This is a genomic window from Citrobacter sp. Cu233 (assembly GCF_030332225.1).
Lineage (GTDB): Bacteria > Pseudomonadota > Gammaproteobacteria > Enterobacterales > Enterobacteriaceae > Citrobacter.
This window is the reverse complement of sequence record NZ_JAOWIF010000042.1, coordinates 30176-260861: the sequence shown is the minus strand read 5'-3', so window position 1 is coordinate 260861 and position 230686 is coordinate 30176. Positions and strand designations below refer to the sequence as shown.

At 50.6% G+C, this 230686-nt stretch carries 215 protein-coding genes, 5 tRNA genes and 4 pseudogenes (1 of these 224 only partly in view); 97 read left to right on the top strand and 127 right to left on the bottom strand.

Translation table 11 applies throughout. The annotated features are described in order from the left end of the window. From ettA to OGX95_RS19780, 5 genes are all read left to right on the top strand, one after another. Positions 1 to 338, top strand: partial view of an energy-dependent translational throttle protein EttA gene (gene ettA, locus OGX95_RS19800; protein WP_202039571.1) — the 3' end only. Its footprint begins 1330 nt before the window's first position; only the last 338 of its 1668 coding nucleotides appear in the window; the start codon falls outside the window, past its left edge; it ends in the stop codon at positions 336 to 338. Between the two features lie 554 nt (positions 339 to 892). Next, on the top strand, positions 893 to 1948 hold the full coding sequence (locus tag OGX95_RS19795) for a capsule biosynthesis protein (RefSeq protein ID WP_286630834.1): 1056 nt from the start codon (positions 893 to 895) through the stop codon (positions 1946 to 1948). 33 nt (positions 1949 to 1981) lie between these two features. Further along, positions 1982 to 3652: a polysaccharide biosynthesis/export family protein gene (locus tag OGX95_RS19790; protein WP_286630682.1), complete on the top strand. Its 1671-nt coding sequence runs from the start codon at positions 1982 to 1984 to the stop codon at positions 3650 to 3652. A 64-nt stretch (positions 3653 to 3716) separates the two neighbouring features. Next, positions 3717 to 5741: a capsule polysaccharide biogenesis protein gene (locus tag OGX95_RS19785; protein ID WP_286630833.1), complete on the top strand. Its 2025-nt coding sequence runs from the start codon at positions 3717 to 3719 to the stop codon at positions 5739 to 5741. A 14-nt stretch (positions 5742 to 5755) separates the two neighbouring features. Beyond that, entirely contained in the window at positions 5756 to 6943 is a 1188-nt protein-coding gene (locus OGX95_RS19780) for a capsule polysaccharide biogenesis protein (RefSeq protein ID WP_286630681.1), read from the top strand. Between the two features lie 749 nt (positions 6944 to 7692). Here the strand turns inward: OGX95_RS19780 and OGX95_RS19775 are convergent. The 10 genes and pseudogenes from OGX95_RS19775 to serB form a co-directional block, all read right to left on the bottom strand. Then, positions 7693 to 8276, bottom strand: a pseudogene (locus OGX95_RS19775) (ISAs1 family transposase); the annotation flags it as partial. A gap of 239 nt (positions 8277 to 8515) precedes the next feature. Continuing rightward, the gene (locus OGX95_RS19770; RefSeq protein ID WP_286630680.1) at positions 8516 to 9694 is read right to left on the bottom strand and encodes a DUF6270 domain-containing protein; all 1179 of its coding nucleotides are present in this window, start codon (positions 9692 to 9694) and stop codon (positions 8516 to 8518) included. Between the two features lie 5 nt (positions 9695 to 9699). Then, entirely contained in the window at positions 9700 to 11988 is a 2289-nt protein-coding gene (locus OGX95_RS19765; RefSeq protein WP_286630679.1) for a bifunctional glycosyltransferase/CDP-glycerol:glycerophosphate glycerophosphotransferase, read from the bottom strand. 62 nt (positions 11989 to 12050) lie between these two features. Next, on the bottom strand, positions 12051 to 13232 hold the full coding sequence (locus OGX95_RS19760; protein ID WP_286630678.1) for a DUF6270 domain-containing protein: 1182 nt from the start codon (positions 13230 to 13232) through the stop codon (positions 12051 to 12053). Between the two features lie 36 nt (positions 13233 to 13268). Next, positions 13269 to 14372 carry a stealth family protein gene (locus OGX95_RS19755; RefSeq protein WP_286630677.1) on the bottom strand — a complete coding sequence of 368 codons (1104 nt, stop codon included), beginning with the start codon at positions 14370 to 14372 and terminating at the stop codon, positions 13269 to 13271. A gap of 43 nt (positions 14373 to 14415) precedes the next feature. Beyond that, entirely contained in the window at positions 14416 to 15078 is a 663-nt protein-coding gene (locus OGX95_RS19750) for an ABC transporter ATP-binding protein (protein WP_286630676.1), read from the bottom strand. Next, positions 15075 to 15851, bottom strand: a complete 777-nt coding sequence (locus OGX95_RS19745; RefSeq protein WP_286630832.1) for an ABC transporter permease — start codon at positions 15849 to 15851, stop codon at positions 15075 to 15077. The genes OGX95_RS19750 and OGX95_RS19745 overlap by 4 nt, the downstream gene beginning before the upstream one ends. A gap of 464 nt (positions 15852 to 16315) precedes the next feature. After that, entirely contained in the window at positions 16316 to 17539 is a 1224-nt protein-coding gene (gene nadR / locus OGX95_RS19740) for a multifunctional transcriptional regulator/nicotinamide-nucleotide adenylyltransferase/ribosylnicotinamide kinase NadR (RefSeq protein ID WP_502872786.1), read from the bottom strand. A gap of 52 nt (positions 17540 to 17591) precedes the next feature. Then, the gene (gene radA, locus OGX95_RS19735; protein WP_286630675.1) at positions 17592 to 18974 is read right to left on the bottom strand and encodes a DNA repair protein RadA; all 1383 of its coding nucleotides are present in this window, start codon (positions 18972 to 18974) and stop codon (positions 17592 to 17594) included. Between the two features lie 11 nt (positions 18975 to 18985). Next, entirely contained in the window at positions 18986 to 19954 is a 969-nt protein-coding gene (gene serB, locus OGX95_RS19730) for a phosphoserine phosphatase (RefSeq protein WP_286630674.1), read from the bottom strand. 116 nt (positions 19955 to 20070) lie between these two features. Between serB and OGX95_RS19725 the strand changes: the two genes are divergently transcribed. Together OGX95_RS19725 and lplA are read left to right on the top strand one after the other, a co-directional pair. Continuing rightward, complete coding sequence (locus OGX95_RS19725; RefSeq protein ID WP_286630673.1) at positions 20071 to 20712, top strand: YtjB family periplasmic protein; 642 nt, start codon at positions 20071 to 20073, stop codon at positions 20710 to 20712. Positions 20713 to 20733: 21 nt separating this feature from the next. Then, complete coding sequence (gene lplA / locus OGX95_RS19720; RefSeq protein WP_286630672.1) at positions 20734 to 21750, top strand: lipoate--protein ligase; 1017 nt, start codon at positions 20734 to 20736, stop codon at positions 21748 to 21750. Between the two features lie 7 nt (positions 21751 to 21757). On the opposite strand, the gene yjjJ is transcribed toward lplA, so the two are convergent. The 5 genes from yjjJ to deoC form a co-directional block, all read right to left on the bottom strand. After that, positions 21758 to 23086, bottom strand: coding sequence for a type II toxin-antitoxin system HipA family toxin YjjJ (gene yjjJ / locus OGX95_RS19715; protein ID WP_286630671.1), 1329 nt, complete (start codon positions 23084 to 23086; stop codon positions 21758 to 21760). Between the two features lie 143 nt (positions 23087 to 23229). Further along, the gene (gene deoD, locus OGX95_RS19710) at positions 23230 to 23949 is read right to left on the bottom strand and encodes a purine-nucleoside phosphorylase (RefSeq protein ID WP_000224864.1); all 720 of its coding nucleotides are present in this window, start codon (positions 23947 to 23949) and stop codon (positions 23230 to 23232) included. A 60-nt stretch (positions 23950 to 24009) separates the two neighbouring features. Further along, positions 24010 to 25233 (bottom strand): phosphopentomutase, encoded by a 1224-nt coding sequence (gene deoB / locus OGX95_RS19705; protein WP_286630670.1) that lies wholly within the window; start codon positions 25231 to 25233, stop codon positions 24010 to 24012. Between the two features lie 51 nt (positions 25234 to 25284). Beyond that, positions 25285 to 26607, bottom strand: a complete 1323-nt coding sequence (gene deoA / locus OGX95_RS19700; protein WP_286630669.1) for a thymidine phosphorylase — start codon at positions 26605 to 26607, stop codon at positions 25285 to 25287. Positions 26608 to 26714: 107 nt separating this feature from the next. Next, positions 26715 to 27494, bottom strand: a complete 780-nt coding sequence (deoC, locus tag OGX95_RS19695; protein WP_003019042.1) for a deoxyribose-phosphate aldolase — start codon at positions 27492 to 27494, stop codon at positions 26715 to 26717. A gap of 261 nt (positions 27495 to 27755) precedes the next feature. Between deoC and OGX95_RS19690 the strand changes: the two genes are divergently transcribed. Beyond that, the gene (locus OGX95_RS19690) at positions 27756 to 29306 is read left to right on the top strand and encodes a YjjI family glycine radical enzyme (protein ID WP_286630668.1); all 1551 of its coding nucleotides are present in this window, start codon (positions 27756 to 27758) and stop codon (positions 29304 to 29306) included. After that, positions 29278 to 30141, top strand: a complete 864-nt coding sequence (locus tag OGX95_RS19685) for a YjjW family glycine radical enzyme activase (RefSeq protein ID WP_286630667.1) — start codon at positions 29278 to 29280, stop codon at positions 30139 to 30141. The genes OGX95_RS19690 and OGX95_RS19685 overlap by 29 nt, the downstream gene beginning before the upstream one ends. 65 nt (positions 30142 to 30206) lie before the next feature. Here the strand turns inward: OGX95_RS19685 and OGX95_RS19680 are convergent, their stop codons facing one another. The 8 genes from OGX95_RS19680 to holD all read right to left on the bottom strand — a co-directional run bounded on the left by OGX95_RS19680 (position 30207) and on the right by holD (position 36708). Beyond that, on the bottom strand, positions 30207 to 30983 hold the full coding sequence (locus OGX95_RS19680; RefSeq protein ID WP_286630666.1) for a metal-dependent hydrolase: 777 nt from the start codon (positions 30981 to 30983) through the stop codon (positions 30207 to 30209). Continuing rightward, complete coding sequence (locus OGX95_RS19675; RefSeq protein WP_286630665.1) at positions 30980 to 32053, bottom strand: patatin-like phospholipase family protein; 1074 nt, start codon at positions 32051 to 32053, stop codon at positions 30980 to 30982. Before OGX95_RS19675 ends, OGX95_RS19680 begins: the two co-directional genes overlap by 4 nt. Positions 32054 to 32295: 242 nt before the next feature. Further along, complete coding sequence (locus OGX95_RS19670) at positions 32296 to 32457, bottom strand: DUF1328 domain-containing protein (protein ID WP_003019081.1); 162 nt, start codon at positions 32455 to 32457, stop codon at positions 32296 to 32298. Between the two features lie 128 nt (positions 32458 to 32585). Then, a complete protein-coding gene (gene osmY / locus OGX95_RS19665; RefSeq protein ID WP_286630664.1) occupies positions 32586 to 33203 on the bottom strand; it encodes a molecular chaperone OsmY in 618 nt (205 codons plus the stop codon). A 299-nt stretch (positions 33204 to 33502) separates the two neighbouring features. After that, the gene (gene prfC, locus OGX95_RS19660; protein WP_016151601.1) at positions 33503 to 35092 is read right to left on the bottom strand and encodes a peptide chain release factor 3; all 1590 of its coding nucleotides are present in this window, start codon (positions 35090 to 35092) and stop codon (positions 33503 to 33505) included. 92 nt (positions 35093 to 35184) lie between these two features. After that, positions 35185 to 35862, bottom strand: a complete 678-nt coding sequence (gene yjjG / locus OGX95_RS19655) for a pyrimidine 5'-nucleotidase (RefSeq protein ID WP_286630830.1) — start codon at positions 35860 to 35862, stop codon at positions 35185 to 35187. A gap of 17 nt (positions 35863 to 35879) precedes the next feature. Beyond that, positions 35880 to 36326: a ribosomal protein S18-alanine N-acetyltransferase gene (gene rimI, locus OGX95_RS19650; protein WP_286630663.1), complete on the bottom strand. Its 447-nt coding sequence runs from the start codon at positions 36324 to 36326 to the stop codon at positions 35880 to 35882. Next, on the bottom strand, positions 36295 to 36708 hold the full coding sequence (gene holD / locus OGX95_RS19645; RefSeq protein ID WP_286630662.1) for a DNA polymerase III subunit psi: 414 nt from the start codon (positions 36706 to 36708) through the stop codon (positions 36295 to 36297). Before holD ends, rimI begins: the two co-directional genes overlap by 32 nt. 155 nt (positions 36709 to 36863) lie before the next feature. On the opposite strand from holD, the gene rsmC reads away from it, so the two are divergent. From rsmC to OGX95_RS19625, 4 genes are all read left to right on the top strand, one after another. Then, positions 36864 to 37895 (top strand): 16S rRNA (guanine(1207)-N(2))-methyltransferase RsmC, encoded by a 1032-nt coding sequence (rsmC, locus tag OGX95_RS19640; protein WP_286630661.1) that lies wholly within the window; start codon positions 36864 to 36866, stop codon positions 37893 to 37895. Between the two features lie 205 nt (positions 37896 to 38100). Further along, positions 38101 to 38187 (top strand) — tRNA-Leu (locus OGX95_RS19635). 28 nt (positions 38188 to 38215) lie between these two features. Next, positions 38216 to 38302 (top strand) — tRNA-Leu (locus OGX95_RS19630). 33 nt (positions 38303 to 38335) lie between these two features. Then, positions 38336 to 38422: transfer RNA gene (locus tag OGX95_RS19625), tRNA-Leu, on the top strand. A gap of 39 nt (positions 38423 to 38461) precedes the next feature. On the opposite strand, the gene OGX95_RS19620 is transcribed toward OGX95_RS19625, so the two are convergent. Beyond that, the gene (locus OGX95_RS19620) at positions 38462 to 38698 is read right to left on the bottom strand and encodes a DUF1435 domain-containing protein (protein ID WP_286630660.1); all 237 of its coding nucleotides are present in this window, start codon (positions 38696 to 38698) and stop codon (positions 38462 to 38464) included. A 253-nt stretch (positions 38699 to 38951) separates the two neighbouring features. Between OGX95_RS19620 and OGX95_RS19615 the strand changes: the two are divergent. Continuing rightward, positions 38952 to 40033 (top strand): annotated as a pseudogene (locus tag OGX95_RS19615) (GGDEF domain-containing protein). Between the two features lie 109 nt (positions 40034 to 40142). Then, positions 40143 to 40931, top strand: coding sequence for a siderophore-iron reductase FhuF (gene fhuF / locus OGX95_RS19610; RefSeq protein ID WP_286630659.1), 789 nt, complete (start codon positions 40143 to 40145; stop codon positions 40929 to 40931). Between the two features lie 30 nt (positions 40932 to 40961). Here the strand turns inward: fhuF and OGX95_RS19605 are convergent, their stop codons facing one another. Continuing rightward, entirely contained in the window at positions 40962 to 42305 is a 1344-nt protein-coding gene (locus tag OGX95_RS19605) for a PTS sugar transporter subunit IIC (RefSeq protein WP_286630658.1), read from the bottom strand. Then, positions 42295 to 42435, bottom strand: coding sequence for a hypothetical protein (locus tag OGX95_RS19600; protein ID WP_271441718.1), 141 nt, complete (start codon positions 42433 to 42435; stop codon positions 42295 to 42297). Before OGX95_RS19600 ends, OGX95_RS19605 begins: the two co-directional genes overlap by 11 nt. Positions 42436 to 42670: 235 nt before the next feature. On the opposite strand from OGX95_RS19600, the gene OGX95_RS19595 reads away from it, so the two are divergent. Beyond that, on the top strand, positions 42671 to 43141 hold the full coding sequence (locus OGX95_RS19595) for a YbaK/EbsC family protein (protein WP_286630657.1): 471 nt from the start codon (positions 42671 to 42673) through the stop codon (positions 43139 to 43141). Positions 43142 to 43161: 20 nt separating this feature from the next. Here the strand turns inward: OGX95_RS19595 and bglJ are convergent, their stop codons facing one another. Then, entirely contained in the window at positions 43162 to 43851 is a 690-nt protein-coding gene (gene bglJ, locus OGX95_RS19590) for a DNA-binding transcriptional activator BglJ (RefSeq protein WP_286630656.1), read from the bottom strand. Beyond that, entirely contained in the window at positions 43812 to 44537 is a 726-nt protein-coding gene (locus OGX95_RS19585) for a helix-turn-helix transcriptional regulator (protein WP_286630655.1), read from the bottom strand. Before OGX95_RS19585 ends, bglJ begins: the two co-directional genes overlap by 40 nt. Positions 44538 to 44979: 442 nt before the next feature. On the opposite strand from OGX95_RS19585, the gene OGX95_RS19580 reads away from it, so the two are divergent. The 6 genes from OGX95_RS19580 (at position 44980) to opgB (ending at position 50720) form a co-directional block, all read left to right on the top strand. After that, positions 44980 to 45756, top strand: coding sequence for a threonine/serine exporter family protein (locus OGX95_RS19580; RefSeq protein WP_115643930.1), 777 nt, complete (start codon positions 44980 to 44982; stop codon positions 45754 to 45756). Beyond that, entirely contained in the window at positions 45747 to 46220 is a 474-nt protein-coding gene (locus OGX95_RS19575) for a threonine/serine exporter (protein WP_202039584.1), read from the top strand. Before OGX95_RS19580 ends, OGX95_RS19575 begins: the two co-directional genes overlap by 10 nt. Positions 46221 to 46342: 122 nt before the next feature. Beyond that, positions 46343 to 46882 carry a primosomal protein DnaT gene (gene dnaT / locus OGX95_RS19570; RefSeq protein ID WP_286630654.1) on the top strand — a complete coding sequence of 180 codons (540 nt, stop codon included), beginning with the start codon at positions 46343 to 46345 and terminating at the stop codon, positions 46880 to 46882. A gap of 2 nt (positions 46883 to 46884) precedes the next feature. Continuing rightward, positions 46885 to 47622 (top strand): replicative helicase loader DnaC, encoded by a 738-nt coding sequence (gene dnaC / locus OGX95_RS19565; protein WP_003019133.1) that lies wholly within the window; start codon positions 46885 to 46887, stop codon positions 47620 to 47622. A 70-nt stretch (positions 47623 to 47692) separates the two neighbouring features. Then, positions 47693 to 48184: a YjjA family protein gene (locus OGX95_RS19560; RefSeq protein ID WP_271442549.1), complete on the top strand. Its 492-nt coding sequence runs from the start codon at positions 47693 to 47695 to the stop codon at positions 48182 to 48184. Between the two features lie 244 nt (positions 48185 to 48428). Further along, positions 48429 to 50720, top strand: coding sequence for a phosphatidylglycerol--membrane-oligosaccharide glycerophosphotransferase (gene opgB, locus OGX95_RS19555; protein ID WP_286630653.1), 2292 nt, complete (start codon positions 48429 to 48431; stop codon positions 50718 to 50720). Between the two features lie 103 nt (positions 50721 to 50823). Here the strand turns inward: opgB and OGX95_RS19550 are convergent, their stop codons facing one another. Together OGX95_RS19550 and OGX95_RS19545 are read right to left on the bottom strand one after the other, a co-directional pair. Further along, positions 50824 to 52269, bottom strand: coding sequence for a tagaturonate reductase (locus OGX95_RS19550; protein ID WP_286630652.1), 1446 nt, complete (start codon positions 52267 to 52269; stop codon positions 50824 to 50826). A 13-nt stretch (positions 52270 to 52282) separates the two neighbouring features. Continuing rightward, entirely contained in the window at positions 52283 to 53305 is a 1023-nt protein-coding gene (locus tag OGX95_RS19545; protein ID WP_286630651.1) for a zinc-binding alcohol dehydrogenase family protein, read from the bottom strand. 137 nt (positions 53306 to 53442) lie between these two features. On the opposite strand from OGX95_RS19545, the gene OGX95_RS19540 reads away from it, so the two are divergent. The 3 genes from OGX95_RS19540 (at position 53443) to OGX95_RS19530 (ending at position 56516) form a co-directional block, all read left to right on the top strand. Continuing rightward, on the top strand, positions 53443 to 54357 hold the full coding sequence (locus tag OGX95_RS19540; protein WP_286630650.1) for a GntR family transcriptional regulator: 915 nt from the start codon (positions 53443 to 53445) through the stop codon (positions 54355 to 54357). 216 nt (positions 54358 to 54573) lie between these two features. Beyond that, a complete protein-coding gene (locus OGX95_RS19535; protein ID WP_286630649.1) occupies positions 54574 to 55935 on the top strand; it encodes an MFS transporter in 1362 nt (453 codons plus the stop codon). Positions 55936 to 56000: 65 nt separating this feature from the next. After that, complete coding sequence (locus OGX95_RS19530; protein ID WP_286630828.1) at positions 56001 to 56516, top strand: GNAT family N-acetyltransferase; 516 nt, start codon at positions 56001 to 56003, stop codon at positions 56514 to 56516. Between the two features lie 87 nt (positions 56517 to 56603). Here OGX95_RS19530 and tsr read toward each other — a convergent pair whose 3' ends face one another. After that, the gene (gene tsr, locus OGX95_RS19525; RefSeq protein WP_286630648.1) at positions 56604 to 58268 is read right to left on the bottom strand and encodes a methyl-accepting chemotaxis protein; all 1665 of its coding nucleotides are present in this window, start codon (positions 58266 to 58268) and stop codon (positions 56604 to 56606) included. Positions 58269 to 58633: 365 nt separating this feature from the next. Between tsr and btsT the strand changes: the two genes are divergently transcribed. Genes btsT through yjiA form a run of 3 tightly spaced genes read left to right on the top strand, consistent with a single transcriptional unit; the run spans position 58634 to position 61998 of the window. Then, positions 58634 to 60784, top strand: a complete 2151-nt coding sequence (gene btsT, locus OGX95_RS19520) for a pyruvate/proton symporter BtsT (RefSeq protein ID WP_286630647.1) — start codon at positions 58634 to 58636, stop codon at positions 60782 to 60784. Between the two features lie 50 nt (positions 60785 to 60834). Continuing rightward, positions 60835 to 61029: a YbdD/YjiX family protein gene (locus OGX95_RS19515; protein ID WP_003830038.1), complete on the top strand. Its 195-nt coding sequence runs from the start codon at positions 60835 to 60837 to the stop codon at positions 61027 to 61029. A 12-nt stretch (positions 61030 to 61041) separates the two neighbouring features. Then, the gene (gene yjiA / locus OGX95_RS19510; protein ID WP_286630646.1) at positions 61042 to 61998 is read left to right on the top strand and encodes a GTPase; all 957 of its coding nucleotides are present in this window, start codon (positions 61042 to 61044) and stop codon (positions 61996 to 61998) included. Positions 61999 to 62042: 44 nt separating this feature from the next. Here yjiA and OGX95_RS19505 read toward each other — a convergent pair whose 3' ends face one another. Then, a complete protein-coding gene (locus OGX95_RS19505; protein WP_286630645.1) occupies positions 62043 to 62345 on the bottom strand; it encodes a BrnA antitoxin family protein in 303 nt (100 codons plus the stop codon). Further along, positions 62332 to 62619, bottom strand: coding sequence for a BrnT family toxin (locus OGX95_RS19500; RefSeq protein ID WP_286630644.1), 288 nt, complete (start codon positions 62617 to 62619; stop codon positions 62332 to 62334). The genes OGX95_RS19505 and OGX95_RS19500 overlap by 14 nt, the downstream gene beginning before the upstream one ends. A gap of 230 nt (positions 62620 to 62849) precedes the next feature. Here OGX95_RS19500 and hsdR point away from each other — a divergent pair, with 230 nt between their 5' ends. The 4 genes from hsdR (at position 62850) to symE (OGX95_RS19480) (ending at position 69075) form a co-directional block, all read left to right on the top strand. Then, positions 62850 to 65273, top strand: a complete 2424-nt coding sequence (gene hsdR, locus OGX95_RS19495; RefSeq protein WP_286630643.1) for an EcoAI/FtnUII family type I restriction enzme subunit R — start codon at positions 62850 to 62852, stop codon at positions 65271 to 65273. Positions 65274 to 65348: 75 nt separating this feature from the next. Further along, entirely contained in the window at positions 65349 to 66818 is a 1470-nt protein-coding gene (locus OGX95_RS19490; protein WP_286630642.1) for an N-6 DNA methylase, read from the top strand. Next, positions 66818 to 68512 carry a restriction endonuclease subunit S gene (locus OGX95_RS19485; protein WP_286630641.1) on the top strand — a complete coding sequence of 565 codons (1695 nt, stop codon included), beginning with the start codon at positions 66818 to 66820 and terminating at the stop codon, positions 68510 to 68512. Before OGX95_RS19490 ends, OGX95_RS19485 begins: the two co-directional genes overlap by 1 nt. A 215-nt stretch (positions 68513 to 68727) precedes the next feature. Then, positions 68728 to 69075 carry an endoribonuclease SymE gene (symE, locus tag OGX95_RS19480; protein ID WP_286630640.1) on the top strand — a complete coding sequence of 116 codons (348 nt, stop codon included), beginning with the start codon at positions 68728 to 68730 and terminating at the stop codon, positions 69073 to 69075. A gap of 84 nt (positions 69076 to 69159) precedes the next feature. Here the strand turns inward: symE (OGX95_RS19480) and OGX95_RS19475 are convergent, their stop codons facing one another. Beyond that, entirely contained in the window at positions 69160 to 70530 is a 1371-nt protein-coding gene (locus OGX95_RS19475; RefSeq protein ID WP_286630639.1) for a hypothetical protein, read from the bottom strand. A gap of 172 nt (positions 70531 to 70702) precedes the next feature. Continuing rightward, positions 70703 to 70867 (bottom strand): DUF1127 domain-containing protein, encoded by a 165-nt coding sequence (locus OGX95_RS19470; RefSeq protein ID WP_286630638.1) that lies wholly within the window; start codon positions 70865 to 70867, stop codon positions 70703 to 70705. Positions 70868 to 71044: 177 nt separating this feature from the next. Here OGX95_RS19470 and OGX95_RS19465 point away from each other — a divergent pair, with 177 nt between their 5' ends. Continuing rightward, complete coding sequence (locus OGX95_RS19465; protein ID WP_286630637.1) at positions 71045 to 72457, top strand: aminotransferase-like domain-containing protein; 1413 nt, start codon at positions 71045 to 71047, stop codon at positions 72455 to 72457. A gap of 43 nt (positions 72458 to 72500) precedes the next feature. Here OGX95_RS19465 and OGX95_RS19460 read toward each other — a convergent pair. Beyond that, positions 72501 to 72887: pseudogene (locus OGX95_RS19460) on the bottom strand (Rpn/YhgA-type helix-turn-helix domain-containing protein); the annotation flags it as partial. A gap of 350 nt (positions 72888 to 73237) precedes the next feature. Here OGX95_RS19460 and mdtM point away from each other — a divergent pair. Beyond that, a complete protein-coding gene (mdtM, locus tag OGX95_RS19455; RefSeq protein ID WP_286630636.1) occupies positions 73238 to 74479 on the top strand; it encodes a multidrug efflux MFS transporter MdtM in 1242 nt (413 codons plus the stop codon). Between the two features lie 50 nt (positions 74480 to 74529). Here the strand turns inward: mdtM and metC are convergent, their stop codons facing one another. Both metC and OGX95_RS19445 read right to left on the bottom strand, forming a co-directional pair. Continuing rightward, positions 74530 to 75720: a cystathionine beta-lyase gene (gene metC, locus OGX95_RS19450; RefSeq protein ID WP_286630635.1), complete on the bottom strand. Its 1191-nt coding sequence runs from the start codon at positions 75718 to 75720 to the stop codon at positions 74530 to 74532. 20 nt (positions 75721 to 75740) lie between these two features. After that, positions 75741 to 76973 carry a dicarboxylate/amino acid:cation symporter gene (locus OGX95_RS19445; protein ID WP_286630634.1) on the bottom strand — a complete coding sequence of 411 codons (1233 nt, stop codon included), beginning with the start codon at positions 76971 to 76973 and terminating at the stop codon, positions 75741 to 75743. A 224-nt stretch (positions 76974 to 77197) separates the two neighbouring features. Between OGX95_RS19445 and OGX95_RS19440 the strand changes: the two genes are divergently transcribed. From OGX95_RS19440 to OGX95_RS19415, 6 genes are all read left to right on the top strand, one after another. Further along, positions 77198 to 78124 (top strand): LysR family transcriptional regulator, encoded by a 927-nt coding sequence (locus OGX95_RS19440; RefSeq protein WP_286630633.1) that lies wholly within the window; start codon positions 77198 to 77200, stop codon positions 78122 to 78124. 74 nt (positions 78125 to 78198) lie between these two features. Further along, positions 78199 to 79479 carry a DUF445 domain-containing protein gene (locus OGX95_RS19435; RefSeq protein WP_286630632.1) on the top strand — a complete coding sequence of 427 codons (1281 nt, stop codon included), beginning with the start codon at positions 78199 to 78201 and terminating at the stop codon, positions 79477 to 79479. 144 nt (positions 79480 to 79623) lie between these two features. Continuing rightward, a complete protein-coding gene (locus OGX95_RS19430; protein ID WP_286630631.1) occupies positions 79624 to 80775 on the top strand; it encodes a double-cubane-cluster-containing anaerobic reductase in 1152 nt (383 codons plus the stop codon). 9 nt (positions 80776 to 80784) lie between these two features. Then, complete coding sequence (gene yjiL / locus OGX95_RS19425; protein ID WP_286630630.1) at positions 80785 to 81552, top strand: putative 2-hydroxyacyl-CoA dehydratase activator YjiL; 768 nt, start codon at positions 80785 to 80787, stop codon at positions 81550 to 81552. Next, positions 81549 to 81800, top strand: a complete 252-nt coding sequence (locus OGX95_RS19420; RefSeq protein ID WP_271442259.1) for a putative Se/S carrier protein — start codon at positions 81549 to 81551, stop codon at positions 81798 to 81800. The genes yjiL and OGX95_RS19420 overlap by 4 nt, the downstream gene beginning before the upstream one ends. 279 nt (positions 81801 to 82079) lie before the next feature. Further along, a complete protein-coding gene (locus OGX95_RS19415) occupies positions 82080 to 82481 on the top strand; it encodes a hypothetical protein (RefSeq protein ID WP_286630629.1) in 402 nt (133 codons plus the stop codon). A gap of 63 nt (positions 82482 to 82544) precedes the next feature. On the opposite strand, the gene OGX95_RS19410 is transcribed toward OGX95_RS19415, so the two are convergent. The 5 genes from OGX95_RS19410 to uxuA all read right to left on the bottom strand — a co-directional run bounded on the left by OGX95_RS19410 (position 82545) and on the right by uxuA (position 88285). After that, on the bottom strand, positions 82545 to 83552 hold the full coding sequence (locus tag OGX95_RS19410) for a porin (protein ID WP_286630628.1): 1008 nt from the start codon (positions 83550 to 83552) through the stop codon (positions 82545 to 82547). A 192-nt stretch (positions 83553 to 83744) separates the two neighbouring features. Then, positions 83745 to 83954 carry a hypothetical protein gene (locus tag OGX95_RS19405; RefSeq protein ID WP_286630627.1) on the bottom strand — a complete coding sequence of 70 codons (210 nt, stop codon included), beginning with the start codon at positions 83952 to 83954 and terminating at the stop codon, positions 83745 to 83747. A 638-nt stretch (positions 83955 to 84592) separates the two neighbouring features. Continuing rightward, positions 84593 to 85366, bottom strand: a complete 774-nt coding sequence (gene uxuR / locus OGX95_RS19400; protein WP_286630626.1) for a Uxu operon transcriptional regulator — start codon at positions 85364 to 85366, stop codon at positions 84593 to 84595. A gap of 177 nt (positions 85367 to 85543) precedes the next feature. Then, positions 85544 to 87019 carry a fructuronate reductase gene (locus OGX95_RS19395; protein ID WP_286630625.1) on the bottom strand — a complete coding sequence of 492 codons (1476 nt, stop codon included), beginning with the start codon at positions 87017 to 87019 and terminating at the stop codon, positions 85544 to 85546. An 81-nt stretch (positions 87020 to 87100) separates the two neighbouring features. Then, complete coding sequence (gene uxuA / locus OGX95_RS19390; protein ID WP_286630624.1) at positions 87101 to 88285, bottom strand: mannonate dehydratase; 1185 nt, start codon at positions 88283 to 88285, stop codon at positions 87101 to 87103. A gap of 386 nt (positions 88286 to 88671) precedes the next feature. Here uxuA and gntP point away from each other — a divergent pair, with 386 nt between their 5' ends. Further along, on the top strand, positions 88672 to 90015 hold the full coding sequence (gene gntP, locus OGX95_RS19385; protein ID WP_006686513.1) for a gluconate permease GntP: 1344 nt from the start codon (positions 88672 to 88674) through the stop codon (positions 90013 to 90015). A gap of 49 nt (positions 90016 to 90064) precedes the next feature. On the opposite strand, the gene OGX95_RS19380 is transcribed toward gntP, so the two are convergent. From OGX95_RS19380 to OGX95_RS19370, 3 genes are read right to left on the bottom strand one after another with little or no spacing between them, the layout of a single operon-like run. Further along, a complete protein-coding gene (locus tag OGX95_RS19380; protein ID WP_286630623.1) occupies positions 90065 to 90760 on the bottom strand; it encodes a LutC/YkgG family protein in 696 nt (231 codons plus the stop codon). Next, positions 90753 to 92180, bottom strand: coding sequence for a LutB/LldF family L-lactate oxidation iron-sulfur protein (locus tag OGX95_RS19375; protein ID WP_286630622.1), 1428 nt, complete (start codon positions 92178 to 92180; stop codon positions 90753 to 90755). Before OGX95_RS19375 ends, OGX95_RS19380 begins: the two co-directional genes overlap by 8 nt. Positions 92181 to 92190: 10 nt before the next feature. After that, positions 92191 to 92910, bottom strand: a complete 720-nt coding sequence (locus OGX95_RS19370) for a (Fe-S)-binding protein (protein ID WP_286630621.1) — start codon at positions 92908 to 92910, stop codon at positions 92191 to 92193. Between the two features lie 588 nt (positions 92911 to 93498). On the opposite strand from OGX95_RS19370, the gene OGX95_RS19365 reads away from it, so the two are divergent. Continuing rightward, on the top strand, positions 93499 to 95052 hold the full coding sequence (locus tag OGX95_RS19365; protein ID WP_286630620.1) for an L-lactate permease: 1554 nt from the start codon (positions 93499 to 93501) through the stop codon (positions 95050 to 95052). A 455-nt stretch (positions 95053 to 95507) separates the two neighbouring features. Here the strand turns inward: OGX95_RS19365 and pdxY are convergent, their stop codons facing one another. The 3 genes and pseudogenes from pdxY to OGX95_RS19350 form a co-directional block, all read right to left on the bottom strand. Further along, complete coding sequence (gene pdxY, locus OGX95_RS19360) at positions 95508 to 96365, bottom strand: pyridoxal kinase PdxY (RefSeq protein ID WP_286630619.1); 858 nt, start codon at positions 96363 to 96365, stop codon at positions 95508 to 95510. 11 nt (positions 96366 to 96376) lie between these two features. After that, positions 96377 to 97642: pseudogene (locus OGX95_RS19355) on the bottom strand (aromatic amino acid transporter). A gap of 189 nt (positions 97643 to 97831) precedes the next feature. Next, positions 97832 to 99202 carry a tyrosine phenol-lyase gene (locus OGX95_RS19350; protein WP_016155590.1) on the bottom strand — a complete coding sequence of 457 codons (1371 nt, stop codon included), beginning with the start codon at positions 99200 to 99202 and terminating at the stop codon, positions 97832 to 97834. 777 nt (positions 99203 to 99979) lie between these two features. Here OGX95_RS19350 and symE (OGX95_RS19345) point away from each other — a divergent pair. Beyond that, positions 99980 to 100342 (top strand): endoribonuclease SymE, encoded by a 363-nt coding sequence (gene symE, locus OGX95_RS19345; protein WP_286630618.1) that lies wholly within the window; start codon positions 99980 to 99982, stop codon positions 100340 to 100342. Positions 100343 to 100384: 42 nt separating this feature from the next. Here the strand turns inward: symE (OGX95_RS19345) and OGX95_RS19340 are convergent, their stop codons facing one another. Beyond that, positions 100385 to 101020, bottom strand: a complete 636-nt coding sequence (locus OGX95_RS19340; protein WP_286630617.1) for an HNH endonuclease — start codon at positions 101018 to 101020, stop codon at positions 100385 to 100387. Positions 101021 to 101160: 140 nt separating this feature from the next. On the opposite strand from OGX95_RS19340, the gene OGX95_RS19335 reads away from it, so the two are divergent. Together OGX95_RS19335 and OGX95_RS19330 are read left to right on the top strand one after the other, a co-directional pair. Further along, complete coding sequence (locus tag OGX95_RS19335) at positions 101161 to 102033, top strand: phosphorothioated DNA-binding restriction endonuclease (protein WP_286630616.1); 873 nt, start codon at positions 101161 to 101163, stop codon at positions 102031 to 102033. Positions 102034 to 102350: 317 nt separating this feature from the next. Continuing rightward, positions 102351 to 102767: a hypothetical protein gene (locus tag OGX95_RS19330; protein ID WP_502872785.1), complete on the top strand. Its 417-nt coding sequence runs from the start codon at positions 102351 to 102353 to the stop codon at positions 102765 to 102767. A gap of 64 nt (positions 102768 to 102831) precedes the next feature. On the opposite strand, the gene OGX95_RS19325 is transcribed toward OGX95_RS19330, so the two are convergent. Next, the gene (locus OGX95_RS19325) at positions 102832 to 104088 is read right to left on the bottom strand and encodes a DNA-methyltransferase (RefSeq protein ID WP_286630614.1); all 1257 of its coding nucleotides are present in this window, start codon (positions 104086 to 104088) and stop codon (positions 102832 to 102834) included. A gap of 129 nt (positions 104089 to 104217) precedes the next feature. Here OGX95_RS19325 and OGX95_RS19320 point away from each other — a divergent pair, with 129 nt between their 5' ends. The 4 genes from OGX95_RS19320 to OGX95_RS19305 all read left to right on the top strand — a co-directional run bounded on the left by OGX95_RS19320 (position 104218) and on the right by OGX95_RS19305 (position 106812). Further along, the gene (locus OGX95_RS19320; protein ID WP_064358203.1) at positions 104218 to 104460 is read left to right on the top strand and encodes a helix-turn-helix domain-containing protein; all 243 of its coding nucleotides are present in this window, start codon (positions 104218 to 104220) and stop codon (positions 104458 to 104460) included. Then, positions 104450 to 105340 (top strand): hypothetical protein, encoded by an 891-nt coding sequence (locus tag OGX95_RS19315; RefSeq protein WP_286630613.1) that lies wholly within the window; start codon positions 104450 to 104452, stop codon positions 105338 to 105340. The genes OGX95_RS19320 and OGX95_RS19315 overlap by 11 nt, the downstream gene beginning before the upstream one ends. Positions 105341 to 105404: 64 nt before the next feature. Beyond that, on the top strand, positions 105405 to 106001 hold the full coding sequence (locus OGX95_RS19310) for a PDDEXK family nuclease (RefSeq protein ID WP_175570130.1): 597 nt from the start codon (positions 105405 to 105407) through the stop codon (positions 105999 to 106001). Between the two features lie 403 nt (positions 106002 to 106404). Beyond that, positions 106405 to 106812: a hypothetical protein gene (locus OGX95_RS19305; protein ID WP_286630612.1), complete on the top strand. Its 408-nt coding sequence runs from the start codon at positions 106405 to 106407 to the stop codon at positions 106810 to 106812. Between the two features lie 101 nt (positions 106813 to 106913). On the opposite strand, the gene OGX95_RS19300 is transcribed toward OGX95_RS19305, so the two are convergent. The 6 genes from OGX95_RS19300 to OGX95_RS19275 all read right to left on the bottom strand — a co-directional run bounded on the left by OGX95_RS19300 (position 106914) and on the right by OGX95_RS19275 (position 111041). Next, positions 106914 to 107519 carry a hypothetical protein gene (locus tag OGX95_RS19300; protein WP_286630611.1) on the bottom strand — a complete coding sequence of 202 codons (606 nt, stop codon included), beginning with the start codon at positions 107517 to 107519 and terminating at the stop codon, positions 106914 to 106916. A gap of 369 nt (positions 107520 to 107888) precedes the next feature. Beyond that, complete coding sequence (locus OGX95_RS19295) at positions 107889 to 108203, bottom strand: hypothetical protein (RefSeq protein WP_286630610.1); 315 nt, start codon at positions 108201 to 108203, stop codon at positions 107889 to 107891. Between the two features lie 19 nt (positions 108204 to 108222). Further along, a complete protein-coding gene (locus tag OGX95_RS19290) occupies positions 108223 to 108429 on the bottom strand; it encodes a helix-turn-helix transcriptional regulator (protein ID WP_286630609.1) in 207 nt (68 codons plus the stop codon). A 166-nt stretch (positions 108430 to 108595) separates the two neighbouring features. Then, positions 108596 to 109405 (bottom strand): DUF6387 family protein, encoded by an 810-nt coding sequence (locus tag OGX95_RS19285; RefSeq protein ID WP_063409167.1) that lies wholly within the window; start codon positions 109403 to 109405, stop codon positions 108596 to 108598. A gap of 111 nt (positions 109406 to 109516) precedes the next feature. Further along, positions 109517 to 110767: a tyrosine-type recombinase/integrase gene (locus OGX95_RS19280; RefSeq protein ID WP_286630608.1), complete on the bottom strand. Its 1251-nt coding sequence runs from the start codon at positions 110765 to 110767 to the stop codon at positions 109517 to 109519. Between the two features lie 189 nt (positions 110768 to 110956). Further along, positions 110957 to 111041: transfer RNA gene (locus OGX95_RS19275), tRNA-Leu, on the bottom strand. A 230-nt stretch (positions 111042 to 111271) separates the two neighbouring features. On the opposite strand from OGX95_RS19275, the gene ahr reads away from it, so the two are divergent. Next, a complete protein-coding gene (gene ahr, locus OGX95_RS19270) occupies positions 111272 to 112291 on the top strand; it encodes an NADPH-dependent aldehyde reductase Ahr (protein ID WP_286630607.1) in 1020 nt (339 codons plus the stop codon). Positions 112292 to 112321: 30 nt separating this feature from the next. Here the strand turns inward: ahr and idnK are convergent, their stop codons facing one another. Next, the gene (idnK, locus tag OGX95_RS19265) at positions 112322 to 112843 is read right to left on the bottom strand and encodes a gluconokinase (RefSeq protein ID WP_286630606.1); all 522 of its coding nucleotides are present in this window, start codon (positions 112841 to 112843) and stop codon (positions 112322 to 112324) included. A gap of 217 nt (positions 112844 to 113060) precedes the next feature. Here idnK and idnD point away from each other — a divergent pair, with 217 nt between their 5' ends. The 5 genes from idnD to OGX95_RS19240 all read left to right on the top strand — a co-directional run bounded on the left by idnD (position 113061) and on the right by OGX95_RS19240 (position 119021). Then, positions 113061 to 114104 (top strand): L-idonate 5-dehydrogenase, encoded by a 1044-nt coding sequence (idnD, locus tag OGX95_RS19260; RefSeq protein ID WP_286630605.1) that lies wholly within the window; start codon positions 113061 to 113063, stop codon positions 114102 to 114104. An 11-nt stretch (positions 114105 to 114115) separates the two neighbouring features. Next, positions 114116 to 114880 carry a gluconate 5-dehydrogenase gene (gene idnO, locus OGX95_RS19255; RefSeq protein WP_048212822.1) on the top strand — a complete coding sequence of 255 codons (765 nt, stop codon included), beginning with the start codon at positions 114116 to 114118 and terminating at the stop codon, positions 114878 to 114880. Between the two features lie 190 nt (positions 114881 to 115070). Beyond that, positions 115071 to 116390, top strand: coding sequence for a gnt-II system L-idonate transporter (gene idnT, locus OGX95_RS19250; protein ID WP_016155581.1), 1320 nt, complete (start codon positions 115071 to 115073; stop codon positions 116388 to 116390). 51 nt (positions 116391 to 116441) lie between these two features. Continuing rightward, a complete protein-coding gene (idnR, locus tag OGX95_RS19245) occupies positions 116442 to 117440 on the top strand; it encodes a DNA-binding transcriptional regulator IdnR (RefSeq protein WP_286630604.1) in 999 nt (332 codons plus the stop codon). A gap of 78 nt (positions 117441 to 117518) precedes the next feature. Then, positions 117519 to 119021: a helicase HerA-like C-terminal domain-containing protein gene (locus tag OGX95_RS19240; protein WP_286630603.1), complete on the top strand. Its 1503-nt coding sequence runs from the start codon at positions 117519 to 117521 to the stop codon at positions 119019 to 119021. Positions 119022 to 119058: 37 nt separating this feature from the next. Here OGX95_RS19240 and lptG read toward each other — a convergent pair whose 3' ends face one another. The 3 genes from lptG to OGX95_RS19225 form a co-directional block, all read right to left on the bottom strand. Next, positions 119059 to 120141, bottom strand: coding sequence for an LPS export ABC transporter permease LptG (gene lptG, locus OGX95_RS19235; RefSeq protein ID WP_271449186.1), 1083 nt, complete (start codon positions 120139 to 120141; stop codon positions 119059 to 119061). After that, entirely contained in the window at positions 120141 to 121241 is a 1101-nt protein-coding gene (gene lptF, locus OGX95_RS19230; protein ID WP_271440330.1) for an LPS export ABC transporter permease LptF, read from the bottom strand. Before lptF ends, lptG begins: the two co-directional genes overlap by 1 nt. Positions 121242 to 121303: 62 nt before the next feature. Continuing rightward, positions 121304 to 121354: a hypothetical protein gene (locus tag OGX95_RS19225; protein WP_212723231.1), complete on the bottom strand. Its 51-nt coding sequence runs from the start codon at positions 121352 to 121354 to the stop codon at positions 121304 to 121306. A 153-nt stretch (positions 121355 to 121507) separates the two neighbouring features. On the opposite strand from OGX95_RS19225, the gene pepA reads away from it, so the two are divergent. The 4 genes from pepA to OGX95_RS19205 all read left to right on the top strand — a co-directional run bounded on the left by pepA (position 121508) and on the right by OGX95_RS19205 (position 127097). Then, complete coding sequence (gene pepA, locus OGX95_RS19220; RefSeq protein ID WP_003025870.1) at positions 121508 to 123019, top strand: leucyl aminopeptidase; 1512 nt, start codon at positions 121508 to 121510, stop codon at positions 123017 to 123019. A gap of 115 nt (positions 123020 to 123134) precedes the next feature. Beyond that, positions 123135 to 123578 carry a DNA polymerase III subunit chi gene (holC, locus tag OGX95_RS19215; RefSeq protein ID WP_286630827.1) on the top strand — a complete coding sequence of 148 codons (444 nt, stop codon included), beginning with the start codon at positions 123135 to 123137 and terminating at the stop codon, positions 123576 to 123578. Further along, on the top strand, positions 123578 to 126433 hold the full coding sequence (locus tag OGX95_RS19210) for a valine--tRNA ligase (protein ID WP_286630602.1): 2856 nt from the start codon (positions 123578 to 123580) through the stop codon (positions 126431 to 126433). The genes holC and OGX95_RS19210 overlap by 1 nt, the downstream gene beginning before the upstream one ends. Before the next feature lie 160 nt (positions 126434 to 126593). Continuing rightward, positions 126594 to 127097 carry a GNAT family N-acetyltransferase gene (locus OGX95_RS19205; RefSeq protein ID WP_286630601.1) on the top strand — a complete coding sequence of 168 codons (504 nt, stop codon included), beginning with the start codon at positions 126594 to 126596 and terminating at the stop codon, positions 127095 to 127097. Positions 127098 to 127130: 33 nt separating this feature from the next. On the opposite strand, the gene OGX95_RS19200 is transcribed toward OGX95_RS19205, so the two are convergent. The 3 genes from OGX95_RS19200 to rraB form a co-directional block, all read right to left on the bottom strand. After that, positions 127131 to 127961, bottom strand: a complete 831-nt coding sequence (locus OGX95_RS19200; protein ID WP_286630600.1) for a topoisomerase II — start codon at positions 127959 to 127961, stop codon at positions 127131 to 127133. A 168-nt stretch (positions 127962 to 128129) separates the two neighbouring features. Then, complete coding sequence (gene miaE, locus OGX95_RS19195) at positions 128130 to 128888, bottom strand: tRNA isopentenyl-2-thiomethyl-A-37 hydroxylase MiaE (RefSeq protein ID WP_286630599.1); 759 nt, start codon at positions 128886 to 128888, stop codon at positions 128130 to 128132. 51 nt (positions 128889 to 128939) lie between these two features. Then, positions 128940 to 129365 carry a ribonuclease E inhibitor RraB gene (rraB, locus tag OGX95_RS19190; protein ID WP_286630598.1) on the bottom strand — a complete coding sequence of 142 codons (426 nt, stop codon included), beginning with the start codon at positions 129363 to 129365 and terminating at the stop codon, positions 128940 to 128942. A 98-nt stretch (positions 129366 to 129463) separates the two neighbouring features. Between rraB and argL the strand changes: the two genes are divergently transcribed. Then, positions 129464 to 129559: a putative translational regulatory protein ArgL gene (argL, locus tag OGX95_RS23055; RefSeq protein WP_420921848.1), complete on the top strand. Its 96-nt coding sequence runs from the start codon at positions 129464 to 129466 to the stop codon at positions 129557 to 129559. Continuing rightward, complete coding sequence (gene argF / locus OGX95_RS19185) at positions 129529 to 130533, top strand: ornithine carbamoyltransferase (RefSeq protein WP_286630597.1); 1005 nt, start codon at positions 129529 to 129531, stop codon at positions 130531 to 130533. Before argL ends, argF (OGX95_RS19185) begins: the two co-directional genes overlap by 31 nt. A gap of 108 nt (positions 130534 to 130641) precedes the next feature. Here argF (OGX95_RS19185) and OGX95_RS19180 read toward each other — a convergent pair whose 3' ends face one another. Further along, positions 130642 to 131094: a YhcH/YjgK/YiaL family protein gene (locus OGX95_RS19180; RefSeq protein ID WP_286630596.1), complete on the bottom strand. Its 453-nt coding sequence runs from the start codon at positions 131092 to 131094 to the stop codon at positions 130642 to 130644. Positions 131095 to 131770: 676 nt separating this feature from the next. Here OGX95_RS19180 and arcA point away from each other — a divergent pair. The 5 genes from arcA to OGX95_RS19155 all read left to right on the top strand — a co-directional run bounded on the left by arcA (position 131771) and on the right by OGX95_RS19155 (position 137076). After that, complete coding sequence (gene arcA / locus OGX95_RS19175) at positions 131771 to 132991, top strand: arginine deiminase (protein WP_286630826.1); 1221 nt, start codon at positions 131771 to 131773, stop codon at positions 132989 to 132991. A gap of 9 nt (positions 132992 to 133000) precedes the next feature. Further along, entirely contained in the window at positions 133001 to 133933 is a 933-nt protein-coding gene (gene arcC, locus OGX95_RS19170) for a carbamate kinase (protein ID WP_286630595.1), read from the top strand. Between the two features lie 55 nt (positions 133934 to 133988). Then, complete coding sequence (gene argF / locus OGX95_RS19165) at positions 133989 to 134993, top strand: ornithine carbamoyltransferase (protein ID WP_286630594.1); 1005 nt, start codon at positions 133989 to 133991, stop codon at positions 134991 to 134993. A 55-nt stretch (positions 134994 to 135048) separates the two neighbouring features. Beyond that, positions 135049 to 136452 (top strand): YfcC family protein, encoded by a 1404-nt coding sequence (locus OGX95_RS19160; protein ID WP_286630593.1) that lies wholly within the window; start codon positions 135049 to 135051, stop codon positions 136450 to 136452. A gap of 144 nt (positions 136453 to 136596) precedes the next feature. After that, positions 136597 to 137076: an arginine repressor gene (locus OGX95_RS19155; protein ID WP_286630592.1), complete on the top strand. Its 480-nt coding sequence runs from the start codon at positions 136597 to 136599 to the stop codon at positions 137074 to 137076. Here OGX95_RS19155 and OGX95_RS19150 read toward each other — a convergent pair. Further along, positions 137073 to 137195: a hypothetical protein gene (locus OGX95_RS19150; protein WP_085951582.1), complete on the bottom strand. Its 123-nt coding sequence runs from the start codon at positions 137193 to 137195 to the stop codon at positions 137073 to 137075. The genes OGX95_RS19155 and OGX95_RS19150 overlap by 4 nt on opposite strands. On the opposite strand from OGX95_RS19150, the gene pyrL reads away from it, so the two are divergent. The 5 genes from pyrL to ridA all read left to right on the top strand — a co-directional run bounded on the left by pyrL (position 137175) and on the right by ridA (position 139183). Then, positions 137175 to 137276 (top strand): pyr operon leader peptide, encoded by a 102-nt coding sequence (gene pyrL, locus OGX95_RS19145; protein WP_003025819.1) that lies wholly within the window; start codon positions 137175 to 137177, stop codon positions 137274 to 137276. The two genes, OGX95_RS19150 and pyrL, sit on opposite strands and share 21 nt — an antisense overlap. Continuing rightward, positions 137257 to 137310: a pyrBI operon leader peptide gene (locus tag OGX95_RS22955; protein ID WP_106875647.1), complete on the top strand. Its 54-nt coding sequence runs from the start codon at positions 137257 to 137259 to the stop codon at positions 137308 to 137310. The genes pyrL and OGX95_RS22955 overlap by 20 nt, the downstream gene beginning before the upstream one ends. 2 nt (positions 137311 to 137312) lie before the next feature. Further along, positions 137313 to 138248, top strand: a complete 936-nt coding sequence (pyrB, locus tag OGX95_RS19140) for an aspartate carbamoyltransferase (protein ID WP_016151493.1) — start codon at positions 137313 to 137315, stop codon at positions 138246 to 138248. A gap of 13 nt (positions 138249 to 138261) precedes the next feature. Next, a complete protein-coding gene (gene pyrI, locus OGX95_RS19135) occupies positions 138262 to 138723 on the top strand; it encodes an aspartate carbamoyltransferase regulatory subunit (protein WP_016151492.1) in 462 nt (153 codons plus the stop codon). A gap of 73 nt (positions 138724 to 138796) precedes the next feature. Next, positions 138797 to 139183, top strand: a complete 387-nt coding sequence (gene ridA / locus OGX95_RS19130; protein WP_286630591.1) for a 2-iminobutanoate/2-iminopropanoate deaminase — start codon at positions 138797 to 138799, stop codon at positions 139181 to 139183. A 51-nt stretch (positions 139184 to 139234) separates the two neighbouring features. Here the strand turns inward: ridA and OGX95_RS19125 are convergent, their stop codons facing one another. The 4 genes from OGX95_RS19125 to mgtA form a co-directional block, all read right to left on the bottom strand. Further along, positions 139235 to 140521, bottom strand: coding sequence for a TRAP transporter large permease (locus OGX95_RS19125; protein WP_202039765.1), 1287 nt, complete (start codon positions 140519 to 140521; stop codon positions 139235 to 139237). A 30-nt stretch (positions 140522 to 140551) separates the two neighbouring features. Continuing rightward, positions 140552 to 141061 (bottom strand): TRAP transporter small permease, encoded by a 510-nt coding sequence (locus tag OGX95_RS19120; RefSeq protein WP_286630590.1) that lies wholly within the window; start codon positions 141059 to 141061, stop codon positions 140552 to 140554. A 55-nt stretch (positions 141062 to 141116) separates the two neighbouring features. Then, positions 141117 to 142094, bottom strand: a complete 978-nt coding sequence (locus tag OGX95_RS19115) for a TRAP transporter substrate-binding protein (protein WP_286630589.1) — start codon at positions 142092 to 142094, stop codon at positions 141117 to 141119. Between the two features lie 375 nt (positions 142095 to 142469). Next, positions 142470 to 145178: a magnesium-translocating P-type ATPase gene (mgtA, locus tag OGX95_RS19110; RefSeq protein WP_286630588.1), complete on the bottom strand. Its 2709-nt coding sequence runs from the start codon at positions 145176 to 145178 to the stop codon at positions 142470 to 142472. A gap of 417 nt (positions 145179 to 145595) precedes the next feature. On the opposite strand from mgtA, the gene treR reads away from it, so the two are divergent. The 5 genes from treR to nrdG all read left to right on the top strand — a co-directional run bounded on the left by treR (position 145596) and on the right by nrdG (position 152890). After that, positions 145596 to 146543, top strand: a complete 948-nt coding sequence (gene treR, locus OGX95_RS19105; RefSeq protein ID WP_286630587.1) for a trehalose operon repressor TreR — start codon at positions 145596 to 145598, stop codon at positions 146541 to 146543. A 157-nt stretch (positions 146544 to 146700) separates the two neighbouring features. Then, the gene (treB, locus tag OGX95_RS19100; RefSeq protein WP_286630586.1) at positions 146701 to 148119 is read left to right on the top strand and encodes a PTS trehalose transporter subunit IIBC; all 1419 of its coding nucleotides are present in this window, start codon (positions 146701 to 146703) and stop codon (positions 148117 to 148119) included. A 49-nt stretch (positions 148120 to 148168) separates the two neighbouring features. Next, positions 148169 to 149821 (top strand): alpha,alpha-phosphotrehalase, encoded by a 1653-nt coding sequence (gene treC, locus OGX95_RS19095; protein WP_286630585.1) that lies wholly within the window; start codon positions 148169 to 148171, stop codon positions 149819 to 149821. Between the two features lie 409 nt (positions 149822 to 150230). Continuing rightward, positions 150231 to 152369, top strand: coding sequence for an anaerobic ribonucleoside-triphosphate reductase (nrdD, locus tag OGX95_RS19090; protein WP_286630584.1), 2139 nt, complete (start codon positions 150231 to 150233; stop codon positions 152367 to 152369). Between the two features lie 56 nt (positions 152370 to 152425). Further along, positions 152426 to 152890, top strand: a complete 465-nt coding sequence (gene nrdG, locus OGX95_RS19085; protein ID WP_286630583.1) for an anaerobic ribonucleoside-triphosphate reductase-activating protein — start codon at positions 152426 to 152428, stop codon at positions 152888 to 152890. Between the two features lie 3 nt (positions 152891 to 152893). Here nrdG and OGX95_RS19080 read toward each other — a convergent pair whose 3' ends face one another. The 13 genes from OGX95_RS19080 to pmbA form a co-directional block, all read right to left on the bottom strand. After that, on the bottom strand, positions 152894 to 153178 hold the full coding sequence (locus tag OGX95_RS19080; protein ID WP_286630582.1) for a type II toxin-antitoxin system RelE family toxin: 285 nt from the start codon (positions 153176 to 153178) through the stop codon (positions 152894 to 152896). Beyond that, complete coding sequence (locus OGX95_RS19075; protein WP_286630581.1) at positions 153168 to 153410, bottom strand: type II toxin-antitoxin system RelB/DinJ family antitoxin; 243 nt, start codon at positions 153408 to 153410, stop codon at positions 153168 to 153170. The genes OGX95_RS19080 and OGX95_RS19075 overlap by 11 nt, the downstream gene beginning before the upstream one ends. 77 nt (positions 153411 to 153487) lie before the next feature. Next, positions 153488 to 155401 (bottom strand): BglG family transcription antiterminator, encoded by a 1914-nt coding sequence (locus tag OGX95_RS19070; RefSeq protein ID WP_286630580.1) that lies wholly within the window; start codon positions 155399 to 155401, stop codon positions 153488 to 153490. 21 nt (positions 155402 to 155422) lie between these two features. Beyond that, complete coding sequence (dagF, locus tag OGX95_RS19065) at positions 155423 to 156163, bottom strand: 2-dehydro-3-deoxy-phosphogluconate aldolase (protein WP_286630579.1); 741 nt, start codon at positions 156161 to 156163, stop codon at positions 155423 to 155425. Beyond that, positions 156160 to 157278, bottom strand: a complete 1119-nt coding sequence (locus tag OGX95_RS19060; RefSeq protein ID WP_286630578.1) for a DgaE family pyridoxal phosphate-dependent ammonia lyase — start codon at positions 157276 to 157278, stop codon at positions 156160 to 156162. The genes dagF and OGX95_RS19060 overlap by 4 nt, the downstream gene beginning before the upstream one ends. After that, on the bottom strand, positions 157262 to 158395 hold the full coding sequence (locus OGX95_RS19055) for an amidohydrolase/deacetylase family metallohydrolase (protein WP_286630577.1): 1134 nt from the start codon (positions 158393 to 158395) through the stop codon (positions 157262 to 157264). The genes OGX95_RS19060 and OGX95_RS19055 overlap by 17 nt, the downstream gene beginning before the upstream one ends. A gap of 58 nt (positions 158396 to 158453) precedes the next feature. After that, positions 158454 to 159098, bottom strand: a complete 645-nt coding sequence (locus tag OGX95_RS19050) for a DUF4310 family protein (protein ID WP_003830379.1) — start codon at positions 159096 to 159098, stop codon at positions 158454 to 158456. An 11-nt stretch (positions 159099 to 159109) separates the two neighbouring features. Further along, positions 159110 to 159886 carry a DUF4311 domain-containing protein gene (locus tag OGX95_RS19045; protein WP_003025764.1) on the bottom strand — a complete coding sequence of 259 codons (777 nt, stop codon included), beginning with the start codon at positions 159884 to 159886 and terminating at the stop codon, positions 159110 to 159112. A 22-nt stretch (positions 159887 to 159908) separates the two neighbouring features. Next, complete coding sequence (locus tag OGX95_RS19040; protein WP_038636649.1) at positions 159909 to 160208, bottom strand: DUF4312 family protein; 300 nt, start codon at positions 160206 to 160208, stop codon at positions 159909 to 159911. Positions 160209 to 160210: 2 nt separating this feature from the next. Next, positions 160211 to 160573, bottom strand: coding sequence for an SFCGS family glycine-rich protein (locus OGX95_RS19035; protein WP_137383954.1), 363 nt, complete (start codon positions 160571 to 160573; stop codon positions 160211 to 160213). A 10-nt stretch (positions 160574 to 160583) separates the two neighbouring features. Further along, positions 160584 to 160892, bottom strand: a complete 309-nt coding sequence (locus OGX95_RS19030; protein WP_016151467.1) for a PRD domain-containing protein — start codon at positions 160890 to 160892, stop codon at positions 160584 to 160586. A 347-nt stretch (positions 160893 to 161239) separates the two neighbouring features. Next, positions 161240 to 161626: a cytochrome b562 gene (gene cybC, locus OGX95_RS19025; RefSeq protein ID WP_005134218.1), complete on the bottom strand. Its 387-nt coding sequence runs from the start codon at positions 161624 to 161626 to the stop codon at positions 161240 to 161242. An 80-nt stretch (positions 161627 to 161706) separates the two neighbouring features. Further along, positions 161707 to 163059 carry a metalloprotease PmbA gene (gene pmbA / locus OGX95_RS19020; RefSeq protein WP_286630576.1) on the bottom strand — a complete coding sequence of 451 codons (1353 nt, stop codon included), beginning with the start codon at positions 163057 to 163059 and terminating at the stop codon, positions 161707 to 161709. Between the two features lie 95 nt (positions 163060 to 163154). Here pmbA and yjgA point away from each other — a divergent pair, with 95 nt between their 5' ends. Further along, positions 163155 to 163706 (top strand): ribosome biogenesis factor YjgA, encoded by a 552-nt coding sequence (gene yjgA, locus OGX95_RS19015; RefSeq protein ID WP_137378430.1) that lies wholly within the window; start codon positions 163155 to 163157, stop codon positions 163704 to 163706. Positions 163707 to 163805: 99 nt separating this feature from the next. Here the strand turns inward: yjgA and mpl are convergent, their stop codons facing one another. Continuing rightward, positions 163806 to 165185, bottom strand: a complete 1380-nt coding sequence (mpl, locus tag OGX95_RS19010) for a UDP-N-acetylmuramate:L-alanyl-gamma-D-glutamyl-meso-diaminopimelate ligase (protein ID WP_286630575.1) — start codon at positions 165183 to 165185, stop codon at positions 163806 to 163808. 175 nt (positions 165186 to 165360) lie between these two features. On the opposite strand from mpl, the gene fbp reads away from it, so the two are divergent. Further along, positions 165361 to 166359, top strand: a complete 999-nt coding sequence (fbp, locus tag OGX95_RS19005; RefSeq protein ID WP_271440309.1) for a class 1 fructose-bisphosphatase — start codon at positions 165361 to 165363, stop codon at positions 166357 to 166359. Positions 166360 to 166483: 124 nt separating this feature from the next. On the opposite strand, the gene OGX95_RS19000 is transcribed toward fbp, so the two are convergent. The 5 genes from OGX95_RS19000 to ytfQ form a co-directional block, all read right to left on the bottom strand. Further along, the gene (locus OGX95_RS19000; RefSeq protein WP_286630574.1) at positions 166484 to 167596 is read right to left on the bottom strand and encodes a methyl-accepting chemotaxis protein; all 1113 of its coding nucleotides are present in this window, start codon (positions 167594 to 167596) and stop codon (positions 166484 to 166486) included. A 103-nt stretch (positions 167597 to 167699) separates the two neighbouring features. After that, complete coding sequence (gene yjfF, locus OGX95_RS18995; RefSeq protein WP_286630573.1) at positions 167700 to 168701, bottom strand: galactofuranose ABC transporter, permease protein YjfF; 1002 nt, start codon at positions 168699 to 168701, stop codon at positions 167700 to 167702. Then, positions 168688 to 169710 carry a galactofuranose ABC transporter, ATP-binding protein YtfT gene (ytfT, locus tag OGX95_RS18990; protein ID WP_271440306.1) on the bottom strand — a complete coding sequence of 341 codons (1023 nt, stop codon included), beginning with the start codon at positions 169708 to 169710 and terminating at the stop codon, positions 168688 to 168690. The genes yjfF and ytfT overlap by 14 nt, the downstream gene beginning before the upstream one ends. 13 nt (positions 169711 to 169723) lie before the next feature. Further along, on the bottom strand, positions 169724 to 171226 hold the full coding sequence (gene ytfR, locus OGX95_RS18985; RefSeq protein ID WP_286630572.1) for a galactofuranose ABC transporter, ATP-binding protein YtfR: 1503 nt from the start codon (positions 171224 to 171226) through the stop codon (positions 169724 to 169726). A gap of 129 nt (positions 171227 to 171355) precedes the next feature. After that, entirely contained in the window at positions 171356 to 172312 is a 957-nt protein-coding gene (gene ytfQ, locus OGX95_RS18980; protein WP_286630571.1) for a galactofuranose ABC transporter substrate-binding protein YtfQ, read from the bottom strand. Positions 172313 to 172621: 309 nt separating this feature from the next. Between ytfQ and ppa the strand changes: the two genes are divergently transcribed. The 3 genes from ppa to OGX95_RS18965 all read left to right on the top strand — a co-directional run bounded on the left by ppa (position 172622) and on the right by OGX95_RS18965 (position 176520). Beyond that, a complete protein-coding gene (ppa, locus tag OGX95_RS18975) occupies positions 172622 to 173149 on the top strand; it encodes an inorganic diphosphatase (RefSeq protein WP_005134479.1) in 528 nt (175 codons plus the stop codon). Positions 173150 to 173358: 209 nt separating this feature from the next. Then, complete coding sequence (gene yncE, locus OGX95_RS18970) at positions 173359 to 174429, top strand: 7-bladed beta-propeller protein YncE (RefSeq protein ID WP_286630570.1); 1071 nt, start codon at positions 173359 to 173361, stop codon at positions 174427 to 174429. Positions 174430 to 174510: 81 nt separating this feature from the next. Next, positions 174511 to 176520, top strand: coding sequence for a TonB-dependent receptor domain-containing protein (locus tag OGX95_RS18965; RefSeq protein WP_286630569.1), 2010 nt, complete (start codon positions 174511 to 174513; stop codon positions 176518 to 176520). 57 nt (positions 176521 to 176577) lie between these two features. Here OGX95_RS18965 and OGX95_RS18960 read toward each other — a convergent pair whose 3' ends face one another. Genes OGX95_RS18960 through tamA form a run of 3 tightly spaced genes read right to left on the bottom strand, consistent with a single transcriptional unit; the run spans position 176578 to position 182431 of the window. Continuing rightward, entirely contained in the window at positions 176578 to 176922 is a 345-nt protein-coding gene (locus tag OGX95_RS18960; protein WP_048212859.1) for a gamma-glutamylcyclotransferase family protein, read from the bottom strand. A 2-nt stretch (positions 176923 to 176924) separates the two neighbouring features. Continuing rightward, positions 176925 to 180701, bottom strand: coding sequence for an autotransporter assembly complex protein TamB (gene tamB, locus OGX95_RS18955; RefSeq protein ID WP_286630568.1), 3777 nt, complete (start codon positions 180699 to 180701; stop codon positions 176925 to 176927). After that, entirely contained in the window at positions 180698 to 182431 is a 1734-nt protein-coding gene (tamA, locus tag OGX95_RS18950; RefSeq protein WP_286630567.1) for an autotransporter assembly complex protein TamA, read from the bottom strand. Before tamA ends, tamB begins: the two co-directional genes overlap by 4 nt. Positions 182432 to 182643: 212 nt before the next feature. On the opposite strand from tamA, the gene msrA reads away from it, so the two are divergent. Together msrA and paeA are read left to right on the top strand one after the other, a co-directional pair. Beyond that, positions 182644 to 183282, top strand: a complete 639-nt coding sequence (gene msrA, locus OGX95_RS18945) for a peptide-methionine (S)-S-oxide reductase MsrA (RefSeq protein ID WP_286630566.1) — start codon at positions 182644 to 182646, stop codon at positions 183280 to 183282. 249 nt (positions 183283 to 183531) lie between these two features. Continuing rightward, the gene (paeA, locus tag OGX95_RS18940; RefSeq protein WP_271440298.1) at positions 183532 to 184869 is read left to right on the top strand and encodes a polyamine export protein PaeA; all 1338 of its coding nucleotides are present in this window, start codon (positions 183532 to 183534) and stop codon (positions 184867 to 184869) included. A 65-nt stretch (positions 184870 to 184934) separates the two neighbouring features. On the opposite strand, the gene OGX95_RS18935 is transcribed toward paeA, so the two are convergent. Next, the gene (locus tag OGX95_RS18935; RefSeq protein ID WP_003025710.1) at positions 184935 to 185141 is read right to left on the bottom strand and encodes a DUF1107 domain-containing protein; all 207 of its coding nucleotides are present in this window, start codon (positions 185139 to 185141) and stop codon (positions 184935 to 184937) included. Between the two features lie 326 nt (positions 185142 to 185467). Between OGX95_RS18935 and OGX95_RS18930 the strand changes: the two genes are divergently transcribed. Beyond that, on the top strand, positions 185468 to 186025 hold the full coding sequence (locus OGX95_RS18930) for a YtfJ family protein (RefSeq protein ID WP_286630565.1): 558 nt from the start codon (positions 185468 to 185470) through the stop codon (positions 186023 to 186025). On the opposite strand, the gene cysQ is transcribed toward OGX95_RS18930, so the two are convergent. Next, positions 186015 to 186755, bottom strand: coding sequence for a 3'(2'),5'-bisphosphate nucleotidase CysQ (cysQ, locus tag OGX95_RS18925; RefSeq protein WP_286630564.1), 741 nt, complete (start codon positions 186753 to 186755; stop codon positions 186015 to 186017). The two genes, OGX95_RS18930 and cysQ, sit on opposite strands and share 11 nt — an antisense overlap. 188 nt (positions 186756 to 186943) lie before the next feature. On the opposite strand from cysQ, the gene OGX95_RS18920 reads away from it, so the two are divergent. Continuing rightward, positions 186944 to 188887: a bifunctional 2',3'-cyclic-nucleotide 2'-phosphodiesterase/3'-nucleotidase gene (locus OGX95_RS18920; protein ID WP_286630563.1), complete on the top strand. Its 1944-nt coding sequence runs from the start codon at positions 186944 to 186946 to the stop codon at positions 188885 to 188887. 45 nt (positions 188888 to 188932) lie between these two features. Here the strand turns inward: OGX95_RS18920 and OGX95_RS18915 are convergent, their stop codons facing one another. Next, on the bottom strand, positions 188933 to 189313 hold the full coding sequence (locus OGX95_RS18915) for a winged helix-turn-helix transcriptional regulator (RefSeq protein ID WP_286630825.1): 381 nt from the start codon (positions 189311 to 189313) through the stop codon (positions 188933 to 188935). A gap of 89 nt (positions 189314 to 189402) precedes the next feature. Between OGX95_RS18915 and OGX95_RS18910 the strand changes: the two genes are divergently transcribed. The 3 genes from OGX95_RS18910 to OGX95_RS18900 all read left to right on the top strand — a co-directional run bounded on the left by OGX95_RS18910 (position 189403) and on the right by OGX95_RS18900 (position 192199). After that, positions 189403 to 190251: an SDR family oxidoreductase gene (locus OGX95_RS18910; protein ID WP_286630562.1), complete on the top strand. Its 849-nt coding sequence runs from the start codon at positions 189403 to 189405 to the stop codon at positions 190249 to 190251. A gap of 81 nt (positions 190252 to 190332) precedes the next feature. After that, on the top strand, positions 190333 to 191157 hold the full coding sequence (locus OGX95_RS18905; RefSeq protein WP_286630561.1) for an AraC family transcriptional regulator: 825 nt from the start codon (positions 190333 to 190335) through the stop codon (positions 191155 to 191157). A gap of 76 nt (positions 191158 to 191233) precedes the next feature. Further along, positions 191234 to 192199: a DMT family transporter gene (locus OGX95_RS18900; protein WP_286630824.1), complete on the top strand. Its 966-nt coding sequence runs from the start codon at positions 191234 to 191236 to the stop codon at positions 192197 to 192199. A gap of 53 nt (positions 192200 to 192252) precedes the next feature. On the opposite strand, the gene OGX95_RS18895 is transcribed toward OGX95_RS18900, so the two are convergent. Beyond that, positions 192253 to 193824, bottom strand: a complete 1572-nt coding sequence (locus tag OGX95_RS18895) for a methyl-accepting chemotaxis protein (RefSeq protein ID WP_286630560.1) — start codon at positions 193822 to 193824, stop codon at positions 192253 to 192255. A gap of 245 nt (positions 193825 to 194069) precedes the next feature. On the opposite strand from OGX95_RS18895, the gene ytfE reads away from it, so the two are divergent. Further along, a complete protein-coding gene (gene ytfE / locus OGX95_RS18890; protein WP_137383984.1) occupies positions 194070 to 194732 on the top strand; it encodes an iron-sulfur cluster repair protein YtfE in 663 nt (220 codons plus the stop codon). A gap of 59 nt (positions 194733 to 194791) precedes the next feature. Here ytfE and cycA read toward each other — a convergent pair whose 3' ends face one another. Continuing rightward, positions 194792 to 196201, bottom strand: a complete 1410-nt coding sequence (cycA, locus tag OGX95_RS18885) for a D-serine/D-alanine/glycine transporter (RefSeq protein ID WP_286630559.1) — start codon at positions 196199 to 196201, stop codon at positions 194792 to 194794. A 309-nt stretch (positions 196202 to 196510) separates the two neighbouring features. After that, positions 196511 to 197131, bottom strand: coding sequence for a BamJ family beta-barrel-assembly machinery protein (bamJ, locus tag OGX95_RS18880; protein WP_286630823.1), 621 nt, complete (start codon positions 197129 to 197131; stop codon positions 196511 to 196513). Positions 197132 to 197349: 218 nt separating this feature from the next. On the opposite strand from bamJ, the gene OGX95_RS18875 reads away from it, so the two are divergent. Then, on the top strand, positions 197350 to 198000 hold the full coding sequence (locus tag OGX95_RS18875) for an OapA family protein (protein ID WP_286630558.1): 651 nt from the start codon (positions 197350 to 197352) through the stop codon (positions 197998 to 198000). 58 nt (positions 198001 to 198058) lie between these two features. On the opposite strand, the gene OGX95_RS18870 is transcribed toward OGX95_RS18875, so the two are convergent. From OGX95_RS18870 to OGX95_RS18845, 6 genes are all read right to left on the bottom strand, one after another. Beyond that, the gene (locus OGX95_RS18870; RefSeq protein WP_286630557.1) at positions 198059 to 198982 is read right to left on the bottom strand and encodes a DMT family transporter; all 924 of its coding nucleotides are present in this window, start codon (positions 198980 to 198982) and stop codon (positions 198059 to 198061) included. A gap of 143 nt (positions 198983 to 199125) precedes the next feature. Beyond that, entirely contained in the window at positions 199126 to 199575 is a 450-nt protein-coding gene (gene rplI / locus OGX95_RS18865) for a 50S ribosomal protein L9 (RefSeq protein WP_137383988.1), read from the bottom strand. 41 nt (positions 199576 to 199616) lie between these two features. Beyond that, positions 199617 to 199844, bottom strand: coding sequence for a 30S ribosomal protein S18 (gene rpsR, locus OGX95_RS18860; protein WP_000135199.1), 228 nt, complete (start codon positions 199842 to 199844; stop codon positions 199617 to 199619). 4 nt (positions 199845 to 199848) lie between these two features. Next, entirely contained in the window at positions 199849 to 200163 is a 315-nt protein-coding gene (gene priB / locus OGX95_RS18855) for a primosomal replication protein N (protein ID WP_003025674.1), read from the bottom strand. A 6-nt stretch (positions 200164 to 200169) separates the two neighbouring features. Further along, positions 200170 to 200565: a 30S ribosomal protein S6 gene (rpsF, locus tag OGX95_RS18850; RefSeq protein ID WP_003025672.1), complete on the bottom strand. Its 396-nt coding sequence runs from the start codon at positions 200563 to 200565 to the stop codon at positions 200170 to 200172. A gap of 158 nt (positions 200566 to 200723) precedes the next feature. Further along, positions 200724 to 201488, bottom strand: coding sequence for a TSUP family transporter (locus OGX95_RS18845; RefSeq protein WP_286630556.1), 765 nt, complete (start codon positions 201486 to 201488; stop codon positions 200724 to 200726). Positions 201489 to 201786: 298 nt separating this feature from the next. On the opposite strand from OGX95_RS18845, the gene yjfY reads away from it, so the two are divergent. Beyond that, positions 201787 to 202062: a DUF1471 family protein YjfY gene (gene yjfY, locus OGX95_RS18840; RefSeq protein ID WP_202039800.1), complete on the top strand. Its 276-nt coding sequence runs from the start codon at positions 201787 to 201789 to the stop codon at positions 202060 to 202062. A gap of 142 nt (positions 202063 to 202204) precedes the next feature. Here yjfY and OGX95_RS18835 read toward each other — a convergent pair whose 3' ends face one another. Genes OGX95_RS18835 through ulaA form a run of 6 tightly spaced genes read right to left on the bottom strand, consistent with a single transcriptional unit; the run spans position 202205 to position 206613 of the window. Further along, complete coding sequence (locus OGX95_RS18835; protein ID WP_286630555.1) at positions 202205 to 202891, bottom strand: L-ribulose-5-phosphate 4-epimerase; 687 nt, start codon at positions 202889 to 202891, stop codon at positions 202205 to 202207. Beyond that, on the bottom strand, positions 202891 to 203745 hold the full coding sequence (gene ulaE, locus OGX95_RS18830; RefSeq protein ID WP_286630554.1) for an L-ribulose-5-phosphate 3-epimerase UlaE: 855 nt from the start codon (positions 203743 to 203745) through the stop codon (positions 202891 to 202893). The genes OGX95_RS18835 and ulaE overlap by 1 nt, the downstream gene beginning before the upstream one ends. A 9-nt stretch (positions 203746 to 203754) precedes the next feature. Continuing rightward, on the bottom strand, positions 203755 to 204405 hold the full coding sequence (gene ulaD / locus OGX95_RS18825) for a 3-keto-L-gulonate-6-phosphate decarboxylase UlaD (protein WP_286630553.1): 651 nt from the start codon (positions 204403 to 204405) through the stop codon (positions 203755 to 203757). 12 nt (positions 204406 to 204417) lie between these two features. After that, a complete protein-coding gene (gene ulaC, locus OGX95_RS18820) occupies positions 204418 to 204885 on the bottom strand; it encodes a PTS ascorbate transporter subunit IIA (RefSeq protein WP_286630552.1) in 468 nt (155 codons plus the stop codon). Positions 204886 to 204894: 9 nt separating this feature from the next. Continuing rightward, positions 204895 to 205200: a PTS ascorbate transporter subunit IIB gene (gene ulaB / locus OGX95_RS18815; protein WP_045439008.1), complete on the bottom strand. Its 306-nt coding sequence runs from the start codon at positions 205198 to 205200 to the stop codon at positions 204895 to 204897. A gap of 15 nt (positions 205201 to 205215) precedes the next feature. After that, complete coding sequence (gene ulaA, locus OGX95_RS18810) at positions 205216 to 206613, bottom strand: PTS ascorbate transporter subunit IIC (protein ID WP_286630822.1); 1398 nt, start codon at positions 206611 to 206613, stop codon at positions 205216 to 205218. Between the two features lie 367 nt (positions 206614 to 206980). Between ulaA and ulaG the strand changes: the two genes are divergently transcribed. From ulaG to ulaR, 3 genes are all read left to right on the top strand, one after another. Beyond that, positions 206981 to 208045: an L-ascorbate 6-phosphate lactonase gene (gene ulaG, locus OGX95_RS18805; protein ID WP_286630551.1), complete on the top strand. Its 1065-nt coding sequence runs from the start codon at positions 206981 to 206983 to the stop codon at positions 208043 to 208045. A 49-nt stretch (positions 208046 to 208094) separates the two neighbouring features. Beyond that, positions 208095 to 208709 (top strand): YagU family protein, encoded by a 615-nt coding sequence (locus tag OGX95_RS18800; protein WP_286630550.1) that lies wholly within the window; start codon positions 208095 to 208097, stop codon positions 208707 to 208709. 261 nt (positions 208710 to 208970) lie between these two features. Beyond that, complete coding sequence (gene ulaR, locus OGX95_RS18795; RefSeq protein WP_271440283.1) at positions 208971 to 209726, top strand: HTH-type transcriptional regulator UlaR; 756 nt, start codon at positions 208971 to 208973, stop codon at positions 209724 to 209726. On the opposite strand, the gene yjfP is transcribed toward ulaR, so the two are convergent. Further along, the gene (gene yjfP, locus OGX95_RS18790) at positions 209723 to 210472 is read right to left on the bottom strand and encodes an esterase (protein WP_286630549.1); all 750 of its coding nucleotides are present in this window, start codon (positions 210470 to 210472) and stop codon (positions 209723 to 209725) included. The two genes, ulaR and yjfP, sit on opposite strands and share 4 nt — an antisense overlap. A gap of 181 nt (positions 210473 to 210653) precedes the next feature. On the opposite strand from yjfP, the gene bsmA reads away from it, so the two are divergent. Together bsmA and yjfN are read left to right on the top strand one after the other, a co-directional pair. Next, positions 210654 to 210983 (top strand): biofilm peroxide resistance protein BsmA, encoded by a 330-nt coding sequence (bsmA, locus tag OGX95_RS18785; RefSeq protein WP_271440281.1) that lies wholly within the window; start codon positions 210654 to 210656, stop codon positions 210981 to 210983. Positions 210984 to 211130: 147 nt separating this feature from the next. After that, positions 211131 to 211406, top strand: coding sequence for a DUF1471 family protease activator YjfN (gene yjfN / locus OGX95_RS18780; protein WP_005134428.1), 276 nt, complete (start codon positions 211131 to 211133; stop codon positions 211404 to 211406). An 85-nt stretch (positions 211407 to 211491) separates the two neighbouring features. Here the strand turns inward: yjfN and OGX95_RS18775 are convergent, their stop codons facing one another. The 15 genes from OGX95_RS18775 to nnr form a co-directional block, all read right to left on the bottom strand. Beyond that, positions 211492 to 213114 carry an isovaleryl-CoA dehydrogenase gene (locus tag OGX95_RS18775; RefSeq protein ID WP_286630548.1) on the bottom strand — a complete coding sequence of 541 codons (1623 nt, stop codon included), beginning with the start codon at positions 213112 to 213114 and terminating at the stop codon, positions 211492 to 211494. A gap of 119 nt (positions 213115 to 213233) precedes the next feature. Beyond that, positions 213234 to 213965, bottom strand: coding sequence for a 23S rRNA (guanosine(2251)-2'-O)-methyltransferase RlmB (rlmB, locus tag OGX95_RS18770; RefSeq protein ID WP_271449154.1), 732 nt, complete (start codon positions 213963 to 213965; stop codon positions 213234 to 213236). A gap of 69 nt (positions 213966 to 214034) precedes the next feature. Continuing rightward, a complete protein-coding gene (gene rnr, locus OGX95_RS18765; protein ID WP_286630547.1) occupies positions 214035 to 216497 on the bottom strand; it encodes a ribonuclease R in 2463 nt (820 codons plus the stop codon). Positions 216498 to 216535: 38 nt separating this feature from the next. Then, complete coding sequence (nsrR, locus tag OGX95_RS18760; protein ID WP_005134424.1) at positions 216536 to 216961, bottom strand: nitric oxide-sensing transcriptional repressor NsrR; 426 nt, start codon at positions 216959 to 216961, stop codon at positions 216536 to 216538. A gap of 228 nt (positions 216962 to 217189) precedes the next feature. Then, a complete protein-coding gene (gene purA / locus OGX95_RS18755; protein WP_005134423.1) occupies positions 217190 to 218488 on the bottom strand; it encodes an adenylosuccinate synthase in 1299 nt (432 codons plus the stop codon). A gap of 102 nt (positions 218489 to 218590) precedes the next feature. Then, positions 218591 to 218788 carry a DUF2065 domain-containing protein gene (locus OGX95_RS18750; RefSeq protein WP_286630546.1) on the bottom strand — a complete coding sequence of 66 codons (198 nt, stop codon included), beginning with the start codon at positions 218786 to 218788 and terminating at the stop codon, positions 218591 to 218593. 82 nt (positions 218789 to 218870) lie between these two features. Further along, positions 218871 to 219875, bottom strand: coding sequence for a protease modulator HflC (hflC, locus tag OGX95_RS18745; protein WP_286630545.1), 1005 nt, complete (start codon positions 219873 to 219875; stop codon positions 218871 to 218873). 2 nt (positions 219876 to 219877) lie between these two features. Continuing rightward, positions 219878 to 221131, bottom strand: coding sequence for an FtsH protease activity modulator HflK (hflK, locus tag OGX95_RS18740; RefSeq protein WP_271440277.1), 1254 nt, complete (start codon positions 221129 to 221131; stop codon positions 219878 to 219880). Between the two features lie 189 nt (positions 221132 to 221320). Next, complete coding sequence (hflX, locus tag OGX95_RS18735; protein ID WP_032937767.1) at positions 221321 to 222601, bottom strand: ribosome rescue GTPase HflX; 1281 nt, start codon at positions 222599 to 222601, stop codon at positions 221321 to 221323. A 74-nt stretch (positions 222602 to 222675) separates the two neighbouring features. Continuing rightward, positions 222676 to 222984 carry an RNA chaperone Hfq gene (gene hfq / locus OGX95_RS18730; RefSeq protein ID WP_003025584.1) on the bottom strand — a complete coding sequence of 103 codons (309 nt, stop codon included), beginning with the start codon at positions 222982 to 222984 and terminating at the stop codon, positions 222676 to 222678. Positions 222985 to 223068: 84 nt separating this feature from the next. Continuing rightward, a complete protein-coding gene (miaA, locus tag OGX95_RS18725) occupies positions 223069 to 224019 on the bottom strand; it encodes a tRNA (adenosine(37)-N6)-dimethylallyltransferase MiaA (protein WP_286630544.1) in 951 nt (316 codons plus the stop codon). Next, the gene (gene mutL / locus OGX95_RS18720; protein ID WP_286630543.1) at positions 224012 to 225874 is read right to left on the bottom strand and encodes a DNA mismatch repair endonuclease MutL; all 1863 of its coding nucleotides are present in this window, start codon (positions 225872 to 225874) and stop codon (positions 224012 to 224014) included. Before mutL ends, miaA begins: the two co-directional genes overlap by 8 nt. A 9-nt stretch (positions 225875 to 225883) precedes the next feature. After that, complete coding sequence (gene amiB / locus OGX95_RS18715; protein WP_286630542.1) at positions 225884 to 227206, bottom strand: N-acetylmuramoyl-L-alanine amidase AmiB; 1323 nt, start codon at positions 227204 to 227206, stop codon at positions 225884 to 225886. A gap of 16 nt (positions 227207 to 227222) precedes the next feature. Further along, the gene (gene tsaE, locus OGX95_RS18710) at positions 227223 to 227684 is read right to left on the bottom strand and encodes a tRNA (adenosine(37)-N6)-threonylcarbamoyltransferase complex ATPase subunit type 1 TsaE (protein WP_137384005.1); all 462 of its coding nucleotides are present in this window, start codon (positions 227682 to 227684) and stop codon (positions 227223 to 227225) included. Beyond that, on the bottom strand, positions 227656 to 229203 hold the full coding sequence (gene nnr / locus OGX95_RS18705) for a bifunctional ADP-dependent NAD(P)H-hydrate dehydratase/NAD(P)H-hydrate epimerase (protein ID WP_286630541.1): 1548 nt from the start codon (positions 229201 to 229203) through the stop codon (positions 227656 to 227658). The genes tsaE and nnr overlap by 29 nt, the downstream gene beginning before the upstream one ends. On the opposite strand from nnr, the gene queG reads away from it, so the two are divergent. Next, complete coding sequence (gene queG / locus OGX95_RS18700; RefSeq protein WP_286630540.1) at positions 229202 to 230341, top strand: tRNA epoxyqueuosine(34) reductase QueG; 1140 nt, start codon at positions 229202 to 229204, stop codon at positions 230339 to 230341. The two genes, nnr and queG, sit on opposite strands and share 2 nt — an antisense overlap. Positions 230342 to 230610: 269 nt before the next feature. Here the strand turns inward: queG and OGX95_RS18695 are convergent. Further along, positions 230611 to 230686, bottom strand: a tRNA-Gly gene (locus OGX95_RS18695).

The window sequence follows — 230686 nt, the reverse complement described above, 5'->3', positions numbered from 1 at the left end:
AACTGTCCGGCGGTGAGCGTGGTCGTCTGCACCTGGCGAAACTGCTGCAGGTTGGCGGTAATATGCTGCTGCTCGATGAACCGACAAACGACCTGGATATCGAAACCCTGCGCGCGCTGGAAAACGCCCTGCTGGAATTCCCAGGCTGTGCGATGGTTATCTCGCACGACCGTTGGTTCCTTGACCGTATCGCCACCCACATTCTGGATTACCAGGATGAAGGTAAAGTCGAGTTCTTTGAAGGTAACTTTACCGAATACGAAGAGTACAAAAAACGCACGCTGGGCGCTGATGCGCTGGAGCCGAAGCGTATTAAGTACAAGCGTATTGCGAAGTAATATTGTTCAAGCGGATGGCACTGCCATCCGCTTTAATAATACTTAATGCAATTTGCAATAAAAATGTAATCATTCGTTTGAGAATTAAAAATTCAACATTTTATTACTCCCCCTCCCATCCCTCGCATAAAATATAAATATCATCAATATATAACACCTAAGAAAAACCAATACCCGACAATCGCTGTTGTGGTGTTTTAACAACTGTGCTAAAAATTAAAAACATTATAAATTACGAAGCCAATTTATATGTTATATATATACAAGATATCAAAAACATAAAAAATCAATTGATAACATACAAAGGAATGCTATGTTTCATCACACTACTCACCTCCCTAATTATAGATTTAAAAAATGTAATCGATGGATTAGATGAATATCACTCATCAAAAATATTTCATCAACATATCTAATTAATGAAGATCATCGAATAACTAATGAAAATGAAAAGCATTTTATCCGGTCACCCTATTGTCAGGAAAAAAAGACTGATCCGTTCGGTTTTCAAAAAATGTCGACAAATTGATATCCAGCGCCATTTGTGGAAAGTGATGATCGCGACCCCGATGTGCCTGCTAATAGTCTATCTGGCGATTTTTAGTCAACCGCGCTACGTCAGCGAAGCCAAAGTTGCTGTCAAACGTCCAAATGAACTCGACAACACCAGTCTGAACGTTGGCTTGCTACTGGGCGCGTCGGCCCCCTCTTCTGCGGAGGATTCGCTATATCTGAAAGAGTACATTAACTCTCCGGATATGCTACAAAGTCTGGATAAGACGCTCAATTTCCATCAAGCCTTCAGCCAAAGTGGGTGGGACTTCCTTTACCATCTTCCCCTGGATACCACTTCAGAATGGTATCTTGAATACTACCGCTCCCGTCTGAACGTTGATTACGACGAAAAATCAGGTTTGCTGTCAATTCAGACACAGGGTTTCACGCCTGAGTTTGCCCAACAGTTTAACCAGGCTTTGCTTAAGGAGTCAGAGCGTTTTATTAATGAGCTCTCGCACAAAATCATACGCGAGCAGATGCAGTTTGCTGAAGATGAACTGCAGCAGGCGAAAGATCGCCTGAACAACAGCAAGAACAATCTTCTGGCGTATCAAAACAGTAATAATGTACTCGACCCAACGGCCTCAGCCGAAGCCGCCAGCACGCTGGTCAATACACTAATGAGTAAAAAAATAGAGATGGAGGCGGATCTACGCAATCTGTTGACCTATTTACGCGAAGATGCTCCCCAGGTGGTCAGTACCCAAAATGCCATTAAGTCATTACAAGCTCAGATTGAGGTTGAGCAAAACAAAATTACTGCGCCGAATGGCAAAAAACTTAACAGCATGGCTGCAGATTTTGAGGCGCTCAAAACCACGGTGAAATTTGATATGGATTTATACGCATTAGCGTTGAGCGCCATCGAAAAAACCAGAATGGAAAGTGTCCGCAAACTAAAAACGCTCTCCATAATTAGTTCACCACAATTACCGCAAGAATCTCGTTTTCCAAACATTCCCTATCTCTTAGCGAGCTGGTTAGTCGTGTGTTGCCTGCTTTTTGGTACAACCAAATTATTGATCGCCATTATTGAAGATCACAAAGAATGATATCCGCCACCGATATAAATAACAGAGTCTATTATGAAATTAGTTAAATCGATTCTTATATTGAGCATCTTCCTATCCAGCCAGGTTTTGGCAGTCGGTATTACTGCGGATCAGCAGCTAACAGGAGCAGCTGCACTCCCTCAACTGCTTGGAACCAAAACGCAGACCACAGACAGCAGCGGCTTTGATAACACACCGATGCCCACGCCTGCGCCGGTATTAAGCCGAATGTTCGGTGCGCAGCTGTTTACCGGCGGCACGACTGATAGCGGTACCAGTATTGGCTTTAATCCCAACTACATCATCGGACTTGGCGATACCATTCAGATTAGATTGTGGGGGGCATTTAATTTTGACGGTGCCCTTGCCGTCGATCCGAAAGGAAACATCTTTGTCCCTAACATTGGCCCGCTGAACGTTAACGGTATCAATAACAGCCAGTTAAATAGCCTGGTGACGGCCAAAGTGAAAGAAGTCTATCAGTCGAACGTCAACGTCTATGCTTCGCTTCTTCAGGCACAGCCGGTAAAGGTGTTTGTCACAGGATACGTCAGAAATCCCGGGCTTTATGGGGGCGTCGCTTCCGACTCACTGCTCTCTTACCTGAATAAAGCGGGCGGAGTAGATAGCGACCGAGGGAGCTACGTGGACATCACGGTAAAACGCGGGAAGAGAGTACGTGCGCGCGTCAATCTGTATGATTTTCTGCTCAATGGTTCACTGAGTCTTTCTCAGTTTTCCGATGGGGATACCATTATCGTTGGTCCTCGACAGTACACCTTTAGCGTAGAAGGTGACGTATACAACAGCTACGACTTCGAGTTCCACAACAGCACCATTCCCGTTTCAGAAGCACTGGCATGGTCGCGTCCCAAACCGGGAGCAACACACTTCACCATTATCCGCCAGCAGGGAGCAATGAAGCGAACAGAATATTACCCGCTTAGCAGTTCACCAGGCAAAATCCTGCAGGATGGCGACAAACTTATCATCAGCTCAGACCGCTACGCTGGCACCATTCAGATTCGCATTGAAGGCGCTCACTCCGGTGAACATGCCGTTGTGTTGCCTTATGGCTCCACAATGAAGCAGGTGCTGGCGCAGATTAAACCAAACAGCATGTCGCAACTCAGTAATATTCAGCTTTACCGCCACTCAGTAGCGGCCCGCCAGAAAGAGATGCTGGATACCTCTTTGCAAAAACTGGAAGAGGCTTCTTTGTCCTCTCAATCCGCTACACAGGAAGAAGCCAGACTGCGTGTGCAGGAAGCCCAACTCGTCAGCCGTTTCGTAGCAAAAGCACGTAACGTGGTGCCTAAAGGTCAGGTTGTCCTTAACGAAAGTAATCTTGACAGCGTCATCCTGGAAGATGGCGACATTATTACGATCCCGGAGAAAACCTCATTAGTCATGATCCATGGTTCAGTTCTTTTTCCCAACGCTATCTCCTGGAACGAGAAATTGGATGTGGATGATTACATTGAGAAGTGCGGCGGTCTGACGCAAAAATCCGGACAGTCGAAAATCATCGTTATTCACCAGGATGGTTCGGCGGTAGATGCCGACGATGTAGACGACGTTCTGCCAGGCGATGAGATCATGGTACTGCCGAAGTATGAAACCAAAAATCTGGAAGTCACACGCGGTATTTCCACCATTCTTTATCAGTTGGCTGTAGCGGCAAAAGTTATTCTGGACCTGTAACACAAAGGAGGTGGCGGAGAAATTCCGCCACCAAAAAAACACACCGATATGGAAGTCGTTCAGGATGATAGGCATCTACTCTTCAGGTATCTGGGAGATCCCGCATCTTCAGAGTTTTTTAGGTGAAGCGTGTCGTAAACTCTCGCCTCTTTCTGCCCCAAACGCAGTCGACGCGATCGTCGTATGGGGAGAACGAGCCTCCTCTCAGCGCCCAATAGAACAAGCTAAAAAGTCCGGGCTGCCAATACTGCGATTGGAAGATGGTTTTACCCGTTCGTTAGGATTGGGCATCAATGGAACGCCTCCTTTGGGCATGGTCGTTGATGATTTAAGCATTTACTACGATGCCAGCCGCACAAGCCGCCTGGAACTGCTCATTCAGCAAGAAGCCAAAGAGCCACATTTACAACGCGATGCTCTGCGCGCGATGGCCTTCATGGTTGAGAACGATCTCTCAAAATATAACCATGCCCTCCCGTTCACTGAAATGCACCATACCGACGTGACGCTGGTCATTGATCAAACCTACGGGGATATTTCCGTCACGCTGGGCGGTGCCAGTCAGAGGCAATTTGATGAGATGCTGTCCTGTGCCAAACGGGAATGCCCTGAAGGTGAAATTTGGATTAAAACCCATCCTGATGTTTTGACAGGGAAGAAGAAGGGATATTTTGACAACCTGGCCCAGGATCCGCGTATTCGAATCATAACTGACAATTTCAGCCCACAATCGCTGCTACGACAAGCCTCTACCGTTTATACCGTAACGTCGCAATATGGTATTGAAGCACTGATGGCAGGTAAAAAGGTGATTTGTTTCGGCTTGCCATGGTACGCAGGATGGGGCCTGACTGATGATAGGCATCCCTTAGCAGGTAACCTTGCCTCACGCCGGGGAAGCGCCCCACTAACCGCTCTGGTCGCCGCTGCCTGGCTGCAATATAGTCGTTATATTGACCCTTATACAGGCAACCCTGGTACGCTATTCAGTGTACTGGAATATCTCCATTTACAACGCAAAAACCTTCTAACCCGCCACGGAAATCTCTGGGCTCCGGGTATGACGCTGTGGAAAAGCAGCATAGTAAAACCTTTCCTGGCTACACCTACAAACCATGTCAATTTCTCACGCCGTGGACGGGGGGCCAGCATCTGCGTGGTTTGGGGGATCAAAGGAGAGCAACGCTGGCATGTGGCGGCATCACGGCGCGAAATGCCCGTCTGGCGAATGGAAGATGGTTTCATACGATCTTCCGGTTTGGGTTCAGATCTACAGCCGCCGCTCTCTCTGGTACTAGACAAAACAGGTATTTATTACGACGCCACGCGACAAAGCGACCTGGAAAATTTACTCAACAATTCACACCTGACAACAGAACAGCAGCAACGAGCCGAAGCGCTGCGGCAAAAGCTGATCACCACCAGGCTCAGCAAATATAACCTTGGTGAGCAATGGGCAATTCCATGCACGACTGCGGGGAAACGGAAATTACTGGTTACCGGTCAGGTTGAAGACGATGCCTCCATCGCTCACGGAACACGATCCACCAACACGAATTTGGCATTATTGCATACCGTTCGTACGCGTTACCCCGATGCTTTCATCATCTATAAGCCTCATCCGGACGTTCTGGTGGGCAATCGCCCTGGGCATATAGCGGGGAAAGATATGCAACAACTGGCTGATTGCGTGGCACTTGATGCCGATATTATCGATTGCATTCAGCAGGTTGATGAAGTACACACCATGACGTCGCTATCAGGGTTTGAAGCGCTCATACACGGCAAAAAAGTCTTTTGCTACGGCATTCCCTTCTATGCTGGCTGGGGATTAACCACAGATGAACACACCTGTGAACGTCGACAGAACTGTATCTCCCTCAACGATTTACTGTACCAAACGCTGATTAGCTACCCCACCTACATTCACCCGAAGCTGAAACAGTGCATCACACCTGAAATGGCCATGGATTGGCTGCAGGCTCAGAAACGCCAGAACTTAAGTCTCCACCATCGTGGAGCAAGCCAGTATCTGCAACGGCAAAGTCGAAAATTGCAGATGCTATTTAACGCTATGAAAAACAGATAACGAGAAGGATCTCTATGAACAGCAATACACTCAATACACTTCTCTCTGGCAAGAATTACTTGCTACTACAAGGACCAATGGGACCTTTTTTCAATGATATGGCGGAATGGTTAGAGTCGCAGGGTCGTAAAGCCACAAATGTGGTTTTTAATGCTGGCGATCGTTTTTACTGTCGGAAACGGCAGTACCTGACGTACACGCAAACACCGAGGGAGTTTCCACATTGGTTAAAAGAGACCTGGCAGGAAGCACCTTTTGATACCATTCTATGCTTTGGCGATTGCCGTCAATTGCATCAGGCTGCAAAACGCTGGGCACAGGCCAAAGGTGTACGATTTCTGGCCTTTGAAGAGGGGTACTTACGACCACACTTCATTACGCTCGAAAAGGGTGGTGTTAATGCTTATTCCTCAATTCCCAGAGAGCCAGATTTTTATCGCAATTTACCCCCACAACCAGAGCTAGAGGTTCATAGTTTAAGACCTTCAACTAACCTGCGTATCTGGCATGCCATATGGTATTACCTGGTCAGTTGGATCTATAGGACCCAATTTCCTCAATACAGACACCATAAAGTTTTTTCCCCCTGGTATGAAGCCAAATGTTGGATCCGTGCCGGCTGGCGAAAACAGTGGTATCGTTACAAAGAACGGCATGTGATGACGTTGCTGAAAACCACGTTAGATAAACGCTATTTTCTGGCCATCCTGCAGGTATACAACGACAGCCAAATTCGCAACCACAGCCCATATAAGGATGTGCGTAATTATATTAATGATGTTATGTACTCATTTGCGAAAAAAGCTTCACCTGCAGATTTTTTGGTGTTCAAACACCATCCGATGGATCGTGGGCATCGCCTGTATGCACCGTTAATTAAAAAATTAAGCAAACTATATGGTGTAAGTAATAGGGTGATTTATGTGCATGATCTGCCAATGCCGAGCATGCTCCGCCACTCAAAAGCCGTCATCACTATCAATAGCACTGCAGGGATATCTGCACTTATTCACAACAAGCCACTTAAAGTAATGGGACAAGCTCTGTACGATATTAAAGGATTAACTTACCAAGGGCATCTTAACCAGTACTGGAACACACACTTTAAACCTGATGCTCAGCTTTTTAAGAAATTCAGTATGTATTTACGTGTAAACACACAGATTAATGTAGTTTTTTATGGAAAAAAACACCTAAAATAAATCAACATCAGGTAAATTCTCTGAGTGGAATAATGGAGAAGAAATGGTTCTTGCAATAATGATAAAAACAGTAAAAATAAAATCATTAATACTTCTTCAAGCACTCCATGTTTGAAATTTTATCCACTGAGATTCGGTGCTTATCACTGAATAACCGCCAGCTATAGATGCAACTAATTTATACTTTTACTTGGTTGCATTACAATATAAAACATACTGAACAAGATACTTTAATTCTATAAATTCATACTCAGGACAAATATTATTACAGCCATAATTTATGCATCACATACATTTGGTGATGTGCATTACTTATTTTGACGATTCCAATAGAACAGATAAACTCCTTACTTCCATATATTGTGAGATAATGGATATAACTCAATAAAAATTTAGTGGGGAGTTTCTTCTCAGCACTAATACCCCAGCCTCCGTTACTAAAGTAGGCATATCAGAAATAGGTAACCACACAATTTTAATTACCGCATTTCTATATATTTAATAAGTTTAAAGATACGAGGACATTTCGATGAAAGTCATTCAAAATCAACAAACTAAACGACTGCACTCAGCACCTTGAAGTATTTTAAGTATAAATTAATTATAAAACTCTATGAAGCCATAGCAGTAGCATAAAAATCCACACAGTCATAGTTTTTTTGACAAAGTTCCCAAACAAAAATATTATTTTTGATATTGATAATGGGAAATAACATGGGAAGAAGGAAGTGGAAAATGAAATGAATAGGCGGAAATTTTTTCTCAAACGTTTTATTAATCCGACCCTGATTTTCTTTTACAGCGAATAAGTAATCTCCGCCTTGTTTTTGTATCTTCTCAGCAATACTTTTCTGGCATCCCATTGCATCAATGATTACTAAAGATTTCTTTAAATCCAGTAAGTTAAACAACTCCAGGATCGCAGCAATCTCATTACTTTTAATTCAATTTTCACCTGACCTAATACAACACCATATTCCGTAGAAAAAGCACTTACCATATGGATTGCACCTTTCTGTTTACTTTTCTCTTATTATCTTCCCATCGATTGCAATAACGTCGCCATCAGTGATCTCATGGCCTACTCTCATCCAGTCTATGAACATTTTTCAAAGGCTGAGCTGTCTATATTGCTCACCACACGAGCAATTGTGCCATGAACAGGGATATCATTTTCAAAATAAGCATATTTATTTAGCCATTCATGACCGAAATACTCAATCTCCTGCCATTCATCAGCACCAACAATAATAGCGCATGAGGTAAGAAACAAAATATCCGTTAATTTATGTCTGATTTTACCTTGTTGACGTAGTTCAGGAATAATTGAAATATGTTCAAGAAGACTTTAAATGTTCACCAGACGTCCTATTCTAATATATCTGATTATTTGACGATTAAATTTTAGTTAAATCAACAAGGTAAAACCAAGATGAAAGTTGTGATTATCATCGCAACTTTCATGATCCCACCCTGATGCAAAACCAAGCATCTTCATTGCTCACGGATATAACAAAACTAACAATCGCTGATAAAATAATTATTTTTTTGACTATGATCGTTTGAAATTATTTATCCAATACTATTTAATAGAATTTTTTTCACTTTACATAAATAATGTCCTTCATTATAGTGATATGGATGCGTACCCCATTGATGATGAGTATCACCAAAGTTAAGGTATATAGGGGAATCTAGAAATGTGATCCCCGAGAAATCTTTTTTTAACTCTGCAACAATAGCATTGTGCATGTCATTGTATTTAGATATATTATATTTATCATTATCAAAATACTCGAACCCGTCATCTTTAAAAAAACACTCAGCCATTTTTGATTCATTTATTATGATATTTTTCATTGGAATGTAATTAATTAATAAACTAATTAATCTTTTGGCATTATTTATTGAATCAAGAATTTTTCTTTCATCATCAAATGAAATTGTAGACGTGTTTTTAAAATTCTTGTATAGCTTTGTATTCATAATACTCCATGATTTCGTGAACTTACACCTTTCACATTCAACAATATCAAACCTTTCATCCATAAAGTCTAATATAACTATAGAATCTGAATTTAAAGACTGAATAACTGCATTTGGAATTGATTTTGTTAAATCACCAATAATTGCGTTTTTTGTATTATCATTTTCAACATTAAGATTTTCTTCATCATATTTCAAAGGGTCACCAAACAATGTAGAAAATGAAACATTCATCGTTAGCATATTTATTTTAAAATTTGATGTTTTATTGTATTTATGAAAAGCACTAAAAATATCCCTGGAACAGCAACTACCAAAGATAGTTGTCGGCACGGGCTTTATCTGATAATTATTTTTAATTAATCGTGTCAAACTTTTATTCAACGATGCCATTTTTGAAACGTTACTAAATATAGAGCATTCTATTTTTGAACTTAAAGAACTTTCATTAAAATCAGGTTCAATAATTTCAACTTCAATTTTTTCAGGAATAAGTGTTATGAAATTCATTAAATTGTTAAAGAAACCAGAGTATTCTATTTTAGGGTCTATCTCTAAAAGCTCGAAAATAACATTTTCAACATTACTTATATTGGTAAAAAATCTAGCCATTTCAATATTAAAAACATTGTTTTCGAAAGGATTCCCCTTACCATTCAAATAATCATCCAATTTTTGTAGCGATAAATAAACAGTGCTGGCATTGGATTTGTCATTTTCAACACTTGAAGAAATTGAAGATGTAAAAACATATTTAATAAACATTTATTCTATTCCTCTATTACATTAATAATTCTTTTACAGTTTCTATTATCACGATATTTAAAAAATCTCTTATATTGAGAAGCATATTGTTTTTGCACAGCAACATTAGATTTAAGTAAAGATATTAAGACATTTTCTATGTCATTAACATTTCTACATATCGGTCCAGGCATTCCAGTCAAAGGACTAATTAATGGTCCACCTCTCTTAGCAAAAAATGATATTTCATCAAACCAATAAAAAATAACCGGCTTATTTTGATATACCATATCAAAAACTGCAGAGGAGAAATCAGTTATCATAATGTCAGAATTAATTAAAAGTTCCTGTACATTAACCTTATTCATATCATGAACTTTAAACGGTGCTTCGTTAATAGTTTCATTAAGAAACAAGCTCATTTTATGATGAAGACATGCCTCTATGGTATATCCATATTTGGACAATGTACTTTTTAGACAATTATCATTTAATAATTCCATCAATTTTTTATAATATGTTGACTTTACAAATTTATCAGGTTTCACAGAACTTAATTCATCACGCCAAGTCAATAGCACAAGTATTTTTTTATTTTTTACTTTATTATTTTTAGGCAACTTATCAAATCGTGAAAGCCCTGTTACAACTACTCTTTCAGGCTCAAAATCAAAATTTTTACATACAAGACTCTTTTCAAAATCCGAACTAACAATAAATTTATCCGGAAGCTCGTTCCGACGAAACATAGAGTTACGATCGTAATACCCAGCCGCTCTACTTGTTGCAAAAACGCCATGCTGAAGAAAATATTTCTTTTTATAGTTATGTTGCTCAGCAACATCCTTCCAGCGAAAGAAAACGTCCCTCATACTATCGCTAAATATATACTTATGCGCAGCATTAAAAACCATAAAGTGTTTAAAAGAGCCATACCAAATTACGTTACTAAAGCCGCTAAGATTTGTTGCGGTTTTCGCATTCTTTTTTATGACATAATAATAGTTTTCCTTTAATGAAACTCCGTCCTTCTTAATATAATCAAACAAGAAATAACTTGAGTCATTAGCTGTGTTTCCTAATCGCTCGCCAATCAATGCGATTCTTTTATCTTTAAAAACCACTTTTGAACACAATCTTGCCAAATTATATTTAGCCCTCCAATACAAATAGATTGCTTTGCTTTTCTTTTCTTTAATTTTTCTTTTAAAAGACTTTAGTTCATTCCTCTTATTAACTAATACTTTATAATCACTAATTATATTTTCACAAGAAACCGATATTCCTTTTTTTATACACGTTTTAGTATATATAGAATTCATAATTCTATGGGTTTCTGAATAAAAGCCATAATATAATAATAATAATGGTAATCGTCTCACTGGTGTAAACAAATTAATCTTATCTATACCTATTACATTTAATAGAAACTCTCTTACCATTTTATAGATTGGTTTACATTCAGATAATGAATTATCTATTGAAAATTTAGAAAGCCTATATAATATACTGCGTAATATGAACATATTAGCATGCGCAACTTGCTGCGGTGGTAATGTAAATGTTTTAGATAGCTCATGAACCTTAAGTAAATCAGTAAACACCTTTTTGTTAACTAGCTGCGTACATGATGGATTATCCTCATCATCTCGGCCTCTATAAAGATAAGTTATCTCAGTCGTTGATGAGATATGATTAGCCCTATACATGGCATGTATAACAAATATCCAATCTTCAGCGAGTTTGATGCCTTCTGGAAAAATAATATTATTACTAACAAGCAACTCTCGGCTATACATTTCCCCCCATGGTGGAGAGCTATTAATCAATATTGCACGGTGTGTAAATTTTACTTTTTGAAACGACGAACAAGCAACTTCTGCATGTGGTTCAATATACCATGAGCGCCTACTATTAAAGGCTTTAGCATGTGAGACAATAACCTCAGATCCTGTACGTTCCGCCGTAGCTAATAATGATATAAATGAATCTGGTGGCAATAGATCGTCAGAATCTAAAAATACAATATATTTCCCATGAGATATCTGCAGAGCATTGTTTCTTGCTACTGATTGGCCTTGATTTAATTGTTTCAAAAGAATTATATTATCATTCCCCTTAATATAATCCATAATAATGGCTTCGGATCGATCGGGAGAACCATCATCAATACATATAATCTCGATGAAATATTTTTTACTCCATTTATCTAACCGCTGAGCCAATACAGAATCGAGACATTCCTTTATATATTTCTCAACTCTATAGACGGGAATAATTACGGTTATTATAGCTTCCTTACAATTAGACTTCATCCACGTTGCACCATATTAATCCATGTAAATGATAAATGATTTAACAACATTAATTATTAAATCTATTTAACTCCCTGCAAAGCTAATATCTCAAGGATAGTCCTGGCTCTTGATAAGTAGAATGCTTTATTATAGTGATACGGATGAGTACCCCATAGATGAGAGTCGTCACCAAAGTTCATATATGATGGTGTCTTTATGACATTTATTTGTTTGAAAGAATCACCAATATGCTGGATTAACTTATCAACAAAAGCATTATATCTATTGATACAATATTTTCCATCATCGAAAGGTATATATTCCCCTACACTATCGAAATAATGAGAACACATAATTGTTTCGTTGATAAACACTTTTCCCAATGAGATTTTAAATTTTATTTCATTGAAGAAAATATCTATATTATTTAACGTAACTTCAATTTTTTCATCAGAGTCAAATGTCAATTTATCACAGGACTTTAGCTCCTCAAAATATTCTGTCCTTTGTAAATTCCATGATTTAGTATATTTCTGTCCGTTTTTCTTAATTAGATCAAAGCGCTCATCCATAAAATCCATAATAAGTATATTATTTTCATTCAAGTGATTGACTATATTAGCGAAAGAATTTTTATTTATATCACTTCTTACACACATCTCTAAAAATTTACTATCTAAACTGACTAACCTCTCATCAATGTTTAAAGGATCGTCAAATAATGCAGCAATACTATTTCCAGCAATATAATGATTTACGCTAAAACGACCTGTTTTATTTATATCTTCATATATTCTTATAATATCTCTTGAATCACAACTCCCATAAAGTATTGAGGAAATATTTTTTTTGTCAAAAAAACAATTAATTATATCCAGCCTGCGTTCATTTTTTATTTTGAATTCGTTTAGCTTACCAAAAATTATTTTATTTTGCTCATTGCTGTTATCTTCTAATGGAGGGGCTATAATTATTTCTATAGACTCAGGCATAATTGACAGAAATATAAAAATCTTATCTATCGCTACATCATTAAATAATAATATGGTTTCAATTGATAGTTCGGAAACATCGATACAAACACTACCGACTTCGTCTATATGGCTAAGAAACTTCCCCATTGCTATATTTATCGATCTATTACAGAACGGTTGCTCATCCAGAAGATAATAAATCAGACCATCTAGTGGGATATAAACAAAATCATCGAAACGCTCAGCATCAGGTATATCTCTATCAATAAATCTATAACTGTAGCTCATATTAACTTCTCATTAAAAATGATGAAAAACTTCATTTCATGTATTTTTAGAAAAATGTGCAATCAACATATCTTGAAGTTTAGCCTCATAATTTGCGATCTTATTATGGCTAATCGAATTAAAATCATTCGCACAAATTGAATGGGGCATTATATCTGTATCAACCGCTCCCTGTATTGTCTTATAATAATCGACAGCACTTGGTGAACGTATGTTAAAATAATAACATATATCTCTTTGCGGGTATGCTTTCCCCAAAAAATAGTTAAGCCAAGGAACAAGGAATGTTGCCATATTTAGATCATTATCAGACCTGAATTTATTATTCAAAAAACATGTTATTTGTTTATCGAAATGAAGCCATAGATACTCATATGTTGTTTTACATAATGGGACATACGTATGTATTAAAGGATTATCAACCTGAGCGCCAAAATGTTGTAAAATATCAATAGAATTGAAAGATGCAGATAATGTTGGAGTTGGCCGTCCTTTTAATCTCATTTTTTTCAAACTTTTATGGGCAACAAATAAAGAAGCAATACCATTACTCTTAAAAAAATGACTTGGTAATAATGGTCTCCCTACAAAAACATCATCATTAAAATAGATGAAATGTTCGGCGAGATTAATTATTTTATGTAAATGGGCTTCAATCACATGAGAGTTAAATGTAGGCAAAAACACTTCATCAATAATATCTTTATGATCAACAATAGAAATCTTTGAACTATTTATTTTATCTAACCATGGTGGTATTTGATTATCAGTTACTATATACATATGTCTCACCCACGGCATATATTTTAAGACACTCAATACTGAATAATAAAGTTCATCATGATTACTGAACCTTGCCTCATCAGCTGCATATGCCGCATAGGTTGTGCTACTACACCGATTATTCTCCATTCGCTCTCTCCACTCTGGGTCTTCGTTATTAACCCATGTGTAAACAACATCGATTGGAAAATCAGTTGATATAATTTTCTCCAACTCAAAATCATGTTTTAATAGAATGAATTCCTCTTCTTCTGAAACTCTTATTTCATTCCTTATAATTGGTCTTTTTTTGAGGAAATAATCTCTTAAAAAAACACTTGGGCATTTTATGAATTTTTTTATTTTCTTATTTATCATTTACTCTCCTTGGAAATAAAACAAAAACAATAAAATAAATTCATCATGAATAATTCTTTGCATATATCGATATAGCTTCATCAATATCATCAAATAACTGAAAATTATGGTTATCCAACATCAAGCAAGCTAAATCACAATACTCTTTAATGGAATGCAAGTTATGCGAAACCATCAAAAAACCGGATTCTATTTTTTTAGATTTAAACACGTCCAGGCATTTATTTCTAAACCGCGCATCACCAACTGACGTAACTTCATCTACAAGATAGTAATCAAATTTGAACGCCATACTTAAACCGAATGAAAGACGAGATCTCATACCCGATGAGTATGTTTTTATTGGCATATCAAAATATTTACCTAACTCGGAAAAATCTTCTACATATTCTATTTTTTCTTTCAATTCATCTTTTGTTGCATAAAGTCTGGAAACAAACTTAACGTTTTCACGACCAGTTAAGCTCCCCTGAAAACCACCTGATAAACCTACTGGCCAAGAGATTGTTTTATTCGTTATAATGCTACCTCTATCAGGTCTATCGATCCCTCCAATAACTCGCAAAAGCGTAGTTTTACCCACTCCATTTCGCCCGATTAATCCTATGCTTTTATTTTCAGGAAGTTCCATGTTGATATTTTTAAAAACATAATGTCTGCCATTCTTTGTCATATATGACTTTGTCAAATTATTAATTAATATCATGATGTGAGCATTTTCTCCTCACGATAGGAATATAATAGAAGACTAATAAATGAAATAGTTAATGTAACCATAAATAAATAACTCAGACTCACACCCTCACTAGAATAACCGATAACAACAGATGCTCTAGTTAGTTCAACAACGTGTACAATTGGATTCCATAACAAATATGGCCAGTAATCTTTGGGAACCGCATGCAATGGAAACATAACACATGAGATAAAATAGAACGGCTTTATAATTATTGGTAAGAACTTCTCCGTCTCAGGAAATGAACTACCAATCACCATGAATATCACTCCGACACTACTTGAAAAAATGAGTAATAACACCCATGTCAATATGAGCATAGAAACATTTGGGAAAGATATGTTTTCACCTAAAAGCCATAAAATAATCATCAAAGTTATATATGCAAAAAGATAGATAAAAAACTCTAAAAATGCTCTTGCTAATACAGTATCAATGGGTTTAACTGGCCGATAGTTAAATAACCCTTTGTTTGCCTCAATTGCCGATATAGACCGATTTGTGATGTCACTAAACATAAAGTAAGGGATAATCCCATTTACCAAAAATACTGGAAATGAAATATCCGGCATCGTCCTATGTACAACATACCCGAATATCCCCACCATAACCATCAGGTGTGCTGCAGGCTCCAGAACCGCCCACAGATACCCCAGTCGGTACTTACCAAAGCGTGTTTTTATTTCTCGCATGAATAGTGCTTTGATAACCGCGTGTTGCACTTCTAAGCCACTTCTTGCCATATTTCCCATAAATCCATTTATTTTAGATACGCTACCGCCCATGGCTATAGCTACCAACGAACTAATAGAGAGTGGAATTATAATTTTGATAAATATTTAATGGAGGGGATAGATAAAAATGAAACTTAATATGTAATATACATTTCAGATATGCAAAGTCCCGAAACATCACTCCATTGAGCATTTCAGAAGACACCTATGTCTTATCATACTGTACGCAATGTTAAATCTTTTTGGGGACGTGTTGATTTAATTTAATTAAAAAGTTTTTTTAGAAAAAATAACGATTATAAATAAATTACAATGATAATTAAGTGTGAAATATAATTAATAAAGATATAGTTTGTTTTATTTAAAATAATAATGTTTATTAAATTTAAAAAACCAACATATATATTATTGATGTATATAATAACGATTGTGTTATATAGGCAGGATTTCTCTTTTGGAGAAACCCTGTTCCCTTAGTCGCCCATTAACTCTTTAACCAGTTCCACACAGCGCAGAAACCGCGAGTCATAGTCAGCTTCCTTAACATGCACAAATTTGATGTTGTTTTCCTGTAGCATCTCCACCAGCAGAGACTGAAATGCCTTACGGTCAACTGAACTCCCAAGGCTGCGTAATCCATCCGCCACCCACGGCGTGTTGTTTTCCAGCAGAATAACCAGGTCAAAGCGGTATTCGTCAATCAATGCTTGCACAAACGGATGCTCACGCCCTTCGTACTTTTTACAGAATGCCTGGGTGGTGACGAAGTCAGTGTCGATAAATGCCACTTTATTGGCATATTTCACTGCGAAATCAATGTACTGTGCCTGTCCCAGCGCGATCTTATCGTAGTCCGAGTACTGCAACGCCATCTCGTCCCCCCCCAAATGGGAAAAGACGTAATCACGCCCATATTCCCACGCACTGGTGGTGTTAAAGATGTTGGCGAGCTTATTCACCAGCGTCGATTTACCGCTCGATTCTCCACCGAGGATCGCCACGGTGCGCACGAAAAACGGCTTCACTTCTGTCGGGATATATTCCCAGTAGCGGAATGGGTTTTCCCGAATTTGCCCGCCGCTGATACTCATAAATGTCCGTTTGGGATCAACCAGTACCGTTTCAATGCCCAGATGTTCAAGATATTGCGGGGCATCAGATTCTTCAGATGTGTAAATCCAGTTTGGCTGAATCCCCTTTTCCTGCATAAACGTTTTGATGCCATTACTCCAGACATCCCAACCGTGCGGATAAGGCTCCATGCCTTCCTCATTGAAAGCATGGATACGGATGTTTTTCTGATATTTAAAGGTCTGCAACAGCCAGCGCAGACGATCGGAAACCGTGGGCTGTTGTGACATGGCACTGTCTTCAAACAGACTGCGGTCGCGCGTATCGTCATAGCCCATAATGATATGCAGCTCATCGACCTGGCTACAGGCGCGCTGAATAAGATAGATATGACCGGTATGCAGCGGATAAAACTTGCCAAATACCACACCGATATTTTTCTGCTGACGGGGAAACTCAAGCCCCAAAAAACGGTGCAGTGCCTCCAGCTTTTGCGCGCTGGGGCTTTTGATTTTGGCATTCAACAGTTGACTGAGATATCCCTTGGTCATGCCACTGGCATCCGCCACTTGTTGCAGGGTACAGCCCTTTTGCTTAATGGCGGTTTTCAGATAATCAAATGACACAAGAGCCTCCTGCTTTACTAAAAAAACGAAATACCCTGGAACGAATATTAAATTATAAGTCGTCAAACACGCTTAACGCATCTGCAAGCTTTTTAACGCCAAAAACCTGCATTCCTTCCGGTACTTTTTTCGGTACGTTAGCGGCAGGCACAATCGCCCGGCGGAAGCCGTGCTTCGCCGCTTCCGAAATACGTTCCTGACCACTGGGAACCGGACGGATTTCACCTGCCAGCCCCACTTCACCAAAGACGACTAAATCCTGCGGTAGCGGTCTGTCGCGTAAGCTGGAAACCATCGCCAGCAGCAGCGCCAGGTCGGCACTGGTTTCAGTGACTTTTACCCCCCCCACCACATTGACGAACACATCCTGATCCGCCATCTGCAAACCACCGTGACGGTGCAGTACCGCCAGCAGAATCGCCAGGCGGTTTTGTTCCAGCCCAACCGCCACGCGACGTGGATTCGACATCATGGAGTGATCGACCAATGCCTGGATCTCCACCAGTAATGGACGTGTCCCTTCCCAGACCACCATTACTGAGCTGCCGGAGGTCACTTCATCACCGCGACTTAAAAAGATGGCAGAAGGGTTGCTGACTTCGCGCAGTCCCTGCTCGGTCATCGCGAAGACACCAAGCTCATTCACCGCACCAAAACGGTTCTTATGGCTACGCAGGGTACGAAAACGAGAGTCAGCATCACCGTCGAGCAGCACCGAGCAGTCAATGCAGTGCTCCAGTACCTTTGGCCCGGCCAGCGACCCGTCTTTGGTGACATGGCCGACCATAACAATCGCCACACCACGCGTTTTAGCAAAGCGCGTCAGGTAAGCGGCGGTTTCCCGCACTTGCGCCACACTGCCTGGCGAAGACTGAATATCCGCCATATGCATCACCTGAATGGAGTCGATAACCATCAGCTTCGGCTGTTCTTCTTCTGCAATCAGGCAAATTTGCTCAATGCTGGTTTCCGACAGCATATTCAGATTCGCCGTCGGCAGACCAAGTCGGTGTGCACGCATCGCGACCTGCTGCAAAGATTCTTCCCCTGTGACGTACAAGGTTTTCATCTGCTCGGCAAGCTTACACAACGTTTGTAGCAGCAGCGTCGACTTCCCTGCTCCGGGGTTGCCGCCAATCAGAATGGCGCTACCCGGCACCACACCGCCGCCCAGTACGCGATCGAATTCTTTAAAACCGGTAGAGAAACGCGGCAACTCCTCGAGGCTAATATCAGACAGCTTCTGCACCTTTGCGACACCTGCATTCCCGGCGTAGCCGCTGAGTCGCTCGTTACGCGCCACCGTAGGCGACGCCGCAAGACGTACCTCGGTAATGGTGTTCCAGGCCTGACAAGCGCTACATTGACCCTGCCAGCGCGGGTAATCGGCCCCACATTCATTACAAACAAAGGCGCGTTTAGGAGCTTTTGCCACGTTTTACCTCTTTATTTTTGATTCAGGCTGCCAGAGAGGATGCAGAACACCCCCATCAGGTCAGCATGACGGATAGTAATTTCCGTCTTCTCATTCACTTTCGGTTTAGCATGGAAGGCGATTCCTAACCCTGCCGTTTTGATCATCGGCAGATCGTTGGCACCATCGCCGATCGCCACCGTCTGCGCCATCGGGATTTCATACTCTTGCGCCAGGCGTGTCAGGGTATTGGCTTTGTACTGCGCATCAACGATATCGCCAATCACGTTGCCAGTGAATTTACCATCCATGATTTCCAGCTCATTCGCCACAACGGCAGTCAGCCGCAGTTTTTCACGCAGGTATTCCGCAAAGAAGGTAAAACCACCGGAGGCAATAGCCACTTTCCATCCCAGCGTTTCCAGCTTCAGCACCAGCTGCGTCAGGCCTGGCATCAGCGGTAAGTTTTCACGCACCTGTTGCAGAATGTTGGCATCGGCCCCTTTCAGGGTGGCAACGCGGCTGCGCAGGCTGGCGGTAAAATCCAGTTCACCACGCATCGCGCGTTCGGTCACTTCCGCGACCATTTCGCCCGTGCCGGCCAGTTTGGCGATTTCGTCAATACATTCGATCTGGATAGCCGTAGAGTCCATATCCATAACCAGTAGCCCTGGCGAACGCAGATGGGGAATTTTACCTAATGGCGCAACATCCAGTTTGGCATCATGCGCCAGTTTTGTCGCACGCGGCGTTAACGACCCCGCGAGGCGAATCACCTGATAATCCTCGACGCACCAGGCGGCTACGATCACCATCGCCGCGCCCAGTTTGCCCTGGTATTGCGTTAAGCGTTGTTTATCCAGCCCACGACCATACAGCAGCCAGCCACTGCGGCCTGCATGGTAGTCCAGCGGCATGACTTCATCACCGCTTAAAGAAAGGGGCAGACCTGGCCACAGAGAGACATCTTCAGGTAGATCGCACCAGGTAATGTTAGGCATTAAAGCTCCTGTAAAATCGTTCGGGTCGGAATCATCCAGGGGAAAATAACGCATGAGGCTACCCTGTAACCAGCGCTTCTGGCAACATTAAGCCTCAAATTTTCAGCAGGTGGAATATGGCTCGCGCAAAACTGAAATTCCGACTTCATCGTGCAGTGATTGTATTGTCCTGTCTCGCGTTGCTTGTTGCCCTGATGCAGGGGGCATCCTGGTTTAGTCAAAGCCACCAGCAGCAACGTAATCCGCAGTTGGAAGAGCTGGCCCGTACACTGGCCCGCCAGGTCACCTTAAACGTCGCGCCGCTGATGCGTACCGAAACACCGGATGAAAAACGCATCAAAGCCGTACTCACGCAGTTAACGGAGAGTAGCCGTATTCTGGATGCTGGTGTGTACGATGAACAGGGCGATCTGATTACCCGCACCGGTGAGAGCGTCAATGTCCGTGACCGGCTGGCGCTCGATGGCAAAAAAGCCGGGGGCTATTTTAATCAGCAAATCGTTGAGCCCATTCAGGGGAGAAACGGTCCGCTGGGTTATCTGCGACTGACACTCGACACCCACACGCTTGCCACCGAGGCAAAGCAGGTAGACAACACCACCAACATCTTACGCCTGATGCTGCTCCTGTCACTGGCTATTGGCGTAGTCCTCACTCGCACATTATTGCAAGGCAAGCGTACCCGCTGGCAACAATCTCCATTCCTGCTTACCGCCAACAAGCCAGTGCAGGAAGAAGACACCGAGAAAAAAGAGTAATTCAAAGAAAGGAAATCAACCATGACAACACTACGCCTGCTTATCTCTGACTCTCACGATCCCTGGTTTAACCTGGCCGTTGAAGAGTGCATTTTCCGCCAGATGCCCGCCACGCAGCGCGTCCTGTTTTTATGGCGTAACGCCGATACGGTGGTGATTGGCCGGGCGCAAAACCCGTGGAAAGAGTGCAATACCCGACGCATGGAAGAGGATAACGTGCGGTTGGCACGTCGCAGCAGCGGCGGTGGCGCGGTATTTCACGATCTCGGGAATACCTGCTTTACCTTTATGGCCGGCAAACCGGAGTATGACAAAACCATCTCCACTGCTATCGTATTGAATGCGTTGAATTCGCTGGGTGTAAACGCCGATGCCTCCGGACGTAACGATCTGGTGGTCAAAACGGCCGAGGGCGATCGCAAGGTCTCTGGTTCCGCATATCGGGAAACCAAGGATCGTGGATTTCACCACGGAACACTGCTGTTGAATGCCGACCTCAGTCGACTGGCCAACTACCTGAACCCCGATAAAAAGAAACTCGCCGCGAAAGGGATTACCTCCGTACGCTCGCGAGTTGCCAATTTGACTGAATTGTTACCGGGCATTACCCCCGAACAGGTGTGTAAGGCTGTTACAGAAGCCTTTTTTGAACACTACGGCGAACGCGTAGATGCCGAAATTATCTCTCCCGACAAAACACCGGATCTGCCGAATTTTGCCGAAACCTTCGCCCGCCAAAGCAGTTGGGAATGGAATTTTGGTCAGGCCCCCGCCTTCTCACATCTGCTTGATGAGCGCTTTACCTGGGGCGGCGTCGAGCTGCATTTCGACGTCGAAAAAGGCCACATCACCCGTGCACAGGTCTTTACCGACAGTCTCAACCCCGCGCCGTTAGAAGCGCTGGCAGGTCGTCTGCAAGGGTGTCTGTATCGTGCTGATAGGTTGCAACAGGAATGTGAGGCGCTACTGATGGACTTCCCTGAACAAGAAAAAGAGCTGCGAGAATTGTCGGTGTGGATTGCGAACGCGGTACGTTAAGTCCTCTTTAAGCAAGCCGCTGAATAACCCCCCTGGCTAACGTCAGTTTTTCCAGCATTGCGCGGGCAATTTGTCGAAATCCCGCGCTGATGCGCGCATCATCTGCAACATGCAGCCAGAATGCTTCAGCGAGTGGCAGAGCAAATTCCCACGCGCCTCTGTTTACCGTCGCATCTACTTTTATATCAACCGCTTCAGTACGCAACGAACCCACTCCAGAGGGGGCAAACGACATCGGCAGCATGTCGTAAACAGGAGCCAGCGCCATAGGCGGAGCGGACAAATAGAACGAAAGATTACCAGCATGCATATCGCTGTTGGCTATCAAGCGACCAAACGCCCAGATTATCTCGGTTTGTTGACAGGAATGTGCATCTATATAGCCCTGCACTGCCAGTTGGCGCGTGACAACAGGCCAGGTTCCCAGTGAGGAGGCATACTCACTTTGCAACGCTTCAAGAGAGACTACCTGCCGCCTGACGCGTACGCCTGTGCAATCAAACCTGATGCTTTCCAAAAATACCTGCCCTGCATCACTATAATAAGCCGTGGCGTGACTTGCAGAAACATTCGCCCCCTCCAGCACCGATAGCGCAATAGATTCGGCAATCAGCAGATCGCTCCAGCGCTCAGAAATAATGCTCCGCTCCCGCGCACTGAATTTAACCAACGCATTTTTATTTCCTTGCTCCGTCTGCACAAAACAGCTGAATTTAGGCTGCTCACCACCGGCAGAGGAACCGATAACTTCACCAGCTAACGCATCCTCGGCGAGCTGTTGAAAACGCGTAATTTTATCAGAGTGGGCAATGGCGATCGGTTCTGGCGCGTCTACCCAACGCTGGTAATTATCTTCACCGATGATCCATCCTCCCGCATTTTCACCCACATACGTACGCAGTGCGTACAGCACTTCATCCTCTTGCCACAAACGAATATCATCCGGCAGGTTGGTATGTTGTGCGATAGCTCTTCCCCAGGCTCGCCCAAGGAAGCCCTGCGGTCTCAGATCGGTGAGATACCACGGCAGACCATCAAACCACTGCCATTCTCCAGAAGACAACGCGACCAGACAGCTCCCCTGCGGCCAACAGGGGTAAATAACGCCAAACTTACAGGCACTCCCTTGTGCATCGACCAGCCACAACGGAAACGACGTTACACCACGAATCGGTTTAATGAGCGCATAGCGTGTTGCCCGGGCTTTACCAAACTGCATGACCTCTTCATGCGTTGATACAAGACGAGAAAAGGTCGCCTGGCTGATTGCCAGCGACTGTCGTAGTTCAGGTGCTGAACGTGGCCCCTGGAGTAGCAAATCGGTTAACGCGCTCATTAATGAATAGATTCATGAATAGATAATTGAATGCATTAAATGGTATAGCTAATTAATTTGTCAATATAAAATGGAATCAAGGAAGGGATTGATGAATGGATACTTGAAAGAAAAAGGGGCAAATGATGCCCCTTATAGAAAACTTACTCTTTATCGCCCAGCAGAACGGATTCCAGTGCGATCTTGATCATGTCGTTGAAGGTCGTCTGACGTTCAGCGGCAGTGGTCTGCTCGTGAGTACGGATATGGTCGGACACGGTGCAGATGGTCAGCGCTTTCGCACCAAATTCAGCCGCAACGCCATAGATACCCGCCGCTTCCATTTCCACGCCCAGTACGCCGTACTTTTCCATCACGTCGAACATTTCGCCGTCCGGAGAGTAGAACAGGTCAGCGGAGAACAGGTTGCCCACACGCGCGTCAACGCCCAGCGCTTTTGCCGCATCAACAGCGTTACGCACCATGTCGAAATCAGCGATAGCTGCAAAGTCATGATCTTTAAAGCGGATACGGTTAACTTTGGAGTCAGTGCAGGCCCCCATACCGATAACCACGTCACGCAGTTTGACGTCCATACGCACAGCGCCACAGGAGCCTACGCGAATGATTTTCTTCACGCCGAAATCAGTGATCAGCTCTTTGGTGTAGATAGAGCAGGACGGGATACCCATACCGTGACCCATAACAGAGATCTTACGGCCTTTGTAAGTCCCGGTGAAACCTAACATGCCGCGAACGTTGTTTACTTCACGGACATCTTCGAGGAAAGTTTCAGCAATGTGCTTCGCACGCAGTGGGTCGCCCGGCATCAAAACGACGTCAGCGAAATCACCCATTTCTGCATTAATATGTGGAGTTGCCATCTTCAGTTCCCTTTTAATTTGTTGTTTTTGCCGGGTGGCGCAATGCCGCCCGGCAATCAATTACAGCATGTTTTTACCGTAGTCCATTGGCGACGTACCGAAGTAGCTCGCCAGCGTCTGACCGATATCCGCGAAGGTTTCACGGTGGCCTAAAGAACCAGGTTTCACTTTCGGGCCGTAAATCAGCACCGGAATGTGTTCACGGGTATGGTCGGTACCAGTCCAGCTCGGGTCACAGCCGTGGTCAGCGGTCAGGATCAGAATGTCATCTTCACCCACCAGCTCCATCAACTCTGGCAGACGGCGGTCGAACAACTCCAGACCGGCAGCATAGCCAGCGATATCGCGACGGTGGCCCCAGGAAGAATCGAAATCAACAAAGTTAGTGAAGACGATTGTCTCATCACCCGCTTCTTTCATCTCTTTGATGGTGGCGTCGAACAGCGCGTCCAGACCGGTTGCTTTCACTTTTTTAGTGATACCGCAGTTCGCGTAGATGTCCGCAATCTTACCAACGGACACGACATGACCTTTTTTCTCATCGACCAGTTTCTGCAGTACCGTCGGCGCTGGCGGCTCAACAGCCAGATCGTGACGGTTACCGGTACGCTGGAAGTTACCGGCCTTGTCACCGATAAACGGACGCGCGATAACACGGCCAATGTTGTAGCCGCCTTCGGTCAACTCTTCGCGTGCGATTTCACACAGTTCGTAGAGTTTATCCAGGCCAAAGGTTTCTTCATGGCAGGCGATCTGGAACACGGAGTCAGCAGAGGTATAGAAAATCGGCTTGCCGGTTTTCATATGTTCTTCACCCAGTTGATCCAAAATCACCGTACCGGAAGAGTGGCAGTTACCGAGGTAGCCCGGCAGATTGGCACGCTTAACCAGTTTATCCAGCAATTCTTGTGGGAAGCTGTTCTCATGATCGGAGAAATATCCCCAGTCAAACAGAACCGGAACACCGGCGATTTCCCAGTGGCCAGACGGCGTGTCTTTGCCGGAAGAGAGTTCATGCGCCCATGCGTAGGCACCAATCACTTCCGCGTTGCCGTCCATACCCGCAGCAATTTTACCCGTCGAGCCTTCGTGAGCTTTCACCAGACCCAGACGAGTCAGGTTAGGCAGATTCAGTGGGCCTTTGCGGCCATTGTCAGCTTCGCCTTTCGCACAAGCTTCTGCAATATGACCCATAGTGTCTGAACCTACGTCGCCAAAGCGCTCCGCATCTTCAGTCGCACCAATACCAAAGGAGTCCAGCACCATAATAAATGCACGTTTCATCTTGTTCTCCATACATCTGCGCCGCAAAAAAGCGATCAGATCAGTATACAGTTATTCGGTTATACGACGATAGACTGTCGGTGTAATTTCTGGCGCGTTGTCGTCAAGGCTGATTGCCGCTTTGACCGCTTTCGCCGCTTCCTGCCAGCTGGCTTCGTCTTTGGCGTGGATTACCGCCAGCGGACGCTGACCATCAACACTGTCGCCCAGACGCGCCATGTCGGTGAAACCGACGCTGTAATCAATGGTGTCCGAAGCCTGACGGCGACCGCCGCCCATGGAAACGACCGCCATACCCAGCGCACGGGTATCCATCGCGCTGACAAAACCTTCGGTATCAGCATATACCGCTTTGCTGAGCATTGCCGTCGGCAGGTACTTCGCATAGTTTTCCACGAAGTCGGTTGGGCCTTTCTGCGCCGCAACCATGCGGCCAAAAATTTCTGCCGCTTTACCGTTATCCAGTACGGCCTGCAACTTCGTGCGGGCTTCTGCGTCATCTTTCGCCAGTTTACCGGAGATCAACATCTCCACGCACAGCGCCATGGTGACGTCTAACAAACGCGGATTGCGGTATTCGCCGGTCAGGAACTGCACAGCTTCACGGACTTCAACCGCGTTACCGGCGCTGGAAGCCAGCACCTGGTTCATATCCGTTAACAGTGCGGTGGTACGCACGCCTGCACCGTTCGCCACACCGACAATCGCTTCGGCAAGGGCTTCTGAAAGTTCATAGGTCGGCATAAAGGCGCCACTGCCGACTTTGACGTCCATCACCAGCGCATCCAGCCCTTCCGCCAGCTTTTTAGCCAGGATGGAACCGGTGATCAACGGAATGGAATCCACCGTCGCGGTAATATCGCGGGTGGCATAAAAACGTTTGTCCGCCGGTGCGAGCGAACTGGTTTGTCCAATTATCGCCACACCCACGTCTTTAATAATTTCACGGAAACGCGCGTCGTCCGGGAAGATATCAAATCCCGGAATGGCTTCCAGTTTATCCAGCGTACCGCCGGTATGACCCAGGCCTCGCCCGGAAATCATCGGGATGTAGCCGCCGCATGCTGCGACCATCGGGCCTAACATCAGTGACGTCACGTCACCTACACCACCGGTAGAGTGTTTATCCACAATCGGGCCGTTCAGCTGCAAACTTTTCCAGTCCAGCACAGTTCCTGAATCACGCATTGCCATGGTCAGCGAGACACGCTCAGGCATTGTCATATCGTGGAAGAAAATGGTCATCGCCAGGGCGGCGATTTGCCCTTCAGAGATGGTGTTGTCGCGAATACCGTTAATAAAGAAACGAATTTCTTCATCACTCAGCGCATGACCATCACGTTTTTTACGAATAATTTCTTGTGCGAGAAACAAGGTAACCTCCCGATTATGGGCCGGGAAAGCACTGTGCTCCCCGGCGGGTCGTATTGATGCCGGATGGCGGCTAGCGCCTGATCCGGCCTACGATGGGCAATGAAAACTTAGTAGCTGCTTGCGCTCTTACCGTCGCCGTGACCCAGCGCTTTCAGCAGGCTAGCCAGCAGGCTGGATGCGCCAAAACGGTAGTGACGGGAATCGGCCCAGTCAGCGCCAAACAGTTCATCGGCAATCGCCAGGAACTGCTGCGCATCTTCAGCGGTACGCACACCACCAGCCGGTTTGAAACCAACAGTTTTAGAAACACCCATATCGCGGATCACTTCCATCATGATGCGTGCGCTTTCCGGCGTCGCATTGACCGGTACTTTACCGGTAGATGTTTTGATGAAATCAGCACCGGCTTTGATGGAGATTTCAGATGCTTTACGAATCAGAGCTTCTTCTTTCAATTCGCCAGTTTCGATGATCACTTTCAGCAGCACATTGGCTGCTGCGCACGCGTCTTTACAGGCTTTAACCAGATCGAAACCAATCTGCTCATTGCCTGCGATCAGTGCACGATACGGGAATACCACATCAACTTCGTCTGCACCGTAGGCAATCGCGGCGCGGGTTTCTGCGAGCGCGATCTCGATATCGTCGTTGCCATGCGGGAAGTTAGTAACGGTGGCAATACGGATGTCCGGTGTGCCCTGCTCTTTCAGAGTCTTACGCGCAATAGGGATGAAACGCGGATAGATGCAGATTGCGGCAGTGTTGCCAACCGGGGTCTTCGCCTGATGACACAGCGCGATCACTTTTTCATTGGTATCGTCGTCATTCAGGGTGGTCAGGTCCATCAGTTTCAGTGCACGCAGGCTGCTTGCTGTTAAATCGGTCATAACATTCTCCAACGGCATCGCCGTATAAAATTTCACCTTGCGAGTTTGTTAGTATTCTAACATCCGCTCGCTATTACACTTCGATATACATCACAGTTAATGAAAACCACATACAGATTTGCATTACTCTAATGAGATCTACTTCAAATAAATGACCTTTACTGGCGACGTGCGGTGACTTCAGGCGCATCCGGATCAAAGGTTGGCGCTGCGTTGCTTCCTACAATGGCGCTTAACCTTCAGTACATAAAGGAACTAACGATGCCCACGTCAAGCGAACTCGCACTGCAACAGCGCTGCCAACAAATCGTGACCAGTCCAGTGCTCAGCCCTGAACAAAAACGTCATTTTCTGGCACTGGAGGCAGAAAACGCTTTGCCGTATCCACAGTTGCCTGCTGAAGCACGCCAGGCGCTGGATGACGGGGTTATCTGCGATATGTACGAAGGTCATGCCCCGTTCAAACCGCGCTACGTATTACCCGATTACGCGCATTTTCTGGCCAACGGTTCATCATGGCTGGAACTGGAAGGAGCAGAGGATCTCGATGACGCATTATCCTTACTCACCATTCTTTACCACCACGTTCCGTCAGTGACGTCGATGCCGGTATACCTCGGCCAACTCGATGCATTGCTGCAACCGTATGTTAGAATTCTAACACAAGACGAGATCGATATTCGAATAAAACGTTTCTGGCGTTATCTCGACAGAACGCTGCCTGATGCGTTTATGCACGCCAATATCGGTCCTGCCGACACGCCTGTAACGCGGGCAATTTTACGCGCAGATGCAGAGTTAAAGCAGGTTTCGCCCAACCTGACATTTATTTATGATCCGCAAATTACACCTGACGATCTGCTGCTCAACGTGGCACAAAATATCTGCGAATGCAGTAAACCGCACATTTCTAACGGCCCTGAAAATGATAAAATTTTCACAAAAGGCCACTATGGCGTCGTCAGTTGTTACAACTCACTGCCACTTGCGGGCGGTGGAAGCACACTGGTCAGACTCAATCTGAAAGCCATTGCAGAACGCAGCACCTCTGTCGATGACTTCTTTACGCGCACCCTACCGCATTACTGCCAACAGCAAATCGCCATCATTGATTCACGATGTGAATTCCTCTACGAGAAATCACATTTCTTTGAGAATAGCTTCCTGGTACAGGAAGGGTTGATCGATCCCGAACGTTTTGTGCCTATGTTTGGCATGTATGGCCTGGCAGAAGCCGTAAACCTGCTGTGTGAGCAAGCAGGACACAACGCGCGTTACGGCAAAGAGGAGTACGCTAACCAGCTTGGTTATCGTATTAGTGCCCAGCTCGCCGACTTTGTTAACAACACACCGGTGAAATATGGCTGGAAGCAGCGCGCGATGCTGCATGCGCAGTCCGGCATCAGTTCTGATATCGGCACCACGCCGGGCGCGCGTCTGCCATATGGTGATGAACCCGATCCCATCACCCATCTGCAAACCGTCGCGCCGCATCATGCGTATTATCACGCCGGGATCAGCGATATTCTCACGCTGGACGAAACCATCAAACGTAACCCACAGGCGCTGGTACAACTTTGCCTCGGCGCGTTCAACGCCGGTATGCGTGAGTTTACCGCCAACGTGAGCGGCAACGATCTGGTTCGCGTCACCGGTTATATGGTGCGCCTGTCGGATCTGGAAAAATATCGCTCCGAAGGTTCACGTACCAACACCACCTGGCTGGGCGAAGAAGCCGCGCGCAATACGCGTATTCTGGAACGACAACCTCGTGTGATTAGTCATGAACAGCAGATGCGCTTCAGTAAGTAAGCTGATTCCTTTCTCCTGCGTCGACGGGCCAGGCAGTCGTCTGGCCCTGTTCCTGCAGGGGTGCAATCTGCGCTGTAAAAATTGCCACAATCCGTGGACGATGGGCCGCTGCAACGATTGCGGGGAATGTGTGCTGCATTGCCCGCATGAAGCGTTAAGTCTGAGCGCGGGAAAAGTATGGTGGCAATCTGATATTTGCCAGCAATGCGACACCTGCCTGCATATGTGTCCTCAGCAGGCCACGCCGATGACGCTGACCATGAGCGTGGATGAGGTGCTGCAGCATGTTCGTAAAGCCTCGCCGTTTATTGAAGGAATGACGGTCAGCGGTGGTGAGGCGACAACACAGTTACCATTTATTATTGCGCTATTTGGTGCGATCAAAAGCGATCCGCATCTGCAGCATCTCACCTGCCTGGTGGACAGCAACGGTATGCTGAGCGAAACCGGCTGGAAAAAGTTGCTACCGGTTTGTGACGGTGCAATGCTCGATCTAAAGGCCTGGGATAGCGCATGTCATCTGCAACTGACAGGGCGTGATAATGCTCTGATTAAAAACAGTATTATTTTTCTGGCAGACCAGGGAAAACTCGCGGAATTACGCCTGTTGGTGATCCCCGGTCAGGTAGACTATCTGCAACACATTGACCCGCTGTCTGCGTTTATTCATCGCTTAGGTAACGTGCCTGTGCGGCTTAATGCCTTTCATGCGCATGGGGTGTATGGCGACGCGCAATCCTGGCCGGGTGCCACGCCGGGAGATGTGGATCAACTGGCAAATGCGTTACGCAAGCGTGGCGTGGATAATTTGATCTTCCCGGCGCTGTACCTGTGATTGCCGGATGCGACGACATCATTTGTAGGCTGGATAAGACGCAGCCGCCATCTGGCACTCAACAATCACACATCAAACAACGCCGTCGTATTGCGATACAGCGCGTCAGCAATCACATCCGTGGGTTCAGAGCGCAGTTCGCATAATGCGGTAAAAACTCTGACCACCTGCTCAGGACGATTAGGCTGGCCCTGAAAACCGTTAAGCGGCATATCCGGCGCATCGGTTTCCAACAGCAGCGATTCCAGCGGCAATGTCGCCATCACCTCACGCGTTTTGCTGGCGCGTGGATAGGTGATGGTCCCACCAACACCGAGCTTGTACCCCAGTTGTACAAAACGCGTTGCCTGTTGCAGGCTTCCGGCAAAGCCATGCACCACACCGGTTCGCGGGAGAGCATGGCGTTTAAGATGCATAGCCAACTTGTCATGGGTACGGCGCGAATGGAGGATCACCGGAAGATCGTAACGCTTCGCCAGCTTAAGCTGTGCTTCCAGCACCCTTTCCTGTTTATCAAACTGCGGATCGTCACGCCAGAGATCCAGTCCGATCTCACCGACCGCTACCAGCTTCTGTGGTCGTTGCTCCAATTCCTGTTGCAACCTGTCCAGACCGTCATCATCGTGATCTTCAATAACAATGGGATGCAGACCCAGCGCGGCATACAACGCAGGATAATCTTCCGCTAACGCCAGTACGCGTGAAAAGTTCATCGCCTGCGTTGCCGGAACAATAATATGGTGCACACCGACGTCAGCCGCACGCTGGAGGCTGGCTGGCTCATCGCCGGTAAAGGGGGGGAAATCAAAATGACAATGCGTATCGATAAACCGGGGACTCACGCCAGATCCTCATTTTTAAACGTCGTATCGTTGGCCTGGGGCGCACTGCTCGCAACGGATGCATGGGCATCGTTGGCAACGGGGGCAGGTGGAACCACCACCGGGCTGGGCACCACAATCTTCGGCGTCTGACGAGGCAACGGCGCGTTTTTCGCCAACAGTTTACCAATAGTTGCCAAAAAATAGCGCCCGCACAGACGTCCGGTTTTGTAGTCTTCACGCAATGCCGGAATACGGCTCCCCAGTGCCATACTGTGGAGCGGTTTTGGTGGGTAGATCTCAAAGATACGCAGCTTGCCCGGCGGTTTTTCGATAAAGCGCTGAATAGCGCGGTAGCTGGCTTCATGATGTTGAACCAGATTCACCAGCGGCTGCAGACTGCTCTCCCCCAGCCAGCGCTCCATACGTTTGAACCATTGTGGGGTGTAGTACATTTGCGACGGCACGGTGCGGATCACCACCAGCGTTTTCGCCCCTTGCTTCGCCGCCTCCTGAACGGGTATGGCGTCACTGACCCCACCATCCAGATAGTTTACGCCATCCAACACAACCCCTGAACGATAGAATCCCGGAATCGCACTGGATGCGCGAATGAGATCCAGCCAATTGTGCCGGTTTGGCGAAAAATAACCCGGTGTGTAGTCATCTCCCCGGCAGGCGCACATATAAAACGCTTTACCTGCCTCAAACAGGCGCTCCGCGTTATCCAGCGCCAGCGGCATCTGCGCAGCGGTGGAGTCCACCAGCCAGTCGAGATCGATGAGATTTCCCCCGCGCACAAACCGCACCGGGTCAAAGAATTCGCGTCGGGTGGTGTAGCGCATGATCACTTTGCGCCCGTAGCCGGGTTGGTTACAGAGATAGGCTGACAGGTTTTGCGCGCCAGCAGATGTCCCGTAGAAGAGATCGAAAGGATTAAATTGCGCACGCATGAACTCATCCAGTACGCCGGCAGTAAAGATCCCCCGTTGCCCTCCGCCTTCGCACACCAGCGCCATACTGCCTGGTTGAAATGGACGTAACGATAACGGCGCTATATTACCGAGCGTGACGGGTATTCTCTGCCCCACCTCTGCCTTCCTGTTTTTTTGTAATAGAGCAACAAGGTAACGCAAATTGCCCAGCGCTAAAACCGTAAAAGCCAGTCCAATGGACTGGCATAGTAGCAATTATTCTTTACAGCTAATCCCCAAAATAATTCGAGTTACAGGAAAGCGGTAAGTGCGTGAGTCCCGATGAGCTTACTCTGGTAAGTGATTCGGGTAAGCGCGTGTAGCCAACGCACCTGTAACTTGAAGAATAAAGGGATACGCTAGGGTCGTTTACGGCCAGTGAATAGGCTGACCAGGAACAGGATAATCCCCACCACAAAAACAATTTTTGCAGCGCCTGCTGCGGTACCCGCCAGTCCACCAAATCCCAGAGCGGCGGCAATTAACGCGATAACCAGAAATATGATGCCCCATCGAAACATATGCTTCTCCTTTACCCTAGTTAATGTCGACCGCTTGATATGAGCGCTCAGGCTGCTCATCGGCGATATTTTCAGTGTGGTGCACAATGCGCCTCCCGACAAACATCAGGAGGACGAATTAAGTCGAATTACTGAGTTTTGAGGTCGTTTTTGACGCTTTTCACGCCATCAATTGCTTTAGCAATACTCTCAGCACGCTCACTTTGCGCCTGTGAATCGACGGTTCCTGAAAGCTGGACCACGCCATCTGTCGTCTCAACTTTCACTTTACGAGAAGGGACGATGTCATCAGCCAACAGCTTGGCTTTCACTTCACTGGTGATAGCCGTATCACCCGCATAGCCTTTTACGGAGGTCTTTTTGCTGTCACGCACGTGCAGTTTGTCACTAACGGAGGTCACGCCCTCAACGCCTTTCGCGACGTTAACGGCCTCTTCAGCCTGAGCCTGGCTTTCAACGAACCCACTTAACGTCACCACTTTCTGATCCGTTTTGACGGAGATATCGGTGCTCTTAATACTTTCGTGGTCCACCAGCGCGGCTTTTACTTTGGCGGTGATGGTGCTGTCATCCATGAAATTACCGACTTTGTTCATAGAGCTATCGACTTTCTGCCCCGCACTTTCGAGCCCGGATTGCGCTTTATCCATTGTGGCGTTTTCTGCATAGGCAGAACCCGTTGCGACAGCGGAAGTCAGCATCACGGCCAGTAGCGTTTTAGAAATCTTAAGTCCTGTCATTGTCATCGATGTATTCCTGTTTGTTGTGCTTATAGCGATGTTCTGCCGCTTAGCGGTCATAACCAGCAACTAATCTCGTGACTGAAATAAATATCAGCTAAAGAGGCTAAAAAATGCTTAATGAGGAGCATTAAAAGCCGACATTTATGTCATCACATTGTTAAATATAGTTCACGATTTCGTGGTCGAAGTCTGGGTTGATTAAAAAACAAACAAAAATCAGGGGATTTAAGAACATTCCGCAAGGGATTTACAAGACAGGAAAAGTTGCAGGGCGCAGTGAGTACCGCGCCCTGGGAGGTAGATTAGTGTTCGCGCGTTTTGCGGAACTGAACGTCAGGGTAACGTTCCTGGGTGAGATTGAGGTTAACCATGGTCGGCGCGATATAGGTAAGGTTGTCCCCACCATCCAGCGCCAGCTGAATTTCGTTTTTACGCTTAAATTCTTCGAATTTTTTCACGTCAGAACACTCTACCCAGCGCGCAGTCGCCACGTTGACCGACTCATAAATCGCTTCAACGTTGTATTCGCTCTTCAGACGAGAAACCACCACGTCGAACTGCAGCACACCGACAGCACCGACGATCAAATCGTTATTGGCGATCGGACGGAAGACCTGCACTGCCCCCTCTTCTGACAGCTGAACCAACCCTTTCAGCAACTGCTTCTGCTTCAACGGATCTTTCAGACGGATACGGCGGAACAGTTCTGGTGCGAAGTTCGGAATACCAGTGAACTTCATCATTTCACCCTGAGTAAAGGTATCGCCGATCTGGATCGTGCCGTGGTTATGCAAACCAAGAATATCGCCAGGATACGCCTCTTCCACATGAGAACGGTCCCCGGCCATAAAGGTCAGCGCATCGGAAATCACCACGTCTTTACCAATACGTACCTGGCGCATTTTCATGCCTTTCTCGTACTTGCCGGAAACCACACGCATGAAAGCGACACGGTCGCGGTGTTTCGGGTCCATGTTGGCCTGAATTTTAAAGACGAAACCGGTGAATTTCTCTTCTGAGGCTTCCACAACGCGGGTATCGGTTTTACGCGGCATCGGTGCAGGCGCCCACTCCACTAAGCCATCCAGCATATGGTCAACGCCGAAGTTACCCAGCGCAGTACCGAAGAAGACTGGAGTGATTTCACCAGCAAGGAACAGTTCATGATCAAACTCATTAGACGCGCCCTGCACCAGCTCCAGCTCGTCACGCAGTTGCTGCGCCAGGTCTTCACCTACGGCAGCGTCAAGTTCAGGGTTATTCAACCCTTTAACAATGCGGACTTCCTGAATCGTATGGCCTTTACCGGTCTGGTACAGATACGTTTCATCTTTGTACAGGTGATAGACGCCCTTGAACAACTTACCGCAGCCAATCGGCCAGGTGATCGGCGCGCAGCCGATTTTCAGTTCGTTCTCGACTTCATCCAACAGCTCCATTGGATCGCGGATGTCACGGTCGAGTTTGTTCATAAAGGTCAGGATCGGCGTATCGCGCAGACGGGTAACTTCCATCAGCTTACGGGTACGGTCTTCGACCCCTTTCGCGGCGTCGATGACCATCAGGCAGCAGTCGACCGCTGTCAGCGTACGGTAGGTATCTTCGGAGAAGTCTTCGTGCCCCGGGGTATCCAGCAGGTTTACCAGGCAGTCATGATACGGAAACTGCATGACAGACGTGGTAATAGAGATACCACGCTGCTTTTCCATTTCCATCCAGTCAGATTTTGCATGCTGGCTGGATCCACGGCCTTTTACCGTACCGGCTGTCTGAATTGCCTGTCCGAATAACAGCACCTTTTCAGTAATTGTCGTTTTACCGGCATCCGGGTGAGAAATAATGGCAAAAGTGCGGCGTTTGGCCACCTCTTGCAAATAAGGAGACAACGTCATAGTCAAATCTTCTTAGGTAAGCACGGCATTGTGCCGCGCAAGTTGAATACGAAAAATTGCGGCTATTTTACCCATCAATGGGGGGGAGGCAATCAGTGTTTACACAGGAGCTGCTCCAGTTCGCTTAACGACACGACAGTCCAGGTCGGCTGAATGCCCGCTGGCTGCTCGCGGCGGTGCGTATTTAGCCAGCAGGTGGATAGTCCGGCGTTAATGCCACCAAGAATATCGGACTCTGCGGTGTCGCCCACCATCAGCACGCGGGAACGGTCAGGGTTGCCCGCCTGCTCCAGCGCGTGGTCAAAAATACGGGGATCGGGTTTTGCCACCCCAACCTGCTCAGAAATCACCAGCAGGTCGAAATAGTCGCGCAGGCCCGTACGCTCCAGACGGATTTGCTGTAATGCAGTGAAGCCGTTGGTAATGATGCCAATCCTGGTTTTACCGCGAATCGCATTAAGCAGCGACACGGCACCCGGTAATGGCGAACAGATTTCTGCCATGGCATTAATAAACGCATCGTTTAGCTGACCAGGCTCGACCTTCAGGCGCTCAGCCCAGCTCTGAAAACGCGCATGCTGCAGCTGTAATGAGGTAATTGCGCCGTTTTGATAATCCACCCACAGCGGTTTATTCACGGCCTGGTAGTCCTGAAAATCTTCAGCGGTAAAGGTGATGCTATAGTCGAGAAACATCCGCTGTAAGCCGGTAAACGAGTCAAACGTAAACAGCGTTTCATCGGCATCAAAGAAAATCCAGTCCCACTTCATCATCATTACACCTTGTCTTACATGCTGATTGGCAATGCCATTATGATGGCATCTTCGTGACCATCGGCTGTCGGATAGTAATTGCGCCGAATCGTCGCCTCGTTAAAGCCAAGGCTTTCATACAATGCGATTGCCGCAGCATTCGAGGAGCGAACCTCAAGCCACAGCGTCAGAATACCGCGCTTTTCCAGCTCATCGATCAGGTATTCCAGCAGCTCACGCCCAAGGCCCCGGCGCTGAAAGTCAGGATCAACGGCGATGTTGAACAGCGTAGCTTCATCCAGCACGACCTGCGTAATCGCAAAGGCTGCCATCGTGCCGTCAACGGTCAGTTGAACGTTGAGATAACGATCGCCCTGATTGCTGGCGAATGTTTTTTCGCTCCACGGAAAGGCGTGTGCGCGTTTTTCAATCTGAAATGCTGCAGGTAAATCAGTCGGTTCGAGGGAAGAAATCGTGTTCATATGCGCAGATTTGTTGCCATAACGCGGCGCGTGCCGCTGGGTTATCCCGTAATTCATTAAACGCCGGACTGGCGACCTGAGCGCCCTCCAGCAGCAGCGGCCCTGTGGTTCCCAGCCGCCAGCTATTACAACGGCTACCTTGCGGCAGCATGGCGACACGGTCAGGCGTCAGTTGTAAAACCTGATCCGGGCTAACGGTCAATGCGTGTAAAATATCGCTCATTAACGGTTCGGTTAGCGCGGGTAACTGTGCAGCAACCATCACCAAACGGACATGCGCAGGAATTGAAATCGCGATCTCGCCCCGCAGCGCGCCAGGACGGCGCAGCGACCACTGCGTAATGCCCAGTTGCTGTAATTGCCAGTCTCGTCGGGATGTCATAGCGAAACACTCCTGTCTATCAGGGGCGCAAATATAGCAAATTCGTCGAATCAGCGCCAACAAACAACGATACACGTCATCCCGCAGACCGCCTTGATTCAGCTTGAATGATTTTGTGTATATAATCGCACCCTATATAAATTAAGGAGCATTCCATGTCTGCTTTTACCCCGGCAAGTGAAGTCTTGCTGCGCCACAGTGATGATTTCGAACAAAGCCGTATTCTGTTTGCCGGTGATTTGCAGGATGACCTGCCAGCCCAATTCGCAAGCGCCGCCAGCCGCGCGCATACTCAGCAGTTGCACCATTGGCAGGTACTGAGCCGCCAAATGGGTGATAACGTCCGCTTTAGCCTCGTCGCACAAGCCGATGACGTTGCTGACAGCGATACGCTGATCTACTACTGGCCGAAGAATAAGCCAGAAGCCCAGTTCCAACTGATGAATATTCTGTCGCTGTTACCCGTCGGCACCGATATTTTTGTTGTCGGTGAGAACCGCAGCGGTGTGCGCAGCGCAGAGCAGATACTGGCCGAATACGCGCCACTGAATAAAGTCGACAGCGCCCGTCGCTGTGGTCTTTATCATGGCCGCCTGGAAAAACAGCCCGTTTTTGATGCAGAAAAATACTGGGATGAATACACCATCGACAATCTGACCATCAAAACCTTGCCTGGCGTATTCAGCCGTGACGGACTGGATGTCGGCAGCCAATTGCTGCTTTCTACGCTAACGCCGCACACTAAAGGCAAGGTTCTGGATGTCGGCTGTGGCGCGGGCGTGCTCTCTGTTGCATTAGCCAGTCACTCGCCGAAAGTTCGACTGACCCTGTGCGATGTCAGCGCATCCGCAGTTGAAGCCAGTCGCGCAACGCTTGCTGCAAACGGCATTGAAGGTGACGTGATTGCCAGTAACGTCTTTTCTGACGTGACAGGCCGCTTTGATATGATCATCTCTAACCCGCCGTTCCACGATGGCATGCAGACCAGCCTTGATGCAGCTCAAACGCTGATTCGCGGGGCAGTTCGTCACCTGAACAGCGGCGGTGAGCTGCGTATCGTGGCCAACGCCTTCCTGCCGTATCCGAAAGTGCTGGATGAGGTGTTTGGTTTTCATGAAGTTATCGCACAAACCGGTCGTTTCAAGGTTTATCGTACCATCATGACGCGTCAGGCGAAAAAAGCCTAACTGATGCAGGCCGGATAAGACATTTACGCCGTCATCCGGCGTGACACCGAGTAATGCCGGATCGCGCTATCGCTTATCCGGCCTACGACTGGCGCCCATTTTTACATCAATTAATCGCACCCTGGGCAATTAACTATTGACGAAAAGCTGAAAACCACTAGAATGCGCCTCCGTGGTAACGATACTTTTTGAGTATCGATGGTATGCGAAGGTGGCGGAATTGGTAGACGCGCTAGCTTCAGGTGTTAGTGTCCTTTCGGACGTGGGGGTTCAAGTCCCCCCCCTCGCACCATAATCCACGTTGATATTGCTCGCACTGGGCGAAGGTGGCGGAATTGGTAGACGCGCTAGCTTCAGGTGTTAGTGTTCTTACGGACGTGGGGGTTCAAGTCCCCCCCCTCGCACCAACGAGGCGATATCAAAAAAAGTAAGATGACTGTGCGAAGGTGGCGGAATTGGTAGACGCGCTAGCTTCAGGTGTTAGTGTCCTTACGGACGTGGGGGTTCAAGTCCCCCCCCTCGCACCAATTATCTTATTTTCCTTTCAGTTTTCTTCGCTGTTTTACTCATCCCTGATTCCAGTTCATCATCACCAGAACAATACCGCCGATCAGTGCCGCACATGAAGGCAACAAAACGAAATGCCGTAATCGTTTGTGGTATAGCATTAGCGAAGTCAGCAGCAGCCCTAATACAATCATCGCCTTCCATGCGTCGAGTGACAGGTCAGCAAATGCCAGCCCGGCAATCACTATCCCCGGCAGCAAAACCCCCCATCCACTGCCCAGCGCACGTTGCAACATGGTTCCACCTATGACATTGATAATGATAACCAATATCATATGATAAATTTTCTCATTTGTCAGCCAGAAAAGGCTATCAATTCTATGAGTTTTACTTAACGATTGATGACATGAATAATTTAAGGTGATAAATTGCTCGCCGGTTAGCTTTTCATCAAAAAACAATAACGACCTGAACGAATGATTATTCGTTCATCTTTTTTTCCGTACAAACACATCTTCGTATATTGCAGATAAATAACAATATTTACCTATGACAGTACAATCCTGGCGAACTCTGCGCACTAAGAAATATCAACTCTCTTTACGTCTGTTTCTGCTTCTCAACGCAGTCTCCGCGCTGTTTACGCTTGTTTTCCCACTCTTTGCCGTCAAAGCCTTATCTGTCCCGGCGTTGCTCATCCTGGCTGCCAGTACATTGCTGTTGGCATGGCATGGCATGGGAAATATACGAATAAAAGAATTAATCTTCCTTTTATTTCAATCGTTTTTGGCTTGTTATGGGCATTGCATATTTTCCTGAAATTTAACGCGCTAGGTCATAATGATTATTATTTTCTGTTAATAGCACTTCTCAGCGTGCTGTTTATTGGTTCTATCGCTTTTGCCAATAATATCATTGCCTTTACCCTCCACTCACTTCCCTCAGTTGCCGTGTGCTTGTGGCTGAATGGCAGTGAACATGGGCTGCGAGTGATCTATTTCATGGCACTGCCGATGGCTGGGATCGCCATTCAGCATGTGATCCAAAAGCGCTACGACGGCTTTGCCCAACAGCTGATGTACAAACTGCTGGAAGAGCGAGAAACCCTAAATGGCCTCAGTATGCTCGATCCGCTGACGGGGCTGTATAACCGTCGTGGGCTGCAACACCGACTCGATACGTTGCTGGCACTGAGCAACTCGAAGCATTACGTCTTATTGCTGGATATCGATCATTTCAAAGCCTATAACGACCATTACGGGCATATGATGGGCGATCAGGCGTTAATTCGCGTTTCTGCCGCGATTCGTGATTCCGTACGCTCCCGGGATGTGGTCGCGCGTTTTGGTGGCGAAGAATTTATGGTGTTACTGACCGCCGTCGATCCACAGCAGGCGCAGGCCGCAGCTGAGCGTATCCGCCAGAAAGTATATGACCTTAAGATCCCTCATATGTTTAATGAGAGCGTAGCAACCAATGTGACAGTCAGCATCGGCATTGCGCCTTTAGTGGATCAGGATATTGACTCCGCGATTACCAGGGCAGACAAAGCGCTTTATGAGGCCAAGAATCTCGGTCGAAACAACACCCTGGTCAGCGATGAGCTGAGGATAAACTGCACCTCTTCCTGAGTTTATCCGTGCGGAACTGCCCGATATTGCGACAAAGATCTTGCCATCGTTTACCCTCGCCTATAGGATTGGCAATCATTATCATTTAGATTAACATCCTTATATCACCATGGCTTACCGTTCCGCACCCATCGTTGAAGATGTCATCTGGCGCAGCCATCTCCCTTCAGAGATGCCCTCGCTGGCGGCCTCCGTGCGTGCGACCATAGCCCAAACTCGCGAACACTTGCTGGATTTCATTCGTCTTGATGAGCCCCCACCGCAAGGTGCAATGACATTACATGAATGGACGCAACCGGCAACGTTAAGTTCGCTTCTGGCCGTTTATTCAGACCATATCTACCGCAACCAGCCCACGTTAGTACGCGAAAATAAACCACTGCTCTCTCTCTGGGCGCAATGGTATATCGGCCTGATGATGCCCCCACTTATGGTGGCTCTGCTGACGCAAAAAGAAGCCATGGATGTCGCACCTGAACATATGCACGTGGAATTTCACGAAACCGGGCGTGCCGCATGTTTCTGGATAGATGTACATCAGGATCACCAGACCACTGCGCTCTCACCGCAACAACGCATGGAAACGCTGATTTTGTCAGCCCTGACACCGGTTGTTCAGGCGCTGGAATCGACGGGTGAAATCAACGCGAAACTTATCTGGAGCAATACCGGGTATCTCATCCACTGGTATTTAACGGAAATGAAGCCGCTGTTAGGTGAAGAACTGCTGACAACATTGCGTCAAACCTGCTTCTTTGAGAAACAGCTCTCCTGTGGCCAGGATAATCCGTTGTGGCGTACCGTCGTTCCACGTGAGGGACTGTTAGTACGCAGAACCTGCTGTCAACGCTATCGCTTGCCCGATGTTCAGCAATGCGGTGACTGCACGTTAAAGTAAGCGAGGAGCCACAGCCCCTCGCCTGCACGATTACGCTACCTGCTGACTTTCCTCTTCTATACGCTGAGCTTCTTCTTTTTCCTGCGCCAGCAGTTGCTTCTCATAGACCTTAAAGAATGGGAAGTAGATGATGGCAGAAACCAGCGCCAACACGACCACCAGGATCGCCGCACGATAGTCCCAACCTAATGCCCATGCAGCCCCCACCGGGGCCGGTGCGGTCCACGGAACGACAGAAATGACGCGACCAATCAAATCCAGCTTCATCGCCGCCCAGGCCAATACGGCATTCACCATCGGCGCAAGCAGGAACGGAATAAAGAACACCGGATTCATTACTATCGGCGTGCCGAAAATCACCGGTTCATTGATATTAAAAATGCTTGGGACGACGCTGAGGCGTCCAATCGAGCGTAAATGGGCAGAACGACTGCGCAGATAGCAAATCACCAGCCCCATCGTCGCCCCCGATCCCCCCACCACGATGAAGAACGTCCAGAACGCTTCCATAAAGATATGCGGCAAAGGAGCCCCCTGCGCCAGCGCCGATTGATTCATGCCGAGGTTGGTCAGCCAGAACATTTGCAGCATCCCGGACACAATCGCCGCCCCGTGAATCCCGGCAAACCACAGCAGGTGGCCTACCAATACCGCCAGCAGTATCGCCGGAAGAGAATCGGCAGCAGACACCAGCGGTTTAAAGATTGCCATAATGGCCTGAGGGATCAGCATATCAAACTGCGACTGTATCACCAGGCTAAGCGGGTACAGCGTCAATACCACCACCAGCACTGGGATCAGGAGATCAAATGAGTTTTTGATCATCGGCGGCACTTGATCGGGTAAGCGGATCCCGATGTTGTGCGCCTTCAGGAACCGCATCATCTCAACGCAATAAATCGCCACGAGGATCGCGGTGAAAATCCCCGTCCCTCCCAGGCTATCAACCGGCATCGTACCTTTGGTTTTCGGTGCGGCAATCAGTAAAAACGCCATGATGGACAGCATCGCGCACATAAACGGATCCAGCTGATGCGACTTCACATAGTGTTTACCCAGGTTGTAAGCAATGGCGGCACATATATAGACCGACATGATCCCCATCGTCATATCAAACGGCGTGAGTATCTGGCCTTCAAATTGTTTTGCCAGATCCAGCCATGCGCGGGCAAATCCCCAGGTGGTATCCGGCGAAAAAGGGGGATAGGCAAAAACCAGCAGAAAAGATCCTACAATCATAAACGGCATTGCCGAAATGAAACCATCACGTATTGCCATCACATGACGTTGTGAAGAAATGCGCCCGGCGACAGGGCTAACGTAGTTTTCAACAAAGCGGAAAATCACATTAAACACAGCATGCTTAGTAGACATAGCCGCTCTCCTGTTGTGCAAAACCCTGTAAATGTGCTGGTATCAACACCACCACGTAAGGCCCGTTACCACTTTTCGCAACCGTGCCGGGAGGAACGCCAGCGCTACCGCTATTAAAGTTAAGTTTCATAGATGGCTCTTATTATGTGATACAGAGGAAGTGACAGCTTCAGTATTAATCGCCATTTCAACATTCTGCAACCGGTTACTGTAACCGGTTTCTTTGATTGTGAAGGTGATCGAAAAACTGCCGATGTTGCTATGTTGTTACAATAAAATATTTACAGTAACCCTGCCCCTATGACAAATTACGCCAGGCGGTTTTCTGCTATACAGAGCTGCGGATAAGCGAGAGGGAGAAAAGAATGAGTTTGCAATCAGTGCGGCAGTTTTTAGCGCAACATGCGCCAGATATTGAAATCATCGAATTAGATCAAAGCACCGCCACCGTCGATCTGGCAGCAAAAGCCCATAACGTCGAACCAGGGCAGATAGCAAAAACGCTGTCACTAAAGGTGAAAAACGACATTATCCTGGTCGTCGCCAGAGGAGATGCTCGCCTCGATAATAAAAAACTGAAAAATACGTTTGGTGCTAAAGCGCGCATGCTGAGTAGCGATGAAGTGGTCATCGCAACAGGCCATCCCGTGGGAGGCGTATGTCCTTTCGGGTTGGAGACACCAATATCGGTGTACTGTGATGTCTCGTTGAAACACTACACTGAAGTGCTCCCTGCGGCTGGAGCTACTCACAGCGCGGTTCGCATCACGCCAGAGAGAATAGCAGAACTGACTGCGGCGACCTGGGTTGATGTGTGCCAGTTTCCATGCCAATGACTAAGCTAATACACTTTTTCTCAAGCGCGCCATAACGGGGCAGTACGACGAAAAGATGACAGTTCAGCAGAGCGTACATGCAACAGAATATCGGCAGCATCCAGTAATCCGGCATCCGAACTAACGCCCAGTTTGGACATCACATTAAATTTATGCGCACGAATCGTTTTAATGTTTCGCTCAAGCTCAATCGCGATCTGCAGCATCGAATAACCATTCGACATATAGCGCAGAATTTCGCGCTCGGTTGGGCTAAGCATACGACATTGATTGATATACCAGAGTTTTTTTGTATCCTCTATTTCCCCTATGACACAATCCAGCGCTGCAAATAATTCTTCCTGTAACACACTCAGCGTGGATGCTTTGCTAATCACGGCATCCAGTGGTAACGGTGACAGCGAGCCAATTAACCGCGCCTCATCATCATCATCGGCAATGACAACTCGCTTGATGCGAGGGTATTTCACCGCCAGCTCCGTCAGGTAAGCCAGCCCGGTGCGACGATCGGTTCTTTTCGCGGAAAGTGAAAAAATAACCGCGAAAAATGACGTCTGTGACATCGCCTGGCTGAAGGCTGGCTGTCGTGAAAAGGGATGGAGTCGGTATTGGTTATTCGGTATGGCATCAAATAAATTATAAATACCCACACTGCTCATGACACACTTTTCTACCAGTGCGACATTTCTTTTGATACTTTTGTCTTCCATTCCGTGGTTTCTCCATAAACTGACGGTAGATTCAATTCTCGTGCTCCTTGAGAACTATTTATCCAGGCATACATCTCCGCATTGCTGTGTATTGACAGACGGCGCATTGCACTATTTTTCTGGGCGCTGATAGTCTTATTACTTTTTTTAAGTAATGTAGCAATCTGGTTAATCCCCCAGCCCTTTCCCAGAAGCCGTAGCACTTTCCGTTCAGAGAGTGTCAGAATAATTGAATGTACGCTATGATCCTGTCTTTCTGGTGTTATTACCGGAGAGATCAATACCTGGCTAATTCTATCAGCATAAATATTCCCCGCATCAATAGCATTTACTAAACTGTCGATCGGTTCGGCATCGGATAACAGTGTACTGATTGGACACATCAGCAACTCAACGGCCACAGGATAATAATTTCGAGAAACAAGAAAGACCCAGTGAATATCACGGTATTGGGGTAACAAAGAATAATATTGTTCGCAGATCGAACGCGGATGGCTACAATCTCCGGTTAAATCAGCGATGACCAGATCTGAACGTCGCAGTTGCAGCAATGTCAGTTCTTCTACGGAGCAGCAGTAGGTCAGTTTGCAATCGGAGAAATGCGCCTGCATTACCCCTTTAAGCCCAGTTTGTATGATAGGTAATTTACTAATAATAATTGCGTTCTTGCAGCGTCCCAGCAACATAACTCCTCCATATTCACATGTCTTCATATCTTGCTTGCACAAGTATCACCTACAATCAAATAAAATAATTAATAAATAGGCATGCGTTGAACAATAGACAGGATGAATTATTATCCCTATTCTGAATAAGGAACGGTGATGCTACATTCCCAATAACATCACACTATAAATTCATCATGCCATAATCACGCATAAGTACAATCATTGTACAATTAAAATAACTACATTAAATTATTAGCATTCCTTACGTAATTACTGTTCACCTCAGAAAATTTAGCCCTGGTTCAGGAGTGGGTCTACGATACAATTCCCTGCAACCACCGAGTGACCGGTTTCTTTTTTCAACACAAAGATTGATCTTATCCAGAGCCAACGGACTCGCGCTTCATGATAAAAAGAAGATATTCTTCATTAAGAGAGCATCTTTTAGTCAGAGCGAGCTATGCAAACAGAGCAGTCGTCACAAAGAACGGTTACACGGTTATGTATACAATGCGGGCTTTTTTTACTGCAACATGGCGCAGAAAGCGCGTTAGTCGATGAACTTTCCACCCGCCTGGGTCTGGCGCTTGGGATGGACAGTGTAGAAAGTGCCATATCATCGAATGCCATCGTCCTGACGACGATCAAAGACGGACAATGCCTGACCTCGACCCGAAAAAATCAGGATCGTGGCATCAATATGCACGTTGTGACGGAAGTGCAACACATCGTTATTTTGGCAGAACATAATCTGCTGGATGAAAAAGGGGTAGAGAAACGGTTTAACCAAATCAAACCGCTGCGCTATCCCAGATGGCTGGTTGCTTTCATGGTCGGGTTGTCCTGCGCCTGCTTTTGTAAGCTCAATAACGGCGGCTGGGATGGCGCGATGATCACCTTTTTCGCCAGCATGATCGCCATGTACATTCGCCAGCTCCTGGCTTCCCGGCATTTGCATCCACAAATCAACTTTTGTATCACCGCTTTCGTGGCAACTACCATATCCGGCCTGCTGCTTACGCTACCGACGTTTAATCACACGCCTACAGTAGCCATGGCCGCCAGCGTGCTGTTGCTGGTTCCCGGTTTCCCGTTGATCAATTCAGTTGCGGATATGTTTAAAGGTCACATTAACACTGGCCTCGCTCGCTGGGCGATTGCCAGTCTGCTTACGCTGGCAACCTGCATTGGCGTGGTGATGTCTATGACCTTATGGGGGCTTCGCGGATGGGCGTGATCGATTTTATTTTTGCACTCATACAGGACATGATCCTTTCTGCCATCCCGGCAGTAGGATTTGCCATGGTCTTTAATGTTCCACATCGGGCGCTTCCCTGGTGTGCGTTGTTGGGCGCACTGGGACACGGTTCCCGAATGGTTATGATGACCGCTGGATTTAACATCGAGTGGTCCACCTTTATGGCCTCATTGCTGGTAGGCTGCATTGGGATCCAGTGGTCACGATGGTATCTGGCACATCCGAAAGTCTTCACCGTTGCGGCAGTGATCCCTATGTTCCCAGGGATCTCCGCCTACACCGCCATGATATCCGCTGTAAAGATCGGTCATTTCGGCTATAGCGAAGCGCTGATGATCACCCTGCTGACCAACTTCCTGAAAGCATCATCGATTGTGGGCGCACTCTCAATTGGGCTTTCCGTGCCAGGATTATGGCTGTATCGCAAACGTCCGCGCGTTTAACGAGTGAGCCTGTTTACCCCTTCGCAGATGGGGGAACCTTCCCTCATCTGCTGCTCTCCTCTTTCTCTGTGTTACTATAAAAGCAGTCCCTTCTCGGTTGTTGTTCAGTATTGAGAAACATTATGTCCTGCAAAATTTTGACTCCGGACGTCATCAGTATTGACGCCTTATTACACGATCACAACGCGGTGCTGGCAAAGTCGGCGACTGGCGCTGTGGCTGTTTTTGCCAATAATGCGCCGGCTTTTTACGCAGTAACCCCAGCACGGCTGGCAGAGTTGCTGGCGCTTGAAGAGAAGCTGTCACGCCCGGGAAGCGATGTAACATTAGATGCCCAATTTTATGAAGAGCCGCAAGCTGCACCGGTTGCCGTGCCAATGGGTAAATTTGCGATGTACGCTGACTGGCAGCCAGATGCTGACTTCCAGCGTCAGGCGGCGTTATGGGGAGTGGCGCTAAGAGAACCAGTCACCGCTGAAGAACTGGCTTCATTTGTTGCCTACTGGCAAGCCGAAGGCAAAGTCTTTCACCATATCCAGTGGCAGCAAAAACTGGCACGCAGCATACAAATAGGCCGGGCCAGCAATGGCGGAATGCCCAAGCGCGATGTTAACAGTGTCAGCGAACCTGACAGCCATATTCCACCAGGTTTTAGGGGATAACGATGAAAAACGTTGGCGACCTGATGAAACGTTTGCAAAAAATGATGCCACCTAATGTTGAGCCAGCCTTCAAAACAGGCGAGGAGCTGCTGGCGTGGCAAAAGGAACAAGGTGAAATTCGTGCCGCTGCATTGGCGCGTGAAAACCGGGCCATGAAAATGCAAAGAACCTTCAACCGTTCCGGTATCCGCCCACTACACCAGAACTGCTCGTTCGAGAACTATCGCGTCGAGTGCGAAGGTCAAATGAACGCCCTGAGCAAAGCCCGCCAATACGTTGAAGAGTTTGACGGCAACATCGCCAGTTTTATCTTCTCCGGCAAACCCGGTACGGGTAAAAACCATCTTGCCGCTGCCATCTGCAACGAACTGCTGCTGCGCGGCAAATCGGTACTGATTATTACCGTGGCCGATATCATGTCGGCGATGAAAGAGACATTCAGCAATCGTGAGACCAGTGAAGAGCAACTGCTCAACGATCTCAGCAATGTGGATCTACTGGTGATCGACGAGATCGGCATGCAGACAGAATCCCGCTACGAGAAAGTGATCATCAACCAGATTGTCGATCGCCGCTCGTCGTCTAAGCGCCCAACCGGCATGTTAACAAACAGCAATATGGATGAAATGAACAAACTGCTCGGCGAACGGGTGATGGATCGTATGCGTCTGGGCAACAGCCTGTGGGTGATCTTTAACTGGGAAAGCTACCGGAGTCGGGTCACCGGCAAAGAGTATTAGTGTATTGGGAACACTCCTAAGACAGCCAGCGCTATACTGCGCTGAAAATGCATAACACGAGTTACACATAATGATGAAAACTACCAAACGTCTGCTGTGCTGCGCGGTTGCCGCCAGCACGCTCATCTCCACCAGCGTTTTTGCCGCATCCTGGCAAGATTCGCTCTCCAGCGCAGCCAGCGAACTGAGCAAACAAAGCTCCACCTCGCAGGGCAGTTCCTCGATTTCTTCTCTGACCAGCCTGCTAAATGGCAGCAATCAGTCTCTGACGTCCAGCAGCATGAATAACGCAGCAGGGATTTTGGAATACTGTGCGAAACAGAAACTGGCTTCGGTCACTGACGCGCAAAACGTCAAAAACCAGGTGCTGGATAAACTGGGTCTGAGCACGGCTGAGCAGAAAAAAGATACCAACTATCTGGATGGTATTCAGGGGATGCTCAATACCAAAGATGGTCAGCAGCTTAACCTGAGTAACATTGGCAGCACACCGCTGGCCGAGAAGGTCAAAACCAAAGCCTGCGATCTGGTATTAAAACAGGGTATGAACTTCATTTCCTGATGCAACAAATGCCGCGCCCCGGCCATTTAACCACCGGCGCGGCGTCATTCAATTCCACGAAGATATTTACCTGCCAGGTGAGTAGTGATTGCCCGCAAAAACCCGCATATCTAAACCAATTCTGAATAACAATCTCATTTAATGTCACTACAATTGCAGCAATATAACAACGCTATTACATTGTACTCTCAAAAAAAATGATTAGCCTGCCTGGCAATTGCCCGGTGTTACTGAGGATAGACCGTTGTCAGAATTGCTCTCCATCACTCTGTTTCTCGCTTCGGTACTGATTTATGCCTGGAAAGCGGGTCGCAACACCTGGTGGTTCGCCGCCACGTTAACGGTGCTGGGGTTCTTTATTGTCTTAAACATCACGCTGTATGCCAGTGACTATTTCACAGGTGACGGCATTAACGATGCGGTCCTGTACACCCTGACCAACAGCCTGACTGGCGCGGGTATCGGAAAATATATCCTGCCGGGCGTTGGGATCGCCCTGGCGCTGACCACCGTTTTTGTCACGCTGGGTTGGATACTGCGCCGCCGTCGCCATCATCCGCATCATGTCGGTTACAGTCTGCTGGCTCTGCTGCTGGCGCTGGCTTCCGTTGATGCCAGCCCTGCTTTCCACCAAATAACTGAACTGGTCAAATCCCAGTCACGCGATGGCGATCCCGATTTTGCGACCTATTACAAAGAACCATCAAAAACGATCCCCAATCCGAAGCTGAATCTGGTTTATATCTACGGCGAAAGTCTGGAGCGTACTTATTTTAACAACGACGCCTTCCCGGACCTGACCCCGGAACTCGGCGCGTTGAAAAACGAAGGTCTGGATTTCAGCAACACCATGCAGCTGCCGGGTACGGATTACACCATCGCCGGCATGGTCGCCTCACAGTGTGGCATTCCGCTGTTTGCGCCATTTGAAGGCAACGCCTCGGCATCGGTTTCCAGCTTCTTTCCCAACAATATCTGTCTGGGCGATATCCTGAAGAACTCCGGTTATCAGAACTATTTTGTGCAGGGTGCAAACCTGCGCTTTGCCGGGAAAGATGTATTCCTGAAATCCCACGGATTTGATCATCTGTACGGCGCTGAAGAGTTAAAAAGCGTCGTTGCAGACCCTGCTTATCGTAACGACTGGGGCTTTTATGATGACACCGTACTGGATGAAGCGTGGAAAAAGTTCGAAGAACTGTCACGTTCAGGGCAGCGTTTTTCGCTGTTTACCCTGACCGTTGATACTCACCACCCGGACGGTTTCATCTCACGCAGCTGTAACCGTAAGCGTTATGCTATTGACGGTAAAACCAACCAGTCCTTCAGTGCGGTCAGTTGCAGCCAGGAAAATATCGCCAGGTTTATTAATAAAATTAAAGCCTCACCGTGGTTTAAAGATACCGTGATTGTCGTCTCTTCCGATCATCTGGCAATGAACAACACCGCATGGAAGTATCTCAACAAGCAAGATCGTAACAACCTGTTCTTCGTGTTACGCGGCGATCAACCCCAGCAGGAGACCCTGGCGGTGAAGCGTAATACCATGGATAACGGTGCTACCGTACTGGATATTCTGGGCGGCGATAATTTTATCGGCCTTGGACGCAGCAGCTTGTCCAGCGAATCCGTATCGGAAGTGTTCCTGAATATCAAAGAGAAAATGCTGGCGTGGAAGCCCAATATCATCCGTTTGTGGAATTTCCCGAAAGAGATGAAAGCATTCACCATCGATCGGGACAAAGAGATGATCTCTTTCTCAGGAAGTCATTTCCGTCTGCCGCTGCTGCTCCGGGTGTCGGATCAACGCGTCGAACCGTTGCCGGAAAGTGAATACTCAGCCCCGCTGCGCTTCCAGTTGGCTGATTTCGCCCCGCGCGACAACTTTGTCTGGATAGACCGCTGTTACAAAATGGCGCAGCTGTGGGCACCGGAACTGGCACTCTCCACCGACTGGTGCGTATCACAGGGGCAACTGGGCGGTCAGCAGATCGTGCAGCATGTCGATAAAGCCAACTGGAAAGGGAAGACGACATTTAAAGACACGGTCATCGACATCGAACGCTATAAAGGTAATGTCGATACACTAAAAATTGTCGATAACGATATTCGCTACAAAGCTGACAGCTTCATTTTCAACGTAGCGGGCGCACCGGAAGAGGTGAAACAGTTTAGCGGAATTTCACGCCCTGAATCCTGGGGACGCTGGTCTAACGCACAGCTGAGCGAAGAAGTGAAAATCGAATATAAGGCTCCGTTGCCGAAGAAATTCGATCTGGTTATCACCGCGAAAGCCTTTGGTGACAACGCTAATCGCCCTATTCCCGTACGCGTCGGCAACCAGGAGCAAACGCTGGTATTAAGCCAGGAGGTCAGCACAACCATATTGCATTTTGATAACCCGACATCCGCCGACACGCTGGTGATTGTCCCACCCGATCCCGTCGCTACCAACGAGGGCAACATTCTGGGTCACTCGCCGCGTAAGCTGGGGATCGGGATGGTTGAAATTAAAGTGGTTGCTCAGGGCTCGTGACATGAAATGCTGATGGTGCTCCGCTTATCGGCCTACCGCTAACCATCGTCATTGCCTGAAAAAAAACAGCGCCCAACACCGCACCGGGCGCTGCATGGCAACCTTATTCCAGACTGTTTACCGCCTGACGCATCCCTTGCACCAGAATACTTTCCAGGTTTGCCGTCACCTGTTCAGCAAGCCCTGGCAGCAATGTAAGATCTTCCCCCCAGTGAGCCGCATCGCCGAGCACAGTGTCCACCAGTTCACGTAGCGTCAGATCGCTGCCGACTCGCGGCCACAGACTGGCATACAGGCTTATCCACTGCTCATCATCCTGTAGTGGGTAGCGTTCGCCCGCGCGTTCCCCGCGATAAAATGCCAACAATGCAGCAAGTGCAAACGTTAAGCGTACAGGCCAGCGCCCATTCTGCTGACCAGCCAGCAGCTGCGGTAAAATACGGGTACGGAATTTTGTCATGCCATTAAGCGCGATGGAGAGCAGTTGATGGCGGATATAGGGATTCTGAAAACGTCCACTCACGGCACCGGCAAATTCACGCAGTTCATCAGCCGGAAGATCCAGAACCGGGATAATTTCCTCACCAATTGCCTGCTCAACAAAGCGACGCACGTCAGCATCCTGCATTGCCTCCCCCACGGTATCCAGCCCACACAACCAGGCGACTGGCACCAGCGCCGTATGTGCGCCGTTTAGAATGGCAACCTTACGCTCTTTATACGGCTTGATATCGCTCACTACACGGATGTTCAGCGGACACTGCGCCAGTTTCAGCTCCCCGGCCAACCACTCTGGCCCCTGAATAACAAACAGGTAAAAATGTTCGGCGGTATCGAGAAAGGCATCGTGATAACCCAGCGTTTCCTCCAGCGTAGCGGCCTCCTCACGTGGGTAGCCGGTAACAATGCGGTCCACCAGCGTGGAGCAGAAGGTATTCGCTGTTTCCACCCAATCGGCAAATGCCGGAGGAAGCTGCCAGGCCTGCGCATATTGCAACACAAGGGCTTTAAGCGCCTCACCGTTATAGTCGATAAGCTCACAAGGAATAATTACCCAACCTTTATCCGCCGCACCGGCAAAGTGGTTAAAACGCTCCAGCAGCAGACGCGTCAGTTTAGCTGGAAAGCCGATCGGTGGCGCATCATCAACGTTGTCGGCTGCGTGATAGCTAATCCCGGCTTCGGTGGTATTTGAAAACACAAAGCGAATATCCGCATTGTGCGCCAGCGCCAGATACGCGGCGAAGTCGTGATACGGATTGATCTCGTTATTGACCGAGCGGATCAGTCGCGCTTCGCTCACTGCATCACCTTGTTCGTTCAGGCCACGAATAAGCGTGGTATACAGCCCGTCCTGAGTGTTCAACGACGGTGGGAAATCGGTATTGATCGGACGAACAAGAGTGACACCCGCCTGTAGATCCGTTTTCTCGTTCAGGATATCCAGTTGCCAGTCAACAAACGCACGCAGGAAATTTCCTTCGCCAAACTGGATCACTCGTGTTGGATAGCTGCGCCCAGGAAAGTCACGTCGATTCAATGTTTTCATCACACTCTCCCTATCAGAACGTAATCACGCCTTTAATCAGTTCACGGTTGTTGATCACATCCCGTTCATAGATCTCTGCCAACGTATCAAACGCATAGCGGTGCGTGAGCATCATGTCAGCTGTCAGTTTGCCTTCCGACATCAGACGCCCCACTTTGGCGAAATCTTCCGGGGTGGCGTTACGGCTGCCCATCATGGTGGTTTCTTTCTTGTGGAACTCGGGATCGGAGAACTGTAAATCACCTTTGAACAGTCCGACAAAAACGATGCTGCCGCCGTGACGAATCAAATTCACCGTGTTGTTCATCGCGTGCTGATTCCCCGTAGCATCAATGACTTTTTGCGCCAACGAACCGCCAAACTGTGTGCGCAACTGCGCATCAAAATCTTCAGCGGACGGATCGATAACCGGGAGCCCCAGGCGGGAAACCACATGCTCTCTGCGCGCCGGGCTGGTATCCGCGACAACCACCTGCGCACCGTCCGCTTTGGCTATCGCTGCGGCACCAAGGCCAATCGGACCTGCACCGACAACAAGAACATGTTCGCCAGGTACCACCGCTGCCCGACGCACCGCATGGGCGCTAATGGCATAAGGTTCGATCAATGCCGCGGCATGCGGATCAATCCCCTGCGCATCCAGTAGATTCGTCACCGGAACGGATAAGTACTCGCTAAAGCCACCATCCTGGTGCACACCAATCACCGAAATCTTCTCACAGCAGTTGGTACGCCCGCTCTGGCACGCCGGACACTGCTGACACGCTACGTAAGGAATAACGGCTACCTGCTGACCATTTTTCAGATCTTGTATATTTTTCCCCAGCCCGACAATTTCCCCACATATTTCATGGCCTAACACGCGTGGATAGCTGAAAAAAGGTTGATTCCCGCCCCAGGCATGAATATCGGTTCCGCAAATTCCTACGGATTTAATTTTAATTAATGCTTCTCCCTCCCCCGGAATAGGTATTTCACGTTCTTTCCAGACTAATTTTTTAGGTTCCTGGCAAATCAACGTATTCATCGTAGACATGATTCTGCTCTCCTGTTTTTTTGTTGCCTCAGATATCAACGAAAATAAAAACGCCGGAGAAAGCGGAAACATAATCTGTGAATCTCAACGCATAAAAATGTTTTAAATCGGGTTTTAATAGTCAAAAAGGAGAAACCATGAGCCGTTCGCAGAACTTACGCCACAACGTGATTAACCAAATAATTGATGATATGGCGCGTGGTCATATCCCTTCCCCTTTGCCTTCGCAAAGCGCACTGGCAGAAATGTACAACATCAGCCGGACCACCGTGCGCCACATGCTGAGCCATTTAGGTGAATGCGGCGTACTGACGCAAGTCGGTAGTCACTACGTTATCGTACGCAAACCGAACCATGATGACGGTTTTTCGTGTACTACAGCATCCATGACCGAGCAAAACCGGATTTTTGAGCAGGCGTTTTTCACCATGATTAACCAGCGCCAACTGCGTGCGGGTGAAAGCTTCTCTGAACTGCAACTGGCCAGGGCCGCGGGTGTCAGCCCGGTCGTTGTACGGGAATATCTTTTAAAATTCGAGCGTTACAATCTGATTAAAAATGAAAAGCGCGGTCAGTGGAGCATGAAGCAGTTCGATCAGGCCTACGCCGAGCAGTTGTTCGAACTACGAGAAATGCTGGAGACTCACTCTCTGCAGCATTTCCTCAACCTGCCTGACGATGATCCTCGCTGGCTGCAGGCCAAAACGCTGCTGGAGCGCCACCGGATACTGCGTGACAGCATCGGCAGTAGCTTTCGCATGTTCTCGCAACTGGACCGGGAATTCCATGCTCTGCTGCTTTCCGCAGCCGATAATATATTTTTTAATCAGTCACTTGAGATTATTTCTGTGATTTTCCACTTCCACTATCAGTGGGATGAAAGCGACCTCAAGCAACGCAACATCATTGCCATCGATGAACATATGACCATCCTCAGCGCGCTGATTTGCCGCAGTGACCTGGATGCTACCCTGGCGCTTTGTAACCATTTGAATTCAGCCAAACAATCGATGATTCGCTCCATCAACCAACGTTGCCACAATGCTCATTAAGAACAGATTAAAAACAGCAAACCATTACCGGGAGCACGGTTTTATAAAAATAAAAACGCCAGAAAAATACCTCTTGCCTATGCTCACGCTAAGTCGACTGCATTAAAAAACTTTCGTGAGCGGTGATGAAAAAATTGATTTATCACCGGTACTTTTTCAATACAGCACAGCCAGCCGCTGTGTAAAAAATAAATTATTGAGGTTCAGGAGTCCGGCGTGGAAAAAAATAATATTACCCTCGACCCGAGTTCTTCGTTTGGCACCTCGTCATCTGCGGATATTAATGTTCCGCCAGAAGGCATGGTGCAACGCAGTAGTCGAATAAAGCGCATTCAGACCACAGCAATGATTTTATTATTCTTTGCTGCGGTGATTAATTACCTCGACCGCAGCTCACTGTCAGTAGCAAACTTAACCATTCGCGAAGAACTGGGGCTCAGCGCCACACAAATCGGCGTGCTGCTGTCAGTGTTTTCTCTCGCATATGGTATTGCGCAACTTCCCTGCGGCCCGCTGCTGGATCGTAAAGGTCCGCGCATCATGCTGGGACTGGGGATGTTCTTCTGGTCGCTGTTCCAGGCGATGTCTGGCATGGTGCACAGCTTCACCCAGTTCGTGTTGGTACGTATCGGGATGGGGATTGGCGAAGCGCCAATGAACCCATGTGGTGTAAAGGTCATCAACGACTGGTTTAACATCAAAGAACGCGGTCGTCCGATGGGGTTATTCAACGCCGCTTCAACGATCGGGGTTGCCATTAGTCCGCCGATTCTGGCTGCCATGATGCTGGTCATGGGCTGGCGCTGGATGTTCATCACCATCGGTGTGCTGGGTATTTTCCTCGCTATCGGCTGGTACATGCTGTACCGCAACCGCGAACAGATTGAACTGAGCGCCACCGAACAGGCGTACCTGAACGCCGGCAGTGTCAACGCGCGTCGTGATCCTTTGAGCTTTGCCGAATGGCGCAGCCTGTTCCGCAACCGTACCATGTGGGGCATGATGCTGGGCTTTAGCGGTATCAACTACACGGCATGGTTATATCTGGCCTGGCTGCCTGGTTATCTGCAAACGTCCTACAACCTGGATTTAAAAAGCACCGGATTAATGGCTGCCATTCCGTTCCTGTTTGGCGCAGCCGGGATGTTGATCAACGGTTTTGTCACCGACGGGTTGGTGAAAGGCGGTATGGCACCGATTAAGAGCCGTAAGATTTGTATTATCGCCGGGATGTTCTGCTCAGCTGCCTTCACGTTTGTCGTGCCACAGGCAACAACATCAATGGCTGCGGTACTCCTGATCGGTATGGCGCTGTTCTGCATTCACTTCGCCGGCACCTCCTGCTGGGGGCTGATCCACGTCGCTGTCGCTTCACGTATGACCGCCTCTGTGGGCAGTATCCAGAACTTTGCCAGTTTTATCTGCGCATCGTTCGCGCCGATCGTCACCGGATTTATTGTTGATACCACCAACTCTTTCCGTCTGGCGCTGATCATCTGCGGCTGTGTGACCATGGTAGGCGCGCTCGCCTATATCTTCCTGGTTCGTCAGCCCATCAGCGATCCACGTCAGGAGTAATGATCCATAAAGGTCCGGTAGCTCGCGGCTACCGGACCTGCGCCAAAGCCCGCTATACTTCCCTCATGAATCTTTCTTTGCGCCCCACAACCTTGACTGATATCGCGACCCTGCCTGACATCGAATGTTCAGCAGGAGAGCGTTTTCGAGACATCCCCTCGCTTGCATGGATCGCCGACGAGCGTCCTCTTTCGCCCGCGCAACACAGACAATACGTGGAAAAAGAGATGAGCTGGCTGGCGTTGGTGAATCATTGTCCCGTCGGTTTTTTACTGGCGGAAACACTGGACTCCTCGCTATTTATTGCCGAGATTTCTTTGCATCTGCAATGGCAGGGAAAAGGGATTGGCCGCAGATTGATTGACTATGTCGCCGGGCACGCGCGTGAGAAAGGCTTCACCTCACTCACCTTGACCACCTTCCGCGATGTACCGTGGAATGCCCCATTCTATGCAAGATTAGGCTTTGAAATGCTGGCCGATGAAGGGCTAATGCCAACACTGCGCCAGAAAAGAGAAGAGGAAGCGGCGCGTGGTCTGGCGTATGAATTACGCTGTGCCATGCGCCTGATATTGCGCTAATTGCCCGATGGCGGCTCCGCCTTATCGGGCCTACGTAACCTTTCCCCGTTGGCCGGATAAGCGCCAGCGCCATCCGGCATCACAGGCTTAGAACGTTTCCCAGTTATCACCGGCATCCGTTACCGCGGCTTTGCGTGGCTGTACAGTTGCTGAAGCGGGTTTTGTGGTCGCAACATCGCGCGCACGCTGTTGATCATGCTGAATACGGAACACCGCAACGGCCTGAGTCAGACGGCTGGCCTGTTCTTCCAGTGCCGCAGCGGCAGCAGCGGATTCTTCCACCAGCGAGGCGTTCTGCTGCGTCACGCGATCCATCTCAGCAACGGCCAGGCCTACCTGGTCGATACCACGGCTCTGTTCATCAGAAGCAGAAGCGATTTCACCCATGATATCAGTCACACGGGTCACCGCATTAACGATCTCATCCATGGTTTCACCGGCGCTTTCTACCAGTGTTGAGCCCACATCGACACGACTTACCGAATCTTCAATCAGACTTTTGATTTCGCGGGCAGCCTGCGCACTGCGCTGGGCCAGGTTACGGACTTCACCCGCCACCACCGCAAACCCACGTCCCTGCTCACCTGCACGCGCAGCTTCTACTGCTGCGTTAAGCGCCAGGATATTGGTCTGGAAGGCAATGCCGTCGATCACGCTGATAATATCGGCAATTTTCTGCGAACTGGAAGCGATATCACGCATGGTTTGCACCACGTTATCCACCACTTTGCCGCCTTTCTGCGCCGTTTCTGAGGCACTCAGCGCAAGATGGCTGGCCTGACGGGCGTTTTCGGCGTTCTGCTTCACTGTCGCCGTCAGCTGTTCCATGCTGGCCGCAGTTTCTTCCAGAGAAGCGGCCTGCTGCTCGGTACGTGAAGAGAGATCGTTGTTACCCATCGCAATCTCGCTGGCACCGCTATAGATAGCGTTAGCACCATTACGCACATCACCCACGGTGTTCATCAGCTCACCCTGCATGTGACGCAGGCTTTCTGCCAGTTGCCCAATCTCGTTGGACCCTTCTACATCAATGCGCTTTACCAGATCGCCGCTGGCAATATGGCGAATGCTGTCAATCAGACGGTTCATCGGAGAAATAAGAGAAAGTTTGATACCGAACCAGACCGCAACAATCGCCGCCAGCACGGTAATCAGCACACACGCCAGTACCCACATCGCCTGGCTGTAAGAGCTGTTGTTATCTTCAACCGCGATGTCATACAGACGGTCATTCTGCTGCATGTAATTGACATACTGCTTCTCAAAACCATCCTGATAGCTTTGTGTCGGTTGATCAAAGAATGCGTTGATCTTCCCTTCACCCAACAGTTGGATCAGCTCTGCCAGCGCACCATGGTAGATGTCATAGGTGCGGTTGATCTCCTGGAAAGCGGCTTCACTTTGACGCGGGTCACGCGGGAGAGACTCATAGAGCGCCCAGTTTTTTTCCGTCAGTTTCAGCGCCGTGCTCGCTACCTGCATCAGTTCAGCCACGGTCGCACCGCTGCCAATATTGCTCTGATCCATCATGTAGCGAATACCCGCCCGGTTAAGGGTGTTTCGCGTTTGCAGCAGTTCAACCCAGGTGGCATTCAGCGCAGACTGCTGCTGGCGAATGGTTTGCAGAACGGTAAAGTTCTCTTTGTCATTCTTCAGTGAGTTAAAGAACAACCCGCCCGAGGTCAGTTGTAAAACGCCAAACAGCGCCAATACCAGCAGTAAGCTGGTAACAATCTTCATTCGTTTTAACATGTTTTCTCTTTCCGCTAGACAGATGTCAGAATTTTCGGCCTGGAAAGGGAAAACTTTACGAAATTCGTGCTAACTGAATCGATCTCAGCATCGACGATTCGTCGATGTCCGCAGTCAACCAAGGATCGAAAGGCGTTTGTTAGTGATCTCAATCACATAATTACCCCCACTCACCGGCACCAGGAACCGCTCACTGACACTTGGGACCGCTTAAGCTGACATACAACCACTCACTTATTTACCTTACTTTACGCGCGTAACTCTCTGGCAAGATCCTCCCAACATAGCAGTCAATTTATCTCCTCAAACACACAATCAAACCCACACGGCTTCGGCCAATTATTAATCTAATACCAGGTTTTACTATGGATACGAAAAAGATATTCAAGCACATACCCTGGGTGATTCTCGGAATCATCGGTGCATTCTGCCTCTCGGTAGTGGCATTACGTCGGGGTGAACACATCAGCGCCCTGTGGATCGTGGTCGCCTCTGTCTCTGTTTATCTGGTGGCCTATCGTTACTACAGTCTCTACATCGCTCAAAAGGTGATGAAACTTGACCCGACGCGTGCCACGCCGGCGGTCATCAACAATGATGGTCTGAACTACGTACCAACCAACCGTAACGTGTTGTTCGGCCACCACTTTGCCGCTATCGCAGGTGCAGGTCCGCTGGTTGGGCCGGTTCTGGCCGCGCAGATGGGCTACCTGCCCGGAACGCTGTGGCTGCTGGCCGGTGTGGTACTGGCTGGTGCGGTGCAGGACTTCATGGTGCTGTTTATCTCTTCCCGCCGTAACGGCGCGTCTCTCGGTGAGATGATCAAAGAAGAGATGGGCCCGGTACCGGGAACCATTGCGCTGTTCGGCTGCTTCTTAATCATGATCATCATCCTCGCGGTACTGGCGCTGATCGTGGTAAAAGCGCTGGCAGAAAGCCCGTGGGGTGTGTTCACCGTCTGCTCAACCGTACCGATCGCGCTGTTCATGGGTATCTACATGCGATTCCTGCGCCCAGGACGTGTGGGTGAAGTGTCAGTGATTGGTATTGTGCTGCTGGTTGCTTCTATCTACTTCGGCGGTGTGATTGCACACGACCCGTACTGGGGCCCGGCGCTGACCTTTAAAGACACCACCATTACCTTTACGCTTATCGGCTACGCGTTTATCTCCGCGCTGCTGCCGGTATGGCTGATCCTCGCACCGCGCGACTATCTGGCGACCTTCCTGAAAATCGGCGTTATCGTCGGTCTGGCGGTAGGTATCGTTATCCTTAACCCAGAGCTGAAAATGCCGGCGATGACCCAGTACATTGACGGTACCGGTCCGCTGTGGAAAGGTGCGCTGTTCCCGTTCCTGTTTATCACCATCGCTTGTGGTGCGGTATCTGGCTTCCACGCGCTGATTGCTTCCGGTACAACGCCGAAACTGCTGGCCTGTGAAACCGACGCGCGTTTCATTGGTTATGGCGCGATGCTGATGGAATCCTTCGTCGCAATTATGGCGCTGGTTGCTGCGTCCATCATTGAACCGGGTCTGTACTTCGCAATGAACACCCCGCCTGCGGGCCTTGGCATCACCATGCCGAACCTGCATGAAATGGGTGGCGAGAACGCCCCGCTGATTATGGCGCAACTGAAAGACGTCACCGCACACGCGGCGGCAACCGTCAGTTCCTGGGGCTTCGTGATTTCGCCTGAGCAGATCCTGCAAACCGCGAAAGACATCGGTGAGCCGTCCGTTCTGAACCGCGCAGGTGGCGCACCAACGCTGGCAGTCGGTATCGCCCACGTGTTCCACAAAGTGCTGCCGATGGCGGACATGGGCTTCTGGTACCACTTCGGTATTCTGTTTGAAGCACTGTTCATCCTGACCGCTCTGGATGCAGGTACCCGTTCTGGCCGCTTTATGCTGCAGGATTTACTGGGTAACTTCGTTCCGTTCCTGAAGAAAACCGACTCGCTGGTTGCTGGCGTCATCGGTACGGCAGGCTGCGTAGGCCTGTGGGGCTACCTGCTGTATCAGGGCGTGGTTGACCCGCTGGGCGGCGTGAAGAGCCTGTGGCCGCTGTTCGGTATCTCTAACCAGATGCTGGCGGCTGTGGCGCTGGTTCTGGGCACTGTGGTACTGGTTAAAATGCAGCGTACCAAGTACATCTGGGTTACCGTGGTTCCGGCAGTATGGCTGCTGATCTGCACCACCTGGGCGCTGGGTCTGAAACTGTTCAGCACCAACCCGCAGATGGAAGGCTTCTTCTTCATGGCGAACCAGTACAAAGAGAAGATTGCTAACGGCGGTGAACTGACCGCACAGCAGATTGCCAACATGAACCATATCGTCATCAACAACTACACCAACGCAGGCCTGAGTATTCTGTTCCTGGTGGTGGTGTACAGCATCATTTTCTACGGGTTCCGCACCTGGCAGAAAGCCCGCACCATCAACGGTCGCTCTGATAAAGAGACACCGTATGTACCGGTGCCGGAAGGCGGCGTGAAGACCTCTTCACACCACTAAGATGTAATCAGCCCCGCTCCGGCGGGGCTTTTCGCTTATCAGGATTGTTTATGTTTGGTACTTTAGGTCAGGCAAAAAAATACCTCGGTCAGGCGGCGAAGATGTTGATTGGTATTCCGGACTACGACAACTACGTCGAGCACATGAAGACCAACCATCCCGATAAGCCGTACATGACCTACGAAGAATTCTTCCGCGAGCGCCAGGAAGCCCGCTACGGTAGCGGCGGAAGCAGTTGCTGTTAGAAGGAGATGTGAATGACCCCGATTGCAGTTACCCTACTCACCGGTTTTCTTGGCGCAGGTAAAACCACCCTGCTGCGCCATATTCTCAACGAGCAGCACGGTTACAAAATTGCCGTTATCGAAAACGAATTCGGCGAAGTCTCGGTGGACGATCAGCTGATTGGCGACCGCGCCACGCAGATCAAAACGCTGACCAACGGCTGCATCTGCTGTACCCGCTCCACTGAGCTGGAAGACGCGCTGCTCGATCTGCTCGACAACCTCGACAAAGGCACCATCAATTTTGACCGCCTGGTGATTGAGTGTACCGGCATGGCCGATCCCGGCCCGATTATTCAGACCTTTTTCTCCCATGAAGTCATTTGCGAACGCTACCTGCTGGACGGGGTGATTGCGCTGGTTGATGCGGTACATGCCGACGAGCAGATGAATCAGTTCACCATCGCCCAGTCGCAGGTTGGTTACGCCGACCGTATCCTGCTGACCAAAACCGACGTAGCCGGTGACAGCGAGAAACTGCGTGAACGCCTGGCGCGCATCAACGCCCGCGCCCCGGTGTATACCGTGACCCATGGCGATATCGACCTCTCTTTGCTGTTCAACACCAACGGTTTTATGCTGGAAGAGAATATCGTCAGCGCCAAACCACGCTTCCACTTTATCGCCGACAAGCAAAATGATATTTCCTCAATCGTCGTCGAGCTGGATTACCCGGTGAACATCAGCGACGTGTCGCGGGTAATGGAAAACCTGCTGCTGGAATCCGCCGAGAAACTGCTGCGCTACAAAGGTATGCTGTGGATTGAAGGTGAGCCAAACCGCCTGCTGTTCCAGGGCGTGCAACGCCTGTACAGCGCCGACTGGGACCGCCCGTGGGGCGACGAACAACCACACAGCACCCTGGTGTTTATCGGCATTAACCTGCCGGAAGACGAGATCAGAGCAGCGTTTGCGGGATTGAAGAAGTAACGTCCTGCTGATTTGCCCGGTGGCACTCATCGGGCATCAACTCACTATTTCTTATTTTGCTCGCGCAGCATCGCTTCGCGCAAAATGGCATTAAGGCGCGTCTGGTATCCTTTTCCAGGGCGTTTCAGCCACTCCATCACATCGGCATCAATACGCACAGACGCCTGCGTTTTCAACGGGCGAAAAAACTTACCGCGATTAGCCTCTGACCACTGCTCATCTTCGGTTGCGGGAATATCGCTGTAATCAATATCATCATCCAATTTATTCGCCAGCGCCTTCAGTTCAGCGTCATGCTGAGCATTCAGCGCGGATGCGCTGCCGCGTTTATGTTTAACCATGCTCATAACGATTCCTCTCTTTACGGTCTGCCTTTCTGGCGCTGATGATGCGAATAATTTCATTCCCACTTTCAAACCGAACACTATGTGCAACCAGAATAACCACGATACCGTGCATCATTCCAATGGTCTGCCACCGATACTCACCGTTCTCATAACGGTCCTGACGCGACAAATGCCGGGGATCGTCAAATACCAGAACAGCATCCTCAAAGCGAACACCATGTTTACGGTGGTTACTTTGTGCCTTGTTTGCATCCCACTCAAACTCCGTTGGCATGAATTTCATCCCTGATTGTATATACAAAAAAGTATATACAATTATCTTACGATTATAGCGAAATTGTTGGAAATAGCATCACGTTTTGCGTAGATGAGAGGTATTAGTGCTGAATCAGAAAGAATCTCTACCAACATTACAGTTTCAACTTAAACCTCTGCCTCAAGTCATAGTCAGCCCCTTGATTTTATGTACAATCGAGGTGGTCCTGATTAAATCGAGAGCGCCCAATGGCTGACCTGAACCTGAGTACCCTGACGGAAGCAGACATCATCACCAAACGCGTTATGCCCGCCATCCTTGATGCTGGCTGGAACGACACAACGCAAATCAGACAAGAGGTCAAACTCCGGGACGGTAAGGTCATCGTGCGTGGCAAGGTTGCAGCGCGCAGAACCGTGAAATCCGCCGATATCGTGCTCTACCATAAATTAAACATGCCGTTGGCGGTCATCGAAGCCAAAGCCAATAAACATGAAATCGGCAAAGGCATGCAGCAGGCGCTGAGTTATGCCCATCTGCTGGATGTTCCCTTTGCGTTTGCTTCTAACGGTGATGGCTTTATCTTCCACGATAAAACGGCAACCGGCGCGATTGAGCGAGAAATTACCCTCGACGAATTCCCAACGCCTGACGAATTGTGGCAAAAATACTGCGTCTGGAAAGGCTACACCGAAGCCCAGCTCCCGGTGATTACCCAGGACTACTACGACGACGGCAGCGGCAAATCACCGCGTTATTACCAGCTACAGGCCATCAACAAAACCATCGAGGCCGTTTCCGCCGGGCAGAACCGCGTTCTGCTGGTGATGGCGACCGGAACAGGGAAAACCTATACCGCCTTCCAGATTATCTGGCGCTTATGGAAAGCGAAAAGTAAAAAGCGGATCCTGTTCCTGGCCGATCGCAATATTCTGGTCAACCAGACCAAAACTAACGACTTCCTGCCGTTTGGCACGGCGATGACCAAAGTCAGCGGGCGCACCATCGACCCGGCGTATGAGATCCACCTCGCGCTGTACCAGGCCATCACAGGCCCGGAAGAAGAGCAAAAAGCCTTTAAACAAGTGGCACCGGATTTCTTTGACCTGATTGTGATCGACGAATGCCATCGCGGTAGCGCCTCGGAAGACAGCGCCTGGCGCGAAATCCTCGACTATTTCAGCGCCGCCACGCAGATTGGCTTAACCGCCACGCCGAAAGAAACTCATGAAGTCTCCAGCACCGATTACTTCGGCGACCCGGTATATATCTACTCGCTGAAAGAAGGCATCGAAGACGGCTTTCTTGCCCCTTACAAAGTGGTGCGTGTCGACATCGACGTCGATCTCCAGGGCTGGCGTCCCACCAAAGGCCAGACGGATAAAAACGGCGAGCTGATCGACGATCGTATCTACAACCAGAAAGATTTTGACCGCACGATGGTGATTGATGAACGCACCGAACTGGTGGCGAAAACCATTACCGATTACCTCAGGCGCACCAACCCGATGGATAAAACCATCGTCTTCTGTAACGACATCGATCACGCAGAACGCATGCGCCGCGCGCTGGTCAATCTCAACCCGGATCAGGTCAAAAAGAACGACAAGTACGTGATGAAAATCACCGGCGATGATGACATCGGCAAAGCCCAACTGGAAAACTTTATCAACCCAAAGAAAGACTATCCGGTTATCGCCACCACCTCCGAACTGATGACCACCGGCGTGGATGCCAAAACCTGCAAACTGGTGGTGCTGGACCAGAACATCCAGTCGATGACCAAATTCAAGCAGATCATCGGTCGCGGCACCCGTATAGATGAACGCTACGGCAAACTGTGGTTCACCATTCTCGATTTCAAAAAGGCCACCGAATTGTTCGCCGACGAGCGCTTTGACGGCATCCCGGAAAAGGTGATGGCGACCACGCCGGACGATATCGCCAACCCGGACTCTGATTTCGAAGAGCAGTTCGACGAGGTTCCCGAAGATACCGAAGATGAGGTGACGGGCGCCAATGAAGACCCCGCCCCGTATACCGTCATCGGTTCAGACGATGTCGGCCCGCTGCCGGAAGACGACGAGAACAAAGTGCGTAAGTTCCACGTCAACGGCGTCGCTGTCGGCGTAATTGCCCAGCGCGTGCAGTATTACGACGCCGACGGCAAGCTGGTGACCGAATCCTTCAAAGACTACACCCGCAAAACGCTGCTCAAAGAGTACGCCTCGCTGGATGATTTCACCCGCAAATGGCAGGACGCCGAGCGCAAAGAAGCCATTATCAGGGAGCTGGAACAGCAGGGGATTATCTGGGAAGTGCTGGCGGAAGAGGTCGGTAAAGAGCTCGACCCGTTCGACATGCTGTGCCACGTGGTGTATGGTCAGCCGCCGTTAACCCGCAAAGAGCGGGCAGAGAACGTGCGTAAGCGCAACTACTTCACCAAATACTCCGATGCCGCGCAGGCGGTGCTGAATACGCTGCTGGATAAATACGCCGACGCGGGCGTGCAGGAAATAGAGAGTATCCAGGTGCTGAAGCTCAAGCCGTTCGACAGCATGGGTACGCTGCCGGAGATCATTAAAAGCGGATTCGGCGACCGTAACGGGTATAATCAGGCCATCAGCGAGCTGGAGAGCGAAATCTACCACTTACCGCCCCGCTCCGCGTAACCACCTCCCCTTTTGTGCCTTCTGCTGCCAGCGCGTAGCAGAAGGCCTTATTGTTAATGAAACATGGAACACATCATGTCAATCAGTTCAGTTATCAAATCATTACAGGACATTATGCGCAAAGACGCCGGCGTGGACGGCGATGCGCAGCGCCTCGGCCAGCTCTCCTGGCTGCTGTTTCTGAAAATCTTTGACGCCCAGGAAGAGGCGCTCGAACTGGAGCAGGATAACTATCAGTACCCGATCCCGCAGCGCTACCTGTGGCGCACCTGGGCGGCGAACGCCGAAGGCATTACCGGCGATTCCCTGCTGGAGTTCGTCAACGATGATCTGTTCCCGGCGCTGAAAAACCTCACCGCAAATATCGATAAGAACCCGCGCGGCTTTGTGGTCAGACAGGCGTTCAGCGATGCCTATAACTACATGAAAAACGGCACTCTGTTGCGTCAGGTGATCAACAAGCTCAACGAAATTGACTTCACCAGCGCCAGCGAGCGCCACCTGTTCGGCGACATTTATGAACAGATCCTCAAAGATCTGCAATCCGCGGGCAATGCTGGTGAGTTTTATACCCCGCGCGCCGTCACCCGCTTTATGGTCGATCGCGTCGATCCGAAGCTCGGCGAGTCAATTATGGACCCGGCCTGCGGCACCGGCGGCTTCCTCGCCTGCGCGTTCGATCATGTAAAAAATAAATACGTGAAGAGCGTGGCCGATCACCAGACGCTGCAACAGCAGATCCACGGCGTGGAGAAAAAGCAGCTCCCGCACCTGCTGGCGACCACCAATATGCTGCTGCACGGCATTGAAGTGCCGGTGCAAATCCGTCACGACAACACCCTCAACAAGCCGCTGTCGTCGTGGGATGAACAGCTGAATGTGATCGTCACCAACCCGCCGTTCGGCGGCACCGAAGAAGACGGTATCGAGAAGAACTTCCCGGCAGAGATGCAGACTCGCGAAACGGCGGATCTGTTCCTGCAACTGATCGTTGAAGTGCTGGCGAAAAACGGCCGCGCGGCGGTGGTACTGCCGGACGGTACGCTGTTTGGCGAAGGCGTGAAAACCAAAATTAAAAAGCTCCTCACCGAGGAGTGCAACCTGCACACCATCGTGCGTCTGCCGAACGGCGTGTTTAACCCGTACACCGGGATCAAAACCAACCTGCTGTTCTTTACCAAAGGCCAGCCGACCAAAGACATCTGGTTCTACGAGCACCCGTACCCGGCGGGGGTGAAGAACTACAGCAAAACCAAGCCGATGAAGTTTGAAGAGTTCCAGGCCGAGATCGACTGGTGGGGCAACGAGGCCGACGGCTTCGCCAGCCGCGTCGAGAACGAGCAGGCGTGGAAGGTCAGCATCGACGAGGTGATTGCCCGCAACTTTAACCTCGATATCAAAAACCCGCACCAGGCGGAAACCGTCAGCCACGATCCGGATGAACTGCTGGCGCAATATGCGAAGCAGCAGGAAGCGATTCAGACCCTGCGCCACCAGCTGCGCGATATCCTCGGCGCGGCGCTCTCCGGCAAGGAGGCCAACTGATGGCGGTGGAAAAACTGATTGTCGACCATATCGATACCTGGACCACGGCGCTGCAAACCCGCTCCACCGCCGGGCGCGGCAGCTCGGGTAAGATCGATCTGTATGGGATTAAGAAGCTGCGCGAGCTGATTCTGGAGCTGGCGGTGCGCGGCAAGCTGGTGCCGCAGGATCCGAACGACGAACCGGCCTCGGTGCTGCTGGAGCGTATTGCGGCGGAAAAGGCCGAGCTGGTGAAGCAGGGGAAAATTAAAAAGCCCAAGCCGCTGCCGGAGATTAGCGAGGAGGAGAAACCGTTTGAGCTGCCGGAGGGGTGGGAGTGGACAAGATTTGGTAATATATTCAAAGTGTCATCTGGAGATGCATTAACCTCCAACCAAATGAATACTCTTGGAGAATATCCTGTATTCGGAGGTAATGGAATCAATGGCTACCATGATTCATACAATGTTGCGAAGAGAACATTAGTCATCGGAAGAGTTGGTTATTATTGTGGTTCAATTCATATAACACCTAATCATGCTTGGGTAACTGATAATGCCTTTATCACTCATTTTTCAGAAAGTAACTTTGATTTAGACTATGTTGAAATACTACTGAAAGCGACAAATTTGAAAGAGGATGAAAGCGCAACCGCACAACCAGTAATTTCAGGAAGAAAAATATATCCTATTATTCTTGCTGTACCACCACTCGAAGAACAAAGAAAAATCGCAAAGAAAACATATGAACTTCTAGGCCTTTGTACACACCTAGAACAGCACTCCCTGACCAATCTGGATGCCCATCAGCAGCTGGTTGAAACCCTACTAACCACGCTAACCGACAGCCAGAACGCCAATGAACTGGCCGTAAACTGGACGCGAGTCAGCGAGCATTTCGACACGCTATTTACCACCGAAGCCAGCATTGACGCCTTAAAACAGACCATTCTGCAACTGGCGGTGATGGGCAAACTGGTACCGCAGGATCCGAACGACGAACCGGCCTCTGAATTGCTCAAACGTATTGCGCAGGAAAAAGCGCAGCTGGTAAAAGACGGGAAAATTAAAAAGCAAAAACCGTTGCCGCCGATTAGTGATGAGGAAAAACCGTTTGAACTTCCAGATGGGTGGGAATGGTGCAGAGTATCTGAAGTTGCAATGTTTACGACATCAGGTTCACGTGACTGGGCCAAATATTACTCTGAAAGTGGTGCACTATTCGTAACTATGGGTAATCTATCAAAAAATTCTTATGACCTGAGAATGGATAATCGCCGTTACGTTAATCCTCCTGAAAATGGTGAAGGATTAAGAACTAAGCTGGAACCATTTGATTTAATCATTTCTATAACTGGTGATGTCGGTAATCTTGGTTTAATCCCCGAAGATTTAGGTTTAGCATATATAAACCAGCACTCTTGTTTATTGAGATTCATTCCAATCTGCAGAAATTACTATTTCCCGGAGTTAATGCGTTCACCATTAGCTAAACTTCAATTCAATGCACCACAAAGGGGTATAAAAAATAGTTTTCGTTTGAGCGATGTGGAAACCATAGTAATACCGTTACCACCTTATAAAGAACAAATTCTCATTGCCGAAAAAATCAGAGTGCTAATGAATATATGTGACGTTCTAAGAGCAAGTATTCAATCCGCCCAACAAACCCAGCTCCACCTGGCCGACGCCCTCACCGACGCCGCCATAAATTAACCCTCCTCCTGAAACCAATAAAGCGGCTAAATATCCGCTTTATTCCCATCACCAGAAATAATCCTTCCCTTCATCCGCGCCGTTATTTTCATTCATTTTCAGCTGGACTTTCCTTCTATTCCCTGATGATATGTACAGGTATTTTTCGCAAGACGCCCGTGCTGCAACACGAGCGCCTCGCTAATCACAATCACTATTTTCAAGGAATAGCCATCATGACTACCCCGCATTCTATTGCAGAATTCACCGATCCAGAAGTCTCCCCGGAAAATAACCGTAAAGGCACCGTCAGTTACGCGAGCCGCTTTGAAGATCATCAGCGTATCCCGGCAATTATCATGAAAGGCCAGTGGCTTGAAGCTGCCGGTTTTGCCACCGGCACCAAAATTGATATCAAAGTGATGGACGGCTGTATCGTGCTGACGGCAAAGCCGCCGGAGCCGGAAGAGCCCGCATTGCTACAGTCGCTGCGTCGGGTGTGCAAGCTCTCCGCACGTAAACAGCAGCAGGTACAGGAATTTATCGAGGTGATTTCGGGCAAATCCCGCAAACAGGAAGAGTAAAATCAAATACCCGGCAGGCCGAGCGCTGCCGGGTAATACGGAGTGTTACACTACCGCCTGTGTTAATTTCTACCTGAACCGTATCTACTCAGGAAGATCCGTCAGCGTGTTTACATTGAGCGGAATAGTGCTCTTGCCTTTGAAAGGGTGCGCAATCTCTCCTTGACCCGTCAGGTCACGATGTGTTGTTGCAGTTACCGTCTGCTTTTGTGCCGCAGGCTTCGCCGGGGGTGGCCTTTTCGCAGTTGTACCCACTATGGATTGTTGTGCTGGTGGTGCCTGCAACGGTGTGGAGACTTCTACTGCCGGAGTAAACAGAGGCTTAAACTCAATAAATCCACCAACACTGCTGCTTATCGCACTGTAGCCAATAGCTACTGGATGTGGGAATGTTTGTACCATCGAGACTCCCATGCTGGAAACGCTGGTGACGGTTCCCGACGCACCGGGTGCAGAAGGCGTCATTGACTGCGCCAGTTGATACATCGACTTTTGCAGAGCCGCAAGCTGAGACTGTAACGACTGCCCGTTTTGGTTTTCAGGTGCTGAACCTCCGTCGCCTCCACTGCTGGCACCGCCAGAGGGTTTAATTTTCACCAGTTCCGCTTCAATATCCTGCGCCTTCTTCGATAATTCCACCAGCCTGGCAACCGTGGCTGAAGCCTGCATGCTAAAACCCTTATCAGACGTGATAGAAACATTAATACGTCTGGTGTAATAAACATCGGTGACAAAAACAATACCCGGTTTTAGATCGCTATATTGTGAATCACGCGAACGTAAGCCATTAATTCTGGCGTTCATCACCTCTTGCAGATAATAAAGATCGTAAATATTACTGATCGATAATGAATGTCGATACTCACGATATTTTTGCAAAGCACGCCGCAGATCGATGCTGATCATTTCAGCATTAGGCACCGAATATGAGACGGTATAGCTCACTTTTCCGCCAGCCCCACCTGCTATACCCCCTGCTTCCGTAGGAACATTAATACCTAAAGCCCCTTCAGTTGAGGACGCAAACGTAAAACCAGGAAATGCCACAACACCATTAATACGTTTTTTACTTTCAGGATAGGGATAGAACGGTTCAGGAATGCTATTTCCTCCCTTGCCATCAGGTATTGTTCCCGTCAGCGGCAGTTCCATAACCTGTTGTTCATTAGCCAGTTCTCTACTCATATCGACATGATCGTAGCGCAACGGCCTAATCATATAATATTTTGCGGGTAGGCGATTTATCGTTCTGTCGCCAGCAATCGGGACAATGTAGATATCACCGGGGAAGAAACGTTCTCGTGGGGGGTATAGCGGATAAATCCCCAACTGGCTGGTATTTTTTGACCACTCTTGCGCCACCACGCCCGGTTTATTGCTACTGCAACTAACAGCCACCATCGCGCAAGCTGGCATCAAAACAAAATATAAACCGCGCATAATTTTTGCATTCATTTCCACATTCCCCCCTACTATTCTTAATAGTAAGGTTAAGCTGTGAATAAACACTGTTATGTCAGAAGATAGTTTTGTCTTATTCTGGGAAATCATTCACAAGTGGTATTTTAAATATGCGGGTCAAAAAAATATCTTAACCCGCCCCAGACATCAGGAAATTGACAATGGATCACTCCACCTGATCGCGTCGCAACCCGACATCGCGGAGCCGCTCGTCGCTCATATGATGCAATATACGCCGCGTTTGCGCCCGTAGTCGCCAGCGTTTTATCGCCTGCCAAATCTGCACAAATCCAATAAATGGCTGCTTAGCTTTATTCTCGTGAAATTCCATACTTTACCTCCCCGTCTTGCCAGAGGCTTTATGTTCACGGATTTGGCCAGGTACAATACAGACTCACAAAGTACTTTTATTTATCATACAGATTGGTTAAAAAGGACTCTGCATCGCATTAATTACGCCAATCTGTACTGGTTTTTTAATCTGTATGGTACCCGTGAGGGATACAGCATGACCCGTTACCAACATCTGGCCAATCTGCTGGCCGAACGTATTGAACAAGGGCTGTATCGTCATGGCGAAAAGCTGCCCTCGGTGCGCAGTCTGAGTCAGGAGCACGGCGTCAGCATCAGCACTGTACAGCAGGCTTATCAAACACTGGAGCAGCGACAGCTAATCACCCCCCAGCCGCGCTCCGGCTACTTTGTCGCCCCACAAAAAGCGCAACCCCCCGTACCGCCAATGTCACGGCCTGTCCAGCGCCCGGTCGAGATAACCCAGTGGGATCAGGTGCTGGATATGCTAAAAGGCCACGCGGACAAATCCATCACGCCTTTCAGCAGCGGCGTTCCCGATATTAATCAACCCAGCCTGAAACCACTGTGGCGCGAGTTAAGCCGCGTAGCGCAGCACAATCTGAAAGCGATTTTGGGCTACGATGAAATATCCGGGTGCCGTGAACTGCGCAGTCAGATTGCGCGCCTGATGCTGGACAGCGGTTCAGTCGTCAATGCGGATGATATTGTCATCACCAGCGGCAGCCAGAGCGGAATGTCGCTGGCGCTGCTGACGGTCTGCCAGCCAGGAGACATTGTTGCCGTTGAATCGCCCGCCTACTACGGCACAATGCAGTTGCTGCGCGGCTTAGGGATTAAGGTTATTGAAATCCCGACCGATCCGGATACCGGTATCAGCATTGAAGCACTGGAGCTGGCACTGGATCAGTGGCCGATCAAAGGAGTGCTGCTGGTGCCCAACTGTAACAACCCGCTCGGGTTTATTATGCCGGATGCGCGTAAGCGAGCAGTGCTCGCCCTCGCCCAACGCCACGATATTGTGATTTTTGAAGATGATGTTTATGGCGAGCTGGCAACGGAGTACCCACGCCCACGCACAATTCACTCCTGGGACAGCGACGGTCGGGTTCTGCTGTGCAGTTCATTTACCAAATCCGTAGCGCCAGGTCTGCGCGTCGGTTGGGTCATTCCCGGTCGCTATTATGACAAGCTGCTGCACATGAAATACGCGGTCATTGGCACCAACGTTCCTGCCACGCAGCTGGCGGCGGCCACCTTTGTGCGCGAAGGCCATTACCATCGTCATATCCGACGCATGCGCCAGATTTATCAGCGCAATATGGAAATCTACACCTGCTGGGTACGGGAGTACTTCCCCTGCGAGATCTGCGTCACCCGACCAAAAGGCGGCTTTATGCTTTGGGTCGAACTGCCATTGCAGGTTGATATGGTCTGCGTAGCTAAACAACTCTGTCGGCTGAAAATACAGGTCGCACCGGGATCGCTGTTCTCCGCATCCGGAAAATATCGCAACTGTGTGCGTATTAACTGCGCGTTGCCGCCCAACGAGAAGCACCGGGAAGTGATGCAAAAGCTCGGCGAGGCGGTAAAGGTGGCGATAGAATAAATTGAATGCCCGGTCGCGTAAGAGTACACCGTTTCCGTAATACCTAATGGCTCAGGTTATAAAGCTCATCAGTGGGAAGGCGGGTAATTTTTTGTACCGTACTGATCTCGATACCATCAGCCAGCATGGTGCGAGCAATACGCCGTGCTTCAGCGCGTTGACCTTCGATAAGCCCTTCCTCTCGGCCTTCTTGTCGACCTTCCAGCCTGCCTTTTTGTAATCCTGCTTCATGCAGCCTTTCTGCAATCGTCATCAAATTCTCCTTATGTTGTGGTGAACGTTCGGCAACCTCACGGATAAACTCATTGAAGCGAGGTGCATCGCCGGTGCACAAAATATAATTAAACAGTGTCTTAATCTGGCTGTCATTAGTGGACCCGGTAACGAGCAGAGAAACAATTTGTTCGACCAACCCCATAAGATCGCGCTGCGGTTTTTGCACAGCCTTACTATCTGTTAAGCGTGGTGATTTTCTACAAATAAAGAGGATAAACTCGTTTAATTAATATCCAGTCCGCATTACACTGCGGATGACTATTATCCGTTCAACTTATTATTCCCGAGGTGCGATGTGCTGATGATTACCTGTAATCGTTACGTTTTCTGACCTGAGTCTGAGAACGTTTCTCCTGTTTGCGCCTCGCGCAGGCAGCGTTTTTGATTACATGAAATTCAGTACATTTGCAGTCTGCTTTTTTCTGCCATCGGTCTGACGTCTCAAAGACGGTATTGAATTTCGCTATTCTCGTTGAGGGTTTTCTCCCGACAAGGAGCTGTTTTATGCAACGGATTCTCGCGTTTTTCGCTCAACGCGCCACGACGCTATTTTTCCCTATTGCGCTGATTTTGTATGACTTCGCGGCCTATCTGTCGACGGACTTGATCCAGCCTGGCATCATCAATGTCGTGCGCGATTTCAACGCCGATGTCAGCCTGGCACCGGCTGCGGTCAGCCTGTATCTGGCGGGAGGGATGGCGTTACAGTGGCTGTTAGGCCCGCTTTCCGATCGGATTGGCCGCCGACCAGTGCTGATCGCAGGGGCGTTAATCTTTACGCTGGCCTGCACGGCGACACTTTTCACCACCTCGATGACACAATTTCTGGTCGCGCGTTTCGTGCAGGGCACCAGCATCTGCTTTATCGCCACCGTCGGTTATGTCACGGTGCAGGAGGCCTTTGGGCAAACAAAGGCCATTAAGCTGATGGCGATTATCACCTCCATTGTGCTGGTTGCCCCGGTGGTCGGCCCGCTCTCCGGGGCGGCGCTGATGCACTTTGTCCACTGGAAGATCCTGTTTGCCATTATCGCCGTCATGGGGCTTATCGCCCTGGTTGGGTTAGCTCTGGCGATGCCGGAGACCGTCCAGCGCGGTGCGGTACCGTTCAGCGCGCGCAGCGTACTGCGTGATTTCCGCGACGTTTTTCGCAACCGGGTGTTCCTGTTTGGCGCAGCCACGCTGTCGTTAAGCTATATCCCGATGATGAGTTGGGTAGCGGTCTCTCCGGTGATCCTGATTGACGCTGGCGGCATGACCACATCGCAGTTTGCCTGGGCGCAGGCTCCGGTATTTGGCGCCGTGATCGTTGCCAATATGGTGGTGGTTCGTTTTGTGAAGGACCCGACCCGACCGCGATTCATCTGGCGCGCCGCTCCCATTCAGCTCAGCGGACTGGCGGTGCTGATTGTTGGCAATTTACTGTGGCCACATGTGTGGCTGTGGTCAGTGCTGGGAACCAGCTTGTATGCGTTTGGTATTGGGATGATCTTCCCGACGCTGTTTCGTTTTACGCTGTTTTCCAACAACTTACCAAAGGGTACGGTTTCCGCATCGCTGAATATGGTGATCCTGACGGTGATGGCAGTATCGGTCGAAATCGGACGCTGGCTGTGGTTTAACGGCGGCAGGATTTCATTTCACCTGCTGGCAGTTGTGGCGGGTATTGCCGTTGTTTTCACGCTGGCAGAATTATTAAGACGTGTACGCCAGCACGAGGCAACAGCGCTAGCCACCGAGAATTAAAACTTGCCGGATGCAGTGCAAACACTGCATCCGGCATTAATCACATTACGTTATGCGATGCGCGCAAACCCCGCTTCAAGATCGGCAATCAGGTCGCCAATATCCTCAAGGCCAATATGCACCCTGACCAGCGTGCCGCTGAAATCGACATCCCCGGCCGGGCGAATGCTGTTCAGCTCTTCCGGCTGGTTGGCCAGAATGAGCGACTCGAATCCGCCCCACGAATAGGCCATATGGAATAGCGAGAAGTTATCGAGGAAATCCGCCATCTGCTCGTCGGTCAGTCGCTTTTTCAGCACAAACGAGAACAGGCCCGAGCTGCCGGCAAAGTCACGCTGAAAATACTCGTGCCCCGGACACTCCGGTAACGCCGGATGGTTCACCCGCGCCACGTCCGGCCTTGCCGACAGCCAGCGGGCAATATGGATGCTGCTTTCCTGATGCTGTTTAAGACGCACAGCCAGGGTACGCAGCCCTCGGCTACCGTTGTAGGCCGTATCGGCATCCAGCGTTTGCCCCATCAGGTAAGAGTTCTCGCGAAGGCGATCCCAACAGCGGGCGTTGGACACCGCCGTCCCCAGCATGCCGTCCGAATGCCCAATGGTGTATTTCGTGCCTGCCTGAATAGAAATATCCACACCGAAATCCAGCGCCCTGAACAGCACGCCCGCCGCCCAGGTGTTGTCGATCATGATGACGATCTCCGGGTTCACCGCGCGGATCGCCTTCACCATTCCCGGCACGTCCTGCACTTCCATGGTGATTGAGCTGGGGGATTCCAGGAACACGACCTTCGTTTCCGGACGCAGAAGATCAACAATGCCTGCGCCAATCAGCGGATCGTAATAGGTAGTTTCAACGTTGAATTTACTCAGGATCTTATTACAAAAATCCTGAGTTGGCTCGTAGGCGGCACCTGTCATCAGGATATGATCGCCGCTTTGGACGAATGCCAGAATCGCATTGGTCACTGCCGCGGCCCCGCACGGGTACAACGCACAACCCACTCCCCCTTCCAGTTCACTCATTGCTTTCTGGAAAGCAAAGTGCGTGTAGGTTCCGCGACGGCCGTAAAACAGTTCGCCGTTCGCACGATTGGCGGTGGCAAATTTTTTGTCCGTCACGGTATCAAACACCAGCGAAGAGGCGCGTTGGATCACCGGATTCACCGCGCCCTGGGTGTAGCGCTTATCGCGTCCAGCAACGACCAGATGCGTTTCAAGCTTCATTGCGTCTTTCATAACTTCTCCTGTTTCTTAATCTATACAACGGCGGCAGTAGAATTCAGTTCAGCGTTGGTCTGTTTTTTTCCAGCGAACCGTTCAACAATCTGTGCCGCATTCAAATCGTGGATTACGTTAATCAGCGTGGCTGGTGCATCGGTAATGGTGCCCAACACCACCAGCATCGGGATCGCTTCCATCGGCAGGCCGAGCGTAGTCACGATAAAAATTTCACCGAGGAACGCCCCACCCGGTACACCACCGACGATAATGGCGGAGAGCACCGCAATCAGCATGGTCAGGAAGAAGGTCTCGGTGGTGAACTCCATGCCGAGCACGGAATAGATAAAGACAATTTTCAGCGCGGCAATCATCGCCACACCGCCTTTATTCAGGTTAACCAGCAGCGGAATAGAGACATCAACGATTTCCGGGTTGATCCCCATCGCCTTACCGGCACGCAGCGTCACCGGCAGCGTACCCAGCGAAGAACAGGTCCCCAGCGCGGTAGCCGAGGGTTCAATCGCATTACGCCAGAACGCTTTAACCGCCGGGATGCCACCGCCTATATATGAATAGAGAATAGAGCCCAAAACGAAGTAGACCAGCGTGGCAACCATAAACAGGCCAATGGCGCGGGCAAAGGTTAACAGCAGAGCAGAATCCTGACTGGCCATGGTGGCGGCGAAATAGCAGCCAAGGCCAACCGGTGCCACTTTCATAATGATCGAGACGATCTTCATGATCACGGTATTAGCATCTTCCAGCAGCGACGCAATACGTTTACCCGCCTGATCCGACTGACCAATAGCGACCCCGGCGATGATCGCCATCACAATCAGGGCCAGAATATTGGACTTAGAAAACAGTCCGATAAAATCACTGGTGGTGATCATGCTGACAAAATCCATCTTACCGCTGCCTGCCTGCACGGACTGCGAGAGATCGATAGTGACGCCCTGCGCCGGGTTATACCATAGCGCCAGCGCCACGATCCCGGCAGCCGGAATAAAGGCCATCGCGATCGAAACAATAAAGATGATTGCCATAATACGTCCCAACCTTTTCAGGTCGGTCATACTGGCGATAGAGGACATGACGCTGATCCCCACCAGCGGCACAATAATCATAAATAACAGGTTTAAAAATATCTGACCTATTGGCTGGAGCTTGCTGGCAAACGTCGGGGCATAAATACCTAATAAGCCGCCAATCACCAGAGCAACTAATAAAATAATCGATGATCTGTAGGGTTCGAGTCGTGACCACATAATGGGTACCTTTTAAATTAAATAATATTTAATGAGATTAAATTCACAATTTGATGAGTTTTTGCTTAGCCCCCCGATATTTTGTGACGCAACTCACTTAAGTTGTTATTTTTTCATTTTGCCAGCGAGTTGTTTCCTGTGATTCAATAGTTGCATGTTTAAAATGCGAATGTAACGGCCTATTCGTACCGTTTTTGCAAATCACTTGTGAATTAAAGGAAACTATGGGCACGCCGATTTCACTCAAGCATCTGGAGTTTTTCGTCAAAATCGTCGACTGTGGAGGTTTATCGGAGGCTGCCGCTCAGCTTAATGTGTCGCCGTCGGCGGTCAGCAAAAGCCTGACGGCGATGGAAGATACGCTAGGGACGACATTAATTAAACGCACCACCCGCAGTATTACCCTGACCGATGCCGGGCAATATTTATTTAACCGCGCCAATAAGTTACTGACAGAATTTGATGAAACGCTGAATACCACCTCTGGTTATTATCACAGCCCGCAGGGGGAATTACGCATAACCTGTTCCATTGCTTTTGGTTATTCGCGGCTGGTAAATCTGGTGGATAAATACCGTTCACAGTTCCCCGATGTAAACCTGTATATCGATCTCAACGATAACTTCGTTAATCTGAATGAAACAGATTTCGACATCGCCCTGCGTATCTCCACCGCACCACCGCAGAACTATGCCATGCGCAAGCTGGTGCCTATCCGCTGGGCGTACTGCGCGTCGCCCGGATACCTTGCCAAAAAAGGTATGCCCCAGCGCCGAAGCGATCTGGTGGATCATGACTGCCTGGTTTACCCCGGTCTCACACCGGTGCTGAAGGTGGCCGATGAACAGGATCGTCTGCATCAGTTGAAGCTGCATATGCCTATCCAGGCTAACAGCAGTCTGGTATTACTGAAGTCAGTGCTGGAAGATCAGGGCGTGGCGTATTTACCCACCTATCTGATTGGTGACCATATTCAAAAAGAGGAGGTTACGCCGCTGATGCTCGACGGCACCATTACCTGTGAAACCCACGCCCTGTATGCGCTCTATTTTCCCAGCAAGTACAGCAATCCGAAGGTGCGCTCGTTTATCGATTTTCTGGTCGCAGAACTTGGCCCACTACCGGCCTGGGATAACTGGATCCCTGGATAAGCGCTTCCCATCTAAAATGGGAGGCACACCACAAATTTTGCGCGATCCCGCCGTCTGGCTCTATCCTTAAGCCTATGAATAAAATTGCTGAACTCAAACGCGCCAAACGACTGGCGCTCTCTCTGCTGCTGATCGCTGCCGCTACGTTCGTCATTACGCTGTTTCTGCCGCCTAACTTCTGGGTGCTCGGGATCAAGGCGATTGCCGAAGCAGCGATGGTGGGCGCACTGGCGGACTGGTTCGCCGTGGTCGCGCTTTTCCGCCGGGTGCCGATCCCATTTATCTCGCAACATACGGCGATTATCCCGCGCAATAAGGACAGAATTGGCGAAAACCTTGGACAGTTTGTGCAAGAGAAATTCCTCGATACCCAGTCTCTGGTGGCCCTTATTCGTCGCCATGAACCGGCACTGTTGATTGGCAACTGGTTTAGCCAGCCGGAAAACGCCCAACGCATCGGCCAGCATCTGCTGCAAATCATGAGCGGATTTCTCGAACTGACCGACGACGCCCGCATACAGCGGCTCATAAAACGGGCGGTGCATAAGGCTCTCGACAAGGTTGATCTTTCCGGCACCAGCGCACTGATGCTGGAAAGCATGACCAAAAACAACCGCCATCAGGAGCTACTCGATACGCTAATTGCACAACTGATCGCCTTGCTACAGCGCGACAGTTCACGGGCATTTATCGCCCAGCAGGTAGTGCGCTGGCTGGAGACCGAGCATCCGCTCAAAGCGAAGATCCTGCCGACCGAATGGCTGGGCGAACACAGCGCCGGGTTGGTCACTGATGCCGTCAACTCTCTGCTGGATGATATCAGCCACGATCGGGCACATCAGATCCGCCACGCCTTCGATCGCGCCACATTAAGGCTTATCGGGAAGCTCAAACACGATCCGGAAATGGCCGTCCGGGCAGAGAGTCTCAAAAGCTATCTGAAAGAAGACGAAGCCTTTAATCGTTATCTCGGCGAGCTGTGGTCGGATCTACGCCAGTGGGTGAAAACCGACATTAACGCCGAAGATTCCCACGTGAAGCAGCGCATCGCCAGCGCCGGACAATGGTTTGGCGAAACGCTGGTTGCCGACGGCGCCCTGCGCACTTCACTGAATGAGCATCTGGAACAGGCCGCACGCAAGGTCGCGCCAGAGTTCGCCAGCTTCCTGACGCGCCATATTAGCGACACGGTGAAAAGCTGGGATGCCCGCGATATGTCACAGCAAATTGAGCTGAACATCGGCAAAGATTTGCAGTTCATTCGCGTCAACGGCACGCTGGTTGGCGGCTCTATCGGACTGGTGCTATACCTGTTGTCGCAAATTCCGTCCCTGCTGACGCTGGCGAATTTTTAAGGAGAACCACGAACAGAGGGCTCTGACCGTCACTTAACGACATCAATGTGACACATCGCGAGGAAGATCAAGAAATACACATGAATTGCAGGGTTATAATGCGGCGTCTTTTTACTGTCTCCCGTGTTACGGGGAAGGAAAATCATGTCGCTAATCACTGATTTACCCGCCATTTTCAACCAATTCTCCGACGCCCGTCAGAAAGGTTTTCTCACCGTCATGGATCTTAAAGAGCAAGGTATTCCGCTCGTGGGGACCTATTGCACCTTTATGCCGCAGGAGATTGCAATGGCAGCGGGCGCGGTCGTCGTTTCCCTATGCTCGACCTCTGATGAAACCATTGAAGAAGCCGAAAAAGATCTGCCGCGGAACCTGTGTCCGCTAATTAAAAGCAGCTACGGGTTTGGCAAAACCGACAAATGCCCCTACTTCTATTTCTCTGACCTGGTAGTGGGCGAAACCACCTGCGATGGTAAAAAGAAAATGTACGAGTACATGGCCGAATTTAAAGCGGTACATGTAATGCAACTGCCCAACAGCGCCAGCGATGCGGCTTCCCGTGCGCTATGGAAAGCCGAGATCCTGCGTCTGCAACAGGCTGTCGAAGCCCGTTTTGGCACAGCCATTACCGAAGCGGCGCTGCGTGAAGCCGTTATTCTCAAAAACCAGGAACGGCGGGCGCTGGCGAATTTCTACCGCGTGGGTCAACTTAACCCCCCCGCACTTAGCGGCAGTGACATTCTGAAAGTCGTCTACGGCGCCACCTTCCGCTTTGATAAAGAAGCGTTGATCGACGAGCTTAATAGCATGGCCGAGCGCGTACATCTGGAATGGCAGGCAGGAAAACGTCTGGCATCACGACCCCGTATTCTGATCACCGGTTGCCCCATTGGCGGTGCAGCAGAAAAAGTCGTTCGTGCCATTGAAGAAAACGGCGGTTGGGTCGTGGGTTATGAAAACTGCACCGGCGCAAAAGCCACCGAACAATGCGTGGCGGAAACCGGCGATGTCTACGACGCGCTGACTGATAAATACCTTTCCATCGGCTGCTCCTGTATTTCTCCTAACGATCAACGTCTGAAAATGCTCAGTCAAATGGTTGAAGAGTACCAGGCTGACGGCGTCGTCGATGTCATTTTGCAGGCTTGCCATACCTACGCCGTTGAATCGCTCGCGATAAAGCGTCATGTACGCCAACAGCACAACATTCCTTATATCGCGATTGAAACCGACTACTCCAGCGCAGATATCGGCCAGCTCAGTACCCGCGTCGCCGCATTCATTGAAATGCTGTGAGAAACGCGGATGACATACTCAATTGGGATTGATTCTGGATCCACGGCGACGAAAGGCATTTTGCTGGAAGGTAACGTCATCAGGCGCCGCTTCCTCTGCCCAACGCCTTTTCGCCCCGCAGACGCGATCGCGCAGGCATGGGAAACGTTGCAGGCTGGGCTGGAGAACAGGCCTTTTTTAACCCTCACCGGGTACGGACGGCAGCTCGTCGATTATGCCGACAAACAGGTCACTGAAATTTCCTGCCACGGACTTGGTGCGCGATTGCTGGCTGCCGGTACCCGCACAGTCATTGATATCGGTGGCCAGGACAGTAAAGTCATCCAGTTGGATGACGATGGTAATCTCAGCGATTTCTTAATGAATGACAAATGTGCGGCCGGAACCGGACGATTTCTGGACGTCATCTCACGCACCCTCGGAGCCAGCGTAGAGCAGTTGGATACGATTACTACTGGCGTCGAACCGCATGCTATCACCAGCATGTGTACCGTATTTGCCGAGTCAGAAGTCATTAGCCTGCGCTCTGCGGGCATTGCGCCAGAGGCGATTCTGGCTGGCGTGATCAACGCGATGGCCAGACGCAGCGCAAACTTCATCGGGCGGCTTTCAGCACAAGCACCGCTGTTATTTACCGGAGGAGTCAGCCACTGTCATGCCTTTGCCCGTATGCTTGAAGAGCATGTAGGCATTCCCGTACACACGCACCCCGACGCACAGTTTGCCGGAGCAATCGGGGCTGCGCTGATAGGCCAGCGTCAGGGGAAACGTCAGTGAAGGAAACGCTGTTCTTGTTTCATTCCACCGTTGGTGTCATCAAAATGCGCAAGACGCTACAGGCCGCAGGAGTCCGCTTTCGGGTGGCGGATATTCCCCGCGAGCTACGCGGTGGCTGCGGACTCTGTATCTACATAGACTGTGTTGCTGGTATGGAGGAAGAATGGGTGATCCCAGGTCATACCGAATCTATCTACCGCCAGGAAAACGGAGACTGGCGCTGTATAGCCGCGTTCCCCGCCTCCTGAACATGCCGGATTAGCGTGAAACGCGGCTATATACTCGAATTATCCAGGATATAAACAACAGCGTATAGTCTGTAAAGATCATCACTCCGCTAACGTCATAAAGATATCTTCATCAGATTGCTCTGCAATTAAATGTCAGCATTTAATAACCTGTAAATAACCGTCAAACACCTCTCTAAAAACTTTATAATTCACTTTTACGTATATACATTTTCTGATAGCACATGCGTAAAAATGGACATATTAATTAAATTGCAACAACACTTCCGGGAAGAGTACATGTCGAGGTTAAAAAAAATCATACTTGGGTTGATTATTCTGGCTGGTTTAATTAGCACGGTAGGCGATTATAAAAACTTTGGTCTATTTGGTGCAGCCGGATTGTTTATTATATTTCTGCTGACAACCGTTTTCTTGTGGCAGTGGGCTTCCGGGAAGTTTCCGGAGGTAACAAAAACACAGGCCATTATTATTTTACTGGCCAGTGCTATTGCTTCTATTTTTGTTATCAACATGGCAATAGCCGGAAACTTACATGTAGATCTGATGGAAGTCATGCGTATCTCCATTACGCATAATCCTCTTTTTTACCTCATTCTCTGTGCCGTTGCATGGGTAAAAGTGGATATCTGGAAATGGCTATTTAGCGATCTGCAGCCGGAACAAAACCAACCAATGTGAGCCTTAAAAACATATAAAAAAAGGCGTCTTACTAAAGACGCCTTTTTCAATCATCACAAAAACTTAGAACTGGTAAGTCAGACCAGCCACAACCTGGTTATCGTCGTTTTTGCCATCCAGCAGGTTAATTTTATAACCTACATCGGCCACCATGTTTTTGTTGAAGTAGTAATCAGTACCCAGCGCAACGTATTCGGTCAGGTCAGTGTTGTTATTGTCACGCGCATGAACGTATGCCACGTTCGGACGCAGGCCAAAATCAAACACATAGGCAGCCATCGCTTCAAAATGCTGTGCTTTGTCCGTATCCTGAATCAGGTTGTGGGACTCGCCGTACATGGTTGCAACGTAGATAGCATTCGCGTCATATTTCAGGCCAGCGCCCCAGAATTCAGCGTTGTCACCTTCCCAGCCGCTACGTTTCTGCACAGCAGTCACGGAGTTAGTGGTATAGGTCGCAATGGCAGAAACGCCGGAATCCGCAATATTGTCATAGCCCAGGGAGAAGCCATAACCATTGCCGTGCTGCTTAGCCGGATTGCTATTGGTATCATCCTGACCCTGGTATTGCGCGCCGATGTTCAGACCATCAACGGCACCAAACAGATTTTTGGTGCGGAGTGTTGCAACGCCAGAAGTGCGTGTAGTAAGGAAACGGTCAGTATCCTCAAAGGAGTCGCCGCCGAACTCTGAAAGCGTGTCAGTGTAAGCTCCCACATCGTAAGCGATACCGTAGTTACGACCGTAGTCAAAACTAACGTCATGGCCGTAATCCAGACCAGCAAACGCCAGACGTGTATTAACACCATTCTGTGACCCTTCTGCTTTAGAAGCATCGAACTGACTTTCAAACTGGCCGTAACCGGTCAGTTGATCGTTAATTTGAGTCTCACCGCGAAAACCCAGACGCGCGTAAGTACCATCAGCATCTTTACCGTCAGTCCAGGAATGTACCGCTTTTACTTTGCCGTACAGATCCAATTTGTTGCCATCTTTATTATAAATTTCCGCTGCATGAACGGAGGTTACCCCTAATGCCATTACAGCTAATGCCACTACTGACTTTTTCATGTTGTTACTCACTTTTAATTGTGAATTTTGCTATCAACTTTGTTATGAAGGCAAAACGCCTGCATAAAAAAGTCCCCTATGGATTAAGGGGAAACACCAATAACACACCAAAAAACATACCGATAAAGGTAATAATGAAGTGGCAAGACATATTTTATTTTGGGTTTTAAATAAAACCCGAACAGAGAGAGACTACTTTGAACTTTCGCTTTTGCTCTCATTAATAGAGCGATGCAACATTAACGCTTCCGCAATAATGTCTTGTTTACTTTTACGCGTTTCAAATGCCAGTGTTCGGACATATTCCCAAAGAGAAGTATCAACACGGGCACTTAAAAGGACCATATCTTTAGATCGGGTTCCTCTGGCTTTTCGGATATCTGGATAATCTCGAGAAGGCATTTTTAACTCCTGAACGCAATAACACGCTTATGGCGATGAAATATGCAGTCAGTGTAAAAACATGTCAACGGCAAAAAAAAATCACAATAGTAATGAAACTGTTAATAAACCCAAAAAAAGTGGAACGATATTTCAAGTGAAAGATAACTTGATTGTAGAATAATATGTAATTTTTACTTTACGAATATTTATTCTTACTCATTTGATTAAAATGGGAGAGGCTGGACGAGTAATCAACCTGCGTAATCAAAACATCATTCTGACCAATAAGTTACAGAGCGTGATTAATGTCTACTTTTATCTAAATCCTCTGTTTTTATACGCCTTTAAGTACATATTAACGACACTAACCGTTGGGCAAATCAGTGTGATTCTCACTTCGCATTGACCTGTTTTGTCGAAAAATAAGCACGAAAAGGTAAAAATAAGGTAAATGATGCATTTTTTTGCACGCGAAAATAAGTTGTTTTTAATTGATATATGTCAATTTTCGCCGCGCAATTACGCTGCAAAAAACGCCATCTGCATTAATGGAAACATTATTTTACGTCGCATCCAGACGGGGAAAATAGTCAGGGGAAATCAGCATGAAGTGATACGCAGGCCGGGATGGCCCACGTTGTAAAAGGGAAGAAAAATCAGGCGCTAACAGTATCCAACGGCCAGGAATCAAACAGATAACCATCAAAGTCGATATCATCAACGTTTGAAAACTCCAGCAGTCGCTGTTTAACGTTTTCCAGATGCTGCCACATTGCCAGTTTGGCCGCGCGGGCATCTTTTTTAATGAGTGCCGCCAGGATCTGCTTGTGGTCGCCCATCCATTCTTTACGGTAATGGGTATCGTCAAGATGGCTGTGCAACTGGATCCACATCGGGTTGTTCTCACGCCACTGCCATGACTGACGAAATAACTCAACCAGCATACTGTTGTGCGTGGCCTCGGCAATGGCAAGGTGAAACTGCATGTCGCCACTTTCCGAGCCGTTTGGTTCGCTGGAGGCCAGCTCACGTTCTTCCAGTAGCAATGCCTGGCGCATTTTGACAATATCCTCGCGCGTGGCCTGCAATGCAGCAAACTCGGCGATATTGCTCTCTAATAGCTGGCGTGCCTGTAACAGCTCAAAAGGCCCCGCATCATTGCAATGGTTAATATCCGTGCTGTCGATTGTCTGCGCGTTAACGTTGTCGAGAACGTAGATCCCGGCACCACGCCGCACGTCCACCAGCCCTTTAATTTCCAGCATGATTAATGCTTCGCGCACCACCGTACGGGTGACATTGAGCATCTCGGCTATTTCACGCTCCGGGGGCAGGCGCTCGCCGGGTTGGTATGGCGTCTGGACAATGAGATCGCGGATCATGGCACCCACTTCCTGGTAGGGTCTTTGCTGAGAAGTGTTCGATTTCATTATGTTCTATCCGTCAGATGCGTTTATTCAGATCCGTAGGTCGGATGGCAGCGGACGCACCTTATCAGGCCTACAAATAACCTTTATGTCGCCTGAACTATAGCATTTGCGGCAAGCCAAAAACAGAAAACGGGTCAACCAAACAGATATTTTGATTGACCCGTCATAGTTCGGGGGTTATGCGTCAGCGTGCAGTGCTGCGACACACTCGCGCGCGCCCTTCTCGCACAGTTGCTGATAAGCCTCGATAATTGCTTCCACAAAATCAGCGTTTTCCGCTAAATCATGGCCAAAGATCCCGCTTAATCCCAACAGGGCCATAACGCGTTCACTGCCCTGATACTGCTGATTGATGCGCTGGAATTCCGCCAGCATCGGGTCGACAACGTCAATTGTCTGCCCCTGCTCATCCACGCCATGGGTATAGCACATCCAGCCCGCCACACCAAGCGCCAGGTGCCGCCAGTCGCTGCCGTTTTGTAGGTGCAGACGAACAGGATCCAACAGGCGCTGCGGCAGTTTCTGGCTGCCATCCATAGCAATCTGCCAGGTACGATGGCGCAGGGATGGATTGCTGAAACGCTCGATCAGCAGGGTCGCATACGCATGGAGATCGGTGCCTTCCGGCATCGACAGTGTGGGTGCCTGCTCCTGCATCATCAATGCAAACGCGGCTTTGCGGTACGCCGGGTTGGTCATGGTATCGGCAATCGTTTCATAACCACCGAGATAGCCCAGATACGCAAGGAAAGAGTGGCTGCCATTAAGCATGCGCAGTTTCATCATTTCAAACGGCACGACATCGGCAACAAACTGCGCGCCGACTTTATCCCAGTCAGGGCGACCGTTCACGAAGTTGTCTTCAATCACCCACTGACGGAACGGTTCGCAGGCGATGGCGCACGGATCGTAAACGCCCAGTTGATCGGCAATCTCCTGCAACGTCTCTGGCGTCGCCGCCGGAACAATGCGATCCACCATGGTGCATGGGAAGGTCGCATGCGTTTCAATCCACTTCGCCAGTTGTGGATCGCGCGCCTGCGCCAGCCCCAGTACCGCAACTTTCGCCACGTGGCCATTTTCACGCACGTTGTCGCAGGACATCACGGTAAATGCCGGCAGACCCTGCTCACGACGCAGATGCAACGCCTGCACGATATAGCCAATTGCCGATTTCGGCGCAGCCGGATTCGCCAGATCGTGCTTAATCAACGGGTTATTGAGATCTAACTGACCGCTGGCGGCATCCGTACAGTAACCTTTTTCGGTTACCGTCAACGAGACAATCGCCGTCTGTGGACGCGCCATCGCACGCAAAATGCCGTCGCAGCCGTCAAGATCCGGGTGCATGGCTTCTTTCATCGAGCCAATCACTTTCAGTACGGTGTTGTCCGCGCCTTTTTCCGCCACGGTATACAGCAGCTGTTGTTTTTGCAGATTTTCAATCAGTACACAGTCGTTACCCGGCATCAGGTTAACTTCACAGATCCCCCAGTCGCTGTCCGTAGTTTCCAGCAGGTAATGCGTGTACAGAGCCTGATGCGCACGGTGAAAAGCACCGCATCCCAGGTGAACAATACGGGATTGCAGGCGCGAGTTATCCCATGCAGGGCGCGCAACCGGCAGGTTGCTATTGGCAATTGTCGTTGTCATCGTGAACTCCAGAACCCGTCGGAAATGCCGACGGGAAGAGAAAAGAAAAAGCCGGCCCGACAGGTTGCCGGCCAGTCTGATTTAGCGGCTAAAGAAAGCGCGCTGGATAGCCATCTCAACGCCGCGCACTTCCGCCAGCCCTTTCAGGCGACCAATCGCGGAGTAGCCTGGGTTCGTTTTCTTTTTCAGGTCATCCAGCATCTGGTGACCGTGATCCGGGCGCATCGGAATCAAATCTTCTTTACCTTCGGCTTTACGGCGATGCTCTTCTTCAACAATCGCTTTCACCACTTCATACATATCCACGTCACCATTGAGATGCGCCGCTTCATGGAAGGTTTTCGGGTTATCTTCACGCAGCGTGGAACGCAGGTGAGTGAAGTAAATGCGTGGGCCAAACTGTTTGATCATATCAACCAGATCGTTGTCCGCACGAACACCGTAAGAGCCGGTGCACATAGTGAAACCGTTCGCCATGCTGCTTACCGTATCAACCATCCACTGCATATCTTCCACGGTAGAAACAATGCGTGGCAGGCCGAGGATCGGGCGCGGCGGATCGTCCGGGTGTACCGCCATGCGCACACCGACTTCTTCAGCAACCGGAATAATCGCCTTCAGGAAGACGGCAAAGTTTTCGCGCAGCGCGGCTTTATCGATATCTTTGTAGCGCTCAAGGTGCTGACGGAACTGGTCAAGGGTATAACCTTCTTCCGCCCCCGGCAGACCGGCGATGATATTACGGGTCAGACGCGCTTTATCTTCTTCGGTCATGGTGGTGAAGCGTTCCTGAGCCTGAGCGACCTCTTCAGCGGTATAGTCTGCTTCTGCTCCGGGACGTTTAAGGATATGAATCTCAAAGGCTGCGAATTCAATCTGGTCAAAGCGCAATGCTTTGGAGCCGTCCGGCAGGACATATTCCAGATCGGTACGCGTCCAGTCGAGTACTGGCATGAAGTTGTAGCACACGGTGCGAATACCACACTGCGCCAGGTTGCGCAGACTCTGTTGGTAGTTGGCAATCCACTGCAGATAGTTACCGGAACGGGTTTTAATGTCTTCGTGGATCGGCACACTTTCGACAACCGACCAGACCAGCCCCGCCTGTTCAACGATAGCTTTGCGTTTTTCGATTTCCTCAACTGACCACACTTCCCCGTTCGGGATATGGTGCAAGGCGGTAACAACGCCGGTAGCGCCTGCCTGACGCACATCTGCTAAAGAAACCGGATCGTTAGGACCATACCAGCGCCATGTCTGTTCCATGCTTTTTAACCTCTTCACATTGTTGGCCCCCGACGCAAACACCGCGAGCCACGACTTACTCAACTGCCGGAGTGCTCAACGCATTACGCCAACAAACCGGACGACATGGTGCATAAATTCTACCTTTCGCCCCTACATGTCAACCTAAACAACAAAATTGGTTAACCAAATCACAAAAACGGTATCAGTGGTCTGACACGAATAGTGAGGTAACGTGATGAAGTTTAGAGGAAAGGACCTGCAAGGCGCGGCCTGAAAGGGAACAGTCTGTTATCAATGTCAACATTGAATATGGATTGTGACATTCATCGCATCAATGGTTAACCAATATGTGTAACATCTCAACCAAAATCATAATAGTTCAACCAAAACAAGGTAGACGTTTTATGCACGTTCTCAATATTCTGTGGGTTGTATTCGGCATCGGCCTCATGCTGGTGCTCAATTTGCGTTTCAAAATAAACTCAATGGTCGCCCTGCTACTGGCGGCACTCTCTGTCGGCATGTTGGCGGGGATGGATTTAATGGAGCTGCTGCACACCATGAAATCCGGTTTCGGCAGTACGTTGGGTGAACTGGCAATTATCGTGGTGTTCGGTGCGGTCATCGGTAAACTGATGGTCGATTCCGGGGCGGCACATCAGATTGCCCATACGCTGCTGGCGCGACTCGGCCTGCGTTATGTGCAGCTATCGGTGATCATTATCGGCCTGATCTTCGGCCTGGCGATGTTCTACGAAGTTGCCTTTATTATGCTGGCGCCGCTGGTGATCGTCATTGCCGCAGAAGCGAAGATCCCGTTCCTGAAACTGGCCATTCCGGCCGTCGCTGCAGCGACCACCGCACACTCACTGTTCCCGCCGCAGCCGGGCCCGGTGGCACTGGTAAACGCCTATGGTGCCGACATGGGTATGGTCTATATCTACGGTATTCTGGTCACTATTCCGAGCGTTATCTGCGCGGGTCTGATCCTGCCGAAATTCCTCGGTAACCTTGAACGCCCAACGCCTTCATTTATGAAAGCCGATGTACCGGTTGACCAGAACAACCTGCCATCATTCGGTGTGTCGATTCTGGTACCGCTGATCCCGGCGATCATCATGATTTCCACCACCATCGCTAACATCTGGCTGGTCAAAGGGACACAAGCGTGGGAAGTGGTCAACTTCTTAGGCTCTTCCCCAATCGCAATGTTCATTGCCATGATTGTCGCCTTCGTGCTGTTTGGTACCGCACGCGGCCATGACATGCAGTGGGTCATGAACGCCTTTGAAAACGCAGTGAAAAGCATCGCCATGGTGATCCTGATCATCGGCGCGGGTGGTGTACTGAAGCAAACCATTATCGATACTGGTATTGGTGATACGATCGGCATGCTGATGTCACACGGCAATATTTCTCCGTATATCATGGCGTGGCTGATCACCGTGCTGATCCGTCTGGCAACCGGCCAGGGCGTGGTGTCGGCAATGACGGCGGCGGGGATTATTAGCGCAGCAATCCTCGACCCGGCAACCGGTCAACTGGTGGGTGTCGATCCGGCGTTACTGGTGCTGGCCACTGCGGCGGGTTCTAACACCCTGACGCATATCAACGATGCCTCGTTCTGGCTGTTCAAAGGTTACTTTGACCTGTCAGTGAAAGACACGTTGAAAACCTGGGGTCTGCTGGAGCTGGTGAACTCCGTGGTTGGGTTGATAATCGTGTTGATCATCAGCATGATTGCATAACATCGATACCGCTCTGGCCTATAGCGCCAGAGCGGTTTTCCATCCTGCCTCAACAATCCTCAATAATCAGATACACCGCCTTCACCGGGCCATGCACCCCAACCACCTTGATAAGCTCAATATCCGCCGTCGAGCTGGGTCCACTGATGATGTTAATACACGACGGCATCCGCTCACCGGCCTGCGCCTTCTGATGCAGTTTTTCTGCCAGCTGCGCCACGCGCGGCAGGAGGGTGCTTTTACGCAGCACGAAAATCGAGGACTCCGGCAACAGGCTCAGGGAGCGCCCGCGCTCCGGTGCGGAAAACAGCACCACGCCGCCGGACTCCGTTAAGCCGTACTCGGCATACACCACACCGACTTTCGCCTGCTCGGCCAGGGTAATATTCTCTGCCCCGCGAGCCGGGTCCCAGACCACGGCGTTGCATTCCTGCTGCAAGCGTTCGGTTATCCCCAGTTCCACCAACCGGTTGTCACCACTGAGCACCACCGGTTGTTGTCCTAACCCGGCACACAGCCGTAATGCCGTTTCCGCAGCCTGCGCCTCACTGGTCAGTTCACAATGTGCCAGCATGACCTCGCTGGCAAACTGGATAAACGCATCGCAGCGCTGCTGCGGGCTAAGTTCGGTCAGGCGCTCGTTGGCATAGTTGTTCACCGGCGCGGCATCCGCTTGCGGTTCGAAGCGCAACGGGCGGCCCAGCGCCTGGGCGATAGTGTTTAAAAACGCGGTACGGTTATCCATTCTTTTTCTCCTGCGCCTGATGTTTCTTAAACCAGCTGCGGAAGCTCTCGCCGTCAGCATCAGGCAGATCGCGCGCCTCCATCCAGTCACCAATCGCGCCAACCTTGAGCGGCGTTTTACCGCCATTGATAAACCAGCTCGCCGCATGCGCGCCCGCCATCATCCCCACTTTCCAAAGCCCTGGATGACTATTGGCATACGCGAACATTTTTATCGCCCGGCGCTCGGCTTTCGGGGTAATACCCTCTTCAGCCATAACGCGACGATGACGCAGGATCAGTTTTGACAACGGAATACGTACCGGACAAACGCTGTCGCAGGCCGTGCAGAGCGAACAGGCATACGGCAGATCTTTGAAATCTTTATAGCCGCCGAGCAACGGAGAAATCACCGCGCCGATAGGACCGGGATAGATTGAGCCATACCCGTGTCCACCAATATGGCGGTAGGCCGGACAGGTGTTCATACAGGCCCCACAGCGTATGCAGCGCAGTACATCACGAAACTCAGAACCGAGCACCTGCGAACGGCCGTTATCGACAATTACCAGGTGGAACTCTTCTGGTCCATCAACGTTATCCGCCTCACGCGGGCCGGTCAGCCAGGTGTTATAGCCTGTCAGACGAGCCCCTACAGCACTGCGCGCCAGCATGGTGATCAGCACATCCACATCGGCGAACGTCGGCGCGATACGCTCCATCCCCATCACCGCAATGTGCGTTTTCGGCAACGTGGTACACATCCGCGCGTTGCCTTCGTTGGTCACCAGGCAAACAGAACCGGTTTCCGCGACGGCAAAGTTACAACCGGTAATGCCAATTTCAGCACTCAGGAAATCCTCGCGGATCTTCTGGCGGATGAACAAGGTCATCGCTTCTGGCGTTTCCGGGCCATCGTATCCCAGGCGCTCGTGCAACACGCGGCGGATCTGATAACGATCTTTATGAATAGCCGGAACCACGACGTGCGAAGGCGGGTCCTGATCCAGTTGCAGAATGTATTCACCCAGGTCGGTTTCGATCACCTGGATCCCGGCATCCTGCAGCACATGGTTGACGCCGATCTCTTCGGTCACCATCGACTTGGACTTCACCACCTTCTTCGCATTTTTACTCTGCGCGACCTGCAAAATGTAGCGGGTGGCCTCTTCTTTCGTTTTGGCAAAATAGACGTGGCCGCCGTTTTCCGTCACTTTTTCTGAGAGCTGATACAGGTAAGCGTCGAGGTTGCTCAGAACGTGATCGCGGATCTGGCTGGCACGATCGCGCCAGTCTTCCCAGTGGCCTAATTCATCGACCATTTTCTGGCGATTCGCGCCGATACGCTCCTGCGCATTGGCCACGGCTTTGCGCATGATCGGATCTTCTATCTGCTGACGAATGCGCAGTTTAAACTCTACATCGCTGGTTTTAATCGACATCTCATTCCCCTCAGCGGCTCATCAGCACTTCAGCAATATGCATCACTTTGACCGGTTGCCCTTCACGCTGCAGTCGGCCGCCAATGTTGAGCAAGCAACTGACATCAGCCCCGATCAAATATTCCGGCTTCGCATCCATCAGATGTAAGACTTTTTCTTTCACCATCTCGCCCGATATCTCAGCCATTTTGACCGAGAATGTTCCGCCAAACCCGCAGCAAGTGTCCTGATCGGCAAAGGTCAGTAATTCCAGCCCACGCACATTTTTCAGCAGCGTGAGCGGCTCATCCTTTACACCCAGCTTGCGGGTCAGGCTACAGGAAGGGTGATACACCGCCCGGCCCTGCAGGCTGGCGCCGACATCCACCACGCCCAGTTTGTTAACGATAAAAGAGGTCAGATCCTGCATACGAGCGGCAACGTTCTCAGCACGTAGCGCCCATTCGGGTTCATCCGCCAGATAGGTCGGATAGCTTTTTACCGCGTAGGTACAAGAGCCTGCCGGGGAGATAATCGGGTAGTCGTTGTCTTCCAGGGCGGCGATCAGGTTTTTCATCCCTGGGATCGCTTCTTTGATATAACCGCTGTTAATCGCTGGCTGACCACAGCACCCCTGTTTTTCAGGGAAATTCACGCGGCAGCCCAGTTTTTCCAGCAGCAATACGGAGTCTCGTGCCATCCGTGATTTCAGTGCATCACCAATACAGGTGACAAAGAAATTTACATTCACAATAACTACTCCATTGCTTCATTTCTGTTTATTGCGCTTGATATCGCTATATCAAGCAAAGGTTCAGCCGTGTATCACGCTCAGTTTTTCGGTTTTTTGGTTTTTTGGTTTTACTAATGACTGAGTTCATAGTGATGCCCGGATCGTTTTCCGTTGGTGGCGACTCTCCGCTTCTTATATCAGGACAATCGCAAACGTCTGTATTTTCATTTGTATGACAAAACCAAATAATCCTCTAATCAACAAGCATATGCAATACCCATGTTTATTTCTTTCGGCCTTGCTCACATTTTTATATTGGAAACCATAGCGTCATTAAAACCTTAAAAACAGTTTCAGGTGATGACTAACCTCGTCACTATCATTATTAAAAAGGTTATTAAATAACTACTTATAGGTATTCACCTTACTCTTAAGTATATTTGTATGGCAGCAGTATTTAATTAAAAGATTACAATAGTTACAAAACCATTAATCATAATTACTTTATTCACTGAAGCGATTCAGTTTGCATATTTTATTTATACGCCAATGTAGCCTTTCCGCCATAAATATAAATCAGGTTTAATGAACCAAGCAGGAATAATAATGAACGAATATTTTATGTTTGCCCTGGCACTCTCTCCTTTACTGCTAATGGTATTTTTAATACTGAAATTGAAAATGCCCATCCATTATTCTGTGTTGATCTCTCTGGTATTCACCGCCGCGCTATCAGCGATATTCTGGGCGATGCCGGTACAGAATCTGAAAGCCGCGATAGGCTATGGCGCACTGAAGGGATTATGGCCGATCGTGATTGTGATCCTCGGCGCTATCTTTAGTTATAACGTCATGCAGGCAACCAAAGCGCTGGATATTCTGCGCGATATTCTCGCCAGCATTAGCGAAGATAAGCGTATTCAGGTGCTGCTGATTTCATGGTGTTTTGGCGGGTTCCTGGAAGCCGCGGCGGGTTATGGCACGGCGGTCGCCATTCCGATCGGCATTCTTATCGCGCTGGGATTCAACCCGCTGAAGGCGGCGATTGCCTCCCTGGTGGCAAATACCGTTCCCACTGCATTCGGTGCAGTCGGGATCCCGGTTTCTATTCTGGCGGAACAGGTTAACCTGCCGGTTTATACCTTAGGCGGAACCATTATTCTGCAGCTCGCGCTGTTTAATATCCTGCTGCCGTTTGTGATTATTTGTATTATTGGCGGCGGCCTGAAGGCTATTCGCGGCGTATTTCTGATCACGCTGATTTGTGGCATCACCACGCTGGTTCCGCAATATTTTGTCGCTATTCATCTTGGCGCGGAATTACCCGCCTTTGCCGGTAGCCTGGTCAGCCTGTTTGCTGTGGCCATTGCCAGTCGCCTGCGCAAAGGGAAAACCGATCCCGAGTGGCGAATTGAAGTCAGCCATACCCGCGAAACCACACCGCGCTCGGCAAAAGTGTTGTTCCGCGTTGGCTCTATTTATCTGTTCATTTTCGTGTTTATCCTGTTGTGCTCACCGTTGTTCCCGTCAGTAAAAGCCGCAGCGTCACAACTGGCCTCCGTGCTGCATTTCACGCTGGCCGATGGCCAAACCCTGGCGCTGAAAGTGGAATGGGTGACCACACCAGGAATGTTGATCATCTTTGCGACCATTATCGGTGGTTTTATTCAGGGAGCATCTGCACGCGGGATGCTGGAAGTATTTATCAAAACTATTTTCCAGCTTAAAAACTCTATCGTCGCGATTATGGCGATCGTCGCGCTGGCCACGGTGATGGATCTCAGCGGGATTATCTCCACGCTGGCCCAGTCGATTGTCGATCTGACCGGCAGTTCGTACGTTTTCCTTGCCCCGGTCATCGGCGCACTGGGCACGTTTGTGACCGGCAGCGACACCAACTCGAATATTCTGTTTGGTAAACTGCAAACCATTGCCGCCAGTAAACTGCATATCGATCCCAACTGGCTGGCGGCGGCTAACACCTCTGGCGCAACGGGTGGGAAAATGATCTCGCCGCAAAGCATCGCCATTGCGGTTTCGGCCACCAAAATGGACGGTCAGGCCAACCAGATAATGTCCGGCACTATGAAATACTGCTGCGCCTACATTGTGATCCTCGGCCTGAAAGTCGGTCTCTTTTATTACTGGTTTATGGCGTAATCCATTGTCAACCCCGTCAAATTCGCGGCAATCGTTTTTGACGGCATAGTGACCAAAAAGGTTTACACCGCCTTGAGATCGGAACGACGCCATTGGCTTTACGATTTGTCGGCGCTGACTAAAATAGCGCCGATGTTTCAAATCGAGGATAGTTGTTATGTTGTTCTGGAAAAAGATGGTGAAGAAGTTCGACGCTTTCTCTGCGTTGATTCCACCACGCTACTTCCGCGTGTAACGCCAGATGGCGCTTCGCTTACCCGGCCTACGTTTCACACTCATGTATAGGCCGGATAAGGCGTAAGCGCCGCATCCGGCAGCAGCGTAAACACGCCCCTTTCACTTTCGCAGTTTGCACGCTCTTAACACCCTGATCCACAGACGAAGCCACGCAAAACGGTAGACCAACGGATGCTGAAACCGCAGCAATGTCAGAAACACATAGCCCCCTTGCGGCGTCAGATCACCGTTGCCAGATAGCGAACCTGTGGGTCCATAATCTGATGACGCGCGTCTATCAGCCGCAGTTCATACGAGTCTCGCTCTTTCGTCAGCCGCATCACCGCATCGACAACACTGGTGGTCCGCTCCAGCGCCAGCTTGTCCGCATAACCATTGAGCAGTGAGGCCAGCATCACACTGCAAATCAGATCCCCAACACCCACCGGCATTTTGGCAAAGGTATACAGCGGTCTGGCAATGTGTAACGTCTGTTCCGGCGTCACCAGCAGCATTTCAAACGTCTGATTATCACGCGAGCAGTCGCCGAGATGTTTCACCAGCACCTTCTTCACACCCCACGCCACCAGCTGCTGCGCCGCTTCCACCACTTCGTCAAAACTACGCAGCTGTCTGCCCGTCAGCACACCCAGTTCATAGAGATTTGGCCCCATTATGTCGGCCAGTTGGATCGCGTCATCGACAAAAAAGGACTCCACGCCCTGCGCGACAATGCAGCCTTTTTGCGGATCGCCCATCACCGGATCGCAAAAGTAGAGCGCCTGCGGGTTACGCTGACGAAGAGTGGTGACCGCGTGCTTTACCTCCTCGCAATGACGTTTATCACCGAGATAACCCGACAACACGGCATCGCACTGGGCGAGTTTTTGCAGATCGTCCAGCCCGCTGATGATCGCACTCAGCTCACCGGGCGGCATCGCCATCCCCTGCCATATCCCGTACTGGGTATGGTTAGAAAACTGTACGGTGTAAAACGGCCAGACATCGATCCCCGAGAGCTGCATCGGCAACACCGCGGCCTTGTTCCCGGCATAGCCATAAACGACTGACGACTGAACAGACAACACGTTTTTCATTTTGACTCCGTCTAACGAAACGTTGGCAGCAGACCCAATACGTCCAGAACAACCGTCAGGTAGACAACCGCTCCGCAGATAATCACCAGGTTGAGCACGGTGTTGTTGCAGGGCGCTGTATACGTGGCCGTCGGAAAACGCTTCCGCGCGGCTTTCACCAGGAACGGCGGCAGGATCACACTCCAGATGGTAAAGGCCAGACCGGCGTAGCCAATCGCGTGCACAAAACCGTTCGGGAAGAAGAAGCACACGGCGGCTGGCGGGAAATAGGTCACCAGCGCAGTTTTCAGGCGGCCCACGCCGTTATCCGGGAAGTGAAACAGGTCGGCGATGTAATCGAACAGACCAAGGGTTGCCGCCAGCAGGGAACTGGCCACCGCGAAGTTGCCGAAGAAGGTCAGGATCAGGTCCATATAGCGGCTGGTGAACAACCCGCTGATGGCCTCGACAAAGACATCAATATTGCCACCTTTGGCGATAATCGGCGGGAACGAGGAACGGCTGATGTTGCCCATCGTGACACCCAGCCAGAAGATATACAGCAGCAGGGCAAACAGCGTACCGATGATAATAGAACGCGTAATATGTGAGATACCGCCCTTGCCATACAGTTTGACCAGGCTCGGCACGTTACCGTGAAAACCAAACGAGATAATACAGAACGGCAGCGTCATCAGAATGTACGGCAGGTACTGCGAATTCGGCAGCGCTACCGCCACGCTGTCCACGAGCTTCGCCACTTCGATATGACCCACCAGCCCGGAGAAGGTGGCAAAGAACGCGATAAATTTACCGATAATCAACACGGTGGTGATGCGTCCAACCAGCAGTGAGCTGTACCAGGCAATCGCCCCGACCAGCATACTGACAATCACCACCGAGATATTCGCCGGAAAGCGCACGCCGCTGTATTTGAACACGGTTTGCGCCATCACTGCCGACGAACCAGAAATATAGGCATAGGTCAGAATATACAGCACAAAGCCGAAAGCGATACCGACTACGATATTCCACTTTCGGCCTAATAAATCCTAGGTAAAGGTATTAAAACTGGCACCAGCGCCATAATGCAGGTTAACTTCGACCAGCATCAGACCGGTTAATAACATCATGATGGCAATAAAAAGAAGAATAACAGAGGCACCGGGAAACCATACGCCGGCCATCGCAATCGGCAGGGAAAACATCCCGCCACCCACAACGGTTGCGATAACCAACATGGTTCCGCTAATCAGTCCGGGGGTACTACTCTGTCGCTCAATGGCATTAATATCCATGATAAATGTTCCTGTAGACTATTCGTTATAATTACAGCTGTCATTTGTACATCATGCGGATAATAAAAATGTCGGAGTCAGGGTTTGCTTCTTTTCGTTATGTCACGGTAACGGGCACCGCAAAGGCTTCCTGTTCATGGAAAAAGAAAACAAAAAAGCCCCATCAGGTGATGGGGCCATAAAAATAATTTAGATATAATCAAAGCGTGCAGTAAAGAAGCGCAGCTGCTTCGGCTCGTAAATAAACTTCAGCCCGCGAATATCTTCTTTGTGCTGGTAAAGTTTAATAATACCGTCAGCCACGACATCCATATGCGCGTAGGTATAAACGCGGCGCGGAATAGTCAGACGCACGGTTTCCAGTTTCGGTCTGTGGTGTTCACCGGTCACATTATTACGACCCGCAGAGATAATACCGCGCTCCATACTGCGTACGCCGGTTTCCACATAGATGCTCGCCGCCAGGCTTTGCGCCGGGAACTCGTCCTGAGTCAGATGCTCGCAGAAGCGACGCGCATCGAGGAATACCGCGTGACCGCCTACCGGTTCAACAATCGGTACACCAGCGGCTTTCAGCTTGTCGCCCAGATAGCGAACCTGCTTCACGCGGTGCTCGATATACTCGTACTGCATCGCTTCACGCAGGCCAATCGCCATGGCTTCCATGTCGCGTCCGGCCAGACCGCCGTAGGATGGCATCCCTTCGTAGACCACGACTAACTCTTTGGCAGAAGAGAACATTTCGTCATCGTTCATGCACAGGAAACCGCCGATGTTGACCAGACAGTCTTTTTTACCACTCATGGTACAACCGTCGGCATAGCTGAACATCTCGTGCACGATCTCTGCGATGCTCTTGTTCTCAAAGCCCTGCTCTTGCTCTTTGATGAAGTAGGCGTTTTCTACGCAGCGGGTGGCGTCGTAGAACACTTTAATGCCGTGTGCTGCCGTCAGTTCACGCACCGCGCGCATGTTCGCCATCGAGACCGGCTGCCCACCCGCAAGGTTTACCGTGACCGCCAGGCAGATATAGGCAATATTCTCTGCGCCTTTTTCATCAATCAGCTTTTGTAATTTTTTAAGATCGATATCACCTTTGAATGCAATATTCAGACCGGCATCGTGTGCTTCGTCACGCACGATATCGACAAACACCGCACCATTTTTTTCCTGGTGATAACGGGTGGTGGTGAAATACATATTACCGGCAACATATTGCCCCGGTTTAATTGCCAGTTGCGATAACAGGTTTTCTGCACCGCGGCCCTGGTGAGTAGGAACAATATGTTTAAAGCCAAACAGTTCCTGAACAGTTCTTTCCAGATGATAGAAGTTTTCGCTACCCGCGTAGGCTTCATCACCCATCATCATTCCGGCCCACTGCTTATCGCTCATCGCGTTGGTGCCACTGTCGGTCAGCAGGTCAATATAAATATCTTTCGAGTTTAACAGGAAAGTATTGTAACCCGCTTCCTGCATTTTCTTAAGGCGCTCATCACGCGGGATCATAGATACAGTTTCAACGCTTTTAATACGGAAGGGTTCTGCCGGATAATTCATTTTGTTTCTCCAGTAACAGTGGTCATGTACGTATTAATGTGAAGTAAAGCATATCGGGTTCATCAGTAAGCCTTGATGAAATATAACTATTCGCCTCCTGAACCAGGGGGAGAAATAATGTGCAGGCACTATGCAAGATTTGATTGATTATGGAAATAGCACGGTCAACATTAATCACTGGCAATAATTTAAAAAGCTGTAAATGTGAGTGATGCAAATCACACGTTGTTTTTTTACCCGTTCATATTCAACAAGTTTTTTTCTGCGTGTTGATTTGCCCTTCACCGTTGCATGTCACTGGAGAGGTGAAATACTGAAAACTTAACTTTCCAGGCTGTTCTCATTATGTATTGGTGAATGAGTACACCCCATTTTGTGAGAGTCGGATCACTTCACGGGCTTATATTTGTGATTCATATCACTAAAAGTGTAAAGCAAAGTGTACAAAACGTAGTTGCTTCAGAGTTTGCTATTTACTTCAGTGAGTTAGATCTCATTTCTGCCAGATGCCAACCGATGTTGTTTTCTGGAACGTGGAGATATTGAGGCGTGCAATAGGGAATGAATTTATACGGTGAATAATACCGGATTTATTGGGGTGAAGGGGTTTTCTATTTATTCCGAAAGTGTGCTATTCGTGCTTATTTCATCTTATTTACATCTGGACTTCACCCAAGATACTGGCGTTATTTACAGGGGTTTTATTAGCGCGATGCGAAGGTGCGCCAACACCAGCGCATCGCTAATCACAGTAACTATTATCGAGGAATAGCGACCATGACTGATACGCATTGTATTGCAGTTTCATTTGATCCAGAAGTGCACGCCGCAGATAACCGTCGCCTGAAGGTGGGTTATGCGAGTCGTTATCCTGATTACAGCCGCACACCGGTAAAATACGTCCAGTTTCCGTCCATCGTGATGAAGGGCCAGTGGCTCAAAGCCGCCGGATTCGACACCGGCACCAGTGTCGATGTGCGCGTAATGCAGGGCTGCATTGTGTTAACCGCCCGCGCCGCCGAACCTGAAGAGTCAGAACTGATGAAATCCTTGCGCGCCGTGGAAAAGCTCTCCGCGCGCAAGCAAAAGCAGGTGCTGGAGTTTATCGGGGTGATTGCGGGGAAAGGGTCGAAAGGGTGATGGATTGAGGTAAAGGCGTCTGGGGGCGCCTTTTTTGAGCCTTTAGCACAGCATATTTTTCAGTTCTTCTGGGGTATATGGCGGTATGCGCCGGTGCAGCATGGTATGACAATTTGGACACACGGGGATCAGGTCATTGATGGGATCAAGGCGGTAGTCTTTTTTAATTACCGATAAGGGTACCAGGTGATGAACATGAATAAACCCTTCGGCAATCTTACCGTAGACCTTTGACATATCGATGCCACACACTTTGCACTGACAGCCATGATGGCGAAGCGCCACCTGTCGGGCATTGCGGTCGCGCTCATAGCGATTCACGGTCACCTGAGTCGCCGCCCCCTCTATATATTCAGTTTGCGCCTCGAGCTCCTCAGGGAAGATAGTGTCGCTCACCGTTGCTGCGAGATTTTTATCCCGAACAATATGAAAACCTTGCTCAGTTAATAATCTGACGCATTTCGAACTGATACCGCCGGAGAAATCCTGAGGCGTAAACGCTTTGCCCGTCAAAAGCGTCGCTGCAATTCCGGCAATGGCTTTTGACGGATAGCGACGCCCCTGAAATTCCAGCTCGTAAAGCCGTGCCTCTTTGAAACGATGCGAAAAACCCGCGTCATAGGCGTGAATAGCCTTGATGATGTACTCGCGAGGCAGTATGTCAGGTAGTTCATTCATGGGTCAGGTTCCTTTAACCAAAGGCTTTCTGAAATAACGGCAAGCGATAAAGTGACGTCGATAGTGTATCGGCCTCACTCCCCTTGATCAGGTGATATTTTGCGAGCATCATCGCAATTATTTACCTGATAATGAAATCAATGACTTCCAGTAAAACCCTGCAACAGGCAATTGCCGACATCACCATCTGGCGTAAAGGCGAGCAGCGTGCGCCGCACAAGCCTCTGCTGCTGCTTCATGTGCTGGCGGGTTATCAGCAAGGTCACGGTCGCCTGTTTGACTACGGTTCGGAAGTTCGCGACCCGTTGCATAACCTGCTGGAGCGATTTGGACCACAGCGCGCGCAGTACCGCCCGGATATGCCCTTCTGGCGCTTACAGGGAGATGGGTTCTGGGAGCTACAAAACGCCGAGCATTGTTCAACGTCCGGCAGCAGCAAACAGCCCCCTGCCGGAGAACTGGTGACGTATAACGTTGCCGGAGGCTTTGATGAACAACATTTTGCCATGCTGAAAAAAAGCAAAAACCTCATCAACGCCCTGGCCCAGCAAATCCTCGAGGCACACTTCACTGAAAGCATTCAGGAAGAGATCGCGGATGAATTGGGGTTTGATATCCTGCAAATCCGCAAACAGCGGGACCCGCTGTTCCGTCAGCAGGTTCTGCGTGCTTATAACTACGAATGCGCCATTTGTGGCTTCAATATGCGCCACGACAGCACCTCTGTCGCCCTGGAAGCCGCCCATATCAAATGGAAACAGCACGGCGGCCCATGCGAGATTTCAAACGGCCTGGCGCTGTGTGCAATCCACCATAAAGCCTTTGATAAAGGTTCGATTGGGCTGGATGAGAGTATGCGGGTTCAGGTGTCACCCGCAGTAAATGGCAGCAGCATGGTGGGCAGACTGTTCTGGGATTTCGACGGAAAGGAGATTGCTCTACCGATGTTACGCGAGAATTATCCAAAAGAAGGGTTTGTGAAGTGGCACAGGAAAGAGGTATTTAGAGGGTGAGTGCGAAGGCCGGACTCGAACATCGCAACTATCCTTATGATCTTTAGTAATTAAAGCAATCCACATTGTCGATGATACCATCATTGATACCATCAGTCCCGATTGGTGATAATCGAACACTATAAAAAATCATGACAAACATTATGAATGTAAGTTAATTCATGTATTTTTAGCAAGAATTTTTTAAAGAACACCAAAATAACTCGTATGTTTATTTTTTCATCCATTTAAAAAATAGGATAATTTGTATACAGGTTATAATGATTCTTGAATTATGGTAATATAAAACAACAAATATATTGCTTGGAGAAATGAACTTGGATACTTTATTTAAGATTTTTGAAAAATTTAGTTCAAGACCGCTTTATTTTATTTTCTTTGGTTTATCAGCATGTGAATTATTACAAAAAGAGTCAGCATTAAAAAGTCCTAACATAGAAAACATACTATATCTTTTATCTGCAATGATAATGGTAGTCTTTTTAACATGGGGATATGAATGGCTCATATTTAAGTTCAATGTCACATTGGAACCTCATGATCAGGGCGATATCGGCCCTACGATTGGAACAGCAACATTAGCAGTTTATTTGGTTTATGCATTTCATTTTTTAAGTGAGCAACCCGATGCTTTAAATCTCAGGTTACTAACTAACTCAGGATTTATTTATAGCACAACCTTATTGTTATTTTCTCTTGAATCAATGAAACTGAGAAGGCTACGGCAAAGATAAGCCTTCAAATAAATAACCAGTAGAGAGCAAGTATACTACTCTCTACTCAGAAGACATTCAAAAATCATTTTTCTTCATTTTGAAGAAGACCAAACTGCTCGTTAGCTGGTTTTTTGCCGTCATCTTTCATTCTTACACTTTCAACAGTCCACAATCCCCGCTTCTCTCTTTCTCTTTTAATAGTCGAAGGAAACAAAGAATTAAGCTTACCTCGTACCTCGACTAAGTGTTCTTTATCTTCAGAAAGATTGCTAAACCTATCCTTAATTATTTCGCAGTCATCAATTTCAGAGCCAATCCATCTGCGATTTTTTATCTCAGCTATTACATAAGTTGTCCCTGATCCTCCAAATGGATCAAAAATTAGATCACCTTCTTTTGTGGCCATTTCGATCACCCTATCTAAAACTTTTATACTTAATTCGTTAGCACCATTCCTTTTCTTATATTTTTTATGTCTTACAGGAGGAATGTCATACCAGACATCGGTTAGATTAATTCCAAGTGGATTCATTTTGCTTTTATATCCACCATAATCTTTTAGATCACCAAAACATTTTGGGCAAGTCTGTGCAGCTAATCGGTCAGGCTCAAAAACATTAGCCTTTTCTCCTTTGATAAAATAAAGAAGAGAATAATGGGAGGGATATAACCTACCCTGAATAGGCATATTATTTTTCATATCGACCGCTATCCAGTGTTTGAAATTAAGCCTGCCATGTAAAAAATTAGCTATCTTACTGTTCCACACAGGTAGATTCCATAGGAACAATGAACCACCTGGTTTTAGAATGCGAATACATTCATTTAACCAGTCATGAGTCCATTTAATATATTCTTCTTCCTTTAAATTATCATTCATTTTTGATGGATAAAGTTTATCTAAATTAAATGGAGGATCTGCAAAAATCATATCCACAGAATCAGCATCAATATTTTTCGAAACCTTTAAACAATCCCCATTATAAAGTTCACCATTTTTGGTCTGCAATACCAGTTCAACATCTTTTTCAAAGGAACTTTCACCAGTAACGGTTATATTTGGCGATTGTATTTTCTCAAATATGATAGAAGCATTTTCTTGGATAAGTTCTAATGTATGCATATCCATATGTCCCATCATCAATTGGAAATACACAGGTGATATATTAAATTCTTCGCAAAGGATGCTCAGATCCTTCCCGCTGGGCATAATATTTCTTTGATTATAATATTTAAGTCTGTCAGTCGGTATTTTTGTACGTTTGCTAATTTCATTATAAGACTTAGCCGAAACATCGACTACTCCTAAAGCTTTAAGAAACTGATCCGAATAACTCATTTAAAATAACCACTCTATTATAGCATTCACTTAAACATAGCATCTCATAGTCGTGAGAATCTGTCACTCCCTAACTAACCATAGCCTGTTACCATCTTACCTAAAATCACTTACAGGGCTGATAGGTGGATGAAAATAAAAAGAAAATCTTTCGCAACTATGATTGGCAGCAGATTGCTTGTAGCAAGAGTACAGAAGGGATTCAGTCAAAACGATATCCAAAATGCTACTGGTATTGATAGAGCAACCTTATCACGGATAGAGAATGGTAAACAACACATAGCCCTCTATCAATTGCTTCAGATCTTATCAGTTCTAAATATGGATATAGCAGAGTTTCTTAAAGATATAGAGGTAGATAATGATAACTGAAATTGAATTAGATGATGGATTTTTACCCACCACTATATCAGAAGTTATAAAGAGAAATGTGATTCACTCTCTAAATGAAATAAAAACCATTAATGATAAATTCATTATCAATGATAGTTCATTCATGCGAAAGCAAAGCAATAATCGAATAACACCTTGTGTAATGAACTCTGCATCATTTATTTCCAGTAAATTTCAACATAATTTAAGCTTATTACCTAATTGTTTGGGTGAAAATAGTTTAAACCAACAAAGAATAGATGGGCTAATAAAAGTTGAATATAATGGATTTGCGTATAGAATAAAAGATAAAAATAAAATACTGGAAGTAGCATTTAAATATATAGAATCCAAAAAACTACCCAATAATGTAATATACACATTATTCCCTATGTTTTATGGGATGTATGTAGATAGATTATGCTTTAGTATACCAGAACTTAATGACATAGAACATTTATTCGATATTGAGAAGGTAAATTATCACTATAAAATTGGTATCGAATTTGAAACAGGAAATGTTGCTAGTTCTTTTAGAGCCATCAACAAACTAAACAACCTCTTCCACGATGGTCATATTGACGGAGGTTGCTTCATTACAAGTATTGATAAGAGAAACTCAGCCACTAGAATTTGGCCCGTATCAAATAGAAATGGTTCATTTCAAGAACTAAAAAATAGAGCCTACATATCTCAAATATCCTTACCACTAATTTGCATTGGTTTTGCACCTGATGAATTTTTGCAAACAGCCCCATTTTTAGGAGCAAATGGTGAACTTTACGAATTAGAGAATACATATCGAAGAGATCTTGAAACTAACTTTGAAATATTCACTAAAAAAGATGGATTAGAATTTCTAAAGGCACCATTCAAGTAAACACACTACTTACATCAAAATAAAACCTATTGAAAATTTAGCACTGAAAAAGGACTTACTAATAATGAGAATGAAAAGAGAAACAGTCTTAATTGCGAATGATAATTTTACAAATTCATCGGCCATTATACATCTAAAAAATGATATATATAATGCTATTGAAAAAGCTGTATGGCCTCAAGGAAATGATCGTTTCTCAATTAACCCTACATATAAAGGAAATGGAGTAAAACCTATAAAACAAGAATGTATGGCTCACTTGTATAGCAAGGGGTGGTTCTTAGAGCAAAGACTAAAGATTTCCTCTGAAAGTAATGCTGGTCCGATTGATGCTGTATATCCCATTACAGATCATCTTTATTTTGCTGTGGAATGGGAAACTGGGAACATATCTTCATCACACAGAGCATTAAATAAAATTTGTTTAGGAATATTAAATGGTTCACTACTCGGAGGAACATTAATTTTACCTTCTCGTGAAATGTATCCTTTTCTAACTGATCGGATAGGAAATTATCAAGAACTATCACCTTATTTTAATTTTTGGAGAAATTTTAATATAGCCAATGGCTACTTATCAGTCATAGAAGTAGAACATGACGAGGAAGATGTCAATGCTCCTTTAATCCCTAAGGGCACAGATGGACGAGCAAAATTTTAGGAAAGATTATAAGCAAGGGCTAACTCTTAGAAGCTCCGCTTCTTAAAGTTTCCCTTGATTTTCTTCCTTTCAGTCAGAAAATGCACAAAACTCATACCCAGACAAATAGACAATACACTCGTCATCATCTGCTTTGAAGATATTTATTACTCACATTATATTGTAATTCTTAAACATTTAATCCCTATAAGGAAACTGTTAAACAATTAATTGAATGATTGATTGTTTTATATATTAACTAATAACAACCGCCGTGTTGACTATTATAATAAACGAGGTAACTTTATCAAAAAAACATAGGAGGACAACAATTGTTATTAAAAATAAAACCCTTACCCTCATTCACTCTAACATAATGGAATTCAAAATATGTAATATATGGAAATATCGATATAAGAAACTAATGTTTTCAAAAAAGCTTAAAATCGAGTTTATTCATGGAACAACGGAAAGCATTCTAAAGATATTTGAAAATGAAATTAAAGATGTTTATGGAATTTCAAATGAAATTTGGAACTTTAGAGCACTTCTAATGTTGAGCCACATTCTTGAGATTTTAGTTTGGCATCGTGACAACGAACAAAAATATATAAGTATCTCAAAACTGAAGTTTTACCTTCATATAAATAATTTTTGCAGCCTATATCAAAATCCAAATCTTCCCGAAAATCTAGTATTTAAAACCAAAGAGTATACAAAAATATTTCCGGGGTATGATGACACCTTAGCCAAACAACCTGAAAAGACAAATGCGTACTTTAATTATACCTCAATGATTATTATACATATTCTAGATGAAAGGTTTAGTTAATGACAACAACTTAATTTAGTAATGCAAATGTCCTTTAGTATATAAAATAAAAAAACATAAAAAGCTATAATGATTATTTTGTAGCTTAGTGACTAATAATATTAGAGGTGAATAACATTAATAATCAATAAGTCATCTCCTGGTTTACATAAAACCACTTCATCGATGCCACCATTAGTTTTAACTGCACCATCAAATCCATTTTGCAGGCACCATTCTCTCAGCACTCCTTTCATTTTCCAATGGCTATAATCACAAAAATTTCTGGTAAACTCACCTAACGACATACAATTAAAATCAGCCATTTTGAGTTCACGAACTGTCTGGAAATGAGTGAGACACGGCAATTTATCTATATGTGGGGCATCAAGTTTGGCCGCTTCATTATAAGATTCTTTTGAATTTTCATCTCTTGTACACCACAGTAATTCGGAATTATTTATCATATCTTTAGAACCAATAGTTCCTGAATGCCAGAGGTTTAGATTGGGATTTAACGTTTCTGACAATGCCCCAAGACTATTCCATATAATTAAAAGTTGATTTAATTGTTTTTGCGAAGCAACGAATTTTGGGTTTGTTTTATTCTCAACCGTAGATACTTGGTTTATTTGTTTAGGATTATTTTCCGCTTCGAGAAAAACTTCAGCTTGTTTTTTAGATTTTGTTTTAAATAGAGCTAATAAAAAGTCCTTAAGAAGCTTCATTATTGAGTAATCCTTAGTTGTTTTTTGTTCTTTATAACATAGTTTGCATACCCTTTACAACAAGCAAGACATTTCTACCAATATGTAACTTTTCAGGTTTCAAACATTTTCATTTACTAATGATTTATTAATATAAAACCAACCTCATAACTATTGACACGAAAAACATTTAACTTATATTTATATGTTGGAGAATAAAATATCTGTAAATGTTAATTTACTGTAAGCATATAAAAAGGAGTTTATATAAATTATGTACACCTAATACTTCGAAAACTATCTCACTGCCTTGCTAATAAACGGCAACCAAAATAATGTAAGTTATTTTGTAAGGTTTTATGCCAAAATATGGGGCCAAACTTTACATTTTTATAAAAGAGTTTTCAGCCCAATCTGATATCGAATTATCCGTTTCGATAAATTCCTAATTTCATCAGGGCATTTAATTAGCGAGAACCATGTCTCATAAACATAAAACTGTTCTAAAATATTAAGCTCAGAGATCGAATCTAACGGTTCTCTTAGATTCCCCACTAAATACTGGCTTAACCAGTAAACAATCTTTCTGTTAAACTCATTATCAGGTAAATCGTAAATCGCTCCGGGTTCGAAAATTTCACAAAAAAGTTCCTGACCCAGATTAGACATATGGTTATCTTCACTCACAAATTCTTCGATATTCATAACATGTCTCCCAAATTGACTAAGCAACATTATTTCGACTTGTTTCTATAACAGACTGAATCCAGGCATCAATCTCACTTTCGACGAAAGCTACTGCACGAGTTCCAATTTTGACAGGGGCAGGAAACTTATCATCTTTGATCAGACGATAGATCCAGGCTTTGCCGAAACCAGTTCGTTTCAAGACTTCTGGTAAACGAATTAACCTTTGATTGGTTGTATTCATTTGGCTGTCTCCTCCGTTTCCGTTACGGAGATATTAGCCACACAGATTTGTATCTATGAAGGGAATGCTAATAACTGAAAAGTTAGATGAGGGAAGAATGAAAGGAAATTCCGGGGAAGAAAAATATTTACGCCCTCCACTTGACAATTAAAATGATGATTTACAACTAGAAAGAGCCGAGTTCAGAAATCGGTATGTTGAGGAGATGGCTGTTTTTGCTGATAAAGTATTCGAGACTACGGGTTGTTTCTCCATTCAATGACTTCTCTGCAACAGGCCTGTCTGTATCTTTAATGTGATCTTCTCCTCTGATCTCACTTGTAAAGTCGGGATACAAGACACGAGACAAGACCATATTTGAGATTTTTACTTTTTTAAATTTTGCCCAAATCAATAGATCCATCATTGGGATAATATTGTAATCGACAAGTTTTCTTATCTTTGCCAGTCCAATTTTTTCTGTTTTGACTGGCTCAATTTCATATTCTTTCCTGAGAATGGGTAGCATCGTTTGTAAGGCTGTTATAATTTCTTCATCGCTGGACATTCCTAAATCAAATGAAACATACATTTTGCTGCTATTTTGGTTAAGAAAAAAGTCTCTCATAGTTTTTGTTATTGGTTTCTTTTTCAACTCTTTTTTGAAATCGCCATTTTCTTCAAAAAAATCCATGCTAAACATTATTAACTTGTTCTCTAATTTTTTTATATCACCAAAGCTAACCTGCGCAACATGTCTTTGGCCCTTGCCAAAATGACCATGATTATTATCTTGTATGCTTAAAATAGGATTACCTTCAAGGATAGACCTTAAATTTTGATTATCATCTTCCCAACCAAAATTTACACTGTCGAAAATCGCTTCTCTAAAGGCAAGCTCAGTATGCAGTTCTTTGATTGTAAGTGATTTTAACTGCTCATAGTTTTCGAGACTAAACCAGCTTTTTAATTCTTCATAAGGGCTTACTACTTTCATTAATCCCTCCACTGTATTCAAAGCTTGAATGAGTTAACACTGCTTATTTGAATTAATTCTCCCTTAACAAGGTTGATAAGGGAGAACGATTAATTAACTACTTATTCATAGTTAAGTCTTTTTAAAATCAAATGGTGAAACTTGTCGTATTCTAAGGAGGTCAAGGTAATCGGCCCACCACTGCAACATAAGCTTTCTCTCATCAAGGTGCTCTGCTTTATGTATGTAGGCAGCACGAACTGAGTTCCGCTCCTGATGGCTCATTTGCCGTTCAACAGCATCTTTCGACCACAAGCCGGATTCAATCAAGGCACTACAAGCCATAGCCCTGAATCCATGTCCACAGACCTCCACGGTTGTGTCATAGCCCATAGCTCGCAAAGCTTTATTAACTGTGTTCTCGCTCATAGGTTTGCGGAAATTATGATCGCCAATAAATACGAGTTCATGGTCACCACTGATCTCTTTGATTTTCGTCAGCACAGCCAATGCCTGACAACTCAAAGGAACAAGATGTGGAGTTCGCATTTTCGAACCACGGTGCGAATGTTTGACCCCTGGCAATGGTTCGCGTTCTCCAGGGATAGTCCACATCGCATTTTCAAAGTCGATCTCCGACCATCTTGCGAATCTGAGTTCACTGGAACGAATGAAAATGAGCAATGTAAGCTTTACGGCTAACTTAGTGAGTTTTCTACCCTTGAAGCTATCTATTCGTTCTAAAAGTTCTGAGAATCGTTCGAATGGCAAAGCTGGCCTGTGGACTCTTTTAGGTACCGCAATAGCTCCTGCCATCTCTTGAGCAGGGTTGTAATCTATCAGCCCGTTCTGGACAGCATATCGCATCACTGCCGTTGTTCTTTGCTGTAGGCGGGAAGCAACTTCCAGTCGCCCAGAAGCTTCAACAGCCTTGATAGGGGCAAGAAGATCTCTGGTATTAAGCTCGGATATTTTTCTTTTACCAATAGCAGTAAAGAGACCATCTTCCATGCTTTTTAGAACTCTCTCGCTATGGGAATCTGACCATTTCCTTTTACAAGCCTTATGCCAGTCCCTGGCAACAGATTCAAAAGTAAGAGCTTCGCTCTGCTCGATCTTGTCTGCCTTTTTCTTCTCGGAAGGGTCGATACCATCAGATACCAACTTTTTAGCCTCATCTCGTTTCCTGCGAGCTTCACCAAGAGAGACCATTGGATAAACACCCAATGCTAAAACTTTCTGTTTGCCATCGAAACGGTATTGGAGTCGCCAGTATTTTGAACCATTGGGGTTGATCAGCAGGTGCATACCCTGCCCATCTGTGAGTTTGAAAGGTTTGTCGGAGGGCTTGGTAGTCCTAACTTTGATATCGGTGAGAGCCATCAGTTGATACCTCCAGTGTTGGTACCAAAATCAATCGAACCGGGAATACCATCAGTTATACCATCATCGGTTGGTATATGTTCAAGGAACTGAGTAGACGTGAACAGACTAAGCCAAGTTAGAAACCTGCTTAACTTACTGTTTTTATGGACTAAAGTAGACGTTAGTAGACTTAAAAAAAGCTTTGTATGGTGCCGAAGGCCGGACTCGAACCGGCACGTATTTCTACGGTTGATTTTGAATCAACTGCGTCTACCGATTTCGCCACTCCGGCACGGAAGGGATGCGGAAAACGTTGTGGATTATACCTGTCGTGCGCCACCATGCAAGCGCCAGCATGTGTCTGGCGCGCTAAGTGTTGAAAATTTCAGCATTACATTACGCGCCTGCAATCATCATCACGGTTTAGCTCACGCTACAACCGTCTTAATCCCCCCTTCTGCGAAGCGTCCCGTTTCTCCATGCTCTACACTTCCAGTTCAACACCACACTGAGGGAAACACGATGTCGATGATAAAAAGCTACGCCGCAAAAGCGGCGGGCAGCGAACTCGAACTCTATGAATACGATGCGGGCGAGCTTAAGCCGGAAGATGTCGAGGTACAGGTCGATTACTGCGGTATCTGCCATTCCGATTTGTCGATGATCGACAACGAATGGGGATTCTCTCAGTATCCACTGGTTGCCGGGCATGAGGTGATTGGTCGCGTGGCGGCGCTCGGCAGCGCGGCACAGAATAAGGGTCTGAAGGTCGGTCAGCGCGTTGGGATTGGCTGGACGGCGCGCAGTTGCGGGCACTGCGATGCCTGTATCAGCGGCAATCAGATTAACTGTCTGGAAGGTTCTGTTCCTACTATTCTCAATCGTGGCGGCTTTGCCGAGAAGCTGCGGGCCGACTGGCAGTGGGTGATCCCGCTGCCGGAAAGCATCGATCTGGCGGCGGCTGGCCCATTGTTGTGCGGCGGTATCACGGTGTTCAAACCGCTGCTGATGCACCATATCACCGCCACCAGCCGCGTCGGGGTGATCGGCATCGGCGGCCTGGGGCATATCGCCATTAAGTTATTACACGCGATGGGTTGTGAAGTGACCGCGTTCAGCTCCAATCCGTCGAAAGAACAGGAAGTGCTGGCGATGGGGGCGGATAAGGTGGTCAACAGCCGCGATCCGGATGCGCTGAAAGCGCTGGCAGGCCAGTTCGATCTCATTATCAATACGGTTAACGTCGATCTCGACTGGCAGCCCTATTTTGAAGCGCTGGCCCACGGCGGTAACTTCCATACCGTCGGCGCGGTGCTGAAGCCGCTTCCGGTACCGGCGTTCACCTTAATTGCCGGCGATCGCAGCATCTCCGGTTCGGCAACCGGTACGCCGTTCGAACTGCGCAAGCTGATGAAGTTTGCCGGGCGCAGCAAGGTGTCGCCCACCACCGAGCTGTACCCAATGTCGCAAATTAATGACGCTATCCAGCACGTGCGTGACGGCAAGGCCCGCTACCGCGTGGTGCTGAAAGCCGACTTCTGATACCGGGCTCAGTCCCGCAAGGGGCTGGGCCTATTGCCCGTTACGAAACGCGAGAACCGCCTGGCGGCACTGTTCTGTCACATGCTCGATGTCATGGTTCACATCGATGCGGGCAATATCGCGTTCATCTTCCTGCGGGCACTCCAGCGCATCGAACTGGCTTTTGAGTAATCCCACCGGCATAAAATGCCCTGCCCGGCGCTGCATGCGTGCCAGAATGGTCTCGTAGTCGCCATCCAGCCACAGGAAATGCACATTCGGACTGCCCTGACGCAATATATCGCGGTACTGTTTTTTTAATGACGAGCAGACAATAAACCCGGTTTCATTCTTTTTATATAAACTGTATGAGGCATCATTTAATCTTTCCAACCAGGGAAGCCGGTCTTCATCGGTTAATGGAATGCCTTCAGACATTTTATCAATATTTTTAGCGGGATGGAGATCGTCACCATCAATGAATTTAGCCGACAACACAGCGGCAATTTTACTGCCAATTAAAGATTTACCGCTACCTGAAACGCCCATCAAAATATAACTTTCCCCGGCCATCGAAAAAACTCCAGATTCAAATTTCATGGCGCGATACTACGCCTTCCAGATTGGTAATTTCACGCTTTTTCAGCGCCACTGATGAGAATTACAAGGCGCATCACGTTATGCGTAACATTGTAGTGTAACAATTTTCCAGCGTGATCCACATCACAAATAATAACACTCAAAACCGTTTAAATGCTGCCGAGGTTACTACCTGACCAGTGAGGCATTTATGCAAGTCAAAACCCAATCCTGCGTTGTCGCGGGTAAGAAAACTGTTGCCATTACCGACCAAAATATTGAATGGAATAATAAAGGAACACTGGTACAAATTACCCGCGGGGGAATTTGCGGTTCCGATTTACATTATTATCAGGAAGGGAAAGTCGGTAATTTTACCGTTAAAGCACCGATGATTTTAGGCCATGAAGTTATTGGTAAAGTGGTGCATAGCGATTCAAAAGAATTACATGAAGGTCAGTCGGTGGCGATTAATCCGTCGAAACCCTGTGGCCACTGTAAATACTGTTTGCAGCACGAAGAAAACCAGTGCACGGAAATGCGCTTTTTTGGCAGCGCCATGTATTTTCCCCACGTTGACGGCGGCTTTACTCAGTTTAAAACCGTTGATACCGCGCAGTGTATCCCCTACCCGCAGCAGGCCGATGAAAAAGTCATGGCCTTTGCCGAACCGCTGGCGGTAGCGATCCACGCCGCACATGAAGCAGGCGATCTACAGGGCAAGCGCGTGTTTATCTCCGGCGTGGGGCCTATCGGCTGCCTGATCGTCAGCGCGGTGAAAACGCTCGGCGCGGCAGAGATTGTCTGTGCAGATATCAGCCCGCGCTCGCTGTCGCTTGCCCAGCAGATGGGGGCCGACACGCTGATTAACCCGCAGCAGGACTCGCTCGATGAGTGGAAAAAAGAGAAAGGCTACTTCGACGTCAGCTTCGAAGTCTCCGGGCATCCATCCTCGATCACCACCTGTCTGGAAGTCACCCGCGCAAAAGGCGTGATGGTGCAGGTTGGCATGGGCGGCGCGGTACCGGAGTTCCCGATGATGATGCTGATCGGCAAAGAAATCACCCTCAAAGGCTCATTCCGCTTTACCACCGAGTTCAACACCGCAGTGTCGTGGCTGGCGAATAACGTTATCGATCCGCTGCCGCTACTCAGCGCCGAATATCCGTTTACCGAGCTTGAACAGGCGCTGATCTTCGCCGGGGATAAAACCCAGGCGGCGAAAGTCCAGCTCGTTTTTGCAGAAACAAAATAAGGAATAACATGATGAACGATCTTTTTTCACTGGACGGCAAAAACATTCTGATCACCGGTTCGGCTCAGGGTATTGGTTATTTACTGGCGACCGGGTTGGGTAAATATGGCGCACAGATTATCGTCAATGATATTACGCCAGAGCGTGCAGAAGCCGCCGTCGCCAAACTGCAGCAGGAAGGGATTCGTGCCGTTGCTGCACCTTTTAATGTTACGCATAAACAAGATATTGATGCTGCCATTGACCATATCGAAAAAGACATTGGCCAAATTGATGTGCTGGTAAATAACGCCGGTATTCAGCGCCGCCATCCGTTTACCGAGTTCCCGGAACAGGACTGGAACGATGTAATTGCGGTTAACCAGACGGCGGTGTTCCTGGTCTCGCAGGCGGTAACCCGTCGCATGGTGGAACGCCAGGCCGGGAAGGTCATCAACATCTGCTCGATGCAGAGCGAACTGGGGCGCGACACCATTACGCCGTATGCCGCCTCGAAAGGCGCAGTGAAAATGCTCACCCGTGGGATGTGCGTAGAACTGGCACGCCACAATATCCAGGTCAACGGTATCGCGCCGGGCTACTTCAAAACTGAGATGACCAAAGCGCTGGTTGAAGATGAAGCCTTCACCTCCTGGTTGTGCAAACGTACACCAGCCGCGCGCTGGGGCGATCCGCAGGAGCTGATTGGCGCGGCGGTATTCCTCTCTTCCAAAGCATCCGATTTTGTTAACGGACACCTGCTGTTTGTCGATGGCGGCATGCTGGTCGCCGTCTGATACAGCACAACGCAATATCACGCAGCGCCCAGGCGCTGCCTTACTGGCACCCTCCCCTAAATAATTCGAGTTGCAGGAAGGCGGCAAGTGAATGAACCCGATGAGCTTACTTGAGTAAGTGATTCGGGTGAGTGAGCGCAGCCAACACACCTGCAACTTGAAGTATGACGGGGATATAAGAGAAACGATTATGCCATTAATAATAATTGCGGCAGGCGTCGCGCTGCTTCTGGTCCTGATGATTGGCTTTAAAGTTAACGGCTTTATTGCCCTGGTACTGGTTGCGGCGGTCGTCGGTTTTGCCGAAGGGATGGATGCACAGGCCGTTTTACACTCTATACAAAATGGGATCGGCGGGACGCTCGGCGGGCTGGCGATGATCCTCGGGTTCGGCGCGATGCTCGGTAAGCTGATTTCCGATACCGGCGCTGCTCAGCGCATCGCCACCACGCTGATTGGCACGTTCGGTAAGAAACGTGTGCAATGGGCGCTGGTGATCACCGGTCTGGTGGTGGGTCTGGCGATGTTCTTCGAAGTCGGTTTTGTTCTGCTACTGCCGCTGGTGTTTACGGTGGTGGCCTCGTCTGGTCTGCCGCTGTTGTATGTCGGCGTGCCGATGGTCGCAGCGCTGTCCGTGACCCACTGTTTTCTGCCGCCGCATCCGGGGCCGACCGCGATTGCCACCATTTTCGAGGCCAATCTCGGTACCACCCTGCTGTATGGCTTTATTATTACTATCCCGACGGTGATTGTTGCCGGGCCGCTGTTTTCTAAGCTGCTAACCCGCTTTGAGAAAGCGCCGCCGGAAGGGTTATTCAACCCGCATCTGTTCACCGAAGAAGAGATGCCGTCGTTCTGGAACAGTATCTTTGCGGCGGTTATCCCGGTCATACTGATGGCGGTAGCGGCGGTGTGTGAGATTACGCTGCCGAAGACCAACAGCGTGCGGGTGTTCTTTGAGTTTATCGGTAACCCTGCGGTCGCGTTGTTTATCGCTATCGTGCTCGCCATTTTTACCCTTGGTCGACGTAACGGACGTACGATTGAGCAAATTATGGATATCATTGGCGACTCTATCGGCGCGATTGCGATGATTGTGTTTATCATCGCCGGGGGCGGTGCGTTTAAGCAGGTTCTGGTCGACAGTGGCGTGGGGCAATATATCTCGCACCTGATGACCGGCACGTCGCTCTCTCCGCTGCTGATGTGCTGGACGGTCGCCGCGTTGCTGCGCATCGCGCTCGGTTCTGCGACTGTCGCGGCGATCACCACCGCAGGCGTGGTGCTGCCGATTATTAACGTCACCCATGCTGACCCGGCGCTGATGGTGCTGGCAACCGGTGCGGGTAGCGTGATTGCTTCCCACGTTAACGATCCGGGATTCTGGCTGTTTAAAGGCTATTTTAATCTCAGCGTGGGCGAAACGTTGCGTACCTGGACGGTGATGGAAACGCTGATTTCCATTATGGGTCTGTTGGGGGTTCTGGCGCTGAACGCCATCCTGCATTAATACGGTATTACCGGGGAGCATCAGTCCGCGCTCCCCGGCTCAGGAGAGAAAATGAGGAACCACAGAATTTCTTTGCAAGACATCGCCACCCTGGCGGGTGTGACCAAAATGACGGTGAGCCGCTACATCCGTTCACCGAAAAAGGTCGCAAAGGAAACCGGTGAACGTATCGCGCAGATTATGGAGGAGATTAATTACATCCCTAACCGCGCGCCCGCCATGCTGTTGAACGCACAAAGCTATACGCTCGGCGTACTGATCCCCTCGTTTCAAAACCAGCTGTTCGCTGACATTCTGGCCGGTATTGAATCTGTCACCTCAGACCATAACTATCAGACGCTGATCGCCAACTACAACTACGACCGGGAATCCGAAGAAGAGTCGGTGATCAACCTGCTGTCATACAATATCGACGGCATTATTCTTTCCGAGAAATACCACACCCTGCGCACGGTTAAATTTCTGCGCTCCGCCAACATTCCGGTGGTCGAGCTGATGGATATCCAGGGCGATCGCCTGGACATGGAGGTAGGCTTCGATAACCGCCAGGCGGCGTTTGATATGGTCAGCACCATGCTGGATAAACGCCAGCGTCACAAAATCCTCTATCTGGGGTCAAAAGACGATATCCGCGATGAACAACGTTATCGCGGTTATTGCGATGCGATGACCCGCCGTGGTCTTGAACCGCTGCGCGTTAATCCGCGCGCTATCTCCTCCATCCATCTCGGCACCCAGATGATGCGTGATGCGCTGACTGCGCACCCGGATGTAGACGGCGTGTTTTGCACCAACGACGACATCGCGATGGGCGCACTGCTGCTGTGTCGCGAGCGCGAGCTTGCCGTCCCGGAGCAGATCTCGATTGCCGGGTTCCACGGTCTGGAAATGGGTCGGCAGATGATCCCAAGTCTTGCCAGCGTCATTACCCCGCGTTTTGACATCGGTCGCATGGCGGCGCAGATGTTACTGAGCAAAATCAAGAACAACGACCACAACCACAATACTGTCGATTTGGGGTATCAGATTTATCACGGCAATACGCTTTAACGCCTTTTCTCACACCCCGCATACTTTCTTTCATCGACATTGCCTATACTCCAGGCAGGATAAATGGAGGAAATCTCAATGAGCGCACCCTTGCTAATTGCCCGCACGCCGGACACCGAACTGTTTTTACTGCCAGCCATGGCTAATCGTCACGGGCTGATTACCGGCGCAACCGGTACCGGTAAAACCGTTACGCTACAGAAGCTGGCCGAATCGCTGTCAGAGATTGGCGTACCGGTATTTATGGCCGATGTGAAAGGTGACTTAACCGGCGTGGCGGAGGAAGGACAAGCGTCTGAAAAGCTGCTCGCCCGCCTGAACAACATCGGCATTACCGACTGGCAGCCGCATGCTAATCCGGTCACGGTGTGGGATATTTTCGGCGAAAAAGGCCACCCGGTGCGTGCCACGGTATCTGACCTCGGGCCACTGCTGCTGGCCCGTTTGCTGAATCTCAACGACGTGCAGTCTGGCGTGCTGGATATTATCTTCCGCATTGCCGATGACCAGGGACTGTTACTGCTGGATTTCAAAGATCTGCGGGCCATCACCCAGTATATTGGCGATAACGCTAAATCCTTCCAGAATCAGTACGGCAATATCAGCAGCGCCTCGGTCGGAGCCATCCAGCGCGGGCTGCTGTCACTCGAGCAACAGGGCGCGGCGCACTTCTTTGGCGAACCGATGCTGGACATTAAAGACTGGATGCGTACCGATGCCAATGGCAAAGGGGTGATTAATATCCTCAGCGCCGAGAAGCTCTACCAGATGCCCAAACTGTATGCCGCCAGCCTGCTGTGGATGCTCTCCGAACTGTACGAACAGTTACCGGAAGCGGGCGATCTGGAAAAACCAAAACTGGTGTTCTTCTTCGATGAGGCTCACCTGCTGTTCAACGACGCCCCGCAGGTGCTGCTGGATAAAATCGAGCAGGTCATCCGTCTGATCCGCTCGAAAGGGGTCGGCGTGTGGTTTGTTTCGCAAAACCCGTCGGATATCCCGGACAACGTGCTCGGTCAGTTGGGCAACCGCGTGCAACACGCCCTGCGCGCATTCACGCCGAAAGATCAGAAAGCAGTGAAAACCGCAGCGCAAACCATGCGTGCCAACCCCGCATTTGATACCGAAAAAGCCATTCAGGAATTGGGTACCGGCGAGGCGCTAATCTCGTTTCTTGATGCCAAAGGCAGCCCGTCTGTGGTGGAGCGGGCGATGGTGATTGCGCCGTGCTCACGGATGGGACCGGTGACGGAGGATGAGCGCAATGGGTTGATTAACCACTCTGCTCTGTACGGCAAATATGAAGAAGAGGTCGACCGTGAATCGGCTTATGAACGCTTACAGAAAGGGGTGCAGGCCAGTACCGGGCAGCAAAATACGCCACCAGCCAATGGCAAAGCAGTCGAGGTTGACGACGGTATTCTCGGTGGGTTGAAGGATATTTTGTTTGGCAGCACCGGACCGCGCGGCGGCAAACGCGATGGCGTGGTACAGAGCGTAGCGAAAAGCGCGGCGCGACAGGTCACCAATCAGATTATTCGCGGCATGCTGGGGAGCTTGATGGGCGGGAGAAAACGCTAGCAGGAAGCCCCCTCCCGCACCGCGGGAGGGGGAGATATTACGACCTACGCAGCATTAGCCACAGACTAATCAGCAGGAAGCTGGCGCTTGGCAGCAGCGCACCGATAATCGGCGGAATACCATACACCAGCGTTAGTGGGCCAAAGATTTGATCCAGCACGTAGAACACAAAGCCAAAGCTAATCCCCGTCACCACACGCACGCCCATCGGCACGCTACGCAGCGGACCGAAGATAAACGACAGCGCCATCAGCATCATGACCGCGACAGATAACGGCTGGAAGACTTTGCTCCACATATTAAGCTGGTAACGTCCGGCGTCCTGGCCGCTCGACTTCAGGTACTTCACGTAATTGTGCAGGCCGCTAATCGAGAGCGCATCCGGGTCCAGTGCCACCACACCGAGTTTGTCCGGCGTGAGATTGGTTTTCCACGTCCCACTCACCGTTTGTGACCCCGTGATCTGTTTCGGATCCTGCAGATTAGACTCATCCACCTGCGACAAACGCCAGACTTTCTGTTCCGGGTCAAATGTTGCGCTGGCAGCATAACGTACCGACTGCAGACGACGCTTATCGTTAAAGGAGTAAATGCTAATCCCGCCTAATTCGGCGTCCCCTTTCACTCGCTCGATGTAAACAAAGCTGTCGCCATCTTTCGCCCACAGCCCTTGCTGGGTAGACAGCAGCGAGCCGCCGTACATTTGCTGTGCACGATAGTTACGCGCCATCTGTTCGCCCTGCGGCGCAACCCATTCACCGATAGCCATCGTCAACAGCACCAGCGGGATCGCGGTTTTCATCACCGACAGCGCCACCTGCATACGGGTAAAACCGGACGCCTGCATCACCACCAGTTCACTACGCTGAGCCAGCATACCCAGCCCCAGCAACGCGCCGAGTAGTGCCGCCATCGGGAAGAAGATTTGGATATCTTTCGGGGCGCTAAGCAGGGTATACAGCCCGGCGCCCATTGCATCGTAGCTCCCCTGCCCGGCTTTTTTCAGCTGGTCGACAAACTTGATGATCCCGGAGAGTGACACCAGCATGAACAACGTCATCATGATGGTGGTAAAAATGGTTTTACCGATATAGCGGTCAAGTACACCAAAGGGCTGCATTATACCGCTCCTTTACGCATAAAACGGGCACGCAAGCGGCGCATCGGCACCGTATCCCAGAGGTTAAGCACAATCGCCAGTGCCAGATAGGCAAGGTTAACAACCCACATCCAGAACACCGGATCCAGCTTACCTTTCCCGCCGTTCGACTTCAGCGACGTCTGCACCAGGAAGAACAGCAAATAGAGCAGCATGGCAGGCAGCATGGACAGTACACGACCCTGACGCGGGTTAACCACGCTCAGCGGGACAACCATCAACGCCATCATGAACACGGTGAATACCAATGTGATACGCCAGTGCAGCTCCGCACGGGCCCGATCGTTGTCGGTATTCCACAGCGTACGCATATCCATCTGGTCGGTATCGTTAGGGTCCAGCGCCACGGCCTGATGGCCGATAATTGCCTGATAGTCCTGGAAATCGGTAATGCGGAAATCGCGCAGCAGCGCGGTCCCTTCAAAGCGCGTCCCTTTGTTCAGCACCACGACCTGAGAACCGTCACGCAACTGAGTCAGATGTCCGGAATCAGCCACCACCACCGAAGGACGGGCGTTACCTTTCGGGCGGATTTGCGCGAGGAACACATCTTTGAAGCTGCTACCGTCAACACTTTCGATAAACAACACCGAACTGCCGTTCGTTGCCTGCTGGAATTGCCCTTGAGCAAGCGCCGCCATGCCGGGGTTCGCCTTCGCTTCCGCCAGCACTTCGTCCTGATGTCTGGAGGACCATGGCCCTGCCCACATTACGTTGACTGCCGCCACGATACTGGTAAACAACGCCAGCACCATCGCTGCTTTTACCAGCACAGCCTTGCTCAGCCCGCAGGCGTGCATGACCGTAATTTCACTTTCGGTATACAGTTTGCCCAGCGTCATTAGCAGCCCAAGGAACAGGCTTAAGGGCAAGATAAGTTGCGCCATTTCTGGCACGCCCAGCCCCAGCAGCGAGAGCACCAGATTTGCCGGGATGTCACCGTCAACTGCCGCACCGAGGATCCTGACTAACTTTTGACAAAAGAAAATCAAAAGTAGGATGAATAGGATCGCAAGTTGGCTTTTGAGCGTTTCCCGTACCAGATATCTTATGATTATCACTTTAAATACGCCCGTAAAAACCCGTCTTTTGCCGGAATTTAGCTTGTTTCATGGCTTAAACGTCATTTATTCTCTTGAGTCGTCGAAATCGTCGCTAAGATCATTATACTCAACGGATTCACCTCTCAGAAATTGTTCTGACGTGCCAATGCCGTAATAACGTTAAGATTAACACGAAGTCATCGCAACAGCGGGTATGAGTTACGAAAGCTTGCAATTCTATCTGTAGCTACCGCCGTTGTCTTTAAGATTCAGGAGCGTAGTGCATGGAGTTCAGTGTAAAAAGCGGTAGCCCGGAGAAACAGCGGAGTGCCTGCATCGTCGTGGGCGTCTTTGAACCACGCCGCCTCTCTCCGATTGCAGAGCAGCTCGACAAGATCAGCGACGGGTACATCAGCGCACTGCTGCGTCGTGGCGAACTGGAAGGTAAACCGGGTCAAACCCTGTTACTGCACCATGTTCCTAACGTCCTGTCTGAGCGAATTCTCCTCATTGGTTGTGGCAAAGAGCGTGAGCTTGATGAGCGCCAGTACAAGCAGGTCATTCAGAAAACTATCAATACGCTGAATGATACAGGTTCGATGGAAGCCGTCTGCTTCCTGACCGAGCTGCATGTCAAAGGCCGCAACAACTACTGGAAAGTACGTCAGGCTGTCGAAACGGCGCAAGAAACGCTGTACAGCTTTGATCAGTTGAAGACCAACAAAAGCGAACCGCGTCGTCCGCTGCGTAAAATGGTGTTCAACGTCCCTACCCGCCGTGAGCTGACCAGCGGTGAACGGGCTATTCAGCACGGTCTGGCCATTGCCGCCGGGATTAAAGCGGCGAAAGACCTCGGCAACATGCCGCCGAACATCTGTAACGCAGCCTACCTCGCTTCTCAGGCGCGTCAGTTGGCTGACAGCTACAGCAAAAATGTGGTGACGCGCGTGATTGGCGAGCAGCAAATGAAAGAGCTGGGTATGCACTCTTATCTGGCGGTCGGCCACGGTTCGCAGAACGAGTCGCTGATGTCGGTTATCGAATACAAAGGCAACCCGTCTGAAGATGCGCGTCCGATTGTGCTGGTCGGCAAAGGACTGACCTTTGACTCCGGCGGTATTTCCATCAAGCCTGCCGAAGGCATGGATGAGATGAAATACGACATGTGCGGCGCCGCGGCAGTGTACGGTGTGATGCGCATGGTGGCGGAACTGCAACTGCCGATTAACGTCGTCGGCGTACTGGCGGGGTGTGAAAACATGCCAGGCGGCCGCGCGTATCGTCCGGGCGACGTGCTCACCACCATGTCCGGTCAAACCGTTGAAGTGCTCAATACCGATGCTGAAGGCCGTCTGGTGCTCTGTGACGTGTTAACCTACGTCGAGCGCTTTGAACCCGAAGCCGTCATTGACGTCGCCACCCTGACCGGCGCGTGCGTGATTGCGCTGGGTCATCACATCACCGGCCTGATGTCGAACCATAACCCGCTGGCGCACGAGCTGATCGGGGCGTCCGAACAAGCGGGGGACCGCGCGTGGCGCCTGCCGTTGGGTGATGAGTATCAGGAACAGTTAGAGTCCAACTTTGCGGATATGGCGAACATCGGTGGACGTCCTGGAGGAGCCATTACCGCAGGCTGCTTCCTGTCACGTTTTACCCGTAAGTACAACTGGGCGCACCTGGACATCGCCGGTACCGCATGGCGTTCAGGGAAAGCCAAAGGCGCAACCGGTCGTCCGGTCGCGTTGCTGTCGCAGTTCCTGCTCAATCGCGCGGGTTTTAACGGCGAAGAGTAAGTTTGAGATTGCCCTGTAGGCCGGATAAGCGCAGCACCATCCGGCAAAACGCCTTATCAGGCCTACGGTGTGCATCATGGCTACGCATTTAAATCCACCACAAGAAACCCCATATATGAAGAATGCAACGTTCTACCTTCTGGACAACGACACACAGCAAGACGGTCTGAGCGCCGTCGAGCAACTGGTGTGTGAAATTGCCGCAGAACGTTGGCGCGCGGGCAAGCGCGTATTGATCGCCTGCGAAGATGAAAAACAGGCCATACGCCTGGATGAAGCATTGTGGGCAAGACCGGCAGAAAGCTTTGTGCCGCATAATCTGGCGGGTGAAGGCCCCAGAGGAGGTGCGCCGGTAGAGATAGCCTGGCCAGAAAAACGCAGCAGCAACCCGCGCGACCTGCTAATCAGTTTGCGCGTTGGCTTTGCAGATTTTGCCACCGCTTTCACAGAAGTGATAGACTTCGTCCCTTACGAAGATTCTTTGAAACAATCGGCACGCGATCGCTACAAAGCTTACCGCGTGGCTGGTTTTAACCTGAATACGGCAACCTGGAAATAATGGACAAGACATACAACCCACAAGATATCGAACAGCCGCTTTACGAGCACTGGGAAAAGCAGGGCTATTTCAAACCTAACGGCGATGAAAGCAAAGAGTCCTTCTGCATCATGATCCCGCCGCCGAACGTCACCGGCAGTTTGCATATGGGTCATGCTTTCCAGCAAACCATCATGGATACCATGATCCGCTACCAGCGCATGCAGGGTAAAAATACTCTGTGGCAGGCAGGTACCGACCACGCGGGTATCGCAACCCAGATGGTGGTTGAGCGTAAGATTGCCGCTGAAGAAGGTAAAACCCGTCACGATTACGGTCGCGAAGCGTTTATCGATAAAATTTGGCAGTGGAAAGCGGAATCCGGCGGCACCATTACCCGTCAGATGCGCCGTCTCGGCAACTCTGTTGACTGGGAGCGCGAGCGCTTCACTATGGACGAAGGTCTTTCCAATGCCGTGAAAGAAGTCTTTGTTCGCCTGTACAAAGAAGACCTGATTTACCGTGGCAAACGCCTGGTAAACTGGGATCCGAAACTGCGCACTGCTATCTCTGACCTGGAAGTGGAAAACCGCGAGTCCAAAGGCTCGATGTGGCACATCCGCTATCCGCTGGCCGATGGCGCGAAAACCGCAGACGGTAAAGATTACCTGGTCGTTGCCACTACGCGTCCAGAAACCGTACTGGGCGATACCGGTGTTGCCGTCAACCCGGAAGATCCGCGTTATAAAGACCTTATCGGCAAATTCGTCATTCTGCCGCTGGTTAACCGTCGTATTCCTGTTGTGGGCGATGAACACGCCGATATGGAAAAAGGCACCGGCTGCGTGAAGATCACCCCGGCACACGACTTTAACGACTATGAAGTAGGTCGTCGTCACGGCCTGCCGATGATCAACATTTTGACCTTTGACGGTGATATCCGCGAAACCGCGGAAGTGTACGACACCAAAGGTGAAGAATCCGACGTCTACTCGAACGAGATCCCGGCTGAATTCCAGAAACTGGAACGCTTTGCTGCGCGTAAAGCCGTGGTTGCGGCCGTCGACGCTCTGGGTCTGCTGGAAGAAATCAAACCCCACGATCTGACTGTGCCGTACGGTGATCGTGGCGGCGTGGTTATCGAACCGATGCTGACTGACCAGTGGTACGTCCGTGCTGACGTACTGGCGAAACCGGCGGTTGAAGCGGTTGAGAACGGCGACATCCAGTTCGTACCTAAGCAGTATGAAAACATGTACTTCTCCTGGATGCGCGATATTCAGGACTGGTGTATCTCCCGTCAGCTGTGGTGGGGTCATCGTATCCCGGCATGGTATGACAACGACGGCAATGTCTACGTTGGCCGTACCGAAGCTGAAGTGCGTCAGGAAAACAACCTCGGTGCCGACGTTGCACTGCGTCAGGACGAAGACGTTCTGGATACCTGGTTCTCCTCCGCGCTGTGGACCTTCTCTACCCTCGGCTGGCCGGAAAACACCGACGCGCTGCGTCAGTTCCACCCAACCAGCGTGATGGTCTCCGGCTTTGACATCATCTTCTTCTGGATCGCCCGCATGATCATGATGACCATGCACTTCATCAAAGATGAAAACGGCAAGCCGCAGGTTCCGTTTAAGACCGTCTACATGACCGGTCTGATTCGTGACGACGAAGGCCAGAAGATGTCCAAATCTAAGGGTAACGTCATCGACCCGCTGGATATGGTTGATGGTATTTCTCTGGCAGAACTGCTGGAAAAACGTACCGGCAATATGATGCAGCCACAGCTGGCCGAGAAAATTGCCAAACGCACCGAGAAGCAGTTCCCGGACGGCATTGAGCCGCACGGTACTGACGCCCTGCGTTTCACCCTGGCCGCGCTGGCCTCTACCGGCCGCGACATCAACTGGGATATGAAACGTCTGGAAGGTTACCGTAACTTCTGTAACAAGCTGTGGAACGCCAGCCGCTTCGTGCTGATGAACACCGAAGACCAGGATTGCGGCTTCAATGGCGGCGAAATGACGCTGTCGCTGGCGGATCGTTGGATCCTGGCTGAATTCAACCAGACCATCAAAGCGTACCGTGAAGCGCTGGATAACTTCCGCTTCGATATCGCTGCGGGCATTCTGTACGAATTCACCTGGAACCAGTTCTGTGACTGGTATCTGGAGCTGACCAAGCCGGTGATGAACGGCGGTTCTGAGTCTGAACTGCGCGGCACCCGCAATACGCTGGTTACCGTGCTGGAAGGTCTGCTGCGTCTGGCGCACCCGATCATTCCGTTCATCACCGAAACCATCTGGCAACGCGTGAAAGTGATCTGCGGCAATACCGCTGACACCATCATGTTGCAGCCGTTCCCGGAATATAACGCAGCGCAGGTTGATGAAGCAGCGCTGGCTGACACTGAATGGTTGAAGCAGGCGATCGTTGCCATCCGTAACATCCGTGCCGAAATGAACATTGCCCCGGGCAAACCGCTGGAACTACTGCTGCGTGGTTGCAGTACTGATGCGATGCGTCGTGTGAACGACAACCGCAGCTTCCTGCTGAACCTGGCACGTCTGGAAAGCATCACCGTGCTGCCAGCCGATGACAAAGGTCCCGTTTCCGTGACTAAAATCATCGATGGTGCCGAACTGCTGATCCCAATGGCGGGTCTCATCAACAAAGACGATGAACTGGCGCGTCTGGCGAAAGAAGTGACGAAAATCGAAGGTGAGATTGCCCGTATCGAAAGCAAACTCTCCAACGAAGGTTTCGTTGCTCGCGCACCAGAAGCCGTGATCGCCAAAGAGCGTGAGAAGCTGGACGGTTACGCAGAAGCAAAAGCGAAGCTGATTGAGCAGCAGGCGGTCATCGCCGCGCTGTAAAACTGCAGGTCGGATAAGCATAACGCATCCGACAGCACAGACGATAAAAGCCTCTGACGCACTCGCTCAGAGGCTTTTTATTGAATTATCCTCGCTTGCACTACCCCTCTGTGCAGTGGTATTAACTGCATATGTCTCACTTTTATGTCATGAGTTCGCTATGAGTGTCATTACGCCTGTCTCGGCTACGCTGCGTCGCATTGCTGCCGACGATAACCCCGCCATTGCCTGTGTGATCCGCCAGGTCTCCGCCGAATACGGCCTGACTGCCGATAAAGGCTACACGGTAGCCGACCCGAATCTGGACGAACTGTTCCAGGTTTACAGCCAGCCGGGCGCAGCCTATTGGGTGGTTGAGCAAAATGGACAGGTCGTCGGCGGCGGTGGCGTTGCGCCGTTAGGCTGTAGCGAGCCAGATATTTGCGAGCTGCAAAAAATGTACTTCCTGCCAGGCGTGCGTGGCCAGGGGCTGGCGAAAAAGCTGGCGCTCATGGCGCTCGACCACGCCCGTGATCAGGGATTTAAACAGTGCTATCTGGAAACGACCGCATTCCTGACCGAGGCTATCCGCCTGTATGAACATTTAGGGTTTGAGCATATCAGTGAAGCGCTTGGCTGCACCGGTCACGTCGATTGCGAAGTAAGGATGTTAAAGCCCCTCTGACGTCAGGCAAAGGAGCATTTCTGCCTTACTGCCTTACTGCATTTCGGCTGAAAGCATCAGACGGATCACGCCAGCCGCGCGAGCGGTGGGGAGTTTCAGCACCTGAGTCCAGAGATCCTGCACAATCTCACAAGCGATCTTCTCTTTGCCGATCCCTTTATTCGGGTCGGCCATAATCTGAATATCATCCCCATAGCGCTGCACCAGTCCGGGGCTGATCGCTTGTAAATCCTGCAGAGCCAGCTGTTTTTCCTCTGTCGTCACCGTATGTTTATCCGGGCCATAGGCGGCGCGCATCATGCCCATATCGCCCACCATCCGCCGACTCATAATCTCACGCGGGACAAGATGTACCGGGTTAATTCCCCCTTTCACTGCTGGAAACAGGAAACGGAAACATTCGTCATCACCCACCTTTTCCACCGCGGCAATCTGCTCGAGGTTAATCTTCATATACTCAATTACGTTAGCATCAGGGGCTTGCTGCAAACGTGCCATCTGCAGCTGAAGGATTTGCGGCTGTATGGCATCGATAACCTGCTGCTCGCTTTTGCCCTCGTTCTTCATCTGCACGGCCTGGGTGATGATTTTTTGTGTTAGCGCGGGCTCCTGCTCCCTAATCACCTGAAACACCGGATTGGCACGCATCGCATTGTCAAACTTCTGCTCTTCGGTCATACCATATTCCGGACTTTCGCGCGGGATAAGGTAGTGCACATCAAAAATATTCCATGCAACAATCGCAACCACAAAAATCACCGCGCCGGAGATCTTGCCTACCCAGCCTTTTTTGCGAAACATACTTACGACGACGGCAATCACCGCCCCGATATAGCCCGCCAACACAACGTGTGCCCAGTTCATTAACCATCCTTATTCAAATCAATACGTATGCCGGAGATATATTTCCCCGTTGTGTGTTCTGATTATTACGGTAGAGGCGATGGTTTTCCAGCCACCAGAATTTATCTGCAGGTATCAGAAGACGAGAGATGGCGCGGCAATCATGGCGAGTCGCGCCAGGAAGGTGTATTACGCGGGTACGCCGCTGTGAAAGCGGAATTCATCATCTGGAGACAGGATCAGCGACGCTTCCACTTCACCAAAGAAACGCACCCGGGCGCTAATGTCATCGCCTGAAACCTGCTGTGCTAATGCCAGGTAATCCTGGTAATGGCGCGCCTCTGATCGTAGTAGCGACAGATAAAACGCCTGTAAATCATCATCCAGATACGATGCCAGCGCCGCGAAACGTTCACAGGAGCGCGCCTCAATGTATGCGCCGCAAATTAGCTTATCAATCAGCGTTAATGGCTCGTGGGTGCGAACCTCTTTGAGCATGCCTTTGGCGTAACGACTGGCAGTAATTTTGATGTAGGGGATATTGCGGCTCATCATCGCCTCGCGCACCTGCCAGAAGTGGTGGAGCTCTTCTTTGATCAGCAAAACCATGCTGTCGATAAGCTTGCGCCCCCACGGATCGTCGGTCTGCGGCATCACACTTTTGCCGATCTGTTTATTCAGTGCAATAAAGTCAGGTTCCTCTCCATCTCTGAACGCAAAGGCCTCATAGGGTTTCAGCCAGTCCAGCAACGCCTGTGAACCGGCTTTGTCAGCGACATATTTACGCACCAACAGCATCGCTGTTTGTGCCGCTTTCAGTTCGCAGACGAGGTGATCGGTCAGCAACAGGGGAAGATTTGCCGGGTCTTGCGCTTTATCAAGCCATGCCTGGGGTGTTTTGCACTGCAGAAAATTGAGGATTGGGGAGAGTATTTGCGGGTAATCCATACATTGTCCTTGCCCTACGGCAGCAAGTACTGCCGTAGGTCATCAGATGATTTAGTGACGCACGCCGTCATCATCTTCGTCGACGAGGTCTTCATCGTCGCCGTCTTCACCTTCTTCGCCGTTCGGGTCTTCAAAATAGGTGCCCCAACCGTCGTATTCCACATCATATTTTTCAGCCAGGTTCATCAGTTGCTCAACCTGAGCGTCGATCAGTTCGGCATTCAGGGCGCATTCGCTGAGAATGTCACAGCAAATAACCGTGTCGCCTTCTTCCACTTCCAGCTCTTCTGGCTCGGTCACTTCATAACCCAGTTTGAAGGCCTCTACTGCCGCTTTTTCCAGGGTTTCAAAGTCATCCGCGGAAAGGTGATGTTCGATGGTGTACAGCGCATCAGGGTCGCTGCCATCGTCGAGTAACTCTTCAATAATCAAGCGTGTTTCTTCACGCTGCTCTTCCAGTAGTTCCGGGTTTGCCATGGCTCGTTCCTCATAATGTCCTGCCGATACTCTTATTGTCACATACCGCTGACATTGCCTCCACCTTTCCAGGAAAGATTTGTTAAACAAGGTTGCAAATGAATAAACATACATATAAATTGAATTTTAATTCAATAAATGGCTTAAGCCATGTGAGGGAACCATGTCTGCGTTTTATCAGAAGCACTTTTTGAAATTGCTCGATTTCACCTCTGCTGAACTCACGTCACTGCTACAGCTCGCCGCCCAGCTCAAGGCGGAGAAGAAAAACGGTACAGAGGTCGCCAGACTTGCCGGCAAAAACATTGCGCTCATCTTCGAAAAAGACTCGACTCGTACCCGTTGCTCTTTCGAAGTTGCCGCATACGATCAGGGCGCTCGCGTGACGTATCTCGGCCCAAGCGGTAGCCAGATTGGCCATAAAGAGTCGATTAAAGATACTGCCCGCGTGCTTGGCCGCATGTACGACGGTATTCAGTATCGGGGTCATGGTCAGGACGTTGTGGAAACGCTGGCAGAATTTGCCGGGGTGCCGGTGTGGAACGGGTTAACCAACGAATTTCACCCCACTCAGTTGCTGGCAGATCTGTTAACTATGCAGGAACATCTGCCGGGTAAAGCGTTTAATGAGATGACATTGGCCTACACCGGTGATGCACGTAACAATATGGGTAACTCTATGCTGGAAGCTGCGGCATTAACCGGGCTGGATCTACGCCTGGTTGCGCCACAGGCATGCTGGCCTGAAGAGAGCCTGGTGGCGGAATGCAAAGCGCAAGCGCTGAAAAACGGCGGCAATATTACGCTGACCGAAGACGTTGCCACAGGTGTAAAAGGTGCAGACTTTATCTACACCGATGTATGGGTCTCGATGGGCGAAGCAAAAGAGAAGTGGGCGGAGCGTATTGCGCTGCTGCGTAACTACCAGGTCAATAGCGCGATGATGGCGCTAACGGGTAATCCACAGGTGAAGTTCCTGCACTGTCTGCCCGCGTTTCATGACGATCAGACCGTGCTGGGTAAACAAATGGCACAAGAGTATGGTTTGCACGGCGGGATGGAAGTCACCGACGAGGTGTTTGAGTCATCTGCCAGCATCGTATTCTCTCAGGCGGAAAACCGGATGCACACCATCAAAGCAGTCATGGTTGCAACACTCGCGAAATAATAGCGCTGCGGGCATGATTTGCCGGATGGCGATGCTAGTGCATCTTATCCGGCCTACGGGAGCACAATTGTAGGCCGGGTAAGACGAAGCCGCACCCGGCAATCACGCTTATGCCACCCGCATTTTCACTACGGCTTTGCGCACCAGTGCCGGAGCCCCGACTGCACACAGCGGTTTATGCACTTCACCCGGATAGAACACCACGAAGTCACCTTCATTCAGTACCACCGTTTTCTCCTGTAGGCCTTCCGGCAGGAAGGCGATATCTTTATCCGCCAGCCAGTCGGTTTCCGGCGCACCCGCAGGCTGTGTACTGAACACCATCCCTTCCTGACCTTTTAGCAGGATCTGAATATCCAGATAACGGGCGTGATACTCGGCGCGGCGCTGAGCAAACGGCTCCGTCATATCTTCTGCAATCAGATAAAACAGACGATCACCGTCGATGTCATGCTTACCCTTTTCCGTCGCATCCGTCACGTGTGCTTTGATGTGTTCAATCGCCTGACGCAGCTCTTCTGGCAGCCAGGCATCCAGGTTGTGAATATTGCCGACAATCATCTCAAACCCCTTAATTAAAACAACGTTTCATTTTATGTGTTATACGAAAAAACCGTCTGCCATACCACTGCTATTTGCTGATATTTTGCGTCAACGCATGTTTATCGCTGATGATGTTAAATAATTGCTAACTCTCAGCAACAGGTTATGCATAAACTCTGCATAAATTTCGGCCCCTCTTTTTCAAACCCATCAGTAACTAACTGTTCTAAAAAACTTTGTTAGAAAAACTAGCTGTCGATCACAATTCACATCTCCTTCGTTATCCTTCTTCATCGTCATATTTATTTTGAAATTAACTTTACCGCGCAAATAATAAAATCATAGATTCGCATAATAATTCACTACACAGAAAAAAACACAAATAAATCAATTAATTAATTAATTATATTGCAGCACTCTAAAAATGTACATAAAATTAACATCAATAAATAACAAGACATATTCCAGAGTAGTAATTCAATTATTCTCATTTTTATTTTTTTAATACTCAGAGCCATATCATAAATTAAACAACAAAAGCCAAATATCGACCTGACTGTGAAATAAATCACGTTTCTTCATCGAATAAGATTTAAATATAGATTCTGAAATCAGCTGAAAAATCATGACTGCGATAAATATTATTTGCAGGCATCTCCTCTTTATTTTTTAAAATAGTATTAAAGGAATAATGATGGAAAAGCATTATGTCGGGTCTGAAATCGGTCAATTACGTAGCGTGATGCTACATCGCCCTAACCTCAGTTTAAAAAGGCTGACGCCATCAAATTGTCAGGAACTGCTTTTTGATGATGTTCTTTCGGTAGAACGTGCAGGAGAAGAGCATGACATATTCGCCAACACGTTGCGTGAACAGGGAATTGAGGTTCTGTTACTCACTGATTTATTGACACAAACCCTGGATATCCCAGATGCCAAAATCTGGCTGCTGGATACACAAATTTCTGATTATCGCCTTGGCCCCGCTTTTGCCACGGATATTCGCGCCTGGCTTGCCGATATGCAGCATCGGGAACTCGCCCGGCATTTAAGCGGAGGGCTGACCTACGGAGAAATTCCCGCCTCAATCAAAAATATGGTAGTCGATACTCACGATATTAATGACTTCATTATGAAGCCATTACCAAATCACTTATTTACCCGCGACACCTCATGCTGGATATATAACGGTGTATCCATTAATCCGATGGCAAAAACAGCGCGACAAAGAGAAACCAATAACCTGCGGGCGATCTACCGTTGGCACCCCCTATTTTCTGATGGTGAATTTATTAAATATTTCGGCGATGAAAATATTAATTACGACCATGCCACATTAGAAGGTGGCGATGTGCTGGTTATTGGTCGCGGCGCAGTTCTCATCGGTATGTCGGAACGCACAACGCCGCAGGGTATTGAGTTCCTTGCCCAGTCGCTATTTAAGCATCGCCAGGCAGAGCGCGTCATTGCGGTCGAACTGCCGAAACATCGTTCCTGCATGCATCTCGATACCGTCATGACCCACATCGATATCGATACCTTCTCCGTCTACCCGGAAGTCGTGCGTCCGGATGTGCAGTGCTGGACCCTGACACCAGACGGGCGCGGCGGCCTGAAACGAACTCAGGAAAGTACCCTGGTCCATGCTCTCGAAAAAGCGCTGGGCCTTGATCAAATTCGCCTGATCACCACCGGTGGCGATGCCTTCGAAGCTGAACGCGAACAGTGGAATGACGCAAACAACGTCCTGACGCTACGCCCCGGAGTGGTAGTGGGCTACGAGCGCAACATCTGGACCAACGAGAAATACGACAAAGCAGGCATCACCGTTTTACCCATTCCTGGCGACGAACTTGGACGCGGACGCGGCGGCGCACGCTGCATGAGCTGCCCACTGGAACGCGACGGTATTTAAGGAAAAGTCATGGAAAACAAACCTACCCTGGTTGTGGCTCTGGGCGGCAATGCATTACTTAAACGTGGCGAGCCGCTGGAAGCTGACATCCAACGCAAGAATATTGAGTTAGCGGCAAAAACTATCGCTCAGCTCACGCAACAGTGGCGCGTGATCCTGGTACACGGCAATGGCCCCCAGGTTGGACTTTTGGCGTTACAAAACAGTGCGTATGCCAGCGTCACCCCCTATCCGCTCGACATTCTCGGTGCGGAAAGTCAGGGAATGATTGGCTATATGCTGCAACAGGCGCTGAAAAACCAGCTTCCACAGCGTGAAATTAGTGTGCTGCTGACTCAGGTTGAAGTCGATGCCAACGATCCGGCATTCAACAACCCCACCAAATATATCGGACCGATTTACGACGCTCACCAGGCGGGCGCATTGCAGGCGGAAAAAGGTTGGGTTTTCAAAGCTGATGGCAAAGCATTCCGTCGCGTTGTGCCCTCTCCACAACCTAAACGTATCGTTGAAAGTGACGCTATTCGCACATTGATCGCCTGCGATCATCTGGTTATCTGCAACGGTGGCGGCGGTGTGCCGGTGGTGGAAAAAGCCGATGGTTACCACGGTATTGAAGCGGTGATCGACAAAGATCTCTCCGCCGCCCTGCTCGCCAACCAAATCCACGCCGATGCGCTGTTGATCCTGACCGACGCTGATGCCGTGTACCTCGACTGGGGCAAGCCTACTCAGCGCCCGCTGGCCCAGGTTACTCCGGAACTGCTCAGCGAACTGCATTTCGACGCCGGTTCAATGGGCCCCAAAGTTACCGCCTGCGCGGGATTTGTCTCTCGCTGTCACGGAATAGCAGGCATCGGCTCATTGGCTGACGGTCCGGTCATCCTCTCCGGAGACAAAGGCACGCTAATTCGGCCCGAAACCACCGACGCTAACGCTTAGGGCTTTTTTGCCGGATAGCGACTGCGCCTTATCCGGCCTACATAAGGACATTTTCATGACTGTTAACCTGAAAAATCGCAATTTTCTCAAACTGCTGGACTACAGCCCAACGGAAATCCAGTACCTGATCGATCTGGCTATCGAGTTAAAAACGGCAAAAAAGGCCGGGCGCGAAAGACAGACGCTGGTGGGTAAAAACATCGCGTTAATCTTCGAAAAAACCTCTACCCGCACCCGCTGCGCCTTTGAAGTCGGCGCTTTCGATCAGGGCGCGCAGGTGACCTATCTCGGTCCAAGCGGATCGCAGATCGGTCACAAAGAATCAATGAAAGATACCGCCCGCGTGCTAGGCCGCATGTACGACGGCATTGAGTACCGCGGATACGGTCAGGACATTGTGGAGGAACTGGGGCAATTTGCCGGGGTTCCAGTATGGAATGGACTGACAAATGAATTTCACCCCACGCAGATCCTCGCGGATCTGATGACCATGCTGGAGCACGCGCCGGGTAAAACCTTGCCGGAGCTGAGTTTCGCTTATCTCGGTGACGCCCGTAATAACATGGGAAATTCGCTGATGGTCGGCGCGGCGAAAATGGGGATGGATATTCGTCTGGTCGCGCCGAAATCCTTCTGGCCGGACGAGACGCTGGTTGCTGAATGCCGTGAAATCGCCAGTGTGACTGGCGCACGCATTACGCTCACAGAGGATGTCGAGGAAGGCGTATACGACGTCGATTTCCTCTACACCGATGTCTGGGTCTCTATGGGCGAGCCCAAAGAAGCCTGGGCAGAACGCGTCAGCCTGATGACGCCCTATCAGATTAACCAACGGGTCATCAACGCAACCGCTAACCCCAATGTGAAATTTATGCACTGTCTGCCCGCCTTCCATAACGAGCACACAAAAGTGGGACGTGAAATTGAAGTGGCCTACGGTCTGAAAGGGCTTGAAGTCACGGAAGAGGTTTTTGAGTCAGCGCATTCAATCGTCTTCGACGAAGCTGAGAACCGGATGCATACCATTAAAGCGGTAATGGTAGCGACCCTCGGCGACTAACCCCAGCGGGCATATGTCGCCTGACGGCATATGCCCAAGCTATCCGGAGAACATCATGGGCAAATTCAAATTTCCCAGCGCATATACCATCCTGTTTATTCTCATTGCACTCGTCGCGGTTATGACCTGGATAGTCCCGGCAGGGAAATACCAGATGGCGATGAATGCCACTCTGGGCAAAGAAGTGCCGGTTGCCGGTACTTATGCCCCCACAGAGGCGCATCCGCAAGGTTTTACCGCTGTACTGCTGGCGCCGATTGACGGTCTTTACAACCACGAAACCTATACCGCAGGCGCAATTGATGTGGCGTTGTTTGTCCTGATTATTGGTGGATTTCTCGGCGTAGTAAACAAAACAGGCGCCATCGACGCAGGTATCGAGCGCGTGACGGTCAGGCTGAACGGTAAAGAGGAGTGGATGATCCCCATTCTGATGGGACTTTTCGCCGCCGGAGGTACGATTTACGGGATGGCGGAGGAGTCACTCCCTTTCTACACATTGCTGGTTCCGGTAATGATGGCCGCACGCTTTGATCCATTGGTTGCCGCCGCCACCGTTCTGCTCGGCGCGGGCATTGGCACACTCGGTTCGACAATCAACCCTTTCGCAACGGTTATCGCGGCTAACGCCGCCGGGATCCCCTTCACCCAGGGAATGCTGATGCGCATTCTGCTGCTGGTCGTCGGCTATGTTATCTGCGTGGTCTGGGTCATGCGCTATGCACGGAAAGTTCGCAGCCATCCTGAACTTTCCATCGTGGCAGATAAAATGGCGGAAAACCGCGTCCATTTTCTTGGTAGTCGCGCCAATACCAATCTTGAATTCACAACAACGCGTAAATGGATCCTGCTGATTTTCGCCGCTGCCTTTGCGGTGATGATCTATGGGGTGGCGGTGCTCGGTTGGTGGATGGCAGAAATTTCCGGGGTTTTTCTGGCATCTGCGATTATCGTCGGCGTTATCGCCCGCATGAGTGAGGAGGAATTTACTGGCACATTCATTGACGGGGCACGTGACCTGCTTGGCGTCGCGCTGATTATCGGTATTGCACGCGGCATCGTGGTGGTGATGGATAACGGCATGATCACCCATACTATTCTGCACAGCGCGGAAAATGTCGTCTCCGGACTTTCCACCACCATTTTCATCAATGTGACCTACTGGCTGGAAGTTTTGCTCTCCTTCCTGGTCCCTTCCTCTTCGGGTCTGGCGGTCCTCACCATGCCCATTATGGCCCCGCTGGCCGACTTCGCGCATGTCCCCAGGGATCTGGTCGTCACCGCGTATCAATCCGCTTCCGGCATTGTGAATCTGATTACGCCCACCTCAGCAGTTGTGATGGGCGGGTTGGCCATCGCCCGCGTTCCTTACGTGCGATACCTGAAATGGGTCGCCCCGCTCCTGCTCATTTTGACGTTGCTGAACATGGCCGTCCTGAGTATCGGCGCGATGTTGTAACCCTTTTAGCCGTCGGATCCCGACGGCTTTTTTGCGCGCTCTCTCGTTTTTCTGCACAACCGCCCGTTTGAGCCGTTATTGATACTGCAAATGTGGTGAATTTTGCCATCACATTGATACAAATGATAAATTTAGGGTGTATTTATGAAGGAATTCAATGAGTACTCGACCAAAGAGCAGAAACAACTGGCGATTTGTCTGCGCCTGATTACTGAAAAAAGCTACCTGTCCCAGGAAGCGCTTCGCCGCGATCTACAACACCATGGTTTTACCGGAATTAGCCAGTCAACAGTATCCCGTCTGCTGAAACTGCTCGGGGCTATAAAAATAAGAAATACAAAAGGGCAAAAAATTTATTCTGTAAATCCGCAATCACGACCCACTCCTGATGCTGCCCGATCGATTGCTGAAATGGTGGTCAGCGTGGAACACAATAGCGAGTTTATCCTCATTCACACTGCAGCAGGTTATGGCCGTGCCGTTGCCAGAATCCTCGATTACCACGCGTTACCAGAGATTCTGGGTGTCATCGCTGGTAGCAGTATTGTCTGGGTTGCGCCGCGAGTGGTGCAGCGAACGGGGTTGGTGCACAGGCAGATTAACTATCTATTTAAAATGAATTAAAATTCATAAGAACCGTTTGCGGTGAATAAATTGTGCATTTTCCGCTTGATCCCATAACGGAGCTGAGTATAATCGCGGACAATTTGCCGGGAGGATGTATGGTTCAGTGTGTACGACATTTTGTCTTACCGCGTCTGAAAAAGGACGCTGGCCTGCCGTTTTTCTTTCCGTTGATCACCCATTCCGAGCCCCTCAATTGAGGGGCTTTTTTTTTGCCCAGGCGTCAGGAGATAAACATGGCTAACCCGCTCTATCAAAAACACATCATTTCCATAAACGACCTCAGCCGCGATGACCTCAATCTGGTCCTCGCGACGGCGGCGAAACTAAAAGCCAACCCGCAGCCGGAACTGTTAAAGCATAAGGTTATCGCCAGCTGTTTCTTTGAGGCGTCAACCCGCACGCGTTTATCCTTTGAAACCTCGATGCACCGCCTGGGCGCCAGCGTGGTAGGTTTCTCTGACAGCAGCAACACGTCGCTGGGCAAAAAAGGCGAAACCCTGGCCGACACCATTTCCGTCATCAGCACCTATGTCGACGCCATCGTAATGCGTCATCCGCAGGAAGGCGCCGCGCGCCTGGCCACAGAGTTCTCCGGCAACGTACCGGTACTCAACGCAGGCGATGGTTCTAACCAGCATCCCACCCAAACGCTGCTGGACCTGTTCACTATTCAGGAAACGCAGGGCCGCCTGGACAATCTGCAAATCGCCATGGTGGGTGACCTGAAGTATGGCCGCACCGTCCACTCCCTGACCCAGGCGCTGGCAAAATTCGAAGGTAACCGCTTCTACTTCATCGCCCCGGACGCGCTGGCCATGCCGCAATACATTCTGGATATGCTCAACGAAAAAGGTATCGCCTGGAGCCTGCACGGCACGATTGAAGAGGTCATGGCGGAGGTCGATATCCTCTACATGACCCGCGTACAAAAAGAGCGTCTGGACCCTTCCGAGTACGCCAACGTGAAAGCACAGTTCGTCCTGCGTGCCAGCGACCTGAATGGCGCCAGAGCGAACATGAAGGTGCTGCATCCACTGCCGCGTATCGATGAGATCACCACCGATGTCGATAAGACGCCGCACGCCTGGTATTTCCAGCAGGCTGGCAACGGCATCTTCGCCCGCCAGGCGTTACTGGCACTGGTACTGAATAGCGAACTGGCACTGTAAGGGAGAAAAAGAGATGACACACGATAACAAACTGCAGGTTGAAGCCATCAAACGTGGCACCGTGATTGACCATATTCCCGCACAGGTTGGTTTTAAACTGCTGACGCTGTTCAAGCTGACAGAAACCGATCAGCGTATCACCATCGGTCTGAACCTGCCGTCAGGCGAAATGGGTCGTAAAGACTTGATTAAAATCGAAAACACCTTCCTGACCGATGAGCAAGTTAACCAGCTTTCTCTGTACGCGCCACAGGCGACGGTGAACCGCATTGACGATTATGACGTTGTGGGTAAATCTCGTCCCAGCCTGCCGGAGCGCATCGACAACGTGCTGGTCTGCCCGAACAGCAACTGCATCAGTCATGCAGAACCCGTTTCCTCCAGCTTTTCAGTGAAAAAACGTGCTGATGACATCGCGCTCAAATGCAAATACTGTGAAAAAGAGTTTTCGCATTATGTGGTGCTGGCCAACTAATTGCGGTTGGTATTGAAATGTTGCCTCTCTATAATGGCTAACACCTTAATACTGCAGTTCATCTGGAGATATCATGAGCAAAACTATTGCGACGGAAAATGCACCAGCCGCTATCGGCCCATACGTTCAGGGCGTTGACCTGGGTAGCATGGTAATCACTTCCGGTCAGATTCCGGTCGATCCGAAAACCGGTGCCGTATCGGAAGACGTATCCGCTCAGGCGCGTCAGTCGCTGGAAAACGTAAAAGCTATCGTTGAAGCAGCAGGCCTGAAAGTGGGCGATATCGTAAAAACGACCGTCTTCGTTAAAGACCTGAACGATTTCGCTACCGTAAACGCCACCTACGAAGCGTTCTTTAACGAGCACAACGCCACCTTCCCTGCACGCTCTTGCGTGGAAGTTGCCCGTCTGCCGAAAGACGTGAAAATCGAGATTGAAGCGATTGCCGTTCGTCGCTAAGCAATAAATAATCCGGGCGCAAAAGCCCGGATTTTTGTCACTGCATTATCATCACAGCACACCAAACAGTTTCGGCAGGAACAACGAAATCGCCGGAATGTACGTTACCAACATCAGCACCAGGAACAGGACGAGGTAGAACGGCAGCATCGCCTTCACCACTTGCTCAATCTTCTGCTTACTCACCGCACTGGCGACAAACAGCACTGACCCCACCGGTGGAGTAATCAACCCAATCCCTAAGTTCACCAACATGATCATCCCGAAGTGAACCGGATCAATACCGAGCGCGTTGGTCACGGGCAGCAGGACCGGTGTCAGGATCAGGATCAACGGCGCCATATCCATCAGCGTACCAATCAGCAGCAGCATAATGTTAATGCACATCAGGATGACGTATTTGTTATCCGAGATGCTGGTGAAGGCTTCGGTAATACGCATCGGCAACTGCATGTAGGTCATGACAGCACCAAACGCGGCGGCAAAACCAATCAGAATCATCACGATGGTGACTGTTTTCACCGTGCGGAACATCAGCTTCGGCAGCTCGGACCATTTATAGTCACGATAGATAAACATGGTGACGAAGAAGGCCCACAGGCAGGCAATCGCCGCGGATTCCGTCGCGGTAAAGATGCCCGACAGGATCCCCCCCATGATGATCACCACCGTCATCAGTCCCCACAGCGTATCGACGAAAATCTTCAGCGCCTGGCGAAACGGCACGCGCTCGCCTTTTGGGTAACCGCGTTTATGGGCAAACGCCACGCACATCACCATCAGGCTCAAGCTTAACAGCAGGCCCGGTAGGATCCCGGCAATAAACAGCGCGGCAATAGATACCGTGCCACCGGTTGCCAGCGAATAAATGACCGAGTTATGGCTGGGCGGCGTGAGGATCGCCTGTACCGAACCGCTGGCGGTCACTGCCGCTGCAAAGTCACGCGGGTAGCCTTTTTTGTCCATCTCCGGGATCATCACCGAACCGATGGAAGCGGTGTCTGCCACCGACGATCCCGAAATCGCGCCAAAAAAGGTCGAGGCCACAATGTTCACCAGCGACAGTCCACCGCGAATAAAGCCCACGAAAATGTAGGCAAAATTCACTAACCGACGCGCAATTCCGCCTTCGGCCATGATCGCGCCAGCCAGAATAAAGAACGGAATCGCCAGCAGGGAGAACTTGTTCACGCCGCTGGTCAGTTGGATCATCACCGCTTCCAGTGGGATATCAATGTACCAGGCGCCAATGATGGCGCTAATACCTACCGCGTACGCTACCGGTACCCCAATCGCCAGCATGATGCCAAGCGTAAAGACGAGAATAAATGCATCCATCTGCTTTCCTTAATGAAATGGGGGCGGTAATTAGCTGGTCGAACCCAGCATGACAACAGGACGCTGGTACTGCGGGCCACGGCAAACCTTCTCAACAATAAAGAGCAGCGTGATAGCAGAGCCAATCGGCAGCGGAAGATAGTTTTGCCCGGCGCTTAAAATCGGGAATTCCGCAACGGGTTGATCCCACAGTTCAAGACACAACGTGGAACCGTACCAGAGGATAAACAGGCTTATCGCCGCCAGCATGATATCCGCGACAATAAAGCAATAACGACGGGCGCTTTCACCCAGGCGGTCAGTGACCATACTCACTGCGATATGCGAGCCTGCGCGATAACTTACCGCCGCACCAATAAAGGTGAATGTCACCATGCAGAGAATAGCGACGGGTTCAGGCCATGACAGGGCATTGTTCAGGACATAACGTGCGAATATCCCAATCGGGATAATGGCAACCATCACCAATAATGCCACACCGGCAATCCACATTGAGACCCGATAAAGAAAATCCATTACCGATGAATAGCATTCACCCATAATCATCACCTCGAATTAATCAAATGATTCAGGCGGATATCATCCGCCCGATGAACTACTGCACATCCTGAATACGCTTGATCAAATCCTGGTGGTCTTTACCGTAATTATCCCTCACTGACTGCGTGGCTTTATAGAAATAATCCGTATCAATATCGTGGAACTGAACGCCGTTGGCTTTCATCGTTTCCAGTGATTTCGCATTATAATCCTGCCAAAGTTTGCGTTGTTCTACCTGTGCTTCTTTGGCGAGTTTAATAATGAGATCCTGATCTTCTTTTTTCAATTTGTCCCATTTCGCTTTCGAGAAAAGAAATAATTCAGGAATAATAAAATGTTTGCTCCAGGTGTAGTTTTTAACGACCGGTAAATAGTTGTGCGCGACAAACGTTGGCGGGTTATTTTCCGTGCCATCAATAACGCCGGTCTGCATGCCGCTAAAGACTTCGCTGACGCCCATTACAACAGAGTTAGCGCCCATCGCTTTTAAGGTGTCCAGCGCTATCGGACTCCCTTGAACGCGGATTTTCATACCGTGTAAATCTTCCGGTTTCACCACCGGGTTTTTGGTGATCAGGTTACGCGTCCCCGCATCCATCCAGCCCAAAAACACCAGTCGTGATTTGGTATTGGCCGTCAGACGGTCGCCAATTTCCTGGCCGATCATGCCGTCGAGCACCTTATGCAGATGGTCTTCATCACGGAAAATATACGGCAGGGTAAAGACGTTAATTTCAGGGAGGATAGCAGCGACAGGTGTCATCGAGACGCGAATAATATCGATAGCGCCTAATTGCGCCTGTTCAATCATCTGTTTTTCATCGCCTAACACACCACCGGGAAATGTTTTAATTTCCAGACGACCATCAGTCGCCGCGCTGAGCTTTTCCCCCATGTGTTTCACTGCCACCACGTTCGGGTAATCAGCCGGATGCACATCTGCGGCGCGGAAGGTTTGTGCCAACGCTGAATGGCTGGCCAGTAATACCGAAGCGCCAATACACAGACTTATCAGGTTTTTTGTCAGTTTCATTTGTCCTTCTCCAGAAGTTCATAATATCCATTAACAGGAATAGCTTGCAGAGCAAATGACTGCCGGAATTAAAAATGGGCAGCGAGAAACTTTCTTAACGACGTTACCGGTGCAGACTAACTGGTGTAACAATTTATTTCGATGACTGCCTTCACAAAAAAAAACCAAGCTCTATAATTTTTAGCACGCTGTTTCATTTTTGCAACGCAGATCGTTTTCCTGATAAAAAAGCAACGCAAAAGACGCGGTTTTATACTAATTAGCCGCGTTGGTATTTCAATAAAAATAAAACAACAATATTACGCAGGAATATCTTCGAACGAAGAAGAGAAATGCAGGATGGTGCTAACACCATCCTGTTGAGACGTGTCGCGGTTATTGCCAGCCGTAACGACGGCTATAAAAACCTTTCACTAACTGGGTCAGTGTCATGTAGCCTGCCAGAATCGCAATCAGCCACGGGAAGTAGCTCAGCGGCAATGCCTGCAATTGCAGGTAGCTGGCCAATGGCGAGAACGGTAACGCAATGCCCACCACCATCACGACCAGCGTCATCAGCATCAACGGCCATGCGGCGCGACTCTGGATGAACGGCACGCGACGGGTACGGATCATATGCACAATCAGCGTTTGCGACAGCAGACCGACCACGAACCAGCCTGACTGGAACAACGTCTGATGTTCTGGCGTATTGGCATGGAAAACGAACCACATCAGGCAAAATGTCAGAATATCGAAGATAGAGCTGATCGGTCCAAAGAAGATCATAAAGCGTCCCAGCTCGGCAGGGTTCCAGCGCTGCGGCTTTTTAATCTGCTCTTCATCAACGTTATCAAACGGGATCGCCACCTGGGATACATCGTACAGCAGGTTCTGAATCAGTAAGTGCAGCGGCAACATCGGCAGGAACGGCAGAAATGCGCTCGCCACCAGCACGCTAAACACGTTACCAAAGTTGGAACTGGCCGTCATTTTGATGTACTTCAGCATGTTCGAGAAGGTACGACGCCCTTCGATCACCCCTTCTTCCAGCACCATCAGGCTCTTTTCCAGCAGGATGATGTCTGCCGCTTCACGCGCAATATCAACCGCACCATCGACGGAAATACCGATGTCCGCCGCGCGCAGCGCCGGAGCGTCATTGATACCATCGCCCATAAAGCCCACTACGTGACCTTCACGTTTGAGCAGGGTGACAATGCGCTCTTTGTGCATTGGCGTCAGACGGGCAAATAGCGTGGTACGCTGAGCCAGTGTTGCCAGCTCGTCGTCGTTTAACCCTTCAATGCTGCTGCCGATCACCACATCACCTGCATCCAGACCCACTTCATGACACACTTTCGCCGCAACCAGTTCGCTGTCACCGGTGAGAATTTTCACCGTAATACCACTGGCTTTCAGGGCTTTCAGCGCCGGGGCGGTCGTTTCTTTCGGCGGATCGAGGAAGGCGATATAACCTTCGAGGATCAGGTCTGACTCATCAATACGTTGGTAATCTCCCTCACGCGCAGGCAGGTATTTCGTCGCCACCGCGACCACGCGCAACCCCTGACGGTTCAGCGTATCGGTAACGCGTTTCACCCGGCGCAGCATGTTCTCATCCAACGGGACAATTTCACCGTTATGACGCACCTGGGTACAGACACTGAGGATCTCCTGCAACGCCCCTTTACATACCAACTGATGCACATCGGTTTCTTCCGCCACAACCACGGACATCCGCCGACGCTCAAAATCAAACGGGATCTCATCAATTTTCTGCCAGCGGGTAGAGAGCTGACGGGCTGATTCTTCATCCACACCTTCAAGAACCGCAGTATCCAACAGGTTTTTCAGCCCGGTCTGGTAATGACTGTTGAGCCACGCGGAATACAGGACATGTTCGCTGGGCTTACCGGAGATATCGGTATGATTCTCCAGCACTATTTTATCCTGAGTCAGGGTACCGGTTTTATCGGTGCACAGAATATCCATCGCGCCAAAGTTCTGGATGGCATCGAGGTGTTTGACGATGACCTTCTGTTTGGACAGCTTCACCGCCCCGCGCGCCAGCGTTGAGGTGACGATCATTGGCAGCATTTCCGGCGTCAGCCCCACCGCGACAGACAGCGCAAACAGCGCCGCTTCCCACCAGTCACCTTTGGTGTAGCCATTGATGATTAGAACAATTGGCGCCATCACCAACATAAAACGGATCAGCAACATGCTGACGCGGCTGATCCCTTTCTGGAAGGCATTTTGCTCATTTTCCTGCTCGCTGACGCGGCCTGCCAGTTGTCCAAACCAGGTATTAGCCCCGGTTGCAATGACGATGGCCTGTGCCGTTCCGCTCACCACATTGGTGCCCATAAAACACAGGGTATCGCACTCCAACGGATTGCTTTGCTGCGGGTCACGGCTGGTCGCCACTTTCTCAACCGGCAAAGATTCACCGGTCAGCGAAGCCTGCGCCACAAACAGATCGCGCGCCTGGACGATACGTAAATCGGCCGGGATCATATCGCCAGCTGCCAGCTTAATAATATCGCCAGGAACCAACTGGTCGATCGGCAGTTCAACCCAGCCGTTCTCCCCTTTTTCGTTGATGACACGCAGGACGGTTGCGGTATTGCTGACCATCGCTTTCAGCGCATCCGCCGCTTTGGTCGAACGCGCTTCCTGCACAAAATTCAGCAGCGTTGAGATACACACCATCAAGGCGATGACGCCAGCAGCAAACAGATCCTCAGTTGCATAAGAAATGCCGCCCAGAATAGTCAGCAGAATATTAAACGGGTTGCGATAGCAGACCCACAGATGTATCCACCACGGCGACGGCTTTTGCGTCGGCAACTGGTTTTCGCCATGCTTTTCGCGGGCGCTCTCCACTTCTGCGGCATTCAATCCTTCCGGATGCGCATCAAACGTTTTCCACAGCGCCTCTTCATCCATCAGTGCCATCTTCAGGCAATGTTCACTGAGTGACGGTGGGATCGGTGTGCTGGCAACGGTCTGCGCATTAGGCAACGGATCGCGATGCACCAAACGATGCGGCAAATGGCGGTTAAGCCGGGCAAACAGCTGGCGGGTAATATTTTTGAACATAGGCAGTCCCTCTGCACCAGTATAAACAGGCGCAGTAAATCCTTCAGGCGTGGCAAAGCCTTGCCTGGTGGCAATTTTAAAATCACAACAGGGACGTCAGAACGTCACTGTCTTACAGCTCCGGTAAGACAGTGAAAACAGGCTTACCGGAGAAGGGGGGTTCTCCATTGAGGGAGAGGGGTGGGATCGGGATCCATATAGCCTCCGGTAAGTGAACGATAAGCGCTGCGGATTATACGCAGAAAACCATAAGGTTTGTGACAATTATGGCGGTATGATACAGCACGGAAACTAAACCAAACGTATACACATCGCCTGAATGGTGAACGGTTTAAAGCAGACTTTGCCCATTGCACTCCACATGAGTAAAGTTACTCTCTTTGATATAACTGAAAAAGTGCGCAACGGGAAAACAGGATGCAAAATCGGCTGACTATTAAAGACATCGCCCGCTTAAGCGGCGTGGGGAAATCAACGGTTTCCCGTGTGCTCAACAACGAAAGCGGCGTTAGTGAACGCACCCGTGAACGTGTTGAAGCAGTGATGAATCAGCACGGTTTCTCCCCTTCCCGATCCGCACGTGCCATGCGTGGGCAAAGCGACAAAGTCGTGGCGATTATCGTCACACGTCTGGACTCACTTTCAGAAAACCTCGCGGTGCAGACCATGCTGCCAGCCTTTTATGAGCAGGGTTACGATCCGATTATGATGGAAAGCCAGTTCTCACCTGAACTGGTAGAAGAACATCTGGGAATGCTCAAACGTCGCAACATTGATGGGGTGGTGCTGTTTGGTTTTACCGGCGTAACGGAAACCATGCTCACCTCCTGGCAGGACTCTCTGGTGCTGCTGGCCAGGGATGCCAAAGGTTTTGCCTCAGTCTGTTATGACGACGAAGGCGCCATTCATACCCTGATGCAGCGTCTGTACGATCGCGAACATCGTCATATCAGTTTCCTTGGTGTCCCCCATAGCGACGTCACCACCGGTAAGCGCCGTCATGAGGCCTACCTGACCTTCTGCAAGAAACATAAGCTACACCCTGTCGCTGCTCTGCCCGGTCTTGCCATGAAGCAGGGCTATGAGCATGCCGCCGATGTCATTACGCCGGAAACCACCGCGTTAGTCTGTGCAACGGACACACTTGCCCTTGGTGTCAGCAAATATCTGCAGGAACAGCGAATCAACAACCTGCAACTGGCGAGCGTTGGTAATACGCCGCTGATGAAATTCCTCCATCCGGAGATCATCACCGTCGATCCCGGCTATGCTGAAGCCGGACGGCAAGCGGCATTACAGCTGATCGAACAGATCAACGGCCGCAGCGAACTGCGGCAAATCATCATTCCCGCCACCCTCTCCTGATCGCTTTCTGAGCACTAATTTGTGATCTTCGCTGCGTTTCGGGAACGTTCCCATTTTTAAATATTCACCGACGATATACTCTGGCACCAACAACGAGACAGCTGCCGGATGACGTCGCGAAAGCGTCTAATCCGACCTACGGGGAACACACGTCATCATGAGCAAAGTAAAACAAGCGGATATCGACCGGCTGATAGAGCTGGTTGGCGGGCGCGACAATATCGCCACGGTGAGTCACTGCATTACGCGCCTGCGTTTTGTGTTGAATCAACCCGCGAATGCCAGGCCCAAAGAGATCGAACAGCTACCGATGGTCAAAGGCTGCTTCACCAACGCCGGGCAGTTTCAGGTAGTGATCGGCACCGAGGTCGGTGATTACTACAAGGCGCTGTTGGCGACCACCGGACAAGCCAGTGCCGACAAAGAGCAGGCAAAGAAAGCCGCGCGGCAGAACATGAAGTGGCACGAGCAGTTGATTTCTCACTTCGCGGAGATCTTCTTCCCACTGCTGCCTGCGCTGATTAGCGGTGGTTTGATCTTAGGTTTTCGTAATGTGATCGGCGATCTGCCGATGAGCAACGGCCAGACGCTGGCGCAGATGCATCCCTCGCTCAAAACGCTTTATGACTTTCTGTGGCTGATTGGCGAGGCGATCTTCTTCTATCTGCCAGTCGGGATCTGCTGGTCGGCGGTGAAGAAAATGGGCGGTACGCCGATCCTCGGCATCGTGCTCGGCGTCACGCTGGTTTCTCCGCAACTGATGAACGCCTATTTGCTCGGCCAGCAGGTACCGGAAGTGTGGAACTTCGGCCTGTTTACTATCGAGAAAGTGGGCTACCAGGCGCAGGTTATTCCGGCGCTGCTGGCGGGTCTGGCGCTCGGCTTTATTGAAACGCGGATGAAACGCATCGTCCCGGATTATCTGTATCTGGTCATCGTCCCGGTATGTTCGCTGATCCTGGCGGTGTTCCTCGCCCATGCCTTTATCGGTCCATTTGGCCGCTGGATTGGCGACGGTGTGGCGTTTGCCGTGCGTCATCTGATGACCGGCAGCTTTGCCCCGATTGGTGCAGCGCTGTTTGGCTTCCTGTATGCCCCGCTGGTGATTACCGGCGTGCACCAGACCACGCTGGCTATTGACATGCAGATGATCCAGAGCATGGGCGGCACACCGGTATGGCCACTGATCGCGCTGTCTAACATCGCTCAGGCCTCCGCAGTGGTCGGCATCATTATCTCCAGTCGCAAACACAACGAACGTGAAATCTCCGTTCCCGCAGCGATCTCCGCCTATCTGGGTGTGACTGAACCCGCAATGTACGGTATCAACCTGAAATATCGCTTCCCGATGCTGTGCGCGATGATTGGTTCGGGCCTTGCCGGGCTGTTGTGCGGCCTGAACGGCGTGATGGCAAACGGCATTGGCGTCGGCGGCTTGCCAGGCATCCTCTCCATCCAGCCAACGTACTGGCAGGTATTTGGTCTGGCGATGGTGATTTCAATTGTTATCCCGATGGTACTGACCTCGTTCATCTACCAGCGTAAATACCGTCAGGGCACCTTACAGATTGTCTGACTTTTCTTCGGGGCGCAGTTGCGCCCCATCGCATTTGCAGGAAACAACCATGAATATTCCACACTGGTGGCAAAACGGCGTTATCTATCAAATTTACCCCAAGAGCTTTCAGGACACGACCGGCAGCGGCACCGGCGATTTACGCGGTGTAACAAAGCGCCTCGACTACCTGCAAAAACTGGGCGTCGATGCGATATGGCTGACCCCTTTCTATATATCTCCACAGGTTGATAACGGCTACGACGTCGCTGACTACACGTCCGTCGACCCGGCCTACGGTACGCTGGAAGACTTCGACGAACTGGTGGCGCAGGCAAAAGTGCGCGGCATCCGTATTATCCTTGATATGGTGTTTAACCATACTTCAACACAGCACGCCTGGTTTCGCGAGGCGCTGGATAAAGACAGTCCGTATCGTCAGTTTTATCTCTGGCGCGATGGCACGTCAGAGGTCAGCCCGAACAACTGGCGCTCCAAGTTTGGCGGCAGCGCCTGGAGCTGGCACGCCGAAAGCGAGCAGTATTACCTGCACCTCTTTGCCCCGGAGCAGGCCGATCTGAACTGGGAAAACCCGGCGGTTCGTGCTGAACTGAAAAAAGTGTGCGAGTTCTGGGCCGATCGCGGCGTGGACGGTCTGCGTCTCGACGTGGTGAATCTTATCTCTAAAGATCAGGACTTCCCGAACGATCCTGACGGCGATGGACGCCGTTTTTATACCGACAGCCCACGCGCACATGAATTTTTGCGTGAGATGAACCGCGACGTATTCACCCCACGCAATCTGATGACTGTAGGCGAAATGTCTTCCACCACGCTGGAAAATTGCCAGCAGTACGCCGCGCTGGGCGGCAGCGAACTGTCAATGACCTTTAACTTCCACCATTTGAAAGTGGATTACCCCAATGGGGAGAAATGGACGCTAGCAAAACCCGACTATGTGGCGCTAAAAACCCTGTTCCGCCACTGGCAGCAGGGAATGCATAATCAGGCCTGGAACGCGCTGTTCTGGTGTAACCACGACCAGCCGCGTATCGTTTCGCGTTTTGGCGATGAAGAGAAATACCGCGTTCCTGCCGCCAAAATGCTGGCCATGGTGCTGCACGGGATGCAGGGTACGCCTTATATCTACCAGGGCGAAGAGATTGGCATGACCAACCCACACTTCCGCCAGATAACCGATTATCGCGATGTCGAAAGCCATAACATGTTTGCCGAACTGAACGGTCAGGGACGCGATGCCGACGATTTACTGGCGATCCTCGCCAGTAAATCCCGCGATAACAGCCGCACCCCGATGCAGTGGGATGCCAGCAAACACGCGGGCTTCACCCAGGGTGAGCCGTGGATTAATCTGTGTGACAACGCAGCAGATATCAACGTGGCAGCCGCGCTGAGCGATACCGACTCGGTGTTCTATACCTATCAGAAGCTGATCGCCTTGCGTAAAGCAGAACCGGTAATCACCTGGGGTGACTACCAGGATCTGATACCTGACAGCCCGCACATATGGTGCTATCAGCGCGAGTGGCAAGGGCAACGGCTGCTGGTCGTTGCCAACCTGAGCAACACCTTCCAGCCCTGGCAACCCACTCATACCGACGGCAACTGGCAGGTGCTGATGCACAACTATGCCGAGGTCGCCAGCCAGCCAGGAGGCATGACATTACGTCCTTTTGAAGCCGTCTGGTGGCTGCAAAAATAGCTTGCAATTGGCTTCTTGCCCGGCACGTATAGCGTTGCCGGGCTTCACTGCGTGTGTCCAGCTTACCTTCATGTTTTTGTTGAATAATTAATCAGATTTTTCTCACCACAATTTACAATCGGCTGCAGTGCCCGTCATCTGTACGCTTCAGTTTTTACTTTGCGCTACATCAAATAAATCGTAAACATCCTTGATGCAAATCACTACATATAGAACTTAAAATGCACGCCGACCCAATATATTGTATTAATCGACTACAATTGCTACAACGACATTTCCCCGGTTAGCGGTGGAATTGTGGATAAAGTGGGTCAGGATTGTGGGAAGTCATTGGCCTGATAGATGAATAACCCCATGGCCGCTTCCCCAGCCTCTGTGGATAACCTGTTCTTATAAATATGGAGTGATCATGACACCGCATGTGATGAAACGAGATGGCTGTAAAGTGCCGTTTAAATCAGAGCGCATCAAAGAAGCCATTCTGCGTGCAGCTAAAGCAGCGGGAGTCGATGACGCAGATTACTGTGCCACCGTCGCAGAAGTCGTTAGTAGTCAGATGAATGAGCGCAGCCAGGTCGATATCAACGAGATCCAGACAGCGGTAGAAAACCAGCTGATGTCTGGTCCGTACAAACAACTCGCCCGTGCGTACATCGAATATCGCCACGACCGTGATATACAGCGTGAAAAACGTGGCCGTCTGAACCAGGAAATTCGTGGTCTGGTTGAGCAAACCAACTCTGCTCTGCTGAATGAAAATGCCAATAAAGACAGCAAAGTGATCCCGACCCAGCGTGACCTGCTGGCCGGTATCGTCGCCAAACATTATGCGCGCCAGCACCTGCTGCCGCGTGATGTCGTTCAGGCACACGAGCGCGGTGATATTCACTATCACGATCTCGACTACTCGCCGTTCTTCCCGATGTTTAACTGCATGCTGATCGACCTGAAAGGCATGCTGACACAGGGCTTTAAGATGGGTAACGCGGAGATTGAGCCGCCAAAATCCATCTCCACCGCGACCGCCGTCACGGCACAAATCATCGCGCAGGTTGCCAGCCACATTTATGGTGGCACCACGATCAACCGTATTGATGAAGTTCTCGCGCCGTTCGTCACCGAGAGCTTTAACAAGCACCGTAAAACCGCTGAAGAGTGGCAGATCCCGAATGCCGACGGTTATGCACATTCTCGTACCGAGAAAGAGTGCTATGACGCATTCCAGTCCCTCGAGTATGAAGTGAATACCCTGCATACCGCTAATGGTCAGACACCGTTCGTCACCTTTGGTTTTGGCCTGGGAACCAGTTGGGAATCACGTTTGATCCAGCAGTCCATTCTGCGTAACCGCATCGCGGGACTGGGTAAAAACCGTAAAACAGCCGTCTTCCCGAAACTGGTATTCGCGATTCGTGACGGTTTGAACCACAAGTTTGGCGATCCGAACTACGACATTAAACAGCTGGCGCTGGAATGCGCAAGCAAGCGTATGTACCCGGATATCCTGAACTACGATCAGGTAGTGAAAGTCACCGGTTCGTTCAAAACCCCAATGGGCTGCCGTAGCTTCCTTGGTGTCTGGGAAAACGAGAACGGCGAACAGGTTCACGACGGACGTAACAACCTTGGCGTTATTAGCCTGAACCTGCCACGCATCGCGCTGGAAGCCCATGGTGACGAAACCACCTTCTGGAAGCTGCTCGACGACCGTCTGATTCTGGCACGTAAAGCGCTGATGACCCGTATTGCACGTCTGGAAGGTGTGAAAGCCCGCGTTGCGCCAATCCTGTATATGGAAGGTGCCTGTGGTGTTCGCCTGAAAGCGGACGATGATGTGTCTGAAATTTTTAAAAATGGCCGCGCATCCATCTCTCTGGGTTACATCGGCATTCACGAGACCATTAACGCGTTGTTTGGTGATAAGCACCTGTACGACAGCGAAGAGCTGCGCGCCAAAGGTATCGCCATTGTCGAACGTCTGCGTCAGGCTGTTGATCAGTGGAAAGACGAGACCGGCTACGGTTTCAGCCTGTACAGCACACCGAGCGAAAACCTGTGCGACCGTTTCTGCCGCCTCGATACCGCCGAATTTGGTGTGGTGCCAGGCGTAACCGACAAAGGTTACTACACCAACAGCTTCCACCTTGATGTAGAGAAGAAGGTGAACCCGTACGACAAAATCGATTTCGAAGCGCCGTACCCGCCACTGGCGAGCGGAGGCTTCATTTGCTACGGCGAGTATCCGAATATTCAGCACAACCTGAAAGCGCTGGAAGACGTGTGGGATTACAGCTACCAGCACGTGCCGTATTACGGGACCAACACGCCAATCGATGAGTGCTACGAATGTGGCTTTACCGGTGAGTTCGAATGCACCAGCAAAGGCTTCACCTGCCCGAAATGTGGTAACCACGACGCCGCGCGCGTATCGGTAACCCGTCGTGTTTGCGGTTACTTAGGTAGCCCGGACGCCCGTCCGTTTAACGCCGGTAAGCAGGAAGAAGTGAAGCGCCGCGTTAAGCATTTAGGCAACGGGCAGATCGGTTAATCACCTACCACGTTAACGCCCGGTGGCGCTACGCTTACCGGGCATGGTTACACGCTATGAACTTTCACCAGTACTATCCCGTCGATATCGTTAACGGCCCCGGCACTCGCTGCACCCTGTTTGTTTCAGGCTGCGTACATGAATGCCCTGGCTGCTATAACAAAAGTACCTGGCGGTTGAACTCCGGCATGCCGTTTACCCGGGAGATGGAAGACAAGATCATTGCCGATCTGAACGACACGCGCATTCATCGCCAGGGTATTTCACTGTCCGGAGGCGATCCGCTGCATCCGCAAAACGTGCCGGATATCCTGAAACTGGTACAGCGTATTCGCGCTGAGTGTCCGGGGAAAGATATCTGGGTGTGGACCGGTTACAAGCTTGATGAACTCAACGCCGCGCAGATGCAGGTGGTCGATCTCATCAACGTACTGGTCGATGGCAAGTTTGTGCAGGATCTTAAAGACCCGGCGCTGATCTGGCGCGGCAGCAGCAACCAGGTTGTACATCATTTGCGTTAATCGCTAAAGCCGTTTGTTTGCATCGTGATAAACGGCTGAATGTTCTCGCTTGCCGACCGCGACAACAAACACGATCACAACCTCATCCCGAACCTGGTACACCAGACGATAGCCGGACGACTTAAGCTTAATTTTATAGCAATCTGGAAGAACGTTTAAACGGGCAGAGTCAATTCTGGGGTTCAACAACACGCCGGCCAACTTCTTCTTAAACGGAGCCTTCACCGTATCACCCAATTTATGCCACTCCTTTAAGGCTCTCGGGTCGAATTCCAGTTCATAAGTCATCCAGACTAACCTTGATTCCCTTTTGCGGGCTGGCCAGCCTCTCCCGGGCTGTCTGAATCAGTGCATCTTCACTGTCGCTAACGGTAACGGTTTTCACTGGCATGCGCCCCGTTTCCGCGACGTACTGAAACAGTAATCGCACGGCTTCCGTTGGCGTAATGTTCAGTTTTTCCAGCACGGCATAAGCCTCATTTTTGAGTTTTTCATCCAGACGGACGTTCAGCGTGGCCATTATGCCTCCAGTAGAATCGAATGTGTAATGCAGTTTAGCATTACATTCACATTACATCGAATTCTGGAAAACGCCTCTCAAAAACGACTCACACATTCCATCGCAACCGTTTTGAACTCGGCAAAATTCTGACATGCACAGAGCCGCGTCATGGCGCGTTCACGCAGGAAAGTGACAAAGATATCGTAGATCGCCATCGCTTCTTCGTATTCGCTTTTGCTGATGGCGAGCAAGAAAATTACGTGTGCCGTGTCATCGCCCCAGGCAATGCCCTGCGGGGCGAGGATGGTGTAGACCACCGTTTTCTTTGCCAGCAAGCCGAGCGCATGCGGCAGGGCAATACTGTCACCCAACATCGTGCTGACAATGGCCTCACGTTCAACAACCGAATCAAGAAACTCCGCGTCGACAAAACCTTCATCCTGCAACTGGTGGCATAACGTTTTGAACAGCGTCTGCTGATCCATGGTGCCGTTGATAACACGAAAGTGGGCGGCATCGAAAAACTTGTTCAGCATCCACGGACGGGTTCGATCTACCAGCACCAGTTTCCCGATCTGCTCCAGTTGATAGTCGGTAGGAAACGGTGCAATCATCACGACAGGCTTATCTTTTTCACCGATCCGTGCAGTAGAAATAACGAAGTCTTCACTGATGTTGTCCCGCTGTTCGTAATCGCGTAGCGTCACGGCGCCCACAATATCAATCTGCGGATATTTTCGCGCCAGCACCGCTTCAATCATCCGCACCATCGCATTTCCCGCATCACAGACCAACAGCACACGCGGCTGGCGCTGGTAACCGATGTTGTAACTACGTTCCAGCCCAACGCCAATATGCAGAACCAGAAAGCCGATCTCATTTTCACTGATGGTATACGGCGTGTATTTCCCCCAGCCTGACACGGCGGCCAGCGTCATATCCCATGCCATCGGGTAGTGCTGTTTAATATTTTCCAGCAACGGATTAGGGATCATGATCTGGTAGCGAACCCGGGTGATCATCGTCTTAATATGTGTCAGCAGATCGGCATGCAACTGCTGGTCATTCAGCAGGTTGTAGTTGTACTGGGTGTTGATAAAACGCAGGATGTAATTGACCAGTGCTTCGCCATCATCGGCATTAATGGCGCTGGGCGCAATTTCCTGTACCTGACGGGCGGCAATATGTACCTGAAGCCAGTTTTCTTCATACTCGGAAAGCGGCTTGTCTGCCAGTTGGTGCAAGATCCCCGCAATCTCTCTTGCCGCCAGGCACACCGCCTGTTCAGTTTCTTCAGCGGCAAATTCAGGCAGTGGATACCCTTCGCTAATCCGCCGGATAGCCACCGCACAGTACAAGCGCAGAAACAGCTCGCCCTCATCGGTCAGACGAATATGAAAACGGGCAAAAATATCCTGTAGAACCGGCTGTAGCTGCTCAGGTATCCCGGCATTAAGCGCCTCTTCCATCACCAATGGGTGCTGGGGGTCCTGCTGAGCCAGCGTCCACAGCAGGTCAGTTAAACAAGCACGGATCGCCATTTCGCTGCCAAACAATTTCATCCCATGCCGGGGCCGGGTTTCCAGCGTCAGACGATAACGTTGCAGGTGTTCACGGACTTCGGCCATATCATTTTGCAGCGTCGCACGACTGATAAACCATTCATCAGCTAAATCTTCAAGCTTCAGCGAAAAGGCCGACGTCAGAAAACGGACCACCAGCCAGTGTACCCGCTCCTGGCTGGTTCGCGGGATGCGCAGCAACGTTTCAGGCTGCTGCGTTTGCAGAGAGTGATAACTTGCCGGGTCATCAATTTTAAGCTGATAACCGCTGCCCCTGCTGAGAATAAACTGTGCACCATACTGAGTAAGCAGCGCGTTTAGCGCCGTAATATCTGCACGTACGGTGCGTGTAGAAACCGACAACCGCTGCGCCAGCTCATCCTGCGGGAGCGCCTCGTTTTGCAGCATGTCAAAAAGCTGCGCTAAACGTTGGTTGGGGAATCTCACATCAGTTTCCTCATCAGTTAATTAGCCTACGCAGGTGCGGGTGATCGCCAGCAGTTGGCGAACGTCCTGCGGACGGGTATCACCACTCACCTTATCAATAATCGAACTATAGATGTGAGGAATGATTTTGCTCACTCCGGCATCAAGGGCGATCTGCAGGATTTCAGCGAAATTGTCCAGGTCTATGCCGCCAGTAGGCTCAAGCCAGAAGTCGTGACGAGCACAGGCCTGCGCGACCGCGATGTATTCGTCACGGCATTTCAGACCGCCCATCGGAAAGTACTTAATTGAGCTCCCCCCCATGTCTTTGAGCAGAGCAATCGCGGTTTCGACCGGCACAATGCCGTCCGGTGTCTGGCTGCTCAAAGGCCCGGTGGAAATTTTCACCCTTCCCGGCGTACCCGTTGGCGATACCAGACCATTGACAACCGTATCATGCTGTCCCAATAGCGCACGGCTGGTTGCCACGCCGGTAAAGACCTGATTAACATGCTGAGGCTGCACCAGGCGGGAGATCTCACTGACCATCGCCGACTGGTTCGGATCGCCCGCCCCCAGCCCCACAGACAGTGCGTTGTCAATAAGCGCCGCGTATTCACGCATATCCGCCACCGCGCTTTCGACGTTGGGGTAATTTTTAGACAGCACGCCAACCAGCACATGGCCTTCCGCCGCCGCATAAATATCCTGGGCGTTCTCTTTACAGCCCGCCAACACGTTCAGACAGACGCGATCGCGGTAAAAATTAGGGGTTAATTTCATGCTTTTTTCTCCTGCGAAATCACTTCAGCAATCCGGCGAGCCACAATCTCCAGTTGCGCGCGATCGACGCTGCGCACATCCGCCTCGATGATGCCTTCATTAGCTTTGTAACCACGGAAGTAAATCGCATACTCCCCCTGTTTCAGCGCGTCGACCAGTTCGCCCGTGGCGATACCGGTTACCGCTTCGTCAAACTTAATTTCTGTACGTGCAATGTCACGCCCTGCACTATCCCACACGACACGAGCGCTCACGCCATTAAGGGCATTCAACGCCGCTATAAACGGCGTCATTTTTTCTACCATCTCCGCGCCGCTCTCTTTCTGCGCGCTTAGGTACAGTTCGATAGCGCAGGTCAAACCGAGGATGCCTTCTTTGCCGACCTTCATTGCCCGGCCAATGCCCGCCGTCTGGCGTTTGACCCATTCAACATACTGCGTTTTGCCAATCACCAGACCACTGGTTGGCCCTTCGATCGCCTTCGCACCGCTGTAAATGACCAGGTCCGCACCGACACGGTAGTAACATTGCAAATCCTCTTCCGCCGCCGCATCGACGATCAACGGTAGGTTATGCGTGCGTGCAACCACCGCAGCCTGCTCCACGCTGAGCATGCTTTTCTGTACACAGTGGTGCGATTTGATATACAGAATTGCCGCCGTGCGTGGTGTAATAGCCGCAGCCAGCTGCGCTGCCGAACATTCGTTGGCATAGCCCGCTTCCACTACCTTACCGCCGCCGAGCGCCACCATCGCGCCAACCGGGGCACCGAAGTTAACGTTGTGGCCTTTGGGTAGCACGATTTCGTTGTTGTCGACAGGCGTCACGTGCAGGTTTTCCAATAGCCAGTCACTGTCTTTAACCAGCACCGCCGCCACCGACTGGGCAATCCCTGCCGAGGCACAGGAAACGACGGTAGCCCCTTCCACATCCAGTAACTTCGCAATGTACTCACCTGTCTTATTGACCAGATCTTTCATTTCGAAGTATTGATTCATCCCCGCCATCGCAGCCTGAACCACTTCCGGTCGTGGTGTGGAGACACCCAGCGCCGTCATGCGACCGGATGTATTAATCACCTGTTTTAAATGGTACTTCTCAAAAATTGAAGGCATGTTCCGCGCTCCCTTGTTCGGTCATATAGCCCTTGCCAGCACGTATTGCGGCAAGCGGCACCAGCAGTTGTTCAGCCTGCAGGCTGTCGTTTTCGGCATCTACCAGCACGTCTGGCTGGCGTTTCAGCGTAAAGAGGGTCAGATCAGCATCCAGACCAACCTGCAGCCGACCTTTATGTTTCAGGCGCAAACCGTCGGCGGCATTGGCGGTCACGCACTCAATGACCTGTGGTAGCGACATGCCGATAGCGAGAAACTTCGACATCACATTCGCCAGGGAATGCACCGGACCGATGATGCGGTTGCGGCAGTAAATGTCGGAGCTAATGGTGTGCGGCAGAACACCCAGTTCGATAGCGCGTTTCGCCACCGCAAAGCTCAGGCTGGCAGTACCGTGCCCAACATCCAGACGCACGCCGCGCGAAATCGCCCGTGTCACCGACGCACGCAGTTCACCTTCCGGTGTCAGAATGCGGTTTGGCTTGCCGTTGTAGCAGTGGGTGATGATGTCGCCCGCCATCAGGCGCTCGGCAATCTCATCCAGATCCGGGGGATTGTTGCCGATGTGCACCATCAGCGGCAGGTCACCGTTTTGCGCCTGCATCGCTTTAGCCCGATCCAGCGGTGTAATGCCATTTTCACCGACCACGCTGCTGCTCATGCGCGCCTTCAGACCCACGATAAAATCGGGGTGGCGTTTCAGCGCCTGCTGCACCGCATCAGCGTCGATATTGGCCATATTGGCCAGTTCGTTTTGGGCAATAAGCCCAACGCGTGAGATATTCAGCAGCGCATAAACCTCAGTGGCTGCATCGCGCGTCAGCGTGTAAAAATCGTCAATATCATCAGCGCCAGTACTGCCCGCATCGACCACCGTGGTGACGCCAGTGGCAATGCCGACGCTGTCGGGTTGGTCATGATAAATCGGGGATTTGGGATAACAGTGGACGTGGGAATCAATCCAGCCTGCGCTGACGTAGCACTCGCCGCGTAAGTCGATGATGTTCGCCGCCGGGCTATCAATGCCGCCCAGCGCCGCAATTTTGCCGTCCTTGAGCGCAATATCACTCACCGTATCGTCAACCAGACGCGCATGGCGCAGGAGTAAATCAAACATCGCACTCTCCTTTGCCGGATGGCGGCGCAACCGCCTTATCCGGCCTACAAATCAACAGTTAGCTAATGGCAATCGGGAAGATCGAACCGAGGATCATCGCCCCAAGGATCGCCCCGCCGGTGATTGGTTTCTGCCACAGGTAAAACAGCAGTGCGCCAGCCAGAGAGCCGATCCCGATAGGAATAGATGCCGTCATGGCACTGAGGATAATCAACGGCCCAAGGAAGCGGCCGGAGGCGTTACCGGCCCCCATCATCACGTCAGCCCCGTAGGTCGAGTCGCTCTGATTGATGGTGAACTTACGCGCCAGAATGATGATGTAGCCAATCGCCAGACCAATAACCAGACCGGTGACCAGTGAGGCGGCAAAATTGGCAACCGGGAAAATAATGCCCGCACCCAGTAGCAGCGCCGGAACGCCTAACCCAACACCGGTCTGAATCGCCCCGCCGATGTCCAGGATCCCCACCAGAGACCCTTCAATGATGCGGGCAAACAGGAAACTTGCACCAAACGCCGCTACCGCGCCGTAGGAGCCGGTATCCATTCCCGCTTTCAGCATCGCCACGAATGCCACTTCGTTAAATGCACCAATGCCATACAGGTAGTACATGTGCGTCCCGGCAAAGACGCCAGAAGAGAGCAAACCAACGAAGATCGGGAACGACCAGTCGGCAAACCAAAAACCTTTATTTTGTTCCATGATGGCCTCCGTTATTTGCCGCTGAGCGAGTTATGGATCAGTTCCAGCCAGTTAGGCACGGTCAGATGGAAAGATTCGATCATCTTCATATCGAATCCGCGGAAGAAGCCGCTCAGGACGAACAGCGCGACGATAGCCACCATCATCACTTTGGTGACGTGGTTCCAGCCGCTTTCTTCAACACCTTTACCAATCAGGATACCGAGGACCAGACCCGGAACGGCGTTACCCATAATCAACTGTGCTGCACCACCGAAAACGGTCGCCCAGAAGCCAGATTTTTTACCGGCATCGATCGCCGCCAGCCAGAAGATCACCGGCATTACCGTGTTGACCAGCAGGTTGGCTGCGGGAACCAGCACCTTAACGGCGGTAACCTGCAATGCTTCAGGTACGGAGGATGCGGTAAGGTTCAGGAACGTCACAACGATCATGCCAATGACGCCACAAGCAATCGCCATGCGTTTAGGATCGTGCAGCGTTTCACCCACGTTACGATTTTTGATCATCAGCGCGGCGGCACCCCAGTTGGGGATGATGCGGTGGTCAACGTCCTGAGTGAACGCCCCCGCCGCAACGGAAGAAGCCCAGGCGTTAAAGAAGAAGCCCAGGCCAAACGAGAAGTGAGAAGCCGGATCCCCTTCACAGGAATTCAGTTCCCCCAGGGTACGAAATGCGCCCATCCCTTGAGTGGTAGGCGCATGAAACATGCGTGCAGCCCCAGCGCCGACACCGACGCCAACCAGCGCGCCGATGATGAGCGATTTTATTAATATTATCAGGAACATAATTATGCCTTTTAATAGAGAATCAGCGTTGCGTAACGAAATCCACCTTGTCGAGATTGATGGCAGTCACGTTGACAGTCACATCCAGCTCCACGCTGAAAGTGCGTCTTTCCCGGCGTAGAAAGAGGAATAAAAACGCCTCCTTACGCACCGTTTCACGCGCTTGAACGACCTGCACATCCTGTGGCTCAATACGCAGTAAGATATGCGGCGATGCTTTCATCACCGCAGCCTGAACGTGGTTCAGGGCATCGGCAAAGGCGCGCGCTTTGGCTTCGCCCTTGCCAGTGACTCTCACCGTGGTGGTGAATTGCTCTTTCATACTTAAGCGCCGTATTTCTTTTGCCACGCCTGTACCAGGCGCTCGCCGAGCTCTTCTTTGTCCATAAAGCCGAACCCCAGCACGTTGCAACCTTCGTTGATGGCGGTCACACCCTCTTCAACCGAGCGCATACCATATTTCGCCTTGTAGCCGTATTTAGTCTGTGCGGTGATAGCCCCCGCGCCGCCGCTGCCGCAAAACGAGATGCCAAAGGTGGCATTTTCCGCTTTCATCACATCGCCCAGCTTCATATCAGCGGCAACACCCGGTACCACAACCGCGCGACCGCCCGCTTTCTCAACGCCTGCCGCCACTTTCTGGCCTTTACCCAGACGATCGCCAATCACTACGGTAATCTGTTCCATCTTTTGCTCCTTAAAGGTTGTCTTTCGCGACTTCGAAGTGCACCGACAGCAGCCAGGCCTCTTCCTCAGGAAGATTGCCAAACTCGGCGACGACGTCGCGGGCAAGCGCCATTGATTCGGCAGATATTTCATCAAATAAGCTGGCATCGACTTCAGGTAGCGGTTCACCCGTGACCGAGCGGTGCGCCATGGCGCGAACGTGCGACGTCAGCATCTGTTCCTGTACAGCGTTGGGAATAATGTGGCGTTCACGCAGCAAGGCATACACCTGCGCCAGCATGCGGTCGGCCAGTTCCACCGATTCCCCCATGTCATTCATTACAGCTCCGTTATTCACTCGTCTTACCCCACTAATGGCTCTGAGGGTAAAGTAGCGGCGGAGGTTAAAAGTTTGTAGCGAGTTGTTTTCCACTTCGAAGTGGAAAGGGACGCAGCGACAGTGATCTGTGCCGCAAAAAGGACGGGATTCGCGATTTATCGCTGGAATAATGTGATTAAGATCGCAAGAAAAACAAGGAAAGTGGAGGCCAGAACGAACAATGCGTGGACGATAAAAATGAAAAAATGTGATGGGTATAGCGTTTACTTATGGGGAATTGTGTTGCCAGATAGCGACGCGATGGCGTTTTATCCGACCTGCAGACTACACAGGCCGGATACAACACATTAGCGGTACTTTTTGTGGTAAGCGTTGCGGGTTGTTTTCAGCTCTTCCGCTGCGGCTTTCGCCTCTGAGACTTTACCTTCATTCGCCAGTTTCAGCGCACCGTCGATCTGGCCAATCAGCGTGTCAAAACCGTGGCGGAAATCTTTCATCTCCGGGCTATCAGGGGATTTGCTTTCCAGCTTCGGCGGCGTTCCCTTCTGTGCATCCAGCGCAGCTGTACGCATTTTAGTTAACGCATCTTTTAGCTCGGTCGCGTTATCCGTTTTTTCAACGATCTTCAGGTTGTCGTTGAGGATCCCCATGTCGTCTTCAAGATCGGCTGCAAAGGCAGAAGAACCAAGAACCAGCGTTGAAGCCGCGACGATCGCTAACAGGTGTTTACGCATTGCTCACTTCCTTTTTATTATTAAAAAATAACGCCAGATACCCTAAATCATTCGAGCAGCAGCTTGAAGTATGACGGGTATTACTGCCCGGCGATCTTCATCTCCGGCAACAGTACCGAACCACACTGTATATTGCTGCGGGTTTCAATATCATTACCGACGGTGACGATATTTCGCCACATATCTTTTAAGTTACCGGCGATGGTAATTTCGCTCACCGGGTACTGAATTTCGCCATTTTCAACCCAGAAGCCCGCCGCGCCGCGCGAGTAGTCTCCGGTAATACCGCTCACGCCCTGCCCCATCAGCTCAGTCACCACCAGGCCGGTGCCCATCTCTTTGATCAACTGCTCGAAGCTTAGTCCCTGCCCCGGAATTCGCCAGTTGTGAATACCGCCAGCATGGCCGGTGCTCTTAAGCCCCAGCTTACGCGCAGAGTAGTTGGTCAGCAGCCACTGGGTCAGCACGCCGTCTTTAATAATGTCACGGCGTTCCGTACGCACGCCTTCGCTGTCAAATGGCGAAGAGGCCAGTCCTTTCAGCAGGTGCGGATGTTCTTCAATGGTCAGCCATTCCGGCAGAATTTGTTTGCCCAGCGAGTCTAACAGGAAGGTCGATTTACGATACACCGAGCCACCCGCAATGGCGCCGACGAGGTGTCCAAACAGCCCGGTCGCCACTTCATTGGCGAAAATAACCGGCGCTTTCATGGTGGAGAGCTTACGCGGCGACAGGCGCGATAACGTGCGACGCGCACAGTCGGCCCCCACCCATTCCGGCGTTTGCAGATCGCCCATCGCCCGGCCAATCGTGTAGGCATAATCGCGTTCCATATCGCCATTTTCTTCCGCGATCACGCAGCTGGAAAGAGAGTGACGCGTAGAGCAGTAGCCCTGCAACATGCCATGGCTGTTACCAAACACTTTGATGCCATAGTGGCTGTTAAAGCTGCCGCCTTCGGTATTAGTAATGCGCTTATCGGCCTGCAACGCCGCTTGCTCAGCACGCGCTGCCAGTTCGATAGCTTCATCAGGCGAGACCTCCGCCGGATGGAACAGGTCTAAATCGGGGGCATCAAAGGCCAGCAGTTCTTTATCCGCCACGCCTGCGCACGGATCCGGTGAAGTGTAACGGGCGATATCCAGCGCGGCCTGCACGGTACGCGCAATCGCCTGCGGGCTTAAATCAGTGGACGATGCGCTGCCCTTACGGTTCTGGTGATAAACCGTAATCCCCAGCGCACCATCGCTATTGAATTCTACGTTCTCCACTTCACCATAACGGGTGCTGACGCTAATACCCGTGGTCTTGCTTACAGCGACTTCCGCGCCATCCGACTGACCTGACGCTAATTCCAGTGCTGTCGAGACTGCTTCTTCCAGAATCTTACGCTGCGCTTCAACTTGTGAGATTACTTTCATCGCAAATGCCATAATGTAGAGAGAGTTTCTCTGAAGTCTAACAGAGAACCGTTTTTCAGTGCGCATCTTAACTGGTAACATTAGCCTCTTTTTTTAAGGAGCCTGACATGACTAAGCAGCCCGAAGACTGGCTCGACGACGTTCCCGGTGATGACATCGAAGACGAAGACGATGAAATTATCTGGGTCAGTAAAAGTGAAATTAAACGTGACGCCGAGGAGTTAAAACGCCTGGGTGTGGAACTGGTCGAACTGGGGAAAAACGCGCTGGATAAAATCCCGCTCGATGCGGATTTACGTGCCGCAATTGAGTTGGCCCAGCGTATTAAGATGGAAGGACGCCGCCGCCAGCTGCAGCTCATTGGTAAGATGTTGCGCCAGCGCGATGTCGATCCAATCCGCCAGGCACTGGACAAGCTGAAAAACCGTCACAACCAACAGGTTGTGCTGTTTCATAAGCTTGAGCAGCTGCGCGATCGCCTGATCGTCGAAGGTGATGATGCCGTAGAAGAAGTGCTGAACCTGTGGCCAACCGCCGATCGCCAGCAGCTTCGCTCTCTGGTTCGTAATGCGAAGAAAGAGAAAGAAGGCAACAAGCCGCCGAAATCAGCACGTCAGATCTTCCAGTATCTGCGTGAACTGGCGGAAAACGAAGCGTAATTTCATACGTTGAAAGCGCCGGATGGCACATATGCCTTATCCGGCCCACAAGGTCGAAAAATCGTAGGCCCGGTAATCATCAGCGCTACCGGGCTTTTTTTACTTTTCCGCTTCTGCCTGCGCTTTCTTCGCCAGACCATCCAGCAGTTTTTGATGAATACCGCCAAACCCACCGTTGCTCATGACCAGAATATGATCGCCGGGCTGTGCGGTTTTCACTACCATATCCGCCAGCGCATCCACATCACCACTCCAGTGAGCTGGCTGGACGCAGGCTTCAGCGACTTCCGCTACCTGCCACGGAATATGCGGTGGTTGCAGCAGGAATACTTCGTCCGCTCGGCCTAATGATGGCGCGAGATCGTCTTTGCACAGTCCCATTTTCATGGTGTTAGAGCGAGGTTCCAGCACCGCAATAATGCGTGCCGTGCCGCCAACTTTCCCACGTAGCGCCGCAAGCGTTGCCAGAATAGCGGTTGGGTGATGAGCAAAATCGTCATAGACCGTCACGCCGTGCGCTTCACCACGCAGTTCAAGACGACGACGAGCGTTAATGAACGAGCCTAGCGCATTCGCCGCATCGGCTGGCAGCACTCCCACGTGACGGGCTGCCGCAATCGCCATCAGGCCATTGTGCATATTGTGTTCGCCAACCAGGCCCCACTTCACAACACCGGCTTTTTCACCGTCCAGCCACACTTCCCACTCAGAAGCATCGGTGGTCAGTTTTTTCGTCTGCCAGCGCCCCTGCTCGCCCACCAGCTCCTGTTCGCTCCAGCATCCCATCGCCATCGTCTGTTTCAGATTGATGTCGTTTTCCGGGTAGATGATGCGTCCCTGACCCGGCACGATGCGCACCAGGTGATGGAACTGTTTCTGAATCGCTTTCAGATCGTCAAAGATGTCCGCGTGATCGAACTCAAGGTTGTTGAGGATCAGGGTTCGCGGGCAGTAATGCACAAATTTGGAACGCTTATCGAAGAAGGCGCAGTCGTACTCATCCGCTTCAATCACGAAAAAGTTGCTTTCACCCAGACGCGCGGAAACGTCAAAATTACCCGGCACACCGCCGATCACGAATCCCGGTTTATAACCACAGGCTTCGAGGATCCAGGTTGCCATTCCAGCCGTAGTCGTTTTGCCGTGCGTCCCCGCCACCGCCAGTACCCAGCGATCGCGCAACACAAAGTCATGCAGCCATTGCGGGCCAGACATGTATGGAATGTTCTTCTCCAGCACCGCTTCCACGCAGGGATTACCACGGGTCATCGCATTACCGATGATCACCAGGTCCGGCTGTGGATCGAGCTGACTGGCATCGTAACCCTGAATCAGGGAGATACCTTGTTTCTCAAGTAAGGTACTCATCGGCGGATACACATTGGCGTCCGAACCCGTTACTTCATGACCGAGCGAGCGTGCCAGCATCGCCAGACCGCCCATGAAAGTGCCACAAATTCCCAAAATATGAATGCGCATACGTCACTATCCTTTTTTAATCCGGGGGCCATTTTACGCACATGTCTGGCAACTGAGAAACGCATTTCAGGATATTCCGTAGTTTGCTGGCGCGATTCACCTGAGCGCGATAGCTGAAATATTTGTTAATATTGTTGCGGTCGCTTTACTCCACATAAATTGCAGGGAAAGTGTTATGAAAACGTTAGGTGAATTTATTGTCGAAAAGCAGCACGAGTTTTCTCATGCTACCGGTGAACTCACTGCTTTGTTGTCGGCAATAAAGCTGGGCGCCAAGATCATCCACCGCGATATCAATAAGGCCGGTCTGGTCGATATCCTGGGTGCCAGCGGTGCAGAGAACGTGCAGGGAGAGGTGCAACAAAAACTCGATCTGTTCGCAAACGAAAAACTGAAAGCTGCACTGAAGGCGCGCGACATTGTGGCGGGTATTGCCTCAGAAGAAGAAGATGAAATCGTCGTCTTTGAAGGCTGTGAACACGCAAAATACGTTGTGCTAATGGATCCACTGGATGGCTCATCCAACATCGATGTAAACGTCTCTGTCGGTACGATTTTCTCTATTTACCGCCGCGTAACACCTGTCGGCACACCGGTCACGGAAGAGGATTTCCTGCAGCCGGGCAACAAACAGGTTGCTGCGGGTTACGTTGTTTATGGTTCATCCACCATGCTGGTGTACACCACCGGTTGTGGCGTACACGCCTTCACCTACGATCCTTCTCTGGGCGTATTTTGCCTCAGCCAGGAACGTATGCGTTTCCCGGCAAAGGGAAGCACTTACTCCATTAACGAAGGCAACTACATCAAATTCCCGAATGGCGTGAAGAAATACATTAAATTCTGCCAGGAAGAAGATAAGGCCACTCAGCGCCCGTACACCTCGCGCTACATTGGCTCTCTGGTTGCAGATTTCCATCGCAACCTGCTGAAAGGTGGGATCTATCTGTACCCAAGCACCGCCAGCCACCCGCAAGGGAAACTGCGTCTGCTGTACGAATGCAACCCGATGGCCTTCCTGGCCGAGCAAGCGGGCGGCAAGGCAAGCGATGGTAAAGACCGTATTCTGGATATCACCCCAGAAAGTCTGCACCAGCGTCGCTCTTTCTTCGTCGGTAACGACCATATGGTGGACGATGTAGAGCGCTTTATCCGCGAGTTCCCGGACGCATAAACGCAACATCCCAGTCTACATCATGTTGTTGGCCGGATAAGCGAAGCACCATCCGGCACGATACGTAATATTGCCGGATAGCGGCGTAAACGCCTTTATCCGGCCTACAAAATCCATAGCCCGATTACGACACCTGTAACCGGAACGCTGCCATCGCTTCCAGCAGCGCATGCGACTGCTCTTCCAGTGAGCGGGTAGCTGCTGAAGACTGCTGTACCAACGCCGCATTCTGCTGCGCCGTTTCATCCATCTGACTCACCGCAATATTCACCTGCTCAATCCCACGGCTCTGCTCCTGAGACGCGCTGGCAATTTCACGCATCAGCCTGGTCATACGCATAACCTCGGTCGCGATTTCATCCATGGTTTCACCCGCCTGTTGCGCCAGTTCACTTCCCTCACCCACATGCGTATGGGAATCGCTAATCAATGTACGGATCTCTTTTGCCGCCTCGGCGCTACGGCTGGCAAGATTGCGTACTTCCCCTGCTACCACCGCAAAACCACGGCCTTGCTCACCCGCGCGCGCCGCTTCAACGGAGGCATTGAGTGCCAGGATATTGGTCTGGAAAGCAATACCGTCAATCACACTAAGGATATCGGCAATTCGGCTGGAGCTGCCGGAAATATCGCGCATTTTTTCAATTACATAGCACACCATCTCACTGCCCCGATCGGCGGTATCCGATACCGATTTCGCCAGCTGATGCGCCTGTTCTGCGTTTTCCGCATTTTGTTTCACGGTCGCGGTGAGTTCTTCCATACTGGCAGCAGTCTGTTCCAGCGACGTGGCGGTGGATTCTGTACGTTGCGCCAAATGCTGGTTACCGGCGCTCAATTCGCGGCTGCCAACATCAATTTGCGAGCTGGCTTCACGCACACGCTGCACAGAATCCCCCAACGCATGGCGCATTTCATCCATTGCAGCGTTAAGGCGGTTGAATTCAGCGCTGGCCGATAACGTGCTAACAGGCGACAAATCGCCTGTCGCCAGACGTTCCAGCTGTTCAATAATGTTATCCAGGGGTTTAAGAAACTTATTTCGCAGCATAAACCAAATGACCGCCAGCAACGCAATAGCAGCCAACATAGCAGCACTCATAATACCGTGATAAACCAAAGAGTTAATAACTCGGGTAGCGGCATAAAGCCCCATACCGCCGGTCAGCAACAGAAGAAACGTCAGCAGAGACAATAACACCAACAAACTTGATCGAATTGAAAGGGATTTTGGCATCGTTATATTTCCGGTTGTAGGGATAAAACAGACCTGTACAGAACCTATCGACTACAACCGGAAAAAGTTTAGGTATTTAAATGTTTCCTGGAAAATCATGATGTTACTTTGGTACTTCAGCCGTGCTCACGCGGGTGACCGGCGAGCTCTGACGATTTTCCCAAAGTACCGTGAGACCACGTTGTAAGGCAATAAAAATAAACAATAAAATGCCAATCGCGATTTTTGTCCACCAGGAACTTAATGTGCCATCAAAATTAATATAGGTCTGAATCAGCCCCTGAATGGCAACCCCAAATAAGGTACCTAAAACCGTACCAACCCCACCGCTGAGCAACGTACCGCCAATCACTACCGAGGCAATAGCATCCAGTTCTACCCCGACACCTGCCAGCGCATAACCGGCCTGGGTATAAATGGAAAAGACGATTCCGGCCAGCGTCGCAAGCCCGGTAGACAGCATATAGATGCGGATTGTCGTGCTGCGGGTTGAGATCCCCATCAGGTTGGCCGAAGTGGCGTTGCCGCCAATGGCATAAACTTGATTACCAAAGCGCGTACGGTGTGCCAGGAATATACCGATGATGACGACCCCTAGCATCAGCAATCCCATCGCACTCAGGCGACCACCGCCGGGGATCTTCCATGCCAAACTGGAGAGGGCGTCATAAACAGGATGGTTGATCGGAATCGACTCTTCGGAAATCAGATAGCTAACACCGCGCAGGAAGAACATCCCCGCCAGGGTAATGATAAATGCCGGGATCTTCAGGGCATCAATCAGCAACCCCATAAACGCACCAAACGCACAGCCCATTGCCAGAATCAAAGGAAACGCCAGCAGTGGCGAAATCCCCCAGTAACCAATCGCCTTTGCTAAAAATACACCCGTAAAGGCAATCACCGACCCGACGGAAAGATCGATCCCCCCGGAGAGAATGACGAAAGTCATACCCACGGCGATAATCCCTAAAAAGGCGTTATCAGTCAGAATATTGCAGATCACCCGGGTGGAGGCAAAAGCCGGAAATTGCGTCAGGCAGTAGAGGTAGCCCAAAATAAAGACCCCGAGGGTGATCATCAGCGGTAAATTACGTTTTATCACGACCGCGTACTCCTTTTATCAGGCTGATAAAGCGTTGTGACTGCACGACCAGCACGCACAACACCACGATGGCTTTGACCACCTGATTCAGTTCCGGCTGAAAGCCCGACAGTAAAATCCCGGTGTTCATCCCCTGAATGATCAACGCGCCAATTACCGATAGCAGCAGGTTAAAACGTCCGCCCATCAGCGAACCACCGCCAATAACCACCGCCAGGATGGCATCCAGCTCCAGCCATAACCCGGCGTTATTGGCATCAGCTCCGCGAATATCTGCGGTGACGATAATCCCGGCAATCGCCGCGCACAGGCCGCTCAGTACATAGGTAAGCATCACAATGATGCGGGTGTTGACCCCGGCATTTTTCGCCGCGCGAATGTTGATGCCTACCGCTTCAATAAACATGCCCAGCGCCGTTTTTCGGGTCAGCAACCAGAACACCACCAGCGTTAGCAATGCGATAATCACGGGCGTGGGGAACAGTAAGAGCGAGCCACTGCCAAACCACGACAGATCAGGGGAGTTGAAGGTGACGATCTGCCCGGAGGTGATCAACTGCGCAACACCGCGCCCAGCCACCATCAGGATCAGCGTCGCGACAAACGGCTGGATCTTGAGGATCGCCACCAGAATCCCGTTCCACAATCCCGCCAGAAGACCGGAGCCTAAGGCAGCAAGCAGCACCACGGGTAAGCTGTGCCCGGCAACCGTCATCGCAGCGGTTGTCGCCCCCGCAATGGCCATCACCGCCCCAACAGAAAGATCGATGCCGCCAGTGGCAATCACCAGCGTCATGCCAATCGCCAGCAGCGCCACGGGCGCTGCGCGGTTGAGAATATCAATCGGGCTGCCGAACAGGCGGCCATCCTGCAAAATCACCTGATAGAAGTGCGGAGCGACCAGGCTATCCACCAGCAGCACCAACAGCAGCGCCACCAGTTGTGGCATTCCCTTTGGCCAGCGAAACCGCCGCTCAGGCGGATTGGATTGAGGGAGAGATTGAGGCATCACCATAGTCTCCTTAGGCCGCAATGGCGTTCATGATCGCCGGTACGGACAATTCAGCCAGCGGGATCTCGGCTACCTGTTTGCGATCGCGCATGATAATGACCCGATCGGCATAACCCACTAACTCTTCCAGTTCGGATGAAATCACCAGCAGCGCCAGACCGTCGGCGCACAGCGTTTCGATCAGGCGGATGATCTCAGCATGCGCGCCGACATCGATCCCCCGCGTGGGTTCATCGAGGATCAGGAACTGCGGTTTGGTCAGCAACCAGCGCGAGAGCAAGACTTTTTGCTGATTGCCGCCGGAGAGAAACTCAATCGGCTGTTCGGCATTAGGCGTACGGATACCGAGCTGACGAATAAAGCGCTCGGCGATCTCGTTTTGTTCTTTTCGCGCAATGGGCCGTAGCCAGCCGCGCTGCGCCTGCAGGGCCAGAATGATATTTTCACGCACCGAAGCCGCGGCAATGATGCCATCCGTTTTGCGATCCTCCGGGCAGAAGCCGATCCCCAGACACGAAGCCTGATGCGGCGATCGCAGTACCTGCGGTTTACCTTTGATCAGCGCGCTACCGCTGTCAGCAGGTTTAATACCGAAGATCACTTCCGCCGTTTCTGTTCGTCCCGATCCCAGCAGCCCCGCCAGCCCAACGATCTCGCCGGGACGAACCTGCAGATCGAACGGTGCAATCGTGCCTTTCTTACCAAAATCACTGAATGCCGCCACCGGTTTTTCGCTCAGCAATGTACGGCCCGCGCGCTGTAGTGCATGGGTATCCAGTTCACGACCGAGCATCATTTTCACCAGTTCGATCTGCGGCAATTCGCGGGTTTCACGACAGCCAACAAACCCGCCGTTACGCAGGACAGTGATGCGATCGCTGACCTGGTATACCTGATCGAGGAAATGGGTGACGAAGATCAGACTGACGCCACGATCGCGAAGATGGCGCATCAGACCGAACAGCATTTCAACTTCCTGGGTGTCCAGGCTGGCGGTGGGTTCATCGAGGATCAGCACTTTCGCAGAGAGATCGATCGCCCGACAGATGGCGACTATCTGCTGCATCGCCACCGAAAAACGGTTCAGCGGCTCGCGTACATCAAGCGAAAAACCGTAAGAAGCCATCAGCTCCGCGGCACGCTTTTCCATTTGCTTGCGTTGCAACAAACCGAAGCGCCGCGGCTCACGACCAATAAACAGATTATCTGCCACCGACATATTGGGCAGCAGGTTTACTTCCTGATATACGGTTCCAATCCCCAGTTGCTGGGCATGAGCGGTATTCTTAGGGGAGATGGTCTGGCCTTCAAGCCAGATCGTGCCGCGATCGGCATGATAAACGCCGGTCAGCGCTTTGATCAGCGTCGATTTTCCGGCCCCGTTTTCTCCCAGCAGCGCCATAATCTCGCCACGACGCAAACTGAAATCCACATTATCCAGCGCCTTAACGCCGGGAAAGAATTTGCTTAATCCTTCGGTGCGGAGGATTTCCTGATGTTGTTCGGTGACCATGGCATTCCTCCGGCATTGTTTAAACCGGTCTGGCTGTAGGCCGGATAAGGCGCATTTGCATCGCCATCCGGCATCTCAACGCCTGATGGCGCTGCGCTTATCAGGCCTACGGGTTGTGCTCAGTGAAAACTAGTAGCCCATGTTTTTCTTCTTCTCTAACTCTTCTTTCGCCGTATCCGGCAGATAGAGGATGGATTTGGTAATGGTTAGCTTCTCAGGCATCGTGCCGTCTTTCTTGAATTTCTCCAGCGCATCGAATGCTGGCCCTGCCATATTTGGCGTCAGCTCGACGCTGGCGTTGGCTTCGCCATCAATCATCGCTTTATAGATATCCGGCACGCCGTCGATTGAACCAGTCAGAATATCTTTGCCCGGCTTCAGACCCGCTTCTTTAATCGCCTGGATAGCCCCGATCACCATGTCATCGTTATGAGCGTAAACCATGCAGATGTTCTTGCCGTTGTTTTCAGCTTTGATAAAGCTCTCCATGACTTCTTTACCTTTGCTGCGGGTGAAGTCTCCGGACTGAGAGCGAATAATTTTGATGTTTGGCGCGCTGGCGATAGCTTCGGCAAAACCTTTTTTACGGTCAATCGCCACGCTGGCACCAACGGTCCCTTGCAGCTCAACCACGTTACACGGTTTGCCGTTCACCTCTTTAATCAGCCAGTCGCCGATTAATTTACCTTCCAGCACGTTATTGGCAGTAACGGTAGTCATATAGAGAGATTTGTCTTTTACATCGATGGAACGATCGAGCAAAAAGACCGGAATGTCGGCATCTTTCGCTTCTTTTAACACCGGCTCCCAACCCGTTGCCACCACCGGCGCAATGAAGATGGCATCCACACCCTGCGCAACAAATGAGCGTACGGCTTTAATCTGGTTTTCCTGTTTTTGCTGGCCGTCAGCGATTTTCAGCGTAATACCACGCTTTTCGGCCTCGCTTTTCGCCACATTGGTTTCCGCCGCGCGCCAGCCGGATTCAGAGCCAACCTGCGAAAATCCTACGGTTAAAGGGGCTGCCATTGCCATAGACGACATGGCTGTCGAAACTGCTGTGACTAAAAGTAAGCGCTTCCACATAAGTGCATCCTCGTAGGGTGATTATTGTTGATTAATAAACAGTCGCGAAAAAACTATAGACAATTGAGCATGTAACGAATTGCGTTACATCACACTTCAAAAAAGTAAATAAAACGTTAATCACAACTTTGTAATCGCTTTCATATCACTATGAAAAATGCAGCTGAAGATATGGATTTTTCTGTCATTAAAGAGAAGAAAAAAGAAGAAAATGTGCGCCGTGAAATCGAAAACAAGCGGAGACATTCGGCGCGAGTTGGCTATAATACCCGCCACTTGTTTGCCATAGCTTATTTAAAGGAAACAGACATGAGCTTACTCAACGTCCCTGCCGGTAAAGATCTGCCGGAAGATATCTACGTTGTTATCGAGATCCCTGCAAACGCAGATCCGATCAAATACGAAGTTGACAAAGAGAGCGGCGCCCTGTTCGTTGACCGCTTCATGTCCACCGCGATGTTCTATCCGTGCAACTACGGTTACATCAACCACACCCTGTCTCTGGATGGTGACCCGGTAGACGTTCTGGTCCCGACTCCGTACCCGCTGGAACCAGGTTCTGTCATTCGTTGCCGTCCGGTTGGCGTACTGAAAATGACCGACGAATCCGGTGAAGATGCAAAACTGGTTGCCGTGCCGCACACCAAACTGAGCAAAGAATACGATCACATCAAAGATGTGAACGACCTGCCGGACCTGCTGAAAGCGCAGATCACTCACTTCTTCGAGCACTATAAAGACCTCGAAGCGGGCAAATGGGTGAAAGTTGACGGTTGGGACAACGCTGAAGCAGCTAAAGCTGAAATCGTTGCTTCCTTCGAGCGCGCGAAGAAATAATTTCGTCTGCGCTGAAAACCCTGAACACCAGCCTCTGGTTAGTAAGGGTTTTTTTATGCCTGTACTTTCCCTTCCTTCATTTCCCCGGTAGCTCACTGGTTTCTTTTTGACCTACCAGATTGGGTAGTCACATTTCATTTATCTTATTTGCGAATGAGATTAGATCTCATTATCATTCGCAACACGTAAATAAATGTGAATAAAAGTCAATGAACCTCCACACTGTGAAGTCCCTGAAACACTATTCCGGCGTAGCACTCGTCACGGCGCTGTTATTTACCAGCCTGCCCAGTACGGCAGAGACGCTGCCTGAAAAAAATTTTCTGACCCACGATGTCGGTAACGGCGTATATGAACTGGCGGTTGATAGTCAGCAGAACTCGCTTTTTGCCGCCTCGTCTCCGTCATTTGATAAAGACAAAACCAGCGGGCTTATCTACAAGCTCGATCTGGAAAAGCTCACCACCACCGAACTCATCAAGACCAGCCGCCGTGCCTTTGCAACGGCGATGGATGAAGAAAATCAGGTGCTGTACGTCGGTAATACGCTGGAAGGTTCAGTCACCTTAATCGATACCCGCAGCGGTAAAGAGTTGGCGATACTGCAACTGAGCGAAACCAGCAACCCGAAAGACATTGTCCATACCCGTGAAATGGTGCTCGATACACAGCATCACCGCCTGTATGTTTCCGGCGTGGCTGAAAAAGGCATTGTATGGGTCGTGGATACACAAAAACGTGAAAAAATTGCCACTCTTGAAAACATGGGTCAGTACCCGACCGGTATGGCCGTTGATGCTGATAAAGATCGCTTGTATGTCGTGAATGGCCGAAATGAACTGATTACGCTGGATACCACCAGCCTTAAAATTATTAACCGTTTTACCATTGAATCTGACAAAAAACATTTCTTCCTGAATATCGCGCTTGATACCAAAAATAATCGAGCGTTCCTCACCGATCCGGATTTAGCGGATGTTCTGGTCGTCGACATTAATACCGGTAAGGTCATTGCACCGATCAAGGTCATTAATTCACTGGCCGTAATTTATAACGAAAAACGCCAGGAAGTGTATATCACCCACCGCAATGCAAAACGTATCAGCATCGTGGACAGCAAGACCTATCAGGTGAAACAAAGCATCGAAACTCAGGCGTTACCTAACAGTCTGGCGCTTTCGGCTGATGCTAACACCTTGTATGTCAGTGTAAAGCTGTCGGAAAAGATGATTGGCATAAAACCCGACTACGTTCTGAAAATCGATCTGTCTAAATTCTAACAATCAATATTATTTTCCACCTTGCCGCTATTCTAAGCAGCAAGGTGATGCCTTATTTTTTCTTTTCAGGTGTCTTATATTATGAAAACGCGTCAACTTATTACGCTGACGGGGATCGTTGCATTCTCAGGCGGCGTTATCTTTCCCTCACAGGCCGAGGAATTAAGCGAGGCCTCCCGCAATACCGAAGATGAAATGGTGATCACCGCATCAGGTTTCTCACAGCAGAAACGAGAAGCCCCTGCCACAATTTCAGTAATCGACCGTAAAACACTGGATATTCAGCCGGACCGTAACATCGGTGAAGCCATTAAAAATCTTCCCGGTGTCTCAGTCACGAACAGCAGCGGCATGAACGCGGGCAGCATTATGATCCGCGGTATGGACCCGTCTTACACGGCCTTCATGGTTAACAGCGTCAAACAGAATACCGGTGAGTCGCGCCCCTACGGCCATGATATTGGTACCGAAGCCAACTTCTTACCACCTATGGAAGCCATTGAGCGTATCGAGGTTATTCGCGGGCCGATGTCATCGCTGTACGGTTCAGACGCTATCGGTGGCGTCGTCAACGTCATCACCAAAAAGCCTTACGGCGCGAAAGACTGGACGACGGCGATTGCGGCGAATACCTGGCTTCAGGAACACCAGTATCTTGGCAATACCAGTCAGATGAACCTGTTTACAATGGGTCCCCTTGTCCCTGATGTGCTGGGTTTAAGCGTGGCGGCGGACTGGCTCGACCGCCGCGATGACGATCGCAATAATTATTTTGGCAAACATAACCGAAAATCCATTGATATGACGCTGGGCCTGGCTGCCAGCGAAAATAACCTGTTTGATCTCAACGTGGTCACCGGTGAGCAGGAGAAAAATCGCACGCAGAAACGCGGTGCGCCGTGGTCATGGCTGTTCGATCGTAATGCCGCAACCCTGACGCATACCGGCTGGTATGCAGACGACACTATCGCGACGACCAACTACATCAACTACGAAAAGGGCCGTTCGAAGTACGTTTATGACAGCCAGTCGCCGCAGTATGTGCAGATGGAAAACTACGTCGCCAACTCGCAAACTACCTTCACGCTCGACAACCATAAACTGACCATCGGGGCGAATTTTACCCGCGAAGAGTTAAATGACCGCTTTGATGTGGCTAACAAAACGCTGCCCGGCTCAGAGCCGGTAACCAAAATCAGCCGCAACGGCTGGGCGCTGTTTGCTGAAGATGGCTGGAGTATTGACGATTTCATCCTGACCACCTCGGCGCGTATGGATCAGGACGATAACTTTGGTACGCATATTACGCCAAAAATGTACGGCAACTGGGCCTTCAGCGATGCATGGGCGCTGAAAGGCGGCGTCTCCGCCGGGTATAAAAAACCGGAACTGCGGGCAACGTCCAGCGACTTCGTCACCCCTTACGGTTCCACCGTTCCCTATCCCTTCCTGACGGTGGGCAATGACAATCTAAAACCGGAGAAAAGCGTTAACTCTGAATTAGGTCTGTACTGGACGGGCGATGTCCTGTCGCTGGATAGCACCGTTTTCTATACGCAATTCAAAGACAAGATTGCGGAACAAACCATTTGTGAAACCACGGCGACCAACCAGTGCTCGGTGAATGGTTACAACGCCGACTCCGTCAGTAAATACTTTAACGTCAGCGAAGCCGATGTGTACGGCATTGAGCTGAATGCTGACTGGCAGATTAGTGCTGACCTCAAAGCCAACGCCAACTACACCTGGAACCACAGCGAGCAGAAAAGTGGCGTCAACAAAGGTTACGCGCTGAACGATTATCCACGTCATATGGCGAATCTGTCGCTGACCTGGGCGGCGACACAAAGTCTTGATGTGTGGAGTACGGTGAACTATCGCAGCAGTAACCGCAACAGCGGCAATAACTATAAGTACGATGACTACACAATGGTTGATGTGGGCGTACGTTATCAGCTCAACAAGCACACGCAGCTGATGGCTGGGGTCTACAACGTGTTGGATGAAGATCCGAAGCTGACTACCGCGTGGAACGAATCCGCTCAGGTAGAAGGCCGTCGCTATAATCTCGGCGCGCGCGTAGAGTTTTAAGCCTTAAATAAACAACGCCACCCGAAGGCGGCGTTGTTTATTCTCGTAGTCGATATATCAGTACTGGTCTCGGTCTAACCAGTTACCGCTTTCAATCAGCGTTAATCCCTCGACTGAACGTTGGTACACGTACATCCATGCACTTCCGTACGGCGTCTGAATTAACTGGCGTGCATATTCGCCACCTCGCGTACGCAGAGCGTCAAGCTCTGCCAGCGTGGCGTTGTCAATACGATAAACTTCCCCGTGTACCGTTCCGTTCCCCGGAACTGCGCCTGGATAGTGGCCCAGGCTATACAACTGGTAGTTGTCGATACTGAAATTTCCCAGCAACAGGGCATTGGTCATCCAGTGGCTGTTGCCTTGTTTGGTTCGTAAACTGCCGTAGACAAATATTCGCATTGCTAAAACTCGAACTGATAGAGCAAATCAAGTGCCTGATCTACGCCAGACACGGCTTCCAGATATAGCTTAGGCATCAGACGATAACGTAGCGTGAGTGTCGCTAAAGAGTCAAATATACCCACACCATATTTCACCTGCAGACCTGGCAGTACGTATCCGCTGACAACCACCTGAGAGGAGTCACCCACCCCTTGCGTGTCCAGTGCCAGATTGCTTACGCCAAATGTCTCCCCGATTTTACCCACAACCTGACCACTTTGTGCAACCCCCAGGCCAATAAGCATTGATGTCATCGCCGCACTATCGCTCTGCTCGCTGTCCAGCCCTTGCCCACGTAACAGATAAGAGAGGGCCATTTGCTGTGACATTGCCGGATCGGAGAAGATTTCCGCTTTCGGTTCATCTGCCGTACCCGTCACGCGAACACCGGCGATAACGTCATCTTCAGTCGCATCCGGGTTACGAATCGCCTCGATATTAAGCAACGGCTGGTCCGGAGGACCAGAGAATAACAGCTCACCTTTGCGAACTATCAGGTCCTGACCATAAGCATGGAAGCGGCCGCTCGGAATATTAATTTGTCCGTTCAGCCCCAGCCCCTGCTTATCCTGCGCCACTTTGAGATCGCCCGTCAGACGCGCTTTCAGACCAAAGGCATCGATGCGAACGTTGTTGCCGACGTGGATGTTCAGGTTGCTGTTGATCGGAATACCGGCGCTTTGCGGCTTCTCTGGCTGCAGGTTATCGTTGAGCATCACCATATCGCTGGAGACCCCTACCGCACTTTCCGGCAGGTCATGCACCACAATACGCGCCCACGGCACGTCTACGTTGCCATCAAGGGTAAACAGGCTCGGCGTGGCTTCGAAGACCACATCCGGCGAGACGTCCAGACGAACCATCGGCGGCACGGTGATACGCACGCGGCTGCCTTTGGCTGCAACACGCGCCCGCCAGTTATCTATCTGGCTCCAGTCGGCCTCGCCACTGAGGTTAATCTGCCCCTGCTGCGTACGCACCACGCCCGCCAACGTCGAACGCGTTCCGTTGAAGTTCACAGCCAGCTGGCTGGGCTGCATATCAAACGGCATAAAGTTACCATCAATATCCAGGCCGCTAAGCTGCAGCTGTCCAAGCAGCTGCGGACTTTGCACGTCACCGCCGAGGCGCAGGTTGGCGTTAAGCATCCCTGCGGCTTTTTCGCCACGCGAGAAGATGGGATTCACCATCGCCAGATTGAAGTTACGGATGTTGACGTTACCGCCAAGATTGCGTCGTCCTTGTGGATCGCTTATCTGCACCTGGCCGTCAAACTGGCCGTTATTGGTCAGGCGAATCAGCCAGCCCAACTCGGCACGGTTGTTGTGCAGATCAGCGGTCAGGTTCAGCGTCTCAAACGCGACCGGTAACGCGGCATCGTTTACGCTCTGGGTGACCTTCACGTTACGCCCACTTAGCGTCACTTGTCCCTGCGGCAGCCCCTCTTTAGTGGTGTCCCAGCTCACGTCAGCCTTACCGGTGAACACACCGCTGGCCTGCGTGGTATCCGGCATAAACGGTTTCAACATCGCCAGGTCGAAGCGGTTCAGGTTAACCACCGCGCGACCTTCCGCCCCGGCATCGATCGTCTGCGGTACGCACAGTTCCGCATTTGGGTTATTCCAGCAGTGTGGCCCAATACTGATTTTCTGCTCCTGGTTACGGTAATCCAGCGCAATCGCACGGTTAAGCGACCACGGACCGACCGGCGTCTGGAAGCGGGTATTGCTCAACGTCCCTTTCCAACGCTGTTCTTTGCGATCGAAGCTGCCGGCCAGATCCAGTTGCCCGGAAACCGGCTCCCCCTGAATGCGTAGCTGTAATTCATGCTGCTTTTCACTGCCTTTCGCGTTCAGAGTGACCAGCCCGATATTGACGTCAGGTTGCACAATCCGCTCTACGCGCACGTTGAGGTTACCGGCAATCTGTTCCGCCGATTTCACATCGCCTTCTACGCGCACCTGGGCCACGGAAAGCTCCTGCCAGCGCAGTCCACGAGCGGTGATATCCGCCAGCAGCTGTGGTGCCTCGACCGTACCGCGAACTTTAATCAGTCCTTTTGCCGTACCACCTAACCCCGGCAGTGCGTTATCCAGATTCGGGGCATCAATCGTCGCATCCAGATTGAGATCTTTAACCCCCAGTTCCCCTTTTACCTCAGCGCTGTTGCGCCCCAGTTCCAGGTGCAGGCCCGGAATGGTCCACTGCAGGTAGCTATTCCCCTTCAGTGAGCCGTTCACATTAACCTTATTCTGTTTCACATTCCCGGTCAGCTTCAGTTCCGGAACATCCATCTGCCAGCTTCCGCCATACAGACTGCCGCGCGTTTTCACCAGACCATTCAGTTTTGACGGCCAGTCAGGGATCTCTTTTGCCGTATTGATGCCATCCAGCGTCAGCTCTCCGCGCCAGCTAATGGCCTGCTGCCAGTCCACCAGTGCCTTCAGCTCTGTTTTTCCTTCCAGCGCCGCAATACTGAGTTTGTCGAGATTGATCTGTTGTTCGTTACCTTTGGCATCCAGCGTAATGGTGGCCGGAGGGATATCCTGCCCTTTCACGGCGGTGCGCATCGATAACGTGTAGTCGGTCATTTTGCCGGTCAGCTTGAGCTTGATATCATCGGCCTGGAACTGCTTATCGCCGGTAAACGGCCAGTAAATCTGCTTGCTGACCACTTCCAGATTGAGCGGTAATCCCGCTTCCGCCAGACGCGTTTGCGCACGCAGATCCATATCCACCGGACCAGACAGATTCACACCGACTTCCAGCTGCTCACGCAGCGCGCCACCGACCTTCAGCTTCACCTTTTCGCCTTTTAACGGCTCGATGTTCAGCGTACTGTTCAGCGTAATATCAACCGGCCAGTTGTTGGTCAACTGCGCCGTACCGCTGGCGTTCACCTGGCCCTGGCTGGAGTCGATATCCAGCGCATCGAGCCTCATATTGCCGTCAATGCTGCTCACCTTCAGCAGCATGCTATGCACTGTCAGGTCAGTATCCCCGGTCACTCGCAGCTGTTCACCGCGGAATTCTTCAATATTGAGATTCAGCGGCAGATGGACATCGGTCATTTCCGGCAAAACAGGCTTTGAGAACAGGTCTTTCAGCGTTTCGCCCAGCGGTTTCTCATCCGGCTGCGGGTTCTGGATCTTCGGTTCCACCACCTCTTCCTGCGCCACGTCCGCCACTTTAGGCAGCGCGATCAGCAGGCCCTGTAATGACGTAGGCTTCAGGGTCAGCGTTTTTTCCTGCCAGTTGAGGCCGGAGGTGAAATCCAGGACGGACACCGTGGTGTCATCGATTTTGATATTGATGTTATTAAGCGCCACGCGAGAAAGCGTGATCGGATAAGGTGTGGAGAGGTTCAGCGGGCCACTGTCTTCTTCCTCAACCGGCGCGGCAGGCGGCATCTTTTTACTGTCGATAGCCACGTTGATGTCTTTCAGCGACAGATCGTTGACGCACAGGCTGCTGTTCCACAGACAGTTGAGTCCCACGGCCAGATGCACTTCACCGGCATTCACCGCCACACCAGGCTGGTCGTAGCGGATATTTTTTAGCGACAGATCCCGCCAGCCGCCGGTGACATGACCAATTTCCAGCCCAGGCACCCAGCGATTAGCTGCTTTGAAGATCAAATGCAGGCCCGAGGTTGTCCCTACCAGGAACGCCACAGTGCCTAATAACAGCAGGATAAAAACCAGTACGCCGAGGCTTATCTTCTTCCATAAACTCATAATTCAGGCCCCAGACCGATGTAAAACTGTAAACCATGCTCATCTTTGTCTCCGACAGGGACGGCAAAATCGAGCTTGATAGGCCCCACCGGAGACTGCCAGCGTACACCGACCCCGGCACCGGTTTTGAAATCGCTTCTGCGGATATCGCTGACCGCTTCGCCGCTATCGACAAACATCGCACCCCACCATTTCCCGGTCACGTTATACTGATATTCCAGAGAGCCCGTCGCCAGCTTCGAGGCCCCTTTCAGCTTACCGTCACTGCCTTCAGGCGAAATAGATTTGTATTTGTAGCCGCGGATACTGCGATCGCCCCCGGCGAAGAAACGCAGATCCGGCGGTACTTTGTCGAAGTCACCGGTTTCAATCCAGCCGAGATTACCGCGCATCACAAAACGGTGCTTGTCGTACAGTGTACGGATCCAGACGTTCTGCGCCTGGAAGACGGAGAAATCAACATCTGAACCCCAGGCAGTATTCGAATAGTCAATGGAATAACGCTGGGAATCCCCCCAGACAGGCATCAGGCCGCCGCGCGAGCGCGTCCGGCTAATCATCACACCCGGATAGAGCAACATCGTCGTGTTGGTGACGTCACCCTGGGTAAAGTGGTCGAGGCTCCAGCGCAGGTTGATTGCACGCTGCCAGCCACTCGACAGATCCCAGTAGCGGGAGACCGCGAGCGTGGTGGAATCCTGCTCGGTGTCGTTTAAATCGGTACGCTTAAAGCCCCCCTGCACCAGGTAATACTGCTCCAACGGGTTCTTTAACAGCGGCATTTTATAGCTGAAATCAAGGACCTGCTCTGGCGCAGAAATACTGGCACTGGTGGTCAGGCTATGGCCCCAGGAGTTCATCCACGGCTTTTTCCACGAGGTTTTCAACCGCGGCCCGACGTCAGTTGAATAACCGACCCCGGTTTCGATGGTATTTTCGGTGCGCGGCGAGACCACGCCTTTTAGCGGCAGTACTTTGGTTTCACGGGCTTTATCAAATTCGGGCGCCACCACCACGGAATTAAACCATCCGGTTGCCGAAAGACGACGGTTTAGCTCTGCCAGATCTTTTGATTCGTACTCTTTACCTTCTTTGAAAGGTACCAGGTTTTGCAGGTATTCATCGCGAATTTGCGAGCCTTCAAAGGTGACATGGCCAAAGCGGTAGCGCTCTCCGCTGTTGTAATCAATATCCCAGAATGCCTGGCGGCGATCGAGTGCAATTCCGAGCTGACTTTTATTAAATTCGCTGTCGAAATAGCCTTTACGTAACGCCACACTGGTGAGCGACTTTTTGAAGCTGTCATAATCGCCTTGATTCAGCACAGTGCCAATTGCCGGACGCGTTTTCAGCAAATCCAGGTAATCTTTATCCGTACGCGCGCCACCGCGCAGAATCACCTCAGTGCCGCCAATCAGTACCGGTTCGCCGGGCGTCACTTTGGCAATCAGCACCTGACGTCCTTTCGCCGGTGGTGGACGTAACTCAAAATCAATGGTCGGCTCAAAGTAGCCCAGCGCTTTTAGCCCTTCGCGGATAGCATCATCGACGCGCGCACGAAAACGCCGGTCTGGTGTGACTTCGTCACTCTGAATCGTGGACAGCTGCGCACGGACGTTTTTCTCCAGCGGTCCTGACAATCCTTCGACCTGTAAGCGAACATTCGCAGCGGCGGCAGAGCCACTTAAGCACAGTAATCCCACCCAACATAACTGACGGATATGTGGCACATTTTCTCCTGAATATCCTTTTTTCCCACCCCTGGAAAAAAATACTATGCCGTTCCTCGGCTTAACAAAAAATCAACAATAAGAGTTGAAAAACAGACGACAACCCAAATATTTCTTATGTTTAACTCTAGACGCATTCACGCTATTTATTGTGGGCAAAGACGCGTCTCGTTACAACCTTAACCCAAATGACTGATTTCGGGAGAACGGCCATGAGTTTATTTGATAGAAAGCATCTTGTTACTCAAGCAGATGCGCTACCTGGACGCAATACCCCGATGCCGGTAGCAACGTTGCATGCGGTTAATCAGCATTCGATGACCAACGTGCCCGACGGCATGGAGATAGCCCTCTTCGCCATGGGATGTTTCTGGGGCGTGGAGCGCTTATTCTGGTCACTACCAGGGGTTTACAGCACAGCAGCCGGATACACCGGTGGCTATACCCCAAACCCAACCTATCGGGAAGTTTGTTCTGGTGATACGGGCCATGCCGAAGCGGTACGCATCGTCTATGACCCGCATGTTATCAGCTACGAACAACTGCTGCAGGTGTTCTGGGAAAATCATGACCCGGCGCAGGGGATGCGTCAGGGTAATGACCAGGGTACTCAGTACCGTTCCGCAATTTATCCATTAACCCCGGAGCAAAGCGCAGCCGCGCAGGCCAGCCTTGAACGCTTTCAGGCAGCAATGACAGCCGCGGGCGACGAACGCGAGATTACAACGGAAATCAGCACGGCGACCCCGTTCTACTACGCCGAAGACGATCACCAGCAGTATCTGCATAAAAACCCTTACGGATACTGCGGCATTGGCGGCATAGGCGTTTGCCTGCCACCGCAGAATTAATCCGCAACTGCCCGATAGCGCTTATCGGGATCTCCACGCGCTTAACGTGACCTCTGGCGGCTTTACAGTACCTTACGCTATACTAGCGTCTGAATTTACCGGCTCAACTCCACGAGCCGGTTTTCAATGAATTTTCCATTGGATTTATACTTTATGGATTTCGAGTTGCAGGACAAAACACCTGTAGCCTGAAAGACGATGAGTACCAACTTCTCCCTTCCGAGGATCTGGCGTAACGCTGGATATGATATGTTAAACAGTATTTTAGTCATTCTCTGCCTGATCGCCGTGAGTGCGTTTTTCTCGATATCCGAGATCTCGCTCGCCGCATCACGCAAAATAAAACTTAAGTTGCTTGCCGATGAAGGCAACGTAAATGCACAGCGTGTTTTGAAGATGCAGGAAAACCCCGGCATGTTCTTTACCGTTGTGCAAATTGGTCTTAATGCGGTTGCTATTCTTGGCGGTATCGTCGGTGACGCAGCGTTTTCACCAGCATTTAACGGTCTGTTCTCGAAATACTTTGCCCCAGAGCTGTCCGAACAATTGAGCTTTATTCTGTCGTTCTCTCTGGTCACTGGCCTGTTCATCCTGTTCGCGGATTTAACCCCGAAACGCATCGGTATGATTGCGCCAGAAGCTGTGGCTTTGCGTATCATCAACCCGATGCGCTTCTGCCTGCTCGTGTTCCGCCCACTGGTATGGTTCTTTAATGGTCTGGCAAATAACATTTTCCGTCTGTTTAAGATCCCAATGGTGCGTAAAGACGACATCACCTCTGACGATATTTACGCTGTGGTCGAAGCGGGGGCTCTGGCGGGTGTCCTGCGTAAGCAGGAACATGAGCTGATCGAAAACGTATTTGAACTGGAATCCCGTACCGTGCCGTCTTCAATGACCTCGCGCGAAAATGTTATCTGGTTTGATCTGCACGAAGACGAACAGAGCCTGAAGAACAAGGTGGCGGAACATCCGCATTCCAAGTTTCTGGTCTGTAATGAAGATATCGACCACATCATTGGCTATGTGGATTCCAAAGACTTGCTTAATCGCGTACTGGCAAACCAAAGCATGGCGCTGAACAGCGGCGTGCAGATCCGCAATACGCTGATTGTTCCGGATACGCTGACGCTGTCTGAGGCGCTGGAGAGCTTCAAAACCGCAGGTGAAGACTTTGCCGTCATCATGAACGAGTATGCACTGGTGGTGGGGATTATTACGCTTAATGACGTAATGACGACGCTGATGGGTGACTTAGTCGGCCAGGGGCTGGAAGAACAAATCGTCGCGCGTGATGAGAATTCATGGCTGATTGACGGCGGAACGCCGATTGATGACGTGATGCGTGTGCTGGATATCGACGAATTCCCGCAGTCCGGTAACTATGAAACCATCGGAGGTTTCATGATGTTTATGCTGCGTAAAATCCCGAAACGCACCGATTCAGTGAAGTTCTCAGGCTACAAATTTGAAGTGGTGGATATCGATAACTACAAGATCGATCAACTGCTGGTAACACGTCTGGACAGTAAACCGAGCGTCCTGGTACCGAAACTGCCGGATGCAAAAGAAGAGACCAGGGCGTAATCCCGCCAGAAACATCAACGGCTCCCATCAGGAGCCGTTTTTTTAACTACTGCATAGCACTTTGGTTAAGCCATCTCTGTCTGCAGACGCAAAACCTGACGGTTAACTTCGGACATAACAGAAAAATGCAGTTTGTCCTTCACTTTTGGGATAAGAATCTTACCCTTATCAAACTCAAAAGCGCCTACATCCTTGATATATAACCGTCCACGAAACAGGATCTTCACGTACTTCGCCACCTGCAGCGGGTTGTATCGTTGGAAAATTTTCATTGTATCTCCTGCTGAGCGTTACGCCTTTGCGGTACCACAATCGGTCCGACAATCCTCAGGCGCAAATTTTAATGCCTTATGACTATAGACTATCTCTACGTTGTTTCCAGCGCGTATAAGTTTATTTACCTTCAGGTTACAATTATTCAGAATTATCTTTTCAACGCTTCGCTGTCTTCAGTATAAGCCTTCATTTTTCGCAGGATTTGTGCGCCCGTCCGCAAACTGGCATCGCGCTTGCGGGAAAAAGCATCATTCGCACATATGATTAAATTCCAGACCCAAGTGGTCGGATCACCTGCAAAATAAAGAAAGAAGGAAAACCCATGACCTTACAAAAACTGCTGGCGCTGTCGTGCCTGTTGCTGCCGATGATGGCCTCTGCGCATAAGTTTGAAACCAACCAGCGCGTGCCGCCGGTGGGTATTGCCGATCGCGGCGAACTGATTCTCGATAATGATAAGTTTAGCTACAAAAACTGGAATAGCGCGCAACTGCCAGGGAAAGTCCGCATTGTGCAACACATCGCCGGACGTACCTCCGCCAAAGAGAAAAATGCGACACTGATTGAAGCCATCAAAGCGGCAAATCTGCCGCATGATAAATACCAGACCACCACCATCGTCAACACGGATGATGCCATTCCTGGCACCGGCATGTTTGTGCGCAGCAGTTTAGAGAGCAATAAGAAACTCTACCCGTGGTCACAATTTATTGTCGACAGTGACGGCATCGCGCGCAAAACCTGGCAACTGGATGAAGAGAGTTCAGCCATCGCTGTACTCGACAAGGACGGACGCGTTCAGTGGGCCAAAGACGGGGCGTTAACGCAGGAAGAGGTGCAGCAGGTTATCGCCCTGCTGCACACATTGCTCAGTAAATAGAGACGCGGAAGCCGGGGTTAAGGAACGATTCACGCGGGGTGTAATCCAGAGGTTTTCCCTGCCAGTCGTGAACGTGAGCCCCGGCAGCGGCGGCAACCGCGTGGCCTGCTGCGGTGTCCCACACGTTGGTGGGTCCAAAACGCGGATACAGTTGCGCCTGCCCTTCGGCAACCAGACAAAACTTCAGCGACGAGCCAATCGACGTGGTCTGATGTTCGCCCAACTGTTGCAGATACTCTTTTAGCTCATTGTCCGCGTGTGAACGGCTAATCACCACCAGCGGTGGACGAGCATCACGAACCTGGATTTGCTTGCGAACACCGCACTCTTCTTTCCACGCTTTGCCATGTTCCGCACTGTACATCACTTTCATCACTGGGGCATACACCACGCCCAGCACCGGCTTTCCCTTCTCGATAAGCGCAATGTTAACGGTAAATTCACCGTTACGCTTAATGAACTCTTTGGTCCCATCCAGCGGATCGACCAACCAGTAGCGCTGCCAGTGTTGACGAACATCCCAACCCGGAGGTGCCTCTTCAGACAGAACCGGAATATCCGGCGTGAGTGCCAGTAATCCTTCGAGGATCACCGCGTGCGCGGCAATATCCGCCGCAGTGACCGGAGAATCATCCTGCTTGCTGGTAATCTCCATCGGTTTGAGTCCATCGTAGACCTGCATAATGGCATCGCCCGCATTCCGTGCAAGCTGGCATACATGTTCTAGCATTCTCCACCTCGTTTCTGTCAGTGGTGTTAACTCGTTGTTTTACTTATACCCGATCGTCAAGGGATCCGCCAACTGTGATAGCGTCTGCGGTTTTAAACGCTATATTCATGTCATGATTCACAGTTCTGTAAGCAAGAAGATTTATATACATTTTCTTTTGTGGCTTAGATCTTAAAAGGATGCCCCTGATGATTAAGTTTAGTGCAACGCTTCTCGCCACGCTGATTGCAGCCAGCGTGAATGCCGCGACCGTCGATCTGCGCATAATGGAAACCACTGATTTGCATAGCAATATGATGGATTTCGATTATTACAAAGATACGGCGACTGAAAAATTCGGCCTGGTGAGGACGGCAAGTCTGATTAATGCAGCACGCAACGAAGTCAAAAACAGCGTGCTGGTCGATAACGGCGATCTGATTCAGGGCAGCCCGCTTGGGGATTACATGGCGGCCAAAGGGCTTAAAGCGGGTGAAACACATCCGGTATATAAAGCGCTCAACACGCTGGACTACGCAGTTGGCAACCTTGGTAATCATGAATTTAACTACGGCCTCGACTATCTGCATAAGGCACTCGCTGGCGCGAAATTCCCCTACGTAAACGCCAATATCATCGACGTTAAGACCCAAAAGCCGCTGTTTACCCCTTATCTGATTAAAGACACCGAGGTTGTCGATAAAGAGGGTAACAAGCAAACGCTGAAAATTGGCTACATCGGCTTTGTGCCGCCGCAAATCATGACCTGGGATAAAGCCAACCTCAGCGGTAAAGTGACCGTGAACGACATCACCGAAACCGCACGTAAATATATTCCGGAGATGCGGGAAAAAGGCGCGGATATAGTAGTAGTGATTGCTCACTCCGGCCTTTCTGCCGACCCGTATCAGACCATGGCGGAAAACTCCGTTTATTACCTCAGCGAAGTCCCGGGCGTGGACGCCATTATGTTTGGCCATGCTCATGCCGTCTTCCCGGGGAAAGATTTTGCCAACATCAAAGGGGCAGATATCACGAAAGGTACGCTCAATGGCATACCTGCAGTCATGCCGGGCATGTGGGGCGATCATCTGGGCGTGGTCGACCTGGTGCTGAATAACGACAGCGGGAAATGGCAGGTCACCCAGGCGAAAGCCGAGGCACGCCCGATTTACGACGCCGCAGCGAAAAAATCCCTGGCCGCTGAAGACACGAAAATCGTTAAGATCCTGAAGGGCGATCACGACGCCACGCGCGAGTTCGTCAGCAAACCCATCGGCAAATCCGCCGACAACATGTACAGCTATCTGGCACTGGTGCAGGACGATCCCACCGTGCAGGTCGTGAACAACGCGCAGAAAGCGTATGTGGAGCACTTTATCCAGGGGGACCCGGACCTGGCAAAACTGCCGGTGCTCTCCGCCGCCGCGCCATTTAAGGTCGGCGGGCGTAAGAACGATCCGGCAAGTTTTGTGGAAGTCGAAAAAGGCCAGCTGACCTTCCGTAATGCCGCTGATTTGTATCTCTATCCCAACACCCTGGTGGTGGTAAAAGCCAGCGGTAAAGAGGTTAAAGAGTGGCTGGAATGTTCCGCCGGCCAGTTTAATCAGATAGATATTCACAGCAGCAAGCCGCAGTCGTTGATTAACTGGGATAGGTTCCGTACCTATAACTTTGACGTCATTGACGGCGTGGATTACCAGATTGATGTTTCACAGCCGGCCCGTTACGACGGCGAGTGCCAGACCATAAACCCGCAAGCGGAACGTATTAAAAACCTGACCTTTAACGGAAAACCGATCGACCCGAATGCCACTTTCCTGGTCGCAACCAATAACTATCGCGCCTATGGCGGCAAGTTCGCCGGTACCGGCGACAGCCATATCGCCTTTGCGTCGCCGGATGAAAACCGCGCGGTGCTGGCTGCATGGATAAGCGCTCAAACGAAAAGCGCCGGTGAAATTCACCCGGCGGCTGATAACAACTGGCGTCTGGCACCGATTCACAGCGATAAGAAACTGGATATTCGATTTGAAACGTCACCGTCCGATAAGGCCGCGGCGTTTATCAAAGACAAAGGACAGTATCCGCTGAAGAAAGTCGCCACCGACGATGTCGGCTTTGCGATTTATCAGTTGGATTTGAGTAAGTAACGTTAATGCCGGATGACGCAGTCCACAGCGCCATCCGGCAATACTTTACGCCGCCCGTTCGTCCCGTTGCGCCAGCACCTGCGGCAAATTCATTTCAATCCAGTCTGCCAGCGCAGCAACTTTATCGCTCACCTGCTCGCCCAACGGGGTCAGACTATACTCCACATGCGGCGGTACAACCGGATACGACACCCGGTTGATAAACCCATCCTGCTCCAGCGCCTGCAGTGACTGCGCCAGCATCTTTTCGCTGACGCCGCCCATTTTGCGACGTAAATCGCTGAACCGGTGCGTACCGTCACGTAGCGCCACCAGAATCAATACGCCCCAGCGACTGGTGACGTGTTTTAACACCTCGCGGGAGGGACACTGCTCGGCAAACAAATTGCCGTCGCGCAATTGTTGAGAAAGGGTCTGCGTGATCATCTTCATACTTACCTTTTTGTACGTACTTACTAAAAGTAAGTTTAGGTGCTAGTTTTACTAAACACAAGACAAATACCAAGGAGTTCCCCATGATTGCGATTACCGGCGCCACTGGCCAACTGGGCCAACACGTTATTGAAAGCCTGTTGAAAACCGTACCTGCCAGCCAGATAGTGGCGATTGTACGTAACCCAGCCAAAGCGACTGCGCTCAGCCAGCAGGGTATTACAGTCCGTCAGGCGGATTACACCGACGAAGCCGCCTTTACGACCGCTTTGCAGGGTATCGACAAGCTGCTGCTGATCTCGTCGAGCGAAGTCGGGCAACGTACTCCGCAGCATCGCAACGTGATTAACGCAGCGAAAGCTGCCCACGTGAAATTTATCGCCTATACCAGCCTGCTTCACGCCAATACCTCCCCGCTGGGGCTGGCTGATGAGCATGTGGCAACCGAGAAGATGCTGGCAGACTCCGGCATTGCCTACGCGTTGTTACGTAACGGCTGGTACACCGAAAACTATCTGGCGAGTGCGCCAGCCGCACTGGAGCATGGCGTGTTTATTGGGGCAGCAGGAGAAGGCAAAATCGCCTCGGCGACCCGCGCCGACTATGCTGCTGCCGCCGCGCGCGTTATCAGCGAAGATGGTCACGCCGGTAAAATCTACGAGCTGGCAGGCGATGAGGGCTGGACGCTGAGCCAACTGGCCGCTGAACTGGCCAAACAGAGTGGTAAAAAGGTGGTGTATCAGAACCTGAGTGAAGCCGATTTTGCCGCCGCGCTAAAAGGTTTTGGTCTGCCTGCCGGACTGGCGGACATGCTGGCCGACTCTGACGTCGGCGCCTCCAAAGGCGGACTCTTTGACGACAGCCATACGCTGAGCAAACTGATTGGTCGACCAACCACATCGTTGGCGGACAGCGTCAAAGGTATCGTGTAAGTGTTAAAAATCGGTTAATTGTGGTGGCATCCTCACGCATCCTCTCTGATAATGACAAGATGATGCGTGGGGAGAGATAACGTGCAAGGTGTACCTGAGCAGTTTTTTGATGAGAAAGACAGTGCCCGCTTTCGCCATCTGGCGCAGGTGCCAGGCGTTGAACTGTATCATGCGCACATCTCCCGTTATGCGTTTGAGCCTCACACCCATGAAGCTTTCGGCATTGGCGCGATTGAAGCCGGTGCCGAGCGTTTTCGCTATCGTGGCACGCAATACGTAGCGCCTGCCCACTCCGTTGTCACCATGAACCCCGATGAACTGCACACCGGTGAAGCCGAAACCGCCGACGGCTGGCGCTACCGGATGATCTACCTTGAGCCCGATCTTCTGGAAGAGATCACCGGGGTTCGTCACTGGTGGTTCCATGACGTTACCCGTCACGATCCGCTGCGTTCGCGTCAGATCTGTTCATTGATCCACGGTCTGTGGAACACCGAAGATCCGCTGGCGCAAAAAGGATTGCTGCTCGATCTGATCGATACATTCCAGCCGCTGGCTCGCCATACTCCGGTATTACCGGAGGGGGGACATCGTTTCGAACGCGTGCGTGAATATCTGCACGATAACTATATGCACCCTGTGACACTCGACGAACTGGCTCGCGTGGCATCACTCAGTCCCTGGCATTTCCAGCGCCAGTTCAAGTCTCATTTTCACGTCACACCGCATCAGATGCTGATGGCTGTCCGCCTGTGGCGGGCCAAAGGTTTTCTTACCTACGGCATGCCTGCTGCAGATGTGGCTGCCGCCACCGGACTGACCGACCAGTCACACCTCACCCGCGCCTTTACCCATCGCTATGGCATTACGCCGGTACGCTATCAGAAGCAGGTTTATTCGCGCTAATGCGCAATCTCATACAATACAGTGATGTTTTCCCTGCCTACACTCAGCGCTATGTTTAATGATGTGGATGTCAACAATGATTAGCGGTGTGTTGTATGCCCTGCTGGCCGGGCTGATGTGGGGATTAATTTTTGTCGGACCGTTGATCGTACCGGAATATCCGGCGGTATTACAGTCGATGGGGCGTTATCTGGCGCTGGGGCTGATCGCACTACCGTTGGCCTGGCTGGGTCGCGGACGCCTGCGTCAGTTGACGTGTAAAGACTGGGTAACCGCTCTGGCGTTAACCATGATGGGCAACCTGATTTATTATGTTTGTTTGGCCAGCGCCATTCAGCGCACCGGCGCCCCCGTTTCAACCATGATCATCGGCACATTACCGGTCGTGATCCCGGTCTTCGCGAACCTGCTTTATAGCCAACGTGACGGCAAATTATCGTGGTGGCGCCTGGCTCCCGCGCTGGTACTGATCGGCATGGGCCTGCTGTGTGTGAATATCTCTGAGCTGAGTCAGGGGTTGCCTGATTTTAGCGGCTGGCGATATGGTTCAGGCATCACTCTGGCGCTGATTTCCGTGGTGTGCTGGGCCTGGTATGCGCTACGCAATGCCCGCTGGCTGCGGGAAAACCCGGATAAGCACCCAATGATGTGGGCGACGGCTCAGGCACTGGTGACGCTTCCGGTTTCGCTGCTGGGGTACATCGCGGCCTGTCTGTGGCTGCGTGGACAAACACCAGAATTCTCGCTGCCCTTTGGCCCACGACCGGACGTGTTTATCGGCCTGATGATCGCCATTGCCGTATTGTGCTCGTGGGTCGGTGCACTGTGCTGGAACGTCGCCAGTCAGAAGTTGCCGACGGTGATCCTCGGACCGCTGATTGTCTTTGAAACACTGGCAGGCCTGTTGTACACCTTTATTCTGCGTCAGGAGATGCCGCCGTTGCTGACCCTGAGCGGCATCGCACTGTTAGTTGTCGGTGTGGTGGTCGCGGTCAGAGCCAAACCGGAAAAACCGAGCGTCGTCGTGGTTTCACCATCATGATGTGCCGGTGGCGCTACGCTAACCCGGCCTGCCTTGTAGGCCGGATAAGGCGTTTACGCCGCCTTCCGGCGCGACACTTTAAACACCGCCACAGTCTGATTCAGGCGTGCGGCCTGCTCTTCGAGCGCGGCAGCTGCAGAGGCAGACTCTTCCACCAGCGAGGCGTTTTGCTGTGTCACACGATCCATTTCGGCAACGGCCTGCCCGACTTGATCGATACCCCGACTCTGCTCATCGGACGCCGACGCAATTTCGCCCATAATATCGGTAACCTGGGTGACGGCACTGACAATTTCCGCCATCGTCTCACCCGCTTCATGCACCAGTGCCGTACCGGCATTGACCCGATTCCCTGAGTCATCAATCAGTGCCTTAATCTCTTTCGCCGCCTGAGCGCTACGCTGCGCCAGCGTGCGCACTTCACCTGCCACCACGGCAAAACCGCGCCCCTGTTCACCCGCACGCGCCGCTTCTACCGCCGCATTCAATGCCAGAATATTCGTCTGGAAAGCAATACCGTCAATAACCGTGGTAATTTGCGCAATTTTGCTGGAACTGGTGGCGATTTCATCCATCGTACGCACCACACCGTCGACCACTGCTCCGCCTTTCTGCGCCGTCTGCGAGGCATTTTTTGCCAGGCTGGTCGCCTGTCGCGCATTGTCCGCATTCTGTTTTACGGTGGCCGTGAGCTGTTCCATACTGGCAGCAGTTTCTTCCAGAGAGGCAGCCTGCTGTTCGGTACGAGAAGAGAGATCGTTACTGCCTGCGGCAATTTCACCCGCACCAGTATAGATAGTATCCGCACCGTCACGTACCACGCTAACCGTGTTCGCCAGCGCCTGCTGCATATCACGGACGTTCTGGGCCAGTAGCGCCATTTCGTTACTGCCATCGGCGGTAATATTGTGGGTCAGATCACCTGAAGCGATATGGCGAATATGCCCCATCACCTCGTGGAGTGGTTTCAGCAGGACACGCTGCATGGCAATCCAACTGACGATAATGACGGTTAACACAATCAACAGTACGGCGGATAACAACCAGATAATTTTCTGGTAATCATTTTCGTTATCCCGTACTCCCTCATTCGCCAGCGCGGCTTGCGCGGCACGCCACTCCTGATAAACCTCTTGCATGGCCGTCTGCTTTTGCTCGGCATTCTGTTTGAACATGTCTTCCAGCTTGCCTTCAGCCAGCAGCGCATTCATTTTGGCAAGGGTTGTCGAATAAATGCCGTACTGTTCTTCCAGTCGGTCTGCCAGACTTTCATCCAGACCCGGCGTTTCCGGCAGCGCGTAGTATTTATCGTAATGCTCTTTTGCGTCTGCCAGCAGGCGGTTCGCCGTGATCACCAGTTCTTTTAACTGGCCCCCGTTAACCTCGCTTGCCATCGTGCCCTGCAAACGTAACATGCCCCGGTTGAGCGTGACGCGAGCCTGGTTCAGGCTAATCCATGCATCGGTAAACTCCGCCACGTTCTGGCTGGAAAGTTGAGAAACGTTAAAATTTTCCTTATCGTTTTTAAGCGCGCCAATAAAAACGCCTGCGGAAATGAGCTGCATCGCGCCCAGGGCGAGTAACACGGTGATAAGTAAGGTTATCACTTTGATTCGTTTGAACATCTGTTGCCTTTTAGTTATGCAGGTATTGTCTGAGGTCTAACTATCGGCAGCCGCGCCCGCTTATTTAACCTTCTGACGCGGCTTTTTTCGCCGCTTTACGCCTTTTCAATAAGATTCAGCATGTTAACGAGATAAGAAATTTTCGTGACAGCTATCACAAATTCCCCCACCTCGAAAGGGGTATATCCTTTGCCATAAGTTGCATTTAAAATACATCTTATATTATTGAGAATGAGGTAACGGCTATGTCTTATCGCGATCAACCTTTAGGTGAACTGGCGCTCTCTATTCCTCGCGCGTCGGCACTGTTTCGTAAGTACGATATGGATTACTGCTGCGGCGGTAAGCAAACGCTGGCACGCGCTGCCGCACGTAAAGAGCTGGATGTGGAAGCTATCGAAGCGCAGCTCGCTCAGTTGGCTGAGCAGCCGCTGGAAAAAGACTGGCGCACCGTGGCACTGGCAGAAATCATCGACCATATCGTCATACGTTATCATGACCGCCATCGTGAACAGCTGCCGGAGCTGATCCTGCAGGCCACTAAAGTTGAACGTGTTCATGCCGACAAGCCGAGCGTACCGCGCGGTCTGGCGAAAAACCTGACCATGCTGCATGAAGAGCTGTCCAGCCACATGATGAAAGAAGAGCAAATTCTGTTCCCAATGATCAAACAGGGAATGGGGAGTCAGGCGATGGGACCAATCAGCGTGATGGAAAGCGAACACGACGAGGCCGGCGAACTGGTGGAAGTGATCAAGCACATCACCAACAACGTAACGCCGCCGCCAGAAGCCTGCACCACCTGGAAAGCCATGTATAACGGCATCAATGAGATGATCGACGATCTGATGGAACACATCAGCCTGGAAAACAATGTGTTGTTCCCACGAGCCCTCGCCGGGGAATAAGAAAAGGCGCCCGAGAGCGCCTTGATTGAATACGAGAGCCGCATCGCGGCTCTTTTTTATTAGCGTACACCTGCCATACGTTTCTTACCGATTAACAACCAGCCCAGACCCAGAGCGATAAACCACAGCGGCGTAACGATCAGCGCCTGACGGGTATCCTCTTCCAGCGTCAGCAGCACCAGTACGAAGACGAAGAACGCCATACATACCCAGCACATCAGCTTGCCTAACGGCATCTTGTAGATTGATTTCTCATGCAGGTGTGGACGCTGTTTGCGATACACCAGATAAGAGCAAAGAATGATGGTCCAGACAAACATAAACAGGATTGCCGACACGGTGGTGATCATAGTGAACGCACCGATTACGCTCGGGTTCACATAGAGCATGACCACGCCGCCCAACAGGCAGATACAGGAGAAGGTCAAGCCCTTCGCCGGCACCGCACGTTTAGACAGCTTAGCAAACGCTTTTGGCGCAACACCTTCCTGAGCCAGACCAAACAGCATACGGCTGGTAGAGAACACGCCGCTGTTTGCGGAAGAGGCCGCTGATGTCAGCACCACAAAGTTAATCAGGCTCGCCGCCGCTGGCAGACCTACCAGCACAAACAGTTCAACGAATGGACTCCTGGTGGGAACCACCGAGCTCCACGGCGTCACGGACATAATCACGATCAACGCGAAAACGTAGAACATGATGATACGGATTGGAATCGAGTTAATCGCGCGCGGCAGAGACTTTTCCGGATCTTTAGTTTCTGCAGCCGTCGTACCCACCAGTTCAATACCGACAAATGCGAAGACCGCTATCTGGAAGCCCGCAAAGAAGCCACTCAGACCTTTCGGGAACCAGCCACCGTCATTCCACAGATGTGTGAACGAGGCCTGAACGCCGGTTGGCGACTGGAAGTGCGTCAGTACCATCACCAGACCGACGACAATCAGGCCGACAATGGCGACGATTTTGATCATCGCAAACCAGAACTCCATCTCACCAAACATTTTCACCGTGGCGAGGTTAAGAGCCAGCAACAGAATGATCACCGCCAGCGATGCCACCCAGTCTGACAGTCCGGGGAACCAGAATTGCGCATACGCTGTAATGGCAACGACATCTGCCATCCCGGTAACCACCCAGCAGAACCAATAGGTCCAGCCGGTAAAATACCCGGCCCATGGCCCGAGCAGGTCGGAAGCGAAATCACTAAAGGATTTGTATTCGAGATTCGAGAGCAGCAATTCTCCCATTGCCCGCATCACGAAAAACAGCATAAAACCGATGATCATATAGACAAAAATGATCGACGGCCCGGCGAGGCTGATGGTTTTCCCGGACCCCATAAACAGGCCGGTACCGATAGCACCACCAATTGCAATAAGTTGAATATGACGGTTTGTGAGATTGCGCCGTAGCGACTGTTCAGACGAAGCCTCTTCAACGGCTTCGACTTTTACCTGATCTACCATGTTTTTTCTTCCTGTACCTGTCTGTGTTGTTCAGGCTCTACGGCCTTTAGTGTGTCTATGATACGACGATCCTGTTGGCAGGACTCATCGATATTAGGTAAGAATCGGCGGGATGAATACTAAGATTTAGATATAATGTTAATTTTATGTTTAAAGTGAGTGTCATATCACTCTGATAGCGAGAATCAGTTCACAAAAATACACGCAATATCATCATTTGCAAGATAAAATATCGACATTGGCATAACAATAGATTTTTCACGCTATTTTGTTGCTCCCCCCTGCGTCGGGGGGAACAGAAGTCACTGCTTACAGGATTTCAAGCAGCTCAACTTCAAATACCAGCGTGCTGAACGGAGGAATGGACGCGCCAGCGCCACGCTCACCGTAAGCCAGTTCCTGAGGAATAGTCAGTTCCCATTTGGAACCTACCGGCATCAGGGTCAGTGCTTCAATCCAGCCAGGGATCACGCCGTTAACCGGGAATTCCGCCGGTTCACCACGCGCAACAGAGCTGTCAAACACGGTACCGTCGATCAGTTTACCGGTATAGTGCACGCGAACGTGATCGGTACGTGCCGGGATAGCACCTTCGCCCTGCGTCAACACACGGAACTGCAGACCGGATTCAGTGCTGTTCACACCGTCTTTCTCACGGTTTTCTTCCAGATATTTGACGCCATCAGCCGCCATAGCCTGAAAACGCTCGCGACGTACTGCATCAGCACGTTCGTGAATTTCACGCAGCGCACGGTGCACAACATCAACAGGCACTGCCGGGTGTTTACCTTCCAGCGCATCAGCGATACCCGCTACCAGCGCTTCAGGCAACAGCCCTTCCAGACCGGATTCGCTCAGCTGCTGTCCTACCTGCAAACCAATGCCGTAGCTTGCTTGCGCTTCGATAGTGTCAAAAGTCGGGGTAGCCATCATATTTCCTTTCATCGGATGTAAAGTAGCGGGCAGCATATCAGCCATGCCGCATCCGGTAAAACTTTGTCTCTGGAACAGATGACAAATCGCGAGGAAAAAGAAACAATGCTATTGCCCGCACCAATGTCACGAAAGCGGGTACCTGAACAAGTATCATAGAGTTAGCGATCTATACTCTATGACAGAGGAACGAGACGCGGAGCAGGAGGAAAGCCATGCCCGGGCGCTTTGAATTAAAACCAACCCTGGCGAAAATCTGGCATGCACCGGACAATTTTCGCATTATGGACCCGCTACCGCCTATGCATCGCCGTGGCATTATTGCTGCTGCCATCGTGCTGGTGATAGGTTTCCTGCTTCCTTCCAGTGACACCAACGATACCCCGGTGGTCACGCGTAATGCACAGCTGGATTTGCAGTCGCAGTCCCAGCCGCCAACTGAAGCGCAGCTTCAGGCGCAGTTGATCGCACCACAAAATGATCCCGGCCAGGTGGCTCCAGTTGCACCGGAACCCATCCAGGAAGGCGATCCCGATACACAGACACAGAGCCAGCAATCACAGCCTCAGACGCAGCCCTTTCAGCAAAATAGTGGTATTGAGCAGCAGTGGCGTACCTACCGCGTAGATTCCGGAAAAACGCTGGCCCAGGTCTTCCGGGACCATAATCTTCCACCGACCGATGTGTACGCAATGGCGCAGGTAGAAGGCGCAGGAAAACCGCTGAGCAACCTGAAAGACGGTCAGATGATCCAAATCAGGCAGAATGCTAACGGGGTGGTGACCGGGTTAACCATTGATAGTGGAAATGGTCAGCAGGTATTGTTTACCCGCCAGCCCAACGGCAGCTTTATTCGCGCACGCTAAGACCGTCTCAGTCAACAGGCCTGATGCGCATAGCGTCATCAGGCATCAAGGTGAAGCACTAACGCTTCACCTTATTCACCCACCAAATCCCCGAACAGACCAGCACCAGCGCCACCGCATATTTCCATTCGAGAATGTTCTCACCGAGAAAAATTGACGACAGCACCGCCCCTGAAACCGGGATCAGGAAGTTAAACGGCGCGATCATTCCCACGCGGTTGTACTTGAGCAAAATGCTCCACAAAGCGAAGGCCACCGATGAAAGCAACGTCAGGTAACCCAGAATAGCCACTGAAGCAGAGCCGTGTACGGTCAGTGTCCCGCCAAAAGCATAACCGCCGATAACTAACGCCAGACCGCCCATCCCCAGTTGGTAACCTGTCATGACCGTTGGGTCTACCGTCTGAGAAATGCGTTTACCGTATAGCGTGGCCGCAGAGAGAATAAAGGCCGCCATCACGACTGAACCGTCCCCTAACAGGTTGAAACTAAAATCCATTCCACTGTTGAAGTTCACCACCATCACGCCGGTAAAGCCCAGAATACAGCCCAGAGTTTTGTTGTAACTCAGCTTGTCATTTTGATAGATAAAGTGGGCCAGCAACACGCTAAAGAACGTACCGGTGGCATTCATGATTGAGCCCTTCACGCCCGTCGTGAACGCCAGACCGATATAAAAGAAAATGTATTGCAGCGAGGTTTGCGTCAACCCAAGGAGCGTAAGCTGGCCAAACTGACGCGGGCTTAACCTGCCAATCGGTTTACGTTGCACCATCGCCAGCAGCAACAGCAATAATCCCGCAAACAGGAAACGGTATCCGGCAAAGACAATTTTTGACGGAATGTCATCCGTGGCAATCTGGAAAACCTCGTATCCGCTTTTTATCGCCGGATAAGCGCTTCCCCACAACAGGCAACAGAAAGCTGCGCCCAGGTAGACAACATTTTTACGCGCGAACAGAGGTTGGTGCGTTGGTTCCATTCCATCACCACTTTGAAATAATGTTTTATTTTTATGATTATCCCGAAAAGGACAAAGAATAGCCAGAGCGAAAAACAGGAGGGTAGAAAAGCAAAACGCCGACACAAGGCCGGCGCTTTTTACGAAATTGTCAGAATAAAAACTTATTCTGCAACTACGTTTACAGTCAGCTTAGCAAACACTTCGCTGTGAACCTGGAAGCTCACTTCGTGCTCACCAGTGGTACGCAGAACGCCGTTCGGCAGACGAACTTCGCTCTTAGCAACGTCAACGCCAGCTGCAGTTACAGCGTCAGCGATGTCGCGAGTACCGATGGAACCGAACAGTTTACCTTCGTCGCCTGCTTTAGACGCGATGGTAACGGTTTCCAGTGCATTGATTTTCTCAGCACGAGCTTCAGCAGCGGCCAGAACGTCAGCCAGTTTGGCTTCCAGTTCAGCGCGACGCGCTTCGAAAAATTCAACGTTTTTCTTGGTAGCAGGAACAGCTTTACCCTGTGGTACCAGGAAGTTACGAGCATAGCCCGCTTTAACGTTAACCTGATCACCCAGGCTACCCAGGTTTGCTACTTTATCAAGCAGAATAACTTGCATTACCTTATCCTCTCAAAGTCGTATTAATGGACCGTGACCGATTACTGATGACGATCAGTGTACGGCAGCAGGGACAGGTAGCGAGCGCGTTTGATAGCGCGAGCCAGCTGACGCTGGTATTTTGCACGGGTACCGGTGATACGGCTTGGGACAATCTTACCGCTTTCGGTGATGTAGTTTTTCAGCGTAGCGATATCTTTATAGTCGATCTCTTGAACGCCTTCCGCGGTGAAACGGCAGAACTTGCGACGACGGAAATAACGTGCCATATGGCTAGTCTCCAGAATCTATCAATTCAATCTGCTCGGCATGCAGAACCATTTTGCTCAGGCCGTTCTTTGCCTTATGGCAAGAGATGAACCCCTGAACGGTCACTGCGCTACCGACCGTTATACTGTGAGTAATGGCCTGGTTTTCGTGTCCGCTAATAATAACGGGCATTTGGCACCACGCCTGCCGGTGAAACCCGGCTTCCTCCTGCACAGAACGATGCTCAAGCACGAACTGGCAATGAGGAATTCCTGATGGACTGACCTTTCGAAGGGGAGCCCTGCACACGGTGCCGGACAGCGCCAGACGGTTGGTCATCAGAAATTACTCTTCAGAATCCCCAGCTTCAGCATCATCTGCGGTTTCGTTAGCGAAATCATCGCGACGTTCACGACGCTCGTCTTTCGCTTTAACCATCGGAGATGCTTCGGTAACAGCGTGTTTAGTACGCATAACCATGCTGCGGATAACGGCATCGTTGAAGCGGAAGGTAGTTTCCAGCTCATCGATCACTTCCTGCGGCGCTTCAACGTTCATCAGAACGTAGTGAGCTTTGTGCAGTTTGTTGATCGGGTAAGCCAGCTGACGGCGGCCCCAGTCTTCCAGACGGTGGATCGTGCCTTCTGCACCAGTGATGGCAGCAGTGTAGCGTTCGATCATACCCGGAACCTGTTCGCTCTGGTCAGGATGGACCATAAAAACGATTTCGTAATGACGCATCGAATTGCTCCTTACGGATTATTCAGCCTCCTGTCTGGGTCAGCCGAGGCCCATGGAGGCAAGGAACGTGTTAAAGGTCGGCTGAAAAATGACGCGTCATAATACTGAGGTCAGCCGCTAAACTCAAGGTGCTTGTACGATTATTTACCATGCCGCCATTAATACATATCCAGCAGCATTTTGACGCTGATACAAATGGAGACAACGACAATCATCGGCCGGATAACTTTCTTCCCGCGCGTCAGTACAACCGTCGCGCCAAGACGTGCTCCGAGGGACTGCCCGGCAAACATCACCAGCCCCAGCGACCAGATCATTTTACCGCCGAAAATGAAAAACAAAATCGAAGCGATATTCGACGCCAGATTAATAAAGTTAGAGTGAATTTGCGCCTTATCGATGCTGTATCCCCACAACAAGATATAGCTGAGCGTATAAAAAGAGCCGGCCCCAGCCCCGAGAAATCCATCATAAAAACCAATGCAACCACCACCGATCAACGAAAAGAGAAACAGGGAGATCTTTTGCTTTCTCTTCGGTTCGCTAAGATTAGGCGCAAAAATAAAGTAGATAGCGACGGCAATAATCAGTACTGGCAGCAGTTTTTTCAGCAGTTCTGGTTCAATGAACTGAATAAGCGTCGTACCTAATGCCGAACCAATAAAAGCAGATAAGAACACATACTTATGTTCCTGTACGTTGATGTGCCCCCGGCGTAAAAAGTAAATCCCAGAGGTAAGCGAACTGCCCAACGCCTGAATCTTATTGGTTGCTAGCGCGTTAGCCGGGGGTAAACCGGAAATCAGTAATGCGCCAATAGAGAGAAACCCGCCGCCACCTGACACCACGTTAATAAAGCCAGCCACCAGCGCGAACATAAACATAATCACAAAGTAGCTGAAATCCATGAATGAAGTATCCATAAGTTTTTTCCTTATAATCATAAAGTTATGTTGATTATAAGGCCCACTATAAACGGCGTACTCCTCTGGTTAAATTGACAATTTGGTAAGAGTTTATGCCTGGTAAACAGGTATTTTTTATCGCAGCGGTAGATATCAGCTGACTGTTAATTAAAGGAAAGATGGCAATGCGGTAATTTTTTGAACAACTGCATCAGAAATGGTCGCTATCGACTACGTTGGTTGCGGTTAAAATTACATCAGAAGCTAACGACTCACAGGAGACAAGCAACCAAAGACCGCAGTCGAGGAGGTACATATGCGAGCCCGTGTTTTGACCCTTCTGGCTGTGCTTTTGCTTAGCGCAAATGCAATGGCAGCCATCAAAATTGACAATCATCAGGCCAGAAATATGGATGATGTACAGAGCTTAGGCGTAATTTACATAAATCATAACTTCGCCACTGAAAGTGAAGCCACTCAGGCTCTGAACGAAGAGACAGATGCGCAAGGCGCAACTTACTACCATGAGATCCTCATCAGAGAACCCGGTAGTAACGGTAACATACACGCCAGCGCAGACATTTATCGCTAGCACCCGGAAATAACCAACAAGAACATTGCCACAGTTTAACTTGCCCCCTTCATTGGGGGCTTTTTTTTGCATGAAGGCGTTACCCCGAGCGGATCGATCGGTTACACACACCCAGAAGTGTACGTAGCCCGGGGCAACCGTTTCACGTCTGCCCGTAATAAGCATCAGGTCCATGCTTACGCATAAAATGCTTTTTCATCAAATAACCATCAATGGGGTTTAGCGCCGGGTTGATGCCGCGCGCAATCCACGCCATTTTCGCCACTTCTTCCATCACCACCGCGTTATGCACCGCATCGTGGGCATCTTTCCCCCAGGCAAACGGCCCGTGCTGATACACCACAATTCCCGGCATATGCAGCGGCTCGGCGTCGCCCAGCGTTTCGATAATCACTTTGCCGGTGTTCAGTTCGTACTCGCCCTGCACTTCTGCTTCGTTTAACGCCCTGGTACAGGGAATATCGCCAAAGAAGTAGTCCGCATGCGTGGTGCCTAGCGCCGGGATCGCCAGCCCCGCCTGCGCCCATGCGGTGGCATGGGTGGAGTGGGTATGGACAATGCCACCAAGCGACGGGTAACGGCGATAGAGTTCAAGATGCGTCGCGGTGTCTGATGACGGGCGATACTGCCCGTCCACCACCTTGCCAGACATATCGACCACCACCATATCGTCCGCTTTCATGGTTTCATAAGCGACGCCGCTGGGCTTGATCACCACCCGCTCGCTTTCACGGTCGATGGCACTGACATTGCCCCAGGTAAAGGTCACCAGCCCGTAACGCGGCAGATCCATGTTGGCTTCAAACACCTGCTGTTTCAGCTTTTGCACTATGCCGCCTCCACCAGACCTGCGTTGGCCATACGCGCTTTCACCCAATCACGCGCTTTCGCCACTTCCGCCGCCGGGTCTTCAGCCGTTTCGCTCCACATCTCAATCAGATAGGGCCCGCAATAGCCACTCTGTTTGAGCGTTTCGAAGCAACGTTCGAAATCCACCACGCCTTCGCCAAACGGGACGTTTTTGAAGACGCCCGGTTTAGTGTCTTTGACGTGAACCGCGACGATATGCCCCATTCCAGCCTGCAATTCCATCTGCACGTCGTTGTCCCACGCTGACAGATTGCCGATATCCGGGTAAAGCTGGAACCACGGGTTGTTGAGATAGTGGGCATAGCCCAGCGCCTTGCTGATGGAGTTCATCAACGGATAATCCATGATCTCCATCGCCAGCGTCACCTGCGCACGGCTTGCCATCTCGACGCTCTCTTTCAGCCCGTCCCGGAAACGGCGACGCGTTTCGTTGTTCGCTTCCTGATAGTAAACGTCATAGCCCGCCAGTTGGATCACGCGAATACCCACGTCCTGCGCGAACTGGATGGCTTTACGCATAATCTCCAGCCCCTGCAACCGCACGGCGTCGTCTTCACTACCCAGCGGGAAGCGACGATGCGCAGAGAGACACATAGAAGGCACACGCACGCCGGTTTCGACAATCGCATTCACCAACGCCAGACGTTGCTCGCGGCTCCAGTCCAGACGCGACAGGCGATCGTCGGTTTCATCCACCGACATCTCGACAAAATCGAACCCTAGCGTTTTCGCCAGTTGCAGCCTTTCCCGCCAGCACTCCCCGGCGGGGAGCGCTTTTTCATAGATGCCAAGTGGGATCTGTTTGGATAACATATCCGCTCCTTATCCCCACAGTTGGGCAATGGAACGTTTGAACTGACGCGCAGCCTCCACAGGAGAGGCGGCGTCTCGGATACTGCGACCGGCAATAAAGACATGAATCGGAATCCCCTGGAACAGCGGTAGGTCTTCCAGCGCCAGCCCCCCGGTAACAGTGACTTTGAAGCCCATATCGGACAGACGTTTGATCGCCGTAATGTCCGCTTCGCCCCACGCCACGCCTGCGGCCTGTGCGTCACGACTGCGATGATAAACCACCTGCCCAATGCCCGCTTCGCGCCACTCTTGTGCTTGTTCCCACGTCCAATAGCCAGTCAGTTCAATCTGTACGTCGCCGTTAAACTCGTGCGCTACGTCCAGCGCACCTTTAGCGGTGTTGATATCTGCACAGCAAATCACAGTGACCCAGTCAGCGTTGGCTTCGAAGCACATACGAGAGAGGATTTTGCCCGCATCGGCGATTTTGGCGTCTGCCAGCACGATTTTATGCGGGTAGAGTGCTTTCAGATCGCGAACGGCACGTACGCCTTCTGCAACACAAAGGATGGTGCCGACCTCGATGATATCCACCTCTTCGGCAATCAACCGTGTTGTTTCATACGCAGAAGCCATTGATTGGTTATCCAGCGCAACCTGCAACATAGGTAATGGCATTTTATTGTTCCTTTAAACAGCCGCCGCAGTGGCGTTATCAATTAAATCCAGCACTTCCTGCGCGGTGCGGCAGGCGCGTAAACGGTCAAAATTGGCTTCATCATCAAACAGGTTCACAATCTGCATGATGCCGACTTCCTGATGCGTGTTGGCATCAACTGCCGCCATCGTTATCAGGATATCGACCGGGTCATTATCTTCGTGGTTAAACACCAGCGGTGTTTGCAGCGTGACCAGCGCAAAACCGGTTTTCTTGACCCCTTCCTCCGGACGTCCATGCGGCATAGCAAGGCCAGGCGCAATCACAAAGTACGGACCAAACTGTTCTACTCCGTCGAGGATGGCCTGGTAGTAACGTGGTTCAACCACATCTGCAGCCACCAGCAGATCGACGCCGATTTTCACCGCCTCCTGCCAGGTCTCCGCTTCAGCCTGCAAGCGGATGGAGTTATTTTCTGCCAGCGAATCACGTAGTTTCATAGCGAGCCCTTATTTCACGTCCTGTGGAAAGTGTTCTTTAATCACTTCCAGCAGTTTTGGACCAAAATCAGCGGGAGACAGCATGTTGCGCACCCCCACTACATACTTATTGCCAGAAACGGTAATTTCGCCGGCGATATGGGTAGAGGCGATGATGATATCCGCGCCGCTCAGTTCACTTTTGTACTCACCCACTGCGCAGCTATTCACCGTGTGGTCAATATTTGACTGAGTTAAAAACTGATCCACCTTCATTTTCATGATCATGGAACTGCCCTGTCCATTGCCACATACAGCCAGAATACGTACGGTCATAATCGGAACTCCTTATTAAGCAGAGTGTTCTGCCAGTTGTTTTTCTGCGTCTTCCTCAGCACGCAATGAGCGTCCTGCGAAGAACATATAAGCCAGTGCAATCACAATAATGACGGCCATAAAGGCGATACCGATGGAGAAGAAGCCCTGCATCATCGGTGGTGCCAGAATCGACCAGTCCGCCATCCCCATCCAGGCGCTCATACCGGTGAGTTTCACCGCCCAAACGCAGCCAAATATTTCGATCATGCCCATCACCAGACAAATCTTGAGCGCCGCTCGCCAGCCGCCAAAATGGTTAGCAAATACGCCGATAGTGGCGTTAGAGAAGAACATTGGAATAAAGCCGGGGATAATCAGAATGGAAGAGCCAAGGCCTACCAGAATGCCAACAGCAATCAGTTGGCCGATGGTGCCCCACATAAAACCCCAGACCACAGCGTTTGGGGCAAAGCTGTATATCGCCGCACAGTCAATCGCCAGTACCGCCCCAGGAATCAAACGTTGAGAAATACCGTTGAACGCTTCTGAAAGTTCAGCAACGAACATACGTACACCCTGGGTGATGATGAAAATGGCAACAGCGAACGAGAAACCGGTTTGCAGAATGTAGACCGTCCAGTGCACTTTACCCGCCATCGCCTGCACGGTGTCGATGCCAAAGGAGAGCAGGATGGCGCCAAAGAAAATGGTCATGACAATTGCAGTCGAAACAATATTGTCGTGGAAAATATTCAGCCAGCCAGGCAACTTGAGGTCTTCGACGCTCTCTTCTTTCTTGCCCAGAAACGGTGCAATTTTATAGGCGATCCACGAGGCGAACTGCTGTTGGTGGCCGATGGAGAAACCACAGCCGTCTGTCACTTCCTGCGTCGGCTTGTACATCATGTTGGAGGTAATGCCCCAATAAAGCGAAACCAGAATCGCGGTGCAGATAATGGTCGTCCACATGGAGTAGCCGAAAATAAACAGCGTGACGGCAATCAATCCCGCCTGCTGGAACATGATGTGGCCGGTCAGCATGATGGTGCGAATACCGGTAATCCGCCGCAGCAACACGTAACAGATATTCAGCGCCAGCGCTAACAGCACCGCATAGCCCACCCAGCTATAGGCATCCCCCATGCGTTCGATGGTCGCCATCATCGAGGCATAGGTATCGGAAATCGCACCGTTGATACCGTAAACCTCGGACATCTTCGCTACTACTGGTTTGAACGTGCTGGTGAGAATGCCAGACCCCGCCTGCAGCAGCATAAAGCCGATGATCGTTTTGATCGTGCCTTTGATAATGACGCTGACACTTTTACGCAACAGGATGTAGCCGAGACAGGTCACAATCCCCAACAGCAGTGGGGCGTTAGTCATAACCTGATTAAAAAAGACGGTAAAGATGTTGTAGAGGATCTCCATAACGATCTCCAGTAGACGAAGTTGCTGAACATTCATTACAGATGCCCAGGATGTTGTGCCCCCACTCTAGTTTTCAAAAGTAATCACAACAAGATTGAATTTGATTAAATGTGATACAGTACGCAAATAATTCTCTCACTGTAAGAAAGGTCTTGTTCGCTATTCAACGATAAAAAAATAATTCAATATAAAACAAACAAATACAATCAAATCCTGATACAGGAATTACTTATAACCCTGTTAATCCTGCCTATCCCTTGCGGTGACATAAAAAATCAGCACATTGCCTTCTTGATAAAATGATGTCAGTATCAATCAAATTAAATCACATTATGATTCAATATGAATAAACATGAGGGTAAATGCGATGAGTAAAGTAAAAAGTATCACGCGTGAATCATGGATCCTGAGCACGTTCCCGGAGTGGGGTAGCTGGCTAAACGAAGAGATCGAACAGGAACAGGTTGCGCCAGGCACCTTTGCTATGTGGTGGCTGGGCTGTACCGGAATTTGGCTGAAATCAGAAGGCGGGACGAACGTCTGCGTCGATTTCTGGTGCGGAACAGGCAAGCAGAGTCACGGTAATCCACTGATGAAAGCGGGCCATCAGATGCAGCGCATGGCAGGTGTGAAGAAACTGCAGCCAAACCTGCGCACCACGCCGTTTGTTCTCGATCCTTTCGCCATTCGTCAGATCGACGCGGTACTGGCCACTCACGATCATAACGATCACATTGATGTGAACGTCGCAGCAGCCGTCATGCAAAACTGCGCTGCCGATGTCCCGTTTATCGGACCAAAAACCTGTGTGGATTTATGGATTGGCTGGGGCGTGCCGAAAGAGCGTTGTATCGTGGTCAAACCGGGCGATGTGGTGAAAGTGAAAGACATTGAAATTCATGCACTTGACGCGTTTGACCGTACGGCTCTGATCACCCTTCCAGCCGATCAAAAAGCAGCGGGCGTACTGCCGGACGGCATGGACGAACGCGCAGTAAACTACCTGTTCAAAACACCGGGAGGTACGTTGTACCACAGCGGTGACTCCCACTACTCCAACTACTACGCGAAACACGGCAACGAACATCAGATCGACGTGGCGCTCGGCTCCTACGGTGAGAACCCGCGTGGTATTACGGACAAGATGACCAGTTCCGACATGCTGCGTATGGCGGAAGCACTGAACACCAAAGTGGTGATCCCTTTCCATCATGATATCTGGTCAAACTTCCAGGCCGATCCGCAGGAGATCCGTATTCTGTGGGAGATGAAAAAAGATCGTTTGAAATATGGCTTTAAGCCGTTTATCTGGCAGGTTGGCGGCAAATTCACCTGGCCACTGGATAAAGATAATTTCGAGTACCACTATCCCCGTGGATTTGACGATTGCTTCACGATCGAGCCGGATTTACCGTTTAAATCCTTCCTGTGAGTTAAAAAACGCCGGGGAAGCCCGGCGTAAAAAAAATAATGGCAAAAAGATGAATATATTAGAACGGACACTTCCCAGTCGCAGGCATTATGGGCTGGCTACATTTATTGGCTTAATTGCCGGGATTGTTTCCGCATTTGTGAAATGGGGAGCCGAAGTCCCTCTTCCTCCACGTAGCCCAACAGACCTATTTATAAGCGCTTGCGGACCAGAATCATTAATGAGAGCAGCAGGACAAATAGACTGCTCTCGAAATTTTCTCAATCCACCCTATATTTTTCTTCGCGACTGGCTTGGTGTAGCGGACCCTAATTCTGCGGTTTATATTTTTGCCGGACATGTATTCAATTGGGTTGGTGTAACGCACATCATCTTTTCGGTTGTGTTCGCCGTAGGATACTGCGTTGTGGCCGAAATATTCCCAAAAATCAAGCTATGGCAGGGGTTATTGGCCGGTGCGTTAGCCCAACTTTTTGTCCACATGATTTCATTCCCTATCATGGGGTTAACCCCCTCTCTCTTCACCCTACCCTGGTATGAACACGTATCAGAAATATTTGGTCATTTAGTGTGGTTCTGGTCTATTGAGATTATTCGCCGGGATTTACGTAATAGAATAACGCGGGAACCAGACCCTGAAGTTTCATCAGGCATACTACGATAATACGTCCCCTTAACCAGTTCCCTCTTCCTGTGACTAAGGGGGCAGTATTAGTTTCATGACGCCGGGAATCTTCAGCAACAGGCGAGCGATTCCTGACGTTGTGACACCAGAAAGAGCGATGGACGGCGGGTACTACCACTCACTCAAGTCAGCATTTGCCGTAGAGTTCAGCACATTGAAGATGCTTTTCAGCTTTTACTTTAGTATTTTCAGGCTATTTCAAATATCATCTTTTAAAATCAATTTGTATCGGAATAGCTCATGACTGAAGCACAAAGACATCAAATATTGCTGGATATGCTGGCGCAATTGGGCTTTGTTACCGTTGAGAACGTGATTGAGCGCCTGGGGATTTCACCGGCCACAGCACGCAGGGATATCAACAAACTCGACGAGAGCGGCAAACTCAAGAAAGTCCGTAACGGTGCAGAAGCCATTACCCAGCAGCGCCCACGCTGGACACCGATGAATCTGCACCAGGCACAGAATCACGATGAAAAAGTTCGCATTGCCAAAGCGGCATCCCAGTTAGTGAATGCAGGTGAAAGCGTGGTGATCAACTGCGGCTCAACCGCATTCCTGCTCGGACGTGAAATGTGCGGCAAACCCGTGCAGATCATCACGAATTATCTGCCGCTGGCAAACTATCTGATCGACCAGGAGCATGAAAGCGTGATCATCATGGGAGGGCAATACAACAAGAGCCAATCCATCACACTTAGCCCACAGGGCAGCGAGAATAGCCTGTATGCCGGACACTGGATGTTTACGAGTGGTAAAGGACTGACCGCTGATGGACTGTATAAAACCGATATGCTGACGGCAATGGCAGAGCAAAAGATGCTTAACGTGGTCGGCAAACTGGTCGTGCTGGTCGATAGCAGTAAAGTTGGAGAACGCGCGGGAATGTTGTTCAGCCGTGCCGATCAAATCGATATGCTGATTACCGGCAAAAATGCTAACCCTGAGATCCTGGAACAACTTGAAGCTCAGGGCGTGAACATTTTACGGGTTTAAAGGTGCTGGCGGAAAAACGATACTGTCGCAGCGAGCGCTTCTGGCGTGATGCGGTGTCGGACACCCGCTTCCCACAGGCAGGTTAGATTGTTATCCAGACCTGCCTGAATTAACGCCTGCTGCAAACGGAAAGTTTCCACAGCCGGAACCACATCGTCATCCTGACCATGCCACAACAGCAATGGTCTGTCGGCCAGACGTTGCAACTGATGTGTAACATCCCACTCGGCCAGTGGGGCGATAATCTTATCAAATTCCGCCCGCTGTTCTGGCGTCTGAACCGCTACAGGGGGAAAAAGCGTTTGTGCAAGCCGGGTAAAATAACCCGACCCCATCAGGCTAGCTGCACATTTTACGTCAGGATGGCGTGCCATAATGCCCAGAGCCGTCATTGCCCCCATTGAGGCCCCCCCAACGGCAAGACGTTCATCTGATAGCCAATTTTCCGCCACCAGCGCCGCACGTAACGTCGTAAACTCCTGCATATTTTGCTGCAAAATCTGCCAGAAGCGATACATTCTCCCCTGTACATCGCTAGTGAAGCGGGCACCATGATCGGGCGCATCTGGCATCACGACCCGGAATCCGGCCTGTGCCAGAGCAACGGCAAAATAGCTGTAGACCAGACCGGAGGAGGTAAACCCGTGATAGAAGATAATACAAGGAAGTGGACACTCGCGTTTACCCGCAGGAACTGCGTGCAGGACAGGGATACCAGCCAGCTGGCGTGTTTCAATTTCTATCATTTGTCGCCTCTTTTTTTCTGGTATGCCATGGAGAAATACTTAACGCAAGTGAATGTGTTCAGCAATGATTCATAATGTTGAGAACTGGGTTACGCTTTCGCAACATTTTCATTCGAAAATCGCGTGAGAGATAACAATTCGGGAACATTCCCCTAAAGGGAATTTAATAAGGCACTACACTATGGCTATCAGGAAACGAGATAGAGTTATGCGTCGGTTTGCCTCTTTGTTGCTGGTGACGTTTTTAAGCGCCTGTAGCGTGTTACAGGGTACACCACAACCTGCACCGCCCGTAGCCGACCACCCGCAAGAGATCCGCCGCGACCAGAGCAACGGGTTGCAGCGAATAGGGACAGTCAATGCGCTGGTAAGAGGCTCTCCAGATGATGCGCTGGCAGAGATCCGTGCCAAAGCCGTCGCGGCTAAAGCTGATTATTACGTTGTCTTATTAGTTGATGAGACCGTAGTGACAGGCCAATGGTATTCACAGGCTATTTTGTATCGTAAATAACATTGGGTTGAAATTTAGTCAGCTTTACATTGCTTTGCGCCCCTATGCGTTTACCTGTGCACAATAAACCAACAGCAGGGAGCTTGAGGTTTATTATCGCGATGGAATGCCCTGCCATGTGTAGGGGTACGAATAATGGAGCTGACGATGAAACAATCACTTGCCTTATCCTCACTGCTGCTTTCTGCCGGACTGGTAGGTACAACGGCGCAGTCTGCTGAGTTCGCCAGTGCTGACTGCGTAACAGGCCTGAACGAAATTGGCCTGATATCGGTCAGTAACATTGCAGGAAACCCGCAGGACGTAGAACGTGTTGTGGCGTTAAAAGCGGATGAACAAGGTGCCTCATGGTACCGGATTATTCAGATGTATGAAGAACAGCAGCCAGATAACTGGCGCGTACAGGCCATACTTTATGCATAACAGATTGTCGGATGGCATAAACGTATCCTGCCTACATTGAACGCAGGCAGGATACGACGCGACAGCATCGCCATCTGGCATAGTATTACCGTATTCCCCCCGTTGCCCGCAGTAGCAAATCACCCTGCACCTGTGCAGACAACTGTTTTACACCACGCGTATCCAGCATCATCTGACACCAGGCCTGTGCGACTGGCGGAGAGGCATAACGCAGTATCTGCGCGCCACACCCGAGCAGAAAAAGCTGCTGCGTAATCTCCCTCGCCAACGCCTCACTGGGCTTACGTAGGTGTTGCTGCAACTGACGTACCATCCGATCGTAATGACGATCTTGCCCTTTTACTTCAGCAAAAGCCTCACTGAGCATATCGTACATGCCGGGTTGTTTCGTCAGCACCCGCAATACATCAAGACACATAATGTTGCCGGAACCCTCCCAGATACTGTTCACCGGCATTTCACGGTACAAACGGGGCAACTCACTATCTTCGCAATATCCCACCCCGCCCAGTACTTCCATCGCCTCGGCAACAAACGGCATGCCATTTTTGCAGATGGCAAATTTCGCTGCGGGTGTGAATAATCTGGCCCACAGGGCTTCTTTCGTATCGGTGCGGCGATCCCAGGCTCGCGCCAGCCGAAACAGTAACGCGGTCTGCCCTTCCAACTGCAACGCCATTCGGCTTAGTACCTGACGCATCATCGGTTGTTCGATCAAAGGCTTACCAAATACCTGCCGCTGATGTGCATGATAAATCGCCACGGAAAAAGCACGTCGCATCATGCTGTGGCTACCAAGCGCGCAGTCGAAACGCGTCATACCGCCCATTTTCAGGATGTGGCGAATACCTTCCCCTTCCTCGCCCAGTAGCCAGCCGATAGCATCCTGAAACTCGACCTCACAACTGGCATTAGAACGATTACCGAGCTTATCTTTCAGGCGTTCAAGGCGGATGGCGTTGCGCCGACCATCAGGCAAGAATCGCGGCATAAAAAAGCAGGACAATCCCCCCCTTGTCTGCGCCAGCACCAAATGCGCATCGCTTTGCGGCACGGAGAAAAACCATTTATGTCCCACCAGGCGATATGAGCCATCAGCAAGACGTTCAGCCTGAGTGGTATTGCTCAGCACATCTGAGCCACCTTGCTTCTCCGTCATTCCCATACCAATCAACAAACCACGCTTTTGCCCCCCCGGCAGTAAATGCGAGTCATAACGATCGCTTAGCAGTGGCGTAAACCAATCATGAAATTGTGAAGGTAGCATCTGTAATAACAGCGGCGTGGCGGCAAAGGTCATGGTTATCGGGCACAAGGTGCCCGCCTCCACCTGCGCATGCAGCATAAAACGTGCAGCCCGGGCAACAAACGTACCCTGTCTGGCCTCCTCTTCCCAGGCCAGGTTATGCACACGGTTGGCGCACAGTCCCTGCATCAGCAAATGCCAGGCGGGATGGAAACGCACATCGTCCAGTCGCTGTCCCTGCGAGTCGTAGCGCAATAATTCGGGGGGAAAGGTATTGGCCAGGCGACCCAACTCAAGTGATTCTGCGGTCCCTAATTGCTGGCCAATACTGGCGAGAAGATCGCTGTCCCAGCCCGCGCCTTCGCGAACAACGGCTTCACACAGTGCGCCATCGGACAGGTATAAGTTGCTGTTATTGAGCGGTACAGGTTGGTTAAAAACGGTATGCGTTTGCCAGTGCATTGTGTCTCCCTCCGTCAATGGCCGTCGCCATAAGTATGGCCAGTCAGAGAAGAGAGTGCCTGGGATAACGGTCACAAAAAAGCCATCCCGAAGGATGGCTTAAGAGAAGAGGGAGTCAATTACCCGCGCTGACGAACAGCTTCGAACAGGCAAATTCCCGTCGCGACAGAGACGTTAAGCGATGAAACGCTCCCGGCCATTGGGATGCTGATCAGTTCATCACAATGTTCACGGGTCAGGCGACGCATACCTTCGCCCTCTGCGCCCATTACCAGCGCCAGACGCCCGGTCATTTTGCTCTGATACAGCGTATGGTCAGCTTCGCCTGCGGTGCCAACGATCCAGATGTTCTCTTCCTGCAACATACGCATGGTGCGCGCCAGGTTGGTCACGCGGATCAGCGGTACGCTTTCTGCCGCGCCACAGGCAACTTTTTTCGCCGTCGCATTCAATTGTGCAGAACGATCTTTCGGCACGATAACCGCATGCACACCGGCAGCGTCTGCACTACGCAGGCATGCGCCCAGGTTATGCGGATCGGTGACGCCATCGAGGATCAAAAAGAACGGCTGGTCGAGTTCCGCAATCAGATCCGGAAGATCGTTTTCCTGATACTGACGACCCGGCTTCACTCGCGCAATAATCCCCTGATGAACCGCACCCTCACTTTTCTCATCCAGGAACTGGCGGTTAGCTAACTGGATGACAACACCCTGTGCTTCCAGCGCATGGATCAGCGGCAGCAGACGTTTATCTTCACGACCTTTGAGAATAAAGACGTCCTGAAAGCGCTCAGGCGCACGCTCCAACAGAGCCTGCACCGCATGGATGCCGTAAATCATTTCACTCATGAATGTACTCGTTAATAGTTTAGGTGTACGCCGGGCGGCACGCTGGCCACCCGGCTTACGGTTTATGGCTTATTCCGTGACTTTCTTTTTCGCCGCGCGTTTGGCTTTGGTGGCGGCAGCGATTTTAAGCGTTTTCGCCGATGGCTTTTTCGCTTTTTTGTCGCTTTTTTTCTCAGCCGCTTTTTTATCCGCCTGAGGTTTGGCTCTGCCTTTTTTCTCACCGCGGAAAGCACTGTCCGGCTCGAAATTCACCTTTTTTCCCATCTGGCGACGTTTACCGGTATTCTTACCTGCATCGCCTTTTTTGGCTTTTTCGCGCGCGGTTTTACCCTCATTGCGCGGAGCACGTTCGCTGGAAATCAGACTAAAGTCGATTTTGCGCTCGTCCATATTGACAGCTTCCACACGGACTTCCACACGATCGCCAAGGCGATACATCTGACCGCTGGATTCGCCTGTCAGGCGTTGCCCTACCTGGTCAAAACGATAGTAGTCGTTATCCAGCGAGGAGACATGCACCAGACCGTCGATAAACAGCTCATCAAGACGAACAAAGAAGCCAAAACCCGTCACGCTGGCAATAACGCCCTTAAAGACATTACCGACCTGATCCAGCATAAAGTCACACTTCAGCCAGTCAGAGACATCGCGCGTGGCTTCGTCAGCACGGCGCTCTGCCATAGAACAGTGCTGGCCCAGTTGCAGCATCTCTTCCATCGAGTAATGGTAGCCACCCGTCTCCGTGGTGTTACCTTTATGGCCCTGCTCCTGCGCCAACAAATATTTGATTGCACGGTGCAACGAGAGGTCCGGGTAACGACGAATCGGTGAGGTAAAGTGCGCATAAGATTGCAGCGCCAGACCAAAGTGACCACGGTTTTCCGGATCGTAAATGGCCTGTTTCATGGAGCGCAGCAACATGGTCTGCAGCATTTCTGCGTCAGGTCGGTCAGCAATCGACTCCAGCAACTCGGCATAATCACGCGGCTCTGGTTTGTTACCACCCGGCAGCTCCAGTCCCAGCTCGGCCAGTACCGAGCGGAAAGAGTTAATCGCTTCGGTCGTTGGCTTATCGTGAATACGGAACAGTGCAGGCTCTTTGGCTTTCTCAACGAATCGCGCCGCTGAGATATTCGCCATGATCATGCACTCTTCAATCAGCTTGTGCGCGTCATTACGCTGCGTCTGTTCAATACGCTCGATACGGCGTTCAGCATTGAAGATAAACTTCGCTTCTTCACTTTCAAACGAAATACCGCCGCGCTCTTCACGCGCTTTATCCAGCACTTTGTAGAGGTTATGCAGCTCTTCAATATGTTTCACCAACGGCGCGTACTGCTCACGCAGTTCCTGATCGCCCTGCAGCATATGCCAGACTTTGGTGTAGGTCAGACGAGCATGGGAGCTCATTACCGCTTCGTAGAATTTAAAGCCGGTTAAGCGACCTTTTGACGAAATGGTCATTTCGCACACCATACACAGCCTGTCCACCTGCGGGTTGAGCGAACACAATCCGTTGGAAAGCACTTCCGGCAGCATCGGTACGACCTGCGACGGGAAGTACACGGATGTACCGCGACTACGGGCTTCCTGGTCCAGCGGGGTCGGTGGGCGAACGTAATAACTTACGTCAGCAATCGCCACCCACAAACGCCAGCCGCCGCCACGCTTTTTCTCGCAATAGACGGCATCATCGAAATCACGCGCATCTTCACCATCGATAGTAACCAGCGGCAAATCGCGCAAATCAACACGCCCGATTTTCGCTTCTTCCGGTACTTCTTCTTTCAGACCGGCGACCTGTTTCTCTACTGCCTGCGGCCAAATATAGGGAATTTCATGAGTACGCAGGGCCATATCAACGGCCATGCTGGTGCCCATATTATCGCCCAGCACTTCGACAATTTTACCCACCGCTTTGGTACGGCGAGTCGGGCGCTGGGTGAGTTCAACCACCACCACAAAGCCCATACGAGCACCCATCACCTCTTCAGGCGGGATCAAGATGTCAAAACTCAGTCGACTATCGTCCGGTACGACAAATCCCACACCAGCGTCAGTAAAGTAGCGACCAACAATCTGGCTAGTTTTTGGTACCAGTACGCGCACGATACGTGCTTCGCGGCGGCCTTTACGATCCGCACCCAGCGGTTGTGCCAGTACCTGATCGCCATGGATGCAGGTTTTCATCTGCTCGCTGGACAGGTACAAATCATCTTTGCGTCCTTCGACGCGCAAGAAACCGTAGCCATCACGATGGCCAATAACGGTGCCTTTTAGCAGGTCAAGACGCTCCGGCAGCGCGTAGCACTGACGACGGGTAAAGACCAGTTGCCCGTCACGCTCCATCGCGCGCAGCCGGCGACGCAGCGCTTCCAGCTGCTCTTCACCTTCAATATTGAGTTCAGCGGCCAGCTCATCGCGGTTGGCCGGTTTTTCACGTTTAGTTAAATGTTCGAGGATAAATTCCCGGCTCGGGATAGGGTTCGCGTATTTTTCAGCTTCGCGCTCCTGGAAAGGATCTTGTGACATCGAGGTTCCTCCATTGTCAGCTCTGATGAAGATTTTCGTCACTCCACCAGCAATAATTTATAAAGCGGTTGATTCTCTTCAACCAAATCAGCAAGTGTGTAGTTGTCCAGTTCCGTGAGAAAACTTTGCACTGCCTTAGAAAGCGCCTGCTTGAGTCGGCAGGCGGGGGTAATGTGGCAAAACTCGCTGCTACAGTTAACCAGCGATAAGGGTTCCAGCTCGCGAACCACATCACCAATTCCAATAGCTTTAGCCGGTTTGCCCAGGCGGATGCCGCCATTTTTTCCACGAATAGCAGTAACGAAGCCCGCCCGGCTAAGTTGATTGATTATTTTGACCATATGATTACGGGACACGCCGTAGACTTCTGTCACCTCAGAAATACTGGTCATACGTCCTTCGGGTAGCGACGCCATGTAGATTAGCGCACGTAATCCGTAATCGGTGAAACTTGTTAACTGCACATCAACCTCAGGAAAAGGGATAAAACGGATAAGCCTGGTAGTATTAATTATATTGATGATAAACCAGCCACCAGCCAGGTCGCTAATTTATTTCAGTTCGGGAAGGAAAAAAGCGAGGAATTCACTCTTTGTTAAGCCGGATGGCGGTGAAAAGCGCCTGATCCGGCCTACAAAATAACACATGCAGGCCTGATATGCGCAGCGCCAGCAGCACTGCGCCAAACATGATTATGCGTCGAACGGGTCGCGCAGGATCATGGTTTCAGTACGGTCTGGGCCAGTTGAGATAATATCAATCGGCACACCGGTCAGTTCTTCAATACGCTTGATGTAGTTCAGCGCTGCCTGCGGCAGACCACTACGTTCCTTCACACCAAAGGTGGATTCAGACCAGCCTGGCATGGTTTCGTAAATCGGCTCAATACCTTTCCAGTCGTCTGCTGCCAGCGGAGTAGTCGTGACTTCACGGCCATCCGGCATACGGTAAGCAACACAGATTTTAACCTCTTTCAAACCGTCCAGTACGTCCAGTTTGGTCAGGCAGAAGCCAGACAGGGAGTTAATCTGTACCGCACGGCGCACAGCGACGGAGTCCAGCCAGCCGGTACGACGACGACGACCCGTCGTTGCGCCATACTCGTTACCTTGTTTGCACAGGAATTCGCCGACGTCATCAAACAATTCAGTCGGGAACGGACCCGCACCTACACGCGTGGAATAAGCTTTGATGATACCCAGAACGTAGTCCACATAACGCGGGCCCAGGCCGGAGCCGGTCGCCACGCCACCCGCAGTGGTGTTGGAAGACGTTACGTACGGATAGGTACCGTGGTCGATATCCAGCAAAGTACCCTGCGCACCTTCAAACATGACGAAATCGCCACGCTTACGCGCCTGGTCCAGCAGATCGGAAACATCAACAACCATAGACGTCAGGATGTCGGCAATCGCCATCACATCATCCAGCACTTTCTGGTAGTCAACGGCTTCAACTTTGTAGAAATTCACCAACTGGAAGTTGTGATATTCCATCACTTCTTTCAGTTTTTCAGCGAAAGTTGCTTTATCAAACAGATCGCCAACGCGCAGACCGCGACGAGCCACTTTATCTTCATAAGCCGGGCCGATACCACGACCGGTGGTACCGATCGCTTTCTCACCGCGCGCTTTCTCACGAGCGTTATCCAACGCAACATGATAATCAAGGATCAGCGGACACGCTTCAGACAGCAGCAGGCGCTCACGAACCGGGATACCACGATCTTCCAGCCCTTTCATCTCTTTCATCAGCGCGGACGGAGACAGTACAACACCGTTACCGATGATGCTGGTTACATTCTCGCGAAGAATACCTGATGGAATAAGATGGAGGACGGTTTTTTCACCGTTGATTACGAGAGTATGGCCTGCGTTGTGACCACCCTGGTAGCGCACAACATATTTAGCCCGTTCAGTCAGAAGATCGACGATCTTCCCTTTACCTTCGTCACCCCATTGGGTGCCCAGTACGACGACGTTGTTACCCATTTTTCAAAATCACCGTTTGCTTAAAAATGGATTCTACCACCGCTTTTTCAGATATACAGCACTTTTTGCATCCAAAAATCCGCAAATTAGTCTACTTATTGATCAGCCAATCGTTTTCCTCAACATGTAGTAGACGACAATGCCCGCGACCACAAGACCTCCACCAAAACGACGCAAAATATTTTCAGGAAGTTGTGCCATCGCCGAGATCATTTTCTTCCAGGCGCGGGGATACAGCATAGGACCCAGGCCTTCCAGCACCAAAACCAGCGCGAGCGCCAGCAAAATTGTTGAGTTCATCCGTCGTCCTTATATAAAAAGAAAACCACCGCATCCCTGGGGATGCCGGTGGTTTTGCTGGTCTAAAACCGCTGGAGCTATTTTAGCGTGTTGCGCTATTCGGCGTCTTCATGTAACGGAAGAAATCGCTGTCCGGGCTCATGACCATTACATCCTGGTTTCCTTCGAAGCTCTTCTCGTAAGCGCGCAGGCTACGGATGAAGGCGTAGAAGTCAGGATCCTGACTGAATGCGTCAGCAAACAGTTTAGCGGCTTCTGCATCGCCTTCACCACGCATAATGCGGCCCTGACGCTCAGCTTCTGCCAGCGTTTTGGTGACTTCATAGTCCGCTGTTGCACGCAGTTTTTCCGCTTCTTCCTGACCCTGTGAACGATGGCGACGGGCTACCGCTTCACGCTCAGCGCGCATACGGTTGTAAATAGCCTCGGACACTTCAGCTGGCAGGTTGATTTGCTTGATGCGCACATCGACCACTTCGATACCCAGTGCCGCCATACTGTTCGGGTTGATGACCGGGACTTTACCGTTCGTTTCAGCCTGCACACGTTCAGCCGCTTCGGCAATCGCGCTATCCGCCGCCGGAGTCGCGACTTCATCTTCTGTGCCAGCAGAACCGGAGTTCAGCGCGTCACGGACTTCCAGGGTCAAACGACCACGGGAATCGGTAACGATATCTTTCACGTCCAGGCGACCGATTTCAGAACGCAGACGGTCAGAGAACTTACGTTTCAACAACACTTCTGCCTGAGAAACATCACCACCGCCCGTTGCCAGGTAGTAGCGGCTAAAGTCACTGATGCGCCACTTGATGTAGGAGTCAACGATCAGGTCTTTCTTCTCTTTGGTAACAAAGCGATCGGCCTGGTTGTCCATGGTCTGAATACGCGCATCCAGCATCTTCACGGATTCAATAAACGGAATCTTGAAGTGCAGGCCTGGTGCAACCACCAGCGGCTTGTTGTCATCGTCACGCAGAACTTTACCAAAGCGTAGGGTAATCCCGCGCTCGCCTTCTTTGACCACAAAGACTGACATGAACAGAACTACCAGAACGATGATGATAATCGCAATAACTGACTTACGCATCGTTATTCCCCCTGACGCTGGTAGTCGTTACGCTGCGCATTCGCGCGGCGTTGGTCCATAATATCGCCCTGACTGGTGGACGAGGTGTTGCTTGCTCCAGTGCTGGAAGACGTTGCCGGTGGCAGACGCAGCAGATTTGAACTGCTGTCAGTCTTAGCTGCTGGCGCAGTACCGCCTTTCAGCATCTGATCCAACGGCAGAACCATCAGATTACTGCCCTTATCGTTAACCAGTACTTTACGGGTATGGCTCAGCACTTTTTCCATGGTTTCGATATACAGACGCTCGCGAGTAATCTGCGGGGCGGCTTTATATTCCGGCAGAATTTTTGCGAAGCGAGCCACTTCACCCTGTGCTTCCAGGATGGTCTGGGTCTTATACGCACGCGCTTCTTCCAGAATACGCTGCGCCTGACCGTTTGCACGTGGCTGAACTTCGTTGGTATACGCTTCTGCTTCACGGATGTACTGCTGCTCGTTTTCACGCGCTGCGATAGCATCATCAAACGCCGCTTTTACTTCTTCCGGCGGGCGTGCAGCCTGGAAGTTGACGTCCAGCAGGGTGATACCCATATTGTACGGACGAATGGTTTCTTCCAGTTCACGCTGGGTATCGCTACGAATAACGGTACGCCCTTCAGTCAGGATACGATCCATGGTGTATTTACCGATGACCCCACGCAGGGCGCTGTCAGTTGCCTGACGCAGACTGTCATCCGCGCTGGTTACGCTAAACAGGTAACGCTGCGGATCGGTCACACGGTACTGCACGTTCATTTCAACGCGCACGACGTTTTCGTCAGAGGTCAGCATCACACCGGATGCTGCAAGTTCACGCACAGCTTCAACGTTGACCGGAGTCACTTCGTCGATAAAGGTCGGTTTCCAGTTCAGACCCGGCTCAACCAGATGGCTGAATTTACCAAAGCGTGTCACTACACCACGTTCCGCTTCTTTAATGGTGTAGAAACCACTAGCCGCCCAGATAATGACGATAGCTGCCGCTGCGATAGTAAAGACTCGGCCCCCCAGTTGCGGACGCGGGCCTTGTGATGAGCTACCACCGCCAGAACCCGTACCTTTACCGCCACCCAAACCACCGAGTTTTTTACTCAGTTTGCGGAAGATATCATCCAGATCGGGAGGTCCCTGATCGCGACCACCTTTGTTTCCATTTCCCTCAGGGTTGCCGCCAGGTTTGCTGCTTCCCCAGGGGTCGCGGTCTTGTCCGTTATTACCGGGCTGATTCCACGCCATTTTTGTGCTCCATATTTGTTATGCGATGCTATACCTGCGTCTTTTGCGCTGCAGATGCGTTGGCTACGTCTTTCACCCCCAGTCACATAGTTGACTATGCTCCTGGAGATTTCAGGACTTGCCGCCTTCCTGCCGCAGAAAATCCACGAGGAATAGAGGCGAAAAAATCTTCAGGCCATATCCGTCAGGTCAGACAACATAGTCTTCCAGTGCCGGTTCTTGTTTACAGAGGCGACGCCAGTCTACGATCGGCATACGTACTTGCAGACCTACGCTACCGTCTTCCTCCATCCACTCTTTCTCTATTGCCTGAAGTTGGTAAAACCGGCTTCTCAGTCGTCCTTCCTGCGGCGGCAGACGCAACGTATGTTGCGCAACCTCACCGGAAAGTCGCTCTGTCAAAGCCTGAAAAAGCTGTGGTATGCCAATTCCCGTTTGCGCTGAGACCCACACGCGAATGGGTTTATTCTCTTCATCTCTGTCGATACGCGGTTCAAAATCATCCAGCATATCGATCTTATTCATTACCAGCAGCGTCGGGATTTCATTTGCATCGATCTCTTCAAGAACCGTGTCGACGGCCTCAATGTTTTCCTGCACACGAAAATCTGCCGCATCAATAACGTGCAACAGCAAGGTTGCCTGACGAGTCTCCTGCAAAGTGGCCTTAAACGCCGCCACCAGGTCGTGCGGCAAATGACGGATAAACCCTACGGTATCCGCCAGCACGGTTTCACCGACATCCGCAACGTCTATTCGACGAAGCGTCGGATCCAGGGTCGCGAACAGTTGATCCGCTGCGTAAACCCGGGCTTCGGTTATCTGGTTGAACAGGGTGGATTTTCCGGCGTTGGTATATCCCACCAGTGATACGGTTGGGACATCCGCTTTCTTGCGCGACTGCCGCCCCTGCTCACGTTGCTTTTCAACTTTTTCCAGGCGCGACTGTATTTGCAAAATGCGATTACGCAGCAAACGACGGTCGGTTTCGAGCTGGGTTTCACCCGGACCACGCAAACCAATCCCGCCTTTTTGCCTTTCAAGGTGAGTCCAGCCACGGACCAGGCGTGTAGCCATATGGCGCAACTGCGCCAGCTCAACCTGCAACTTCCCCTCATGGGTCCGCGCACGCTGGGCAAAAATATCTAAAATAAGACCAGTCCTGTCGATAACAAGACACTGGCATAACTGTTCCAGGTTACGTTCCTGGGCAGGGCTTAGAGCATGATCAAAAATCACCACCGCAGCGCCAGTCGCTTTTACGGCTTCAGCAATCTCGATTGCCTTACCTTCACCAACAAAATACTTCGGGTGCGGTGCTTTACGGCTCCCGGTAATCACCTGCATTGCTTCGACACCGGCGGAAGAAACCAGAGATTCAAACTCCTGGAGGTCTTCCATATCTTTGTCTTGCGAAAAATAGATGTGTACCAGTACCGCCTGCTCACCGGCATCATAACGGTCAAACAAGCGTCAACCCCTTAATATATATCAACGGGGAACGCAGGATCTCTGGCTCCCCGTGTGTAAAACAGCCTAAAACCTTATTCGGTTTCTTCGCTGTCCTGTTGCGCTGATGAACCCTGCGCGTTGCTACCGTGATGGTAGTTGCTGCCAGTGCCGCCGGTGGCATTATTACTGTGATGAGAAACCGGGCGAGACGGGACAACAGTAGAAATCGCGTGCTTATAAACCATCTGGCTGACCGTGTTTTTCAACAGGATCACGAACTGATCAAAAGACTCGATTTGACCTTGCAGCTTAATACCATTCACCAAATAAATAGAAACTGGAACACGTTCCCGACGCAGTGCGTTCAGGAACGGATCTTGTAAAGATTGCCCCTTAGCCATTCTCTCTTTTCCTTATATGCTTATTTGTACTTTGAACCTTTCGATTCTGAAAAATTGCGCACGATACGTTTCAATTGTACACATTCAGTTCGCGATAGCACCAACAACCTGTAATACTTCGTTTCGCGCCTGGTCAGGCTTTTCACTGTCAAGCCAGTGCACCCCTTCCCAACCACGCAACCAGGTTATCTGCCGCTTCGCTAACTGCCTCGTGGCGCAAACACCTCTATAAACCATTTCATCGTATGAAATTTCGCCTTCAATGTATGACCACATCTGGCGATACCCGACACAACGAATGGAAGGCAAATCCGTATGCAAATCTCCTCGGGCAAAAAGCGCCCGGACTTCTGCTTCAAAACCTGAAGCTAACATCTGATGAAAACGCTGCTCAATTCGCTGATGGAGCAGTTCACGGCTCGCCGGAGCGATCGCAAACTGGTGCACCTCATACGGCAAAGCATCTCCTGACGTTTGCGTCAGCTCCGTTAAAGTTTTACCCGAAATGAAAAAAACTTCCAGTGCCCGGGAAAGTCTTTGCGGATCATTTGGATGAATCCGCGCCGCAGCTACCGGGTCATTCTCCTGAAGCTGTCGGTGTAACGCGTCCCATCCACGCTCTGCCGCCTGCTGCTCGATTCTGGCCCTGACCTCCGGGTCCGCCGACGGTAACGGTGACAACCCTTCAAGCAACGCTTTGAAATATAACATTGTGCCACCCACTAACAGCGGGATACGCCCCGCTGCGGTGATATCGGCCATCTCGGCTAACGCATCGCGACGAAAATCCGCTGCAGAATACGCTTGCGCCGGATCACGAATATCCAGCAATCGGTGTGGTGCGGCCTTCAATTCATCAGCATCAGGTTTCGCGGTGCCGATATCCATCCCCTTGTAAATAAGGGCGGAATCAACGCTTATCAACTCTACGGGCAAAACTTTACGCAATTCAATTGCTAATGCCGTTTTACCGGAGGCCGTCGGCCCCATTAAAAAAATTGCCTTTGGCAGGCTCGCCTTACAGGTATCACTCATGTTTCAGGGCGTTCATTACCGAATGTAAATCAACAGGTTGTAACAGACCACCCGGCGGCGCCTTCACGAGTTGTGGGCATAGCCGCTCAACATCCGCCAACAGCGTAATCGCCTGGGCCATGCTCCACTGCGGATGCTCGCTCATCAGGTTACGAGCAATCCACTGCGCAATGTTGCCCGGTTCGAATACGGTTTGCTGCGCCAGGTAGCCTATCAGTTCAGGAATCAAGATTTGTAAATTTTGTTGGCGTAAGGGTAAAGGCACCGCTCGGATGGTCACATGCTGCGCATCCAGCTGAAATTCAATCCCCAAATCGGCCAGCTGGCTTTGTCCTTTTTGCAACGCTGCTTTTTCATCAGCGGTGACTTTTAGACGCAACGGGATCAGCAGTGGCTGAGCGCAAACAGGGCCCTGCCCAGGCGTAAGCTGCGCCTGACGCAACCACCGTTCCGCAACAGGTAACGCCAGCAGCCGAATCTGGCCATCGCTTTCCAGTAATGCACAGTCTGTCCCTACGATAGTCAGCACCCGTCCAAACCCCTGACTGTTCCCGGTAAGAGGTACCGCCGCTGTTTCAGCGACAGGTGGTTTGTGCATCGGAGCCGGTGTCTGCAGCAGGCGCTGATAAATTTCGCCCTGCTGCTTTTGGTATCCAGGCTGGGCATGTGGCCAACTGGCGCTTGCCTGCCCCTGGCGACCACTTCCACTACTGGAAGAGGCAGAATAACGGGGAGTAGCAGGTTCACGCGCTGCCGCAGGTTCGGCAAAATGGTTACGCCCTGCCGCCACGCGATTTTCCGGGATGTGTCTCGGGGCGGGTTCTTCATCATCAGCCAACGGCAGCGAGGTTTCCAACTGCTGTTGCAGGACGCTTAACACCCCTTGATAAATAAAATCATGCACCAGACGAGACTGGTGAAAACGTACCTCATGTTTGGCTGGGTGCACGTTTACATCTACCTGATGCGGGTCGATTTCCAGATACAGTACAAATGCGGGTTGCTGATCGGCGCCCAGCTTATCTTCACAAGCCTGGCGAATGGCATGGTTGATCAGTCTGTCGCGCATCATCCGGCCATTCACATAGCAGTACTGGATTTCTGCCAGCGCCGCTGTCGTGTGGTTCGGATCGGCCACCCAGCCGCGCAGCGTCAAATCGCCATGCTGCCATTCAATCGCCAGAGCATGCTCCAGAAACGGCGTCCCGCAAATAGCACCCAGTCGACGCTCTTTTTGTCCATCCGCCGCTACGGCACGATACTGGCGCACCATTTTGCCGTTATGCGACAGATTAATCGTCACATCGAAACGCGCCAACGCAATGCGGCGGATAATTTCGTCGATGTGGTTAAATTCCGTTTTCTCCGTGCGCATAAACTTGCGTCGTGCTGGCGTGTTGTAAAACAGATCCAGTACTTCCAGCGTGGTCCCCACCGGATGCGCAGCGGGTTTAACCGTCACATCCATGTCACGCCCTTCAGCATAGGCCTGCCAGGCTTCGGGTTGTTCTTGCGTACGCGATGTCAGGGTTAAACGGGAAACCGAGCTGATACTCGCCAGTGCCTCTCCACGAAATCCAAGGCTGACGATAGCTTCGAGATCATCAAGCGAGGCAATTTTACTGGTGGCATGACGCGCCAGCGCCAGCGCCAGCTCGTCTTTTTTAATCCCACAGCCGTTGTCACGAATACGGATAAGCTTCGCCCCGCCGCGTTCGATATCAATATCGATGCGCGTAGCACCCGCATCGATGCTGTTTTCTACCAGCTCTTTAACCACCGACGCAGGTCGTTCCACCACCTCGCCTGCGGCAATCTGGTTCGCCAACTGTGGCGGTAGAACCTGAATCGGCATGGCTAATCCTTAGTTTGTTAACGTGCTGCCAGGCGATACGGCGCTGGCAGTTTGCGCCGGTGCGCCCTGTGGGCCGGTTTGCATCGGATGCGCCTGGAAATAGTTACGCAGTCCTTTGTAAATCGCCTCGGCCAGCTGCTGCTGGTAATCATCGCTTGCCAACAGCCGTTCTTCGCTGTTGTTGCTGATAAAGCCGGTTTCGACCAGGACTGACGGGATATCCGGCGAGCGCAATACGCCAAGGCTGGCGTGTTCCGGGCGGCGTTTGTGCATCGAACCAATTCGCTCTAACTGACCGATCATGCTGGTCGCCACATCATACCCGACACGCTGCGAATGACCGAACTGCAGGTCCAGTACGGCCTGACTGAGATATGGATCGGACTGACTGTTAGCCAGCACATCACCCGCGCCGCCCAGCAATTCCGACTGTTTCTCGTGTTGCTCCAGCCAACCGGCCATTTCACTGTTGGCACGACGGTTTGACAACACCCATACTGAAGCGCCAGTCGCATCGCGGTTTGGTGCGGCATCCGCATGAATAGAGACCAGGAAGTTGGCATTTTGTTTACGCGCAACATCGGAACGGCCCATCACCGAGATAAAGTAATCGCCGTCACGGGTGAGTACCCCCTTAAACATCGGATCATCATTCAGCAAGCCGCGCAGTTTGCGCGCAACAGCAATAGTGACGTTTTTCTCGCGTGTACCACCAGGGCCGATCGCCCCAGGGTCCTGTCCGCCGTGCCCGGCATCGATAGCAATAACAACTTTATCGCCGTTGCTGACGCGAGCCTGAGCTGCCGGTCTCGTGGCCGTATTGCTGCTGGTCACAGCGGTGGTGCGATCATTTTCTGCTTTAAACGGATTACGTGCTGGCTCAACGGGACGTGGAGCAACGGCCGGTGCCTCGACACGCTTGACCACCACAGGTGGCGGCGGCGGCGCATCAGCTTTAATCGTAAACACAACGGTGTAATTGCCACCGTTTTGTCGTTTTACGGCTTCAGCTTTTCCGTTTTCGGTTAAATCGACGACCAGCCGCAGAGACTGGGCATCGTTTGGCGTACCAGAACGGATCGCCTTCACCAGATTATTACCGCTGAACAGCAGTGGTAATCCCTGAATCACACCTGTTTGTTTAATATCCAGCGTGACCGTTCGTTTCCCCTCCTGCGACACAGCGTATTCCGGCTCACCGATAAAGCTCAGCGTAATCCGCGCCTGTTGATCGCCATTGGAAACCTGAAGATCGGAGAGGCTGGCGGCCCCTGCCTGCGCGCACAGCAGGACCAGGGTTGCCATCAGCCAGTTTCTGATGCGATAAATCATCCCGCCACCCTTAAGGTTAATCGGCTAAACGCGCCAGCAATAAATCACCCGATGAGGAGACAGCACTTACGCGCGCCTCACGACCTTGCGCCTGATATTCAATGTGTATTTCGACGTCCGGGTCTGGCAGTACACCTTTACCTTGTTGCGGCCATTCCACCAGGCAGATGGCATCATTGGCAAAATAATCACGGATCCCCATAAATTCCAGCTCCTCCGGGTCCGCAAGGCGATACAGGTCGAAGTGATAAACCATTAAATTATCGAGCGCATAGGGTTCGACCAGCGTGTAGGTCGGGCTTTTTACATTACCTTTGTGACCTAACGCCTGCAGGAATCCCCGACTGAAGGTCGTTTTACCCGCCCCAAGGTCGCCATATAAATAAATAACCGTCGCGCCGTCACAGGCTTTGGCTACCCGCAGTCCCAGGTCTAAAGTTGCCTGCTCATCAGGTAGTGGAATTACTCGATTCATCATGATAAACGTCAATCACATCAGGGTTAACAATACGCTGTAGCGTGGTAAAGAGATCTGTCGCCAGCATGCCGCGCATACCAAAACGCGCTGCCAGTACATCCGCCGCCGCACCGTGCGCAACACATCCCGCACACGCTGCATCATACGGGGTAAGCTTCTGTCCGAGCAATGCGCCAATAATACCGGAGAGCACATCCCCCATCCCGCCGCTGGCCATTCCGGCATTGCCGGCATCAATAATACCCAATGCAGCCTGTTCAGAGGCGACTACCGTCCCCGCGCCTTTCAGCACCACCACACCTCCGTACCGTTTTACCAGACGTTGTGCGCAAAGTAAGCGATCGTCTTCAATTTCTGCAATGGAACAACCCAGCAACCGTGCTGCCTCACCCGGATGCGGCGTGATCACGCGATTGTGACGTTTATCGGGATTGATTGCCAGCAGGTTAAGCGCATCGGCATCCCAGAGCATCGGTTTGCGAAAATTCTCGACCTTTTGCAATGCTTTTTTGCCCCACTCCTGCTGTCCAAGACCAGGACCAATCACCACGACATCTGCCCAGGCCAAACCCTCTTCCAGCGTCTTCGGCGTTAGCGTATCGACCATGAGTTCCGGTCGGGCAGTCAAAATGGGGGCGATATTTTCACTGCGCGTCAGCACGTTGACCAACCCAGCCCCCGCACGCAGCGCCGCTTCACCAGCCATACGAATGGCGCCCGCCGTGCCGTGGTCACCGCCAATAATGACCAACCGACCATGGGAACCTTTGTGTGAGGTAGGTCGACGTGGTGTTAACCAGTGCGCAAGCTGCGAGGCGTCATAACGCTGAATCGGCGCATCTTGCCCGTCAAGCCAGGCGTCCAACCCAAGCGCGTTAAAGTGCAGATGTCCGGTAACATCGCGCGCTTTGCCAGTTAACAGCCCTGGTTTCAACGCAATAAAGGTGACGGTATGCGCTGCATTTATCGCCGCCCCCGGTGTCGCTCCTGTTTGTGCCAGCAGGCCAGAAGGAATATCTACGGCGACGATGGGGGCAGGATGGGCATTGGCATGCTCAATCAGCATACGGAGAGGTTCGCGCGGTGCCTGTTTTAAACCGGTCCCCAACAGCGCGTCGATAATGACATCCACACGACCAGGCCAGACGATATCTGTTGAATGGATCACGCCCCCCGCATTAAGCCAGGCATCACGCGCCTGCTGTGCTTCCTCGGGCAGCGTTTTATCGCTCTCTTGTGCCAGCAATGTGACATCAATACCCAGCGCTTTGGCGAGTCTTGCCACCACATACCCATCACCGCCATTGTTACCGTGGCCGCACAGCACCAGCCAATGTTGAGCGTGCGGATATGCGTTCCGGGTAGCCTGAAACACAGCCTCTCCCGCGCGCAGCATCAGTTCATAAAGCGTCAGCCCTAAGTTGTCTGCCGCCTCTCGTTCCATCCGTTTGATGTCATCGGCGTGCCAGATGGAGTGTGGTATACTTGCGAGGTTTTTCTTCATTGTATGGTCCGTCATGTCAGAGCCCCTCGATCTCAATCAGTTAGCGCAAAATATTAAGCAGTGGGGGCTGGAACTTGGCTTTCAGCAGGTCGGTATTGCCGATACCAACCTCAGCGAAGCCGAACCCAAACTGCAGGACTGGCTGGATAAACACTATCACGGCGAGATGGACTGGATGGCCCGTCACGGCATGATGCGCGCCCGACCTCATGAATTATTGCCCGGTACATTACGCGTTGTCAGCGTACGAATGAACTATCTTCCTGCCAACGCAGCCTTTGCCAGTACGTTGAAAAATGCCTCTCTGGGCTACGTCAGCCGGTACGCGCTTGGACGTGACTACCATAAGTTGCTACGTAACCGCTTAAAAAAGCTGGGCGAGATGATTCAACAGCACTGCGCTTCGCTGAATTTTAGACCTTTTGTCGATTCTGCGCCCATTCTTGAGCGTCCACTGGCGGAAAAAGCAGGGCTTGGCTGGACGGGTAAGCACTCACTTATCCTCAACCGTGAGGCTGGCTCATTCTTCTTTCTCGGTGAGCTACTGATCGATTTGCCTCTCCCGGTTGATAAGCCAGTCGAAGAAGGATGCGGGAAATGCGTGGCCTGTATGACCATTTGTCCTACCGGTGCTATCGTTGAACCGTATACTGTCGATGCCCGCCGCTGCATTTCTTATCTGACTATCGAGCTGGAAGGTGCTATCCCGGAAGAGTTTCGCCCGCTACTGGGGAACCGCATCTATGGCTGCGATGACTGCCAGCTCATCTGCCCCTGGAACCGCTATTCGCAACTGACTACCGAAGATGACTTCAACCCGCGCAAGCAACTTCATGCACCAGAGTTAATTGAGTTGTTTGGCTGGAACGAGGCGCGGTTTTTGAAAGTGACGGAAGGTTCTGCCATTCGTCGTATTGGCCATCTGCGCTGGTTGCGGAATATCGCCGTTGCGCTGGGAAATGCCCCCTGTGATGAAGCCGTAATCAATGCGCTGGAAAGTCGCAGAGGTGAGCACCCACTTCTCGACGAGCACATAGAGTGGGCGATTGCCCGGCAAATTGAGAAGCGAAATGCCTGCGTAGTGGAAGTGCAGTTACCGAAGAAACAACGTCTGATCAGGGTCGTTGAAAAAGGATTGCCACGCGATGCTTAAGTCATCCACAGCTTGTGTATAAAAATAAAAACACATTGATATTCAAGAAGGAAAAAATCGTCAAGTGATCGTATTAACAATTTGAAATGATAATTAACTCAATGATTTCAATTGGTTATGAAGATATTATTCACCCAGCGAAGTTATTTGCATTCAAGGAATGATGCGTCGACCTGTGGATAAGTCTGTTTACAGAAGTATGTCAATGGCGAAATAAAACGTCCCCAACGCGATACTACGTTGTGGATATTTTTATTGAGATAAGAATTTGGAGCGGGAAACGAGACTCGAACTCGCGACCCCGACCTTGGCAAGGTCGTGCTCTACCAACTGAGCTATTCCCGC

Bases quoted from the DNA above. Each gene is read 5' to 3' on its own strand.
- OGX95_RS19795 (WP_286630834.1), top strand. From the start codon at position 893: ATGATCGCGACCCCGATGTGCCTGCTAATAGTCTATCTGGCGATTTTT.
- OGX95_RS19790 (WP_286630682.1), top strand. From the start codon at position 1,982: ATGAAATTAGTTAAATCGATTCTTATATTGAGCATCTTCCTATCCAGC.
- OGX95_RS19785 (WP_286630833.1), top strand. From the start codon at position 3,717: ATGATAGGCATCTACTCTTCAGGTATCTGGGAGATCCCGCATCTTCAG.
- OGX95_RS19780 (WP_286630681.1), top strand. From the start codon at position 5,756: ATGAACAGCAATACACTCAATACACTTCTCTCTGGCAAGAATTACTTG.
- OGX95_RS19770 (WP_286630680.1), bottom strand. From the start codon at position 9,694: ATGTTTATTAAATATGTTTTTACATCTTCAATTTCTTCAAGTGTTGAA.
- OGX95_RS19765 (WP_286630679.1), bottom strand. From the start codon at position 11,988: ATGAAGTCTAATTGTAAGGAAGCTATAATAACCGTAATTATTCCCGTC.
- OGX95_RS19760 (WP_286630678.1), bottom strand. From the start codon at position 13,232: ATGAGCTACAGTTATAGATTTATTGATAGAGATATACCTGATGCTGAG.
- OGX95_RS19755 (WP_286630677.1), bottom strand. From the start codon at position 14,372: ATGATAAATAAGAAAATAAAAAAATTCATAAAATGCCCAAGTGTTTTT.
- OGX95_RS19750 (WP_286630676.1), bottom strand. From the start codon at position 15,078: ATGATATTAATTAATAATTTGACAAAGTCATATATGACAAAGAATGGC.
- OGX95_RS19745 (WP_286630832.1), bottom strand. From the start codon at position 15,851: ATGGCAAGAAGTGGCTTAGAAGTGCAACACGCGGTTATCAAAGCACTA.
- serB (WP_286630674.1), bottom strand. From the start codon at position 19,954: ATGCCTAACATTACCTGGTGCGATCTACCTGAAGATGTCTCTCTGTGG.
- OGX95_RS19725 (WP_286630673.1), top strand. From the start codon at position 20,071: ATGGCTCGCGCAAAACTGAAATTCCGACTTCATCGTGCAGTGATTGTA.
- lplA (WP_286630672.1), top strand. From the start codon at position 20,734: ATGACAACACTACGCCTGCTTATCTCTGACTCTCACGATCCCTGGTTT.
- yjjJ (WP_286630671.1), bottom strand. From the start codon at position 23,086: ATGAGCGCGTTAACCGATTTGCTACTCCAGGGGCCACGTTCAGCACCT.
- deoD (WP_000224864.1), bottom strand. From the start codon at position 23,949: ATGGCAACTCCACATATTAATGCAGAAATGGGTGATTTCGCTGACGTC.
- deoB (WP_286630670.1), bottom strand. From the start codon at position 25,233: ATGAAACGTGCATTTATTATGGTGCTGGACTCCTTTGGTATTGGTGCG.
- deoC (WP_003019042.1), bottom strand. From the start codon at position 27,494: ATGACCGATTTAACAGCAAGCAGCCTGCGTGCACTGAAACTGATGGAC.
- OGX95_RS19690 (WP_286630668.1), top strand. From the start codon at position 27,756: ATGCCCACGTCAAGCGAACTCGCACTGCAACAGCGCTGCCAACAAATC.
- OGX95_RS19685 (WP_286630667.1), top strand. From the start codon at position 29,278: ATGAACAGCAGATGCGCTTCAGTAAGTAAGCTGATTCCTTTCTCCTGC.
- OGX95_RS19670 (WP_003019081.1), bottom strand. From the start codon at position 32,457: ATGTTTCGATGGGGCATCATATTTCTGGTTATCGCGTTAATTGCCGCC.
- osmY (WP_286630664.1), bottom strand. From the start codon at position 33,203: ATGACAATGACAGGACTTAAGATTTCTAAAACGCTACTGGCCGTGATG.
- prfC (WP_016151601.1), bottom strand. From the start codon at position 35,092: ATGACGTTGTCTCCTTATTTGCAAGAGGTGGCCAAACGCCGCACTTTT.
- yjjG (WP_286630830.1), bottom strand. From the start codon at position 35,862: ATGAAGTGGGACTGGATTTTCTTTGATGCCGATGAAACGCTGTTTACG.
- rimI (WP_286630663.1), bottom strand. From the start codon at position 36,326: ATGAACACGATTTCTTCCCTCGAACCGACTGATTTACCTGCAGCATTT.
- holD (WP_286630662.1), bottom strand. From the start codon at position 36,708: ATGACATCCCGACGAGACTGGCAATTACAGCAACTGGGCATTACGCAG.
- rsmC (WP_286630661.1), top strand. From the start codon at position 36,864: ATGTCTGCTTTTACCCCGGCAAGTGAAGTCTTGCTGCGCCACAGTGAT.
- OGX95_RS19620 (WP_286630660.1), bottom strand. From the start codon at position 38,698: ATGTTGCAACGTGCGCTGGGCAGTGGATGGGGGGTTTTGCTGCCGGGG.
- fhuF (WP_286630659.1), top strand. From the start codon at position 40,143: ATGGCTTACCGTTCCGCACCCATCGTTGAAGATGTCATCTGGCGCAGC.
- OGX95_RS19605 (WP_286630658.1), bottom strand. From the start codon at position 42,305: ATGTCTACTAAGCATGCTGTGTTTAATGTGATTTTCCGCTTTGTTGAA.
- OGX95_RS19600 (WP_271441718.1), bottom strand. From the start codon at position 42,435: ATGAAACTTAACTTTAATAGCGGTAGCGCTGGCGTTCCTCCCGGCACG.
- OGX95_RS19595 (WP_286630657.1), top strand. From the start codon at position 42,671: ATGAGTTTGCAATCAGTGCGGCAGTTTTTAGCGCAACATGCGCCAGAT.
- bglJ (WP_286630656.1), bottom strand. From the start codon at position 43,851: ATGGAAGACAAAAGTATCAAAAGAAATGTCGCACTGGTAGAAAAGTGT.
- OGX95_RS19585 (WP_286630655.1), bottom strand. From the start codon at position 44,537: ATGTTGCTGGGACGCTGCAAGAACGCAATTATTATTAGTAAATTACCT.
- OGX95_RS19580 (WP_115643930.1), top strand. From the start codon at position 44,980: ATGCAAACAGAGCAGTCGTCACAAAGAACGGTTACACGGTTATGTATA.
- OGX95_RS19575 (WP_202039584.1), top strand. From the start codon at position 45,747: ATGGGCGTGATCGATTTTATTTTTGCACTCATACAGGACATGATCCTT.
- dnaT (WP_286630654.1), top strand. From the start codon at position 46,343: ATGTCCTGCAAAATTTTGACTCCGGACGTCATCAGTATTGACGCCTTA.
- dnaC (WP_003019133.1), top strand. From the start codon at position 46,885: ATGAAAAACGTTGGCGACCTGATGAAACGTTTGCAAAAAATGATGCCA.
- OGX95_RS19560 (WP_271442549.1), top strand. From the start codon at position 47,693: ATGATGAAAACTACCAAACGTCTGCTGTGCTGCGCGGTTGCCGCCAGC.
- OGX95_RS19550 (WP_286630652.1), bottom strand. From the start codon at position 52,269: ATGAAAACATTGAATCGACGTGACTTTCCTGGGCGCAGCTATCCAACA.
- OGX95_RS19545 (WP_286630651.1), bottom strand. From the start codon at position 53,305: ATGTCTACGATGAATACGTTGATTTGCCAGGAACCTAAAAAATTAGTC.
- OGX95_RS19540 (WP_286630650.1), top strand. From the start codon at position 53,443: ATGAGCCGTTCGCAGAACTTACGCCACAACGTGATTAACCAAATAATT.
- OGX95_RS19530 (WP_286630828.1), top strand. From the start codon at position 56,001: ATGAATCTTTCTTTGCGCCCCACAACCTTGACTGATATCGCGACCCTG.
- tsr (WP_286630648.1), bottom strand. From the start codon at position 58,268: ATGTTAAAACGAATGAAGATTGTTACCAGCTTACTGCTGGTATTGGCG.
- btsT (WP_286630647.1), top strand. From the start codon at position 58,634: ATGGATACGAAAAAGATATTCAAGCACATACCCTGGGTGATTCTCGGA.
- OGX95_RS19515 (WP_003830038.1), top strand. From the start codon at position 60,835: ATGTTTGGTACTTTAGGTCAGGCAAAAAAATACCTCGGTCAGGCGGCG.
- yjiA (WP_286630646.1), top strand. From the start codon at position 61,042: ATGACCCCGATTGCAGTTACCCTACTCACCGGTTTTCTTGGCGCAGGT.
- OGX95_RS19505 (WP_286630645.1), bottom strand. From the start codon at position 62,345: ATGAGCATGGTTAAACATAAACGCGGCAGCGCATCCGCGCTGAATGCT.
- OGX95_RS19500 (WP_286630644.1), bottom strand. From the start codon at position 62,619: ATGCCAACGGAGTTTGAGTGGGATGCAAACAAGGCACAAAGTAACCAC.
- hsdR (WP_286630643.1), top strand. From the start codon at position 62,850: ATGGCTGACCTGAACCTGAGTACCCTGACGGAAGCAGACATCATCACC.
- OGX95_RS19490 (WP_286630642.1), top strand. From the start codon at position 65,349: ATGTCAATCAGTTCAGTTATCAAATCATTACAGGACATTATGCGCAAA.
- OGX95_RS19485 (WP_286630641.1), top strand. From the start codon at position 66,818: ATGGCGGTGGAAAAACTGATTGTCGACCATATCGATACCTGGACCACG.
- symE (WP_286630640.1), top strand. From the start codon at position 68,728: ATGACTACCCCGCATTCTATTGCAGAATTCACCGATCCAGAAGTCTCC.
- OGX95_RS19475 (WP_286630639.1), bottom strand. From the start codon at position 70,530: ATGAATGCAAAAATTATGCGCGGTTTATATTTTGTTTTGATGCCAGCT.
- OGX95_RS19470 (WP_286630638.1), bottom strand. From the start codon at position 70,867: ATGGAATTTCACGAGAATAAAGCTAAGCAGCCATTTATTGGATTTGTG.
- OGX95_RS19465 (WP_286630637.1), top strand. From the start codon at position 71,045: ATGACCCGTTACCAACATCTGGCCAATCTGCTGGCCGAACGTATTGAA.
- mdtM (WP_286630636.1), top strand. From the start codon at position 73,238: ATGCAACGGATTCTCGCGTTTTTCGCTCAACGCGCCACGACGCTATTT.
- metC (WP_286630635.1), bottom strand. From the start codon at position 75,720: ATGAAAGACGCAATGAAGCTTGAAACGCATCTGGTCGTTGCTGGACGC.
- OGX95_RS19445 (WP_286630634.1), bottom strand. From the start codon at position 76,973: ATGTGGTCACGACTCGAACCCTACAGATCATCGATTATTTTATTAGTT.
- OGX95_RS19440 (WP_286630633.1), top strand. From the start codon at position 77,198: ATGGGCACGCCGATTTCACTCAAGCATCTGGAGTTTTTCGTCAAAATC.
- OGX95_RS19435 (WP_286630632.1), top strand. From the start codon at position 78,199: ATGAATAAAATTGCTGAACTCAAACGCGCCAAACGACTGGCGCTCTCT.
- OGX95_RS19430 (WP_286630631.1), top strand. From the start codon at position 79,624: ATGTCGCTAATCACTGATTTACCCGCCATTTTCAACCAATTCTCCGAC.
- yjiL (WP_286630630.1), top strand. From the start codon at position 80,785: ATGACATACTCAATTGGGATTGATTCTGGATCCACGGCGACGAAAGGC.
- OGX95_RS19415 (WP_286630629.1), top strand. From the start codon at position 82,080: ATGTCGAGGTTAAAAAAAATCATACTTGGGTTGATTATTCTGGCTGGT.
- OGX95_RS19410 (WP_286630628.1), bottom strand. From the start codon at position 83,552: ATGAAAAAGTCAGTAGTGGCATTAGCTGTAATGGCATTAGGGGTAACC.
- OGX95_RS19405 (WP_286630627.1), bottom strand. From the start codon at position 83,954: ATGCCTTCTCGAGATTATCCAGATATCCGAAAAGCCAGAGGAACCCGA.
- uxuR (WP_286630626.1), bottom strand. From the start codon at position 85,366: ATGAAATCGAACACTTCTCAGCAAAGACCCTACCAGGAAGTGGGTGCC.
- OGX95_RS19395 (WP_286630625.1), bottom strand. From the start codon at position 87,019: ATGACAACGACAATTGCCAATAGCAACCTGCCGGTTGCGCGCCCTGCA.
- uxuA (WP_286630624.1), bottom strand. From the start codon at position 88,285: ATGGAACAGACATGGCGCTGGTATGGTCCTAACGATCCGGTTTCTTTA.
- gntP (WP_006686513.1), top strand. From the start codon at position 88,672: ATGCACGTTCTCAATATTCTGTGGGTTGTATTCGGCATCGGCCTCATG.
- OGX95_RS19380 (WP_286630623.1), bottom strand. From the start codon at position 90,760: ATGGATAACCGTACCGCGTTTTTAAACACTATCGCCCAGGCGCTGGGC.
- OGX95_RS19375 (WP_286630622.1), bottom strand. From the start codon at position 92,180: ATGTCGATTAAAACCAGCGATGTAGAGTTTAAACTGCGCATTCGTCAG.
- OGX95_RS19365 (WP_286630620.1), top strand. From the start codon at position 93,499: ATGAACGAATATTTTATGTTTGCCCTGGCACTCTCTCCTTTACTGCTA.
- pdxY (WP_286630619.1), bottom strand. From the start codon at position 96,365: ATGAAAAACGTGTTGTCTGTTCAGTCGTCAGTCGTTTATGGCTATGCC.
- OGX95_RS19350 (WP_016155590.1), bottom strand. From the start codon at position 99,202: ATGAATTATCCGGCAGAACCCTTCCGTATTAAAAGCGTTGAAACTGTA.
- symE (WP_286630618.1), top strand. From the start codon at position 99,980: ATGACTGATACGCATTGTATTGCAGTTTCATTTGATCCAGAAGTGCAC.
- OGX95_RS19340 (WP_286630617.1), bottom strand. From the start codon at position 101,020: ATGAATGAACTACCTGACATACTGCCTCGCGAGTACATCATCAAGGCT.
- OGX95_RS19335 (WP_286630616.1), top strand. From the start codon at position 101,161: ATGACTTCCAGTAAAACCCTGCAACAGGCAATTGCCGACATCACCATC.
- OGX95_RS19325 (WP_286630614.1), bottom strand. From the start codon at position 104,088: ATGAGTTATTCGGATCAGTTTCTTAAAGCTTTAGGAGTAGTCGATGTT.
- OGX95_RS19320 (WP_064358203.1), top strand. From the start codon at position 104,218: ATGAAAATAAAAAGAAAATCTTTCGCAACTATGATTGGCAGCAGATTG.
- OGX95_RS19315 (WP_286630613.1), top strand. From the start codon at position 104,450: ATGATAACTGAAATTGAATTAGATGATGGATTTTTACCCACCACTATA.
- OGX95_RS19310 (WP_175570130.1), top strand. From the start codon at position 105,405: ATGAGAATGAAAAGAGAAACAGTCTTAATTGCGAATGATAATTTTACA.
- OGX95_RS19305 (WP_286630612.1), top strand. From the start codon at position 106,405: ATGTTTTCAAAAAAGCTTAAAATCGAGTTTATTCATGGAACAACGGAA.
- OGX95_RS19300 (WP_286630611.1), bottom strand. From the start codon at position 107,519: ATGAAGCTTCTTAAGGACTTTTTATTAGCTCTATTTAAAACAAAATCT.
- OGX95_RS19295 (WP_286630610.1), bottom strand. From the start codon at position 108,203: ATGAATATCGAAGAATTTGTGAGTGAAGATAACCATATGTCTAATCTG.
- OGX95_RS19290 (WP_286630609.1), bottom strand. From the start codon at position 108,429: ATGAATACAACCAATCAAAGGTTAATTCGTTTACCAGAAGTCTTGAAA.
- OGX95_RS19285 (WP_063409167.1), bottom strand. From the start codon at position 109,405: ATGAAAGTAGTAAGCCCTTATGAAGAATTAAAAAGCTGGTTTAGTCTC.
- OGX95_RS19280 (WP_286630608.1), bottom strand. From the start codon at position 110,767: ATGGCTCTCACCGATATCAAAGTTAGGACTACCAAGCCCTCCGACAAA.
- ahr (WP_286630607.1), top strand. From the start codon at position 111,272: ATGTCGATGATAAAAAGCTACGCCGCAAAAGCGGCGGGCAGCGAACTC.
- idnK (WP_286630606.1), bottom strand. From the start codon at position 112,843: ATGGCCGGGGAAAGTTATATTTTGATGGGCGTTTCAGGTAGCGGTAAA.
- idnD (WP_286630605.1), top strand. From the start codon at position 113,061: ATGCAAGTCAAAACCCAATCCTGCGTTGTCGCGGGTAAGAAAACTGTT.
- idnO (WP_048212822.1), top strand. From the start codon at position 114,116: ATGAACGATCTTTTTTCACTGGACGGCAAAAACATTCTGATCACCGGT.
- idnT (WP_016155581.1), top strand. From the start codon at position 115,071: ATGCCATTAATAATAATTGCGGCAGGCGTCGCGCTGCTTCTGGTCCTG.
- idnR (WP_286630604.1), top strand. From the start codon at position 116,442: ATGAGGAACCACAGAATTTCTTTGCAAGACATCGCCACCCTGGCGGGT.
- OGX95_RS19240 (WP_286630603.1), top strand. From the start codon at position 117,519: ATGAGCGCACCCTTGCTAATTGCCCGCACGCCGGACACCGAACTGTTT.
- lptG (WP_271449186.1), bottom strand. From the start codon at position 120,141: ATGCAGCCCTTTGGTGTACTTGACCGCTATATCGGTAAAACCATTTTT.
- pepA (WP_003025870.1), top strand. From the start codon at position 121,508: ATGGAGTTCAGTGTAAAAAGCGGTAGCCCGGAGAAACAGCGGAGTGCC.
- holC (WP_286630827.1), top strand. From the start codon at position 123,135: ATGAAGAATGCAACGTTCTACCTTCTGGACAACGACACACAGCAAGAC.
- OGX95_RS19210 (WP_286630602.1), top strand. From the start codon at position 123,578: ATGGACAAGACATACAACCCACAAGATATCGAACAGCCGCTTTACGAG.
- OGX95_RS19205 (WP_286630601.1), top strand. From the start codon at position 126,594: ATGAGTGTCATTACGCCTGTCTCGGCTACGCTGCGTCGCATTGCTGCC.
- OGX95_RS19200 (WP_286630600.1), bottom strand. From the start codon at position 127,961: ATGAACTGGGCACACGTTGTGTTGGCGGGCTATATCGGGGCGGTGATT.
- miaE (WP_286630599.1), bottom strand. From the start codon at position 128,888: ATGGATTACCCGCAAATACTCTCCCCAATCCTCAATTTTCTGCAGTGC.
- rraB (WP_286630598.1), bottom strand. From the start codon at position 129,365: ATGGCAAACCCGGAACTACTGGAAGAGCAGCGTGAAGAAACACGCTTG.
- argL (WP_420921848.1), top strand. From the start codon at position 129,464: ATGAATAAACATACATATAAATTGAATTTTAATTCAATAAATGGCTTA.
- argF (WP_286630597.1), top strand. From the start codon at position 129,529: ATGTCTGCGTTTTATCAGAAGCACTTTTTGAAATTGCTCGATTTCACC.
- OGX95_RS19180 (WP_286630596.1), bottom strand. From the start codon at position 131,094: ATGATTGTCGGCAATATTCACAACCTGGATGCCTGGCTGCCAGAAGAG.
- arcA (WP_286630826.1), top strand. From the start codon at position 131,771: ATGGAAAAGCATTATGTCGGGTCTGAAATCGGTCAATTACGTAGCGTG.
- arcC (WP_286630595.1), top strand. From the start codon at position 133,001: ATGGAAAACAAACCTACCCTGGTTGTGGCTCTGGGCGGCAATGCATTA.
- argF (WP_286630594.1), top strand. From the start codon at position 133,989: ATGACTGTTAACCTGAAAAATCGCAATTTTCTCAAACTGCTGGACTAC.
- OGX95_RS19160 (WP_286630593.1), top strand. From the start codon at position 135,049: ATGGGCAAATTCAAATTTCCCAGCGCATATACCATCCTGTTTATTCTC.
- OGX95_RS19155 (WP_286630592.1), top strand. From the start codon at position 136,597: ATGAAGGAATTCAATGAGTACTCGACCAAAGAGCAGAAACAACTGGCG.
- pyrL (WP_003025819.1), top strand. From the start codon at position 137,175: ATGGTTCAGTGTGTACGACATTTTGTCTTACCGCGTCTGAAAAAGGAC.
- OGX95_RS19150 (WP_085951582.1), bottom strand. From the start codon at position 137,195: ATGTCGTACACACTGAACCATACATCCTCCCGGCAAATTGTCCGCGAT.
- pyrB (WP_016151493.1), top strand. From the start codon at position 137,313: ATGGCTAACCCGCTCTATCAAAAACACATCATTTCCATAAACGACCTC.
- pyrI (WP_016151492.1), top strand. From the start codon at position 138,262: ATGACACACGATAACAAACTGCAGGTTGAAGCCATCAAACGTGGCACC.
- ridA (WP_286630591.1), top strand. From the start codon at position 138,797: ATGAGCAAAACTATTGCGACGGAAAATGCACCAGCCGCTATCGGCCCA.
- OGX95_RS19125 (WP_202039765.1), bottom strand. From the start codon at position 140,521: ATGGATGCATTTATTCTCGTCTTTACGCTTGGCATCATGCTGGCGATT.
- OGX95_RS19120 (WP_286630590.1), bottom strand. From the start codon at position 141,061: ATGGGTGAATGCTATTCATCGGTAATGGATTTTCTTTATCGGGTCTCA.
- OGX95_RS19115 (WP_286630589.1), bottom strand. From the start codon at position 142,094: ATGAAACTGACAAAAAACCTGATAAGTCTGTGTATTGGCGCTTCGGTA.
- mgtA (WP_286630588.1), bottom strand. From the start codon at position 145,178: ATGTTCAAAAATATTACCCGCCAGCTGTTTGCCCGGCTTAACCGCCAT.
- treR (WP_286630587.1), top strand. From the start codon at position 145,596: ATGCAAAATCGGCTGACTATTAAAGACATCGCCCGCTTAAGCGGCGTG.
- treB (WP_286630586.1), top strand. From the start codon at position 146,701: ATGAGCAAAGTAAAACAAGCGGATATCGACCGGCTGATAGAGCTGGTT.
- treC (WP_286630585.1), top strand. From the start codon at position 148,169: ATGAATATTCCACACTGGTGGCAAAACGGCGTTATCTATCAAATTTAC.
- nrdD (WP_286630584.1), top strand. From the start codon at position 150,231: ATGACACCGCATGTGATGAAACGAGATGGCTGTAAAGTGCCGTTTAAA.
- nrdG (WP_286630583.1), top strand. From the start codon at position 152,426: ATGAACTTTCACCAGTACTATCCCGTCGATATCGTTAACGGCCCCGGC.
- OGX95_RS19080 (WP_286630582.1), bottom strand. From the start codon at position 153,178: ATGACTTATGAACTGGAATTCGACCCGAGAGCCTTAAAGGAGTGGCAT.
- OGX95_RS19075 (WP_286630581.1), bottom strand. From the start codon at position 153,410: ATGGCCACGCTGAACGTCCGTCTGGATGAAAAACTCAAAAATGAGGCT.
- dagF (WP_286630579.1), bottom strand. From the start codon at position 156,163: ATGAAATTAACCCCTAATTTTTACCGCGATCGCGTCTGTCTGAACGTG.
- OGX95_RS19060 (WP_286630578.1), bottom strand. From the start codon at position 157,278: ATGCCTTCAATTTTTGAGAAGTACCATTTAAAACAGGTGATTAATACA.
- OGX95_RS19055 (WP_286630577.1), bottom strand. From the start codon at position 158,395: ATGTTTGATTTACTCCTGCGCCATGCGCGTCTGGTTGACGATACGGTG.
- OGX95_RS19050 (WP_003830379.1), bottom strand. From the start codon at position 159,098: ATGGAACAAAATAAAGGTTTTTGGTTTGCCGACTGGTCGTTCCCGATC.
- OGX95_RS19045 (WP_003025764.1), bottom strand. From the start codon at position 159,886: ATGTTCCTGATAATATTAATAAAATCGCTCATCATCGGCGCGCTGGTT.
- OGX95_RS19040 (WP_038636649.1), bottom strand. From the start codon at position 160,208: ATGAAAGAGCAATTCACCACCACGGTGAGAGTCACTGGCAAGGGCGAA.
- OGX95_RS19035 (WP_137383954.1), bottom strand. From the start codon at position 160,573: ATGGAACAGATTACCGTAGTGATTGGCGATCGTCTGGGTAAAGGCCAG.
- OGX95_RS19030 (WP_016151467.1), bottom strand. From the start codon at position 160,892: ATGAATGACATGGGGGAATCGGTGGAACTGGCCGACCGCATGCTGGCG.
- cybC (WP_005134218.1), bottom strand. From the start codon at position 161,626: ATGCGTAAACACCTGTTAGCGATCGTCGCGGCTTCAACGCTGGTTCTT.
- pmbA (WP_286630576.1), bottom strand. From the start codon at position 163,059: ATGGCATTTGCGATGAAAGTAATCTCACAAGTTGAAGCGCAGCGTAAG.
- yjgA (WP_137378430.1), top strand. From the start codon at position 163,155: ATGACTAAGCAGCCCGAAGACTGGCTCGACGACGTTCCCGGTGATGAC.
- mpl (WP_286630575.1), bottom strand. From the start codon at position 165,185: ATGCGCATTCATATTTTGGGAATTTGTGGCACTTTCATGGGCGGTCTG.
- fbp (WP_271440309.1), top strand. From the start codon at position 165,361: ATGAAAACGTTAGGTGAATTTATTGTCGAAAAGCAGCACGAGTTTTCT.
- OGX95_RS19000 (WP_286630574.1), bottom strand. From the start codon at position 167,596: ATGCCAAAATCCCTTTCAATTCGATCAAGTTTGTTGGTGTTATTGTCT.
- ytfT (WP_271440306.1), bottom strand. From the start codon at position 169,710: ATGCCTCAATCTCTCCCTCAATCCAATCCGCCTGAGCGGCGGTTTCGC.
- ytfR (WP_286630572.1), bottom strand. From the start codon at position 171,226: ATGGTCACCGAACAACATCAGGAAATCCTCCGCACCGAAGGATTAAGC.
- ytfQ (WP_286630571.1), bottom strand. From the start codon at position 172,312: ATGTGGAAGCGCTTACTTTTAGTCACAGCAGTTTCGACAGCCATGTCG.
- ppa (WP_005134479.1), top strand. From the start codon at position 172,622: ATGAGCTTACTCAACGTCCCTGCCGGTAAAGATCTGCCGGAAGATATC.
- yncE (WP_286630570.1), top strand. From the start codon at position 173,359: ATGAACCTCCACACTGTGAAGTCCCTGAAACACTATTCCGGCGTAGCA.
- OGX95_RS18965 (WP_286630569.1), top strand. From the start codon at position 174,511: ATGAAAACGCGTCAACTTATTACGCTGACGGGGATCGTTGCATTCTCA.
- OGX95_RS18960 (WP_048212859.1), bottom strand. From the start codon at position 176,922: ATGCGAATATTTGTCTACGGCAGTTTACGAACCAAACAAGGCAACAGC.
- tamB (WP_286630568.1), bottom strand. From the start codon at position 180,701: ATGAGTTTATGGAAGAAGATAAGCCTCGGCGTACTGGTTTTTATCCTG.
- msrA (WP_286630566.1), top strand. From the start codon at position 182,644: ATGAGTTTATTTGATAGAAAGCATCTTGTTACTCAAGCAGATGCGCTA.
- paeA (WP_271440298.1), top strand. From the start codon at position 183,532: ATGTTAAACAGTATTTTAGTCATTCTCTGCCTGATCGCCGTGAGTGCG.
- OGX95_RS18935 (WP_003025710.1), bottom strand. From the start codon at position 185,141: ATGAAAATTTTCCAACGATACAACCCGCTGCAGGTGGCGAAGTACGTG.
- OGX95_RS18930 (WP_286630565.1), top strand. From the start codon at position 185,468: ATGACCTTACAAAAACTGCTGGCGCTGTCGTGCCTGTTGCTGCCGATG.
- cysQ (WP_286630564.1), bottom strand. From the start codon at position 186,755: ATGCTAGAACATGTATGCCAGCTTGCACGGAATGCGGGCGATGCCATT.
- OGX95_RS18920 (WP_286630563.1), top strand. From the start codon at position 186,944: ATGATTAAGTTTAGTGCAACGCTTCTCGCCACGCTGATTGCAGCCAGC.
- OGX95_RS18915 (WP_286630825.1), bottom strand. From the start codon at position 189,313: ATGATCACGCAGACCCTTTCTCAACAATTGCGCGACGGCAATTTGTTT.
- OGX95_RS18910 (WP_286630562.1), top strand. From the start codon at position 189,403: ATGATTGCGATTACCGGCGCCACTGGCCAACTGGGCCAACACGTTATT.
- OGX95_RS18900 (WP_286630824.1), top strand. From the start codon at position 191,234: ATGATTAGCGGTGTGTTGTATGCCCTGCTGGCCGGGCTGATGTGGGGA.
- OGX95_RS18895 (WP_286630560.1), bottom strand. From the start codon at position 193,824: ATGTTCAAACGAATCAAAGTGATAACCTTACTTATCACCGTGTTACTC.
- ytfE (WP_137383984.1), top strand. From the start codon at position 194,070: ATGTCTTATCGCGATCAACCTTTAGGTGAACTGGCGCTCTCTATTCCT.
- cycA (WP_286630559.1), bottom strand. From the start codon at position 196,201: ATGGTAGATCAGGTAAAAGTCGAAGCCGTTGAAGAGGCTTCGTCTGAA.
- bamJ (WP_286630823.1), bottom strand. From the start codon at position 197,131: ATGGCTACCCCGACTTTTGACACTATCGAAGCGCAAGCAAGCTACGGC.
- OGX95_RS18875 (WP_286630558.1), top strand. From the start codon at position 197,350: ATGCCCGGGCGCTTTGAATTAAAACCAACCCTGGCGAAAATCTGGCAT.
- OGX95_RS18870 (WP_286630557.1), bottom strand. From the start codon at position 198,982: ATGGAACCAACGCACCAACCTCTGTTCGCGCGTAAAAATGTTGTCTAC.
- rplI (WP_137383988.1), bottom strand. From the start codon at position 199,575: ATGCAAGTTATTCTGCTTGATAAAGTAGCAAACCTGGGTAGCCTGGGT.
- rpsR (WP_000135199.1), bottom strand. From the start codon at position 199,844: ATGGCACGTTATTTCCGTCGTCGCAAGTTCTGCCGTTTCACCGCGGAA.
- priB (WP_003025674.1), bottom strand. From the start codon at position 200,163: ATGACCAACCGTCTGGCGCTGTCCGGCACCGTGTGCAGGGCTCCCCTT.
- rpsF (WP_003025672.1), bottom strand. From the start codon at position 200,565: ATGCGTCATTACGAAATCGTTTTTATGGTCCATCCTGACCAGAGCGAA.
- OGX95_RS18845 (WP_286630556.1), bottom strand. From the start codon at position 201,488: ATGGATACTTCATTCATGGATTTCAGCTACTTTGTGATTATGTTTATG.
- yjfY (WP_202039800.1), top strand. From the start codon at position 201,787: ATGCGAGCCCGTGTTTTGACCCTTCTGGCTGTGCTTTTGCTTAGCGCA.
- ulaE (WP_286630554.1), bottom strand. From the start codon at position 203,745: ATGTTATCCAAACAGATCCCACTTGGCATCTATGAAAAAGCGCTCCCC.
- ulaD (WP_286630553.1), bottom strand. From the start codon at position 204,405: ATGCCATTACCTATGTTGCAGGTTGCGCTGGATAACCAATCAATGGCT.
- ulaC (WP_286630552.1), bottom strand. From the start codon at position 204,885: ATGAAACTACGTGATTCGCTGGCAGAAAATAACTCCATCCGCTTGCAG.
- ulaB (WP_045439008.1), bottom strand. From the start codon at position 205,200: ATGACCGTACGTATTCTGGCTGTATGTGGCAATGGACAGGGCAGTTCC.
- ulaA (WP_286630822.1), bottom strand. From the start codon at position 206,613: ATGGAGATCCTCTACAACATCTTTACCGTCTTTTTTAATCAGGTTATG.
- ulaG (WP_286630551.1), top strand. From the start codon at position 206,981: ATGAGTAAAGTAAAAAGTATCACGCGTGAATCATGGATCCTGAGCACG.
- OGX95_RS18800 (WP_286630550.1), top strand. From the start codon at position 208,095: ATGAATATATTAGAACGGACACTTCCCAGTCGCAGGCATTATGGGCTG.
- ulaR (WP_271440283.1), top strand. From the start codon at position 208,971: ATGACTGAAGCACAAAGACATCAAATATTGCTGGATATGCTGGCGCAA.
- yjfP (WP_286630549.1), bottom strand. From the start codon at position 210,472: ATGATAGAAATTGAAACACGCCAGCTGGCTGGTATCCCTGTCCTGCAC.
- bsmA (WP_271440281.1), top strand. From the start codon at position 210,654: ATGGCTATCAGGAAACGAGATAGAGTTATGCGTCGGTTTGCCTCTTTG.
- yjfN (WP_005134428.1), top strand. From the start codon at position 211,131: ATGAAACAATCACTTGCCTTATCCTCACTGCTGCTTTCTGCCGGACTG.
- OGX95_RS18775 (WP_286630548.1), bottom strand. From the start codon at position 213,114: ATGCACTGGCAAACGCATACCGTTTTTAACCAACCTGTACCGCTCAAT.
- rlmB (WP_271449154.1), bottom strand. From the start codon at position 213,965: ATGAGTGAAATGATTTACGGCATCCATGCGGTGCAGGCTCTGTTGGAG.
- rnr (WP_286630547.1), bottom strand. From the start codon at position 216,497: ATGTCACAAGATCCTTTCCAGGAGCGCGAAGCTGAAAAATACGCGAAC.
- purA (WP_005134423.1), bottom strand. From the start codon at position 218,488: ATGGGTAACAACGTCGTCGTACTGGGCACCCAATGGGGTGACGAAGGT.
- OGX95_RS18750 (WP_286630546.1), bottom strand. From the start codon at position 218,788: ATGAACTCAACAATTTTGCTGGCGCTCGCGCTGGTTTTGGTGCTGGAA.
- hflC (WP_286630545.1), bottom strand. From the start codon at position 219,875: ATGCGTAAGTCAGTTATTGCGATTATCATCATCGTTCTGGTAGTTCTG.
- hflK (WP_271440277.1), bottom strand. From the start codon at position 221,131: ATGGCGTGGAATCAGCCCGGTAATAACGGACAAGACCGCGACCCCTGG.
- hfq (WP_003025584.1), bottom strand. From the start codon at position 222,984: ATGGCTAAGGGGCAATCTTTACAAGATCCGTTCCTGAACGCACTGCGT.
- miaA (WP_286630544.1), bottom strand. From the start codon at position 224,019: ATGAGTGATACCTGTAAGGCGAGCCTGCCAAAGGCAATTTTTTTAATG.
- mutL (WP_286630543.1), bottom strand. From the start codon at position 225,874: ATGCCGATTCAGGTTCTACCGCCACAGTTGGCGAACCAGATTGCCGCA.
- amiB (WP_286630542.1), bottom strand. From the start codon at position 227,206: ATGATTTATCGCATCAGAAACTGGCTGATGGCAACCCTGGTCCTGCTG.
- tsaE (WP_137384005.1), bottom strand. From the start codon at position 227,684: ATGATGAATCGAGTAATTCCACTACCTGATGAGCAGGCAACTTTAGAC.
- queG (WP_286630540.1), top strand. From the start codon at position 229,202: ATGTCAGAGCCCCTCGATCTCAATCAGTTAGCGCAAAATATTAAGCAG.
- nnr (WP_286630541.1), bottom strand. From the start codon at position 229,203: ATGACGGACCATACAATGAAGAAAAACCTCGCAAGTATACCACACTCC.